Genomic DNA, 166,459 nt, shown 5'->3' on the forward strand with positions numbered 1-166,459 from the left:
CTAGGATTCGTTCAAATGCCAAGGTGGCGGAGCGGCTACGCAATCGCCTGCAGAGCGATTCCATTCCGGTTCGAATCCGGACCTTGGCTTTCATCCGTTAACAAAAGTAATATCTGATTCATTAATATGAGTTAGAGTACGGCGGCCATAGCGGCAGGGCAACTCCTGTTCCCATTCCGAACACAGAAGATAAGCCTGCCCACGTTGCTTACTGTACTGAGGTACGAGAGTCCTCGAGAAATCTGCGTCGCTGCTGTGCTTACTCTATTTCCCTTCTTCTTTAACTGATCTTAACTCACTAGCTTTGGGTTTGCTGTTCTGATATCTTTTTATTCATGATCACAATTTTGAAAATTCGAATTGCTATGAGCTATCGTTTCTCGTTTATTTCTTTGATTTCCAACATAGTTACTCTGATCATATCATGAGTTTGCTAGGATCTAGATCTTCTTAATTATTCTTTACTCCAATGCTTAACTGCATCAAAATCTCCTGTAAAATCGAAGATTCTACGTGATAGTGAAAGGGACGCGCGCTGCAGAAGCGCTTATCTGGGTGCATGATCTGGCTCTACTTCCGCAGAATATATCTACTTTATTGGATATATTAACTAGTTGTAATGTCATGTGAACAGATTATTTCTGGTACGATCATTCTTGGGGATGAACTGGAATCGATTGAAGGTTATATCTGCGTGGAGAATGGACTCATAACTGAAATTGGTGAAGAGTCCACAAAAAGCAAGAATATCATTGCTCCATGCTTTGTTAATTCACACACTCATATCGGAGATTCCATTTGTAAGGACCCAGTACTTGGTTCATGTGAGAACTTCAGGGTGAAAAAAGACCTTGATTCATTGGTACGTCCTCCTGATGGGTTAAAGCACAGGATACTCGGAAAAACGTCCTATTCTGATTTGGTTAATTCCATGAGGTCAACTATAGAAGATATGTTGGGAACCGGAACCTGTGCTTTTGCTGATTTTAGAGAGGGCGGGGTTCTCGGTATCCTTGCATTAGAAGAGGCTATTGATAATCTCATCATTGACAGCATAATTCTTGGAAGGCCGAATGATTCCGATTCATCGATTGATTCTGTATTAGCAGATGTTAATAGAGTCCTTCGGCATGCAGATGGGCTTGGGATGAGTGGAACAAATGATGTTGATATGGAACTTCTGCGTAGATCCAGAAAGTCATCAACAAATAAGAACAAGATGTTTGCTATCCATACGGGTGAAAAATCTGATAATGATATCGACAAAGCCCTCTCTCTTGATCCTGATCTTTTGATCCACATGACACAAGCAAAAAAATCAGATATAATGGCAGTTGCAGATGCTAATATCCCTGTTATTGTATGTCCCCGTTCTAACTTCATAACCGATGTGGGTATGGCTCCTATATCTGAAATGTTGGAATCTGGGGTTACTGTAGCAGTTGGTACTGACAATGTTATGCTGAATTCAGTTAATATGTTTTCTGAAATGGAGGTACTATCCAAGGTTTTTGGTCTTGAGGATAGACAAGTATTTAAGATGTGCACGCTAAATGGGGCATCTATTCTGGGATTTAATAATATGGGTTCCATTAAGAAAGGTAACAAAGCCAATCTTATGATTCTGAATGGTACTTCCAATAACCTGATAGGTGTGAATGATCCGGTAAGCGGAATGGTCAGAAGAGGCAGGCCAGATGATATTTTATCCATAATCCATGCAAACGAATGATGGCGAGGGGTAATATGACAAGCGAATTGTACAAGAAAATATTGATAGCAACCGATGGTTCTGAAAAGAACAAAAAGGCAATATCTTATGGTATTGAATTTGCAAAGTTGAGTGGGGCAAAATTGTATGTTGTTTACGTGGTGGATACCGCTGCGTTTGCTTCAATTCCAATGGATGCAGGATGGGAAATGATGTATGAACTTCTGGAGACTGAAGGTAAAGATGCAGCAAAGGGAGTTGAAGAGCTTGCAGCAAATGCAGGTCTGGAATCCGAATCTGCTGTCCTCGAAGGTCACCCCAGCCATGAGATAATTGAATTTGCAAAGAACAATGGCATTGATTTGATAGTAATGGGTACACTTGGAAAGACCGGAATTGACAGGTTCCTCCTTGGAAGTGTGGCCGAAAAGATCACTCGCAACTCAGAAGTTCCCGTACTTATTGTACGTGGTGACAAAAACGAATAAAATCAATATTGAGGTTTAAAAAACATGCCTAAGGACACACTCGTTAGAGACGTAATGGTAAAGGATGTTGCATTTGTATCTCTTCCCGGCTCAAGGGATGAGGTCCTTTCCATTCTGAAAGACAAGCGGGTTTCAGGACTGCCTGTTATTAAAGACAATAAAGTGGTCGGTATTGTAAGTCGATCCAACTTACTGAAGAATCCCACTGAAGAGCAGTTGGCACTATTGATGGCACGTGACCCTGTTACAATAACTTCTGATGAGGATATCACAATTGCAGCCCGTCTTCTTCTTAAACACGGCATAAGGAGAATTCCTGTAGTTGATGATGATAAACTTGTGGGTCTCATCTCAGTTGCCGATGTCGTAGGCGGCATGGTGGATCTGGATATTACTGATCCGATCAGTGAATATCTTAACCATGGGGTTGGCCCTGTTTGGTCTCAAACTCCTCTCCCTGTAGTTGCCCGACATATGGAACTTGCTCACGTTAAGGCAGTTCCTGTTATCGACTCATCTCTTGATCTCGTAGGTATCATCTCAGACAGGGATATAATAAGCTCAAGTGTTATCGAGGATTCTGTTGAAATGTCTGACATGTCTGCAGGTTCTGATGACGATGAGTGGACCTGGGAAAGTATGAGGGACACAATGAGCATCTATTATAGTGTCTCAAGGATCAAAGTCCCGGAAGTTCCTGTGGAAGATGTCATGGTGAAAGACCCTATCACAGCATCAATCAACATGGGTGTTAGTGAATGTGCACTTAAAATGAAAAGGCATAGAATAGATCAGATGCCTGTTGTAGATGCAAATCAGAAATTTATCGGACTTTTGAGGGATCGCTACCTGTTAAAAGCACTTCTTAAGTACTGATTCTGAAGTTGCCAGGGACATTTGGTCTCTGGTATTTTGTTTTATTTATTTTCATAGGTTGTTTTGTTATGGATAGGCCATTTACTTTCATTAATTCAGCAATGTCTGCTGATGGTAAGATCTCCACAAAGGAACGAAAGCAGGTTCGTATCTCTGGTGATGTGGATTTTGATCGGATGGATGAGCTTCGTGCAACTTCTGATGCCATCATGGTTGGAATAGGCACTGTTCTTGCAGATGATCCAAGCCTTACTGTCAAGTCTGAGGCACGACGTGCTGCTCGCAAGAACAAAGGTGCTGATGAAAATCCAGTTCGTATTGTAATTGATAGTAAAGGAAGAACTCCTCTGGATGCTGATATCTTCATAAAAGGTGAGGGTAAACGTGTAGTTGCAGTTTCAGGTTCAGCACCTGCTGATAAGGTTGAGGAGCTTCAGCAGAAAGCATTGGTCATAAGAACAGGGGATGATCAGGTTGATTTGTGTGCATTAATGAAAGAACTGAATTCCATGGGTATAAAGCGCCTTATGGTGGAGGGCGGAGCAACTCTTAACTGGGCTATGCTTTCAAACGGTCTTGTGGATGAAGTATATTCATTCGTAGGCAATCTGTTGATAGGTGGTGCCAGTGCTCCAACTCTTGTCGATGGGTCGGGCTTTGCAGAATCTGATATATTGTCACTGGAACTTATGAGTATGGAAAAGATGGATGAAGGCGTTCTCCTGAAGTGGGCCGTTATTAACACTGGCTAATGGTTAATTTTGTTATATCATCTCAAGTTTTATTTTTTTCAACATCGGTTTTGTCACATTGTGTCAATATCATGCAAAACCTTTAAATTGGAACAAATCTATTTTTATTTCTCTGCTGATATAATGGTTGCTTAAATAGGATTATATCATACTTTTAATTGGTGATGGTATGAGGTCAAAAATATATCTTTTTGGATTGATCCTGGGTTTCGTCCTTATTGCAGGATGTGTTACAGATGTAACTCCTGTGAATGATGCCGGATTATTAGAATCGGGTGAAAGGGTAGCTATCCTTGTTACAGAACAACAGCAAATAGATGATGCACTTGTAAATGGTCCTGTTCTTATCAAAGCAGGTGCTGACTGGTGCCCTCCATGCAGGCAATTGGATCCTGTAATCGATGAGCTTGCAAGAGACTATGAAGGGCGTGCAACAGTTATGTATATTGACACTGAGCTTACTCCTGGTCTTGGCGCCAGGTTTAATGTATACTCCATACCTGACACAACTGTGATAGTTGACATTGAGGATGGGGACTATTTGTTCATGAGGTATGATGGTGCTACAGAATTGGATCGCAACAAAGCCAGAGTGATCGGGTATATGGAAAAAGGAACTTTTGAGACGATTCTTGATCATGCGATCGAATACCGGGAGGAAGTTTCCGGGGACTAACACTCCTTTGAATACATTTTATATCGAGATACTGGGTGATCAAAAGTGGTATTTGGAGGCGTGACTCCGTTAGCGGCATTTATAGCAGGTTTGATTAGTATATTCTCTCCATGTGTCCTTCCGCTTTTACCTGCAATATTTGCTTATTCGACCTCTAAAGGACCATTAAGGCCGCTTGCAATAGTATTCGGCCTTACAATATCCTTTACTATTATGGGAGTTGTAACATCTGCATTTGGTTCGATGTTCCAGCAATATCTTCCATATCTTAGCTTATTTGCAGGTCTTATTATCATACTTTTTGGAGTCACACTACTCTTCGATCTTGGTACTTTCAACATATTTGGTAATCTTTCCGGAATTGGTGTGCAAGAAAAAGGTTTCCTCGGGGGATTACTTTTTGGAATGTCGCTTGGCATCATATGGATACCTTGTGTAGGTCCGATATTAGCATCCATTCTTACATTGGTGGCTATTGAAGGCGACATTGCCTATGGTGCTTTCCTGCTTTTCATTTACTCAATGGGGCTAGGTATCCCAATGCTTGTGATGGCATATTCTGCGAATATCTCTTCATCAGCTCTTAGCAGCATCGCGAAGTATGACTCGTATCTCAAAAAAGGTGCAGGTGTAGTATTGATATTTGTTGGGCTGTGGATGCTTTATACCAATGTCCTGTTAAGACTGTAATCTCTCTATATGGTGGATTATTGCTACGATCGCAATAAATGAAGTTCTGCTTTAGTAATAGAGATAAAATAAAAGATTGAAGAAAAGGTCGGTGTATGGTATTAACACTCGTCCTTTTCTTTTGCAATGGCAACAAGCTCGTTGACACAGGCAACTGCCATTGGTGTTCCGCCACGTGTTCCGATGCAGGTGATGGATGGAACGTCCATCTTCCTTACTTCTTCCTTGGATTCTGCGGCGTTAACGAACCCAACAGGGGTTCCGACTATAAGTGCCGGTTTGATGCCGTGTTCGATCATCCTGCACACTGCAAGTGCTGCAGATGGTGCATTTCCGATGGCCACAATAGAACCTTCAAGCCTGTCCCTTGCTAATAGGAACCCTGCAGCAGTTCTTGTTATGCCATATTTCTTGGCAACTTCTGCATTCTGGTCTTCATCAAGGACACAGATTACTTCACAGTCATGTCCTTTCTTTGTAATTCCAGCTTTGACCATGTTGATATCTACGAAAATTGGAGCGCCATTTTTGATAGCTTCCACTCCTGCATCTACAGGATTGTTGGTGTAGGACATGATATCTGCAACTGATGGATCTCCTGTGGAGATCACACAACGTTGAGTTACACGTTCTTCAGGGGTTTCCTTTTCTCCCTTAACTATAAGATCATGAGCAATGCGACGACTTGTCATGTAGATGGTCTTAGCTTCATCTGTGCGAGCACCGGAGTCAGAACAATCTTTAATGAGCTCCTGATCGATGTTCACTGTCATCTCTACCAGATCTTCAAGTTCCGGGATGTCCTTATTGTTGTTTTCAGTAGTCATATTTCCTCTGATACCCCCTGGGTGTGATTATCTTCTCGCCTTTCTCATTCTTCCAGATGCGAGAATCAGCATTACAGACAATGATCATTGTGCTCATATCTACCCAGTCATTATAGTCAAGCACATCTTCAAGGGTTGTGACAATGTAGTCCTGGCTCTCACCACGAAGTGCGTTCTTGACAAGTCCTACTGGTACTGATCCGTCCTTGTGCTTCTTTATGATCTCAATAGCCCTTGAGAAATTGGAATGGCGCTGCCTGCTCTTTGGGTTGTATAGTGATATCACAAAATCAGCAGATGCTGCTGCATCCAGGCGCTTCTCAATTACTTCCCATGGTGTAAGGAGGTCACTAAGACTGATAACTGAAAAATCATTTACAATAGGTGCACCGAGTACACTTGCACCGGCAGTGATGGCAGTAACTCCGGGAAGCACTTCTACATCGACATCAAGATCTTCGTGCTCTGCAACTTCAAGAACAAGACCTGCCATGCCATAGACATTTGCATCTCCGCCACTTATCATGGAAACGACCTTGTTCTCTTTAGCAAGGTTTACTGCCTTTTTAGCACGGTCTACTTCTTTACCCATTGCACTGCGGATGATCTCCTGTTCTCCCAGGAGACTTTCCATCTGATCAAGATATGTGCCGTTGCCGACAATATAATCTGAATTCAGTATAACGTCTCTGGCACGTACAGTAAGCTGTTCAACAGAGCCAGGTCCAATGCCGATAATAAATAATTTACCATTTTCATTTTCATTCTGCGATTGCAATTGTGATCCTTCCATATACTTTTTTTTCCAGTATCAATTTCTTATTATCAGATAACGCTAATGCTGCCGGCTCAGCAACACCTTTGAGGCCAAATCGGCTTGCTTGTGAGTCGGATGGCACTTCAAAAGCGTTCAGGACGTCATTAGGCAGGAACTTTATCTCAAATCCCATTTTATCTATCGCTTCTATTAGGCCGGTCTCGTTCTCCTTTAGGGTGGATGATGCGAACATCTTTATTTCACTTTCATCCCTTCCGACCTCATTCAAAGCATGCTTTACAGCATCGATGACCTCTTCGGATGATACGCCTCTGCGAGCGCCTATTCCAAAGTACATTACTGGTCCGCCTTCTCTTTTTTCAACACCGAAACATCATTTTCCACGATAACGATCTTTGGGCCCTTTATCTCCAGGACTTCCACGTCCTGATCAAGTAGGGCACAGTTAACATCCCTCGTGGATTCCTTGTTAACAATGTCGTATCCCAGCTTTGCTGCAATACCTTCTACAGAGTTGCGATTGTGTACTTCAGTAGCTGTGGTTATAACGGGAACTACGCCCATCTCGGATATTTTGCGTACAAGCTCATTTGCACCATGATGTCCTCCGAGCAGTGATATGGCGAAGTTCAGATTGGAATCGACCACCACTACGGCGGGGTCTTCCCATTTATCGACTACCAGTGGTGCGATTTCACGCACGACTATGCCTGTTGCAAAGACTGCAACCAATGCCTGGTAGTCTTTGAAGATCTCCTCAAAGATCCCCTTTTTGTAAATAATAACATCTGCATCGATGTGGTCTGCGAGCTTGTTGGCCACATCGAGATTACGTTCAAATGTTATCACAGCGGTTCTTGTGCTACTCCGTATAAGTGTGACCTCCTGTAATCGACAGGGTCTACTACACCGCCGATAAGGATCATTGCGCTGCGTATGATGCCTTCATCCTTTACCTTCTGTGCAATGTCCGCTACTGTGCCATAAATGATCTTCTGGTCAGGCCAGGATGCGTGGAATACAACAGCCACTGGGGTATCGTCTGAATACTCAACCTTTTCCATGATCTCTTCGATCTTTTGGGTGCCAAGGAAGACTGCCATTGTGGTATTGTGCTTTGACAGACCTTTCAGATCATCTTCTTCCAGTGTTTTTCCTGCAGGACGTGTGATAATGAGGGTGTCGGAAACACCATTGAGTGTAAGCTGGGTGCCAAGTGCTGCAGCAGTTGCGAAAACAGAAGAGACTCCTGGTACACGCTCTACTGTAATATCGTACTTCTTTAGCTCTTCCATCTGCTCAACGACGTTACCGTAGAGGGATGGATCTCCGCTGTGCAGGCGTACGACCTTCTTTCCTTCCTTAATGGCATCTGCCATTTTCTTTGTGATCTCGTCAAGGGTCAGACCATAACTGTCTACCTTCTCCCCCTTGCAGTAGTTGACGACTTCAGGATTCACAAGTGAACCTGCGTAGACAACAAGATCTGCTTCTTCCAGTTTCTCGCGTCCAAGAAGTGTGATAAGTTTTGGGTTTCCCGGTCCGGCACCCACAAAAGTAATTACATTGTCTGTCATTTCAGATGACCTCTTTAGTCCTTTTTAGCATACACGATGCTGAAGTAGTTTCCTTTCTCAGGGATCTCTTCTGACTTCTTGATAATAACTTCCCTGTCCGAGAAGAGTCTCTCTGCAAAGACAAATTCGTTATATCCTTCCTTCCTGTATTCATCCATGATCTCTTTTGGATGGACTGCCTTGAGCCTGATCTTGTGCTTCTTTTCAGATCCGTCACTGACTTCAAAGGAGCTGTCAACTTCTGCATCAGCTCTTGCAGCAAAGGACGTTATTGAACTTATCCCCGGTACTGTTGAAGTTTCAACGTCTGGGTAATGCTTGTTCATGACACGCTTCAGGTGTGTGAATGTGGAAAAGAAATTTGGATCGCCGATAAGGCCGAAAGCAACATTTCCGTTCCTTGATTCATCTGCAATAAGGTCAGCATTCTTCTTCCATACTTCGTTGAGAACATCGTAATCCCTCAACATGGGGAAATCCAGAATCTCTGGTGTCGCATATGGTTCTACAAGTTTTGCTGCCATATCTCCAGGTACATACACCTTATCACTGTTCTTGAGAATTTCCACAGCTTTAAGTGTAAGAAGTTCCGGGTCGCCTGGGCCAAGTCCTACTCCTATCAACATTTTTCTATCTCCACTGTATTATAAATATTATACATTATGTATTTATTAAAGGCGTCAGTTCCTTTTTCATTCACTCTGCAGTTTACCTACTACAATATAGACTGGGTTCTCGGGTTTGAACATGGTTTCGCCTGTAAGTTCATAACCCCTGGTAATGGTGACGTGGATAACTTCTGAGAATATTCCCAGTTCTTTCATCTTATTCATCACAATGACCACGGTTTCGATCCTTACCGCGTTAACAACAATATTTCTTGCCTTTTTCTTATAGAGCACATCCAGTACCTTGGATATGTTCTTTGTCCCGCCTACAAATGCACAGTCAATGGATCCTATCTCAGCGTTCTCATCAATAGATTCGGAAGATTCCCCACTAATTAGTGTAACATCCTCAACGCCGAAGTTCCTGAAGTTCTGTCTTGCAACATCGATGGCTTTTTCTCTCGCATCGATGGCAACGACCTTAAGGCCACGTGCTATTTTCGATGCTTCAATAGAAACAGCACCTGTTCCACATCCTACATCATAGAATGTGATCCCGTCTTTCAGGTCCATTTTTGATAGTGATATCGCAATGACCTCTGGCTTTGTTGGCCCTCCGCTTATGTGCAATAGATCTGACATTTTTCACCTAACTAAAGTAAATTGGAGTTAATTAGATATAGCATAATAAACGTTGTCACATAAAAGGTTGTTGTGAATGAATACTAAAAAACATCTGTTAATATTGGGAACAGCATCTCATGTTGGCAAGAGTGCAATTGTGACTGGTCTTTGTCGCATACTTTCAGCTAACCATAAGGTTGCTCCTTTCAAAGCACAGAACATGAGTCTTAACTCATGGATTACACAGGACGGGAAAGAGATCGGCATCGCTCAGGCAATACAGGCGATGGCAGCAGGCATTGAGCCGACTGCAGACATGAATCCTGTACTGCTTAAGCCCAAAGGGGATCGTGTTTCACAGGTAATACTTCTGGGGGAGCCCTATGCTGACAAAAGTGCAGGCTCATACTATGACTCCATAGAGGAAACTCATGATGTTCTCAGAGGTTCACTTCAAAGGCTCGCAGATGGGTACGATATCATTGTTATGGAAGGCGCCGGCGGCGCTGCTGAGATCAATCTCTATGAGCGCGATATTGTCAATATCGGTACTGCAAGACTGACCGATGCGCCTATCATTCTGGTAGGGGATATCGAAAGAGGTGGTGTTTTTGCAAGCCTTTATGGTACAATTGAGCTCCTGCCTGAGGATGTACGTAAGAATGTCTGCGGTTTTATCATAAACAAGTTCAGGGGCGATCCTACAATACTGGAGTCCGGTCTTACTGAGCTTGAAGAGCGCACAGGTATTCCTGTTCTTGGAGTTCTTCCACACTTCAAGCTGCGCATTCCTTCGGAGGATTCCGTATCCATTGGTGACAAGTCCTCTGAAGATGCCGGAGTTCATGATGTTGATATTGCGGTCATACGCCTTCCCAGGATCTCCAATTTCACGGATTTCGAGCCTCTGGAACGTATGGCAAAGGTAAGATATGTGGATCTTGACGATGACCTTGGTACTCCTGATGCTATCATAATCCCTGGGACTAAGAACACTACCAGTGACTTGCACGATCTAATGGAAAGTGGCATGGCTGGAAAAATAAGGTCTTTTAATGGTAATGTCCCGATACTTGGTATCTGTGGCGGTTACCAGATGCTTGGAAATTCAATTGTTGATTCCGGCATTGAAGGCGGCGAATCTGATCGCTTTGAGGGTCTTGGCCTGCTCGATATTGATACTGTGTTCGATGCATATGAGAAACGAACGGTTCAGGTAACGAAGACCATTAACGAATGTGGTCCTATTCTAGGGTGCATAAATGGTGAGGTTGTAAAGGGATATGAGATCCATATGGGTATGTCAACATCAAATAGACCGGTTTTCGGAGATGATGGTTGCGCTGATGAAAGTGGTCTTGTGATCGGCACATATCTTCATGGATTATTTGAGAACCAGAATGTCAGGCATGCTCTTGTAAGATATCTGGCTGAAAAGAAAGGTCTGGTCTTTGAAGATGAGGATATTCCTGACATTGATCCTTATGACGAACTTGCTGATGTTATGCGAGAACGTTTGGATATGCCTCGTATCTATGAAATGCTTGGATTGGGTCCTGAAGGGCTCTGATCCGCATTTTACTTTTCCTTTTCTTTCTTTTTCTTTTTCCTTTTTTCTCTTCAGATTACATCTATCCTCTTTTTGCATTGATTTCTTCTTTTGTTTCCTGCTGATGTATTTACATTCTCAGTTTCATCAGCATTTGTGCTATGTGGATGTGTCTTGATGTGCCATTGTATTCTCTATCTCTTTTTTCCTTTATGCGAACTGAATAAAGTTTATATACAAAGACATTTGTTATACATTATTGTACACAATTATACATTAATGCAAGAAGGTATCATAATGAAACGTTGTCTCCAAAAATTAATTGATGGTTATGATCTGACAATGGCCGAGGCAGAAGCAGCCATGGGGCAGATACTCGAAAATGCTACAGATGCGCAGATCGGTGCATTTGTAATGGGTATGAAGATGAAAGGTGAGACTCCGGAAGAGGTCGCAGGATTTGTAAAGGCCATGCTGAAAGAGGCCAATCTGATATCTCCTGAAGTATCAGGTACTCTTGTGGATATAGTTGGTACAGGTGGTGACCGCCACAACACTATCAATATTTCAACAACAGCTGCTATTGTTGCAGCAGCTGCAGGGGTCACTGTGGCAAAACACGGTAACTTTTCCTTCACATCCCTCTCGGGAAGTGCGGATGTCCTTAGAGAGCTTGGCATAAAGATCGACCTTGATCACGATCAGGTCAAAAAATCGATTGAGGACATTGGAATTGGTTTTATGCTCGCCCCAAAGTTCCATCCTGCAATGAAGAGAGTAGTAGGACCACGGAAAGAGCTTGGGGTAAGGACTATGTTCAATATTCTCGGCCCTCTGACAAATCCTGCGGGTGCAAAGTCACAGGTAATAGGTGTCTTCGACAAGAGCCTGTGCAGGCTTATGGCAGAAGTTCTCTGCAGGCTTGGGAAGGAGCATATACTAGTACTTCATGGTGATGGAATGGATGAGATCAGCACCATTTCCGAAACATACGTTGTTGAGCTCAAAAACGGTGTAATCTCAACATATACAATAAATCCTGAGGACCTGGGGGTCCCGAGGGCTAAAGCTACTGATATTGTGGGTGGTACTCCGGAAGAGAATGCCCGGGATATTCTTTACATCTTCAATGGTGAAAAAGGTCCGAAACGTGATATTGTCGTCGTCAATGCTGCAGCTGCGATCTATGTTGCAGGTATGGCTGATTCCATAAAGGAAGCCATCCCGATTGCAGAAGAAGCAATTGATAGTGGCAAGGCATTAGATAAATTGAAGCAGTTCATCGAATTCACATCCGGCGAAAAGGTGGAAAATGAATCACTCAACACGTGTCAAAGTATGCGGCATGAAGTCTGTTGAAGACGTCGATCTCGCAGTAAGTTCAGGTGCAGATGCTGTTGGTTTCATAACCGATGTTCCTGTTGAAACGCCAAGGAAGATCGATCTCAAAAAGGCAGAAGAACTTGTTTCTCATGTGCCTTTTTTTGTGGATTCAGTATTGGTTATCATGCCAAAGTCTGCCACAGAGGCTATTGATATGATTAATTCCATAGGACCTGATGTGGTTCAGATACACAATGCTCTTGGTATTGATGATATGGGATATGTTCGTGATAATACAGATGTTAATATAATTCGCACCTTCCATGTTCCTTCGGAAAGTAATGTGCTGATGAATGAACTTGTAAGTGAGATCAATTTGCTTTCATCTGAGGATCTTATTGATGGCATCCTGCTGGATTCTTATGTTTCCGGTAAGGTCGGTGGTACAGGTCAGGTCCATGATCTTTCTATAAGCAGGCAGGTCGTGGAACTTGTGGATCTCCCTGTGGTACTGGCAGGTGGCCTGAATGCTGAGAATGTTGCAGAGTGTTTAAAGCAGGTCTCTCCCTTTGCTGTGGATACAGCTTCAGGTGTTGAAACCGATGGGATAAAGGATGCTGAAAAGATAAGGCGTTTTGTAAAAGAGGTTAGGTGTGCAAGATGATATCGTTCGATCTTACAAAAGATGAGTTCACAAACCTTGTGAATATTTCAGAGAAACCTGCACTTGTACAGCTGATGGCTAAAGTAAGGTCGGATTGTACTCCTTTGCAGTTATATACAACTTTCCAGGCTGAAAATTATTCTTACATGCTTGAATCGGTGGAAAAAGAAAAAAGGCATGCACGTTTTTCCTTTGTTGGTGCTTATCCTGATGTTGTTGTTAAGATAAGTGGACGCAAGCTTACTCTTGAATACGGGTTAGATTCTGTACTTATCGATGCTATTCGTTCAAAGCTGGATCTTGAATTTAAGAACATTGTAGACGACGGTTCCGTTCTGATGGCCGATATAATGGATGGCTCCGATGTGGTGGATGCACTACGTACAGTATTCCCTACAGCCGATGGAACTGATCTTCTAAATGAGAATAGGTTTGACAGACAGACATTCCTTGGAGGTGCCATCGGTTACAATGGTTATGACATGATCTACGACTGCTGGTTGGATATTGAAAGGAGCCACCAGTCAGATGTACCGGACATGCAGTTCATTCTTACTACCCGGACATTTGTCTTTGATCACCTGACCGATGAGACTTACATGGTGGTGACGCCATTTGCAGGATTGGATTGCGATCCCGGTAAATTGTATGATGATGCGCTGAATGAAGCTGAACATATGTGCCAGTGTCTTCGCGATGCAGCCGCTGTCCGGCTTGGCGAAGTGCCGGCGGTGTCTGGCTCATCAGAAGCTGTCTGCAATATGGATCAGGATGCATTTGAAAATGCAGTACGTGCAGCAAAGCAGCATATTCTGGATGGGGATATCTTCCAGGTGGTACTTTCCAGACGATATTCGATGGAAATAGAACAAACTCCTCTGGAATTATATCGTACCCTCAGGGATATCAATCCCAGTCCGTATATGTACCTGTTCAGTTTCCGCGACCTGGACATTGTGGGTGCTAGTCCAGAGACCCTTATGACAGTTCATGAGCGCAAGGTAATAACAAATCCTATCGCAGGAACATGCCTTCGGGGTAAAGATGAAGCTGAGGATGATGAATTTGCTGCTGCGATGATGTCCGATAAAAAAGAGCGTGCTGAGCACGTTATGCTTGTGGACCTTGGTAGGAATGATGTACGTATGGTCTCAAAGTCCGGTTCGGTAAAGGTCAGTGATTTCATGAGCGTTGTGAAATATTCTCATGTGCAGCACATAGAAAGTACTGTTTGCGGGGAACTTCGACCCGAATGTGATCAGTTCGATGCCACACGAGCTATTTTCCCTGCAGGAACTCTTTCAGGTGCTCCTAAAATAAGGGCAATGGAGATAATTGATGAATTTGAGCCATCAGCACGTGGTATCTATGGCGGAGGGGTTGGATATTACTCGTGGAACGGTGATGTGGATACGGCCATTGTAATAAGGACCGTAATTATCAAGGATGGTGTTGCCAATGTACAGGCAGGGGCCGGTATCGTTGCAGATTCCGATCCGACTTATGAATATGAGGAAACAGAACGCAAGATGGCTGCCATGATCGCTGCCATAGGGGGTAAACGATGAAAATACTGTTTGTTAACAACCGGGATTCGTTTGTGTGGAATCTTGTGGACTATGTATCCATGTTCGAATCTGATACACTGGTCGTTCCAAACACTATCTCTGTAGATGAGGTTCGGGAAATATCTCCTGATGCAATAGTCATATCCCCAGGTCCTGGAAACCCTGGAAACAGTCGTGATGTCGGGAGTTGCATTGAGATCATCCATGAATTTGGTGATAGGGTCCCTATACTTGGAGTTTGTTTTGGCCATCAGTCTATAAACACTGCTTTTGGTGGGTCGGTAGGTCATTCAAAGGGTGGTCCGGTGCATGGCAAGGCTTCAATAGTAATACATGACACTTCATCTCTGTTCGATGGGGTGCCAACTTCATTCTATGCAGGTAGGTATCACTCTCTTTCAGTTGAAAGGCTGGCAGAAGATCTGGAAATAACTGCACAGGATGAGAATGGTCTGATCATGGGGATCAAGCATAAAGAACATCCGATCTATGGCGTCCAGTTTCATCCGGAGTCAGTCCTGACACCTGAAGGTTTGAAGCTCATTGAAAATTTCCTGAAAATTGCAGGTATGGGGACGAAGGATTAATGTCCATTGGCAGCATGTGAATATGCATGATCATCGGACTTACCGGAACTCCTGGTACAGGTAAAACCTCTGTTTGCAGGATACTTGAGGGTCGTGGATATCGTGTTATACACATGAACGACCTTATCAAGAATGAACATCTTTACAGTGAGGTCGACGAGGCACGGGATACTGTTGTAGCTGATATGGATAGGGTGCTCTCTCGTGTGTGTGAACTTGTGGGTGATGATGAAGTTGTGACTATACTTGACAGCCACATGTCACACTACATTGCTGACATTGTGATAGTGTTGCGAACTGCTCCTTCTGAACTTAAGAAACGTCTGGAAGCTCGTAATTATTCTGATGCCAAAGTGCAGGAGAATGTTGAGGCTGAAGGTCTTGATGTGATCCTTGTGGAATCTGTGGAATGGTGTCAGCTGGTCTATGAGGTAGATACCACTGGCAGAAATGCTGGTGATGTTGTCGAGGATGTTGAAACGATAATCTCCGGTATCCTTTCAGGCGATGATACTCTTGTTTACTCTCAATACAAGCCAGGTTCGTTCGACTGGAGTGAAGATATCTTTTAAAATTGTAATGCTTTATTTTGGGATTGGTTTGTCGGGTGTAACGCCATAATATTCCGTTCTAGCTTTCCCCCATATGCAGCCGTTTTTTCCAACGATCTTCAATTCAATTTTTTGAAGTGCTTTGCCTATGCTACTTCCCGCTCTTGCAGATCTGCAAACAGGGCAGTATTTTTCACAGAATACCGGAGCTTTTCCTTTTGTTGCTGTCATTTTGTGATCTCTTTTAGCTTGTCTGATGAAAAATGTGATTCTCCTATCATCATAAATTATATGTTAGTGTCCGCTGATATATTTGACTGTCATAAATGTGTACAAAACAACACTTAGTGTAGTAAAATAACTCTCTTCTTAAGACAAAAATTGATATACTTTTCAATCATTTCAGTTATATATATCAAAAGGAGGATTTTTATGAAATTCGCAAAGATAGGAATTATTTTACTTTTAATGGCTATACTGGTGGTATCGGGTTGTTCCGATTCGAAAGAAAATCCTGAGGAAGTTTCAGAAATAGCTGTAGATCTCGGTGTAGATGTTATCAGTACATCGTTTGATGACCTTGGTGTTGTCTATTGTGATCCTGATATCTCTGATGATGAAATTGCAGCTCTTGTAAATGAAGAATACAAAGGCAACTTTGTTCAGTGGACCGGCACTATATATGCAGTTACCAATAATGGGAAGTCATATACTGCACAGGTGCGTCATTGTCCTGATTCTCTTTCAGATGCAGCTGTTACTTTCAAGGCTGATCAGAATGATGCTGCATCCAATCTCATAAAAGGTCAGGAGATCACCTATGTTGGAAGGATCACTCGCTACCGGGATGGCGGCGGTGGCTTCTGGGTGGAAGAAGCTTCGATTGTATCTGAATAATTTAAAAAGTATTAAATATCATGATGGTGACATTGTTCACCACATGTCTTTTTTGATAAAAGAAATCTCTTTTAATCAGTAATCAAAACCATCAGTTCCGGATACGCGTTTTAGGCGCCTTACTCCGTCGATCTCATCGATAACGTCGGCAACAGCATCGGGGACAAGATGTTTCCATTCTTCATCTGCAAGCATGCGCCTGCGAATCTCTGTACCGGAATGTTGTTCCCTGTGGTACATTGGTGGTTGCTTTACACTTATTCCTGCTTCTTCAAAAAGTTCGATGACAAGAGGATTGTTGGTGTAAGCTGTGTCAAAAGGAGGGGTTCTTGATGTTACGTATGAAACCCATATTGGATTCTGCTGTATGTCATCAATAGGTAAAGCATAAAAATGAACATCGATATCTTCCAGGGCATGTCGTATCATCATAACTCGCTCACCTGCTGTGAACGGGTTATTTGATTCGTGGGTTCTTTGGGCACTTCCTATTCCTATTATCAGCTCATCGACCTCTTTTGCAATGCTTGTTATCACAGAGTAGTGGCCAAGATGAAATGGCTGGAAGCGCCCAATGTAAAATGCCCTTTTCATATCCATGTTACAGTAACTTCAACGGAATGGAGCACCTTCGCATTCGAATGTGAACTTTTCGTACACTTCTTTGTAGTGTTCAGAGTTGTTGTTGTGCTTCATTGTTGCCAGTTTTTCAATGAGGCTGATTCCCGGCTTTGGATCTTCCATGAACTCGAGTTCACTTTCGACCATCTTGAAATACTTCTCACCTGCATCGGTGCGGAGAAGCACACAGTTCCAGCCATCTGGGGTACCTACTGAACCGACGGCGATGTCAGCAAAGACTGATGTGTAGTCATTGCAGTGGTGGCATGGGTTTCTTGCATGTGGGGCAACCTCTGCGATTTTTACGCTGTGCTCTTCACCATCTTTGGTGTATGCCCAGAATTTACCTTTACCGAAATCCATCTTGACAACATCTTCAGCTTTTACGCCCATGATCTCTGGTATGATCTTATCTGTCATTACATCGCCATAGAAACTTTCCATGCAAAGTAAACCTACGATAAGAACAATCTTGTCATTGACATTTTCTGAAATAAGTCTAGCACCGTGTGCCTGGCATGGTACACCGATCACAGCGATCTTTTCATACTCACTGAATGGATCTCTGAGCATAGAAAGAACTGAATCATAGGTATACTTGGTACCTTTTGCCTTTTCAACATCATCTGGACTAGTGAAAAGTTCAAGTTCGGTTTCCCATTTTTCGTTTCTAGTGATTCCGACAACACAGTCGATTTCACCCTGTCTTAGGAGTGACCGAGCAATAGCGGAAGTAACACCACCGTCCTGACCGGCAATGTTGCTCTTTGCAGCGAGGAAGCTTCGAACGTTTGCAAATTCATCTTCGAAGTAACCGTCTACAACCGGGCAGATCCTGCTGCATGTAAGGCAACCCTCACATACATTTGGTGCAGCACCATGTGAGTAAAGCGAAAGATTGTCCGGATCCCGGATCTCTGCAGCTTTCTCTCCCATTACTATTGCACCGGCAGGACATGCTGATACGCATGCCCCACAAGCGGTACAGACGTCATGCTCGATGACGTCCATTATTTTCGGATGGACCATCAGTTTCCTCCGATGATCTCCTTTCCGATGAGTTTGATTGCTTTTTCTTTGTTTGGTCCGATTGGTGAACCTGCTACAATCTGAGTTACACCGATGTCAAGCAATTCATTGATCCTTGCTTTACAGTCATCTGGTGTGCCGGAGATAGAGAATGCATCCATCATGTCATTTGTGACCATGTCACCCATGAGTGCTCCGAAGTCGCCCTTTGCGATTGCTCCGCCGATGTCTGCTTTTGAAGCGACATCAATGCCGTGGCGCTCGAGGACCATGTCAGGTGAACCTGCAACGATGAAAGCTACAACGATCTTTGCTGCGCTCTTTGCCTTTGCAGCATCCTTGTCGATAGAGAAGCATGCATATGCTGCAACATCTACTTCCTTTGGATCTCTGCCTGCTTTCTGTGCACCAGATGCGATCTGCTTGACTGCTACTTCAAAGTCCTTTGGGTGTGATGCGTTGATCAATACACCGTCTGCGACCTCTCCTGCGAGCTCGAGCATCTTTGGACCCTGTGCACCCATGTATATAGGTACGTCTCCGGTCTTGAATGCCAGCTTTGCGCCACCGAACTGGACCATGTCGCCGTCCATTGTGACCTTTTCGCCTGCGAAGAAGGAACGAAGTGCGGAAATGTTCTCCTTTGTGGTTGTTAATGGCTTGTCCCAGGAGATTCCCATTGCGTCGAAGGTTGCCTTGTCACCAGGGCCGAGACCTAAGATTGCACGTCCGCCGGATATCTCGTTAATAGCACCGATACTGGAAGCTGTGATTGCTGCATTCCTTGTGTAGGGGTTTGTAACGCCGGTACCGAGCTTAATGCTGTTTGTGTTCATGGCAAGAACTGCCAGTGTTGAGTAAACATCACGGTTGTTGTAGTGGTCTGTGATCCACACATTGTCAAATCCCTGCTGTTCTGCGAGCTTTGCGTAGTGTGCGATCTTAAGCACTGGATCATTTGGCACGAATTCTATTCCGAATGTCATTTAAATCCTCCAATTTAATAATGCTATTCAGGATTACATGCATATATTAAAACCTTATTGGTTTATCCCGAACGTCTGGTTATTATTTATGCTAAGCTTAATATCTGTTTGTACGACGTTTTTCCAAAATCAGATATAATTTATAGTAATTTGTTTATATTTTAGGAATAAGACCGTTTTCAAGTGTGTCCTTTCTTTTGCCTGTAGCTTTCTGGCAGTCCTTTGTGAAAATACCGATATGCATAAATATTCATCTAACGTATTTTTAAGAGTAAGAACGAATCCATTTAATGTGATTCCAGGGACTTTCCGGGGTTATCTTTCAATACATTTGGAAATTGTATTGACGAAGTATATTTTCAGGTAGCTGTAAAACTGTTTCCTCTTAATATACTCTGAGATCATTGTTCCTTTCTGTATTTTTGTTGCCTTTCGGAAAAATATCCTGTGCAGTATAGCCGTTGGAACAATATTAAAAAGCACCTTTTCGAAAAAGAATCCGGTGATCGAATGAAATGCTATGAATGTGCAAAGAACGGAAAAGACACAGATGCCGTAGGTATCTGTATCGTATGTGGTGAAGGGGTTTGTAAGGACCATCTTAAGCGTGAGAAAATACCAGACTGGGATGGTGAATTTGACATCAAGCTCAAATGCATTGGTGAGTCCTGTAAACTAAAGGATATGCAACCATTGCTCAAGATCTTGTGCATGTCATGCCATGGAGCTTTGGTGGAGAATAAGTGAGGTGATTACATGATGAAATGTTATGACTGTATGGAAGAAGGCAAGGACACGGAAGCTGTGGCCGTTTGTATCGTATGTGGAAAAGGCCTTTGTATGGACCATTCAAAAGAACTTCCTCTTCCAGTCTCTGTTGGGAATCCACCTAATGTCAAACACCTGCACAATTCTCTTCCAAGGATCATGTGCAACTATTGCTTGAGCAATACGATAGAGGATGGATTCGACTGAGATCATTATTATATTTCTATAATCATAAAGGGAGTGAACGAAAATGAGTGAAAGTAGGGAAGTAATTGAAAGTATCGGGGAAAAGATGGGCTTTACGCCTCAGATACTTGAAACATTGGATGCCATAGATCCTCACTTTGTCAGGAAATACACCAGATGTGATCACAAGATCCTGTCCGATGGTGCCCTTCCGGCAAAGGTGAAGATATTAATGGCTCTTGCGGTAGTAGCATCCAAGCAATGTGAGTCATGTACTGTGGCACAGATGAAAAGTGCATTAAAGCACGGGGCAACAAAAGAAGAGATCATGGAAGTAATGGAAGTGATTTCCATCACATCAGGTGCACCTGCTATTGCAGCATGCCGTGATGCACTGAAGTTACTAAAGTAAGACAATCTTCCAGTTATTTGGGATGCTGAAGGGTACAATCCAACAAAGGATCGCATACTTTCCCTGCGTTCCTCTTTTCTTAAGGATTGTCCCTCTTTCAATCATTTCTTTCAATTGTATGTTAATATAATGTGTCGAGGAGGATTTCGTATAAGGTCTATTCACTATTGTTCGATCCTGTTACTTTTTGCATCTTTCGTGTTGCTGGCTACGGGTACTGCTGTTGCAGCAGAACCCACCGGTTTTGGTGAACTTGATTCGGACGACTTCGACAGTCATTCCAAATGTGCCAACTGTCATGCTATAATACGAAGTCAGTGGCAGGGGAGCATGCATGCCTATGCCTATACCGATCCTCTTTATCAGGCAGAGCTGCAGATGGCAGGCGAAGGGACCGGCGGGCAGACCGATGAGTTCTGTTCACGCTGCCATACACCGATCGGTGTGATGAGTGGTGAGGTGCCTCCGATCGATGGTTCCATGGCAAGTGATGTAGCGTTAGAAGGTGTCCAGTGTGATTTCTGTCATACTGTTCCCGAAGGGGCTGTCGGTGATGGTGCATTTGTTTCAACTCCCGGGGAAATAAAGTGGGGTCCGCATGACGATGCGCCTTCTGCTGCCCATGAGTCCGAGTTCAATGAGTTCTACACAGATGCTGAATATTGTGGAATGTGTCACAATGTGAACAGTCCTTTCAATGGGCTTCCTCTTGATGATACGTATACTTCCTGGGCAGACAGTCAGTATGCTGAGGATGAGGTCGCATGCCAGGACTGTCACATGAGTCCCGGAATAACACAATTTGAGGCAAATCCCGGAAGATCCGCATCCAGTGCTCCAAAGAGGGATCACATTTCTCTGCATGATATCGTCGGAGCAAATTCCTTCATGCTGGGTGAACTTAGCGATGGACAATATGGTGAAAAGGCTGTGGAAAGACTCCAGCAGGCTGCAAAACTTGAAGTTTCAGCTCCTGAAGAGGCAATTTCGGGAGAAACGGTCATGTTCGATGTCTCGATCACCAATTCCGGAGCAGGGCATAAGCTTCCAACAGGGATAACCGAGGTTCGGCAGATGTGGCTGGCAGTTTCCGTTACCGATGCTGAAGGCAAGGAATTGTACCGTTCAGGTCAGCTCAACTCAGAAGGATCGATCGAAGATGCGGTGATATATCATACCGTTCTTGCTGATGCCGATGGACAAATAACTGATAAATTGTGGGAAGCCGAATCCATTGTTTCTGATAACAGGATCCTTCCAAAAGAAACTGCAGTTGAATCTCATTCTTTCGTAATGCCCGAAGATGCTGTGGATCCTATACTTGTTGAAGCAAAGTTATTATATCGTTCTGCATCGCAGGATATGGTAGATGAACTATTTGGTGAAGGTACTTACGATGTACCTGTGATCGATATGAGCGAAGCTTATGGTTCCATCAATGGTGAGGCTGATGTTCCCTCTAATGGAACGCCGGGTTTCACTGGTCTCTTGCTCGTAATATCTTTGATCGCAGCGGTCGGTATCTACAGGACCAAAAAATAACGTTGGAGGAATTAACATACCTGGTAATGTAATAAAACTGCTTGGAATATCCGGAAGTCCTCGAAAGAAGGCAACAGATCGCATGGTCAGGGCGGCTTTGGAATTTGCTGAGGAGAAATATGATGTGGAAACTGAATATTTCTCTGCAAAAGGAAAGGACCTGAAGTTCTGTATCCATTGTGACCATTGCGTTCGAACCAAACAGGGTTGCATCCATAAGGACGACATGCTTGAACTCTATGATAAGATGGAGTGGGCGGATGCCTGGATAATAGGCACTCCTGTTTACCAGGGAACTCTTAGCGGGCAGACGAAAGTTATGATGGACAGATGCCGTGCGGTGGTTGCCCGTGATCCTAAGGTTTTCATGAATAAGGTTGGAGCAGGCATGGCTGATGGTGGCGATCGCGTAGGTGGACAGGAGCCGGCTTTGCAGGCCATCCACAATTTCTATATTATCAGTGAGATGCTTCCTGTATCTGGTGGTTCCTTTGGTTCTAATCTTGGAGGTACTTTCTGGTCACAGGACAAAGGTGCTGAGGGCGTGGAATCAGACGATGAAGGCTTAAGAAGTATGCGAAAGACCGTTCGCAAACTGATCCAGACCGCTCAGATGGTAAAGAATGCATCTGTGGAGGACAAATAAATGGAATTTGAAGCACCTATTACTGAAATTATAAAGCAGACGCATGATGTCAAAAGCTTCAGGCTCGAAAGACCTGAAGGTTTCGATTATAAAGCAGGGCAGTATTTTTTTGTAAGCATCCCTGTAAATGGACAGATCCAGCGCAAGCCTTTCACAATATCAAGCAGTCCGACAGAAAAGGGTTTCCTGGAATTCACAAAGAAGCTAACAGGGCATGAGTTCTCTAATGAGCTTGATGCTATGGATGTTGGTGATGTTGTATCTATTAATGGTCCATATGGCAGGTTCACATTCGAAGGTGAGTTCGAAAAGATCGCCCTTATCAGTGGTGGCATTGGTATTACTCCGATGATCAGTATCTGCAGGTATTGCAGTGATACAAGATCGGATACAGATATTATTATTCTGAGTAGCAATAAAAAAGCTGAAGATATTGCATTCAGGGACGAACTGGAGGAAATGGACAATAAAAATGCCAACCTAAAAGTCGTGCATACTCTGACACGTGCAGAAGACGACTGGCCCGGGTGTAGGGGGCGAATCTGTGATACTATTATCATGGATTATATTCCTGATTTCATGGAACGCGTTCTCTATGTTTGTGGTCCTCCGGCGATGATGAAAGCAACGGAAGAATTGCTACTTAATATGAATGTGCCTAAAGAACAGATCAAGAAGGAAGCACTTGTGGGACTCTGAGGCATATTTATAAATTATTTGTTCGAATTATGATGAAATGAGGTATGCAATATGGAATTAAAAGGTAGTAAAACCGAAAAGAACCTGTTGAAGGCCTTTGCAGGTGAATCACAGGCAAGGAATCGATATACTTACTTTGCATCAGTTGCGAGAAAGGCAGGATATCAGCAGATCTCTGCTATCTTTTCTGAAACTGCTGATAATGAGAAAGAGCATGCAAAAAGACTCTTCAAGTTCCTTGAAGGGGGCGAGGTAGAAATCACTGCTTCCTATCCTGCAGGTATGATCTCTGACACAAGAGCAAATCTTGAATCTGCTGCACAAGGTGAGAACTACGAACACACAACAATGTATCCGGAGTTCGCGGAAGTGGCTGAAAAGGAAGGCTTCCTCGAGATCGCAGATGTGTTCAGGCACATAGCTATTGCAGAGAAAGGTCATGAAGATCGCTACCGGAAACTTGCTGCCAATATTGATCACGAAATGGTCTTCAGGAAAGATGGCACTGTTGCATGGAGGTGTCGAAATTGCGGATATATTCATGAAGGTCCCGAACCTCCTGAGGAATGTCCTGCATGTGCACATCCACAGGACTATTTCGAGATAAAGGCTGAGAACTATTGATCATGAGGTTATAATATGAAACGTATAGCATGGGGGATTACAGGTTCAGGTGACCAGATCGTTGAGACATATCAGGTAATGCGTGATATTAAAGAACGTACTGATATCGATTTTATGGTATTCCTTTCAAAGGAAGGGGAGACTGTAATGAAATGGTATCGCATGTGGGACGATATTCAGAGGGATTTCCCGAACTTTAAGACCGATGCGGGTCCTAACTCACCATTTATTGCCGGTCCTCTTCAGGTAGGTCATTATGATGCTCTTATCATCGCACCGACTACGGCGAATAGTGTTGCCAAGATCGTCTATGGTATTGCTGACACTCTGGTAACCAATGTAGTTGCTCAAACTGCCAAGGGTGATACTCCGATCTATATTCTGGCAGTTGATCAGAAAAGAGGATCTGTGGAAACTTATGCGCCGAATGGGCGGAAAATGACGCTTAAGATGCGCGAGGTTGATGTGTCCAATTCGGAAAAGCTCTCACAGATGGAGAATATCACACTGCTTGAGAAACCCGAAGACCTCTATGCTCTTGTGGGTCTGGATAAAGAGTAAGTTCTTAGTTTGGTTCATTCTGGAGGAATATTCCTCCTCTTTTTTATTGATCTAATTTATCTGATCTAAGCAAAGCTATTTTCATTGGTATCTTTTCAAAAGTCTGTTAGTCGTAGATCATCCCTTCTGAAATGTATTCTTCTTCTAAGGGTGTGCTACTTTCCATCTTCTGCAGTGCACGATAAGCTGCATATGCTGCAAGTATACTGTCCAGGGCATCACCTTCCGTGTCCTCAAGGGTCGCTTTTGTGACTTCCTCTTCAAGTTCTATTTTCCATGTCTTTATGGTGGATAGTATGATTCGGCGGTTTTCGAGTTCCCTGTTGTCCTTTCCTTTGTAAGGTATGTAAATGCCATTTCTCTTGAGTGTACATGCCGGGCATATCTCTATCACTGAAGCCTTGCCAGCAACTTGTTCTTGCATTGGTATTATACGGGCAGCCTTTTTCTTTAGCAATGGTTCCAGTATGTATCTGATGCCGTAGTATGTCTGCCTGTAAAGCCTGAGGTTGTAAACACAAAATGGAGCTTTTTTCTGAATTTCAGTTTTACGCTTGACTTCTTTATTTCCCATGGTATTACGACATTTATTACGAAAGTCTTCAGGGGAGTTGTAACTTTTTGAAAAGTTCAGTATCGAGCTTTCCCAACTTTGGTAATTGATCATTGCTTGGGGGAGGCCCAGTGAAAGATCAAGGCCGAAGATGGCCTCTGTTTCGATTGAAATGAGGTCTCGGAGAAAAGAAAGGCAGTTGTCCCTTTCCTTCCTGATATCATTGGTCATCAGGTTGGAGATCGGGCAACAACTGTTGATGTGAAGTGTTTTGTTATGTATTGTTCCTCTGCTGACCCATATCTTCTTACATGCGGTCTTTGATCCGCTGAAGTCTACCCCATAAACAAGGGTTTTCGGGTTGGCAGGGGATGAGGGCATTGGGAGTTTTAATTTTCCCTTGTGCCTTCGATAAATTCGTTTGTCATGCGATATGCATCATCATCAGTGAACTGCTTTGGTGGGTGCTTCATGAAATATGAAGCTGGGGAGTAAAGGATTCCTCCTGTTCCTCTGTCCAATGCTATCTTGCAGCAGCGGATCGCATCAATGACAACTCCTGCAGAATTGGGTGAATCTTCCACTGAAAGGCGGAGTTCGAGGTTCATTGGCACATCGCCGAAAAGCTTGCCTTCCATTCTGAGGAAGCATAGTTTGTTGTCCTGCTGCCATGGAACATAGTCACTTGGTCCGACGTGGATATTGTGATCTTCCAGTCTCTCGGCAAGTACTGACTGCACAGCTTCTGTCTTTGATGTCTTCTTGGAAGAAAGCCTGTCCCTGTTGAGCATGTTGAGGAAGTCTGTGTTGCCGCCTGTGTTAAGTTGGTATGTTCTCTCAACCTTAACTCCTCTCTTCCTGAAAAGATCTGCAAGGGTTCGGTGTGTAATGGTGGCTCCAAGTTGTGCTTTAATGTCGTCCCCTATGATCGGGATTCCTTTTTCTTCGAACTTTTGTGCCCATTCAGGATTACTTGCGATGAATATTGGCATGTTGTTGATAAAAGCAACACCAGCATCCAGTGCACATTGTGCATAGAAACGAGTTGCAATTTCAGAACCAACTGGGAGGAAATTCAAAAGGATCTCTGCGCCGGATTCCTTTAATACGGAGACTATCTCCTCGTCTGTAGATTCTTTTTTGGAGGATGGGATGAATCTGTAGTCATCTTCATAGTTCACCATGTGTTCGGAGACGCCATCCTTGATGTTTCCCATTGTGACCTTTACGCCGGTCTTGGGCACATCGGGACAAAAGACCGTTGTGCAGTTAGGGGCTGCAAAAATAGCATCTGCAACATCTTCTCCAACCTTTCTCTCATCAATGTCGAATGCTGCTACTACTTCAATATCAAAAGGTCTGTACCCGCCAACATCCCAATGCATTAGTCCTATCGCATCTTTTTCCGCTTTTTCTTTGTAGTACTCAAGACCCTGGATCAGTGAACTTGCGCAGTTACCGATTCCTGCGATTGCGATTTTTATTTTGTCCATAACACTTCCTCTTAGCTAAAGTGAACGATATTGATGCTATAAAATATATTAATCGTTATGCAATGTCCTAATGTTTACAGTCAAATAAAAAGGTTTCTAACAAAGACGACTTCTTGGGGGTAAATGTAGCTTTATTTATCTTCCTGCCTTTATCTTTATGCTGCTTTCCGCTTTCAGAAAAGTTTTTAAGTCGTGAAAGCCGTTTATTTTTTGGGAAACTTTATTTCTGTACTGATGGGGAAACAAACGCAGGTGTCAAAATATGCCTGTTATTTCTTTGGTAATATAAAACAAAAGGAGATGGTATTATTCAGGACGTAGCAAACGAATTCCCGAATGTGGGTAATATAGGTTCCGTTGAAGATGCAGTGAAGCTGGGAATATCTTTTGAGGATCAGGGCAGAGATTTTTATCTGGAGTTTGCAGAAGCTACTACGGATCCTGCTGCCAAAGATATGTTCATCTACCTTGCAGAAGAAGAGAAGAAGCATGCTAAATATCTGCAAAGCTATCTGAAAGGTGAAGACCTTTCAATTGATGAAGAGTCTGATATGCCTGATTTCAAGGAAGCATTTGCTTCAGAGTTCACTGGTGAGAAGCTTGGTGAGGTTGGTGTAATGCTGGCTGCCATGAGACTTGAGCGAAAGACCGAAGACCTTTACCTGATGCTTTCAAGTGTATCTTCGGATGCTGTTCAACGTGATTTCTTTGAAAAGCTTGCGGCAGTTGAAAGGGGCCATTACGACCTGATCGACGGTTTGCTTGGTGCGATTACCGGTTTCAGGATGCAGACATAATCTTTGAAGTATTATAGAGGTTATTTCATGGATCCGAAAGATGAAAATCTTGAGATCGCAAAAGGCATCTACTGGGTAGGGGTCGTTGACTGGAACCTGCGTGACTTCCATGGGTATGCAACTCCTAAAGGTGGTACCTATAATGCTTATCTTGTCGTCGATGAAAAGATAACACTTATAGATACTGTGAAGGCAGAATTTGCTCCTGAAATGATCGAAAGGATACGCAGGATCGTTAATCCTTCTAAGATCGATTATGTGATCTCTAATCACGTGGAGATGGACCATTCAAGTGGTCTGCCTGCGATCATGGAGCTTGCAAAGGATGCTAAGCTTTTCTGCACAAAGCATGGCAAGGTCGGTTTGAACGAATATTATGAGGCAGGTGGATGCAGGAACTGGGACTTTGAAGTTGTAGATACTGGCTATGAGCTTAATATTGGCTCTCGTACCCTGATGTTCATTGAAACTCCGATGTTGCATTGGCCGGATAGTATGCAGACCTACCTGAAGGAAGATAAGATATTGTTCTCTAACGATGCTTTCGGACAGCATCTTGCTACATCTGTAAGATTCGAGGATGAAGTTGAGGGCGGTGCTATTGAGGATGCTGCTATTTACTATGCTAATATCCTGATGCCATTTGGATCAAAGGTCATAAAGTATGCTGAGAAGGTCGCGGATCTTGGTCTTGAATTTGATATGATCGCACCATCGCACGGTGTGATCTGGAGGGAGGATCCTTCGTGCATTGTTGATGCTTATCTGAGCTGGGCAAAAAGGGAAGTAGTTCCAAAAGTACTGGTCATTTATGATACTATGTGGAATAGTACTGAGATAATGGCAAAGGAAATTGTCGAGGGCGTTCGGGAAGGCGGCGTCGAAGCCAAGCTTTTCCATTTGCGCAAGAATGACTGGAGCATGATGTTAAAGGATCTTATGTTCTCTCCTGTAATTGCTCTTGGATCTCCTACTATGCATAGTACTATGTTCTTTACGGTATCAGGTTTCCTGACGTATATGAAGGGCCTTCGTCCTAAAGATAAAAGTGCTGTTGCATTTGGTTCATATGGCTGGGGTGGCGGTGCGGTAAAAGGTGTGGAGGAAACGTTAAAGGCATCTGGTTTTGATATAATAGAACCCGGCCTGCAGGTCAAATACAGGCCTTATGAAGATGATATTAAAGCTTGCAGGGAACTTGGTATCCGACTTGCAGAACTTGCATTGAAAAAATCTAGCTGACTATTTATCAAATGAAGCTCTACTTGAATATATTAAAACTGAATTAATAAAAGGAAGTGATTAAATATGAAATTTGAAGGTGAACTTGAAGAAGAATTCTACCAGAAGTCAAAGAGGAATGCAGAAGCAACCGGATATCATTTGAATACTGATTATGATGTCATTACAACTGCTGTAAAAGGCATCTGCAACAACAAGCGCCAATTCGGTGAATATTACTGTTTCTGCCAGAAGAGGTCCGGGGATGTTGAAAAGGACAAGAAGATCATCTGTCCATGTGCTGCCAGAAGTCGTGATGTAGAGACACGCGGTGCATGTCGCTGTGGTCTGTATATCAAATAAAGGACCTTCTGGTCCTTTTAAACCTTATTTATTCTTATTTTTTTATGGTCATTTTTGAATAGGGGAATGTTCTTACAATGATCTCATTTTAATTGTTCTATAGGATAGTTAGCTATATTTAGAAGGATGTGTTTTATGATAGATGTAGGACACAGTTCACCATTATTGGACAGACATAAACAGTCATTAGTGTCCATATTAATATCATAGATCATTGATCATATCCGGAGATACAAAAAATGAAAGTATTGGTAAGTGATTCATTATCAGAGGAAGGAGTTTCAAAACTTCAGGAACATTTTGACGTCGATGTTTCAACAGGTCTTTCAGAAGATGAACTTGTAGAGAAGATCGTTGATTTTGACGCTCTTGTGATCCGCAGCGGTACCCAGGTAACAAGAAGGGTGATCGAAGCTGCAGACAACCTTAAGATCGTCGGAAGAGCCGGCGTTGGTGTAGATAATATTGACATTGATGCTGCAACTGAAAAAGGGATCATTGTTGTAAATGCACCTGAAGGTAACATGCTTTCAGCAGCAGAACACACCATTGCTATGATGATGTCCATGGCCAGGAACATCCCTCAGGCAAATGCTTCCCTTAAAGCAAAGAAATGGGAGCGCAAGAACTTCATGGGTGTCGAGGTCAATGGCAAGACACTTGGAGTTATAGGTCTTGGCCGCATTGGTGCTGAAGTTGCAAAACGTGCACAGGGCATGGAGATGGATATTCTTGCATATGATCCTTTCATTACAGAGGATCGTGCAAAGGCTATGGGAGTTGAGCTTACCACTGTTGATGATATTGCAAAGAGGGCGGACTTCATCACTGTTCACACACCACTTACAAAAGAGACACGTAATATCCTTGATACTGCTCAGTTCGATATGATGAAGAGCTCCTCAAGGGTGATAAATTGTGCTCGTGGTGGTATAATTAACGAAGAAGCTCTTGCTGATGCACTTAAAGCAGGCAAGATCACAGGTGCTGCGATCGATGTGTTTACCAGTGAACCGCCATTTGACTGTCCTTTCATTGGTCTTGATAATGTGATCGTGACGCCTCACCTGGGTGCTTCCACTGAAGAGGCTCAGGTCAATGTTGCGGTTTCTGTTGCTGAGGAGATAATATCTGTCCTAAACGGCGGATCTGCCCGAAATACTATTAATATTCCTGCTGTCAAACCGGAAGTAATGGCTGTACTAGCTCCATATATCGGTCTTGCTGAAACTCTGGGAAGTGCAGTGGCACAGCTTCTGGATACTAATTATGACAAGATTGAGATATCCTATAAAGGCGAGATCTCTGAAAAGGATACAAGGGCTGTGACCGTTGCAGCTGTAAAAGGTGTTCTTGAGGTAGCATTAGGCTCTACTGTGAACTATGTCAATGCACCGGCTCTTGCAAAGGGCAGGGACATTGAGGTCATGGAAAGCAAGTCTGAGACATCTGATGAATATGCTTCTACTATTAGTATCAAGCTTTTCCAGGATTCCAATTCCAGGTCTGTTACCGGTGCTGTAGTGGGTGGCGAACCGAAGATCATAACGATCAATGGTCAGCATGTAGATCTGGTTCCAAAAGGTTTCATGATCGTTTCAAATCACATCAACCGTCCGAATGTTATTGGTCCATGCTGTATGGTCCTTGGCGATAATGGCATCAATATTTCCGGCATGCAGGTCGGACGCGTAGAGGTTGGCGGACAGACTATCATGGCACTTAATGTGGACACTGAGGTTTCAGAGAATGTCCTTGATGAGATTCGTGGAATTGACGGCATACTTGATGCAACACTTGTGACACTTTAATTTATATGTCACCAATGCATGGGTTAATATGCCCATGTATTATTTTCGGATCAAATGGGAGTATTGATCACATATGATGAGAAAGCGCGTATACCACCGATTCCCTCACAGGGAGGTCCAGTTCGAGCAGAAGCACCGTTACTATTCAGACCTGCCTTTTTTTGTGAAGGTCATGGCAGGCATGGATGGTAAATTTGGAATGTTCGTGACAGAATCCGCCACCAAGAAAGGCCATCGTATTCAGGCAAAAAGAGAGATCGGTGTTGAGGTCGCGATGAACAGTATGGATTTTGCTCCTCTTAACTATGAGAACGTAGATTCTGTTGTCGATACCATCGAACCTGAAGGTATCATTGATTTCAGGATGACACTCTCCTATAGTTATCTTGATGGAAAATATAATCGTGTGCCTCTAAGGAGCGATGTGTATCTTGTGCGTGCTATTCTTGAGTCTGAGGTACTTACCTTGAGGGTCAACCACATAGATGGTCAGGAGCGCACGGAATGTGGTCGGGTGGCAGATACGATCATAGATGAACTTCGACGTGGTGCATGATGGATGAATTTGGCTTCGTAGTGGCTTCACCTTTCAAGAAGAATGCTGCATCTTCTCTTTCTATAAAGGATTTTGAATTTGCATTGTCCTTTGACCTTAAATGGATGTCTCCTGCACAGGCATCAAAGGTGAGGGATCAGGCTATCATGTCTTCGATCCTGAAATTTGAAAATGGCGAACTTGTGCTGAACATGGATGCTGATGCAGTGTATATTCCTGCAGGGTTCAAACCATCTGAAGATCTCTTTCGGGAAAAAGGCAATATTGAGAGGATAATGGATCTTCTCATTACAAATAGCGATATGGATAAAAGGGATGTTGCTTCACGCATAAATATCAAACAGGATTCTCTGGCAGGGCTTATTGATGCGGAAGTAGCAGCTTTGCTGGTGGCTCATGAAATGGGATGTGATGTCGGAGACCTTTTTGATGTAGTCTATCAAAGAGTATCAGGTATTTCCGATCAACAATGATATTCATGTTTTCGCATAATCTTTATGTACTATTAATATAATTATGTGCAACTCCAGTTAATTATTAACTAATACATCTTCAAAGATGTTCGAACGCAGAAATGCGTGAGTAAGAAAATCTTGCGGAGGGACATTATGGGAAAAAAAACACAAGCTAAAATCTCAAGGAAAACCAATCCAAGGATTCCATCGTTAATCGCAGTGCTAAAAGACTCAGCACGTGACAACGACGCACCTATCTGGAAAGATATGGCAAAGAGGCTCGAGAAACCTAACAGGAACTATGCTGAGGTAAATCTGAGCAAGATCAACAGGTGTGCAGCAGAGAACGAACTGGTAATGATTCCTGGTAAAGTACTGGGTGCCGGTGTACTGGGACACGCTGTAACTGTTGCAGCATTGAGTTTCAGCACAACTGCTGTTGATAAGATCACAAGTGCAGGCGGAAAATGCATTACCATTGAACAGGTTCTGGAAGAAAATCCAGCAGGTTCTGGTATCAGGATCTTGAAGTGAGGTGTTTCAAATGACGGTAATCGATGCAAATGGTTTAATTATGGGCAGACTTGCAAGTAACGTTGCAAAGAGACTGCTTGCAGGTGAGAAGATCGCAATTGTAAATGCTGAGAATGCTGTGATCTCTGGTTCAAAGATAACAACCTTTGAAGAGTATGATGAGATCAGGAACATGGGCACACGTGAATTCGGTCCTTACTTCCCAAAGAGACCAGACAGGATCCTCAAGAGGACTGTCAGGGGAATGCTTCCATACAAGCGTACAAGGGGCAAGGAGGCAATGGCTAACCTTAAGATCTATGTAGGGATCCCTACTGAGTTCGAGGAAGCAGAACTTACAACTGTCGATGGAGCAAACATGACACGTTTGAGTTCTAACAAGTATGTGACCATTGGTGATCTTAGCCGCAAATTAGGATCAAAATTCTAAGGGAGATTTATTCATGTCTACTAAAGTTGTCAATTCATCAGGTAAGAACAAGACTGCAATTGCACGTGCAACAGTTTCTGCAGGTACAGGTAAGGCAAGGGTCAACAAGAAACCTGTTGAGATCTATGAACCTGAATTTGCAAAACTTAAGATCATCGAACCTCTTATGCTGGCAGGAGATGCAGTTTCCAGCCTTGACATTGATGTTAAGGTAAGTGGAGGCGGAATCATTGGTCAGGCAAATGCGATCAGGACTGCTATCGCAAGAGGTATTGTTGAGTGGACCAACGACACCGACCTAAGGGATGCTTTTATGGCATACGACAGGAACCTTCTGGTCAACGATTCCAGACAGAAAGAGACCAAGAAGTTCGGTGGACCTGGCGCTCGTGCTAAATATCAGAAATCTTACAGGTAAGGTAGGTAGTTACAATGATTCCAGTTCGCTGTTTCACATGTGGAAAAGTAATTGCAGGAAGCTGGGAAGAGTATACCAGGCGGGTGAAGGATGGAGAAGATCCTGCAGTTGTACTTGATGATCTTAATTTCACAAGATACTGTTGCAGGCGTATGTTCCTCGCACACGTCAACCTTGTGGATATAATGGCTCCGTATCAGTGAAAGGGACCGTAGGGTAGCCTGGACCATCCTTCGGCGTTCGGGACACGGTTCTTCTTTCAAGTCTGTGCGAACCACGCCGGTACCTGAGTTCAAATCTCAGCGGTCCCATGATTCCTTTTACAGGGATTACCGATAGGCAGCTGAGATTGTATATGACCATATTCGGAGGGATTCCGAATACCATTTCATATTTAACAGACCAAACTAACAAATGAATAAAACTACTTTTGGTTCATGGTTATTTGTTAATATATAATATCACTTATCGATATATCCAAATTGTTCTTTCTAATGACGGACTTTTTATAAGGTGATCATTTGAGCAAAGAGAAGTTTACTAGATATGAGCGTGCAAGGATCATCGGTGCGAGATCACTTCAGATAGCAATGGAAGCTCCAATACTGATCGAAGATGATAGCACTGATTCGCTGCACATAGCCACATTGGAATTTGAGAAAGGTGTTATACCAGTTACAGTGAAGAGAATTAAGAATAATTGAGGTGAATTTTATGGAATCTACAGAAAACATTGAAGTCAATGCTGAAGAAAGCGCAGCAGCACAGGAAGCAACCGAATCAACATCATTAGTGCCTATAGATGAATATCTGGCAGCAGGCGTACACATTGGTACACAGCAGAAGACCCAGAATATGATGAAGTTCGTCTACCGTGTAAGGACAGATGGTCTTTACGTGCTTGACATCCAGTCAACAGATGAGAGGATCAGGTCAATTGCACATTTCCTTTCAAAATATGATCCTTCCAGAATACTTGTTGTATCCGCACGTCAGTACGGTCAGTATCCTGCAACAATGTTCTCCAAGGCAGTAGGCGCAGTTTCAAGAGTTGGAAGGTTCATTCCAGGTACTCTTACAAACCCTGTACAGGAAGGTTTCTATGAGCCAGATGCAATTATTGTGACAGATCCTGCAGGAGATGCACAGGTAATCAAGGAAGCTGTCAGCGTGGGTATTCCTGTAGTTGCATTTTGTGATACCAACAACATGACATCCAATGTCGATCTTGTTATCCCAACCAACAACAAGGGTAGGAAAGCACTTTCACTTGTTTACTGGCTTCTTGCAAGGGAAGTTGCAAACGAAAGGGGCATTCCTTTCAATTACGAGTTAACCGATTTTGAAACAGGTCTTTAAACGACCTGTTCTCATTTTTTTCGTTGCATCACTGCTCATACAGCAGATGTTCTATTTTTGGGCGCAAGAGGTGACAATAGTATGAGACAACCAACTGTTGCAGGCCAGTTCTATCCGTTAAGTCCGAAGACCCTCAAAAAAGAGGTTTCCAGATGTTTTAGTGGCATTGAGGTAACTCCTCGCGATGTTATCGGGGCAGTAGTTCCCCATGCAGGATATGTTTATTCGGGGTCAGTTGCAGCAAATGTTTATGCGACCTTACCTAAAGCTGATACGTACATCTTTTTTGGACCGAATCATACGGGTTATGGCTCTCCTGTGGCGATGTCACAGGATACGTGGAAGACTCCACTTGGGGAGGTCGAAACCGATAAGGATATTGGCAAGCTTCTTGCAGGTACCATTATCGATATGGATGAGATCGCCCACAGGTATGAGCATTCCATAGAAGTGCAGATACCTTTCCTTCAGCACAGGTTCGGGAATGATTTCAAGATCCTTCCTATATGTATGGGTTTACAGGATGAGGAAACTGCTGTGGAAGTCGGTCAGGAAGTTGCACGTGCAGCCAAAGAGTCTGGGAAGAAAGTAGTTTTCATCGCATCAAGTGATATGTCGCATTATGTCCCTGTAGAGCATGCTGAACGTGTAGACCATTACCTGATAGAAGCCATTCTGGATATGGATGTACCTGAACTCTATCGCAGAAGATCTGAGGAGAACATCTCGGCCTGTGGATATGGTCCGATCTCAGCGATGTTGAGCGCTGCAAAGGAATACGGTGCAAAGAGCGTCAAATTAATCAAATACGCCACAAGCGGAGAGGTTTCAGGCGATCCTAATGTTGTAGGATATGCTGGCATAATTGTGGAATGAAATTCTGTACAAAGGGGCTTTTAAGATGATCACATGTTCCGCACCGGGGAAAGTCTATCTTTTCGGTGAACATGCCGTAGTTTACGGTGAACCCGCTATTTGCTGTGCAGTGGATATACGCACACGTGTAAGTGTTGCCCCTGCAGATTCCATTACTATTAGTTCCAGCCTCGGTACTACAGATATTGACTTTAAAACCCATCCTTATGTTTCAGCGGTTGTAGAGCGTTTCCAGGATATATCATCTCTTGAAGGTGTAAGCATCAGCATCGAGTCCGAGATACCCGTTGGTTCCGGACTTGGATCGTCTGCTGCTGTTACTATAGCAACAATAAAAGCATTGGATGCTTTGCTTGGCACTGGTCTTGAGCTTGATGATATTGCACGGATGGGGCATGAGGTCGAGCAGAGGATACAGGGTGCTGCAAGTCAGACGGATACATATGTATGTACCATGGGTGGAGTTGTCATGATCCCCCAACGCAAAGGGCTTGATCTTCTTGATTGTGCTATTGTTATTGGTAACACCAATATCTTCTCTTCGACAAAGGAGCTTGTAGCAAACGTTGCAGAGCTTAATGATAAATTCCCTGATGTTATAGGCCCCGTTCTGTCATCCATTGGAATGATGTCAGCTACAGGTGAGGTGCTTGTGAATGCAAAGGATTATGTTTCCGTCGGCAAGCTTATGAATATTAATCAAGGGCTTCTGGATGCAATTGGCGTAGGCTGTTCTGAATTAAGTTCATTTACATATGCTGCCCGTAACAGTGGTGCATATGGTGCAAAGATTACCGGTGCAGGAGGCGGTGGTTGTATGGTGGCGATCGCTCCACATGAATGTGTGAGTGAGGTAGCTGCTGCCATTGCTTCTGCAGGCGGGGAAGTGGTTGTGACAAAAGCAACAGATATTGGTGTAAGGGTGGAATCCCAGTGAGTTCAACAAACGATATCACAATATTGAAAATTGGCGGGAGCGTCATCACCGACAAGAATTCGGAGGATGGTCTTGCCTGGGAAGAGGAGATAGTCCGCATTGCGCGTGAGATCTCAGGATTTGAAGGGAAACTTATCATTGTTCATGGTGCCGGTTCATTTGGTCATCCTCAGGCGAAGAGGTATGCTCTTACCGAAAGGTTCCATGCAGAAGGTGCGGTTGTCACCCACAAGGCTGTGAAATCTTTGAACAGGATCGTCGTGGACATTCTGGATGAAGAAGGTGTCAATGCGATCGCAGTGCATCCAATGGGTTGTACTGTTGCAAAGGATGGCAGGATCTCAGAGATGTATCTGGGCAGCATCCTTTTGATGCTTGAAAAGGGTCTTGTACCTGTATTGCATGGTGATGTTGTAATGGATACTGAAAAAGGCGTATCTATCGTATCAGGTGATCAGGTAATACCTTATCTTGCAACGACACTTGGTGCTTCCCGCATTGGTGTTGGAAGTGCTGCAAATGGTGTCCTTGACGATAAAGGCAACACTATTCCTGTGATCACTTCTGATAATTTTGAAGATATGAGGAGATATATCGGTGGTTCGGCAGGTACGGATGTGACCGGTGGCATGCTTGGGAAAGTGCTTGAGATGCTGGAGCTTGGAAAAACATCAAGTATAACTTCATATATATTCAATGCAACAGTTGCAGGTAATGTTTCGAGTTTTCTTAATGGCGAGAATATCGGAACTGCAATTAAAGATTCATAATATACGTTTACAGGTTTGATAAATTTGAGTACATCCAGGAGAAAGATAGAACATCTTGAGCATTGTGCGCAGCGTCCGGTAGAGTCAAAGGATGTCACATCAGGATTCGATGATGTGATGCTTGTACACAGAGCACTGCCTCAGATCAATATGGATGAGATCGATCTTTCCACTGAATTTCTTGGAAGGGAGCTTAAGGCACCCTTTTTGATAGCATCCATTACCGGAGGTCACCCGGATACCAAGCCGGTAAATGCAGCACTTGCAGAAGCTGCTGAAGAAATGGGCGTTGGTATTGGTGTAGGCAGTCAGAGGGCTGCCATAGAGGATTCTGAACAGGAAGATTCGTTCAGTATTGTGCGTGATGTGGCTCCGAATGCATTTGTCTATGGGAATATCGGGGCAGCCCAGCTAAGGGAATACGATATAGAATCCATTGAAAGGCTTGTGGAAATGCTGGATGCAGATGCAATGGCAGTTCATCTTAACTTCCTTCAGGAGGCTATACAGCCTGAAGGCGACAGGGATGCTACCGGGGTACTTGAAGCTATAGAAGAAGTATGCTCATTGAAGGTCCCGATCGTTGCAAAGGAAACAGGCGCTGGGATCTCAAAAGAAGATGCGCAAATGCTTAAAAATGCAGGGGTCAGTGCAATAGATGTCGGCGGAGTTGGCGGGACGAGTTGGTCCGGTGTGGAAGTCTATCGGGCAAGGGAAAGCGGTGATAAGATTTTCGAGGATCTGGGCAATCTGTACTGGGATTTTGGTATCCCGACGGTTTCCAGTGTTGTTGAATGCAGAAGTTCCCTTCCTGTGATAGCCACAGGTGGTGTCCGAACAGGCCTTGATATTGCAAAATCTCTCTCTCTTGGTGCATATGCTGCCAGTGCAGCACTTCCTTTTGTAGCACCTGCACTGATCGGAAAGGATGCAGTGGTGGAAAGTTTGTCAGCCATGCTTAATGAACTGAGGGTTGCAATGTTCCTTTGCGGATGCGGAACTGTCAGTGAGCTTCGTACTGAGTCTAAGGCAGTAGTCACAGGCTGGACAAAGGAATACATTACGCAGCGTGGTTTTGACATAAACAAGCTCTAAATGAGATCGTATCTGGAAAAGATCGATCAATATTAAAAAATTCACATTCATTTTTTGGTCAAGGGACCAAAGGAATAATTTGTATTGAAAGTAACCGAAATTTATTGGAGGAAAATATGACAGATATTGGAATAATAGCAGTTGGCGGATATAATGAAATGGGCCGCAACATGACTGCTATAAGGGTTGACGAAGACATCATTATCGTAGATATGGGTCTTAGATTAGATAGGGTCCAGATCCATGAGGATGTGGAAATTGATAAGATGCATTCTCTTGAACTGATAGAGATGGGTGCTATACCTGATGATACTATTATGAAGCAGGTTAATGGCAACGTCGCTGCTATCGTTTGTACACACGGGCACCTTGATCACATTGGTGCGATCTCAAAGCTTGCACACAGGTACACTGCACCGATCATCGGTACTCCGTACACCGTAGCTCTTGTTAAGCAGCAGATCGAATCAGAACGCAAGTTCGGTGTAAAGAACCGGATCATCCCTGTTGAAGCAGGTGGTATCTACCAGGTCAATGATGAGGTATCTATTGAGCTGATACGTGTCCAGCACAGTATAATTGATGCTGTGTTCGTAGCAGTCCACACACCAGCAGGTGCTGTACTTTATGCCTGTGATTTCAAGCTTGACCGTACACCTACATTGGGCGAACAGCCGGACTTTGACAGGCTCAGGGAACTCGGGCAGGAAGGCGTTATCTGCATGATGGTAGAGAGTACCAATGCAAAACGTGCAGGAAAAACACCTTCTGAGAGGATCGCTCATGACATGGTCCGTGATGTACTTCTTGGTACAGAGGAATCTGATGTTGGAATGATTGTAACGACATTTGCTTCCCACATATCCCGTATTAACTCGATCATTCAGTTCGCTGAAGAGATGGGTCGTATTCCTGTATTAATGGGTCGTTCCATGGACAAGTATGTAGTAACTGCAAAGAATATGGGATACATTGATTTCCCTGATAATGTAGAGATCTACGGTAAGAGGAAGGATATCGATAAGGCGTTCAAGAAGATCATGAAAGAAGGGAAGGAAAAATACCTGCCTATTGTAACTGGTCATCAGGGTGAACCTGGTGCTATTCTTTCACGAGTTGCAAAAGGTGATACTCCTTATGAAATTGAGTCCGGTGACCGTATAATCTTCTCTGCAAACGTGATCCCAAGTCCAATGACGCAGGCAAACCGCTATGCACTGGAAACCAAGATCCGAATGAGGGGTGGACGTATCTATGATAACGTGCACGTTTCAGGCCACGCTTATCGTGAGGACCACTGGGAACTTCTGAGGTTGATCAATCCGGAACACGTTATCCCTGCTCACGGTACTATCGAGATGCACAGTGCTTATATTGAGATGGCAGAAGATGCCGGATACGTTCTGGGCGATACTGTACACCTGTTGAGAAATGGTGAAGAATTATATATTGAAGAATGATCATTTGAATTATAACATGGTCGTGGTTAGTATGGATCTTATGGATGAAATAAAAAAACGAAGTGTGCATGTTGATAAAGGGATCGAGGAGCTTCTTCCGATCGCACATCCTGAAGAGCTTTACAAAGCATCAAGATACTTGCCGGATGCAGGCGGTAAACGCCTCCGTCCTACAGTCCTTATGCTTGCAACTGAAGCTGTGGGTGGAGATCCCATGTCAGTTATTCCGGCAGCAGTAGCTGTGGAACTGGTTCACAATTTCACCCTTGTTCATGACGATATAATGGACAATGATGATGTCAGGCGTGGAATGCCTTCTGTTCATGTAAAGTGGAGCAGTGAGGGTGCTATCCTTGCAGGAGATACTCTCTATTCCAAAGCTTTTGAGATCATCTCATCTATGGAGAAGGATCCTGCACGCATACTGAAGTGCGTTGCTCTTCTTTCAAAGACCTGTACTGAAATATGTGAAGGTCAGTGGATGGACATTGATTTCGAGACTCGTGATTCTGTTTCAGAAGAAGAGTATCTTGAGATGGTGGAGAAGAAGACTTCTGTGCTCTATGGTGCAGTGGCAAAGGTCGGTGCTCTGCTTGGCGGAGCTTCCGATGAGGTTGCGGATGCACTTTATGAGTTTGGTCGTCTTGTGGGTATCAGTTTCCAGATACAGGATGATGTCATTGACATGGTGACTCCGGAGGAGATCCTCGGTAAGGTCCGTGGAAGTGACCTGATAGAAGGCAAGAGGACACTTATCGCGATTCACGCTCTAAATAATGGCGTTGAACTTGACATATTCGGAAAAGGCGGAACTGCTACTTCAGAACAGATTGATGAGGCAGTTGCCATACTTGAAAAATCCGGTTCAATTGGACATGCACAGGAACTTTCTGCATCTTACCTTGAAAATGGTAAAAAGATGCTCGATATTCTTGAAGACTCCGAAGCAAAGGATCTTCTGCTTGCTATCGCAGACTACATGGTAACCAGGAACTATTGATCCTTTCGTTTCGGTCATTCGTTGTTTCGTTTCCCTTTCCATGGTGAAGGGGAATATTTCTTCTTTTTCTATATTTTTATTTTCGATCATTATTACGGTTTTCTTAATTCAATTCTTATTAATTCAATTCTTGTTAATTCCACTTAGTTTATCTTATCTGGTTCCATCTATCTAAGAAGGTTTTTAAGTATCTGTGATAATGTTGTCTTGGGGAATCTAATGCTCAAAGAAGCAATGTTCTATGAAAAGTTGGATGAGGGGAAAGTGAGATGCAATCTTTGCAATCACAGATGCAGGATATCTTCTGGTAAAAGAGGTATCTGCGGTGTAAGGGAGAACCGAGATGGTACTCTTTATTCTTTGATATACAACACAGTTTCCAGTGAGGCAGTTGATCCGATAGAGAAGAAACCACTGTTCCACTTTAAACCGGGTTCAAAATCTTATTCCCTGGGTACCATTGGATGTAATTTCAGATGCAAGCACTGCCAGAACTGGACCATTTCCCAGGTCAGGCTGGATGAGGCCGTATCCGTGGAGATTACTCCTGAGGAAGCAGTAAACAGGGCAATTGCTACAGGGTCCGCTTCCATTGCCTGGACCTACAACGAGCCGACCATCTGGTATGAGTACACTTATGATTCTGCAAAGCTGGCAAAGGAGGCCGGACTTGGGACAGTATATGTGACCAACGGTTACATCACTCCGGAAGCACTGCGACATATCTCTCCTTATCTTGATGCTTTCAGGGTGGATATCAAAGCTTTTACGGAAGAGTTCTACAAGGAAACTGTGGGTGCAAAGCTTGCACCTGTGCTGGAGTCTGCAAAGCTGGCAAGAGAACTTGGAATGCATGTGGAGGTCGTAAATCTTGTTATTCCGACACTGAACGATTCAGAGGATGAGCTGCGGCAACTCTCTGCCTGGGTATGTGAAAATCTGGGTGCCGACACTCCTATACACTTTACACGCTTCCAGCCGCATTATAAGATGAAGCATCTGCCGCCTACACCGGTGAAAACTCTTGAAATGGCCCATGGCATTGCGTTGGATGAAGGTCTGAAGTATGTTTACATTGGAAACGTGTTCGGTCACCAGTATGAAAGCACATACTGTCCTTCCTGTGGTGAATTGCTGATAGGGCGTGGACTCTTCGATGTAAGCGAGTATAATATTACTCCGGAGCACAAGTGCCGCAATTGTGGAGAACCTATTGACATTTATGGTGAGTACGGCGGGCTTTGAAAGCCACTTTGAGGCGGGAATATGGCTGAAAATTGCTGATTTTCCTGCTTGTTGCCAGCCTTTTTGCCGCTTCGAACAAAAGGTTTAAATTCCAGAACTGCATTAGGAGGAATCGTGCGTTGAAGCGCGATCAAGTGCCGCTATAACTCAGTTGGTAGAGTGTCTGACTGTTAATCAGAATGTCACAGGTTCGAGCCCTGTTGGCGGCGTATTTTACTTGCTTTTTCTGAGGGCCTATAGCTTAGTCAGGTTAGAGCGCCCGGCTCATAACCGGGCGATCACCGGTTCAAATCCGGTTAGGCCCATCTCAAATTCTTTTTAATAAAGTTTTATTTATTTTCAATTAAGTTAAACTATCTCTTTTAGATCTTAAAAATAAGAAATAGCAAGAAACAAGATAAAAAAGAGGCTTTTTTGTTTTAAGGTTCCACCTTATATTTCCTGCCTTCTTCTGTTGGGTGATAGATTATCCAGTTACCACTTTTCTCACGGCGGATAAGTCCATTGTCCACAAGAATTGAAAGATGGTAGGAGAGTTTTGAATCGGGCATATTTGTGATATCCTTGATCAGGCAGACGCACAAGGGCTGCACCAGCACAAGGTTGAGTATCTTCAGGCGGATGGAGGATGATAGTGCATGATGGATGCCGCTTTGCCTGGCAATTTTGTCATCATCTGCGATCCTCAATGCAATACCTTCAGTTCCTCCAAGTAGCTTCACTTCATTTTCGATCGGTTCAGGAATTATCATTTAATGCACCCATTGAAATAGTATTGAGTAAACGCTGTTATCATTCTGATATCCATTAATGGTATCGGAATTGAAATATCTTTTGTAGTGTGCTTTCATTTCATGTACTTTGATTCCAACATCCTTGTAATGGCAGAAGGTCCATCGAGTTCTCTGGAGAGGTCATGTAACTCTCTGCTTTTTTCAAGTAACTTTCCTTGATCTGTGGTCTCATGTATGTATTCAAGGAGCTGTTTTTGGGATATGGAATAGTCCAGCTTTCTTCCACAGCCATCCTCTTCCAGTGCAGTGGCGTTATTTTCCTGCTCGTTGTGTTCGATGTCCGGGAAAGATAACATGGGGATGCCAAATGAAAGAGCTTCCATCATCGTACTGTGGCCCCCGGGTGCAATTACAAGGTCGGAACTTTTTATGTATGGGAACTGGTCCTCAATGAACCTGAGTATGGTCACGTTCTCTGGCAGGTCATTGAAGTCATCGGGATTAACACTTGGGCCGGACAGGAGGGTATAATTGATCGCAGTATCCAGTCTTGCTGTTTCGATAACCTTTCGAAATATAGGTTCACGGTATCCGAAACCACCAACTGTGGAAAGTACATGCGGCCTGGCAAGGTCTGCTTCGGTCACCTCTTCATACTTTTTCCCGACGAGGGGTCCACTGTAGAACACAGCGTCTTCAATTTCATTTTCAAGATCAAGGTTCAGGCGACAGATGGTATGCGGCATGGGATAATCCGGTACGATGATACCGTCAACCTTCCTGAATATCGCATTATAGAATCTCTTTATGATCCTGCCAATGACTTTCATGCACATCCCCTTATTGTAGAAGAATTCCTCCATGTTGGACTGGTTTATTATGAGGTGTACGGGGATCCTTTTGAACATGGCAGCAAGGGTTGCAGTGTAATAACTGTCTGATACAACTACCTGTGGTTTGAATTCTTTCAGTTGCCTGCTGACCTTTCTGATCCCGAGCAATTGACCACTTTTGATGGTGGCAATGATCGATCTCTTAAGATCAAGGCTCCCGGCATTGCCCACAAGCTGAATTTCCGGGGGAATCTCTATTGTTTTCAGTCCTTTTTTTTCAATAAGCTCCCTGGAATATCCGTAGGCACCGATCCTCACATCATGACCGGCTGATTGCATTTGTTGTGCAAGTGGAATGCAGCGGCTTGTATGTCCAAGTCCTTCTCCGCAAACAAAGAGCATTATTCTCATAGTGATATCCTGTCCCTGAAATTTCTTTTATTAATAAAGTCGATCTGATTCAGATCTGTCCTTTCATTCTTTTTATTTTATATTTTTCATTTTAGGATAATTGATCTTATTATAGTGATAAATAAACTATTAAAACAATTTGTCCAACAATACCTGAAAATAATGGAATTAATAGATTATCGTCTAATTTGTATGTCAGGGTCTCAACGATCGTGGCTGCTGAAGCCATTATTATGGCTACTATCCAATTTGAAAGGAACAAGTATCCAATAGCAAGGTTTACGAGGTATTCAGAAATAACCCCCTCCCATGCCCTGTCTGGAAGAGATTTAATCCACCTTTTACCGTAACTTATTCCTATCAGGGCTGCTGCACTATCACCAAAAGTTGTCATTAATATTGCTGCAGATGCAACTTCTTTTGAGAAAATGCTTATGGCGATTATACTTCCGATCAAAAAATATATATTTCCACTTAGTTTGTCTTTTTCCTTTGATCGATAAAGTTTCCAGACAATTGGGATCTTTAATTCTTTTTCTACTCGGAAATATTCTATTACCAGGAAACAGCAAAGGACCAGTGTCAAAAAATTAAGTGTAAAACTTTTTCCAAAATAATAGTATAAAATAACAATAAACAAAGATACAAAGTGTATGCTTTTTCTGAAAAATTCTTTGAAAAAAACAGAGTTTTGGATATGTGATAACATTTTTACTTCCTCTAGGCCCAGTCTCATTGTGATTTAATTAGTTTTCATTCTGCAGGGACTCTTCATTCTTCGATCTTTTTCAGGACACCATGTTTTAAATATTTTTCATGTGCTATATATTTCTTTATGAGATTGGATTAAAATGTATTTAAAATCGATTGAATCTTCTTTTTTATCCTGGATGAATTAGGTGGCATCATATTCCCTGTTTATATGTCTGATCAATGCATTCGATATAAAAACAAATCAATTATATGGGACTAGAGATATATTCAATAACAATATTTTAACTGAAATGCCCGTTAGTTACAGGAATGATTTATGTGAACAATCTAAGGAAATGGCTGTCAGTTTCGCTTCTCATAAGTGCTATTTCCATTTTTTTTGTTATGTTCTACACAGTAGATCCACAAACACTGGAACTTATCCATGATATCAGGCCGGAGTTCCTTCTGACTGCTGCATTTCTTCACTTGAGTTCCTTCATGTTCTGGGGGTTGCGGACAAAGACAATGTGCAACTCACTAGGTTTCAGGGTGGGACTGTCGAGGTCTGTTGAGATCGTTACTTCAAGCACTTTTCTTGCATCCGTCACTCCATCATCAATTGGCGGAGAACCTTTGAGAATTCATCTGCTCAACCAGGATAGTGTGCCTGTTGGGAATGCCACTGCAGTTGTACTTGGTGAGAGGCTACTTGACGGTATACTGATCATGATGGCAGCTCCAGTTGCTTTGCACCTGTTCCGCAGGGTAATATCAACTTCCGGTCTGGACATAGTAATAATGGCTGGAGAAATAGCTCTGATACTTGTGTTCATAATGGTCATATATGCGGTCTGGCACCCTCATCACACAAGGAAAGCCCTTAACTTTATGCTTCATCGGATCGCAGGATTCCTGGGTAAAGGAAACGACCCCCGTCTAGAAAGGATCATGAGTAAAATGGATATGGTCATCGAGGATTTCCATTACAGCATGGCCTTCTTTGTGACAAAAGGTCGTAGGGGACTGTTATTTGGTAGTATCTATACCATCCTCTTCTGGCTGGTTGAATTTGCCATGGTCCCGGTGATCCTCATGGGATTGAACCAGCCACCTTCTATCATTATCTCATTTGCTGCACAGGTCCTGTTGATGATCCTTTTGGTCATCCCGGTTACTCCGGGTTCAAGTGGTGTTGCCGAGCTTGGTGCAACTTCCCTGTTCTCGGTGTTCGTTCCCGCCTACATGGTTGGTATAGTCGTCATTGCATGGCGTGTTTTCACACTTTATATGAATCTCATTGTAGGTGGCTTTGTAAGTTTCAAAATACTCAAGGATGCAGATTATATTCGCAACCTCATGAAATGATGTCCTCGAATATTTCGAATTCTTTAATTAGTGTTTAAATAAATATTTAAACAAATAGATGAACTGGAATACCTGAATTACCAATAACCGGAACCGATACTTGAATTAATGAACAATGCCTATGCGAGTAATATAATGTTTCCAATAATAGCCGTTGACATATCAGGCCGTCACAGGATAAATCAAGGGTACTACATGGTCTGTGCTGCTGTTGCAGTTAATGTCTCTGCAAGTCATATAGAATCAGTTTCCCAGATCGCCGTAAAACCGTTTCTGGTATCTTCAGCACCAGATATTGCAGATGTTGTCAATATTATCGAAACAACTGTTGCGGAGATGAATTACCCTGGTACCATTATATTGGAGCATGGGGACCTGTACAATCAGCCGGAATGGCTTTCGCAGAGAATGTTCTCGCGGGAGTTCAAATATCAAGAATCTCTAAGCGAAAGGCTGTCAATAGAATTTGCACACCATGTGTCCCTTAGTTCCAGAAATCTTCTTATGAAGGAATTGGGTATTGATTGATTGATTGATTGATTGATTGATTAATTTATCAATTAGTCTAGCTGCTCATTCATTCATTCAATCACTAATCACTAAATCCTATATTCATCTATCAATTTGTTTATTACTTATCGATAAATATCATATCATGTATCCGCATGATCCAATCCATGGGTGTACTATGAAAAGAACTATTGTTGTCCAACGAAATGATCCGAATGCTGATACTGCTGCAAATGAGCGGAAGCTGGCAGAGCTCAAAGAGTTAGCACATGCTGCTGATTATGTGGTTGTTGGCACATTGGTGCAATCAAGATATCCTGACCGGAAGTACCAGATAGGTCGTGGCAAGGTAGATGAACTCGCAGAGCTTGTAGAGGCTCTTGAAGCTGAGAAAGTAATTTTTAACAACCAGCTATCAACTACACAGATCTATAATATTTCCGAGACCTGCAAATGTGAAGTAATGGACAGGTTCCAGCTTATCCTTGAGATATTTGCTGCAAGGGCTACCACAAGACGTGCAAAACTGCAGGTAGAGCTTGCGAAGTTGCAATATGAGCTTCCCAAGGCGAAGGCCATTGTTTCGTTGCTGAAGAAAGAGGAACGTCCGGGTTTTATGGGTCTTGGTGGTTATGAGGATTCTTATGAGCAGGATATTAAGAAAAGGATCGTGAGGATCAGGACCGAACTTCTGCATTCATCCAAAGGGAGCGAGTCACTTCGCACTTTCAGGCATGAAAGGGGATTTTCCCTTGTAGCTCTGGCAGGTTATACGAATGCGGGCAAAAGCACCCTTTTCCAGTCACTTGTGGAGGAAGGGACAATAGTTGAGGACATGCTCTTTACGACATTATCTCCTACAACACGTTCTCTCACTATTAATTATAGAAAAATGCTTCTGACAGATACTGTTGGTTTTATCGAAGACCTCCCGCACTGGATGGTGGATGCTTTCAGGTCAACTCTTGATGAGATCTTCCTGGCTGATATCATTCTTCTTGTGGTGGATATGAGTGATCCTGTGGATGTCATAAGGCAAAAACTGGTAGTCAGCCATGATATCTTCTGGAAAAGGACAGAGGGTGCTGTGATAGTTACTGCCCTCAACAAGACTGATCTTATTCCTTATGAAGATCTGCAGGAAAAAATGGAAGTGATCAGTTACCTTGCTCCTGCTCCGGTCATGATATCTGCAAAATCGGGGGAAGGGCTTGGCGAACTTCAACAGCTTCTATATGAGAACCTGCCTAAATGGGAACATTGCAGAATATCTGTCCCGATGTCCGAAGAGGGGATGTCCATGGTATCATGGCTTTATGATGAAGGCATTGTGCACACTATCGAGTACGGGGATTCCATTCTCATGGAAATAGAAGCAAGGGATGAGATAATTCAAAAAGTAAAGCCATTCACAATTTCTTATTAATAATATTAACATTTAGTTAATATTTGTTCGTATATGTGCGAAAAGTTTATATGCAAAAAAGTCGTTTGTATAATTGCGAACGGGATTCTCCATACATCCCCTAAGTACTACACCACAAATCCCCTATGTAATCGACTTGATTCAACCCGTTCGCTTTTTAGTCCTCCTATTTTTCTTTTTTTGACCAATTATGCAGGGCATTCTTCAAAAACTTTATAACCGGAGAGAACAGCATTCTCTATATGCGTATTGATCTTCATGTTCACTCCTGTTTTTCAAAGGATAGCAATGCTGAAATAGACTCTATTCTTGAATTTGCAAAAAAAAATGGTCTTGACGGTGTTGCAATATGTGATCATGATACTCGGGAGGGAGGTCTTGCCTGTGCCAGAAGGGCAAGAGAGTTAGGTTCTGATATCATCGTTATCCCTGGCATTGAGGTCACCTCTTCTAAAGGACACATTCTCGTGCTTGATCCTGATGGGGACATCGAATCAGGTATGACTCCTGAGAAGACCATAGAACGTGCAAGGGAGCTTGGAGGAGTTGTGATAATACCTCATCCTTTTAAGATAACATCTCATGGTATCGGGTATGTTGAAGGTCTTGATGCTGATGCTGTGGAGGTCCTTAATTCCAGGTGTGTGACCGGTGGAGCCAATAACAAGGCAAAAAGGGTTGCAAAAGAGCTTGGTTTCCCGCAGGTGGGGGGAAGTGATTCACACGAAGCGAAGATGGTTGGTTGTTCCTATACTGAGGTAGATGCTTTGGACAGGACTGCAGAATCCGTACTCCGTGCCATACGTGAAGGCAATGTCACTTTCGGAGGTCGCAGAACTCCTGCTTCCTATGTTATCAAACAAATGATAGTTGGTAAAATAAAAAAAGCGAAGCTTGCCTTAGGAATTCGAACCGGATAATTTGAGATACAATTGCGATCATTATCAGAGCTCTTACTATTCTTTATCCCAACATAAAATTATATGCCAGCCAATTATTCCTGAATATATTCTTCATTGAACATCTTTAATACCAAAAGGAATGTTGATATCAAAAGTGGTCCTACTACGATACCTATGATCCCGAAGAGATAGATGCCCACAAATATTCCCAACAGGGATACAAAGGGGTGCATTGCTCCTACTTTTTTCTGAATTAAAGGCCTGAGGACATTATCGATATTGCTGATAATAATGCCTACTACAAGTATTGCAATACCTGCAACATAGTTCTTTAATGCAAGTTGTATGATGGCTGCAGGGATCCAAACAAGGGGGGCACCGACCACTGGCAAAAATGACAGTATCGCAGTGACAGCTCCCCAGAGTGTTGCTCCTTGTATTCCCATTGCATAGAAGGTCAGGCCAATGAGAGTTCCCTGAAGGAGTGCTATTAGAAGTGTGGCAATGAGGGTGGACTGTATGACGTTCTTGAGCTCTCTTAGAATTATCTCCGTGTTCCTATTATTGAATGGGACAAATTCCTTGAGCTTATCATCAAAACCTGTGTTAGTGGACGTGAACAGGTAGTATAGTAAGAAGAACATGATGGTGAGGGAGATTATCTGACCGCTGATATTCTGCAGTGCTGATAAGATATACTTGCTAGTGTATGTACCTACAGTGGATGCGATGTTGACCACCTTTTCCTGGATGTCCAGGTCAGGTGCTATCTCATTCAGGTAGTTTATGTTCTCTGTGATGTCAACATAGCTAATGTTGGTGGCAATGCTGCTGATGACAATTTCGAGCTCTCCTACGATAGAAACGAACAGGAAATAAAGTGGTATGAGTACCAGTATTATTGACATCATCATCACGGAAAGCGCAGATGCATCCTTGCGTAGTTTGAATCGCTCTGTAAGCAGGCAATATACCGGTTTGAATATTACATAAAGGATAAAAGCTCCCAGAAAAGCATTGATGTAGGGTAGCAGTGCATAGCTTAGCACGATCGCAAGTATGATTATACATAGGAGTGCTAAAACCATCTTTACAGATCGTTCTTTTCTCATCATAATTAATCCAGTCTGATTATATTTATAGTGTTCGAACAGAAAAAAAGGAAGTAAGCGATGAAATGACCCCGTGTCAAACTGGAAGTATGATTATGAATGTTGTGCCAACTCCTTCCTCACTTTCCACAAAGATCTCTCCCATATGTGCTTCAACGATCTTCTTACAAATGTGCAATCCTACGCCAGTACCGCCATATTTTCTTCGGGTCGATCCGTCTACCTGATAGAAACTGCTGAATATATTCGGTAAAAGTTCCTTTGGAATACCGATACCTGTGTCTTTTATCTTGATCTCTAAAGTATCATCGTAGGTTGAGGCAGAAAATATGATCTTTCCTTTAGAAGGTGTAAATTTTATTGCATTATCCAGAAGGTGAGTAAACATCCGTTCCAGATGTTCGATGTCTCCCAGGATTGCAGGAAGGGTTTTTGGAACATGATTTTCAATTGTCAGTTCCTTCTTTTCTACATATAAGGCCCGATCTTCAATGATGTCCTCAATAAGTCTTGCAGGATAAAGTGGTATTATATTATACTTTATGTTCTGATTGCGTTCTCCACTTACGTATAGGAGAGAGTCAATCAGATGTCGAAGCCTCTCTGAATTCCTGAGAACCGCATCCAGTGCATTTTTTTGGGAATCATTTATTGTCCCCAGCTTCTCTTCCATTAATAGTTCGCAGAAACCTTTTATGGATATAAGTGGCGTCCTGAGCTCATAATTAAGATTTGTCAGGAACTGGTCCTTTATATTATCGAGTAGCTTAAGTTCCGTGTTCGCCTCTTCCATTGCTTTTTCTGCAAGCTTTCTCTCTGTGATGTCATCGCCAGAACTGATGGTTCCCACGATGTTCATTTCGTCGTCCCGAAGTACTACGTCGTGCCAGAGTACCCATTTTTCATCTTTATTTTTGGTAATGATAGGCTTTTCCGAGAACTCCGGAGGTTCAATGGTACCATTAATAACTCCTAGATACCCTTTCTTTATGTCATCTCTGATGTATTCCGGTACGAAAACATCGAACCAGTTCTTTCCCATTACCTCATCTTTTGAGTAACCAAGAATATCACAGGCTTTCTGGTTCACAAGAGTAACTCTGAAGTTCCTGTCAACAACTCCGATGATCGAACCTGCGACATCAATATATCTTTGTACCTGGTCCCTTTCTTTGACAAGCTCTTCATGAAGATGGCGCATTCGAAGAAGTGAACGTACTCTCGTGGTAAGTTCCAGTTCGTCAACAGGTTCTATAAGGATCTCATCAGCATTTTCCTTGATAGCAGCTTTCCTCTCTTCATTTTCGAGAAGGGAAGTAACCATAATTACAGGCAATAGCTTGTTTTGGAGCTTTCTCTTTATTTCCTTGCATATATCTTGCCCTTCTATATCGGGTAGGTTGTTGCCAAGAAGAATAAGTTCGGGATTTTCTTTTTCTACTAGGTCAAGAGCTTCATTGCCTTTTGCAGCTCTTATTATGTCGTAGTCGGCTGAAAGAACAAGGCCCAAGCTTTCAACATCAGGATCATTTGCTTCTACAACAAGGATCTTTGATTTCTTGTTTTCGCTATGTTCCCTGGTATTTGTCTTCATTAATGCTCCTGTGGGGTTCCATCAATTGGATTGTATTACCGTAAATAAAAATGTATAATAAGGTTATGGTCGTTCTTTTGGTTTGAACGAACTATTATCTCAAAATTTTGATAAATACAACACATATTACTTGAGAATTCCTATGTTCTCTTTCTTGATCACGTGATCGTAGTTCTTGTATCCAAGGATGTCTGCTATTACATTCGTTTGTTTACCCTTGATGGCTTCAAGCTCTTCGGAGGTGTAGTCTGTGATACCTTTTCCAAATACTTCTCCATCACATTCCAGTTTTACTATGTCGCCTCTGTCAAAGCTGCCGATGATCTCGACAACGCCGGATGGGAGCAGACTCATACTGTTAGTGAGGGCATCTTTTGCTCCATGATCGACTATGATGGTTCCGGATGCTTTTCCAAGTATTATCCATCGTATCCTGTTCTTGTGAACGTACTGGTTTGCAAGGAAGAGTGTTCCGATAGTTTCTCCGGCAAGTATTCTGCTAATGCCATTATCCACATTGCTATTGGCAATTACCATGTAGCAGCCGGCCATATTGCAGATCTTTGCAGCTGCTATTTTAGTGCGCATGCCTCCAACACCTTTCATGCTGGTAGGGCTTCCGCCATAGCTTTCGATGGTAGGTGTGATCTCTTCCACGGTATTCAATAGTACTGCATCATCATGTCTTTTTGGGTTCTTATTGAACAGTCCGTCGATATCGGTCAGCAGTATCAACAGGTCAGCTTCGGTCTTACTTGCAACCATTGCTGAAAGTTTGTCGTTATCGCCAAGTGTTGCTTCGATCTCATGAACGCAGATCGGATCATTCTCATTGATGATCGGGATAACGCCGTAGCTTAAAAGTGTGGAGATACTGTTCCTCAGGTTCAGGTACGTTAATCTGTTAGTGAAAGAATCGTATGTCAGGAGTATCTGCGCTACGTTAAGGTCATGCTTGTGGAAAGCTTCCGTCCAGTGTTGCATCAATACTCCTTGTCCGACAGCGGCAGCTGCCTGGCGCACGGGTATCTCCTTTGGGCGACAGTTCAGGTTCAGGATCTCTATGCCAATTCCAATTGAACCGGAACTGACCAGTATTACCTGCTTCCCTGCATTATGCAGCTCAGAGACCTGTTCTGCAACCTTTTCCATAAATTCAGTATTAAGGCTTCCATCTTCCTTGCTGATCGAAGTTGTACCTAACTTGATGACTATTTTCTTAGCATCACCTAGTATCTGTTGCCTGTTGATCAAAGCGGACACCTTTTTGTTATTATCAGTTGTTCAAAGCATCAGATAGTTTTTTATCGATCACTCTGTGGGTAAATGGCTTTGGCTCATCTCCTGCATAATCGGAAACCTTGTCCCCATTACCCAACAATACATATTTGTAAATGACAAGTCCTTCCATTCCTACCGGACCACGTGAATGTATCTTGTTAGTGCTAATACCGACCTCTGCACCTTTGCCATAGCGGAACCCATCTGCAAACCTGGTGGATGCATTCACCATAACACTTGATGAGTCCACAAGATCGATGAACTGCTTTCGTTTTGCTGCATCTTCTGTGATGATCGCATCTGTGTGGTGTGATCCATAGCGGTTGATATGGTTTATCGCCTGTTCAATGGTGTCAACGAGTTTTACTGAAAGGATCAGTTCATTGTATTCTGTTTTCCAGTCTTCATCGGTTGCCCTTTTGATGTTCTTCAGGCCAAGGTTTTCTGCAATGGCGTATGACTCCTCATCAAAACGAAGCTCAACGTCTGCTTCATCATACCTTTTCATCATTTCTGGCATGAAGTCCTCGGCGATCTCTTTGTTTATGAGCAGTGTTTCCATGGCGTTGCATACTGCAGGGTACTGTACTTTTGAGTCAAAGCATACATCATACGCTTTGTCCATATCAGCACTTGTGTCCACATAGACGTGACATATCCCATCTGCATGACCGAGTACCGATATCTTTGTATTGTCCTGTATATATTTCACGAATTCGTTAGAACCGCGTGGGATGAGGAGGTCAATATAATCATCAAGTGCGAGGAGGTTCATGACCTCTTCTCTTGTTTCCATGAGCTGGAATGCACCTTTTGGTATTCCTTCGATGTTCTCCATTGCCTTGACGAGTATGTCGAATATTGTACGGTTAGAGTTCAATGCTTCACTACCACCTTTGAATATGGTGGCGTTTCCACTCTTGAGGCAAAGTGACATGATCTGCGGAACAACATCCGGGCGTGACTCGAAAATAACTCCTATAAGTCCGATAGGGCAACTCACCTGATAAAGGTCCAGGCCAGTATCAAGCTCAAGTGTTTTCATTGTTTTACCGGAAGGGTCCTCAAGTTTGATAACATCGCGAATACCGCTGATCATTCCGTCGATCTTCGAATTGCTGACCTTAAGGCGATCTACAAGTGCCTGTGAGAGTTTACCTTCAGCCTTCATTCTCCCGGCTTCTTCGAGGTCAGCGCCGTTTGTTTCTATTATTCTATCGCGGTTTTCGTCAAGTGCATTGGCCATGGCTTCAAGAGCTCTGTCCTTTGTCTGAGTGTCTACACTTGCAAGTGTAATGGATGCCATTTTTGCTTCCATTACTTTCTTTTCTATCTCTGTAACCATGAAGTGATCCCCTTGTAAAAAGATAATATTGTAATTTGTTCGAAGTTTTGTTTCTCCGCTCCGGTTTGAATGCTTTTGATGATGATTACTTTACTGATATAATTATCGATTTACCTGCTTTATTTTCATATTTGTGTTATTCTTAATATGTTGGTGCTAAAACGATTTCCATCAAACAAAGCTTTCGCTCATGGAAAAATATTATGTCATAATTAGAAAAGCGGACTATACGTCCAAGTCAAAAAAGATAGAAAAAAGCAGGCAAAGCCTGCCTTTTCAAATTTATGTTTATTTTGCTGGGATGATGAGTGATCTCTCACCAGCTGGCTCGAACTCTCTGATTGCGCCTCTTCCAAACTCTTTCCTTGGTGCGGTAAAGTCGAATGGGAGAAGGTCATCTGCGAAGCAGACCTTGATCAGTGGGTTGACTGCCCATGCATCTCCACGTCCAGCGTGTGCTGCTGAAGCGATTGCGGTGTAACCACCCTGGTGACCTACGTTCATTGCGTAGTTAGGGTAGTTTGGACCACGGAGCTCAACAGGCAGACCTTCGTCGGACTGGAAGGAGAATACGTTTGTAGCTCCACACTGGTCCTGCAGGTCGAATCCGAAGAAACCAAGACGTCCGTGTGCTTCCTTGTGCAGGTACATTGAAAGGTACCATGCGGAAAGACCAGCGTTTCCGTTTCCGGTTGCGAGTGCTGTTGCACTACCTGCTGCTGCGGAGAGTACTGTTGCTCTCTGGGAACCACCAAAGTGGTCTTCGAGTGCTGTTGGGTACTTCTCGTAGTTCTCGAGACCATAGATTGTGGACTCTGTTGCGATGTCCTTGACAACATCCATTGTTGCCTTGACCTTGTTGTCGGTACCCTTGTTTGCTGCACCATCGTACTTGTCGTTGATGTAGTCAACGTTGTAGTACAGGTTGTCGTCAAGGATGTTGTTGGTGTATGCAGCGGTTGCATACTGTGTGAATCCGACACCACCAGACATGTAGGAACCGAGCCAGATCTGATCGTAGAGCATACATCCTCCACCGACTACCTCGAGAGCTACGTGTGCTGGGTCTTCTGCGTCAACACGGCTTGTCTGAATGATATCAGCCATGTGACCGAAGGAAATTCCACCAGGCTCGTTTGGACCACGTGCACGTCTTGCTGGAAGCATATCTCCCATTGAGATTACACCAGCGTGCTTTGCTGCGTATGAAAGGTCAGCTACTGCTGCTTCACCAGCACACATGTTGTATGCTGCGATGAAGGACATACCGACCTGCATTGCCATCCACCTTGAGGTCTGTGCACCATCTGTTGTTCTGCTAACAACGGTTGGGATGTGTGCTGCCTGCCAGGTTGTCTTTCCGATAGCTGCTTTGAGTGCTTCTGCCTGATCTTCTGGGAACTGCTTGTTGATGTCGATGAGGAACTGGCTGTCGATCTCATCTGCAAGTTCGTCGTCACCGGTGAAGATCTTCACGTAACAGTCATCTACAAGAGCTGGGTGTGTTTCGACCATGTGCTCCTGAACAACTGCTCCGCCAGGGAGTGCGTGGTTGAGCACTTCAAGGTAGTGGTTGATTGTTTCTGGTGTGACTTCGATACCGAGACGCTTCTCGAGTGTCTCGTGAGCCATGTCCATACCGACGATTGTGGTTCTTCTGATGTCATCCCACATCTGCTGCATTGCAGCGTTGTTGACGTAGTGAAGATCATCGGTTTCTACCATGATGTCAGTACCGGAAATGAAGGATGGTGTGATTGCTCTCTGACCGAGTGGGATACCACCACAGTGCATCATTGGGTTGTAACCAACGAGTCCTCTAGCTGCAGCCATTTCCTGGCCAGCTTTCTTCATCTCGACTTTTCTTGGGTTCTGGTCAACACCAAGACGGTAGTATGTCACTTTCTTGTCAGTGATCTCTCCGCCTTCCATCTTGTTGTCGCCGTGTTCTTTTGTGAATTTGATTTCCAAATCTTTCTGGAACAGTCTCTTTCTATCATCTGCCATTTTTCTCACCTCGCTTACTCTGGCTTGAATCCATATGCGGTTCTCTTCTCAAACACTGTGTGGACCCACTCGATGACCTCTGCGTCATCTCTGAATGCAACATTGTCTACACGGTAGAATGTGGTTCTCTTGGCAGCCTCTTCCTCGGACATTGGTTTTCCGAAGTCGACCTTCTTGTCGATTGCCCTTCCTACCTGGTCCTTGTGCATGATTACTACGCCATTCTCAAGGCGGCATCTGTCAAGCATGTCGAACATGATTCCATCTTCTGGAAGACGGAGTGAGTGACCGTGAACAGTTGCGCCACGAAGGCTAGCAAGTGCTGGGCATGTCATTTCTGTCTCGAGCTGGAACTTTGCGATCTCTTCCATGTCTCTTTCACGAGCTTCAACGACCTGACGACCGGAAAGTGTACCTGGGTCGACACCTCTGTAGTTGATTGCTGCTGCGTATGACCTGAAGTATGGTGTTGATGGTGCGTTGTACATTGAGTCAACGAACTGAACGTACCTTACCCTGTCACCAGCTTTTGCGCCTGGTGTTGGTTCGACCATTTCTCTGACTGAGCATTCTGGTTCACCCATCTCAGCGAGTGGTGGGTGTGTGCTTGGGTAGTCGCTACCTGGTGCACGGTGTCCGAGTACTAATGTAAGATCGTCGTCAGAGACTTCCCTGAGCTTTTCGACCTTTCCGGACATGTGCTTTCTTCTGTTTTCTGCAACGGATGTTGCACCTGGATAATATTGTGCTTCGTATGCCATATTATACACTCCTTAGTTATCAATAGATCTCATTGTGTTCTTTACGGATTTCACGAGTTCGTTCAACTTGTCTCTTGAACATGATTCTCCTCTTGTGACTCCTGACACAATATCCATAACTTTTCCTTTTGTTAGGGTCTCGTTATTTTTAGGTTTTACAAATTTGGTCTTAATTCCTCCCTTAGCAAAATCCTCAAAGTCGACATTTGTCTGACAGACGATTATTGCCGGGATCTCTGCATCCTTTAGAATTTCCCTTACTTTTTTTACCACATGGTCTCGTATGTTCCCTGTATGGATAACTGCCAGTTTATGCCTTGATATCTGCGCAACTTCTTCAGGTGTTATCCCGAATGCGCCTGATCTCATTGGTGTATCAGGTATGCCTGATCCTGAGTTCAATACCAGAACACTGACCTGTATATCTTCCCTGCGCATGCCGTATGTGAGTTCACATATCGGTTTTGTGATGTGGCGTCTGCCGGGACTCATTGCTACTGTGATGACATCAGGGCGTCCGGTCTCGGAAAGGGTGCCGCGTTGTGCGAGCCCTCCACCGCGTCCCAAGCCCATTCCATGCCTGCAGTCTACAACTTGTGTTTCCCGGTCAAACATTTAACATCATTCCGCTGGATTTAAGGAACAAATACGATTACCCACTTTGCCTTTCGGATCTGCCAGTCCGAGGACTGTTGGATCTGCTCCAGGACCACGTTTTGCATAGTCGGAAACGGTCTGCTTGTTTGGTAAGAAAAGTCCTTCTCTGAACTCGAGTCCCATCGGAAGTATTCGCTCACAAACTTCCCCGATGTTGTCTCTTATCTCTGAGTTGAGGACTTCCAGCCTTATGCGGCCAACAATCACAGCCAAGCTAATGTCCGTTTCACCGATACTGATCGTGTCACTGAACTTATGGTTGACATCCTGTCCTGTCGCAGGACCATATGGTACGGTCACTGGAAGTCTTGGGCCCTGTACGAATGCCCTTGTGATGCCTTCTATTTTGCTCAGTTCGACGAGTAGTTCCTGTGCGGTTTCCGGGCTGAGTAACCTTCGTGGAAATATCTCGATCTGTATGAGGTTCTCTGTGTTTGATGCAGAATCGACCATTATTGATTACCTTCAAGATCTGTTAGAGCTCTTTATTTAGAGTGCCCCTGCAACTGCTTTGATTGGCTCTCTGAATTCTTCGATTGAACCGAACACATTTCCAACAAGTCCTGATGTCTTCTCGATGGTAATCATCTGAGTACCTGCATCAATTGAACATGCAGCGGATACACAAGGAATTGCGAATCCTCTGGAGTGTCTTGTTACAACGTGGTTACCATTGAAGATACCTGGTCCACCGCCACCATAGATTGAGTGACTGAAGAAGGAGAATCCGACTCCAGTACCCTGTGCTCTACCCATGTCACAGCCTGGAAGACCTGTTTCCTTCTCGAGTATATCGTTGAAGTACAGGATGGTTGATGATACGTTCTGAGCTGCTCTGCCTGCTGCACAGTTTACGAGTGTAGCTGCGAGCTGACCTGCTGCTGCACATGCGTTCCACATGGAAACGTCATTTGCCTTGTAGAAGTTGTATCCGGATGGTGCCTTGTGGTCGACCTCGATGATACCTGCTTCGAGTGCTTTCTCGACAACGGTCTCGACGACTGTACCGACTGTACCGGTCTTGCCGTTCTCTTTGACCATTTCGTAAACGATGTTGTTAGCGTTAAGGCCCTGGTATGCGAATCCAAGTAACTGGTGTCTCGCGAATGAACCTACTGCGTTACCCATCTCGAACATACCTGCCTGCTCGTATATTGAGGAGAGTGCAGCAGCGTTCATTGCCTTTCTGCCTGTGATAGCAGCGACGTGGTTGGTCATGATGTTCCTAAGGGAGAAACCGAGACCTTCATTCTGCTGTGGTATGCTGAGAATTGATGCAACGTTACCGCCGCTCATGTCCATGGTCTGTGGATAGCTACCCCAGACAGCACCCTTTACGAGTGGTGCATCGAACATGTCGGTGTTGTATGTGTCAATGATGGTCTGTACAACAGCTGCTGCACTTACTGTACTTCCTGAAACGAAGTCAGCACCAGCGTCTGTCCTTGCGCTTGGAACCTGCACAAGAAGCTGTTTTCCGCCACCGATCACTTTTACGTTTGTGTCGTCGTCGTCGCTTACCTTTACAAGGTTTGCAACAGACTCTGCGATTGCATCTGCGTTCCCTACGATATCATATTCGAGACCACGTCCGAGAATCTGGCGTCCTTTTCCACCATACTTGCCGGTTGCGAGACCTTTCTCGATACCTGCAAGGTTGACAGCGACAGTCCTCTTTGTGTCTTTGATGATCTTTCCGATTGCTGCATTTGTTGTTGGTGCGAGTGCCATTATGTCGACGCCGCTTTCCAACAGTGTACCTCTGTCGTCATATATGTCTATTTTGTCAGACACGATATTTCCTCCTAATTTTATTCCAGAAATCCCGATGGAAACCACAAGATTTGAGCGATGGCCCAAAAGTTCCCTAATGGTGCCGTTTTTGTGTTAAATGATGTTTCCAATTGGTCATTCTTCTAATTGATTCAAAATTGGAACGTTGTTTTCAGGTTTAAAGCTTTTGGATTTGGGGTAAGGGTACGAGGGTTTTTCATCATTAATAATTAAGTTAAGTGCATTTAATGCGGTTTAGTTTGAATTATTCTGAAACTTTGGCATACGAAATGCATACGTATGTATATTTTTGTGTGAAAAAGAAGATCATCCTCATCTTCCTAAATTAATTCTGTGTGGGATAATAATCAATGTCTGTCCTCTCCCATTCTTTGCACCACAAAGATTTAGTACTACATACATTAAGGTACCCACGATCGATATGGAAATAGTTGCAGATGTCGGTGGAAATCCCGGCGTAGATTGTCGTGGGTTTTGCAAGTACTGCTACTTCAAGAAAGTAAAAGACGTACCTGCTTTTGGTTGTAAACATTGTTTCCCTTTTTCAAAAGGGTGCGACTATTGCACACGCGGTGTCAAAGAGCTCTACTCAGGCTTCAAACCTGTTCAATATGTTATGGGTGAAGTTTCACAAGCCATGCATTTTGGTTCAGGGGAAGCTGATAAGTTTACCATAAGTGGTGGCGGTGACATCAGCTGTTATCCTGAACTTAAAGAACTGGTCTCTTTCTTATCACAATTTAAAAAACCAATACATCTGGGATATACCAGTGGGAAAGGATTTACTTCGGAAGATGATGCTGCCTTTTTTATTGAGAACGGTGTCACTGAGGTATCATTCACTGTATTTGCGACCGATCCGGAAATTCGTGGGGCATATATGAACGACCCTGAGCCGGAAGCTTCCCTTGCTGTACTTCGTGACTTCTGTGCACATTGTGAGGTATATGGTGCAATTGTTGTAATTCCGGGTGTCAATGATGGTGAAGTTCTTGAGAAGACACTTTCTGATCTGGAAACCATGGGTGCCTCAGGAGCGATACTCATGCGCTTTGCTAACTCAAGGGAAGAAGGACTGATACTTGAGAATGCACCTATAATGGAAGGTATCGAGTCTCATAGTGTTGAGGAGTTCACTCAGATAGTCCGTAATGCTGCTAAAAACCACAGTTTCAGAATTACCGGCACACCTCTGGAAGATCCTCTCTTTGGGTCTCCATTCGCGATAAGGGTGCATGATGATCTGCTCACAAAGTTGCCTGAGGTTACAAAAGAAGCTACAATAATCACAAGCAAGGTTGCAGAAGAAAGGCTTTCCGGGATATTCGACAAGCTGGGGGGCACTGTGAATGTAATTGGGTTGAACAAGGACATCGGGTGCCTGATCACCATCGATGATTTCCGTGATCTTGATCTTTCCAATGTCAAGGAGACCGTTATTATTCCTGGCCGTGCTTTTGTCCATGACCCCGAAGTTAAGGGATTGCTTTGCAGCGATGGTGTGGACCGGCTCGTAAGGCGTGGTCCTGATACATTGACAGTTGACGGCGAGATGTCAATAGGTATGAGCGAAGAAGATGTTCTCGAGCTCGAAATGAATATGTTCACAGAGCTCATTCAGCAGATCAATGCCATAGGCATGCCTGTACAGTGATGCTTGTTGGTAATAGACTTGTTCGATCAGTTGGTTAATATGCCGATCTGCTAACGGATATGTTATACACTGATCGGTTATATTTGCACACTAATATGTTGCAGCGCTTGCTGCAATCTTTTTTTACATAAAGTCTGAAAGTCCCATCTGTTTGGATCTGTCATTTTCAAAAAGTGACTTCATGTCGTAGCCTATCAGTTCAATGCGCTGTTTTGTGTAACTTGAAACATTGTACTCTTCTGCCACTTTCATTGAGACCTCAAGGTACTTTTTGACAGCACCCTCGTGAACCGTAAGGATAACTCTGCCACCACATTTTTGACAACTGCCTGTAAGTGGTGGTCTGCGGTACTTAGCACCACATTTTACGCATCTTGTCCCCTGTCTTGAGAAAGCTCTCAGGTTTCCGAACATATCTGGCAGGAAGTGGGATATAAGCACCCTCTCTGCGACATCTGAAGCATCAACAGCGCGTATCTTCTTTCCAAGTTCAAGTTGTGCATCCATCTTCTCGACCATACTTCCAAGTGTCTTGTATGCACTTTTGAGCGGACCTGCCGCAATGTTGGATGTATCATGGGTGAACATGAACTTTTCATACTGTAATGGGGTACCAAGTCTGCTGCTGACCAGGTCAAAAGTATCTTCGAACTCCTTGGGGTTTGCAATTCTCAGTGTAGCTTCGTAGAATTCCAGCGGGTATGATTCACAGACATCTATATTATGTGCTTCCTTGTCAACCTCACTGGGGTCGAGGCGTGTGGTCAGAACAAGGGGTGCATCCATCTTTCCTCCTCTTTTGTCCGGCAGGTACTCGCGGGAGAAGTTGAGCAGACCATCCATAAGCAGCATGACGCAATCTTCATCCCCGTCACAATTACGCCTTTTTGCAGCATGGAAGAACGGATGTGCATATCCGACTGCAGCTGTGGTAAATCCTACAAGCCTTCCAAGCACACCTGCTGATGTATGTGGTGCAAGTCCCATAAGGAGGGTGCCAACCGTGTCATCCCTTGTCTTTGCATTATAATATGGATCTTCTTTATAATATTTGACAAGAAGATCGTCAATGTATTGCATGGTCCTTAGAATATAATCGGCGCAATCGTATGATATTACAAGGTCCTGAACCTTGAGGCAGAGCACCTGCTCAGGGTCTGTAAGTGGTTTTCCATAGATGTCTTCCTTATAGCCAAGTTCCTTAAGCTTCTCGCATGTGACTCCTATCTCGGAAGGTCTGATGTGTGTAAGTGGTATGTCCGACATGTCATAACGCACTGTCCCATCCTTGAAGGTGAACAGGTCATGTTTTGCCCGTAGGATCCCTTTTTCGAGAGGTTCGGGTGTCATGTCCTTTGACATCATTTTCTTAACACCTTTGAAGGAATCGAGTTTGTCTCTTTCACCGACCTTCTCGAATGCTTTCTGGTAAATGCTTTTGAAATCGATCTTTCTCATACTTGTGCAGGTTGTCTTTGTGCCACATTTTGGACATTCCGCTTTGTTCACAGAAATGCCGCATCTGGGGCAGAAAAGTTTTGGCATGGTATATTCGCCGCAGTCACACCTGTATTCGAAGGTCTCCACTCCACATGCCGGGCAGATCCTGTTCCCAATCTCTACAGCTATCTCTCCGACCTTTGCATTCGTTGATGCCTTGAAGCTGGCGGCATTTTCAAGTTTTCGTGTATTTCCTCCGGATTCTGCAATGGGGAATAACACATGGGGTGCTGGTGACATCTTCCTTTTATCAGATTTCTCCGGTCTTCCCATCCTTGCACCGATGCGTGTGGGAGCTCTTGGGCGTACTTCAAATTCCGTTATTTGATTGATATTGTCAAGTACCTCTTCATGTTCAAGAGACTCCCACTTCTTTCTGAGCCCGTCATCCAGTCCAAGGGTATAGATGAATGGCAGTGGTTCCTTGATCAGTATCATCCCATCGCTTATCCTGTGAAGTACAAGTAGTAGCTCAAGTGTTCTCTTCACTCCGCTTGAAAGTGCGGCATCGTGTGGTAATTTTAGTACTGTTCTCTCGCTTTCAAGGATCCCATTCTCAGAGATGAAGTCCGCAAGCTGTTCGAACTTATCATTTTCAATATCATGCCACAGGTATGTGAACTTGGGGTGCAGGGCTACCCCATACTTTTTACTGGAATCCAATGCAACATCCTGGGATGGGTCCTTAAGAACTTCTTCACCATCTGTCTGCTCTCCTCCAGCTTTCCTGTATTCCTGTATCCACCACTCGAAACAGTACGGTGATGGTGCAAGTGGGTGGTTGTTCTCAAGGAAATCTCCATAATTTATCAGTATCTCACCAATGTCAATGATCTCCTCGACCTCTGAGCGTAATTCATATGCTTCATCTATGCGATCGATCCTGACAACATCTCCTGACCTGAGTTTTACTGTGGGACCTTCGATGGAATCTACCGGAGCCATACCTGCTGCTTTTCCAGGTCTTTCAACTTTAAGCTGCGTTCCCGGTGCGATGAAGTCGTCCATCACAAGCATTCCGGAAGGATTTATTCCTGCGGCTGCAAAGGATGTATTGCGCGACCTTCCATAGCGCAACCGGAATCCTCCTGGTCGGGATGGGTGGGAAAATACAGGTCTTCCGGCGATCAGGTCTCGCATATACTTATCCTTCGGCTTGATCTTCGGTTTCTCATCTTTCTTCTCTTCGCCACTGTCGTCAGATGCGCTCTTTGTACCGGAGATCAGTTGTTCGAGCCATTCCCAGCCGTCGATCTTAAGTTTTTTTACATGCTTCTGTATCTTTGGAGCTTTTAGTGCCAGGCCTTCAGCAAGTACCAGGGCCATTCCGCCACGTACTCTGTTAGTATCTATCCTTTCGAGATTGCGGTGTCCTTCAACCTCTTCTGCTTCAGTTGGTTCTCCATCGATGCATATTGGGCAGTTCTCCACGATCAGCCTGATCTCTTCTTCGGATGGGGTGTACTGGAGACTTGCAACCCTCTTGTAGAGCATGATCTCCTCAATGTAGCGTTCAACCTCTTCTTTTCGGGGTTTGTATCTGTCAATGCCAACGCCTCTGCGTACATAATCGCCAACAAGTACGGATAGTGCCTGTGCAGTACCTCCTGCACTGCGTATCGGGCCGGCATAGAAAATGCTGACGTATTCAGACCCGTCATCGTTCTTTCCGATCCCTGCACGGTCAATTCCTTCAATTGGGGCAGCAACAACTCCTTCTGTCAGCATGGCAACGGACACACGGATCGCAGCTTCGATAGCTTCGGATTTAGAATCAAATGTGCCAACTTTTCCCTGAGCTACTTCTCTTCCAAGGGCCAGTGCAGCTTCTTCTCTTGACCTGGTTTCTTCCAGTTTCCGGATAAGCTCTGCTACACCTTTAACTCCGATAAGGTTCTCCACTCTGTCGGCAAGGTCCTTTGCAAGTGGTATTTCAACATGGGGTTTTGGGTCTTTTCCCTTCGAGCGAGCATTGTTGACTATCTCTATCTCCTTTTTCAACGTGCCCTCAAGTGTATTAAAATACTCATGCATTTCTTTGCTTGCTACAATTTCTGCCATGTTGGGTTGTTCTCCCTGATTTCATTGACTATGGCTTTTGAAATTAAAAAGATGTTGATGTTCTTTTAGATTGATCCATCTGATTTTTATATTCATTCAATGTATACTAAGTTTGACGTATTTGGTTTAATGAGGTGTATTATATGAAATTGGGCATACTAACAATTCTGTTGATAATTTCAATGTTTTCAATTCCTGCATCTGCAGATCTTTTTGATGAACTGGACCTTGCTGTTAATGAATATAATCTGAACGTTGATGGCGTTCCTACAAGTGTCAGATATGTTATAGGGGATGAGGAACTGCTTTTGCTCATCGATATGAATGACTCAAGCAAACTTGGCATAAAAGCAGTTACGAATGTGGACCTGGAGGTTAATACATTTGAAAAAGTGGATGCTGTTGATCCTGGGTTTGAACCTGCTCTTACTATAACTTCCAATGAAGCTGTGGTCAGGCAACTCCTGGACTCCGATGATGTTGTCACAGATTTCAATGATGCATATAACAATGGGGATATCAAGATCGTTGCAGCAAGCACTATGGACAAGGTCATTATCTCTGTAGGTGGAGCTTTCTTGAAACTTTTGAGTTCAGTTGGACTTGTATAAATATCAAATTCACATGCAGATCTTAAATTTTCTTTTTTTTATTTTGTTTGGGCTTGTGGGGTATTGATAATTCTAATTTAATGTCTCATTATATTATAATCATTCATATTATATTATTTGCAACATACTTCTGATTTACGTTTTACTTATATATGCATACCAGAAAGTACATAAAAGGAGATGTTTAATTATGTCCAATTTAAGCTTATCATGAATACAACCCCTGGATCGGGTCTAAATAGATCTTATTATGAGGTAAAATTATGTCAGTAAAAATCACGGAAACAATCCTTCGAGACGCACACCAGTCTCTTCTTGCGACACGTATGCGAACCCGTAACATGTTACCGATCGTTGAAAAGTTGGATGAGGTCGGATATTACTCACTTGAGATGTGGGGAGGTGCTACATTTGATACATGTATCAGATACTTGAATGAGGATCCGTGGGAGCGCCTGAGGGAACTTAAAAAGCAAATGGTGAACACTCCGGCACAGATGTTACTTCGTGGTCAGAATCTTGTGGGGTACCGTCACTATTCAGATGATGTTGTGGAGAAGTTCGTAACAAAGGCTCATGAGAATGGTATCGACATATTCAGGATATTTGATGCGGTCAATGACATACGCAACATGGAAAAGTCAATAAGCGTTGCAAAGAACGTTGGTGCGCATGTTCAGGGTACCATTAGCTACACCATCAGTCCGGTACACACCGTAGAAAAGTATGTTGAATTTGCAAAAGAGCTTGCGGATCTGGATTGTGACTCTATCTGCATCAAGGATATGGCAGGGCTGCTTGCACCTCACGAGGCGTACGAACTTATAACCTCTCTCAAGAAAGAGGTCGGTCTTCCTGTTGCACTTCACTGCCACTGTACATCTGGCATGGCTTCAATGAGCTATATGGCTGCATGTGATGCTGGTGTCGATGTTCTTGATACGGCATTATCTCCTCTTGCAGGCGGGACTTCCCAGCCTCCTACAGAGTCAGTTGTTGCAGCACTTGCAAGGACAAAATATGATACTGGCCTGGATCTGGGACTTCTGACCGAGTCTTCAAGATACTTCAAGGATCTCAAAGAAGAATACCGGGGTATACTTGATCCTATATCAGAACAGATCGATACTAACGTCCTGCTTTACCAGATTCCCGGTGGTATGCTTTCCAATCTTGTTTCACAGCTCAAGGAGCAGAATGCTCTTGACAAATATGATGCTGTTCTGGAAGAGATGCCAAAGGTCCGTGAGGAACTTGGATATCCTCCACTTGTCACTCCAACCAGCCAGATCGTTGGAACTCAGGCTGTATTGAATGTTCTTATGGGTGAGCGCTACAAGGTCATACCTAAAGAAGTGAAGGATTATGTTCGTGGTCTGTATGGAAGGTCACCTGCACCTATCAGTTCAGAAATGATCGCAAAGATAATTGGCGACGAAGAGCCTATTACCTGTCGCCCGGCAGACCTTCTGGAACCTGAATATGAGTCTCTTAAGAAAGAGGCAGAAGAACAGGGTCTTGTGAAGAAGGAAGAGGATGTTCTGACCTACATATTGTATCCTGCTATCGCACCAAAGTTCCTGCTTGGTGAGGCAGAAGAAGAGGAGCTCCTCCCTGTAACTGTTGCGCAGGCTGCTCTACAGGCCCATGTGGAAATACCAACCGATTACCGTGTTGAGATCGATGGCGAGGTATTTGATGTCAAGGTAGAGCCTACTGGAGGTTCTGTCCAGGTCGTGGAGAGCTCAAAAACGACAGTTGAATGTGAAGGCGCTGTTACAAGCCACATGCAGGGCATGATCCTTTCGATCAATGTCAATGTTGGCGACACCGTTGAAGAAGGGGATAAGATCTGTGTTATCGAAGCCATGAAGATGGAGAATGCGATCCATGCTCCAGCTAGTGGTGTGGTAAAAGAGATATTTGTCTCTGAAGGCGATCCCGTTGGTACGGGAGAAGTATTGATGGCAATCAACTGATCCGAGGTATACATCATGTTCAAAAAAGTACTTGTAGCCAACAGGGGTGAGATCGCTATACGCATCATGCGTGCTTGCAGGGAACTTGATATCCCCACTGTGGCTGTATATTCAAAAGCTGATGAGAATGCTCTTTTCGCAAAATATGCGGATGAGTCATATCTGATCGGTCCTGCTCCTTCAAGCCAGAGCTATCTTAAAATGGATAAGATCCTGGAAGTTGCGAAGGAGTCTGGCGCAGAAGCTATTCATCCGGGATATGGTTTCCTTTCCGAGAATGCTGTGTTCGCAAAGAAATGTGAGGATGCAGGCATTACTTTCATAGGTCCTTCAAGTGATGCTATCGAGAAGATGGGTAGCAAGATAGCTGCCAGGTCACTCATGATAGAAGCCGGTGTTCCTGTGGTTCCCGGATATGATAAGGCAATAGAGAATGTTGATGAGGCTATTGAGATCGCAGACTCCATTGGATACCCTGTAATGATCAAGGCATCTGCAGGTGGTGGCGGTATCGGCATGAAGATCGTCCACTCAAAGAATGAGTTTGCTTCATCATTGGAATCCATCCAGTCGGTTGCTCAATCTGCTTTTGGTGATTCCACCGTATTTGTTGAGAAATACGTTGAAGAACCACGTCATATCGAGTTCCAGATACTTGCTGATAATTACGGCAATACTGTCTATGTATCGGACAGGGAATGTTCAATACAGCGGAGGCACCAGAAGCTCATGGAGGAAGCACCTTCTCCTATTATGACACCTGAGCTTCGCAAAGAAATGGGCGATGCTGCAGTAAAAGCAGCAAAATCAATAGGCTATAAGAATGCAGGTACGGTGGAGTTCCTGTATTCAAAAGGTGATTTCTATTTCCTTGAAGTTAATACTCGTCTTCAGGTGGAGCATGGTATCACTGAGCTCGTCACTGGAATCGATCTTGCGAAACAGCAGATCCTCATTGCAGATGGTGAAAAGCTTCCTTTTAAGCAGGAAGACATAAAGATCCAGGGTCATGCGATCGAATGCCGTATCAATGCAGAGGATCCTCTGAACGACTTTGCACCATCTCCCGGTAAGATCAGGGGTTATCGTTCCCCTGGTGGTCCGGGTGTACGTATGGACAGTGGTGTCTATATGGGTTACACGATTCCGCCTTACTATGACTCCATGGTTGCAAAATTAAGCACCTGGGGCAGTGATCGTGAAGAGGCTATTAACAGGATGAAAAGAGCACTTTATGAGTTTGTGATATAGGGAATTACTACCAATATACCATTCCATAAGGCTGTTCTGGACAATGAAGCATTCGTGCGTGGTGATCTGACCACCCATTTCATTGATGATCACAATATCATTGATGAGGTCGTAAAGGTTGTCGAACATGATCTTGAAAAGGGTGTTACTCTGGGATCAGTACTTTGTTCCAACTCTTCGAAGAAAGTTGCAGCTGCTAGTGTGGCTGTTGGTGCCTACGTGAATGCTGCAAAACAGCAGAGCAATCAACAGACTAAATAAGGTCTGTTGATATATTCTTTTATAATAATGATCTGATCATATTGGGGGTTGCTATCTTGGTCGACAGGAAAATGGATATTCTTATAGCTTTGAAAGAAGCTGGCAAAGAACCCATCTCTGGGGAAGAAATTGGTGAAAAGCTGGGTATTTCCCGAACAATGGTGTGGAAATATATTAAGATCCTTGAAGAGGATGGTTATGTTATTGGATCATCTCCGGGTTCGGGCTATGTTCTTATTTCTGCTCCTGACAAACTCTATCCTTCTGAGATCAGCATTGGTCTTGATACCGATATCATAGGGAAAGATATTCATTATTTCGAATCAGTGGATTCTACCAATGATATGGCAAAGAAAATGGGTTTTAAGGCCGAAGAAGGTACGGTTGTAATCGCTGAGATGCAGGAAAGTGGACGTGGCCGCAAAGGTGACCGTTGGGTATCACCTAAAGGTGGTATCTGGCTTTCGGTCATCCTCAAACCAGGCATCTTACCTGTTCATGCACCAAGGCTGACACTTATGGCAGGAGTTGCTGTTGCCAGGGTCATAAGGCAGTTTGGCGTCGATGCATCTATCAAATGGCCAAATGATGTCGTCATTGATGGCAAAAAGGTTTGTGGCATTCTGACCGAAATGGATGCAGAAGTTGATCATATCGGATTTGTTGTTATTGGCATTGGTATAAATGCTAATGTATCTGTTGATGAGCTTCCGGAAGAATTACGGGGTGGTTGCACTAGCCTTAGTTCTATTAATGGTGAAAATATAAACAGGGCAGCATTCGTGCAGGATTTGCTTAGATCCCTTGAGGCGGAATATCTGCGTTTCAAACTGGAGGGTTTCTCGACGATCCTGAAGGATTGGATATCTTTATCTGACACAATTGGAAGGCAGGTTGAAGTTATAACTCCCCAGAAGATCATTGCAGGGAAAGCAACTGGAGTTACTGCTGAAGGTGCTCTAATTGTTGAGACTTCTGAAGGTATGCAAGAGGTCATGGCAGGTCGATGCATCTATAAATGAATGGTGTGGGACGTGAGTTACAGTAGAAATAACTGGATACGCTTCTTTGTATCCTTCCTTATTATTTTGTTACTTCTTATACTGCCAGTGCTCGGAGCTCAGGTAAAGGCTGAAGTGCTAATGGATGGTGACAGTATTTTCGTTGAGACCGGAAGTTTCTGGGAGTTCAACCAGGGTTATGTCTTTGTTATCAAAGATGTGAATGCAGATGGGGGTGTATGGGTAGAACTTTCGCTTGATGGTGTTAGTCTGAAGGACGAAGTTCTTTATGAAGGAGACATTTTTGTTTATTCTCGTGATTCAACAGAACTATTCAATATGACCGTTGATACTATCTATTATGGTTCTGGTGGTGATCTGGTGACCTTTAAACCCGTTTTCCAATATCGTGATCGCTCACTTCCAGCTCCCATCCCGGAAGATTCTGAAGTATCTGTAAATGATTCCAACACATCTTCAGAACCGGATGTAACGTCTGATAATGACATTCCGGGTTTCGGTCTTATAACCACGATGTGCTGTATGGTCCTTGTTTTTATTTGCCGTAGCTTTTTTGAAGTGAAGTGATCGTTTATCACAACCGAAGCTTTACTAAGTTAGTTCGATCCGGCATTAAAAGCAGTCAGAGTTATAGGGTAACAATAAAAATAACGCTAAACCTATCATAAAATGATACTAAGCAAACCATAAACATAATGGAAAAGGTATCAATAAACATAACAATAAATGTAGTATAGACGGAATGTAAAAATAATCTTTAATGTACTAATAAAAAGTAAAAGAAAAAAGAAAGGTAGGGATTAAGTTCAGAACTTAATATCTCCCTTCTCCATTAACAATTTGAGATCCTGCAGGCTCATCTTTCCTGTCTTTTCGAACTTCTCTTTTGCTACGTTATGTTTTTCATCGATCTTCTTCTCATCTTTTTCAAGCTGAATGTCGTTGAGCTTGTCAAGATATACGCTGAGTTCATCCCTGAGCTGTGATATCTTAGCTTTAAGCGGGTCGATCTTTTCCCTTATTGGGGATACTACAGCATATGTTTCCTTGATCTGTGAGTGGTACATATCCGCTTCTTTGCGAAGCTCATCGACCTTCCTGTAGCTATCAAGCATTGCAAGATGGTGTTTCTGTGACTCTTCTGCGAGCTCCTTAACGCTACCGCCAACGGTTCCATCGGATTTGTAGACTGATTCGGATTTCTTGTATGTTTCTACTATCTTCTTGTGGATATCGTCTGCATTGCTTGCAGAGTCGATCCTCTGTTGAAGTTCTGTCAGTCTTCCAAATATATCGATCTCATGCTTTAGTGGAATGTCAGCATTCAGGAACTTGTCAAGCTCTGCAGCATATGCTTTTGTGAGGGAGTCCACACTTCCGCGGGAAAGCTTATTGTACTCATCACGTTTTGCTTTAAGCTCCGATATGCTACCTGTGATCTTGTCCTTTTCACCACGTATCTTCTCATTTGAAGCTTTGATCTCAGCTATCTTCTCGTTCACTGCATCACGTAGTGTTTTTTCTTCCCGTGCTTTTGTTGCCAGCTCTTTTACCTGTGCATTGAGCTTGTCCCTTTTTTCTTTAAGCTCATCGATGTTCGTTCTGTGTAGCTTCAGGTCTCTGAATACAGCTTTCAGGGTACGCTCGTTCTGTGAGATCTTTGTTCTGTAGTCGTTGACTACATTTTTAAGGTCCCTTTCGTTCATGGTTGCTGCATCTGGTAAGTCGCTCATGCGTTTGCCTCCTGGGTATTTTCTTCACTGGCTGGAAGCGTTTCCCAGTATTCAAGAGCTTCATTGTGACTCTTTATTCTGTTGTCAAGCCAGCCGTGGCGAGGTGAGACTTCTTTGAGCTCATCTCTTGCTTTTTGGAAGGCATTTTCAAAGTTCTTCTCAGTACCGAATATACTTGCAAGCTCGGTACTGGAAACGATGGCTTCATTTACTCTTGTCCTTATCTGTTGAACGGCTTTCTGAACGTCTTCATGGGTTCCCATGCCATCCAATTTTTGGAGAAGTTCATCCACGATCTTCTTCTCTTCATCGATTTTAATAGCACGTTTTACCTTTGTGATGTCATCGTGGATGCCATGCATAAGCTTGTTATCCAGCAGTTTTTCATCGATAACGTCGAACATTTCCTCGAGTATGTTCTCTGCCTGGTGGTATAGCTGTTGACGCTTTTCTTTTAGCAGTTCAGTTCGGCTCAATACATCTTCCTTGTCTTTCTTGGAAGATTCTATCTTTTCGTTCAATGCCTTTACTTTTTCTTCGAGTCCACTGAACTCTTTATTGTATTCTTCTAAAAGGCGTTTGTGCTTTGTGATCACATTCTTGATCAATTCATTTTTGTCAAGAATGGAAACTTCATTATTTTGTGTACTCTCACTCATAGTTCCACCAAATTTATGTCATAATTGTAATATTTTATAATTTATATAATTGTGCATGTGGTATTCCTTCAATATATATAACGCATCCGGATTCGATCACGCCGGCATCGATGGCGCATTGGACTGCGCGACTGCCAAATATATTTGCGGTTGTTGCATTTGATATGGCTTCGATGATCTTCTCTTCAGATGCTATCTCGCCTTTGTAGAATCCTTCACTGATCTCTATGACCAGTTCGCCTTTTTTAAGCTTTTTACCTATCAGTTCTTTATCGCAAACTGCAACGATCATCTGATTTCCGGACTTGTGTATTTTCAGGTACATGTGTTCACTTTATCATACTAATTTTATATGTTTATTATCGGGTGCAAGGAGATCTCCCTGCCTTTTCATTTTTGTGACAAGCTCTTCTGCTCTTTCCCTGTCTATATTTTCAGTCTCAGCCTCTGCAAAGACCTCTTCAAGGGGTGCCTTTGAACCTGCATGTCTTTCACTGACGCGTGTAATGATCTCTTTTATAAGGTGTATCTTATCTCTCTGGCTCTTGCTTGTTCCGGATGCGACGACGTCTACATCGAATGCGCCTGTATCTGGATCTACTCCTACCTGTCGCATACATGCCATGGATATTCTGGTAGTTCTTTTCGCATCATCCATTGTAACTACATTACTTAAACGTATGCGAGCACTTGCTTCAGCAAGTCTGACAAGGGCCTCGAGCTGTCTTGCGGTGACAGGCACTGGTGAATCTTTGCCTTCTCCCTGCCTCCTAAGGTCGAGATAGAAATTAATTATGTGTTCACGGGCATCGTCTTCCATTATTGGGAAAACTTTCCTTCGTGCATAAGCTACATATTTTCTCAACAGGTCATTTTCGATAGTAGGAAGTATGACATCTATATGTGCTTCTACATCCTCATTCGTCACCTTGGACGATGGAAGTCTACTCTTCTGTTCTAAAAGTTCTCCGGCATACTGGGATTTCAATATGTGGTTTGCGATGTTGCTATCCTTTGTGCGGTCTGGAACATCGAGAAGTATGAAAATAAGGTCGAACCTGGATATCAATGCAGGTGGCATGTTGATCTGTTCGGCAAGTCCTTCATATTTGTCGAATCTTCCATATTTAGGATTTGCAGCACCAAGGAGCGCACACCTTGATTTAAGCGTTGCTAGGATTCCTGCTTTTGCAACACTTATTGTTTGTTGTTCCATTGCTTCGTGCAATGCACTCTTATCTTCCCTGCTCATTTTATCCATTTCGTCCACTGCTGCAAGACCCATATCTGCCATTACCAGTGCACCGGCTTCCAGCGTCCAGCGTCCGTCTCCAAGGTCGTCTTTGACTGCTGCAGCTGTCAGACCACTGGATGATGCGCTTTTACCTGATGCGAACACACCACGGGGTGATATTTTCACCATGTAGCGAAGTAACTGACTTTTAGCGATACCCGGATCTCCTACCAGCAGTATGTGTATGTCTCCCCTGACACGTGAACCATCGGGTAGCATTTTAGGGACTGCCGAGAATAGCTGGAGGCTGAGTGCTTCTTTTATGTCCTCATAACCGTAGATGGACGGTGCGATCGATCCAGTTATATTTTTATAAATGTTTGGATCATTGCCCATATCGATGATCATTTCTTCATCTTCGGGAGTTATGTCGAGTTCATCGAATTCCTGATCTACATATTCGATGGAATTCGCGTGAAGGACGAGATCGTAAAACGTGGATTTTCCCTCTCTCAGGGTTCGCTGGTGTGAGCGTAGTATTCCGTTTATTACAAGACGGTCGCCAGGTTTGACAAGTCCTGCAAGATCATCCTCTGCATCAACATCAAGGCTTTGTGGTTGTGTGCCGCCCTTAAGATTTTCTGGTGCTTCCTGTACCTGAAGTTTTTGTGCATCTACAAAGCTGGACTGGTCGATAAGCAATTTGAAAGGTCCCTTTTTGCCGCATGATTCATTCTCACACTCGTTCGGTTCTACGAACTTCGGTCCATCCTGTGGCTCATAGCTTGTGTTCTCACACCGCATACACATGAATGCTGCATTTGTGATCTTTGGCCTGACTTCCGTGGCTTTGCGTATCATTCCTTCAATGGATATGAACTTCAGCAAGTGCTTACTACGCAGATCTCTTATTGCGACACGGTTTGGGATGTTAATGAACTGTACGTGAGCATCATCGAGGTCTTTCTCGATAGGTATGTCAATTTCACGAAGCGCTTGCTCAGCATATGGTATCACATCATCGGGATGCTCGAGTAGCTCATATGCAAGATCTGCATCGAATTGCTCAAGGTCCGGAAAATCGACTGTAATGCTACGTAGCTCAGGGTATTCATTAGCAAGCAGGAGTATATCGTCCCAGCAGTATCTTTTTAGAAAATCCCTGAATTTTTCATCCCATTTAACTTCACTCATTTGATTCACATTTTTCCTGTTTTGGAATGATACTTCATTTATCGAAGATTACAACACATCATAATACATATCAATATTTCGAGTCGGTATCATATTAAATAATAATTTGAGAAGATCGTGTACTGGTCAAAATCTGTTTGATTTTCATTTCAGCAGTTGCTGTATCTTTCCAAAAAAGCCTCTCAATGTCTGGACTTCTCTTGGCATGAGCTCTGCTCTTCCGAATATCCTTTTGAACATCAGGTGTGTTTTTTCCTTTTTGTGTTCCGGGTATTGGATATCGTCAAGAAGTTCTCCGATATGCTCATTTAGGAGCTTAAGATCAAAACCATCAGCAAGCTGCTGTTCACCTGCTTCTATCTGGCTCATTTCATATAGCATGATAGTTGTGGCATGTGACAGGTTCATTATTGGATATATCTCTGAAGTTGGGATACTTACTATCATATCGCTTAATTTGAGCTCATCATTGGTGAATCCATTATCTTCCCTGCCAAAGAGAATAGCAATAGTTCCATTCGTGCCATTGAACTTTTCTTTAAGTTCATGTGGTGTATATGGGGGCATACGTATATGTTCATCTGTTTTAAGCCCGGTGATGCCTGTTGTTGCAACCACGACATCAGCTCCTTCAATGGCTTGTTCGATGTTGGTGACTAACCTTGCGCTGCTAAGCACATCCCATGCATGCGATGCCAGGGCTCGCGCTTCATTTTCCAGTTTGCATGGATTTACCAGCACAAGGTCACTGAATCCAAAATTTTTCATAGCTCTTGCTACTGATCCGACATTACCCTGGTATAAAGGTTCCACCAGAACTATCCTCAAATTAAAAGTCATCTCATCCTTCAATATCATCAATACATGTATATTTTGCGCAATCTGGAATATCATTCATTACTGGATATATATGCGGAACTGCTATTAAACAACAGTATTTGTCAGTATTCCATAAACGTTATGAAGAATCCTGCTAATCTATACTATGCAATTTGTATCAAGGAGGTAAACAAATGAGTTTAGACAAGATTCTGAAAGCTACTTTTAAAGGTGAGACTACTGAAGTTGGATGGTACCTTGCAATGTCAAAACTGGCAGAGCGTGAAGGTCATTTTGATGCTGCTCTCTATTTCCGCCAGATCGCTATGGATGAGGCATGGCATGCTACAGAGGTTGCTGAGATCCTTGGTGCTATAAAAGGCACTACTGTCGAGAACATCGAGATGATGCTCGAGGGTGAAGCCATGGCTGAGCAGGAGAAAGCTGATGCTGCACGTATCGCTCGCGAGGAGGGTAACGAAGCTGCTGCATTGTTCTTTGCAAGAGCATCACTTGATGAGGCAAGGCATCATGCAGGTCTTGCAGGTCTCCTCAAGAAACTGAAACAGATTGAGTAAGTAAAATATTAAAATCTTAAGTCGGATGTGGAACTATTGGTAAAGGATCTGTTAAATAAGGGTGCTATACTTCAGCGTGACAAGTGTTCTTATGCTATAGTTCCACAAACTCCGGCAGGCATCATAAGTCCTGGTGAATTGCAAAGGATAGTGGATGTTGCAAGGAAATATGGTGTTGAAGTTCTTAAATTTACATCGGCACAGCGTATTGCTATTGTCGGCTTAAAAGAAGAGGATCTTGATAATGCATGGTTGGAACTTGAAATGGAGCCTGCATCTGCGATCGGTAAATGCGTTCGTAGCATAAAGGTCTGTCCTGGTACTACTTTTTGTAAAAGAGCACAGCAGGATGCTGTTTCTCTTGGTTCTATTATTGATGATAAATATCATGGTGTGCAGCTTCCCTCAAAGTTCAAAATGGCTGTAAGTGGGTGTATGAATTCCTGCTCCGAACCGGCTGTAAAGGATATTGGCATAATGGGAACTCCCCGGGGCTATACTGTGATGGTCGGGGGGAATGCTGGTATTAGGCCAAGACTTGGTGATGTTATCAGTGAAGGTCTCAACGAGACTGAGGTTCTTGAACTTATAGAAAAAATCATTGGTATTTACAAAGGCTATGCTAAAAGATATCGTATTGGCAGACTTATCGATGATATGGGTCTGGATAATTTCAAGAAGGAACTTGGCTTAATATAATTTCTATTTTCCTTAATCATCTGATAGCTTTATAATCTGTAATGAGTTTTTTTCTCTATCTTTTCAAGTTTCTTATCTGTCTTTAAACATTCAGTTATTATAAAAATCATTTCTGATCTTGAAATGGGGCTCTATCTTGCCGATTTTAGACTATTTTTAACTCTTCTGATAAGCACTCTGCTAATGAAAATATTTAAATACAATAGGTTCCACCAATACACAAACCGTATTCGGTATCATTATAATTTTTAGAACTATGTAGTAATAATGTTTCGTAGCAATATCAGGAGAATAATTTATGAGTATGGAATATTTCAGTGGACTTACTGAGTCTACGGAGATCGTAAACAGTTTCGGGATGCTTACTGAATCTATGAGGATCACATTTGCAGCGGTCATGATCATGGCCACAATCTCAATCGCGATCTTCATGGTCGGTATGTATATCAATCTTAAAAAATGGGGCGAAGGTTCCGAAGGATACAGTCTTAAGCCTTCAGGAAGCATACTTGCATTCCCTAAAGCGTTAGCCTATCAGATGAGTGCAAAAGGGCATGGCCATGGCCAGAACATATTTGTTACACTTATTCTTGATGCTCTCCTTCAGAGACGTGCTTTACAGCGCAGTCCTGCAAGATGGGCCATGCATCTAGCCATCTTTGGTGGATGGATCGCTCTTTGTATCATGTCAATAGCTATGTTCGTTGTGGAGATCATCCACATGGTAGGTATTCACATAATATCGCCTGAAGTTTTCAGAGAGATGCTCAGTTTCCCTAATGATGTATTCAGCTATATCCTGTTGTTCGGTATCATCATTGCAATTTTCAGGAGACTTTTCGTAACAAAAGCCCGTGAGAGCACTATTGCTTTTGATTCTGTCCTTCTTATCGGACTTACTATCATTGTCATCACAGGTTTCATTGCTGACGGTGTAAGGAATGGTACTTTCTGGGGTATGGGAATGCAATCCGATCTCGCACCACCTGCATCACTGTTCCACGTTGTGATCTCATTGTTCTTCTGTATCGCATATATCCCATTCAGTAAGTATATGCATATGATCGCAGGACCACTGACCCTTATGGCTAACAAGGGAGGCGAATGATCATGAAAGGTGAACCTTCAATTAATACAAATAATTTTACTGCTGTCCAGCTCATGGAGCTTGATGCTTGTGTACGCTGTGGTGAATGTGTCAACTGGTGTCCAACCTATGATGCTGCCAACAAAGATCCAGGACTCGCACCAAGGGATAAGATCCTCAGGTGGAGACAGTTCATGAACAAGTCCTATGGTCTTCGTGCCAGACTGTTCGGTCCAAAGGCAATCCCTGAGGAAGAGATCGAGCAGTTCAAGGATGATGTCTATGGCTGCACAACTTGTGCAATGTGTGCAACTGTTTGTGAAGTCGGTATCAACACTGTTGAACTCTGGGAATCCATGCGTGCAAATCTTGTCAAACGTGGAAATGGTCCATTCGGTAAGCAGAGCATGTTTGTCAAGCTCATCGGTGAGTATCTGAATCCATATATGGCTGACAACAAGGACAGGCTTAACTGGATACCTGAAGATGTCAAGATCGCTGACAAAGCAGAACTTCTTTACTTCGGAGGATGTACTGCAGAACTGAGGCAGACAAAGCTTGCATTTGCTACAGCACGTGTCCTTAACTACCTTGGAATCGAGTTCACAATGCTTGGTGAGGATGAGGCTTGCTGCTGTTCCGCACTTGTCAGGACAGGTCAGTATGAAATCGAGGATATTGCACGTAAAGCTGCAAGGAAGAATGTTGACGGTATCGTTGCAAAGGGCGCAAAGACCGTTGTCTATGCATGTGCAGGATGTTTCAGAGCTTCCCTTGTTGACTGGCCAAGGTTACTTGGTGAAGAACTTCCATTCAAGGTCGTTCATATCACAGAGTTCCTCGAAGGTCTTATCAAGGAAGGAAAGATCGAATGGGTCAAGCCATTTGACAACATTACAGTAACATACCACGATCCATGCCACCTTGGTCGTCACGTAGGTGTCTTCCAGCCTCCAAGGAGTGTTCTTAATGCTATACCTGGTATAAACCTGAAAGAGATGGACCGTATCAAGGAAAACCAGCGCTGCTGTGGAGCTGGCGGTGGTGTAAAGGCAGGTATTCCTGATCTTGCTCTCAAGGTTGCTGAGACTCGTGTTCAGGATGCTCTTGCAAAGAACCCTGATATCCTTTCAAGCGCATGTCCGTTCTGTAAGAGGAACCTTTCTGATGGAAGGGACTCCCTTGGTGCAGATGAGCTTGTTGTTGAGGATGTTATTGTCCTTACAGCCGAAGCACTTGGAATCAGACTTGATGATTGTGTAGAGAGCTGAGCTCTCTACTTTTAATCTCATTTTTTCTTATTTTTATTTTTAAGGTAGTTCCCTTTCACAGTTACTTTTAAATATTGCTACTTCCTCTCTGATTCATGGAAATTCCCTATGAACTTCTGGGTAAGCTATTCGTATATATGCTTCTCTTTGCTCTATTGGGAATTGTTGTGGCATTACTTGTCGGATTTTACAGTTTTAAGAAGAAAAAGGTCGTCTTCCCGAATTTTGTTCTATTCATGCTTTATCTGTTCTACTCGCCTGCCAAATGGATGTGTGGTGTCTTCTCGATAAGGGCTACTCTTGTGGATGAGATCCTGATTGAGGTAAGGAATGCGGTAATGCGTGATGATTTTATCAATGCAAAAGGTCCCAGGGCTGTATTTTTGCCTCAGTGTATGCGTCATGCCAATTGCAGGGCCCGATGTGATCCTATAATTGGATATGAATGCAAAAAGTGTGGTCTATGCGATATTGGAAGCATCTGTGAAGCTGCTGATGAACATGGTTTCAGGGTTTATGTGATCCCCGGTGGTAGCTTTGTAAAGAAGATAATGAAAGCACACAGGCCCAATTCATGTATTGGTGTGGCATGCTATACTGACCTTTCGGAGTCTATGGGGGAAATGTCATTTATGCCGGTTCAGGGTGTTTGCCTCTTGAAGGATGGTTGCTTCAACACAAAAGTAGATGTTGCTGAAGTGATCGAGAAAATGGAGCTCTGCAATGTATAACTTGATCGGCAAATTACTATTGGTCTTTTTAGGGCTATCTATTTTTATTTCAGCTCTATCGCTTTATGTTAGCCGTGTAAGTCTTACTCGAAGCGTCTGGCTTTCTGGTTTTTTTGCGAATGTACTGGATTTCTTTTTCCTGCCACTTAAATATTTCTTTTGTAAGTTCTCAGATCCAAGAAAACTTGATCGGTGGATGGTTTCTCTAAAGAATTCTGCACACAAATCTGATTTTGCAAAGACAAGGAAACGACTTATGTTCGTTCCACATTGCATGCGTTCACTTGATTGTCCTGCATATGCAACGAAATATGGTATACAGTGCAAGTCCTGTGGTAAATGCGTTATGGGCGAGTTGAAAGAAGATGCAAAAGAATATGGGTATGATCTCTACATTGTAACTGGTTCTTCTTTTGTCAAGAACATCCTGAAGGACCACTATGCAGATGGTGTACTGGTCATTGCATGTGACTATGAGATAAATAAGGGAATGAGGTCACTTGCAGGAACAAGTGTTGTGACCTATGGTATTCCTATGCTTAACGATGGTTGTTATAACACAAAAGTAGATTACGATCTGGTCACTGACACTATGAAGATGTTTGACTGATCGTTCCTGTAACTTTATTCCTGAAACAAAAAGTGTGGTTTGTGAGTGAGGAGAGTAAGCTCCCTTCTGTTGGTGCAAAATTCCTTATCCGCAGGGCGGGCAGGGAAGGTCCTTATGGACTCTTGCACTGACGACATTCGGCTAAGCGTTAATAACTTCGGGACGGTCCAGAATCCCGTTTAATCCCTACTTCCAACTTGCACCCACGAGGTTTCGCCGTTCCATCCACTTTCCATGCGACCTCAACCTTTCAGTATCATTGCATTATCATGGGGTGGTATCGTTTCTGTGCCAGCGCCCTGGCTCTCGCCAGACACCCTTCACAGGTGTTCGTGTATCTGGATGATGGGGAGACTTTCCTCAGGCCAAAGGCCCGGTAGTCGTCCTTCCTCTCTCGGGTGTAATGCTGTGTATGTTAGATATATATCTGACGATAAAATCGACCTTCTCTTTTGATTGTTTTTTTTTTTCTTACTTTAGATTTTGCTTAATTTTATTTATTTTTGTCCTGCCGGTTGAGTTTATTTCTGCATTTGATTTTACAAAGATTATAAATGGTATTATTTATATACATTATATTGTTATTAGTTAATCTGAAATGACTTTTCCGGTGGTGGAAATATGTCTGAAAAAACAGTGTTTGATCAATATAAGGAAATGGTCGAGAAGACCAAACAACTTCATTCGGAACTAGTGGTGTTGTCTTCAAAAGTAGGTGGTATGGTGGACACTATGGATTCAGGTCTACCTGGTTCAGTTTCACCTGCACAAGGGGTTACTTTGCGTGGTTCTGATATTAATGCTGTCAATGGTTTTGGGAACCACTCCTCGAAGTCTGCTTCTTTGAAGGGACGTGAATCGGACATCAATGACTGAATTTATATTATCCTTTGATTGATTATCCTCTCATTATATTTTTAATAATTTTTTTATTGTCCCTTCTGGTCAAGTTCTTTATTTTTCGAAGGAATAATTAAAAAAGACATAATATTTATGTACTGTTTAACATTAATGCTTTATTGTAATGTCTATGTCATGTGAATTCATTGTTTATGAGGTTGATTATGGTTTCTGTTGCATTGAACAAGAAAATAATGGTAGTTGATGATGATGCTGACACCATTTATCTTGTCAGTTCTCTTCTTGAAACAGAAGGTTTCGAGGTGGTGGGAGCTGGCAGTGGTGCTAAATGTCTGGAAATGCTTGATATTGAAAAACCAGATGTTATATTGCTGGATCTTATGATGCCTGATATGGATGGATGGGAAACTTTTCATAAGATCAAAAAAGAACTGCCTGATGTTCCGGTCTCGATCCTCTCTGCAAAAGGGCAGAAGTTCGACCAGATGCTTGGACTTAATGTCTTGAATGCAAATGATTACATTACAAAGCCATTTAATAATACTGAATTTGTAGGACGTATCAAGTCCCTTGTTGGGGATGCTTGATACGAAACTAATTCTTATATGTCTATTTTATGAAATCTAACTTTTGAACTTGCAAGTTCAATGCATTATCTTGCATATGATGGCTTTCCCATCCTTTGCAAAAAGATGTACTGTGCCTGAATCCATTAGACCTTCCTCTATCTCATTTCGCATTTTCCAGTATTTTGCAGGATCAATTCCTGCTCTTAATATTACTGTACCAACATCTTCTTTCCGGAGTTCCTTATTAATTAGTGCAGTGTCCAGCTCCATCACCTTAAGTACTTCATAATTGTTTTTTGCAATGGTGTTGTTTATTGGAGATTCGGAAGTAAGCAGAATCCTCTTTTGGTCAATGTTAAAAAGGCTTACTTGCGAACTTGAATCTGTCATGATCGCAGCTGCAAACTCTGGGAGCAATTCGGCTTTGACGACCGAAGGTTCCGGTTCACAAGCAAATGGTCCAATCTCTTCTGTTTTTACTACTTCTGCCTTTGGGTAATTCGAATCGATCCTTTTTTCGGAGGGTAGTGAAACTGCTGAACGGTCGCATGATTTTATATCTCCAAAGTAAAGGTTCAATCGATTTAACTGTCCGTTAAGTGACAGGTACTCTTTCTCACAATCGAAAGGGATCCTGTCAGGACTCATTTGTGGTGGTGCTTCGAATGCAAAATTATTCGTTTTTTCTGCATAGGCAGAAAGTACATTTGGAATTCCTGGTTCAAGGCTTGAAACGTGACGCTTATCTTCTGATGGTGGTCTTGCAGGATCTGAGAACAGGATATCTATCTTTGGGACTTGTTCGATCACTTCCTCTGAGAGTGCATCTCCGCAGATGAATTCTACGTTGTCCAATCCATAACGTTTGCAGTTCTTTTCTGCATATTCTATCTTTTGAGGATCTATCTCTATAGCGTAGACCTTTTCACATTCTTTTGCAAAGAATATGGTCTGCCCGCCAATCCCGCAACTTATATCTGCGATAGTTCGGCATTTGAGGCGTTTGGCACGGTAACTTGCAACTACTTCCGGTGTTGCAAAACGCAGGCCATCATTATCGGCTTTAATTCTGTTATCAAATTTTTTTTTTCGTGACACTTATGATCAGTATGAAAGAAAGGTTCAATCGATTTAAATCCATCCAATGATTTGAGCTATATTCTCCGGTACATTTAATTATGTCCGGGTATGTTCAGGTAATATCCATTTAAATCTCTGGATATGTTTAATGATTATCTCTATTTTTCATCGGTTGTGTGAAAACCCTTGGTCGTATGCATTTTCGTCGGACCATTTAATGGGGGATTTGTGCAAAACCTTTATATATAGAATCTGACATTTAGGAACCCTAAGTTAGGATTAAGTATGTAATTTGGCCTCGCCACTTTACAAGACTAAAGATCATAACGTAGGAATAAGCAAGTGTGAAAAGTCGGATTTAACAGGAAGTGTTCATGGGCCTCTTCACGGAATGCCCGCTCTTGTGTGCAAATGTGTGCAAGGGAGCACCGAATGGCTAGATCTTTTAGAGATGATTGAGTACGAACGTACGGAAGGGTTCATCCTATCCGTTATGACCAGTATGTTAGTTATCTTGCTTTCCGCGTAATGTGGGCAGTTGGTCTGCATAGCTCTGTTTCGGGCTATGGGGGGCATTGCATACATTCTGGAAATTACTCTTTTTTCACTGTCTTGGCCTACATCATGAAAAAACGAAACGTTGTTTCAAAAAGAATCGTAAAAGAAGGAGAATACAAATGGCAAAAGGACACAGACCAAGACGGGGTTCCCTTGCATTCAGTCCACGCAAGCGAGCACAAAGTCACATTCCAAGGTTTAGATCATGGCCAGAGTCAAGCGCCGAACCTAAACTGCAGGGTTTTGCAGGTTACAAGGTTGGTATGACTCATGTTATCATGATCGATGACACAAAGAACAGTCTTACAGAAGGTACCGAAATATCCGTTCCTGTAACTGTCATTGAGACCCCAGCAATACGGGTTGCAGCAATTCGTGCATACGGCGAGAACACTCATGGTGAGAAAGCTCTTGCAGAAGCATGGACAAATGTTCTGGACAGCGATCTTGACCGCAGGATCAAAGCTCCAAAGAACCATGACGTTAATGCAGCACTCGAAAAGATCGGGTCACTTGTCGAAAACGGCAAGGCAACAGATATCAGGGTCATTACATACACATTACCTTCAACACTTACTGGTGTTCCAAAGAAGGTACCTGATGTAATGGAAACTGGTGTAAGTGGATCTGATGTGGGTGCAAAGTTCGAGTTCGCAAAAACCATTCTGGGAACCATGGTGGATGTTTCAGATGTGTTTGACAATGGCGGAATCATCGATGTTGCAGCTATCACAACCGGTCACGGTACACAGGGTCCTGTAAAGAGATGGGGAATCAACCTCATGAAGAACAAACACTCCCGTCAGGGAAGTTTGAGACAGGTCGGTACCCTCGGTCCATGGACTCCTGCACACGTTAGCTGGAGAGTTCCGGCAATGGGTCAGATGGGTTACCATCAGAGAACTGAGTACAACAAGAGGATCTTAAAGATGTCTTCAGACGCTGAAGAGATCAATCCTGCAGGCGGATTTACCAACTATGGTGTTGTTCGTGGCAACTATATCTTGATCAAAGGCAGTGTTCCAGGTCCATCAAAGAGACTGATAAGACTCAGGGAACCAACCAGATCAAAGGTATCCAGCATGGGAGAACCTCAGATCGTTCACATTAGTACACAGTCCATGCAGGGGTGAAGTGAATGACCACAGTAAATATTATTGATTTATCAGGAAATGCTAAAGGCGAGATCGCATTGCCAGAAGTCTTTAATGAGATTTTCAGGCCGGATCTTATCAAGAAAGCAGTTCTTTCTGCACAGGCTAACAGGCTCCAGCCATATGGTCCTAAGAAGTATTCAGGTATGGAAACATCAGCACACTCCTGGGGATCAGGCAGAGGTGTTGCACAGGTTCCAAGGATATCCAATGGAAGCCGTGTCGCAAGAATCCCACAGGCAGTGGGTGGAAGGCGTGCACATCCTCCAAAGCCGGAGACTGACCGTACAGAAAAGATCAACAAGAAAGAGAAGCGTCTGGCTATCAGATCCGCAATTGCAGCAACTATCGATGCTGACCTTGTAAAGGCACGCGGACACAGATTCGACGCAGAAGTTCCTCTTGTTGCAGAGAACGCCATTGAAGGTCTTTTAAAGACAAAGGACGTAATCAGCTTCCTTCAGGCAGCTGGTGTCTATGATGATGTTATCCGCGCAAAGGAAGGTAAACACATAAGGGCCGGTAAAGGTAAGCGCAGGGGCCGTAAGTACAAGACAAGGAAGAGCGTTTTGATTGTGACTGGAGAGGAAAGTCCTATCCTTAAAGCAGCTAACAATCTTTCAGGTGTCGATGTTGCTACAGTAGATTCCCTGAATGCAGAAATTCTGGCACCAGGTACCCATGCAGGCAGACTTACTATATGGACTGAATCTGCAATAACCAACATGGAGGGTATGTTCATATGAGTGCTATTAGGTATCCATTCATTACTGAGAAAGCAATGACGCTTATGGATGATAATAAGCTTCAGTTTGTTGTCGACACTCGCTCTAACAAGAAGCAAGTGGCAGCTGACGTGGTCAAGATGTATGGCTTTTCTGTAAAGTCAGTACGTACTATGACCACCATGAAAGGCTTAAAGAAAGCATTGGTCACATTCGAGGAACCGGATGCTGCACATGAGATCGCAACAAGGATCGGTTTGGTGTGAGGTGAAGGTACATGGCTAAAAGACTTATATCACAAAACAGAGGTCGAGGAAGTCCAACATACAGGGCTCCATCACACAAGTACAAAGCCGCACTCAAACACCCACGTGTGGATGAAGAGAGCGTTCTCAATGGTACAGTTATTGATATTACACATGATCCTGCAAGGTCAGCTCCTATTGTCAAAGTAGCCTTTGAGAATGGTGAGGAACAGTTGATCCTTGCTCCAGAAGGAATTGCTGTTGGTGAGAAGATCTCCTGTGGTGTTTCCGCAGAGGTCAAACCAGGTAACATCCTTCCTCTTGCAGAGATCCCCGAGGGTATTCCTGTATGCAACATTGAGTCAAAACCAAATGACGGTGGTCAGTTTGCACGATCTTCAGGTGTTTATGCAACACTTGTTTCCCGTGAAGCTACCAAGGTCGTTATCAGGATGCCATCCGGTGTTTTGAAATGGTTCAATCCAAAATGCAGGGCAACAGTCGGTATCGTTGCTGGTGGCGGAAGGGTTGACCGGCCATTCCTTAAGGCAGGTAAGAAATACCACAAGATGAAAGCAAGGGCTGCAAAGTACCCACGCGTATCAGGAGTTGCCATGAACGTTATTGATCACCCGTTCGGTGGAGGTAACAGAAAGCACCCAGGAAGGCCAACTACTGTGAGCAGGAATGCACCACCTGGACGTAAGGTTGGTCAGATCGCAGCACGTAGGACCGGAAAACGTTAAACAAAGAGGTAATATACATGGCAAAGAAATCAACATCAAGATTACCAAAACGAAAGGGAGAGTTCACATTCCGTGGTCTTACGGTTGAGCAGCTCCAGCAATTGAGTTTTGATGAATTTGCAGAACTCCTGCCTGCTAAGGAACGCAGGTCTATACGCCGGGGTCTTTCTGATAATCAGAAGGATATTCTGCAACAGTTCAAGGACGGTAAAGAAAGCGTACGAACTCACTACAGGAACATGATCATTTATCCAGAAATGATCGGTAAGACCATCGAGGTCTACAATGGTAAGACGTTCGTAGCAACAGAGATAATGCCTGAAATGATCGGGCATAGATTCGGCGAGTTCGCTCCAACACGTAACAGGGTTTCACACGGAAGCGCTGGTGTCGGTGCAACACGTTCGAGTAAATTTGTACCATTGAAATAAGGTGATGTGAATGGCAAGAATCAACTATACAACAGATCTCGATCCAGAGACCAGTTCAAAGGCAATGGGTTCAGAGCTTCATATCTCACCTAAGAAATCACGTGAACTCTGCAAAGCAGTTAAAGGTATGAAAACAAAGGCAGCAAAACGCTATCTCGAAGATGTGGTCGTTTTAAAGCAGGCAGTTCCTTTCAGAAAACACAATGACAGCCTTGGTCACAGAAAGGGTCCAATGGCAGCAGGTCGTTATCCTGTAAAGGTTGCATCTGAAATGCTTAAGTTGCTCAAGAACGCAGAGAGCAATGCAGAATACAAGGGTCTGAATGCAGATCACATGTACATTGCACATGCAGCAGCAAAGCGTGGACGTGTGATTCATGGTATGAGACCAAGGGCTCGCGGAAGAGCAAGTCCGAAAAACACGGAAACTGTCAATATTGAGATGATCATAAGCGAGGTGCGCTAATGGCTGTAGAGAAAAAGTTCGTCCAGGATGGGTACATAAAGGCATCCATGGATGAATATTTTGCAAAACAATTAAGCAGGGCTGGTTATGGCGGTATGGAACTCAACCGTACTCCAATGGGTACCCAGATAACAGTCTATGCTGAGAAACCAGGTATGGTTATCGGAAAGGCTGGTAAGGTTATCCGTAAACTGACCCGTGATGTAGACAGGTTATATGACCTGGACAACCCTCAGATAGATGCACAGGAAGTCAAGAAGCCTGAACTGAATGCACAGATGATGGCATCAAGACTTGCTTCATCCATCGAAAGAGGATGGTATTTCAGGAAAGCCGGTCACAACACTATGCGTGCTATCATGAACGCTGGTGCGCTTGGCTGTGAGATCGTCATCTCCGGAAAACTGACCGGTGCAAGGTCAAGGGTGGAGAAGATAGTCAACGGTTATATCAAGCACGCAGGAAAACCTGCTGAAGATATTGTTGACGACGGTTTCGCTGTTGCTGTTAAGAAACTTGGTACCCTCGGATGCAGGGTACGTATAATTCATCCTAATGCAGTCCTTCCTGACGCATACAGAATGAAGACCGCCGAGGAACTTGCAGCATCAGGTGTCGTTGCTCCTGCTGAAGAAGCAAAGAGTGCAGGCATTGAGGAGCTTGTAGAAACTGAAGGTGCAGTTGCAGAGGCTGAAGAAACCGTTGTTGAAGCAGCAACAGAAGTAGAAGCTGAATCTGTAGAAGCAGCAGTAGAAGAAACATCCGATGCAGAAGTTGTAGCAGAAGAAACGATGGCTGAATCAGCAGACGATGAATCCGAAGCTACAATTGAGATCGTTGATGGGGAAGAGCGCCGTGAGGTCAACAATGTATGGCAGCACAAACATGAAGGTCACGACTATTGGCACCCAATGGCCCGTGTCCACAGGGAGGGCTAATCATGGCAATTCTTCGTACAAAAGAAATAAGGGATATGACTCCACACGAACGTGTGGACGAACTTGAGAAGATCCGAAGTGAGCTTATCCGTGAGCGCGCACTTGCATCAGCAGGTGGAGCTCCTGATAATCCAGGTAGGATTGGTGAGCTTAGAAGGACAGTTGCAAGGATCAAAACGATCCAGAACGAACTGAAGGAGATCTGATTTGGGAGCATCGGCTTCTAATCTGATTTTCCACGAGCTTATCGGGCTTGTTACGGAAATAATCGAGTCAACAAATCCCACACTAAATAACATAAAAGGCAGAGTGGTTAACGAGACACGCAATATGCTTGTGATCGAGACGGAAGGCATGGAAGAGAAAATGGTTCCTAAAGAGGGAACTGTTTTTATATTTCATATACCATCCCACTCTGCTAATCAAAATCAACGTGTTATGATAAACGGGAAATTATTGCTCTCACAACCCGAGAATAGAGTCAAGAATCTTAAGAAAATACGCATGAGGTAATAATCATGGCAAAAGATATTGGATTGGATGTACCTGAGCCGTCCAAGGAATGTGATGACGTTAATTGTCCATTCCACGGCAATCTCTCCGTAAGGGGACAGATCCTCGTCGGTACTGTTGTAAGCGACAAGATGGACAGGACAGTGGTCATTCAACAAAGGCGTGAAAAGCTGATAAACAAATACCAGAGATATGAGAAGAGGCAATCAAAGATCCACGCTCACAATCCACCATGCATCGATGCAAAGGTCGGAGATGTTGTGACAATTGTGGAATGTCGCCCTCTCAGCAAAACCAAATCATATGTAGTCGTTAAGTCGGAGGTGCAGGCGTGAGGGGAATTCGTTCAACGATCCCACGTGCACTGAATGCCGGCGCCAAGATCGAATGTGTTGATAACACTGGTGCACGTACTGTAGAGATCATTTCAGTCAAGAAGTACCGAGGTGTAAAGAACAGGATGCCAAAGGCAGGTATTGGTGACATGTGCGTCGTATCTGTAAAGAAGGGTACTCCTGAGATGCGCAAGCAGATCCTTTATGCAGTCGTTGTACGCCAGAAAAAGGAATTCCGCCGTCCAGATGGCCTTAGAGTAGGCTTTGAGGACAATGCGGTAGTGATCACAGATGACAAGGGTATCCCAAAGGGAACCGACATCAAAGGTCCTGTTGCAAGAGAAGCAGCAGAAAGATTCCCAAAGATCGGCACAACAGCATCCATGATCGTATGAGGTGTTAAATTATGGTATCAAATCAGCCAAGAAAACAGAGGAAAGCACGTTACAATGCACCCCTCCACATCAGGCAGAAATATATGGCTGCACCTCTTTCAAAGGAGCTTCGCGGCAAGTATGGTCGCAGTGCAAGCGTTATTATCGGTGACACTGTTGTGGTAATGCGTGGTGACCATGCAGGAACTAAAGGAAAGGTCGAAGCATTATCCTTGAAGAGCGGAACCATCGTAGTCGAAGGTGTTTCTGTTAGCAAGGTAGATGGAACTGAGGTTCCAAGACCGATCTATCCTTCAAATGTGATGATAACATCACTGGAATTGAACGATAAACGCAGAGAATCAATATTATCTAGAGGTAGGTGATTCTAGTGGGCAATCATCAAAAGAGATTATCTGTCCCAAATAGCTGGCAGATCTCAAAGAAATCCAACAAATGGATAACATCCACAAGACCAGGTCCTCATAACAGATTACAGAGTATTCCTCTTGCTGTTGTGCTTAGGGACATGCTTGGTGTCGTTGACAACCGGGCAGAAGCAAAAAGAGTACTTTCAGAAGGCAAGATCCTTGTTGACGGAGTCGCAAGAAAAGATCTGAGGTTCCCTGTAGGGTTGATGGATGTAATTAGCATCCCATTGAACAATACAGAATACCGCATATTGCTTGATGGCAAGGGAAGGCTTGTTCTGAACAAGCTCGAGAATATGGGCGCAAACAAATTGTGCCGCATTGAAAACAAGACAGTAATCAAGGGTGGAATCGTGCAGATGAACCTGAACGATGGTACAAACCTTAATGGTTCCAATGATTACAATACAAAGGATTCAATCATACTTTCCCTTCCTGGCAAGGAGATCGTAAAACACATCAAGTACGAAGTGGGTAATCTTGCAATGATCGTTGGTGGAAGTCACTCTGGTGAGATCGGCACCATCAAAGAGATCAACAAGGTAAAGAGTTCTAAGTACAACACAGTGACCATCTCCGGTGAATCCGAGTTCGAGACTATCGAGAACTATGTTTTCGTAGTAGGTGAGAAGGAGTCAGAGATCAGCTTAGGTGGTGAGTCAATTGAGTAACTCAATGAGAGATCCTAAGGTCGATAAAGTGGTCGTTCACATGGGTGTTGGAGAAAGTGGCCAGCACCTTGTCGATGCAGAAGGTATCCTTGAAGCTGTTACCGGTCAGACCGTTATAAGAAGCTATGCAAAGAGAACTTTGCCTGCTTTCAGTATCAAAAAGAACGAGCCTATCGGATGCAAGGTAACTCTCCGTGGAGATGCTGCAGAAGATTTCCTTACAACATCTCTGGAAATTGTCGAGAAAACGCTCCGTGCATCACAGTTCGATGACTATGGTAATGTTTCCTTTGGTGTTGAAGAACACACCGATTATCCTGGCATGAAGTACGATCCTAATATAGGTATCTTTGGAATGGATATCAATGTGGTCGTAAACCGTCCTGGTTACAGGGTAAACAAAAGAAGGGTCATGAAGCGAAAGATACCAACTTCCCACAAAATCTCAAAAGAGGATACGATATCTTTCTTTAAAGAAACTTATGGTGTGGAGGTAGAATAATGACTCAGACAGAGAAGAACTTTGGAAGAGGCGCAAACGAGTGTAAAAGATGCGGCAGAAAGCAGGGTCTCGTACGCAAGTATGGTATCTACCTTTGCAGGCATTGTTTCAGGGAAATTGCCCATGATATGGGATTTGAAAAATATACATGAGGTGAACAGGTATGGTATTATTAGATCCTCTTGCTGACGCGTTATCTACTATCAAGAACGCTGAAGCTGTTGGTAAAGATTCCTGCACTATCAAGCCCGCATCAAAGCTCATAGGAAATGTCCTTAAGGTCATGAAGGATCGTGGATATATCGGTGAGTTCGAGTTTGTGGAAGATGGTAAGGCTGGAATATATACAGTAGAACTTATTGGACGTATTAACAAGTGTGGAGCTATCAAGCCACGTTATTCAGTTGGAGCAACCGAGTTTGAGAAATGGGAGAAACAGTTCCTTCCAGCAAAGAACTTTGGTGTTCTGATCCTTACGACCCCTCAGGGAGTAATCTCCCAGTATGAGGCTCGTGAGAATAACGTTGGTGGCCAGTTATTATCATTTGTGTACTAATTTAAGGGTGAGATGATATGGCAAAAGAAATCAAAAAAATAATCTCGATTCCTGAAGGTGTGACAGTAACGTTAGAAAATAACGTTCTGTCCGCTTCAGGGCCCAAAGGTACCAACACAAGATTCGTGTGGTATCCAGGTGTAAACATTGAAGTGAACGGTTCAGAAGTGGTCGTTGACTCTCCATCATCGAGGAAAAAACAGAAAGCAATGGTCGGAACGCTTTCTTCCCACATCAATAATATGATGAAGGGAGCTGTGGATGGATTTGAGTATCACATGAAAGTGGTCTACTCTCACTTTCCAATGCAGCTTAAGGTCGAAGGAAAGCAGTTTGTCATCAGTAACTTCCTTGGTGAGAAGAAGCCAAGGGTTTCCAAGATCCTTGGTGAGACAACTGTAAAAACAAGTGGTGATGAAGTCATTGTCTCCGGTATCAACAAGGAAGATGTCGGTCAGACCGCTGCTAATATCGAGCAGAAGACAAAGATCAAGCGCTTTGATCCACGTGTGTTCCAGGATGGTATATACATCGTTGAGAAGAGGGTATGAGAGAGAAGTGTAGGTGATCTGAATGGAAGATACAGTTAATGAAACTAACATGAAAGAAGCAGTGACCACCAAACTTGCACTTGATGATGAGTCCAAGAGACTTTTTAAAGTCAGGAAAGTCCAGAAGGCTAAGAAACCTGCATTCAAGAGGACTGATTCACACAAGTACAAGCGTCTGGATTCCAACTGGAGAAGACCAAGAGGTCTTCAGGGCAAGCAGCGCAGGCATATCGCCGCAAAAGGTGCTCTTGCACAGGCAGGATATGGTAGTCCTGTAGCAGTAAAAGGTCTTCACCCATCTGGGTATGCAGAAGTCCTTGTGAACACCATTAAAGATGTTGATGACGTTGATGCTTCCTTTGAGGCTATAAGGGTCGGAAGGACCGTTGGTGCAAGGAAGAAAGCAATCATCGAAGCAAAAGCAACTGAAATGGGTATTAAGATATTGAACCCTACCAGGAGTGAGTAAGATGACCGATCTTACAAACCAGAAAAAACTTGCAGCAAAGGTCCTGGGTTGCGGAGTCCACAAGGTCTGGTTAGATCCTGAAGCTTCTGCTGAAATAGCAGTTGCTATTACAAGGGAAGATATCCGTGGTCTTATTGCAGGCGGAAGCATAAAAGCAGAGCTTGTAAAGGGAGTTAGCCGCGGACGCGCAAGAGAAAGGGATGCAAAACGTAAATACGGCCACCGCAAGGGTCATGGTTCCCGTAAAGGTAGAAAGGGTGCACGTAACCCGAGGAAAGAGCAGTGGATGAAAAAGATCCGTGCTATCAGGAGGAGGCTTAAAGAGCTTCGTGCAGATGGTACACTCGATAAGTCCACATACTGCAAGGTCTACCGTAAAGCAAAGGGTGGCGAGTATAGGAACTTAGCTCATATGGAAGCGCATCTTAATATTAAGAAGACAGAATGAGCCTGAGGAATAAACAATGAAGACAAATTTATATGTTAAGTTGATGTGGAGGATCTAATATGGCTACAGGAGCCCGTTATAAAGTCCCATTCAGGCGACGAAGGGAAGGGCGTACAGATTATCACCAGAGACTCAGGTTACTTCTCTCAAAAGAGGATCGTGTGGTTGTGCGTAAGAGTGCAAGACACATGCAGTTGCAACTTGTGGCACCAGATGCAAAGGGAGATATGACATTAACGTCAGCTATCTCTACTGAGCTTGAGAAATATGGATACGAGGGATCAACCGGTAACACAACCGCAGCATACCTTACAGGTCTCTTGTTCGGATACAGGGCACTTAAGGAAGGCTATGAGAGCGGTGTACTGGATATCGGAATTCAGGCATCATCACCAGGATGTCGCGTGTATGCAGCACTCAAAGGTGTTGTTGACGCAGGACTGGATGTGCCTCACAATTCTTCAGTATTCCCATCTGATGAGCGTATAAGAGGAGAACACGTTGCAGAATATATGGAAGGATCCAATCTGCCGGAAGTGTTCGAAGCAGTTAAGGAAAAGATCCTTGCAGAGTTCAGTTAAGGTGTGGTTATATGGCATATGAATATAATGAGGAATGGGTACCCAAGACAAGGCTTGGTACGCTTGTTTCAGAAGGACAGGTTACTTCCATGGATGAAGCCATGGATTCCGGTCTCCCTATAAGGGAATCAAAAATCGTTGATATATTATTACCTGATCTGGAGGACGAAGTTCTCGATATCAACATGGTTCAGAGGATGACCGACTCCGGAAGACGTGTCAAGTTCAGGGCAACCGTTATTGTTGGAAACGGCGATGGTTTTGTTGGACTTGGTCAGGCAAAGGATGTACAGGTAGGACCTGCTATCAGAAAGGCTATTGACAATGCAAAGATCAACATCACACGTATCAAACGTGGATGCGGTTCATGGGAATGCGGTTGTGGACTTCCACATACCGTTCCTTCCGAGGTCAATGGAAAGGCAGGTAGTGTCACTGTAGTATTGAAGCCTGCACCACGTGGACTTGGACTTGCTGCTGGAGGCACTGCAAAGAAAGTGCTTGAAAAAGCAGGTGTCAAGGACGTATGGACCCGTACAGAAGGTCAGACAAGGACCACTCTCAACTTCGCAAAGGCAACATACAATGCTCTGATGAACACAGGCACTGTAAGAAGACCAATTGTATTTGATGAGACGGAGGACTGAATATGTTCGCAGTAGTCAGAATGAGGGGCCAGGTAAATGTTCGCGGTGAGATCGAGGATACTCTCGGTATGCTTCGCCTTCACAAGGTCAACCATTGTGTATTCCTTGCTGACAACCCTAACAACAGGGGTATGATCCAGAAAGCAAAGGATTACATTGCATACGGTACTATTGATGCTGATACTCTGGCAGATGTAATTGCCAAGCGCGGCAGGCTCGAGGGCGATGAACGTGTGACAGATGCTTATGTGAAGGAGAATACTGATTTCGACTCCATTAAAGCATTCGCAGAAGCTCTTGTCAGCGGTAATGCAAAGATCAATGACGTTCCTGGTCTGAAGCCGGTTTTCAGGCTTCACCCACCAAGGAAAGGTCACGCTGGTATTAAGAGGACCGCTCAGCAGGGCGGTGTCCTTGGAAACCATGGCGAAGACATAAAGACACTTTTGAACAAGATGAGGTGATGTTACTATGAGCAACAAAACCAATACAAAGAAGTTCAGGGGTTCACGCACCTGCGGTGGCGGTACTACCAAGAATCGCCGTGGTGCAGGTAACCGTGGTGGACGTGGTAGGTCCGGTGAGAACAAACATCATTTCACAAGGGCTTTACAACTCGGATACATACGTGGAAGCAACCGTGGATTCTCTCGTCCATTAAAGATGATTCGTGATGTTTCAGTGGTTAACGTCGGCGAACTTGACGAACTTGCAGATCAGCTTGTAGAAGATGGCTTTGCACAACTCGAAGAAGGTGCATATGCTATCAATCTTGCAGATCTTGAGATTGAAAAGGTTCTTGGTACCGGAAAAGTAACAAAGAATATGGTTGTTACAGCAAGCAGCTTCTCAGGAGTTGCTCGGAACAAGATCGAGAATGCAGGTGGATCCTGCGTAGAAATTGAAGAGTAATGTCTTTACAGACATTACTTTTATATTTGTTGCGTTTTTATTTAGTGCAGATTAATTTATATTATAGCAAAGTCCAATGGACTTTCAATCCCGTATAAAGGTGTAGTTAATGAGTCTCAGGGAGAGTTTGGAACCGTTTTTTAACAGATTGCCCGCCGTTGCAAGTCCGGAGGGGCATGTGCATTTTAAGAACAAGCTAATGTGGACTCTTGGAATATTGGTACTTTACTTTGCACTCGCAAATGTACCCCTTTTTGGTCTTTCCAAGGATTCTATTGACCTGTTCGAACAATATAGAGCGTTCTTTGCTGGAGCATCAGGATCACTAATGCTTCTTGGTATAGGTCCTATTGTTACCGCATCGATTGTCCTTCAGCTTCTTGTGGGAGCTGACGTTATCAAGCTCAATATGTCCGATCCTGCAGACCAGGCGTTCTTCCAGGGTGCTCAGAAATTTATGGTCTTTGTAATGATCGTTCTTGAAGCTCTTCCACAGATCGTAGGAGGCTATATACAGCCGGATGCCGGAGTAGCATCTGCTCTTGGAGTTGGTCTTGGAGTTGTTACCTCCATTATATTCATCCAGATCTGTATAGGTGGGATGCTTATCCTTTTCATGGATGAGATCGTGTCAAAATGGGGAATTGGTTCCGGTGTGGGACTGTTCATCGTTGCTGGTGTTTCACAGCAGATCGTAACTGGATTATTCAACTGGGGACTCGACACCGGAGGTCTTCCTATCGGAATTCTTCCAAAGTGGATATATATCGCTCAGAATGTAGGGCTAGATTACATTTTCACAGGCGATGGGGCTATGTTCCTGCTTATCAGAGGTGGAATCCTGGCACTTGTGAGTACTGTTGCGATCTTCCTGCTGGTAGTATATGTAGAAAGTACCCGCATTGAGATTCCATTAGCACACAGCGCTGTAAGAGGTGCAAGGGGTAGGTTCCCTGTAAAGCTTATCTATGCATCCGTTCTTCCAATGATCCTTGTAAGGGCTCTTCAGGCGAACATACAGATGATAGGTCTGCTACTTTCAGGACGTGGTATTACTCTGTTTGGTGAATACTATGGTTCCACTCCTATCAATGGGGTGATGTACTATCTGGCACCTATAAACAGTCCTTATGACTGGATACCTTCACTTGTAAGGGAAACATTTACGGGATATGGTGTTCCGGTGCCTTCAATGTGGCAGGTAGGATTACATGTTCTCGTTGATGCAACATTCCTTATCGTTGGTGGTATTATATTCGCTCTGTTCTGGATCGAAACTACTGGCATGGGTGCCAAACCTACTGCACAGAAAGTGTTCAATTCAGGAATGCAGATCCCTGGTTTCAGGCGTAATGTTGGAAGTATCGAGAAGGTCATGGTTAGGTACATCCCGAAGGTAACCGTTATTGGTGGTGCCTTCATTGGCGTACTCACACTTGTGGCAAGTTTGCTGGGTACTATTGGTGGTGCCGGAGGTACAGGGTTACTGCTTACAGTAAGTATTGTATATCGTTTGTATGAGGATATTGCATCTGAACAGATGATGGAAATGCATCCAATGGTCAGATCTTTCTTCGGACAAGAGTAAACGAAAAAAATGGAGATATTTAAATGAACGTTGTGTTATTTGGTCCACCGGGTGCAGGAAAAGGCACCCAGGCCAAGGAACTGGCTAAGCATTATCAGATCCCTCACATATCTACCGGTGATATCTTGAGGGCTAACGTGCGTGATGGTACCGAACTTGGGCGTGAAGCCAAGGGATACATGGATAAAGGTGAACTTGTGCCTGATGAAGTATTGATTGGTATTATCAAGAACCGCCTCACAGAGTCTGACTGCAAGACCGGATATCTTCTTGATGGGTATCCAAGGACAACTCCTCAGGCAGACGCTCTGTCAGGTATCCTTGATGATATTGGGATGCCTCTTGAAGTCGTCCTCAATATTGATGTTGCCGATGAGGAACTTGTAACCCGTCTTTGTGGAAGGTACATGTGTAATTGTGGTGAGAGCTATCACATCAAGTTCAATCCTCCAAAAGAAGAGGGTGTCTGTAATGCATGTGGTGCACAGCTCTACCAGCGCGATGATGATAAAGAGGATGTCATCAGGCAAAGACTCGATTCCTATAAAGAGAAGACTCAGCCTCTTATCGATTATTACAAGGGTAAAGGTATCCTTGTTAATATTGATGGGGCTGGTGAGATCGGCAGGGTATTTTCAGATATCTGCGAAGTACTTGACCAGTACAAGTAAACTAATAGAAGGTGATGATGCATGGCAGATTCAAATTTCAAGAAAACAGCAGAAAGGTTTGTACTGGCGGTCGGTATCTCTTTAATGATAGGGATTCTTGTTCTCGGTGAGGAGGGCAGGGAGGGTATCGGAGCTATCGTTGGCATCCTGATGGACCCTATAAGTGCTATGGTCGGTGATGGCAACTTCCATATAATGTTGTTCATCATGGCAGCAATCACTGCTTTGTATGCATCACTTATTCAGAAATATACCATTAACTGGCAACTTATGCGCAACACACAGGAGCGCATGAAGTCCTTCCAGAAGGAATTCCGTGAGGCACAGCTCTCACAGAATACCTATATGGTCAAGAAATTAGAAGAACAGCGTGCTGATATGATGTCTGACCAGATGGAAATGTCAAAGCAGCAGTTCAAACCGATGGCATATATCAGTATTATATCTTTGCCTCTTTTCATGTGGGCATACCATTACATTAGCCTGCATCCGGGTGCTTCACTCGTATTCCCATTTTGGGGAGAGCAGGAGCTTGTGACCACTGTTCTGGGTCCGATCCAGTACTGGATATTCTGGTATTTCATCACATCACTGGCTATCAGTCAGGTAGTGCGTAAAGCACTGGATATTGGTGGCGTCTAAGTATGCTTTTAACTATTAGTGGACTGCCGGGCAGTGGGACCACAACCGTGGGTAAGCTACTGGCAGAACATTATGGCGTGGAGATGATCTCCGCAGGTGATGTTTTCAGAGGTCTTGCAAAAGAACGCGGAATGACACTTGCAGAGTTTGGCAGTCTTGCAGAGTCTGATCCTTCAATAGACATTGAGATCGACAAAAGACAGCGCGAGATCGCCAATCGTTCCGATGATCTTATTCTTGAAGGGCGGCTTGCAGGACATATGGCTGCAAATGCTCTGAAGTTGTGGATCAAAGCTCCCATGGAAGTGCGTGTCAGGAGAATAGTCGAAAGAGAAGGCTCATCCTTTGATGTACGTCTGAAGGAGACTATGGGGCGTGAAGCTTCAGAAGCATTACGTTACAAAGAGATCCATTCAATTGATATCAACGATCTTTCTATCTATGATGTAGTTATTGATTCCAGTCGCTGGGACCAATTTGCGATCACAGACATTCTTATCCGGGCCATCGATGGCTATGGCGGATTTAAATAAATAATTTACAGGTACTGCTATGGTTTCATCAAGAATTTCTAAAGACGTGGATATGATGGTCGTAAAGGCACATGCCACCACGAATGCCGCATATGGTTGCAAGCCGGAAGATCGTCCTATTCTTGATTACATTAATCTGGGTGTTGTGAACATCGACAAACCTGTAGGTCCTACCAGTCATGAGGTGACGGCATGGATCAGGGATATGGTGGGTGTAAGCAAGGCCGGTCATTCCGGTTCACTTGATCCCGGTGTTACAGGTGTACTTCCAGTGATGCTTGGGAAAGCTACTAAAGCAGTCTCAGCACTGCGCCTTTCGGGCAAGGAATACATTTGCCTCATGCACCTTCACAATGACGTTCCTGAAGTTAAGATCAGGCGTGTCTGTAAGGACTTCAACGGTCCCATTTACCAGACCCCTCCTATTATCTCTGCTGTCAAGAGGCAGTTGCGAATCAGGAATATCTATTATCTTGATGTTCTAGAGATCGACGGCAGGGAAGTGCTCATGAGGGTAGGCTGTGAGGCGGGGACATATCTGCGCAAGCTTTGCCATGACATTGGTCTCATACTGGGCTGTGGTGCTCACATGAAGCAACTACGCAGGACAGGCACAGGTCCATTCAGGGAGGACACTCTGGTGACCCTCTATGATCTCAAGGATGCCTGTGTTTTCTGGCAGGAGGACAACGACGAGACTGAGCTTCGAAAGCTTATACTCCCAATGGAGGCTGGTTTGTCTCATCTGCCCCGCATTGTTATACGCGATACTGCCGTAGATGCGATATGCAGGGGTGCATACCTTGCAGTTTCAGGTATCGTTTCTTTTAGCAAGAGCATAAAAAAGGACGACAAGATCGCGTTATTCACCTTAAAAGGAGAAGCTGTAGCACTATGCAAGGCATCTATGGATTCCGACGAACTACTGAACAATGATCACGGAATAGCCTGTATCACCGAAAGAGTAATAATGGATGCCGCTATTTATCCAAGTTGCTGGACGACAAAATAAATGCCAGTCAGCACGAATATGGCTTTTTTGCCGAGGTAGTCTAGTGGTAGGGCGCAAGCCTGGAAAGCTTGTGGGGCCTGTCCCCTCGGGAGTTCGAATCTCCCCCTCGGCGCTTTAATATTTTTCTGAAATTAATATTAAGCTTTTGATTCCTATTTTTCTTCAATTATCTAAATCTTCTTTGGAAATATATATATCTCGAAAACTCACATTATTCTATGTGATAGGTATGTTGGGGGAAATAACAAAAACTATAGTAATAGTTTCAACAGTTTTAATTTTATTTACAACTGTGTGTATAGCGGTAGGCTTTGATGACTGTGCGGACTGTCATCAGGATTCTTATAATCTGTGGAGCTCTTCTGCCCACAATATTGCAGATTGTGGAATCTGCCATTCTCCTGCTGAAAGTGGTTTTGAAGGTCACATTTCGAACCCTTCTGATTCAGTTCCAACTGCAGATCTGTCTTCAGAGGTTTGTGGGGATTGCCATGCTGCCATCTTTGATGAGTGGAATGAGTTTGGCGAGGTGGGATTCGATATGGAGGCAATGGCAAGCCATTCCGAGCCGACGGAGATCGCAGAACCTTACGTACTGCACTCGGATGTCTCCTGTGTAGTGTGCAAGAGCACTGATGGTGCAATATTGAACCTTGAAGAGGCAGAGGTATATATGCTGAACGAGGAAGCTGCTCATGACCTGAATGTAACGGAATGGACAATATCATGTGTTGCCTGTCATGATCCTCATGAAGGTGGCCTCTGGTTGGAAAATAGCACACTTCTCTGTGGCAACTGCCATAATACAGAGGGCTTGGTTGCAGATGGTAACACACCGGTCGTCAGGCATGCGCAGTGGGAAATGGTCAGTACGTCGGGATATGTTGATGGAACTCACCCCACAGCAATAGGTTGTGTTGATTGCCATATGTCAATGATACCTTTGGACGGTGAAGTTACTACAGGTCATGACTTTGATTTCGATGCAGTGGCGCTTTCAGACCCAGATGCATCCAATGGCTGTTATATGTGCCATCAGGACTCGTTGACATCACTGATTGAGGAAAAGCAAGCTCCAATTTCACAGAAACTCTCTGATCTCAATTCATTAAAAGAAGAAGCAAACATTGCTCTTGAAAGTGTCAATGGAACGGATTCCTATGAAATCCAGCTTGCCAACTATAATGACGGGCTTTTCTATCTTACAGAAGTTGAAAACGACGGCAGCGTTGGTATCCATAACCTAGTTCGTGCCCATTCCGATCTTGATATGTCCGAAAATTTCTTCAACTCGGTCATTGAGGGAAGTTCGGGAGTTGATGAACCTGCAGACCAGGTGCCCGCACCAGGTGGAATAGTTGTATTAATGGTATTTGCTACAGTTGCCTTCTTACTGAAGAGGGACTGATTTGTGTCCCTCTTATCTATCTTTTTTAATTGATGGCTTTAAGGACTGCTTTTCCGTATTCCTTAGCACTTTTAGGATCTCTTCCTGTGACAATCTTTCCATCTGAGATCACTCCTTTATCCTTGTGCTTAGCTCCCCTTTCCTTAAGTATCCTAACTGTCTCATCGTTCTTGAAAACCGTACTTTTCTTTCCTTCAAGAACACCGGCATTTGCGAGTACGACAGGGGATATGCATATTGCAGCAACGACCTTGCCCTGATCCTTTGCTTTTCTTACAATATCCTGCAGTTCCTTGTTGTCCCACAGGTATTGTCTGGAACCTCCGCCACCTGTGATGGATATGGCATCATATTCGTCTATGTTCACATCAGAGATGCTGAGGTCAGGTTTCACCTCTCCTCCGAGAATTCCTTTTGCTTTTTTCGTTGTGTTGCTGGCAACGGTGACCTTAGCACCATTTTTCTCAAACACTTCCTTTGGTTCAAAGAATTCCTCGTCCCTGAAGTTTTCCTGTGCAACTATCATGAGTATTTTCTTCTGGTCTGTCATTTGATCACCTTCTGGATATTTCTGATATTATCATTTTAAGAACTGTAGCTGTTGACATAATGTTCCTTCACTATCTTATAAATCAATGGCGAATTTCCTTCGGCTTTTCTTCTTTCTATCATCCATCTCCACCTTACCTTCCTCTCCATTTTCATACTCTCTTTCTCTTTCTCCTTTTTTTCTTCTTTAGAAAAGTGTATAAGCTAACAGTACTTTAGAAAACTAGGTGTGAAAGAATGGAGCGTATCTACAAATATTATCCAGAGGATTTTGGAGAACTGACAGTAAAGGTCATTCATATGGACCTTTTGTTCGATGTTTATGATGATCACACTTATGTGAGTTCGGATCTCAAGGTCAGAACCCTTGGAAAGCCGATAACATCACTTGATCTTAACTGCCGTGATCTCGATATCAAAAAAATTAGCTGCAAAGAATATGATGTTTCTTACGATTACAAGGCAGATGAATACATTCTCTCAATTGAATTCGGCTGCCAGGTTCCGGCAGACACAGAAATTGTGATCCATACGGAAACAATATGCAAACCGACCTGGAACATCCTTGAAGGTCTTTATTATGACGAGACTCCTGCAGGGGCACCGCCACAACAGATAACACAATGCCAGCAGTGGGGATTCCAGCGTATCGTTCCATGCATCGATGACATGACCGCTAAATGTACTTATACTACTACCATCATCGCAGACGAGCGTTATACCAATCTCATAACCAACGGTGATGTTGTGGAGGAAAAAAATTCCGTTGGTAATGGCAGGGCCAGGATCGTCTATGACAATTCCGTTACACCAATGGCAACTTACCTTTTCTTCCTCGGGGTTGGAACTTACCGGACATTTACAAGGGAGTTCGAGTATCCTGATGGGCATACTTTCGATCTTGAGTTGCTGGTGCCGCCGGAATCTGATGTTTATCCAGCAGAAAAGGCACTGGATGTACTCTATGATTCAGTGATGTGGACTTACCTTTTCACAGGTCCTGAGCAGTACACTGACATTGATAAAAGGAAGGAGATATATGATCTGATCCGGGTCCGCGATGCTCTCAAGGCTGAAGGGAAGTCCGATGATCTGGTATTCTTACGGGATGAGCTCAAAAAGCTCGACAGCTCTCTTACGATGGGGTACAAATATACAGGTACTGTCTATCGTGAGATCGGTATGCAAAACTCTGATTTTGGCGGTATGGAGAATGTTGGCAACACCACGATCACGACCAACCGTATCATGCCATATCCGGAAACCACTGATCCCTCATTTGAGTATATGGTGCGTGTCAAGGTCCATGAATATTATCATAATATAAATGGTTCGGAGGTCACAGGCTGGAGTCCGTTCGAGATATGGCTCAACGAAGCAGTGACCGTTCACATCGAGCATCAGTTCCATGCATTTGTCTTCGGAGAGAACTACAGTCGTTTGTCCAACGTTCTTGATCTTCTGGCGCCCGGGGTAGGTACCTTTGCGCTTGACAGTGGTGCTGCTTCCATGTCCATTGTTCCTGAAGGCTTCAATGATCCCAATGACCTGATCACAGCGGTAACGTATGTAAAAGCTCCTGAATTCGTGAGAATGCTTGAAACCCTTATGGGCAAGGAAAATTTTGCCCGTGCTCTTGATATCTATCATACCAAGTTCAGCCATTCTAATGCAAAAGGTTCTGATTGGTTAAAGACCATGGAAGAAGTTTCCGGAATGGATTTTTCCGAAATGTCGGAAACATGGCTAGCACAGACAAAATTCCCAATGGTTCAAATTGATACTTCTTATGATGCGGAAAGCATGTTCTTTACACTGGATATCCATCAGGAAATTCCGGAGGGTGGAAAGCATTGGGAGTTCCCCTTTGTCGCAGCTTTGGTGGATGGAGATGGAAATGATATTGTGGAAATTAATGAATGGATCTCTTCCGAGGATGCTAATATTGCCATAGAGAACGTTGAAGCGCCTGCATTTGTATCTGTAAATCGTGGCTATTCCTTCTATGGGAAGGTCATTCGTGAGGTTTCTGATGAAGAACTTCTTCTGCAGGTAAGGAAGGACAGCGATATGATCAACCGTTTCATTGCCTACTATACACTTGTGGACAGGGAGAAAATGAGATTGCTTGCTGATCCTCAGGCAAAAGTATCTGAAATGTTCATCGAACTGTTCAATGACCTCATTGGTGATGATGTCTTGATGGAAGAGGTGGGTGGTCAGTTCCTTGCCATCTTTGAATCAGTTGAAGATGAAAGATTAGCACATCGTTATCAGATGCTCTATGATGTGAAAAAACGTATCCTTGAAGGCATTGCAAGAAATAACACAGTATCCCTCCTGAATCTTTACCACAAGTACCTGAAGGTGTCGATACCGCAGGATGATACGCTTGAAGAGTATGCTCGTGTTATTAAAGCACGTCAGGTGAAGAACACTGTGTTGCGAATCCTTGCTACCCTTGACACTCCATTTGTGCATCAGTTATGCAATAAGCAGTTTGTTGAAGCATCATGTGCAAGTGACCGGCTTGTAGCATTTGACTGCTACATTAACAGCTCTGCTGAGGACAAGATGGTATTTTTGGAGAATTTCATGGAAGAATCCAGGAAGAACCTTGTTGCATGGGAAGCTTTCCTTTCAATAGTTGCAGGAAATAGTAGTTCCGATGCTGTTTCTCTTGTGAAGAACATTGAGGCTTCAGAGTCCTTCCGCATTGAGCAGGCCAATGATCAGCGCGCTCTATATGGTGGTTTTGGAAGGAACCGGAAGATATCCCTGCAGACGGAAGGTGGGCGTGAACTTCTTCGATCCATTCTGCTTAAACTTGCAGCAGTTAATGAGTATAGCACTACAAATCTTCTCAATGTATTTGCTAACATCGACCTGATGGAAGATGAATATCATGTGCCTTTGGTCTCAATACTTGCAGAGATGCTTGACAGCCTTGATGCAGAGAAAGTTCCAAGTGTCTACAACAGGATCAGAAAGCTGTTACAAGGTGCACCCAATGCAGTGGAAGTTTATGAGGCACAGTTTGGTAAGATCAAAGCAATTTGATGGCTAATTAAAAGGAGAATTCGGGAATATTCTCCTTGCTCTTTTAATTTATGTGGACAAAGTCCAGAACATCCGTAATTCCTGACAATATTATGTCTGCTTGAACTTCATTTGAATGGTGCAGACGATCGCCATAAGCAGCGTAAGCAGTTATCATTCCTAGTTGTCTTGCAGGTTCTATATCACGATGAGGGCTATCTCCTACAAAGATTGCCTGTGATGGTTTGACTTCCAGAAGGTCAAGTGCAAAATGGAAGACTTTATGGTCGGGTTTTTTAGCGCCTGTCATATCGTTGGTCACAATGAAATCAAAATATTCTATTATTTGCATTCTTTCCAGTCTTTTAGTGGCATTGTGGGAGTGGGCATCAGTGACAAGTGCCAGAGAAATTCGTTCTTCTTTCAGGACTTTAAGTGTATGCTTCACTCCGGGATAGAGCACAATAGCTTCCAGCTTTATGGTTTCGTAGATCCTGCAACAGGTCACATAATTATCTTCGGAGTAAAGCCCATTGTCCTGAAGGTAGTCCTTAATGTTCTCAAGATCTTCAAAACCGGGAGTGCCTCGCAGGAAATATCTGAGCATGGCTTCCGGATCTCCTGCACCGAGGTGCTTTACCATTTTTTTGCATGCAGTAAGTTTAGCTTCAAGAAAATCAAATAGGGTGTTGTCCATATCAAAAAGGACAGCCTTTATGTTCCTTTTCATGGGGCAGGATTTCCTCCACTTCAATACTCGAAAAAGGCAAGATATCCGGGTAACCCCAAGTTAAGAATTGGTACTAATATGACAAGTCCCAACCATCGTGACTTGTTGACTGCATATGCTATTTCTCCCCAGATGTAGGCAGCATAAATGATGTTTATAAAAGGTATGAAAAATGGTATCAATGCTATACCTGATAGTCTGCATATTCGTACCATCAGTAGAAGGTTCAGTATCGGTATCCATGCCATCCATACATTTGCTGTCTGTGTCTTTGTAGCAATAACCTGTAATGAATAGGCGAAGTATATGTAGAAAAATAAAGCTGCAAACAAATGTGAGATACCAAATCCCGGGAATAGTAATCCTATATCCATATCATTCACCTATATTCAATAAATTGTCAGATGTTGTATTTATCCATACTGGTGATAATAGCGATACTGGAGATGTTCTATATAGTGTGTATTCTATATGAACGATTATGGGTTCAGCACCGATAAGGGGCTATCTGGAGATCACTTCCGGGTGTATAATATATGGGATGGTGGGCGTATTTCTTGCTTTCATACATGATATGGGTACTCTGCCGATCATATTTTACAAACTTTTGATAGGTATAGTATTCATGCTGTGCTATCTCTACTTTACCGGAAAGACAGGGATCCTGAGGTTGGGTGGGAAAAGGCGTCATCTTATGCTTCTTGGCGTTTTCAAGCTTATGACCATATCTTTCTATTTTACGTGTATCATTTATTCAGGGCTTTCAATAGCAATACTCTTACTATATACTGCACCTATGTATGTGACCTTATTGTCTCCAATCGTACTCAAGGAGAAGCTGACACGGTCTGGTCTTGTCGGACTGGTCCTGTCCATGATCGGGATATTCCTTATTGTGGATCCTGCAACGTTTATTCGCTCTGGTATCGGGGATATTCATTTTATCGGGATTTTGGCTGGTATTCTGTCGGGAATCTCTTTTAGTTGCATTATCATGACCGCCCGTTATGTCAGGGATGAGTATTCCGGCTTTTCACAGTTTTTCTGGGCAACTGCCTTCTGTGTCGTTGTGCTTATTCCATTTGCCCCCACGGTGTCTATTCCGATACTTAGGGAGAACTTCCTGATGCTCCTGCTTTTCGGGTTGGTGAATACAAGTATCAGTGGTGTTCTGTATTTCAATGGCCTTTCAAGGGTTCGGACCCAGGCTGCCAGCATACTTGCAATGTTGGAACCGGTTAGTGGTATCTTTTTTGATTATACTATTCTTCATAATGCGATCTTTGCCGAAACGGTAGTTGGGTGTATGTTCATTATTGCAGGTGCTCTCCTTGCCGTTACTGAACATATTTCATTTGGAAAATATCTTGAATTTGGGACTTGAAATTCTGGTTATATGGGTTTCGATATTGGAATTTTAATTGGATTTTATGCTGGGATTCGACATGGCTATATATGATATTGTTATTTGTTAGTCATATTCTGGTATTATTTGGTATGGAATGCACTTATTGAACATGCCAAAGAATTGCAATAAATAATGTTATATACCAGAAATTGTATATTCAGCGGAGTCGCTTTTGAATTAATAAAAATTTAAAAAGCCACATGGCTGTGTCGGAACGAATGTGTTCCGAGGCTACGGGGTGTTATTTACACCCTTAAGGAGGATATTATATGGCAGACGAAGAAATTAGACATCTGGTTCGTATAATGAATACTGACCTGCAGGGAAGCCAGCGGGTTAAGTACGCATTGACCGGTATCCGTGGTATCGGGTTAAGAGCCTCTCGTGTTATTGTAGATAGTACTGGTGTCGATCCAAATGCAGTGATCGGTTACCTTCCTGATGAGGACGTTGAAAAACTTGATACTGCAATTGCGCAGTTCGAGCAGCACCTTCCTGTATGGATGCTCAACAGGCAGCGAGACCCAACAACCGGGGACAACAAGCATCTTCTTGGTCAGGATATCATTATGACCCTGAAGGAAGACCTTAACAACCTTAAGAAGGCACGCGCATACCGTGGTCTCAGACATGAGAGAGGTCTTAAGGTCAGAGGACAGAGAACCAAGTCCACTGGAAGACGTGGTAGCACCATTGGTGTAAGGAAGAAGAAATAAAGGTGATGCAATATGGTATATCCTGGTAAAAGCACAAAATCTTATGATACACCAAAGCACCCCTGGCAGGCTGCTAGGATGGCAAGCGAGGTTGAGCTCGTCAAAAAGTATGGTCTCCGTAACAAGAGGGAACTTTGGAAATCACACAGTGTACTGAGAAGGTTCAGGGCAGACGCAAGGCGTCTTCTTGCTGAATCTGCAGAAGCTGATCTTACCGGTCATGCAAAGACCGAAGCAGATCAGATCCTTGCAAAACTCATCAGATACTCAATTCTGAAATCTGATTCCAGCATTGATGATATTCTTGGTCTTCAGACCGAGGCTATTCTGGAGCGCAGACTTCAGACACAGGTCCACAGGCTTGGACTTGCCCGCACTGCACGTCAGGCAAGGCAGTTCATCACCCACGGTCACATCTCTATAGATGGGAAGAGGGTAACTGTGCCTGGTATGATGGTCACAAAGGAGCAGGAAATGACAATCGACTACTATGGTAAGTCACCTATTTCCAAGGAAGCTCACCCTGAAAGACCTGCACAGATCGCATCATCACTCGTTGAGGAATAAGGAGGAGTAAAATATGGCAAACGGAATCTGGGGTGTTGCAAACATCAAATGTTCATTTAACAACACGATCATCACCGTGACAGATCTCACCGGTGCAGAAACCATCGCAAAATCCTCTGGTGGAATGGTTGTAAAGGCAGCAAGGGATGAAAGCTCCCCATACACTGCTATGCAGATGGCAAGCCAGCTTGCAGATATTCTTAAAGACAAGGGTATCGAGGGTGTTCACATCAAAGTAAGGGCACCTGGAGGAAACAAGCAGAGAAGTCCGGGTCCGGGCGCACAGGCCGCGATCAGGGCATTTGCAAGAGCAGGCGTCAGGATCGGAAGGATCGAAGACGTTACACCAGTACCCCATGATGGAACTCGTCCAAAAGGCGGAAGGCGTGTATAATCACAAAGAACAGAGGTTTTCCAATGGAAATAGATATACTTGAGTTATCCGATAGGTCAGCAAAGTTCATTTTATCAGACACTACTGCAGCTTTTGCAAATGGTGTCCGTAGGGCAATGCTTGCCGATGTACCGACGCTAGCGATCGATGACGTGAATATCTATAATAATACTTCTGTTCTGTATGACGAGCAGCTGGCATTGAGGTTGGGTTTGATCCCCCTCACATCCAGTCTTGAGGACTTTGTGCCGCAGGATAAGTGTACCTGTGAAGGTAATGGCTGTCCTGCATGTACTGTCTCTCTGACTCTCAGCGCCGAAGCAGGTGAAGAGGGGCAGGTCATCGTTCATTCCGGTGACATTGTTTCATCTGACCCTAACGTACAACCAGCAGACAAGAATATCCCTATAATTGATCTCAGGACCGGCCAGAAGGTTGTGCTTGAGGCAATTGCTCACATGGGTTATGGAAACGAGCATGCAAAATGGCAGGCAGGCGTTGCTTGCGGCTATAAGAACATGCCAGTTATAACCTTTGAGGGATGTGACAGGTGCGGCATATGCGTCAACGCATGCCCAAGAAACATAATTCAGCTAGGTGAAGAGACTGCTGAGATCTCCAAAGATGATCTTCTCAAGTGCTCATTATGCAGATTATGTCAGGATTCATGTGATATAGATGCTATTACCGTTGGTGTGGATGAAAGATCTTTCATTTTCACGATGGAATCCGATGGTTCCTACACTGCTCAACAGTTAATCTTAAATGCAGTGAATACGATTAAGGGAAAAGCCTCTGAGATGCAGGGCATCTTAGATACACTGTAAATTGGAAATGCCAATTTCCTTTTTACTTTATTTAATTTCATAAGCATCCCGCGTGCGGGGGTTGCCCAGCCAGGCCAAAGGCGCTAGGTTGAGGGCCTAGTCTCGTAGGAGTTCGTGTGTTCGAATCACACCTCCCGCACCATACTACTTTCCGGTAAAGACCGGAACAATACGGTCCTGAGATCTTTCAGGATAGTAACTCGATAACTTAACAACAACCACTTTGCGGGGGTTGCCCAGCCAGGCCAAAGGCGCTAGGTTGAGGGCCTAGTCTCGTAGGAGTTCGTGTGTTCGAATCACACCTCCCGCACCATACTACTTTCCGGTAAAGACTGGAACAATACGGTCCTGAGATCTTTCAGTATGGTAACTCGATAACTTAACAACAACCACTTTGCGGGGGTTGCCCAGCCAGGCCAAAGGCGCTAGGTTGAGGGCCTAGTCTCGTAGGAGTTCGTGTGTTCGAATCACACCTCCCGCACCATTTTCATATTCTCTCGTTTACTACACATCTTTTTAATGGCTTGGAGTCTACTTTATCTATTATTAGTAATTTTGAATATTACTTTATTATCTATTTTTGGATGGATTTTTTGTTTCAATTTGACCTCCTCAACATTGGGTGGGTAATTAATATTTTTATTTTCCAATATTTGGACTTCAACATTTGTGGGAAATTAAAAATGTGGGTGTGGCAAGACAATCTCTTGAAAAATGGTATTATTGGGGGAACACACAGCAATATCAATGACGTTATCACGTTAACAAAGATAATAAAAAAGAATTCTCATGGAATTTTGGAATCAATTAAGCAAAGTATTCGTAATGGTGGTGTTGAAGGGTTAAAGAACAGATCTAACTTTCTTTTAAGGGGTCGTACGGGTGAAGACTGGGGTGTATGTGGATATGATGTTTTTCTTGATGGCTGGTAACTCAGTTTACTCGCACGATCTTAAAGGGGACAACAGTTTTAATATGTATATTTAAAAAGTAGACTGAATACTTTTATTTTTTTCATATTCTGGATACTGTAATACAAAATGGTACTTCTGTATATCATGTTCGATTTTTTTAATATTATTTTCATCTACTATAATTCTAATTATACTTGTTTATCTTAAAAGTATAGTATTTTAGTGGTTCAAGATCATCACTTTTGTGCGATGTGTGCTTTCACAATGCTTCTTGTGATATACTTGTTTTATATGTACTTCTAAATCATTTATATATGCATTAGTATATTTGTATATATTAGTATCATTAATTACTTTTCTTATTTATTCAGCTACTTATATCTATGTTATTTATATTAGTCGCTAATTTTTTAAATCTTGTATATACGTTTTTTATTTTTATATATAGGAACTTTTAAATGTAATTACTGCGATTTATGTCTGAATAGTACAGCTAATCTTTGTTAGAAGGATGTGTGAACTTAATGAATAATAAAAATATTTTAGCAATAATGAGCGGTTTGCTCGTGTGCCTGTTGCTTGCAGGCACAGCTGTTGCTGCTGATCCTGTGGTGCTTAGTGCTACCACTATGGATGCAGATGGCAATGGTCATATAGATGCATATGATATCACTTTTGATATTGGAATTACCGAATTCAACGACTCCAAATGTGTTGTTGAAGGATATACTGTTGAGGGCAATGTGACAGATGGATCTGTATCTGTAATCCTCAATTTAACAGAAATTGAAGACTATGACACCGGTGCTCTTCCTGCGTTAACAGTAGATGGCATTGATGTCGAGGAGTTCGATGGTGCTGCACCTGTCCTTTTATCCGCAACTACTGTGGATGGAGATGGTGACAACAAGGTCGATGGATATGACATGATCTTCACCGAGCCTCTTGATCTTACCTCTGTGACAACAGACAAATGGGATTTCAATTATGATGGTCGTACTTCTTATTCTCTTGACTATGCAGAGTTTGAAACTGTTGTTTATATGACTTTCACAGAAGATCCTGATGCATTCGATACCAGTTCAACCCCATACCTGGAAACAGTAGGTGAAGTTGATGACCTTCACGGCAACGACCTCGCTCTGGGAGAAATAATAGGAATTGATGGTGTATCTCCTGTTATCGCTGATGCTTACTCTGATGCTACCGAGGAAGGAGTTCTTAGAACTGGTGACTCAATCACTTTCACAATAGAGCTCGTAGATTCTATGGATGTTGAGCTTTTTGCTGAAGCTGAAGCAAATGCAAGTTCTTCTACTTACAACGGCGCTGAGCTTGTCTGGTACCAGGATGAACTTTCAGGTCTTATCACTGCAATATACACTGTAGGTGCTGACGATGCAGATCAGACAACTCCTCTCCAGCTCTTCAACATCAATGTAACTGATGCAGAAGGCAACACAGCTGCTAACGTAGATATCACAGATGTCCAGAAGATAATCGATGCTAACGCACCGGTAGTCCTCAACGCAACAACATGTGATCTTAACAACAATGGTAAGATCGATGCTTACAAGATCATTTTTAGTGAAGCCGTCAATGACTATAGCTATGTTGATTGTGCTGTTGCTGGTTACTCTGTACTTGGTGGAGATACTGGTGAAACAGCAAACGACAGCATACTTTATCTTATCTTTGAGGAGGGCGGTTCTTATGACACCAATGTTCTTCCAAACATAACAGCACTTGAGGGTGCAATCTCTGATCTTGCAGGCAACGGTATTGCTGCAGTAGGAAATGACAATATTACGGAAGAAGACGGTGCAGCTCCTGCAATTATCTCTGTTGGATCTATAGCATACAATGATGATGGTGGACCTGCAGAAGATGTCCTTGGTCTGAACGACTGGATCAACTTCACTGTAACACCTTCAACTAAAGATGATGTAGATTTCATCAACACTTCCACCTTCAATGGTGTGGAACTTGTCTGGACCGAAGAATTGGATGGAACCTGGACTGCAACATACACTGTACTTGAAGGTCACACAAGCAGCATGGATGCGCAGCTTACAGGCGTTTTCGCAACAGATGAATTCGGTAATGCTGGTCTTGAGAATGTAGATGAAGCTACTTACATCATCAACGCAGGCGGTCCAATGATTATGGAAGCATTCACTATGGATGCAAACTACAATGGCCTGATCGATGGTTACAACGTTACATTCATTGATGCTATCAATGACAGCACTCTCAACATCACCAACTGGAATGTTGAAGGTCACACAATCCTCAGCTGGGACACCGGCGAGGCAGCAGACGATTCAAACCTCTTCGTATACTTCGATGAGATCGCTGCAGACAACACAGCTGCACTTCCAAACCTTACAATCCCTAACCCAGAGGTTGCAGATCTGGATGGCGATGTGCTTAACGGAGCTTTCTGCGATGAGGAAGGTATTGTAGAGTCCGATGGTGCAGCACCAGTATTGATGTATGCTTATGTCGATTCAGATGACTCTTATGGATGCGAGGGATACGAAATCGATGTTAACTTCAGTGAAGATGTAACTGGAATTGAAGGAAACGTCTCCTTTAAAGAAGGATACGAATCTCTGTATTATGATGGGTATATTATCCATATGTCGTCATATGAAGGAACCTTATGGGCATTCGATTACGATGGACAGCTCCAGACTGGTGACTCTCCTGAGATTACCGCTATCAATAACATGATGGATGCTGAAGGAAATGCTGCAGTGCTCTATGGTGACTCCGGTGTAGTAGTCAACACTTTCAGGAAAGAGATTGTAGCAGGTTACAACTTTATCTCCTTCCCAATAGCTGATGAGGGTACTGTAACCCTTGCAGATGTTGGTCTGGATATCGATGCAGTAGAGTCTGTATGGACATACAACCCACAGGATGGCTGGGTTTTCTCAATTGATGGTAGCTTTGAGGTCGAAGGTGGAGTTGGATACATCGTTGTTGCAACTGATGATTTCATCCTTGCTCCGAATGTAAACAACTATCCTGCTGAGTTCGAAAGTCCTGCATTGACCACTGTCTATGAAGGCTGGAACCTTGTGGGTCATTACAAGGCACATGACCAGTGCACCTATGGTGCTTTTGAAACTCTTATGCCAATGAATCCAATTGATACTGCTAGCCTTAATTCAGTAATGTATGAACAGAGGACTGCTGGAGAGCTTGGTCTTAGGGAGCTTAATGCATTTTCTGATGATGACCGCGATGTTGTCACCGGTAATGCTTACTGGATCAATGTGGACTGTGAAGATGGATACTCTGTAGGATCATCTTACGGATACTGGTTCGGGCTCTAAGGTGAAAAAATGAGAACGACAAACGTTGTTCTCATTGCCATTTTTCTTTTTTTGGCCAGTGTAACCATGGCGGCTGGAGCCGGTGAATTTCCGGGGTCTCCTCATGGTGTCTATGGGCAAATAATTGATACAGATGGCAATGGGATCCAGGGTGTAAATGTTCAATTCGTGTATGGTGGCGACACGGTGGCATCTAAAATTACTGATGCAGACGGTCACTATAAAGTAGACATAGCAGGAATTGATGAAGGTGAACTCGTTTCCATGTATGTGGAAGGTGGGGACACTGGTGAATCATTTACCTTTGAAGCATTTACAACAACTGAGATCAATTATGTATTGGATGGTGTCTGGGGAGACGACCCTCATGAAGTATCCGGTTACATAACTGATGCAGATGGCAACGGAGTAGATGGTGCTGAAGTTCAGTTCAAGGACGGCGGTACTACTATTATCGCTTCTGAGTTCACTAACTCCACAGGGTATTACGAAGTATCTATATCCGGAGTTGTTGAAGGTTCCACACTCTACATGTACGTTGATGATGGCGATGGGGCTACATATACTCGAAAAACGATCATATTCACACCTGGTCATGTTGACCAACTCAATTATCAGATTGAGGCAGATGGGGATAATGGCGGTTCTTCCGGTAGCAGTAGTGGTTCCTCCGGTGGCGGAGGCGGTGGTGCTACAGGTGAAGCCTTTGAGAACATCGCTTCAAAGGAAGCTCAGCTTCAGACAGTAACATCAGGTTCAAATGTCAGATACGAGTTTAGTAATGGTGACAACCCTATAACCTTTATCCAGTTTAAGGCAACAACCAATTCCGGACAGATCAAGGCGCTTATTGAGATCCTGAAGGGCACTTCTGCACTTGTGGATGAAGATGCACCGGGTAAGGTCTACAAATACCTCAACATCTGGATGGGCAATGCTGCCTTTAATAGTGACAACATGGAAAACCCTGTTGTCGGTTTCAAAGTAAGCAAAAAATGGATGAATGACAATGGTATAACTCCTGCAGCAATAGCTATGTTCCACCATGATGGCGGATGGAAACAACTGGAAACCACTTTGACTGATGAAGATGATGAATTCTTCTACTTCGAGGCAGAGACAACCGGTTTCTCACCATTTGCGATATCTGCTGTGGAAATGGAAACTACTCAGGACACAAAACCAGTTCCATCAGGTGATGATACTCCTGCTGATGATCCATCATATGGGGAAGAAGAGCCAGAAACCACTAACGGTTTACCTGGGTTCAGCTCACTTCTTATGATCGGTGTTCTTGGTATGGTTTATGCCATATTTGGAAGAAAGGACTAAGTGCGGTAATTATTACTGCACTTCTTTTTTTATTTTTGTGGGTACTTTTATAAAATCTATCATTTTCTTTAAATTTGCCGTCAATTCTCTCGGTCCGATACTTCATATCAGGTCTTAGGTGCCAACGACCAAATAAATTAATATTTTCGGGCAATGAAAATTTCAAATAAAAATAAATGGTGATGCAAAAGCATCTCTCTGGTTGTTTAATTACTGATCTTCTTCTCATTCGTCTTCTTCAATGTGCTCAGCAACACCCATTACAACAATCTTTGTTTCTATCAGTGTATCCGAACCTTCAAGGATCACTTCATCCTTCTTGATGTCGATCTTCACTGAATCCGGGTCAAGGCCTGCTTCTTTCATGTATTCATAGATAGTATCTTTTCCAAGCTTGAGTGCGTGTTCCAGTGCTTCTTCATACTCATAGAAGTTCTCTCTTCCTTTTTCGGAATAAACATAGAACTCCCAGTCTGGTGCTGCCATGGACACCGGGCGTATCAGTATCTCAAACCTTCTGATTCCCTTTGCAGCCAATGCGCCTGCAGCATTGCCCACATTTGCGAAATCCGGTAAGATGATCTCTGCATCGATAAGATTCTTCATCTCTTCAAGATATGCTATCACAGGCCCACCTATCAGCACCACCGGTACATGTACCTTGAACTGGATCGGTGATTCTGCATCGAATATATTGCGTATCTCTTCTCTTGATATCTTTTCGAGGAAGAATGAAACAAGGTCTGCTGCCATGTTCTTGGCAAATTCTCTCTTTACATAGGCGGCGAACTCATCTCCTTCCATCTTATAAAGGGGGGCCAGGTGCTCTGCACCGATGCGTGAAGCCTCAGCATTATATTCCGTATACTCTCCAAGCACATGCAGGGCGTCCGTGGGTGTGAAGCTAATGGGTTGTATCAGCCTTTTCTGCATGAGGGTATCCAGATGTTTTGATGCCGGGTATTTGTTAATACGGGAACGTATCTCCTTGAGGGATGTTGGTTCGGCAGGAATGGCATTGAGGATTTCTGTTTCCAGTTCGGTCAGCTCGAGTGGTTCATAGTCTGTCCTTATGTAGAACTTGGTGGGCTGGAAGTTTCTTCCCAGTAAAGCTTTGGAAGGCATTGGGTTGGTCGCGATCTGCTCGAGGAATTTTGGGAACTGTGCTGCTGCCCTACATAGTGGTATGACCCTTCGCGGTCCGAAGTTTACCTTTCCTGAACCGATCCAGATATCACTGTCACCTCCGAGCGCAGAGGTTTCCATCCTTATGGCCTTGACCCTTGTCTTCCATCCACCTACAACAGCACCGGATTCACTCATTTCCGGTACGCCTTCTCTTATAACTGACACGTCAGTACTTGTTCCGCCGACATCAATAACTGCACAGGTATCCCTCTTTGAAAGGAAGGATGCGCCTACCAGACTTCCTGCAGGACCTGAGAAGATGGACTCTATCGGCTTTTCCACTGCACTCTTTATTCCGGTTACTGACCCGTCACATTTGAGCATGAATATCTTGGCTTTCATACCTCTGTTCCTTATCTCAGTTTCCACACTGGACATGAACTTCTCTGTTATGGGCAACAACTGGGCGTTAAAGAACGCCGTCACCGCTCTCTCAAATGCGCCCAGGTCCTGCGATAATTCATGTGCACATACTACTGGCATTCCGGTGGTCTTCTTGATTATCTCTTTGACCCTTAGCTCATGCTGGTGGTTTCGAATACTGAAATACGAGGAAACAGCAAAAGCTGAAACATTTTCTTTTGCCTTTTGGGCAAATTCCCTTACTGCATTTTCATCAAGTGGCTCTGCTTCACCGCCCTTGTGGTTGTGTCCACCTTTGACTTGTACAAAATATTCTGTGGGCAGGTCAGTGCTGATAAAATAGTCTCCTACAAGGATGAGTCCCACAGGGAATCCTGTACCTTCCAGGATCGTGTTGGTGGAAAGTGTGGTGGATACTGATACAACATCCACTTCTGAAAGTATGTCCTGATCAACTCCGTCGAGAGCTTCCCTTATGCCATCAAGTGGGTCCGGGTATGTCGTCAAAGCTTTGTAGGAAGCAATTATGGCATCATCTGAGCTTCTTACAACAACAGCATCTGTATAAGTGCCTCCGGCATCAATTCCAAGATTTAGTTTCATGCTGATCTCCATTCCTATGAATCGTATCCATATCAAAGTTCCTTAAGCCTGTAATCTGAATAAAGCATATTTTCGATCTTATGCGGGTTCTTTCTCATTGATATAAGTCGTGTCTTGCCATATCTCCCCATGCTTCGGACAGGTGCGGAAATAATTCCTTTCATATCAAATTCTGAGACTATTCCTGAAACGCTGGTGCGCCCCAGGGGGTTAGTGCCTATCTGATCACAAAAGTTCCTGTAGAGCATTTCAATCTGGCCGGTTGTGATCTTATCGTTCAGTTCTCTGGTCAATTTGATGATGCTAAGCAGTACAAGTTTGGAATGTATTGGAAGATTTTCCAGTGAACTTACAAGATAGTTTTCTCCCATCTCTTCATTTGCGAGTATCACATGGTTCTCAGTAACTTTTTCTGCATTCGACGTATCTGCGATGTCCCCTGCCCTTTCTAAGAATCTCAGGGCTTTTCCTGGGTCATGTTCTTCTCCGGATAGCTCTGCACACAACGGGACCACTTCTTTGTCAAGAATATCTTCCTCAAACGCAATGGAAGAGCGGCTATTCAGTATCTGCTCGATCTGAACCCTGCTATATGGGGGATATACAATGTTCCTGTGTTGAAGTGATGAAACGATATTCTGATCAATTCTCCCCGAAAAGAACATGTCATCAGTAATTCCAATGATGCCTACGAATATATCATCTTCGATGCTCATATTCTCGCCGGCGTGGCTGAGGTCGTAGAGTATGCTGTGGTTCTTCAGCGCTTCGATCTCATCAAAGACCACAATTATTGTAGTTCTCTTTTCATTCAGTGCTTTCCATAGCGCTCTATAATATTTCCCCATGGAAAGCCCCGTCTTTGGGATTTCTGTTTCAGGGGATACTCGGTTCAGTATTTCAAGTATGATCTTGCTGGTAGTGCTGATCTTCCGGCAGTTAATAAAGACGGGAACAACATTGATCCCTTCTTTCTCAATGGTCCCGGTAAGCTGCTTTAGAACAAATCTCACAACAGTTGTCTTACCGGTTCCTTTATTTCCAGATATCAGGGCATTTATAGGTTCCCCATGGTGGAGTACTGGTCTGATCAGGGAAACTACGTCCTTTACCTGCTCTTCTCTTCCGACAAGCTGTTCCGGAAGATACTGTGGGGATAGCACAGACCTGTTCCTGAATATCCGTATTCCGTTTATTCCGAAAATATCATTCATGATGATTCCACTGATCTTATTCGATGCCACAGTATTCACTAACCTCTGCAAAAATGCCTTTGTAGAGGGTCATATATTCGTCTGTGGGTCTCATCTCATATTCCGACTTTACATTGTAACATTCTCTGAAAGGCTTACCTTCCGGAGCATGTGCCAGCAAGTTCTCATATTTTTTGTATATTTTTCGGACAGCTTCATCTGCTTCTGCAAGTGACAGGTTTGTGGCCATGTGTGCAACTTCTCCCATGAATCGGGATTCAAGTCCTGTGGAGTGGTCTGCACCTGCTCCGCGAGCCCCTACCGGTCCTATTAGCATGTCCCTTCCGGAAACAGTATCTCCAATGGCCTGTGCAGCGGTCTCATAGAACATCATGTCAGTGCAGCATCCTGCAAGGTTCCAGTAATATCGTGCTGTGTAGTGGTGCATGTTGCGTGAGACTGCAATAGAAGATATGTTAGATCCCCACATGATTTCCTTTGTTGAGGATGAATTTGTATTCACATGCACGGCACCTGACACGTGCACACTTGCACCGGTGAGTATCTTCGACTGGATGGTCTCTGCTACATCAACGATAGCAAGTCCTTCAGGTGTGCCTATACCTGTTCCTCCAAAGACTGGACATTGTCCGCTCAGGAAATGATTGCCATGTTCAAGGTGGAATATGGACTTGTAGAATGTCTCATAGTCAGTTTTAAGCTCATCCAGCTGATATACTTCCTGAACATCTGCACTGGAATAAAGTTCATCAGAAGATACCAGCATATATGCTGGCGAGATTGTTGGTGTTCCCGGCCCCATCAATGCAAGGCCTTCACGTCCTGCAAGTTTTGTTGCAAGCCTCTCCTCTCTCGCTTCTTTTAGGGCGGCAAGCATCTCGAAAGGTGTTTTACCGCGTATTCCTTTTCCCCCCATCTTTTCCAGGGCGCCTGCATAGAGACCCTGCACTATGGGCTCCATGGCTGAGCTTAAGTGAACTTCAAGGAAGTTCTCCTCGGAAACCGTACCTCCCATGGGACCCCCGATTATGACTGGTGGTTCAGAGTCCATTGTGTATCTGAATGGAACTATGACCTTTTCCTTCAGCCTTCCGATCTCAAGCATCTCGGAGGTGTTCAGGGCTTTGATGATATCCTCTTCGTCTATCTTTATTGTTTTCTTGGTGTCGATACAATAGATTCCCTGGGATGTCAAAAGCTGGACCGCAGCTTCAAATACCGAGTCTGCAAGGCTCGTATCAGTTGGTACGATACTCTCGCCATCATATTTGATATCATATTCCTCTGCCAGTTCCTGTGATCTCATAAACACTTCCATGTCATGTTTTTCTTCGGCCTTTTCTTCCCCTGTGGTGGCATATTTGAGGTATTTGTAGATATTGTTCATAATATTGACTCCTTTGTTTTTCATTCGTGGTTTTATTTTTGTTTTATGACAATTCCATGCAAATGCAGTATATACCTTAATTGACATGGAACTTCTTATATAGTTTTCCATTTTTTCCGCTTTGTCCGAAAAATCGATTTGTCCGAATATTCAAACTTTTGTCCGAATATTCATGTTTTTGTCCGATAATTCACATTTTTGACCGAAAAATGATTCAAATAGATGCAAAGTTGTTGATGTTTTCCCATGGAGATTACCAAAACCAGGATCACATCCAGTTGACAAAAGTCCGTTAGCTCCTACTCTTATATTCTACATTTTTTAAGCAAATGCGCTATTGGTTCAACATCTATATTCACACAGTTAACATATTTATCCGATGTATTCATATACACCCAATTAAAATATATTGTCAATGTTGGGGAGTTGTAATAGATGCAAATAAAATCATACCGTATATTTTGCATTGCAATGGTAATTGGTTTTTTGACTATGGTCACAGGTAGTGCGGTGGCAGATACGATTATTGTCGGCGATAGTGGGATTGCAGATTATACTACCATACAAGCAGCCATCGACGCTGCAAACAATGGTGATACTATCCTTGTTAATCCTGGGAAGTATTCAGAAAACGTTGATGTAGATAAGGAGTTAACAATAATAGCAGAATCTGGAAATCCAGATGATACGACTGTTCAAGCCGTAAACCCAGATGATCCTGTATTTCATGTAACTGTAAATAACGTGACAATCAGCGGATTTAATGTGACAGGTGCTAATGGCACTGAAAAAAACAGTCCTGCCTATGGAATATATCTTGAGGGTGCTCCTCAATTTGTTATCGCTAATGATGGCGAAGTCCAGAGTTGTATCATTACTAACAATAGATTGTTCAACAATAGCATAGGTGTCTGTTTGGAGGACTCCAGCAACAATATACTGAGTAATAATACTGCATCAGGCAACGATTTTGCCATTTTTTTGTCGAGTTCCAACAACAGTGAACTGAGCAATAATGATGTGGTGAACAACTATGGTGGCATTGCTATGCTTGGAGGCTCTAATAACACATTTAACAATAACAACATTTCGAACAACAGTTATGGTATTGTTTTGGTCATTTATAGCAACAACAATACGTTTATCAATAACAGAGCTTCGGACAACGAATATGGTATCTACATTAGAGAAGCCTCAAATCTCACGCTTATAAATAACACTGCAAGCTTCAACAAACGTGACGGTATCTACCTTGATCGTTCCTATTACAATGTGCTGGAAGGCAACACAGCAAATTCAAACGGAGAACATGGAATCTATCTTAATGATTTTTCCTGGGGCAATTATCTGGGAAACAACACTGCTTCGAATAATGAGCATGGCATCCTGTTGTATTATTACAGCGACCATAACTCATTGATCAATAATACTGTAAATTCGAACGAACAATATGGTATCTATCTGAATGAAACCAGTAACAACAGTATCGAGGGAAACACTGCAAACTCGAACAAAGTGCATGGGATATACCTGAAGTCTTCCACATTTAACATCATCATTAATAATACTGCAAACTTGAATGGCTATCACGGCATCAATCTCAATCAATCCAATAATAAAAGAGTGAATACCAATGTCGTAACACACGATTTCAAATATTGCAAGTTCCTTGAAGATTCCAGTAACAATAACACTGTGAGTGGAAATTATTTGATTGACAATGGCAAAGGTCTCGTTGCAAATGTTTCTGAAAATAACATTGGTATCAACTATATCAACGATAGGGGAATTGCTGAAATGCCTTTCATCAGTTCCGTGTTGACCTTGATCATGTTGGGAATTGCATTTATGATTATGAGAAGAGAATGAGATGTGTCGGGCTTAATTAAAAAACTGTTGAGAGGGTGACAGTTAAAACAAGGGAGATTGGCGTTTTTACTTTTTGACCGAAAATTTATGTTGTTGTCCGATAAATACCCTATTTTTCGGACAAAGCAGATTTGACGTTGAGTTATGTGCTTTAGTAGTGGTTGTTGAACATAAATATTATTGGTGACCGAGAGCCTGTAAGAGTCTATCTATTACATCAGGATCCATTTGCTTCAGAGATTCACCGTCATTGACAACCTTGTGAGTGAACTCTTCAATGTCTGATTCAGAGAGTATATCAGGTTCTTTTTCCTTCTGTTTATCGACTAACTGCTGGGCTTTTGTTTCATGATATTCCTGGACTGCGTCATACAGTTCATCATCAATTTTACCGATCAATGAAATAACCGCATCATACCGTGTTTCTATCGATTGGTCAAACAATTTATGCATCATTACGGCTTTGGCTTCCAGTTCAATTTTGTTTTGCACATTTTCTTTTTCATCGTTTCGTGGCCTGTTCCAGTAGGACGATTTACATTTGGGACATACACGCGGTTCTTTGGGAGATGAGGATTTCCACTCATAGTTACATCGATAACAGTGATTGCCCTTTATCCAGACATTATATCCTTCTTCACTTAATTTTATGAAGTCAATGTTGCTCATACTACTATGTTCATTTTAAGGATATATACCATTTACGGATATATTATTTTTCAAATCCGTGTTTAGATTGCGATTTTACCCAATTACATGTCAGAATGTTTTGAAAAGTAAACCTTATATTTGAGTACGTACTACCAATAACTATGCCTGATAGTAATATATTATTAGGTATAGTCGATTTATCGATGATTATTTAGGAGATAAATATGATGGATGAAAAACATTCAAAAAAGAATACAATTAAACATGAACAAGGTAAACTAAAACCAATCCCAAAGTAGAAAAGTTCGAGTGGAACTGAATGTGATAACGATATCGCAATTGATCCATTGGAATCTATAAAAAGCAATCTTGGGGAGATTGTGGAAGAGTGCATGGAACATTTCATGGAAATCGGTTCACAATACCCACAAGAACTCATTGAAAATAATGAAATGATTAACGGTCATCAAAATGCTGCCTCCAGAAAAAGATCTATTGACCAAAGAAGAAAAATGAAAGGATTGTTACTTGCAAAAAAGAAGAATGTAAGTGAAACAAAGTCTGGTTGGATAGTAAAAGGCAGCCATGGGTCCAAGCATTTAGTTACCATCAATTCTGAAGGGCACTATTCATGTAGCTGTGAAGATTTTCGAAATAGCAATTACGTATGTAAACACATACATGCAGTAAGAGCAGTAGAAAGTGGAATTATTCTCCCATCTATATCAACATTGGAAAAACAATTGAATAGCCTGCGTCCACACATAAAGGAGTGCACACAAAACTGGTCTGCGTACACCAATGCACAGAGTTCCGAAGAAAGACTGCTTTTTGAAATCTTGAAAAACATATGTTCAATGATCATAGAACCCACTGAGAAAAAACGTGGAAGACCAACCATCCCAATTCAGGATGCTATTATTGCAATGGTATGTAAGGTATATAGTATGAAATCGGGGAGACGTGCGGAACATGATATTGAAATTGCATATGAAAAAGGATACATAAGTCGGAAACTGCGTCATACTACAGTATCAGATTATATGATAAAGCCCGAGATGACATCAATATTAACAGCATTGATTGAACTCGTGAGTACACCATTTATCAACATTGAAACAACATTTGCAATGGATTCATCAGGATTTTCCACAAAAAAACACGAGCCTTGGAAACAATTTAAGTATGGAATAGAAACCAAGAAACGAAAATGGTTGAAAGCTCATATAAATGTCGGCGTTAAGACAAATATCATAGCAGCAGTAGCCATAACTGATAGTAATGAAACAGACCAGAATAAATTTGAACAACTATTCACTGCCACTTTAGAAAATTTCCATGTTGATGAACAAATGGCAGATGGTGCATACTGTACTCGAGACATCTTTGAAGCAATTGATGGAAGTGGAGCCAAACCTTTCATCCCGTTCTCAGATCATTCAACAGGTAACCCCAAGGGTGTCTGGGTATGGACAGAGATGTATGAGCTTTTCCAGCAAAACAAAATAGAGTTTCTCAAGCATTATCACAAAAGGAACAACGTAGAAACCACATTTCATATGCTAAAATCTAAATTTGGTGAAACACTAAAAAGCACATCTGAAAGTGGACAGGTCAACGAAATTCTCTGTAAGATCCTTTGTCACAATATCTGTGTGTTCATTCACGAACTCTATGAATTAAATGTGTCAATTGATGATCTGTTCGAAAAAAAGCAGAGTATGCCATTCATGCATGTTGTTAATAATAAGGGAATACATGTGAGCTATTCTCACTAACATTATTTCTTGAAATGAATCACGCTGAAGGTGATTCATTTAATTCGCTTTTTAATTTGAATTTGGATTAACAACAAGCATTACGTCATGCGAACCTACCATTTTTCCTAAGAGCTATAGCCAAAAACATAGGGCAAATATTGGTATTTCTTAGCTTGTCCGAAAATTCGGGTTGTTGTCCGAAAAATCGATTTGTCCGATAATTCACATTTTTGTCCGAAAAATCGTATTTTTGACCGATAAATACACGATTTTTGGTCAAAGCGAAAAGCATCATAAAAACTTTATACCCGTAACATTTACTAAATATTATGGGAACGCTAAAAATTACAATATTAGTTTCATTATGCATAATTTCATCGCTTTTTCTAGGTTGTGTTGAAGATTCAACTGTAAGTACAAATGCTACATTAAATACAGAATCAGTCGATGATTATGATATTGCAGCTGCAAACAATGCTTTTGCTTTTGATATGTATTCAATGATTAAGAATGAAGATGAAAATATCTTCTTTTCACCATACAGCATCTTCACCGCGATGGCTATTTGCTATGATGGTGCTGAAGGTTCCACAAAAGAGCAAATCTCAAATGTGTTTTACTATCCTCTCAGCAAACCTGTTCTCGAAATAAGTTCAAAAGAGATGATAGATACAATCAATTCTGACAATGATAACTATGATCTTAATACGGCAAATGCTCTCTGGATACGAAAGAATTATCCTTTAAATAAACAGTTTGAATATAACTTGAATGCCTATTATGATGGAAAAGTAACAAATGTAGATTTTAGCAATGAACCAGAAAAGTCTAAAGACACCATCAATGAATGGGTTTCAACAAACACCAATGGCAAGATCGAGGACATAATTTCGGATGAAATGATAGATCCCCACAACACAGCCATGATCATTACAAATGCAATTTACTTTAAAGGAAAATGGGTCAATGAGTTTGACGTAGGCGATACCCACAAGGAACTATTCTATAAGTCATCTTCAGACAAAGAAGGAACTCTCATAGATATGATGTATGCAAGGTAGTATTTTAATTACAGTGAAAACGACGATGCAAAAATAGTAGAACTGCCTTACAAGGGTAAAGATCTATGTATGTATATTGTTCTTCCTAAAGAGAATAATATTGGAGATTTTGAAAACAGATTTGTGCTTTCTGATTATAATAAACTCAAGTCAACTATAGATTTCGAAAAGGATGTAAGGATCTGGTTACCCAAATTCAAATTTGATACAAAAACTGAATTATCAAATACACTGAGAGATATGGGAATGGCAGAAGCTTTTACGGACAACGCAAATTTCTCAAGTATTTATGATAGCCAGAAGGTGTCAGATGATTACGGTTTGTCCATAGATGATGTGGTTCATCAGACATTTATCGAAGTGAATGAAAAGGGCACTGAGGCAGGAGCAGCGACTGCTATTGAAGCAGTTGACAGTGCACATATGCCAGGACAAATAATGGAATTCAAGGCCGATCATCCTTTCATGTTCTTTATTGAAGATAAGAGAACAGGATGTATCCTCTTCATGGGAAAAGTCGAGAATCCTGAATATGAGGAAATGTCATAATGACATTTTCTCAATATAATTTTCATCTTCAGTCTAAGATCATCATTCCTTCACTAATTGACCGAATAATACTGATTTTGTCCGAATATTCATGATTCTGTCCGATAAATACCCTCTTTTTCGGACAAAGCGCATTTTTTCAGCTTCTAACCATAATTGACATGGAAAACTCTTCTGTTATTATGCCTGGTTATTTGATATTTTTAACAGGTGGATGAAAAACGCAGAATACTTTCACCCCGCTTGGCAGTCCTTAATATATTCAGAAGTAATACTGGTAATTGAGGTGAAATATATGGATGATTTCTTTACAGAATTAGTAAACAGGGCAAGATACTATGAACAATTCGAAGAATTCGTAAGAGCACACAAATGAGCTCGTTTAAGTACTGGCCGTAGTTCCTCCATCCCGTCAGGATTGTTTACTTTCGCTGCGGCCCTCTTTTTTAAATTGTTTTTCTGTTGAATAATTCCTGTTTACTTCTGTTTTGATGTATCCGAATGTGTTCGGTGATCAATATTGACTTTTACTCGTTTTACGAACCTTATTAAGGAAACGTGTTGTACGATGTTTTTGCTTCATTTTTTGTTCAGCCAGACGTGACTGGTATGTGCGAATTGAACGTAAGAAGTCGATCTTGCGGAACTCCGGCCAGAATGGTGCACAGAAGTATGCGGCGCATTCGTTCCCGTTGGCCTGCCACGGAAGGAAATTTGAGATCCTTTCATTTCCTCCTGTGCGTATTATAAGGTCAACGTTAGATACAGCTGCTCCTTCTGCAGGATAGAAATGATCGCCAATTGTGTTCTCGTCAATATCTTCCAGTGATAACTGGTTCTTCAGTACCTTATCTGCCATTTTCCTGACAGCCTGTACGATATCCTGTCTTCCGCCATAAGCGAGTGCAACGTTCAGGTTGAATTTGTCATAATCCTTTGTCGCCTTTTCGATTCTTTCAGCTGATTCCTGAAGATCCTCCGGTAGGAGGGTGCGTTCTCCTATCACTCGCACTCTGATCTTTTTTTCATGTGTCCGTTCGCTCTCTCGCATATGGTCAAACTTCTTTCCTATAAGCTCAAAGAGTTGAACAGTTTCATCGGTGGAACGATTGAAGTTCTCCGTAGAAAATGCATAAATAGTAAGTTCCTTAACACCGATCTCGTATGACCATTCTATAACCTGCTCGGTTATATCGGCTCCTCTTGTGTGCCCGTAATTTGTCTTTTTCCCAAGTTTGTTAGCAAACCTGCGATTTCCGTCCATTATTATGGCTATATGTTCGGGAACATGTCCACTCTTAACGTCTTTTGAAAGGGACTTTTCATATGTGCTATAGAAAAGGTTCAGTATGGATCTCATCATGAAGATTCCACCCAATGAACTAGTAAAAAAGATTGGTTAACATCCTGTAGATGTTTAATAGTTGTCAAGAACCGCTTTAACTATAGGTTTATAGTCTTCTTTCAGCAGGTATATATTATGGTCACCGGTAACATCTATACTGAGTATGCCAAGTCGTGTGTTCATGAGACCAACCATTGCTGAAACGCCTCTGTAACTCACATCAAATTTTTTCTCATTAAGATGTTTGTAGACATCGCCTGTAGTGAAGGTTCCTCCTTCCAGGAAGAGTTTCAAAACATCTTCACGTATACCTGTATCGTCGCGGCCTAAATATTTAATAAGCCTTGCTTTAACCCGGTCTTCAATAGTCTCCAGCACAAACACCTCATTTACATCTATGTAATTTCTATTTATAAACTTATGCTAATTTATTTGTTTTATGATACAGAACGCGTTTCCACTACAACATTAATCCTTATAAATGTTGGTATCAGAGTGGGATCACCTCAACGACCAGTCCGTTCTCAAAAGGGTATCTCTCAATGATCGATGGGACAAATCCTTCATCTTTTAATTCTTCTGCCATATCCTCGATGAGCCACCAGGGCAACTCTATAGTTTTTTCCTTTATTTCGAACATGTCGTCAGATAGTTCGAACTGATGTAATACCTTGACCATCCTGTCCGTTTCGGCACCTTCAATGGATCCATATACAATGGTTCCTTCTTCCGTTATCTCATCGATCTGGCGTGCTGTCTTTCTGGCTATCCTGAGCAGACGCTCACGAAGCTGCCCTGCATCCTTGTATCTTGACGAACAAAAATGTATCTTTGGAACATTGTCTGCAAGTTCGATCGCATATGCTTCCGATCCTTCCACGGCGTTGCTCATGTCGTTCTTAAGCAGGAATTTCCTCTCTTTCATAGCAATTGCATTTGTATCTGCGAATTCGAGTTCATTGAGGTTCAGGAAACAACCTGTATCTATGACAACATCCCTTACATCGTTCACTCCTTCTATGGAGGGAATTTCCATGCCCGCTTCCATGCCAAGTTCAATGGAATTTTTTATTGCAAGTTCAAATTCAGACCCTTTGAGTTTCTTCCATGATTGTTGTGGGGGATGGAACCTGATCTCATCGAGTCCTGCTTCGGCGAGGGATTTCAGTAGATTTCTGTCAGGGGCGATTGAAGTGTACAGATGTATGTGATGGTCTTTACCAAACTGTTCTTTCAGAAGTTTGATGTAATGCAGGACAAGGTCCGATCTTATAAGTGGCTCTCCACCTGTAATGCCTGTTCCCAAAGCATCCATCTGGAGCACTTCCTTGATAACATCCTCGTCACTTTTCACCAGACGTTCATTGGCATATGTCACATCCTTCTTTCGTTCCTCTGAAAGTGGACAATAGAAACAGCCTCTGCCGCATATACCGGTGATGAAAAGCACCATCTTGGCACCTTGCTGGCATAGTTTACAGCCTTCTGTGAGATAATTGTAGAAAGACCCTTTATCCGTATGGATGATCTCTTTCATATTGTCGTTCATATTTCCTCTTTGTATAAGTCTGATTTAGATGCAAAAGTGTATCTATTTTGTGATATTATTGTTTGAAGATGAGTCAGACAGAAGGCTGTATAGCTGTCATCGGATGCAATAATTGTGGCAAATGTGATAACATTTGTCCCTACGGAGCTTTACAACGCAGGGACGGAAAGGTAAGCATCGATTATAGCAGATGCACGGTTTGCATGAAGTGCATCAAAGTCTGTCCTGTAAAAGCTCTTGTCTATGTGGATTGATCTCTCTTTGAATGTTGTTTTTGATAATTCAATTTTGAATATCAATCCCTTATGATTGCTTTTTGAATATCGGGTTTTGGAGATCGTTTTTTGAAATGGTCTTTTTGTTTGTCGTTTTTATCTTTAGCTTGAAAGACTGCTTTCCGGATATTTTCATATAAGTCCTCTGAAGAATATCCTTGAGACTATTGCAGTGACAGTAAAAACGATTATGGAGATCGGCAGTGATTGCCCGAGATCGTACATGAATTGTGTTCTTTCTCCTCCATTTTCGATCGTGCTTGAAAATCTCACAAGAATTGCTGTAATTAATATCAGGTATATTCCAATTGACAGCATGAACAGGTCCGGTGATATTGTCTGATCAAGATTTTCAGGAGATATCTGCGCAGGTCCGGGGACGATGTTCTGGGGAAGTTTTGAAATTCCTTCTGCAACGTTCTGGAGGATCCTGGAGATAACTTCCGAGAGCGCTATGGTCACACCTGCGATAAGTGGTGCAAATATACAAGCGGTCGTTCTCATTGTTGATGTCATATCATACAATGAGTGCTTGATGTTCTTCTCCACGGCCTGCAACTCTTTCAGGTGATCAGCAAGTTTGATGATCGCAATACCTGCCGATAGATGACTTTTGTGCACACTTTCCGTGAACATGATCATTGTAGTCTGGATCCTGTCCGAATATATATCCTTGAAAGCCCCGAACTCCTCATCGAATATTGCTGAACGTATGTTCGTTCGCATGGTTATCAGGTTGATGGAGATCCTTTCGAACACTTTTCCGATATGTGATCCTTTCATGGTTTTAGAGGTGTGTGCAAATGATTCTTCCGCAGAACGCCCCTCTGATATCCTTCTGCCGAGTATGAACAATGCATCTGCAAATTCACTTTCCATCTTGTGGATATCGTCGCGTATCTTCTTGTATGGTGAATATGCCGCATTCATGTAGATGGAAAAAGCAATTACTATTCCCCATATGATGAGCAATGTTGGGGGCATTATTCCTTCAAGGGTCGCTGTTGAAATTATGTTCAGGGGATTTCCAAGATATGTGTAAATGTAGCCTGAAAAACTGACGAATGCCCCGATCATAATTGCCATGGTAGTTGCAACTTTTCTCTTTTTCCTTATGTCCTTTAGTTGGGGGTGGCTTTCCGGAATGGCCTGGGGAAGAAATGTTGCCGGTCGCTGCATCAGGATATATTCAGCGTACACAAAAGTCGCAAGTGGCAGTATCACATTGTAGAGTACTACAAGGGTGAAAGCATCGAACCTTATTCCTACAACTGTAATTGCAGGAAGTAATGCCACAAGTGCCAGGGGAATAAGTATGAAGATCGAATACAGGACGTATGTTGGGGTCTTCAGGCGTGCTGCATACTGTTCCATCATTTCCTTTGTACCATCCAGTACGATGTCAAGGGCACGGTTTAGTGTAATAACTCTCTGGGCTTCATCAGGTTCGCTGGTTGAACTTTTGATCAGGTGAAGGGAACGTTTGAAATGTTCACTGTTCTTTCCCCACATCTCTGCAAAATCCAGCAATGCATCATCCATGCTTGAATACATGCGCACCTGAAGGTTCCAGAGCATCTTCCTGAGATCATTTGCAAGTGGCCTGTTTGAGTTCAGTGCAGCAAAATGGATTGCTTTTTCCATGTTAGAGACCAGCCTCATGGACATTACCACGTAGCTCAGGACCTCGGGTATGTCTCCTATGGATCGTATTTTCATGTACTTAGCATGTATCTTCACATATTCGCTCAGGTAGAGCAGTATTCCGAAGGGTACAAGCAATGTCATCAAAGCTACGAATGTCAGTACCGTTGGGTTGAATGTGGTGATCTGGAACAGTACTGCATCCATGATGAGGAATAAGATAAGGGCCATCAACGAACCTGCGTAAGAGAAAAGCACGGTTTCGAATGGTTCGATCACAAATCCTGTAAAGATTATCGCATCCCTGTATTCCTGACTGACCGATCCTTCTGCCTTTTTAGAAAAAGCATCAATGTCTTTTATGAATCTGGAAAAGTGAAGTGATGTGAACTTGCACCCACGCACATACCAGTTCTCTGACATTCCTGTTCCCATTTTATCACTCCTCTTGGATTCTGGTGGAGGTGAAATTATCAAACCAACTGTTCCATTTATCATAGACTCTTTCATAGTCCGGTCCATGGGGGCTGTTCTTTTCCATATCCATGTACAGCCAGAATATATTGTTTGCTTTGCTCACCATATCTGCTTCCACAAGTCTGGAATCCAGTGAACCCGCATGGGCAATTTTCTGTTTTATCCTTGCTCTTATGCGTATGTTGAGCGATGCCTCATCAATAGAGATTCCCCATTTGCGTGCGATCTTCTCAATAAGCTGGGATTGTCCCCTGTCCAGTATGTCTGTGGGGATCAATGAGTCATCAGCAGCACTGTATCGCATGATCTCTGTAAATATCTCCTCCGGGTCAGCATCCTCATCCCAGGCAGTGGTAACCTCTGAGATCTGTGTGAGCCTGCGTTTCTTGCTCATGCCTCCTCCGACCCGTGTGTTGGTACAGACCACCACTGCATCAGTTGACTTGAAAGATGCAGGTGGTACTCCAAGGGTGTGCACTATACGCTCATAAACCGCTCTTGTGGATGCTCCGTGTATGGTTCCCAGGACAGAATTGCCTGCTGTACCTACCTGCATTGCTTCATAAAGCACTTTGACCTCAGGTCCCCTGACCTCTCCAATAACAAGCGAGGAATTTCCAAGACGCAGGGCTGCTCGTAATGCAACATCAGGGCTTACTTCTATACTGGTGTTCAGTATCGATGAGCGTGAGTTCATACCCTGTATCTTCCATCCCAGCTGCTGCAGTTCCTCAATGGGGATCTCTCTTGTGTCCTCTATTGTCAGGATACGGTATTTCTGAGGGATCTCCATCATCATTGCAGATAGTAGTGAGGTCTTGCCTGCTCCTACATCTCCTGCTACAAGTATCGATGCTTCCCCATCCATGAGGAAGCTCAGGAGGCCGGCTGTAAGCGGTGAGATCGATCCGGTATTGATGAGCTTTGGCAATGTCCATGGCGTTCTTGCATGTTTCCTGAATGCATAAGCAAGTCCATTGGCACTTAGGGGATCACCGATAACGGATACACGCACTCCAAATTCCGGAAGTTCCATCTCCAGTATGGGTGTTGCTTCTCCGAAAGGTCTGCCGCTAATAGCCCGGAATCTTGAGACCATGGAGTCCAGGTCGTCCTGTGAAAGAAAAATGTTGGTGATACATTCATCTCCATCCACTACCACATGGACCGGGTTGATGTCTGCAGGTGCGTTCACATAGACATCAGTGATCTTCGGGTCTGAAAGCACATCTTCCAGTATTCCCAGTCCGGTGGTGTATTTTGCAAGAATGTCAGAATATGTCCTCATTTCAAGTGGGTTAAGCGTTATCCCATGAACATTTGAATCCTCTTCAAGCATCTGTTTCCCGATCCTGCGAATATATTCTCTTGAGTTCACAGGATCTGCGAAGTTCATGTTGTCAGGGCGGAACCTTATCAGCTTTTTCCTGACCCTTTCGATAAGGCCGAGGTCTTCATGCTTCAGGTTGTATTCAAGGGGAATTGCCATGTACAGCTTTTCAGGTCGGTCCGTCATCTCATATATGGAGATCTGAAGCATCCTTCCATCATTGTTCCTGACGTCATAGCATTCCATGAATTGGGTATTCTCGGGTGGTTCCGTATATATACGGGATGATGAAAAGGCGGGTCTTACGTGAGGCTTGATCTGTTTATCGTAATCATACTCAATTCGATCATTATCATTGCTACCAATGCTACCAATGCTATCATCTTTGTCAGGATCGATGTCATTGTCGCAGACACTTTCACAGGTAATGTCGATGTTAAGTTCAGAAGCTATGTCCTGCATTTCCCTGATAATTGAGTGGTAGTTTGCAATACATCCGGGGCATTCCTGGTGGTCAGGAATCTTCATCATTTCAATGTCGCTCTTTTTTAGGAGTTTGTATGATGCCGTAGGTTCACTCTTTGAGCAACTGATGATATTATTTACCAGTTCTTTTCTATGGTGCAGGCAGTCGGCATGTTCTCTGTGTGAACAATTGCATGTGACTCGAACATTATTATAATTTGCAAGAGTATCTCCCAGCTTTGCAAGTTCATAAAGGGTAGCAAGTTCCTTTCCTTCATAATCTCGCTCGTAAAGATGAGAAAGAATAAGCCTGTTGGATATGGGTTCTGTAAGTATGATGTTGAATATCATCTCAAGGCAGACTGGATCATTAAGGGTGGAATTGTGACTGCATTGAGAACAATTTATCTCTATGGTCCTCTGGTTCTTCGTCTGGCGGACCTTGTACTGACAGATATTTTCAGATTCGGGTTTCCTTTTTCGGATCGGATTGTGCAAATAACTTAGGAGTTTCACGTTTTTTATCCTTGGATGATTTGCACAAGCATATTGTCAGCAATTATTAAAATATTCCTAGATTCTTTAGTCTTCATATAAATTTAATACTGGTTCTATAATGTAAGGTAGATTCAGTTGCTAAAAATGGGTGAAGAAAGGCAGGAATTCTGATAATTCAGTTTATTTCCTTTCTTCTTTTTGTCGGCTCAGTTCAGACTACTGTTGATCAGGGCTGAAGTGCCCTTATGTTCAGATCGCTCAAACGATCGGATGGTCGTTCTTGTCTCCCCTTCCAATTCCCTTGTACACAAAACCATTATTGATGTACGTGTCCGGATCCACAACATTTCTTCCATCGACAATTACTGTATTTTCCTTTCCGGTCAACTGCTTTAGTTGTTCTGGTCCAAGTTCAAAGTAACCTGAATGCCCTGTCATTATTGCAATAACATCTGCATCTTTTACAACTTTATTAAGGTCCTTTATGATCTCAACGTTCGGGTAACTCAGAACATGCGGGTCGTGTACTAAAACCTCTGCTCCATCCTCTAACAGAAGGTCCCTGTAAGGCTCTGAAGGCGGGTTACGTGCATCGTCGGAATCATTGAGAAATGCCCATCCAAGAATAGCTACCTTTGAACCTTTCACTTTCTTATCGATTCGTTCTAAGGCTTCGCTAGTAAGGTGATGCATGTGTTTTGGCATGAAGTCATTTACCTTTCTTGCAAGTACAAAAATGGAATCCATATCCTCCGGGTAATCCAGTGTTCCTTCGCTGGTTGTAACTCCTCTTTCGAGGTGGTATGTATCCTTGGTCAGGCAATGCCCTCCCACTCCTGCGCCGGGGTAAAGTATTGCACGTGTGATCCCTTCACCTTTGAGGCTATCGATCCCTGCTCTCACATCGTAAACATTTATCCCCATGGCTTCACAGTACAATGCCAGTTGGTTAATGGCTGCTATCTGCAGGTCCCTGAATGTGTTTTCCGCGGTTTTGGTGACCTCTGCAGCTCTTGCTGTCATTGGTATGATCTTGCCTTTTGTGAGTACCGGGCTGTAAAGTTCCACGGCGCGCTTTGTACTGGCTTCATCGATGCCACCTACAATGCGGTCATGTTCCTGTATGTTCTTCAGCAGGCGGCCTACCATGACTCTTTCCGGTGCATGTGCAAGTGCAAAGTCCTCGCCGGCTGTAAGTCCGGATTCCTCTTCAAGGATCTGCCTGGCAAGTGTATCTGTAGTTCCGGGGGTGATGGTAGATTCCAGTACTACGAGCATACCTTCTTTCAGGTATTTTCCTACATTTCTTATGCCGTCAGTAAGTGCACTAAAATCTGGCTGGAGGCTTGCAGGGTCTGAGAAAGGTGTTTGTATTGCAAGTGTAACTGCATCGAGTTCGGATATTCTTGAAAAGTCCGGTGTGCATTCGAACTTGCCCTCGTCAACTACGTTCTTTAGCAGCTCTTCAAGGCCGGGTTCCTCTCCTTTTAAAGGACTCTCTCCATTGTTGAGCATCTCGATCTTGTAACCGGAACTTTTGGAGTCCCTCTGGAATCCCAGAATATGGTCAAATTTATCGGAGTTGGCAAAAAGAGCAGCTGCAGGAATTCCCACGTATCCCATTCCAAGCACTCCTATCTTTTTGATAGGACCTCTGTTTTCAAGGATTGAACCTAATTTATTTGTCATGGTTACCACTATCTCAATTTTATATTAATGTATATACAAGTACCATAATATATATTCATTAAATAGTATTTAGTCTTTTCAAGTAAACGATCTATCACTTGATGAGGCCTTTAGATGAAAGGACAGAATTAACAGCATCAACCAGCTTTGTTCTTTTCTCAAAGGTTGAACTGATCGTTTCTGTCACTCTAAGGATCGGTACTCTGTATCTTGTTGCGATAATGTAACTTATTAGGGCCAGGACAATGCCTCCGATCATATCAGTTATCCAGTGTATTCCGAGATAGAGTATCGTAAATTGAATAGCAACTGTGGTTGCCAGTGAAAATATCTTAAACCTCGTAAGATCGGTTCTGAATATCATCAACATGGCCATGACGGATAATGCTGCATGAAGGCTGGGGAAGCAATTGTCAAGGAATGGGTCTACAATTGTAACGCCTTGCAGGATTATGGGACTCAGGTCATACAGCAGGGGGGCAACGTTTGGCAATGTAAAACCTGTTACAGGCACAGGTACATAAATGTAAAATGGCAGAGCTACCAGATAGATCGTGACGAAAGCTATGGTATATTCCTGCAATACTTCAAGTTTCTGTGTGTGCATTAGCAACAGGAATGTGAAGATCAACAGGAAAGAAAATCCGATCAAATATATGGCTGCACTGGCATATGTCAGCATAGGACTTGCAAAAATCTGGAAATAAGCGACTGCATCACCTTCGATGAGTATCATATATTTCGCATAGTTGGTGTATGCTCCTTTATCCAGAAAATTTACAATTACAAGCTGTGATTTCACAAGAATATATACAAAACATGCTGATATTAAATATGGTAATTTATCTAGAGATAGCATCCATCTGTAGTTATTTTTACCATTATTTTTGAAATCTTCCGGCACAAAGATATAATACGCCACAGCTATCATACAGATCAGTATTGGCGTCATTATTAGAGACATTAGATATGAAGCTGTCATTTCCTATCCATCCGTGTCGTTCAATAAATCGATCCGACAGGCTCTAATTAAGCATATTCCGGGTATAAATGGTTTATGTACATCTAATCAAAATGATGCTCAATAATAAAATAATACTTTTAAAATAAATAATGTTAAAATAAGTTCTGATATGCAGGAAGCGATGTAAATATTTGATTTAAGGATTTGATGTAAGGGTATGTTACATGAGTTGCCAAAAAACATTCATGTAACAAGTATGTCTTATACAGCTTAGATCATTTCTTTTGTTCTTTTTTTTTCTGAACTATTTTTTCCATCTTTTTAGCCCACATATCTTCGTTCATATCAGTGTACTCGCATTCAAGATAGTGTTCAACAGCGATGGTTAGTGCTTCTTTTGTAGATGAGCTGTTGCATTTTTTCTTTAATTCCTGTAGTTGCTCTTCTGCAAGGACCGTTTGTGCGTGTACTATCTTCATATGGTTTTCTCCTGTTTTGAAGTGGTTAACTCTAATGCCCCCTCATAATTATAATTATATATAATCTTGTCGAATTCCACTTATGGGAAGTTTAGTTTTCAAATGATCAACGAGGTTCCTTTGTCTAGCATTTTAACCAATAAGTTTAAAAGAATGATCGACATTACAGGAGTATCGCGAGGGCGTGTGGCCTAGCCAGGATATGGCGGCAGCCTCCTAAGCTGTAAACCAGGGGTTCAAATCCCTTCACGCCCGCCATTATTCTATCATTTTTACAAATAAAGGAGCTTGCATCTTGATTAGGAAAGCTGAACTAAAAGACGTTGATGCTATCAAAAAGATCATCAATTATTATGCAAGTCAGGACCAGATGCTACCTCGATCGGTCAGTGAACTCTATGAGGCGATCCGCAATTTCTATGTTTATAAAGTAGAAGGGGAAGTCGTTGGTTGCTGTGGACTGCAGGTGCTATGGGTGGACCTTGCCGAGGTCCTGTCCTTTGCGATACTTCCGGAATATCGGGGAAAAAGGATCGGTACTCAACTTCTGGATGCATGTCTTAATGATGCCCGGGAACTTGGTGTTACAAAAGTATTCACATTGACCTATGCACCTGTTTTTTTTGAGAAGAACGGGTTCAGCCGTGTGGACAAATCTTCCCTTCCTCATAAGATCTGGAGCGGCTGCATCAAATGCCATAAGTTCCCGGATTGTGATGAGATAGCGCTTTCCATGGATATTTCCTGATCTGATAGGCGATGTGTGGTATTTATAAATCGTAAGATATATCTGTTGAGCTGGTTTCAGTAACCACGGGATGATCATAATGATAAAGACACGTATCAGAGATTTCATTATTACGAAAGATGACTGGATATTTGCAGTGGCTGACTACTTTCATCCTGATGGGGTGAGGTGTGTACTAAGGTACGTTCCGGATGAATCCGGTGACCGTCAGCTGAATGGAATGAAGTATCGTAAATATGATTTCGATGTTGCTTTTGACTTTATGCGTGAGAACAAACCTGAATGGGTTCAGGATGTGCATATAGTTCCCGAAGATCAGGTCAAAAAAGTTCTTTATCCTCCTGATCCTGTCCCTGAACTCATAAATCAGGATGAGAGGGTGAAGGCTGTTGCAGATGTGCTACTCAGTGCTGGTATTCCTCTTGAAAAAATGGGCGTTACCGGATCGTTCCTTCCTGGGTTGCAAAATAAACAGTCTGATGTTGATTTTGTTGTCTATGGCAATGATTGGTTTAGGGCAAGGGATGCAATTTCAGCTGCGAAGAAGCAGGGTGGCTTTATCGAGGACATCGATGAGGAAATGTGGCATCGAATATACAACAAGCGCATCCCTGAGATCTCTTATGAGGAATTCATTCTTCATGAAAAACGCAAGGGTAACAGGGGAATGGTCGGAGGTACCTATTTCGATCTGCTGTTCGTGCGCGACTGGGATCAGATCATTGAGCCACTTTCACGAGGTACAGACGTTGGTACTATGAGGATCGAAGCAACAGTTACTGACGATGAACTTGCTTTTGATAATCCTTCTGTTTACAAGGTTGACCATGATGAGATCGATCATGTGTTGTCATATACTCATACCTATGCAGGGCAGGCTCTGGAGGGAGAGGCTATTGATGCACAGGGTGTCGTCGAACAGGTTGGTGACATTAAGAGACTTGTAGTGGGCACTTCCAGAGAGCCAAAGGGTGAGTGGATAAGGTCCCTTACGTTACTTGAAAAGAACAGTTAAGAATGGGACGCCAGCGTTCCAAAATTCATATTTATGTTGTCTTTATCAGAAAGGGATTGTATTAGATAATAAACACTTGGAAAATAAACAATTACAAAAAAAGGTTAACAACGGAGGCAGGAAAATTAACCTCCTCCTGTTGCCTGGAATACTTCTTCCAATGTGGTTGATTGTGCATCTTCGGCTTGCCTTTTGATACGTTCTTTCATCTCTTCTTCTGAAATTGCGTATTCTTTGCCTGCACTTGCTTTTTTATCTGTGATCTGTAGAGTGTCCACCCTGTAATAAAGTTCGGTTGTATCGAGAAGTGCCCATGTGCCTTCATCATCTGTTTTGATTTCGGTAATTTCCCCAATGGTATCTGTATTGATATACCTGACATTGCTGCCAATAGTTATTGGGGCACCGTTTACGTCAACAACTACATCGGCAACTGAAGCCTCTTCATCCAAGATGTGATCTCTCCTTAATTGTTCTCTATCTCGTCTCTTAGTTTTCCGAGAAGTGCAACCCTTTCTGCAAATGCATTATGCCTGTGTATGCTCTCTTCGTTGATCTGTTTGATCGTAACAATAGCCTCGTCAGGGACATGTGTGAACTCGCTGACAATTTTCTTTGCCATTGTCCTGACACAATCTTCAACGAACTTAGGGTTCTTGTGAGCTCTTTCCACAACTAGTGCCTCGTCTGAACGTTTGAGAAGCTCGACAATACTGGAGCTCATTGAATTTTCAATGATCTCAATAATAGTATCCAGTGAGATCACTACGTCACCGCTGACCTCAAGTGAGATTATACCACGTCCTCTCTGGTTGTGAGTTGCCATTGGTACCTTGTTAAGGAAATTAATAACGGTCTCAAGGTCAACACCAAGTTCACGCAGTGCTGCCTTTGCATTGTCTCTCATTATTTCCTGAGCGCAAGGGCAGGCGGTCATGCCGACAACTTCTGCACCGATGAGCTTTTTGACATCAATGTCTTCTTCGTTTGGTCTTGTGGCAATAGCCTCTGCAAATATATCTACAACTTCCTGGCACTGCATTTTAGTGGATGGTGATTCTCTTTTGACCACGTATTCACTTTTCATGCGTACTTCGGAGCGGGTGGCATACTCATGCCTGCCCAGAAGGTTCCTTGCAACATCGCTGCAGAGTTCCTCTATCTCATAAACAGGCATATTGATGGCCTTTTCAAGAACCTCATCGATTGCCTCAAAATTACGAGAGAGATTTGCACCTTTACGATCTGAAGGTAGGTCCACGAAGATTTCAAAAGTTGAAATAAGTACGATCGGACGCTTGTCTTTTCGTTTGATCTCAACAAGTTTTTTTACTTCGGTCACACCTACGCGTGTAAGGTTTATAGGTATTTGTGGTTTATTTGCTTGTACGTCAGGGAATTGCGCAACTGGAAGCTCCATTTTTATGACCTCTAATAAGAAATTAAAATAAATTACGTTTAAGTTATGCTTTTGGATTAATAACAATCACAAACATAGTCATTACATGTAAATGTTTTGTTGTGATGCATCATTTTAACACCGGGTGGTGGGTGCCATACTTATATATTTTTTCATCTTGAGCAAATATGGAAGTCCATTTTCATTATTTTTCCGAATCAGTACGTATGACAAATTAACTTGATTTACAGAAACATGATCGAAAGGCAACATTAAAAGAAAACTATTTATACCTCGTAAGTACAAGTACATATAACCGATAACGGGTAAGTAAGGTGATAAAATGTCTGAAACAAGAAACTTTGTGTTACGAGACAGTAAAGGTAAAGAACATGGCGTATTCACCGGTAAACAGCCACGTCAGGCAGCTCTTAAAGTTGCTAACCGGGGCAAGGGTACCAAATCCAAGCCAGAAAAGATCATGCTTCGTGAGCGTGGCACTAAGAAAATACATGTGTTCCTTGGATGGAAGCAAATGGTCGCTGCACCAAAGAACAAACCTGACTGGATGCCTGACAAGATCAATAAGCCATTCGTCAAGAAACAGAAGCCAGGCATTATCAAACTGGACAAGATCTGATCTTCTTACATTAATTTGTGAGGGTCTGCTTAAGGGCCCTGCAAATTCTACTTTTTGAGATATTTGTTCTGTTTCTTTTTTGTTTTATTTTTCTTTTCGTTCTTTCGTTTATCCATAAACTGGTGCTATTCTGGGGGTCAAGGCTGTTCCTATATCAAAAAGCTTTATAATCTGGACTCCGCTATTGTATTCATATGACAGGAAAAAGAGAGAACGTTCTGATCGAAGCTCTTCCTTATATCCGGGATTTTCATGACTCTGTAATGGTGATCAAGGTCGGAGGGCATGCTATGGTCAATCCTTCTGTTATGAACGATATCATGCAGGATGTTGTCCTTTTACGTTTTGTAGGGATCCATCCGGTCATTGTTCATGGCGGTGGGCCTGAGATCACTGAAAAAATGGAGCGTATGGGGAAGAAACCTGAGTTCGTAGGTGGATTGAGGATAACCGATGATGAGACCATGGAGATCGCACGCATGGTCCTTGTGGGCAACATCAATACGAAGATCGTATCCCTGATAGGAAAACATGGTGGAAAGGGTGTAGGTCTTTCGGGAAAGGATGGGAAAATGATAATGGCCAGGAAAAAGCCCACTCAGCGAATTATGATAGAGGACGTCGAGCATGATGTGGATCTTGGCTGGGTCGGAGAGACCGAGATCATCAATCCGGAACTAATTAACATCGTCACAGCCAATGATTATATTCCTGTTATCTCGCCGATCGCAATGGATGCGGAAGGTAATGCATTGAACATAAATGCTGATACTGTCGCCGGTGATCTTGCAGATGCTTTGCACGCAAAGAAATTGATATTAATGACGGATGTTCCGGGAGTTCTCAGGGACCAGTCGGACAGGTCCAGCCGTATCTCCCGCATAAGGGTGGATGAAGTGGAGTCACTGATAGAAGAAGGCATTATAAGCGGTGGAATGATCCCTAAAATGAGAAGTGCCGGAGCAAGTGTTCTTGGTGGCGTGGAGCGCGTCCACATAATAGATGGTAGTGTATCCCATTCTGTCCTGCTCGAGCTTTTCACCGATCAGGGAATTGGTACGATGGTATATCAGGACACGGAATAAACGTGTCCTTATCCATTCTTTTCTTTTTTATTTTAAAGTGCTGATATCTTAGTCCAGTATGGGGCTTCCATAGGTAAGATCGTCCAGCTCAAGAACTTTCTTCCATAGATCCTTACATTCGCAGTTAAGCTCTTCAAGTACCCTCAGGTCCTGAGTTCTGGAATAAAGATGTACGGCATCCGATACATCCCTGCTACATTTCTTACAGTTATGAGGACCACGTTTTGAGCCTGCACCTACCGGGTCTGAAGTGATGACAAGTTCCGGATGCTTCTGCTTCGTTCGCTGAAGTATCTCAACAATGCTCCATAACCAAGGTGGCCTGTATTGACCTCTTTGCCACAGGTGTTCCACATAGGTACCGTTCTGCACATTGCACAGGTTGATGGAAATGGTCTGTGCATGTTCTGCGACATCATCGATGGTCTTGACAATGTCTTCCAATGCTTCCTTTTCCGAGAGGAAAAGTGGTTTTAACAACAGGTACGCTTTCATGGTTACCCCATTGTTCCTTGCCACTGTTGCCGCATTGGTATAATCAGTGAACTTGAATCCCTTGTTTATGGAATTCTTGCGAATATTATCTGAACTCGTTTCAAGGCCGATAGCTACTTCAAATGATGTATCTCCAAGGGCATCAATACAGGACTTCAGGATCTCGTCGGTGACGAATTCCGGTCTGCTTTCAACGATAACTTTGAACACACGTTCATCAGCTGCCAGTTTTCCCAGTATGTTCTTCCTTGTCTCAACAGGTATCTCTTTTTCATCGAGGAAGCTGCCGGATGTGAATATCTTGACCATGAATCGCTCAAGTCTTTCACCTTTATGCATGGCATTTTCAAGCTGCTTTTCAAGTTCTTCAGGTGTTGGGGGAATCTTTGCACTATCATAGACAAAGCCACACATAGTGCAGCCGCCCGCCTTTCCCCACCAGCACCCTGATGTCTTGAAAATGATCGTCAGCGTATCTGCTGTTTCTCCGTTAAAGTGGTCAGTACTCCTCCAGACGGCAGCAGGATAGTCATTAGATGATGGCTTTATACGCTGGCGGTTGCGTATGTCCAGTACGGCTTTGTTAAGTGACATTATTCGAACTCGATTGTTGCAGGTGGTTTTGGTGACAGGTCGTAGAGTACTCTGGCAACAGATGGTATCTCGCCGGAGATTCTTGTCTCGATCTTCTTCAGAGTTTCCCATGGAAGCTCAAGTGCTTCTGCGGTCATGCCATCTCTTGAGCCTACTGCACGGACTGCGACTATCCAGCCATGTACACGGACGTCACCTTTGACACCGGTTCCCTTGCCGATAACTGCGGCGAAGGTCTGCCATGGCTTGAACTGCTCAAGCAGCTCTTCCTCAACGATAGCATTTGCTTCACGAACCACATCCACTTTCTCCTCGGTAACCTCTCCGATTATCCTTACAGAAAGTCCCGGTCCGGGGAACGGCATCCTTTCACATATCTCATCGGGTAGTTCAAGTGCTTTTGCGACCTCGCGAACTTCATCCTTGTACAGGTCATCGATAGGTTCGATTATCTCCTTGAAATCGATACGCTCGGGCAGTCCTCCTACGTTGTGGTGGGATTTGATACCGCCTTCTGATTCGATCTTATCCGGATAGATGGTTCCCTGAATTAGATATTCTGCTTCTAGTTCACGTGCTTCTTCTTCAAAAATACGGATGAATGTCTCACCGACTATCTTCCTTTTTTCCTCAGGGTCTTTTACTCCAACCAGTGCTTCGAGGAAACGGTCCTTGGCATGTATCACCTGAAGGTTCATGTCTGAAAATATCTCTTCGATGACTTCGGTCTCACCTTTTCTCATAAGTCCTGTGTCAATGTAGATCGGGAAGAACATGTCCTCAAGGGCACGGTTTGCAAGGACCGCACAGACTGAGCTGTCGACTCCGCCGGAAAGCCCTACGATCGTCTTTCCTTTAGCTTTTTCTTTTATCCTGTCTATGGCTTTTGGTATGAATTTCTCGACTTTTACCATGAATATGAACTCCGGTTATGATATGATGATGATCAATATTAGTTATTAGTAGTGGATTTGTTAAATACTGCTGTGCTTAATATGTTTGTTGGTTTTAATAGTATCGATGTGGCATTAGAAATCTCTATCCATGAGTTTAATCTTATCTGTACTCAATAAATTTACACTTTAATTTTAGAGCGGTACAATATAGTGATCACTTTCACCCTGCATGGTCTGCTCTTAAATATCTGTAGCCTCTTTAGTAGAATAAACATTAGATGATCATCGGTATTCACATGCACAGGACACTCCAGAAATATTTCGGTTACAGCGAATTCCGCCCCCTTCAGGAGGATATCATCAATGATGTCCTTAACAAAAAGGATACATTCGTACTGATGCCTACGGGGGGCGGGAAGTCTATCTGTTATCAGATCCCGGCTCTGATGATGGATGGTATTGCGATCGTAGTTTCTCCTTTGATATCCCTTATGAAGGACCAGGTAGATGGTCTGGTTAGCAACGGGATATCTGCAGCCTATCTTAACAGCACATTGAGCCATCGCGAGGTTCAGGAGACTACACGTGCTATTCTGGATGGCAACCTGAAGATCCTTTATGTTGCACCTGAAAGGCTTTGCATGAAGAGTACACTGGACCTTCTCAGCTACGTCAATGTCAGCTTGTTCGCTATTGATGAGGCACATTGTATTTCTCAATGGGGTCACGACTTCAGACCCGAATACCACCGTCTGGGATTCCTGAAAGAGAAATTCCCTGATGTTCCTGTCATCGGGTTGACCGCTACTGCCACTCCAAAGGTCAAAGATGATACTATCAAGCTGCTGAAATTAAAGTCTCCTTCTGTTTATGTGGCGAGCTTCAACCGAAGCAATCTTACCTATGATATAAGACCGAAAAAGGATTCATACGGCGATCTGGTTAAATATATTCAGGGGCAGGCCGGTAATTCCGGTATCATATATTGCAACAGCCGAAAGAGTGTAGAATCTATATCTAAAAAGCTCAACAATAAAGGTTTTCACACATTGCCTTATCATGCAGGTCTGTCTGATTCAAAAAGACATGAACATCAGGAACGTTTCATAAGGGATGATGTTGACATCATTGTGGCAACAGTAGCATTTGGAATGGGTATTGACAAACCGAATGTAAGATTTGTCATTCATTATGATCTTCCCAAGAACATTGAAGGCTATTATCAGGAAACCGGCAGGGGAGGCCGGGATGGTCTTGAATGTGAGTGCATCCTGTATTTCAGTCGTGGGGACTGGTATAAGATCAAGTACTTCATCGATCAGATGTCAAAAAAGTCAGAACGTGATATTGCAACTGTAAAGCTTCGGGACATGATCGATTATTGTGAAAGTACGACATGCCGCAGGAAGGTGCTACTGAGCTATTTCGGGGAGGAGCTGGAGTCTGATTATTGTGGTGGATGCGATGTCTGCCTTAAGCCCCGTGATACTTTTGATGCTTCGGATGCTGCAAGAACACTGTTATCCTGTGTGGATGAGGTTAATGAACGTTTCGGGATGACTCACATAGTGGATATCATTTCAGGTTCTATGGCAAAGAAGATCAAAAGTTACAAGCATGACAGGCTTAAAAGTCATGGCACTGGTGACGGGTACAGCAAATCTGAGTGGCTTGATATGGCAAGAGAGATGGTCCGACTTGGTTATCTTGACGTGAAAGGTGCACGATACCCTCTCTTAAGCCTGAACAAAAAAAGCCGGGAAATACTTGCAGGTGGTGAGGTTTACCTGACGCGTTCCTCTGATGCGGTCAGTGTGAAGGCTAGCAGAGCTAAAAGAAATACCTCAAAGACCGCTGCTTCAAAGGTTCCTACCTCAAAGACCACTGCTTCAAAGAGTGCTACCTCAAAGACCACTACTTCAAAGGGTGCTACCTCAAAGACCACTACTTCAAAGACCACTACTTCAAAGAGTGCTACCTCAAAGAGATCTACTGCTCCTAAAAAGCCAAAGAGGGTTCCAACGCCGATATCCCGCCCTGACAAAAAACTATTTGATAGGCTTAAGATATTACGGAAAAAACTGGCAGTGGATGAAGATGTTCCGCCTTACATCATCTTTGCGGATACCAGCCTTCGGCAGATGGCGGTAAAATATCCTATAAGGAATGAGGAATTCCTGGACATTACTGGTGTGGGTGAGTTCAAATTGAAAAAGTACGGACCTATCTTCATGGAAGAGATTGCCCGATACTTAAAAGGGTCGAAGTGATCCTTTGTCAAAAAAAGAAACTTAACGTTAGCTGGAAGATAAGGTCTCCGTATATCACCGCCGCTATGAATCCTGCAGTTATAGGTATCATGAATGGTAGGCCGGGTGTGACCCATACTCTCTCATCAATAAGTCCTTTTTCTGCATACATTTCCATTTTTGATATCGTATTCTCATCAAGTTTTGTACCATATTTGGTAAATTTATTCCTGATCTCATCATTGCCTTCTTCAAAGGTTTCCATCAGTCTTATATGAGGTTTGTCAAGCTTTGATACCGGACATCTGTATCCGACGAACATGTAATGTGGTTTCTTCAGTGTCTCTTTCAATGAAGGCTGACTAAGATTGTAAAGGAACAATCCTATTGGTACTATTATTGTCAGTATGACTGAATTGCCAAAGACGCTAAATGTGAAAAGGTTAAGCGGCGGAATCCCGTAAATTGGCAATTGTCTGCCGAATAGTTCTATTGCGGGATATATTGGCAATATAAGGGAGATAACCATCAGGACCTTTGCATCTGCGCCTCCAAAGGCATTCATGTAGAATAATATATAGACGAATGTAAAGATCAGTATGAATGAAATGGCTGTCCATTTTATGTATGGTATGCCGTATCTGAAAGCATCATAAGCCATGAATATGGCGCCTGCTCCAAGCATCTTGGGCCAGAGGCTGTTTGTCACTCTTCGTGTCTTGATGTCGGAGTAGCAGGCATATATAAGAAAGGGGGCGCAGACAAGCACCTTAAGTAGTTCGATCATTCACATTTTCTCCCATTTCTTAAGTTTAAGGACCTCTGAAAGCGTGCTTCCACGTTTGATCTCCTCGTAGAGGCGTTTCTCGTTCTTCTCTACCTCTTTTGCACGCCTTGCTATTTCATAAGCGCGTTCCTTTTCGATCACAACAACTCCGTTGTCATCACCTACGATGTAATCTCCGGGGTTGACAACCTGTGATCCGCAATTGATAGTGGCATTTATCTCGCCGAAACCTTTTGGGTCGCCTGCATTAGGGACGTTGGCGGTTGCAAATACGGGCAGTCCTATCCTTCTTATCTCATCAATATCCCTTACAGCACCATCAATGACTATACCTGCAATTCCCTTGTTCAGGCAACTGAGTGTGGCAAGCCCGCCCCATGGTGCAATGTGTGGACTTCCGTTGTAGATCACAATGACATCTCCCTCTCCGGCGACCTCGATGGCCTCAACACTTTTTGCCCAGTCCCCTTCAAATGTCTGTACTGTGACAGCTGTGCCGACCATCTTTTTGTCGGCTACCATGGAATGAATGTTCTTCATCGCACCTTTTCGATGCATGGCATCTGAGATATTTGGTGTGGAAACCTCTGATAGTAAGTTTCTGGTCTCCTGTTCCAATGTCTGGCGTTCAAATTCAGGGATCTCAATGGCATCAACACTTTCACGTATCTTTTTTGCAGACGCTGTCACATCATCTGATTGTGTGATGTTCCCTCCGACAATGACAATGCTGGCACCTGCTTTGACTGCCTGTGCAGATGTGGTGGCATCAAGTCCGCCTGCAGCTGCGACCGGTATGTTCACTCCCTGTATGATTCTTTCGAGCAAGGGGGTAGGGTCCTTTCCGGTCATCTGCTGGTCTATCCCTGCATGCATGTTGATATAGTCAATTCCCATCTTTTCCAGCTCTTGCGCCCTGGTGACCGGGTCTTCTACGATGATCAGGTCAGCCATAAGCTTGACACCGTATTTTCGTGCAGACCTGACTGCATCCTTAACAGTGGAATCATCTGCATTGCCGAGCAACATTACAATATCGGCACCGGCTTTGGCAGCCATCTCCACTTCAAATGCGCCGGTATCTGCAATTTTCATATCTGCAAGGATGGCGTGATCAGGGAATTCCTTCTTGAGCTGCCGGACAGCATTCATCCCTTCGCTTTTGATAAGTGGAGTTCCTGCTTCGATCCAGTTCGCGCCTCCCTGGATCGCTTCTCTTGCGATCTGTATGGCCCGGTCGATCTCCAGCAGGTCAAGTGCTACCTGAATTATTGTATTAATATGATCACCCATTTGGAGTTTAATAACGTAGTATACCTGAATAAGTATAAATCTAACCGGGTATATGGTTATAATACTTAAAAATTGATGGTATTTTATCCTCAATTATGGATCTGTTGAGTATGGTGGAAGATCAGCTAATAACCAAAAATCAGCGTGCAAAGCTTTTAGCTCGACTTCACAGGCACTTGTTCTGGTGTGGTGAGAGAATACCTGATGAGGTTGAGATCGAAGGCAAAATGATACCACTTCATGAGATCACATGGAAGCTTATCAATAAACCGAAGCTGACCGAGGAAGATAGGGTTTATATTGATCATTTTATCGTTGCTCTCAGGAAAAAAGCAAGGTCTTGTGAAAATTATCTTGAGGAAACGGATCTCACCCTTGAACAGGCCAAAGATGTTTTTGACAAGACTGCCGGACTTTTGCGTGCCATAATGGACCTTAAGGATATTGAAGAGCTTTCCGGTCCTGAACGCATGAAAAAGTATCAGGAAGAAGCTGAAAAGTGTAAACTTAAGGATGCAAAGAGCTGGATGAACTTCATAGCTGAACTTGAAGAATGATCCTTCAGCGCTCTCTTGTATTTTTACCTTTCTTTTTATATTCTCTTTTTTCATAGGCAAATATTATATTTCATGCAATTCTTTCCTCTACGAATGACATTCAAAGACCTTCATATCATTTCGATGAAATCCTTTTCGCGGGATATGATCGATCATATACTTGATACTGCTGAAAAGCTTGAACCAATAGCAAGCAGCAAATCGAAGTCCGATCTGCTGAAAGGTAAAGTGTTGGCTGTCATGTTCTTTGAACCCAGTACCAGGACACGCATGTCCTTTGAGACAGCAATGATGCGTCTTGGAGGAGATGTTCTAAGTCTTGGTTCTGTTGATGCAAGTTCTATTGCAAAAGGGGAGACACTTGCTGATACCATTCGTGTTGTTGAAGGTTATTCCAATGCAATTGTCTTGCGTCATAACAAAGAGGGTGCTGCCCAGCTTGCTTCAGAGTTCTCTTCGGTTCCTATTATCAATGCAGGCGATGGGGCAGGTCATCATCCTACGCAGACATTCCTTGATCTTTACACCATAAGGCGGGAAAGTCATCTTGATGGGTTGAAGATAGCTCTTGCAGGTGATCTTAAATATGGCAGGACAGTGCATTCGTTATGTTATGCTCTTTCTCTTTATGGGGCAGAGATCACACTTGTATCTCCGAAAGAGTTGCGTATGCCTGCTGAGATAATAGATGACCTTAAAAGTCACAATATAAAGGTCAGGGAAACCGATTCGATCGAAGAGGCCATCAGTGATGTGGACGTGCTTTATGCTACAAGGATACAGAAGGAACGTTTCCCTGATCCTGCTGAGTATCGTAAAGTTGCTAATAGTCTTCAGATAACTCCTGAGCTTCTGGAAAAAGCAAAACCGGAGCTTAAGGTCATGCATCCTCTTCCAAGGACAAATGAGATCGATCCGAGGGTTGACGGTACGGGCCATGCCTGCTACTTCAGGCAGTCTTTCTACGGTGTCCCGGTAAGGATGGCATTACTTGCACTTGTCATGGGGGCATTGGAATGAGTATGGAAGAAACTCCTATCCCGGAGATCCGGGTACATCCGATAAGAAATGGAACTGTCATCGATCACATCACTGCAGGACAGGCACTGAATGTTTTGAACATCCTTAATATTCCCAACCCCTCTTCTGGTGTTGTAAGCATAATTATCAATGCTCCGAGTGTTCATGGGATCAAAGACGTTGTTAAGATCGAAGGCAGAGAGCTGAATGTAGAAGAGGTTGACAGGATATCCCTGATCGCACCGAAAGCTACGATCAATATTATCAGGAATTTTGAGGTATCGGGGAAAACGCATGTGCACATTCCGGAAAAGGTGAGTGGTGTGGTGAAATGCATAAATCCAAATTGTATTTCTAACAGTAACGAACCTGTAACATCTAGGTTTACTGTTAAACCGGATGGGAGAAAGATCACTCTCCGCTGTTCTTATTGTGAAAGGACAATTTCAGAAGATATCGGGAATCACCTTCTCTGATCCTTCTCGAATTCTTTTCATTCAAACCTTTGTATTATTTTTTTAAAATTAGAGCTCATATAGAATTCTCTATCAAATTGTCAATGATTTTGATATGAATAATTAATTAAACTTAAAAAAAGGGTTAGAAACCCAGGATATCATCCATTGTATAGATGCCTGGTTCTGCGTTTGCTATCCAGATAGCTGATTTCACAGCTCCTGATGCAAATGCATTTCTTGAATGGGCCTGGTGTTTGACCTCTATGCGCTCACTGCCTCCGGCGAAGAGGACTGTGTGATCGCCTACGATATCTCCACCGCGTACTGCATGAATGCCGATCTCTTTCTCCCTTGGGGCGAGACCTTCTCTTCCGTATACGAAGTCCTTCCCGCCCAGTGTTTCACTGATCACTTCAGCAGCTCTCATTGCGGTGCCGCTGGGTGCATCCTTTTTCTGGTTGTGGTGAGCTTCGATGACCTCGATATCATAATCGGAAAGGTATTTTGCAGTTTCCTGCAGTATCTTGAAGAAGACATTAACGCCCATGGAGTAATTTGGCGAAATTATGCCTGTAGTATTGTTCCTGTTAATTGCGTCCTCGATAATTGAACGCTGCTCCGGGCTGAAACCGGTAGTTCCAATTACAAGGTCAACGCCTGCATCTGCTACAATTGGTGCGTTCACAACTGTTGCAGCTGCAATTGTAAAGTCTATTACTACATCCGTTTTTGACTCTTTGAGAACTGTTGCCATATCAGCAACATCGGAGACCTCAACATCAAGCTTTCCTAACTGTGCAACCTCTCCTACATCCTTACCAATGTTCACAAGGTCGAAGGCAGCAGAAAGCTGGATCCCATCCATCTCGATTATGTTCTCGAGAAGGAGTTTCCCCATTCTTCCTGAAGCGCCGGTAACTGCTGCGTTGATCATCAGATACACCCAAGTCCTTTCAGGCAATTGATAAGGGTCTGTTCATTCTCACTGCTTATAGGTGCAAGAGGCAATCTCAGATGACCTGTATTAAGTCCTATGAGCTCTACTGCACGCTTGACAGGGACTGGATTTGTTTCCGTGAACAAGGCACGGATAAGTGGTGCTATTTCGTAGTGGATCTGTCTTGCTGTTCTCAAGTCACCTTCATTGGTGGCATTTACCAGCTTGACCATCTTTTCCGGTACAACGTTTGCGACCACGGAGATAACTCCGCTTCCGCCAAGGCACGTTATGGGCATGGTCAGTCCATCATCGCCGGATATGACATTAAAGTCCTCATCCATCGTATTCTCGATAATCTGTGAAACCTTGTCCAGATCACCACTTGCTTCTTTGATAGCAACGATGTTATCAACTTTTGCAAGTTCGATGATGGCATCAAGTGGCATGTCCTGGCTTGTACGTGATGGTACGTTGTAAAGGACGATGGGCATTTCCACAGCTTCTGCGATAGCCTTAAAATGAGCAATAAGTCCTGCTTTGTTCGGTTTATTATAGTAAGGAGATATTACAAGAGCGCCAGTTGCTCCCGCATCTTCGGCATGCTTTGTCAGCTCTATTGCCTCTGCCGTGTTGTTAGAACCGGTTCCGGCAAGAATAGGCACCTTTGCACAATCAACTGCGATATCAATAAGCTCCATGTGTTCCGCAGTGGACAATGTGGCTGATTCGCCAGTTGTCCCGCAGGCGGCAATTCCGGAAACTCCACCATTTTCGACAAATTCGATATTCTGTTGAAGACCTGTCTTGTCTATGGTGTCAGCTTTTGTGAAAGGAGTTATGATAGCAGGTAATACTCCTTCGAACATAAAGATCAACTTCCCGAAAATTAGATCTTCTTTGGGTGTGTGATCTTGCGTGTAACGTAGCCTGCGACACGGTTTCTGATGACCTTGCTCTCGATAGTTGTGTACTGTGAAACGAGAAGCTTGTTCTGGTCAAAGTCTGTTGTGAATACGTCTCCGTGGTTGTCGATCAGGCGAAATGCAATGTTCTTGATGTTTGTCTGTCTAATATTTCCCATTATATATCTCCAGTGTAATTTAGATAGATATGATTAAGATTATGGCCATAATAGAAAACCTTTACATTTATATCTTTTGGATTGAGGGTACATCTTCCAGCTCTTCATTTGCTTGCATGTAGCCTATAGTAGCCTTCATGTACTTACTCTATGTCTGTTTTTCCCAAAAGTCGCTCCTGTGTGGTTGCATCATTGAAAACATTCTCGCGCACACCTTTGCGATTTATATAAAGACCTATGAATACAATTACCAGTCCAAGTTCGGCATTCATGCCTACCAGAATGATGCCTGCAAGTATCACGGTAGATGCCACGAGTCCTTTGAGTGCGCCTTTCCTGTATGATGCCAGTCGTGTACGACGGAATATCCTGATATCTCGCAGGGTCAGGAAAAGGACTACGCAATATGCTGCAATGGCTATGTATTGGTACATTTTTACCTTCCGTGTATTTTTGATATTTATGTCGATATCTTACTCATCTTCATACATTCCATGCATAAAATCCTTTGCCAGGCTGCATGTTGTCTGATCAGCAATTGTATTTGGAAAGCTAATAAGTGTGTTCCCTATAATGTCCATAAACATTTTTAATAATGCCACTCATGAGCTTGACCGGTGAAAAACATTAAGATAATATTCCATGTGGATATGGACAGCTTCTATTCATCAGTAGAGACTGCAGTAGATACGAAGCTAAAGGGTCTGCCTGTAGTTGTGGGCTCTGATCCAATGAATGGTGAGGGTAGGGGTGTCGTTAGCACCTGTTCCTATGAGGCACGTGAATATGGCATACATTCGGCCATGCCTATCTCAAAGGCCTATCGTCTTTGTCCCAATGCTGTCTATCTCCGTGTAAATATGCCCCTTTACAAAAAGGTCTCCGCAAATATAATGGATATTCTAAGGAGTTACTCTTCTAAGTTCCAGCAGGTAAGTGTGGATGAAGCTTATCTTGATGTAACTGACCTTGTATCTGATTTTGATGCAGCGGCTGATCTGGCATTGAAGATAAAGGAAGAGGTCCATCTCAAAGAAGGGATCACCTGCTCTATAGGTTTAGCTCCTAACAAGTCCATTGCAAAGATAGCTTCTGATTACCAGAAACCCGATGGATTAACCGTGGTAAGGCCGGAAGATGTGAGAAGTTTCCTGTTTCCACTGGATGTTTCAAGGATATCCGGCGTAGGCAAAAAGACCTCTTCCTTGCTTAATGGTATCGGCATCCGGACCATTGGTGATCTGGCAGGATACGATGTGCAGGCTTTGCGTGAACGTTTCGGTAAGTTTGGTCTTGTGATGCACCAGCTTGCAAATGGGTTGGATGATAGAAGTGTTATGGAGAGGGGGGATGTAAAATCGATCAGCAAGGAAGATACGTTTGACCGGGATACTTCTGATATGGATCTTGTGGAAAATGTGATCGATACTCTTTCAGAGAATGTACATACTTCCCTTTTGAAAAAGAAATACCTGTTCAAGACAGTTACCATAAAAGTGAGACTTGAAGACTTTACAACATACACAAGAGCAAAGACACTGGGTGCTTATTCAAGTGATCTTTCTGCCATCAAAAGGACCTCAAAGATACTTCTTCAGGAATTCAGGGGCAGGGGCAAGCTCCGGCTGGTGGGTGTTGGGGTTACGAAGCTTGACAAAATGGATGAAAAACAAACACGACTTACTGATTTTTTTTAACTCATGGGTAAAGTTGGCTCAGATCTGCAATGCCTGTGGCATATAATAATATCACAAGTGCCGGTTGATGCAACAAATAGATCAGCAATGATCTCTCTCCCATGTAACAGAGAGTTTTTACAGTCAACAGGTCTGAAATATTCGGCATCCTGTATATCAGGGATATCCTGTTGTAGTCTGGATATAATGAATTTCCCAGAAAGATCCCCAGGAGCAAAATTCCGAACCACGGGAAAATGGGGAAGTAATCATATGAATGAAATCCGTCCGATCGAAGTCCAAGCCAGAAAAGCCATGTACTCCCTATGGCAAAGGTCTGCATCCACGATCCGATGACAATAACAGGTATGGCAAGCATGAGGTTTGCCACCTTATATCTTAGGAATGGGTATGCAAGGATGATGGCAACTCCGATGAAATGGAGTATGCCAAACACGATCACACCGTCTCTGAGAAAAATGTAGCTGCCAGCAGTTATGATCATTCCCCATAGGAAAATCTTAAGCCCCCTTTTTGTGTATTTCATGAGTCCGTTTTCTGGATCATGTATTCTCTTTTTTCTGGAATTACTAAGGGACAGTGAGATTCCGACGATTATTATGAACAGTATTGCACTGAGCCTTCCAAAAATGAATCCTGCTCCTGATGCGAGGTTGATGTCATAGGCACCCATGTGGTTGATATCGTATAGTAGATGAAATCCAACCATCATTATGATAGCTATGCCTCTTAGAAGGTCTATTTCCCAGAATCGTTCATGAAGTTCTGTCATCCGTTCCCCGGCTTATCAGAATTAAGTTGCAATATCTAAAAAATGTATGTCAGAATAAATGCTAAAGTAAAAAACTATGAGTGCAAATTATCACTCAGGTTTTTTTCTTTTCTTGCGGAATGCAGATGAGAGATCAACTGCGTATGTTCCATCCTGTTTTATCGCCATCACAATTTCGTCACGCTCAAGAAGTGAGTTAAGGTTCAGTTCATAGGATCCAGGTCCGAGTATCCTTACGGATTCAACTCTTTCTCCTTCTTCCTCAACAACTTCTCTTTCCTGGTGCTCAATGCCTATTATATCATCAATTTCCTTGATGAACTGGTCTGCGGGATCTTCTACTTCTGTCTCTTCTTTTTCAGGCAGCTCTTCAGCAGCAACATCTTCTATCTCTGTTTTTGGTTCCATGTCCTTGACGTAGAGGAACTTGTTCCATCCACAGTTCGGACAGCCGCTTAGAATTACCTCGGCCCCGTCTTCAAATATTTTTTCGCATCGGGTACATTTGTGTGGCATCTATTCACCGTTTCCCCTATTGGTTGTGATATATTTAAAGATTTATGGCACGAACTTTTTGAAAGGTGATCATATCTCTGGTGAATATGGTCAAAATCTAACTGCTGAAGCGTGATATGCGCAACCTTTATCTATCATCACTCCGTTAGAAGGGCTACAAGCGTGAATACTCACTCTGAAGCGGGGTGGGGTAGCCAGGAGATCCCGACGGGCTCATAACCCGTAGACCGATGGTTCGAATCCATCCCCCGCTATAAACTTTCTTTCTGAGATTGTTTTGCTAAGAGATAACTTATTTTCTCTTTGAGTTTTTTGTATTGTCGCTTTACTTCAATATCTTTGACATCCGGTCGTTCATCTTTGAACGGTTCGTTGTTATTGCGTTGGCAACCTTTATCTACCATCAAATCGTTAGAAGGGCTGCAAGCGTGAATACTCACTCTGAAGCGGGGTGGGGTAGCCAGGAGATCCCGACGGGCTCATAACCCGTAGACCGATGGTTCGAATCCATCCCCCGCTATATTCTTTCCTTTTGATATAAATCTGATAAGAGCTTTCTATGTGTTTTTCTTGTTCTTAGAGGCCTTTTTTCAAAAGGTTATTAAATAAAGATGGCATTTTTGTGTCAGGTCAATTTAATATTTGCTACTTTCATATGAAAATTATACAGGATGATTCTTAAATGGTAATGGACAAACTCGGCAGCTCCCTGCAGGATGCACTAAAAAAACTGGTTGGCGCCGGCCGTATAGATGAGAAAACGGTCAATGAGGTTGTAAAAGATATACAGAGGGCATTACTTCAGGCAGATGTCAATGTCAAGCTTGTTATGAAGATGTCCAGTCACATAAAGGAGCGTGCATTGAAGGAGGAAGTCCCTTCAGGCATGAATCCTCGTGAACATGTTATCAGGATCGTCTATCAGGAACTTATCAATATTGTGGGCAAGAGTGCTGACATTCCTCTAAAGCCGCAGAAGATCATGATGATCGGTCTGCAGGGTAGCGGTAAGACAACTACTACCTCAAAGCTTTCACGCTATTTCCAGAGGAAAGGTTTGAAACCAGCTGTCGTTTGTGCTGACACCTTCCGTCCGGGTGCATTCCAGCAGCTCAGTACTCTCTGTACTAAACTGAACGTGCCGTTCTACGGTGAAGAGGGCAATCCTGATGCAGTTGGCATTGTGGAAAGGGGTCTGAAAGAGCTCGAAAAGAACGATGTCCTTATTGTGGATACGGCTGGCAGACACTCGCTGGAAGCTGATCTTATCGATGAGATGGAGCAGATCCACAAGGTCGCACAACCTGATTACAAATTGCTTGTACTTGACGGTGCTATTGGCCAGCAGGCAAGTGAACAAGCAAAGGCATTCAATGATTCGGTTGGCATTTCCGGTGTTGTGATCTCCAAACTGGATGGTACTGCTAAGGGTGGTGGCGCACTATCTGCTGTTTCTGAAACGAATTCATCCATTGCATTTATTGGGGTGGGTGAGACTCCGGATGATCTTGAGAAATTTGAGCCGGACAGGTTCATCTCCAGACTTCTGGGAATGGGTGACATTAAATCACTTATTGAAAAGGCAGAGGAGACATTTTCTGAAGAAGACATTGACATGGAAGCCATGATGAAGGGTCGTTTCACTCTTAAGGATATGTACTCCCAGCTTGAGGCCATGAATAAGATGGGTCCAATGAAGCAGATCATGCAGATGCTGCCTATGGGTGGTATGGGTATGAAACTTTCAGACGATGCATACAAGGTCACCGAGGATAAAATGGGACGTTATCGTATCCTTATGGATTCTATGACTGAGGAAGAATTGCTTAACCCAAGGCTTATCGGCAGTTCCAGGATCAAAAGGATCTCAATGGGTTCAGGAAGCAATCCTGAGGATGTGCGTGAACTTTTGAAGTATCATAAGATGATGCAAAACGCAATGAAAGGACTTCGTGGTGGAAAGTTCAACATGCAGAAAATGATGAAAAAATTCGGTATGTGAACGGATATGGAGGTTTTTGCCTCCTGTCACATTACAAACAATGTCTCATTAAACAGAAGATTGCTAACAGCTGTGATCTGCTAGCATTCAATCATTTTTGCGGGTATGTATTTAAAAATTAATTATTTATGTGTCGATATGCCTTTCATATTCTCTTTTTATCAAGGCTGAGCCTTTCCCAGTTCTGATTTTGCCATCATGTTAGAACCGAATACGTATACAATAATGATGAATCCAAGCCACATGAAATGTTTTCCGATTTCAGCTCCTCCGGCATATATGCCAGCTTGGTCCGCATATTTGAGCAAAAGACCAGTACCAAGAATCAGCATGTCGATTTTAGCGATCTTCCTGTTTCGTCTTGTGATCTCCAGATATTCCTGCCTTGCGACATTATACTCTTTTTTCTCTGCTTTCAATTGATCCCTTCCGTTTATGCATTGATTATCCTGTCAGCTGCTTTCCTCAATCGATTAAAGACCGCTGCTCCAATACCTTCCTTATTCAGTGTCCCATCGACTATGATGAGATCAATATTTGTACTATCAAGATGTCGCAGACCCATAAATATACTACGGGCAGCTTGTGATGGCGTATTCCTTTTCCCGAGGGAGTATATTTCATCGGCATTAACGACTTTTGCAGTTTCCTCGGTAACAAAAAGACCTACTCTTTCTCCTTCCCGATGGCAGTCCAACACAATCTCGGTCATTGCTTTGTGGACATCTTTAATGTTGCCTTCGATAAGAATTACCTTCGTCTTTGGTGAGTAGTGAGTATATTTCATGCCTGGTGAGCGTGCGACCTCACTCTCTTCAAGTGTTCTGTCTGCATATCCGATCCGTACATCACCAACACATTTCCTGATGTCTTCTGCGGTGATATGTCCAGGGCGCAATATGGTAGGTATGTCGCCTGTCATATCAACAACAGTGGATTCAAGTCCTATGTCTGTAGGGCCACCATCCAGAATGGCATCGATCTTACCATCCAGGTCGTTAAAAACATGCTCAGCAGTTGTGGGGCTTGGACTTCCGGACGTATTGGCACTGGGCGCAGCTAATGTTTTATCTGATCTTTGGATAAGCTCAAGGGCTACGGGGTTGTCTGGCACCCTCAGGCCTACGGTGTTAAGCCCGCCGGTGGTTACATCGGGAACAACGTCCTTTGCCTTTAGAATGAGGGTAAGGGGCCCTGGCCAGAATTGTTCCATAAGTTTGAAAGCGTTTGCAGGTATCTCTTCTGCAAGTTCAGAACACTGGTCTATATTTGCTATATGAACTATGAGGGGATTGTCGGCAGGCCTGCCTTTTGCCTTGAATATCTTATGTACTGCATCGGCGTTCAGTGCATCGGCACCGAGGCCATACACAGTCTCGGTCGGAAAGGCAACTGTTCCTCCTTCCCTGATTATGCCGGCAGCTTGTTTAAGTCCTGCTTCAAAGTCCTTATCATCACTTTTAAAGACCAATGTCCTGCTTTTCATGTTCATCTTGCGGGATACTTTATTCAGACTTTGCTTTTAATTTGCCTATGGGGCAAGATTCTTTTTGGCAGTCTTTGCCATACTCGTCGATGACTGATCCCTTGCATAGGCCAACGCCATGCCTGTGAGCTGCTCTTCCGATCATGTGGGCTGCAATAGGTGCGGTCAGGAACAGGAACAGGCCAACTGTTATGGCCTTTACTCCTATGGGGCTGAAACCTACCTTCACAAGGATGCTCATCATCACTCCGAAGGTACCCAGGGTGCCGATCTTTGTGGTTGCATGGAGCCTGTTATAGACATCCGGCAGGCGCAGTAGTCCGACCATGCCCAGGAACACGAAGAATACTCCGATCAGGAGCAGTATGGTACTTGCTACATCCAGTGCAATATCCATTGTTGTCAGAATACCGCCCCCTCATCAAGGTATTTGGATATTGTAACGGTGCCGACAAATGATATGATTGCAAGTACAAGGGCAACATCCATGAAGAATACTGATCCCTGCACGTATGAGTAGATACCAAGTATTGCAACAATGACCGTTGTCATGGCATCCACGGCTATCACACGATCGGGTATTGTAGGTCCTTTAATGACTCTGTATATGCATGGTATGATGGCGATGACCATGAATGTCAGTGATATGTCAAGTAGTAATGAGTTCATTCGAATGCCTCCAGTACATATTTTTCAAGATCATCCCTGATGGACTCACGCAATCCTTCTGGATCGGATGCATCGATGGCATGCACATAAAGCACTTTCCTGTCATCTGACACATCGATTGTAAGTGTTCCAGGTGTCAAGGTGATCGTATTGGCAATAGCAGTTATGCCTATATCGGTTTCTGTGCGTATTGGAACTGCAACAATTCCCGGTTTTATGTCCAGCTTAGGACTGAGGACGATCTTTGCGACTATGATGTTCGCTTTTATGATCTCGATCAGAAGGACTGCCAGGAACTTCAGCTGTTTTGGTATCTTCATTATTGTATTGGCGTATGACTTTTTCCTTGTGAAATCGTACAGTTCCCGGAATGGGTATATCACTATAGGTCCGAGTATCAGTCCCACCAGGAAGTTTGTGGAACTTATTGTACCGTGTACAAAGCACCATATCAGTCCAAGAGCTACTGAGTATATGAAATATCGTTTCATCTTACCACCCTCGTCATCACTGCATCAATATAGGGTTGTGGATCGATCAGTTGTTCCGCTATTGCCTGTGACAGGGCTATCAGCGGTTCAGCATAGATTCCAAAGACGAATGCCAGTGCTGCAAGTGTTATTATGGGTAATACTATCATGTAGGAAGGTTTGTGTGAGGAGTATTCTCCATATTTTTCAACGTCCCTTATCTCTCCCCAGAACATCAGGAGCCAGGCCCTGAACATGTAGAACAGGGTGAAGACTGCAAAGAAAAGGGCTATAGCAATGGGTATATAATACTCTGCAAGAAGTCCTGCGTCAAAGAGTACGAACTTTGCAATGAAACCACCCATTGGGGGTAGTCCTGCAATGGACATGGCACCTATCAGGAAAGCAACGCTCATTACAGGGCTTGTTTTCATCATTCCTCCCATTTTGTTCATGTCCCTTGTTCCTGCATGGTGTATGATTCCTCCTGAGGTCAGGAACAACATGGACTTTGCAATTGCATGGTTCACCAGGAACACAAGAGCTGCTGCGAGTGCATAGACAGTTCCGAAACCAATTCCCAGGAATACATATCCTATCTGGCTGACACTGGAATATGCTAACAGTCTCTTAACATCCTTTTGTCCGACCGCGGATACTGCTCCGATAATGATCGTTGCAAGAGCCAGGAATATTATGATGGGTTGGAATAGGTACAGTGCATCCCTGAAGATCAGGAAGAATACCCTGAGCATGCCGTAAGCACCGACCTTTATCATCACTCCGCTAAGCATTGCGCTGATGGGTGATGGTGCAGTGGGGTGCACATCCGGAAGCCAGTAGTGCATGGGGAATATTGCTGCTTTGTTTCCGAATACAACGATGAAGAGCAATGCAATAGCAAATATGTGCCATGGAAGAGTTCCGGCAGCGCTCATTGAGCTGATCTTGACGGAGAGGTCTGCCATGTTGAGAGTTCCTACGGTGGCGTAAAGAGAAGCTACTGCTATAAGCATTACAATGGATCCTATCATGTTCAGTACAAGGTACTTGAATGTGGCTTCCATCTTGTCGGAACTTTTAGTGACTCCTCCTTTCTCGTTTGCGACTACGAGTGCGCAGGAGGACAGCAGGAGTATCTCAAAGAATACGAACATATTGAAGATGTCTCCTGTCAGGAAAGTTCCGTTAAGTCCTGCTACAAGCAGGTTGAAGAGTGAATGGTAACTGGAGTTTAATGACTTGCCTTCTATGTAGTCCAGTGAGTAGAGGAGTGCGAGGAAGGATACAAGTGAGCTTAGTACTACCATTCCTGAACTTAGCAGGTCGGCTACAAGTATGATGCCGTATTTGCCCCATTCTCCTACTTCATAGACCTGGATTCCCCCGTTCCAGACCTGCCAGAGGAGAACGAAGCTCAATGCCATCATAATGAATGATGCTGTAATGTTCACTCCTTTCTGCAACCCTGCGTTGGAGCGCAAAAAGAGCATGATGGCAGCCATGAGTATTGGCACGGCTATCAGTAGTATTGGTAGGTGTGACATTTCTGCGATCATCCCCACAGCCTCCTGAGCTCACGTATGTCAGTGGTCCCATATTCTTCATATATCCTGTAAGCAAGGATCAGTATGAATGCTGTTGTTGCGAGGCTGATCACAATTGCAGTTAGTACAAGTGCCTGAACAAGCGGGTCAACGAAGTCCACATGTGTTGAGGCAGAGACTACAGGTGCCAGAACTCCATCTGCAAGATTATCGTTGAATATTATGCCGGATGCTTCTCCTTCATGCCCGGAGCCTGTGATGATGGGTACTTTTGTGCCATCAAATATTCCGGTAGAGACGATAAGCAGGTTCACCGCATGGGATAAAACTGACAGTCCAATTATGACCTTTATGATGTCCCTTCTTAGCATAAGGAATGTGCCTATGCCGAAGAGTAGTGAGATCGTAATTGTAAGTAATGTATTATTCATTGTCATCACCTACGTTCTTGAAGATGAATAGTAGTGATCCTATCACTACGAAATAAACGCCGATATCAAAGAGTCCGGCAGATACGAGTTCAATTTCTCCGAACAACGGAAGGTGGACGAACTCCACAGCACTCCTGAAGAAGTTATGTCCGAAGAACATCGCTGCGAATGCGGTCAATGATGCCAGCATGAGCCCGAATCCGAACCACTTGGCCCAGTCGGGGTCAAAGAATGTTTTTACATATTTCAGTCCGAATACTACATACATCAGTGCAATGACCGATGCGAACATCACGCCTCCGATAAATCCTCCTCCGGGGTTATTATGACCTGCAAGTAGCAGGGATATGGAGAAGAGGATGACCAGGGGGATGCATACTTTCGTTATTGTTTTAGTTATTATTGTGGTCATTGTTCCTCACCTCGGCTGTGTATCAGGTTGTATACTCCGAGTGCTGCAAGACAGAGTACTGATATTTCTCCAAGGGTATCATAACCTCTGAAATCCACGATGATCACATTGACGATGTTGTGGCCTCCTGCAAGTGGGAGACTGTTCTCAATGAAGTAGTGGGACAGGGATTCAAATGGTGCCATTATTCCCTGTGTTGCATTGAGCAATACGACAAATACGCTTGCTGCAACTGCCAGGGAAATTGCAAGGTCCCTGAAAAGGACCGATTTTGGTATTATCTCCTTGTACTTCTGTGGTATCTTTGTGATCGCAAGCAGGAATATTATTGTAGAAAGGGTTTCCACCAATATCTGTGTCAGGGCAAGGTCGGGTGCTTTCAGGTAAATGAAAAGCAGGCTTACTCCATACCCAAGTGCAGATAATGCAATAATGGCTGGCAGGTATTTCGGGAGAACTGCTGCAGCCAGGGCTGCCACAATTAGCAATAGTAGTAGAATTGCTTCATATGGGGCGATGCTAAAGTTCAATGTGGATGGTACTATGTTCGTAGCCAGGATGATGACCGGGATAGCTACCAATGCTATCATGAGAAGCAGCATTGCGGTCATGTAGTACTTGATGTTTCCTGGCTGGGTGATGGTAGAGAATTTGAATGCTTTTTCTTTTGCAGAATCCACTGCATTGTCATAGTAGTAATTGACGCTGATCCATGGGAACCTTGCATTGAACTTATCCTGCCAGGCGGCGATCCTGTCGTATCTGGTGTATATGAGGATGCCCAGTATGAATGTGGCAATGGTCATCATCAGGGATGTTGTGAAACCATGCCATAGCTTTACGTGCAGATGTGCTGTTTCCAGCAAGATGCCTGATACGGTTGGTTCAATTATGGTGTGTATCGGCAGGGATGGGACAAGTCCGAAAAGTATCACAAGCAGTGCCAGGAATGCCGGTGGTATCAGCATTGTAAGTGGTGGCTCGTGGATATGTTCCGGAAGATGCTCCTTTGAGCGCTCTCCAAGGAATATTCCGTCGATGAGCTTTATGGAATATGCGAAAGTGAAAACGCCACCAAGGACTGCGCATGCAGGGATCAGGAATGTGAACCCTCCTCCAAGTAGTGCTCCCATCTCGAGGGATGATTCATAGAACATTTCCTTACTAAGAAAGCCGTTAAGTGGTGGTACACCTGCCATTGAAAGGGCGGCAATGCTCGCCACGATGAAAGTTATCGGCATCTCACGCCGCAACCCGCCAAGCTTTCTTATGTCACGCGTAGCGGCTTCATGTGCAACGATACCCGCTACAAGGAAAAGGCAGGCTTTGAATGTTGCGTGATTCAGGAGGTGGAATGTTGCTGCTGCCACACCTATGCCCGGTTCGTGATGGGTGGTGTAGCCATACATGGTCATGATGTATGCCAGCTGACTGATGGTGGAATATGCGAGGATACCTTTAATGTCGGTCTGCCTGAATGCAAGGAATCCGGCTACAAGCATTGTAATGATACCTATTCCGCTTACAAGGATGAACCATGCATCTGTTCCTGAGAATATCGGGTGTATCCTTGCAACGAGGTAGATACCTGCTTTGACCATTGTTGCTGAGTGCAGGAAAGCACTGACTGGGGTTGGAGCTTCCATTGCGTTTGGAAGCCATATGTAGAAAGGACCCTGTGCAGACTTTGCCGCTGCTCCGATCAATATGAGTATAAGTGTTATAAGGAAGAGCTCGTGTTCCTTGATTGCATTGATGACTTGTGGGTCACTCATTATGGTGGCAAGGTCGAAAGATCCTGTGATGGTGCGTAACAGAAGGAAACCTGCAAGCATTGCAAGCCCGCCGGCAGCGGTGATGAGGAGGGATTTGGTGGCACCATAGATGGATTCAGGCTTGTGCCTCCAATATCCGATAAGCATGAAAGATGTGATACTGGTAAGTTCCCAGAAGATGAACAATTGTATCGTATTTGCGGAAAAGACCATTCCGATCATGGATCCCATGAAGAGAAGCAGATACTGGTAATATCTTTTCAGGTCCTCTTTCTGGGACATGTATCCATTGGAGTAGGACATGATAAGGACTCCGATACCGGATGCGATAAATCCGATCATCATTGCTAGTCCGTCTGCGTAGATTGCAAAGTTAACTCCTGCAGAGGGTATCCATGATATTGAGCCCTGTACAATATGCCCGTCTCCAAGTACTTCCGGCGCTGCCAGGCCGATTAGTATAAAAGATGTAAGGGCTGTGGCTGCTGCAAACCAGCCCACGCGTTGCTTTAATATCTTTTCCATTACGGGGATGAGCCCGGCAAATATGAACGGCAGGAATATGGCTGCCGTTATTGCATTAAATGAATCCATGTCTTCTCCCTAAATATAGTCACTATATATAACTGTTTTTCATTACAATTATAAACCATGATAAATCACTTTTCTATCTCCGGTCTATTTATAAGATTTTATAGGTATATATTAGATTTATGAAATTAACTTCTGATCAAAAGGAGCGGTATGCAAAGCACATCATGATGAAATCTATGGGTGAGGATGGACAAAAGCTATTGCTGGAGTCCCGAGTTCTTTGCGTAGGTTCAGGTGGGCTTGGTTCTCCTGTGATACAGTATCTTGCTGCAGCAGGCATTGGAACTCTTGGTATTATCGATGATGATGTTGTGGAGATGAGCAACCTTCAACGTCAGGTGATCCATGCAGGCAACCTTGGCAGGTCTAAAGTAGAGTCTGCAAAGGAATATGTGGAAAGCCTGAATCCTGATGTTACAGTGCTGGCGTATGATCTGCGCCTGAGTCCTGATAATGTTGAGGAGCTTATTGTTGATTACGATGTTGTTGTGGATTGCTCTGATAATTTTGCTACTCGCTATCTCCTGAACGATGTATGTGTGTTGCAGAACAAACCTCTATTCCACGGCAGCATCTTTATGTTCGAAGGCCAGGTCATGACAATTCTTCCTCACGAGGGGCCATGTTATCGATGTATCTTTTCCAGCTCTCCTTCAACTGATGCTGCAAGGTCTGCTGGGGTTATGGGCATTCTTCCGGGGGTGATCGGGACTATGCAGGCAACAGAGGTGGTGAAGTACATTTCTCGTCTTGGAAAGTCGCTGGTAGGGCGCATGATCTACTATGATGCCCTCGGAATGAGGTTCGATGAGATAAAAGTTAACAAGAATCCGAAATGTCCAGTTTGTGGCGAAAACCCAAAAATAACGTCGATTGATGCTGAAAATTACTAAATTCATGTGTTTTTGCAAGTAGGCTGCAATAGCCTTCAATTGCATGATTAATAGAAATGTTTTTATACGATATGTCGGTTATAGGAGTTTGCTTCGGGCAGCATGGTTCGAAGCAAATACGAAACAGAAGCGTTGTTCAGGATTCAATTTTACTGGACAACAAACAAGCAGAATGGGCTCGTGGTCTAGATGGTTATGACGTCGCCTTGACATGGCGGAGGTCCGGAGTTCGACTCTCCGCGGGCCCACCACAAATCTTTCAATTATGTCGATTCGATAGGTTTATATCGAAAAACGATATGTATTGGTTGCTCTCAAAGCCCAGGTAGCTCAGTGGGAGAGCGCTGCCCTGAAGAGGCAGTTGTCCCCGGTTCGAATCCGGGTCTGGGCACCAAAAAATGCATATCACACCAGTAGTGTAGCGGTTATCACCGGGCGTTGCCAACGCTCGAACCCGGGTTCGATTCCCGGCTGGTGTATTCTCTTATTTTTTTTGTTTTATTTCTCTAATTAATTACATTTTTTGATTATGTTTCATGTGCCTTTGCTCATAGAGTTTTATCGAATCAACTTGGGTCTCAATTCAATTAATTTACCTCTCTTTTTACCCATCTTATATCGGGTAATTTTTCATTTATTTCTATTATTGCCAAAGGGGTCTGTTATATTCCGTTCAAAGAGGTCATGTCTATATTTTTGAACGTTATGCTTTGTTTGGCCATATCCTGGATCTGTCGTGATTTAATAAGGTTGTAGTAATCTTTAATTGTGATTTGGATGTTTTTTAGATATCCTGTATAATGTATATTTGGATGAATGTTTATTTTTGCTTGATTAATTAGTAAATTTGGCGTAAAAAAGTCATCAATTTATGTGGTGGGGTCGTGTTGCAAAATTCTCCGATCCTTAATATATTCTAATCCTTCTGTTTATTTTTCAAGATTGTTATTGGTGAGTAAATTTACATTGATTTCTGGTTCTGAAAAAGCAATGCTAGTGCAAATCTGCATTAACATTTGATCGTTTGAAGTATCAAATCACCCTTGGATATAAATCCGTGGCACACATTGACACACAACGTATAAATACGAGTGAGCTATTGTAGGGGTGCTCTCAGTGAGCTGGTCGCTGTCGATTCTGACACGATCTACTGAGAGTTCGAAAAACGTCATACATTTTGCGTATATCGACACATTCTCCAAAAATGTGTCACAATCTTCTGATCAGGAAGGTATATATGCGATGAGATGTATTATGAGAATCCCGCACAACGTGCGTGGAATTTCAATCACCTCCATTTCAAAATCATTAGTGGAGACCGGAGCTTTTCCGGTCTGACGTTGAAAGTGGCAGTTCGGTTAATTCTGACTGATAGTGACTTTATCTATCAAAAGAACTAACCAACTATTGTGCAAAGAAAACAACTCTCTAATTAAACAAAAGAGTTCTTTTCCGACAATTCTTAGTTAACTTCCAAATTTTGTGTGCTTTAACAAATAACTCTGGTTGATCCTGCCAGAGGTTACTGCTATCGGTATTCGACTAAGCCATGCGAGTTAAATGTTC

177 protein-coding genes, 14 tRNA genes, 1 rRNA gene, 1 other RNA gene and 3 pseudogenes are annotated in these 166,459 nt (G+C 43.3%); 127 read left to right on the top strand and 69 right to left on the bottom strand.

The genetic code is table 11. The features are described 5' to 3' along the window. The first annotated feature begins 17 nt into the window (after positions 1-17). The 8 genes from LI82_RS01280 (at position 18) to LI82_RS01315 (ending at position 5,193) form a co-directional block, all read left to right on the top strand. Positions 18-89 (top strand) — tRNA-Cys (locus LI82_RS01280). 48 nt (positions 90-137) lie between these two features. Further along, positions 138-259: ribosomal RNA gene (rrf, locus tag LI82_RS01285) — 5S ribosomal RNA — on the top strand. Between the two features lie 360 nt (positions 260-619). After that, entirely contained in the window at positions 620-1,732 is a 1,113-nt protein-coding gene (locus tag LI82_RS01290; protein ID WP_048193172.1) for an amidohydrolase family protein, read from the top strand. Between the two features lie 14 nt (positions 1,733-1,746). Then, on the top strand, positions 1,747-2,199 hold the full coding sequence (locus tag LI82_RS01295) for a universal stress protein (RefSeq protein ID WP_048193173.1): 453 nt from the start codon (positions 1,747-1,749) through the stop codon (positions 2,197-2,199). A 24-nt stretch (positions 2,200-2,223) separates the two neighbouring features. Then, positions 2,224-3,075: a CBS domain-containing protein gene (locus LI82_RS01300; RefSeq protein ID WP_048193174.1), complete on the top strand. Its 852-nt coding sequence runs from the start codon at positions 2,224-2,226 to the stop codon at positions 3,073-3,075. 68 nt (positions 3,076-3,143) lie between these two features. Beyond that, positions 3,144-3,827: a 2,5-diamino-6-(ribosylamino)-4(3H)-pyrimidinone 5'-phosphate reductase gene (locus LI82_RS01305; RefSeq protein ID WP_048193175.1), complete on the top strand. Its 684-nt coding sequence runs from the start codon at positions 3,144-3,146 to the stop codon at positions 3,825-3,827. A 169-nt stretch (positions 3,828-3,996) separates the two neighbouring features. Next, positions 3,997-4,503, top strand: a complete 507-nt coding sequence (locus LI82_RS01310; protein WP_052402652.1) for a thioredoxin family protein — start codon at positions 3,997-3,999, stop codon at positions 4,501-4,503. 45 nt (positions 4,504-4,548) lie between these two features. Next, the gene (locus LI82_RS01315) at positions 4,549-5,193 is read left to right on the top strand and encodes a cytochrome c biogenesis CcdA family protein (RefSeq protein WP_048193176.1); all 645 of its coding nucleotides are present in this window, start codon (positions 4,549-4,551) and stop codon (positions 5,191-5,193) included. A gap of 101 nt (positions 5,194-5,294) precedes the next feature. Here the strand turns inward: LI82_RS01315 and LI82_RS01320 are convergent, their stop codons facing one another. The 7 genes from LI82_RS01320 to cbiT form a co-directional block, all read right to left on the bottom strand. Next, the gene (locus LI82_RS01320; RefSeq protein WP_048193177.1) at positions 5,295-6,020 is read right to left on the bottom strand and encodes a precorrin-8X methylmutase; all 726 of its coding nucleotides are present in this window, start codon (positions 6,018-6,020) and stop codon (positions 5,295-5,297) included. Continuing rightward, the gene (gene cobJ / locus LI82_RS01325; protein ID WP_048193178.1) at positions 6,010-6,813 is read right to left on the bottom strand and encodes a precorrin-3B C(17)-methyltransferase; all 804 of its coding nucleotides are present in this window, start codon (positions 6,811-6,813) and stop codon (positions 6,010-6,012) included. The genes LI82_RS01320 and cobJ overlap by 11 nt, the downstream gene beginning before the upstream one ends. Continuing rightward, entirely contained in the window at positions 6,782-7,135 is a 354-nt protein-coding gene (locus tag LI82_RS01330) for a cobalamin biosynthesis protein (RefSeq protein ID WP_048193179.1), read from the bottom strand. The genes cobJ and LI82_RS01330 overlap by 32 nt, the downstream gene beginning before the upstream one ends. Further along, positions 7,135-7,647: a cobalamin biosynthesis protein CbiG gene (locus LI82_RS01335; protein ID WP_236622636.1), complete on the bottom strand. Its 513-nt coding sequence runs from the start codon at positions 7,645-7,647 to the stop codon at positions 7,135-7,137. Before LI82_RS01335 ends, LI82_RS01330 begins: the two co-directional genes overlap by 1 nt. Continuing rightward, positions 7,644-8,375: a precorrin-4 C(11)-methyltransferase gene (gene cobM, locus LI82_RS01340; RefSeq protein WP_048193180.1), complete on the bottom strand. Its 732-nt coding sequence runs from the start codon at positions 8,373-8,375 to the stop codon at positions 7,644-7,646. The genes LI82_RS01335 and cobM overlap by 4 nt, the downstream gene beginning before the upstream one ends. Before the next feature lie 14 nt (positions 8,376-8,389). Continuing rightward, entirely contained in the window at positions 8,390-9,001 is a 612-nt protein-coding gene (locus LI82_RS01345) for a cobalt-factor II C(20)-methyltransferase (RefSeq protein WP_048193181.1), read from the bottom strand. Positions 9,002-9,067: 66 nt separating this feature from the next. Further along, complete coding sequence (cbiT, locus tag LI82_RS01350) at positions 9,068-9,625, bottom strand: precorrin-6Y C5,15-methyltransferase (decarboxylating) subunit CbiT (RefSeq protein ID WP_048193182.1); 558 nt, start codon at positions 9,623-9,625, stop codon at positions 9,068-9,070. A gap of 76 nt (positions 9,626-9,701) precedes the next feature. Between cbiT and LI82_RS01355 the strand changes: the two genes are divergently transcribed. The 6 genes from LI82_RS01355 to LI82_RS01380 all read left to right on the top strand — a co-directional run bounded on the left by LI82_RS01355 (position 9,702) and on the right by LI82_RS01380 (position 15,870). Then, positions 9,702-11,177, top strand: coding sequence for a cobyric acid synthase (locus tag LI82_RS01355; RefSeq protein WP_048193183.1), 1,476 nt, complete (start codon positions 9,702-9,704; stop codon positions 11,175-11,177). A gap of 276 nt (positions 11,178-11,453) precedes the next feature. Continuing rightward, entirely contained in the window at positions 11,454-12,515 is a 1,062-nt protein-coding gene (trpD, locus tag LI82_RS01360) for an anthranilate phosphoribosyltransferase (protein ID WP_048193184.1), read from the top strand. Further along, positions 12,469-13,143 carry a phosphoribosylanthranilate isomerase gene (locus LI82_RS01365; protein ID WP_048193185.1) on the top strand — a complete coding sequence of 225 codons (675 nt, stop codon included), beginning with the start codon at positions 12,469-12,471 and terminating at the stop codon, positions 13,141-13,143. Before trpD ends, LI82_RS01365 begins: the two co-directional genes overlap by 47 nt. Beyond that, positions 13,140-14,711: an anthranilate synthase component I gene (gene trpE, locus LI82_RS01370; protein WP_048193186.1), complete on the top strand. Its 1,572-nt coding sequence runs from the start codon at positions 13,140-13,142 to the stop codon at positions 14,709-14,711. Before LI82_RS01365 ends, trpE begins: the two co-directional genes overlap by 4 nt. After that, positions 14,708-15,298 carry an anthranilate synthase component II gene (locus LI82_RS01375; RefSeq protein WP_048193187.1) on the top strand — a complete coding sequence of 197 codons (591 nt, stop codon included), beginning with the start codon at positions 14,708-14,710 and terminating at the stop codon, positions 15,296-15,298. The genes trpE and LI82_RS01375 overlap by 4 nt, the downstream gene beginning before the upstream one ends. Before the next feature lie 26 nt (positions 15,299-15,324). Further along, a complete protein-coding gene (locus LI82_RS01380) occupies positions 15,325-15,870 on the top strand; it encodes an adenylate kinase family protein (protein WP_048193188.1) in 546 nt (181 codons plus the stop codon). Between the two features lie 12 nt (positions 15,871-15,882). Here LI82_RS01380 and LI82_RS01385 read toward each other — a convergent pair whose 3' ends face one another. Further along, positions 15,883-16,080, bottom strand: coding sequence for a hypothetical protein (locus LI82_RS01385; RefSeq protein ID WP_048193189.1), 198 nt, complete (start codon positions 16,078-16,080; stop codon positions 15,883-15,885). Between the two features lie 201 nt (positions 16,081-16,281). Here LI82_RS01385 and LI82_RS01390 point away from each other — a divergent pair, with 201 nt between their 5' ends. Beyond that, complete coding sequence (locus tag LI82_RS01390; RefSeq protein ID WP_048193190.1) at positions 16,282-16,746, top strand: OB-fold protein; 465 nt, start codon at positions 16,282-16,284, stop codon at positions 16,744-16,746. Positions 16,747-16,821: 75 nt separating this feature from the next. Here the strand turns inward: LI82_RS01390 and LI82_RS01395 are convergent, their stop codons facing one another. From LI82_RS01395 to mer, 3 genes are read right to left on the bottom strand one after another with little or no spacing between them, the layout of a single operon-like run. Then, complete coding sequence (locus LI82_RS01395; RefSeq protein WP_048193191.1) at positions 16,822-17,346, bottom strand: nicotinamide-nucleotide adenylyltransferase; 525 nt, start codon at positions 17,344-17,346, stop codon at positions 16,822-16,824. Between the two features lie 12 nt (positions 17,347-17,358). Further along, a complete protein-coding gene (fpoF, locus tag LI82_RS01400) occupies positions 17,359-18,396 on the bottom strand; it encodes a F420H2 dehydrogenase subunit FpoF (protein WP_048193192.1) in 1,038 nt (345 codons plus the stop codon). Further along, positions 18,396-19,382 carry a 5,10-methylenetetrahydromethanopterin reductase gene (gene mer / locus LI82_RS01405; protein ID WP_048193193.1) on the bottom strand — a complete coding sequence of 329 codons (987 nt, stop codon included), beginning with the start codon at positions 19,380-19,382 and terminating at the stop codon, positions 18,396-18,398. Before mer ends, fpoF begins: the two co-directional genes overlap by 1 nt. 510 nt (positions 19,383-19,892) lie before the next feature. On the opposite strand from mer, the gene LI82_RS01410 reads away from it, so the two are divergent. From LI82_RS01410 to afpA, 8 genes are all read left to right on the top strand, one after another. Further along, the gene (locus tag LI82_RS01410; protein WP_048193194.1) at positions 19,893-20,129 is read left to right on the top strand and encodes a DUF2180 family protein; all 237 of its coding nucleotides are present in this window, start codon (positions 19,893-19,895) and stop codon (positions 20,127-20,129) included. A gap of 9 nt (positions 20,130-20,138) precedes the next feature. Continuing rightward, on the top strand, positions 20,139-20,357 hold the full coding sequence (locus LI82_RS01415) for a DUF2180 family protein (protein WP_048193195.1): 219 nt from the start codon (positions 20,139-20,141) through the stop codon (positions 20,355-20,357). Between the two features lie 43 nt (positions 20,358-20,400). Continuing rightward, a complete protein-coding gene (locus LI82_RS01420; protein WP_048193196.1) occupies positions 20,401-20,748 on the top strand; it encodes a carboxymuconolactone decarboxylase family protein in 348 nt (115 codons plus the stop codon). Positions 20,749-20,946: 198 nt separating this feature from the next. After that, positions 20,947-22,290, top strand: coding sequence for a cytochrome c family protein (locus tag LI82_RS01425; protein WP_236622637.1), 1,344 nt, complete (start codon positions 20,947-20,949; stop codon positions 22,288-22,290). Positions 22,291-22,321: 31 nt separating this feature from the next. Further along, positions 22,322-22,936, top strand: a complete 615-nt coding sequence (locus LI82_RS01430) for a flavodoxin family protein (protein WP_394297407.1) — start codon at positions 22,322-22,324, stop codon at positions 22,934-22,936. Then, on the top strand, positions 22,937-23,635 hold the full coding sequence (locus LI82_RS01435; RefSeq protein ID WP_048193199.1) for a ferredoxin--NADP reductase: 699 nt from the start codon (positions 22,937-22,939) through the stop codon (positions 23,633-23,635). It begins immediately after the preceding gene. Between the two features lie 51 nt (positions 23,636-23,686). Then, positions 23,687-24,259, top strand: coding sequence for a rubrerythrin (gene rbr, locus LI82_RS01440; RefSeq protein ID WP_048193200.1), 573 nt, complete (start codon positions 23,687-23,689; stop codon positions 24,257-24,259). Between the two features lie 15 nt (positions 24,260-24,274). Continuing rightward, positions 24,275-24,820 (top strand): archaeoflavoprotein AfpA, encoded by a 546-nt coding sequence (gene afpA, locus LI82_RS01445; RefSeq protein WP_048193201.1) that lies wholly within the window; start codon positions 24,275-24,277, stop codon positions 24,818-24,820. Positions 24,821-24,926: 106 nt separating this feature from the next. On the opposite strand, the gene LI82_RS01450 is transcribed toward afpA, so the two are convergent. Further along, positions 24,927-25,754: a DUF429 domain-containing protein gene (locus LI82_RS01450; RefSeq protein ID WP_048193202.1), complete on the bottom strand. Its 828-nt coding sequence runs from the start codon at positions 25,752-25,754 to the stop codon at positions 24,927-24,929. A gap of 8 nt (positions 25,755-25,762) precedes the next feature. After that, entirely contained in the window at positions 25,763-26,866 is a 1,104-nt protein-coding gene (locus tag LI82_RS01455; protein WP_048193203.1) for an inositol-3-phosphate synthase, read from the bottom strand. A gap of 338 nt (positions 26,867-27,204) precedes the next feature. Between LI82_RS01455 and LI82_RS01460 the strand changes: the two genes are divergently transcribed. The 22 genes from LI82_RS01460 to LI82_RS01565 all read left to right on the top strand — a co-directional run bounded on the left by LI82_RS01460 (position 27,205) and on the right by LI82_RS01565 (position 42,498). Next, positions 27,205-27,663 carry a ferritin family protein gene (locus LI82_RS01460; RefSeq protein WP_236622639.1) on the top strand — a complete coding sequence of 153 codons (459 nt, stop codon included), beginning with the start codon at positions 27,205-27,207 and terminating at the stop codon, positions 27,661-27,663. Between the two features lie 27 nt (positions 27,664-27,690). After that, positions 27,691-28,905: an FprA family A-type flavoprotein gene (locus LI82_RS01465; protein ID WP_048193205.1), complete on the top strand. Its 1,215-nt coding sequence runs from the start codon at positions 27,691-27,693 to the stop codon at positions 28,903-28,905. A gap of 66 nt (positions 28,906-28,971) precedes the next feature. Further along, positions 28,972-29,247 carry a ferredoxin-thioredoxin reductase catalytic domain-containing protein gene (locus LI82_RS01470; protein WP_048193206.1) on the top strand — a complete coding sequence of 92 codons (276 nt, stop codon included), beginning with the start codon at positions 28,972-28,974 and terminating at the stop codon, positions 29,245-29,247. A gap of 239 nt (positions 29,248-29,486) precedes the next feature. Next, complete coding sequence (gene serA / locus LI82_RS01475) at positions 29,487-31,058, top strand: phosphoglycerate dehydrogenase (protein WP_048193207.1); 1,572 nt, start codon at positions 29,487-29,489, stop codon at positions 31,056-31,058. 73 nt (positions 31,059-31,131) lie between these two features. Beyond that, positions 31,132-31,614, top strand: coding sequence for a hypothetical protein (locus tag LI82_RS01480; RefSeq protein WP_048193208.1), 483 nt, complete (start codon positions 31,132-31,134; stop codon positions 31,612-31,614). After that, complete coding sequence (locus LI82_RS01485) at positions 31,614-32,087, top strand: DUF2240 family protein (RefSeq protein ID WP_048193209.1); 474 nt, start codon at positions 31,614-31,616, stop codon at positions 32,085-32,087. The genes LI82_RS01480 and LI82_RS01485 overlap by 1 nt, the downstream gene beginning before the upstream one ends. A gap of 135 nt (positions 32,088-32,222) precedes the next feature. Then, positions 32,223-32,603: a 50S ribosomal protein L18e gene (locus LI82_RS01490; RefSeq protein ID WP_048193210.1), complete on the top strand. Its 381-nt coding sequence runs from the start codon at positions 32,223-32,225 to the stop codon at positions 32,601-32,603. A gap of 10 nt (positions 32,604-32,613) precedes the next feature. Then, positions 32,614-33,033, top strand: a complete 420-nt coding sequence (locus LI82_RS01495; RefSeq protein ID WP_048193211.1) for a 50S ribosomal protein L13 — start codon at positions 32,614-32,616, stop codon at positions 33,031-33,033. Between the two features lie 13 nt (positions 33,034-33,046). Further along, positions 33,047-33,451 carry a 30S ribosomal protein S9 gene (locus tag LI82_RS01500; protein ID WP_048193212.1) on the top strand — a complete coding sequence of 135 codons (405 nt, stop codon included), beginning with the start codon at positions 33,047-33,049 and terminating at the stop codon, positions 33,449-33,451. A gap of 14 nt (positions 33,452-33,465) precedes the next feature. Next, positions 33,466-33,654 carry a DNA-directed RNA polymerase subunit N gene (locus LI82_RS01505; RefSeq protein WP_048193213.1) on the top strand — a complete coding sequence of 63 codons (189 nt, stop codon included), beginning with the start codon at positions 33,466-33,468 and terminating at the stop codon, positions 33,652-33,654. 2 nt (positions 33,655-33,656) lie between these two features. Further along, positions 33,657-33,762 (top strand) — tRNA-Pro (locus tag LI82_RS01510). A 210-nt stretch (positions 33,763-33,972) separates the two neighbouring features. Further along, entirely contained in the window at positions 33,973-34,155 is a 183-nt protein-coding gene (locus LI82_RS01515) for a DNA-directed RNA polymerase subunit K (RefSeq protein WP_048193214.1), read from the top strand. Between the two features lie 10 nt (positions 34,156-34,165). Further along, complete coding sequence (gene rpsB / locus LI82_RS01520; RefSeq protein ID WP_081955700.1) at positions 34,166-34,810, top strand: 30S ribosomal protein S2; 645 nt, start codon at positions 34,166-34,168, stop codon at positions 34,808-34,810. An 81-nt stretch (positions 34,811-34,891) separates the two neighbouring features. After that, the gene (locus tag LI82_RS01525) at positions 34,892-35,686 is read left to right on the top strand and encodes an MEMO1 family protein (RefSeq protein ID WP_048193215.1); all 795 of its coding nucleotides are present in this window, start codon (positions 34,892-34,894) and stop codon (positions 35,684-35,686) included. A gap of 25 nt (positions 35,687-35,711) precedes the next feature. Next, positions 35,712-36,623 carry a mevalonate kinase gene (locus LI82_RS01530; protein WP_048193216.1) on the top strand — a complete coding sequence of 304 codons (912 nt, stop codon included), beginning with the start codon at positions 35,712-35,714 and terminating at the stop codon, positions 36,621-36,623. Next, complete coding sequence (locus LI82_RS01535) at positions 36,620-37,393, top strand: isopentenyl phosphate kinase (RefSeq protein WP_048193217.1); 774 nt, start codon at positions 36,620-36,622, stop codon at positions 37,391-37,393. Before LI82_RS01530 ends, LI82_RS01535 begins: the two co-directional genes overlap by 4 nt. A 15-nt stretch (positions 37,394-37,408) precedes the next feature. Next, positions 37,409-38,488: a type 2 isopentenyl-diphosphate Delta-isomerase gene (gene fni / locus LI82_RS01540; protein ID WP_048193218.1), complete on the top strand. Its 1,080-nt coding sequence runs from the start codon at positions 37,409-37,411 to the stop codon at positions 38,486-38,488. Positions 38,489-38,604: 116 nt separating this feature from the next. Further along, on the top strand, positions 38,605-39,948 hold the full coding sequence (locus LI82_RS01545) for an RNase J family beta-CASP ribonuclease (RefSeq protein ID WP_048193219.1): 1,344 nt from the start codon (positions 38,605-38,607) through the stop codon (positions 39,946-39,948). Positions 39,949-39,979: 31 nt separating this feature from the next. Beyond that, entirely contained in the window at positions 39,980-40,948 is a 969-nt protein-coding gene (locus LI82_RS01550) for a polyprenyl synthetase family protein (RefSeq protein ID WP_048193330.1), read from the top strand. A gap of 219 nt (positions 40,949-41,167) precedes the next feature. Continuing rightward, positions 41,168-42,193, top strand: a complete 1,026-nt coding sequence (amrS, locus tag LI82_RS01555; protein ID WP_048193220.1) for an AmmeMemoRadiSam system radical SAM enzyme — start codon at positions 41,168-41,170, stop codon at positions 42,191-42,193. A 136-nt stretch (positions 42,194-42,329) separates the two neighbouring features. Then, positions 42,330-42,402 (top strand) — tRNA-Asn (locus LI82_RS01560). 21 nt (positions 42,403-42,423) lie between these two features. Further along, a tRNA-Ile gene (locus tag LI82_RS01565) sits at positions 42,424-42,498 on the top strand. 114 nt (positions 42,499-42,612) lie between these two features. On the opposite strand, the gene LI82_RS01570 is transcribed toward LI82_RS01565, so the two are convergent. The 3 genes from LI82_RS01570 to LI82_RS01580 all read right to left on the bottom strand — a co-directional run bounded on the left by LI82_RS01570 (position 42,613) and on the right by LI82_RS01580 (position 44,880). Further along, positions 42,613-42,945, bottom strand: a complete 333-nt coding sequence (locus LI82_RS01570; RefSeq protein WP_048193221.1) for an ArsR/SmtB family transcription factor — start codon at positions 42,943-42,945, stop codon at positions 42,613-42,615. A 95-nt stretch (positions 42,946-43,040) separates the two neighbouring features. Further along, positions 43,041-44,171 carry a UDP-N-acetylglucosamine--N-acetylmuramyl-(pentapeptide) pyrophosphoryl-undecaprenol N-acetylglucosamine transferase gene (locus tag LI82_RS01575; protein ID WP_048193222.1) on the bottom strand — a complete coding sequence of 377 codons (1,131 nt, stop codon included), beginning with the start codon at positions 44,169-44,171 and terminating at the stop codon, positions 43,041-43,043. Between the two features lie 109 nt (positions 44,172-44,280). Beyond that, entirely contained in the window at positions 44,281-44,880 is a 600-nt protein-coding gene (locus LI82_RS01580) for a diacylglycerol/polyprenol kinase family protein (RefSeq protein ID WP_048193223.1), read from the bottom strand. 314 nt (positions 44,881-45,194) lie between these two features. Between LI82_RS01580 and LI82_RS01585 the strand changes: the two genes are divergently transcribed. From LI82_RS01585 to LI82_RS01600, 4 genes are all read left to right on the top strand, one after another. Further along, positions 45,195-46,232 (top strand): lysylphosphatidylglycerol synthase transmembrane domain-containing protein, encoded by a 1,038-nt coding sequence (locus tag LI82_RS01585; RefSeq protein WP_048193224.1) that lies wholly within the window; start codon positions 45,195-45,197, stop codon positions 46,230-46,232. Between the two features lie 135 nt (positions 46,233-46,367). Further along, on the top strand, positions 46,368-46,760 hold the full coding sequence (locus LI82_RS01590; protein ID WP_048193331.1) for a DUF2209 domain-containing protein: 393 nt from the start codon (positions 46,368-46,370) through the stop codon (positions 46,758-46,760). 160 nt (positions 46,761-46,920) lie between these two features. Beyond that, positions 46,921-48,168, top strand: a complete 1,248-nt coding sequence (gene hflX, locus LI82_RS01595; protein ID WP_048193225.1) for a GTPase HflX — start codon at positions 46,921-46,923, stop codon at positions 48,166-48,168. 242 nt (positions 48,169-48,410) lie between these two features. Continuing rightward, positions 48,411-49,088, top strand: a complete 678-nt coding sequence (locus LI82_RS01600) for a CehA/McbA family metallohydrolase (protein ID WP_048193226.1) — start codon at positions 48,411-48,413, stop codon at positions 49,086-49,088. Positions 49,089-49,162: 74 nt separating this feature from the next. Here the strand turns inward: LI82_RS01600 and LI82_RS01605 are convergent, their stop codons facing one another. The 9 genes from LI82_RS01605 to mcrB all read right to left on the bottom strand — a co-directional run bounded on the left by LI82_RS01605 (position 49,163) and on the right by mcrB (position 59,621). Continuing rightward, positions 49,163-50,182 (bottom strand): AI-2E family transporter, encoded by a 1,020-nt coding sequence (locus LI82_RS01605; RefSeq protein ID WP_048193227.1) that lies wholly within the window; start codon positions 50,180-50,182, stop codon positions 49,163-49,165. Between the two features lie 76 nt (positions 50,183-50,258). Then, positions 50,259-51,776, bottom strand: a complete 1,518-nt coding sequence (locus tag LI82_RS12330) for a sensor histidine kinase (RefSeq protein WP_052402654.1) — start codon at positions 51,774-51,776, stop codon at positions 50,259-50,261. A 126-nt stretch (positions 51,777-51,902) separates the two neighbouring features. Then, on the bottom strand, positions 51,903-53,030 hold the full coding sequence (gene proB / locus LI82_RS01615) for a glutamate 5-kinase (protein WP_048193228.1): 1,128 nt from the start codon (positions 53,028-53,030) through the stop codon (positions 51,903-51,905). 22 nt (positions 53,031-53,052) lie between these two features. Beyond that, positions 53,053-54,402 (bottom strand): glutamate-5-semialdehyde dehydrogenase, encoded by a 1,350-nt coding sequence (locus LI82_RS01620; protein WP_048193229.1) that lies wholly within the window; start codon positions 54,400-54,402, stop codon positions 53,053-53,055. A 288-nt stretch (positions 54,403-54,690) separates the two neighbouring features. Continuing rightward, positions 54,691-56,409 (bottom strand): coenzyme-B sulfoethylthiotransferase subunit alpha, encoded by a 1,719-nt coding sequence (gene mcrA, locus LI82_RS01625; RefSeq protein ID WP_048193230.1) that lies wholly within the window; start codon positions 56,407-56,409, stop codon positions 54,691-54,693. A gap of 14 nt (positions 56,410-56,423) precedes the next feature. Then, the gene (mcrG, locus tag LI82_RS01630; protein ID WP_048193231.1) at positions 56,424-57,170 is read right to left on the bottom strand and encodes a coenzyme-B sulfoethylthiotransferase subunit gamma; all 747 of its coding nucleotides are present in this window, start codon (positions 57,168-57,170) and stop codon (positions 56,424-56,426) included. Between the two features lie 12 nt (positions 57,171-57,182). Further along, the gene (mcrC, locus tag LI82_RS01635) at positions 57,183-57,785 is read right to left on the bottom strand and encodes a methyl-coenzyme M reductase I operon protein C (protein WP_048193232.1); all 603 of its coding nucleotides are present in this window, start codon (positions 57,783-57,785) and stop codon (positions 57,183-57,185) included. 6 nt (positions 57,786-57,791) lie between these two features. Beyond that, entirely contained in the window at positions 57,792-58,280 is a 489-nt protein-coding gene (mcrD, locus tag LI82_RS01640) for a methyl-coenzyme M reductase operon protein D (RefSeq protein WP_048193233.1), read from the bottom strand. 36 nt (positions 58,281-58,316) lie between these two features. Continuing rightward, complete coding sequence (gene mcrB, locus LI82_RS01645; protein WP_048193333.1) at positions 58,317-59,621, bottom strand: coenzyme-B sulfoethylthiotransferase subunit beta; 1,305 nt, start codon at positions 59,619-59,621, stop codon at positions 58,317-58,319. A gap of 421 nt (positions 59,622-60,042) precedes the next feature. Between mcrB and mmp10 the strand changes: the two genes are divergently transcribed. Next, positions 60,043-61,275, top strand: a complete 1,233-nt coding sequence (gene mmp10 / locus LI82_RS01650) for a methyl coenzyme M reductase-arginine methyltransferase Mmp10 (protein ID WP_048193234.1) — start codon at positions 60,043-60,045, stop codon at positions 61,273-61,275. Positions 61,276-61,398: 123 nt separating this feature from the next. Here the strand turns inward: mmp10 and LI82_RS01655 are convergent, their stop codons facing one another. Further along, the gene (locus tag LI82_RS01655; protein WP_048193235.1) at positions 61,399-64,836 is read right to left on the bottom strand and encodes a DNA polymerase II large subunit; all 3,438 of its coding nucleotides are present in this window, start codon (positions 64,834-64,836) and stop codon (positions 61,399-61,401) included. Between the two features lie 143 nt (positions 64,837-64,979). Here LI82_RS01655 and LI82_RS01660 point away from each other — a divergent pair, with 143 nt between their 5' ends. The 5 genes and pseudogenes from LI82_RS01660 to LI82_RS01680 all read left to right on the top strand — a co-directional run bounded on the left by LI82_RS01660 (position 64,980) and on the right by LI82_RS01680 (position 70,527). After that, the gene (locus LI82_RS01660) at positions 64,980-65,447 is read left to right on the top strand and encodes a hypothetical protein (RefSeq protein WP_048193236.1); all 468 of its coding nucleotides are present in this window, start codon (positions 64,980-64,982) and stop codon (positions 65,445-65,447) included. A gap of 263 nt (positions 65,448-65,710) precedes the next feature. Further along, positions 65,711-67,426 carry a sodium-extruding oxaloacetate decarboxylase subunit alpha gene (gene oadA, locus LI82_RS01665; protein ID WP_048193237.1) on the top strand — a complete coding sequence of 572 codons (1,716 nt, stop codon included), beginning with the start codon at positions 65,711-65,713 and terminating at the stop codon, positions 67,424-67,426. A 15-nt stretch (positions 67,427-67,441) separates the two neighbouring features. After that, positions 67,442-68,938: pseudogene (locus LI82_RS01670) on the top strand (acetyl-CoA carboxylase biotin carboxylase subunit). Between the two features lie 56 nt (positions 68,939-68,994). After that, positions 68,995-69,960, top strand: coding sequence for a biotin--[acetyl-CoA-carboxylase] ligase (locus tag LI82_RS01675; RefSeq protein ID WP_048193334.1), 966 nt, complete (start codon positions 68,995-68,997; stop codon positions 69,958-69,960). Between the two features lie 12 nt (positions 69,961-69,972). Continuing rightward, entirely contained in the window at positions 69,973-70,527 is a 555-nt protein-coding gene (locus LI82_RS01680; RefSeq protein WP_052402655.1) for an S-layer protein domain-containing protein, read from the top strand. Positions 70,528-70,766: 239 nt separating this feature from the next. Here LI82_RS01680 and LI82_RS01685 read toward each other — a convergent pair whose 3' ends face one another. The 5 genes from LI82_RS01685 to LI82_RS01705 all read right to left on the bottom strand — a co-directional run bounded on the left by LI82_RS01685 (position 70,767) and on the right by LI82_RS01705 (position 75,620). Then, a complete protein-coding gene (locus LI82_RS01685) occupies positions 70,767-71,693 on the bottom strand; it encodes a coiled-coil protein (RefSeq protein WP_048193239.1) in 927 nt (308 codons plus the stop codon). Continuing rightward, entirely contained in the window at positions 71,690-72,352 is a 663-nt protein-coding gene (locus LI82_RS01690; RefSeq protein WP_048193240.1) for a hypothetical protein, read from the bottom strand. The genes LI82_RS01685 and LI82_RS01690 overlap by 4 nt, the downstream gene beginning before the upstream one ends. Before the next feature lie 34 nt (positions 72,353-72,386). Next, positions 72,387-72,677: a DUF424 domain-containing protein gene (locus LI82_RS01695; RefSeq protein ID WP_048193241.1), complete on the bottom strand. Its 291-nt coding sequence runs from the start codon at positions 72,675-72,677 to the stop codon at positions 72,387-72,389. Between the two features lie 12 nt (positions 72,678-72,689). Next, entirely contained in the window at positions 72,690-74,780 is a 2,091-nt protein-coding gene (locus LI82_RS01700) for a minichromosome maintenance protein MCM (protein WP_048193242.1), read from the bottom strand. A gap of 144 nt (positions 74,781-74,924) precedes the next feature. Then, on the bottom strand, positions 74,925-75,620 hold the full coding sequence (locus LI82_RS01705) for an RNA methyltransferase (protein ID WP_048193335.1): 696 nt from the start codon (positions 75,618-75,620) through the stop codon (positions 74,925-74,927). 173 nt (positions 75,621-75,793) lie between these two features. On the opposite strand from LI82_RS01705, the gene LI82_RS01710 reads away from it, so the two are divergent. The 6 genes from LI82_RS01710 (at position 75,794) to LI82_RS01735 (ending at position 80,575) form a co-directional block, all read left to right on the top strand. Beyond that, on the top strand, positions 75,794-76,177 hold the full coding sequence (locus LI82_RS01710; RefSeq protein ID WP_048193243.1) for a ferritin-like domain-containing protein: 384 nt from the start codon (positions 75,794-75,796) through the stop codon (positions 76,175-76,177). Positions 76,178-76,213: 36 nt separating this feature from the next. Then, a complete protein-coding gene (locus LI82_RS01715) occupies positions 76,214-76,876 on the top strand; it encodes a nitrite/sulfite reductase domain-containing protein (protein ID WP_048193244.1) in 663 nt (220 codons plus the stop codon). Positions 76,877-77,174: 298 nt separating this feature from the next. Continuing rightward, on the top strand, positions 77,175-77,984 hold the full coding sequence (locus tag LI82_RS01720) for a disulfide reductase (RefSeq protein WP_081955701.1): 810 nt from the start codon (positions 77,175-77,177) through the stop codon (positions 77,982-77,984). After that, on the top strand, positions 77,984-79,234 hold the full coding sequence (locus tag LI82_RS01725; protein WP_048193337.1) for a (Fe-S)-binding protein: 1,251 nt from the start codon (positions 77,984-77,986) through the stop codon (positions 79,232-79,234). The genes LI82_RS01720 and LI82_RS01725 overlap by 1 nt, the downstream gene beginning before the upstream one ends. 95 nt (positions 79,235-79,329) lie before the next feature. Further along, positions 79,330-79,965 carry a DUF116 domain-containing protein gene (locus LI82_RS01730; RefSeq protein ID WP_048193245.1) on the top strand — a complete coding sequence of 212 codons (636 nt, stop codon included), beginning with the start codon at positions 79,330-79,332 and terminating at the stop codon, positions 79,963-79,965. Beyond that, positions 79,958-80,575, top strand: coding sequence for a DUF116 domain-containing protein (locus LI82_RS01735; RefSeq protein WP_048193246.1), 618 nt, complete (start codon positions 79,958-79,960; stop codon positions 80,573-80,575). Before LI82_RS01730 ends, LI82_RS01735 begins: the two co-directional genes overlap by 8 nt. A gap of 43 nt (positions 80,576-80,618) precedes the next feature. On the opposite strand, the gene rnpB is transcribed toward LI82_RS01735, so the two are convergent. Beyond that, positions 80,619-80,971: RNase P RNA component (gene rnpB, locus LI82_RS12340), an RNA gene on the bottom strand. Positions 80,972-81,196: 225 nt separating this feature from the next. On the opposite strand from rnpB, the gene LI82_RS01740 reads away from it, so the two are divergent. Continuing rightward, on the top strand, positions 81,197-81,451 hold the full coding sequence (locus LI82_RS01740) for a hypothetical protein (RefSeq protein ID WP_048193247.1): 255 nt from the start codon (positions 81,197-81,199) through the stop codon (positions 81,449-81,451). 188 nt (positions 81,452-81,639) lie between these two features. Then, on the top strand, positions 81,640-82,023 hold the full coding sequence (locus LI82_RS01745) for a response regulator transcription factor (protein WP_048193248.1): 384 nt from the start codon (positions 81,640-81,642) through the stop codon (positions 82,021-82,023). A 57-nt stretch (positions 82,024-82,080) separates the two neighbouring features. On the opposite strand, the gene LI82_RS01750 is transcribed toward LI82_RS01745, so the two are convergent. After that, on the bottom strand, positions 82,081-83,103 hold the full coding sequence (locus tag LI82_RS01750) for a methyltransferase domain-containing protein (protein ID WP_048193249.1): 1,023 nt from the start codon (positions 83,101-83,103) through the stop codon (positions 82,081-82,083). Positions 83,104-83,762: 659 nt separating this feature from the next. Here LI82_RS01750 and rpl3p point away from each other — a divergent pair. The 30 genes from rpl3p (at position 83,763) to LI82_RS01900 (ending at position 101,192) form a co-directional block, all read left to right on the top strand. Next, complete coding sequence (gene rpl3p, locus LI82_RS01755) at positions 83,763-84,776, top strand: 50S ribosomal protein L3 (protein ID WP_048193250.1); 1,014 nt, start codon at positions 83,763-83,765, stop codon at positions 84,774-84,776. A 5-nt stretch (positions 84,777-84,781) separates the two neighbouring features. After that, entirely contained in the window at positions 84,782-85,543 is a 762-nt protein-coding gene (rpl4p, locus tag LI82_RS01760; RefSeq protein WP_048193251.1) for a 50S ribosomal protein L4, read from the top strand. Then, positions 85,540-85,788 carry a 50S ribosomal protein L23 gene (locus LI82_RS01765; protein ID WP_048193252.1) on the top strand — a complete coding sequence of 83 codons (249 nt, stop codon included), beginning with the start codon at positions 85,540-85,542 and terminating at the stop codon, positions 85,786-85,788. Before rpl4p ends, LI82_RS01765 begins: the two co-directional genes overlap by 4 nt. An 11-nt stretch (positions 85,789-85,799) precedes the next feature. Then, the gene (locus tag LI82_RS01770) at positions 85,800-86,513 is read left to right on the top strand and encodes a 50S ribosomal protein L2 (RefSeq protein ID WP_048193253.1); all 714 of its coding nucleotides are present in this window, start codon (positions 85,800-85,802) and stop codon (positions 86,511-86,513) included. 17 nt (positions 86,514-86,530) lie between these two features. Further along, a complete protein-coding gene (locus LI82_RS01775; RefSeq protein WP_048193254.1) occupies positions 86,531-86,944 on the top strand; it encodes a 30S ribosomal protein S19 in 414 nt (137 codons plus the stop codon). 10 nt (positions 86,945-86,954) lie between these two features. After that, complete coding sequence (locus LI82_RS01780; protein WP_048193255.1) at positions 86,955-87,410, top strand: 50S ribosomal protein L22; 456 nt, start codon at positions 86,955-86,957, stop codon at positions 87,408-87,410. Beyond that, positions 87,410-88,348 (top strand): 30S ribosomal protein S3, encoded by a 939-nt coding sequence (locus LI82_RS01785; protein WP_048193256.1) that lies wholly within the window; start codon positions 87,410-87,412, stop codon positions 88,346-88,348. The genes LI82_RS01780 and LI82_RS01785 overlap by 1 nt, the downstream gene beginning before the upstream one ends. Before the next feature lie 2 nt (positions 88,349-88,350). Further along, positions 88,351-88,554 carry a 50S ribosomal protein L29 gene (gene rpmC / locus LI82_RS01790; RefSeq protein WP_048193257.1) on the top strand — a complete coding sequence of 68 codons (204 nt, stop codon included), beginning with the start codon at positions 88,351-88,353 and terminating at the stop codon, positions 88,552-88,554. A gap of 1 nt (position 88,555) precedes the next feature. Next, positions 88,556-88,861 carry a ribonuclease P protein component 1 gene (rnp1, locus tag LI82_RS01795; RefSeq protein WP_048193258.1) on the top strand — a complete coding sequence of 102 codons (306 nt, stop codon included), beginning with the start codon at positions 88,556-88,558 and terminating at the stop codon, positions 88,859-88,861. 5 nt (positions 88,862-88,866) lie between these two features. Continuing rightward, the gene (locus LI82_RS01800) at positions 88,867-89,196 is read left to right on the top strand and encodes a 30S ribosomal protein S17 (protein WP_048193259.1); all 330 of its coding nucleotides are present in this window, start codon (positions 88,867-88,869) and stop codon (positions 89,194-89,196) included. Then, positions 89,193-89,591 (top strand): 50S ribosomal protein L14, encoded by a 399-nt coding sequence (locus LI82_RS01805; RefSeq protein WP_048193260.1) that lies wholly within the window; start codon positions 89,193-89,195, stop codon positions 89,589-89,591. The genes LI82_RS01800 and LI82_RS01805 overlap by 4 nt, the downstream gene beginning before the upstream one ends. Positions 89,592-89,602: 11 nt before the next feature. Further along, complete coding sequence (rplX, locus tag LI82_RS01810) at positions 89,603-89,956, top strand: 50S ribosomal protein L24 (RefSeq protein WP_048193261.1); 354 nt, start codon at positions 89,603-89,605, stop codon at positions 89,954-89,956. A 5-nt stretch (positions 89,957-89,961) separates the two neighbouring features. Further along, complete coding sequence (locus LI82_RS01815) at positions 89,962-90,672, top strand: 30S ribosomal protein S4e (RefSeq protein WP_048193262.1); 711 nt, start codon at positions 89,962-89,964, stop codon at positions 90,670-90,672. A 4-nt stretch (positions 90,673-90,676) separates the two neighbouring features. After that, a complete protein-coding gene (locus tag LI82_RS01820; protein WP_048193263.1) occupies positions 90,677-91,174 on the top strand; it encodes a 50S ribosomal protein L5 in 498 nt (165 codons plus the stop codon). Continuing rightward, positions 91,174-91,326: a 30S ribosomal protein S14 gene (locus tag LI82_RS01825; protein ID WP_048193264.1), complete on the top strand. Its 153-nt coding sequence runs from the start codon at positions 91,174-91,176 to the stop codon at positions 91,324-91,326. The genes LI82_RS01820 and LI82_RS01825 overlap by 1 nt, the downstream gene beginning before the upstream one ends. Before the next feature lie 11 nt (positions 91,327-91,337). Beyond that, positions 91,338-91,730: a 30S ribosomal protein S8 gene (locus LI82_RS01830; protein ID WP_048193265.1), complete on the top strand. Its 393-nt coding sequence runs from the start codon at positions 91,338-91,340 to the stop codon at positions 91,728-91,730. 17 nt (positions 91,731-91,747) lie between these two features. After that, a complete protein-coding gene (locus tag LI82_RS01835) occupies positions 91,748-92,281 on the top strand; it encodes a 50S ribosomal protein L6 (protein ID WP_048193266.1) in 534 nt (177 codons plus the stop codon). Between the two features lie 22 nt (positions 92,282-92,303). Next, positions 92,304-92,750 (top strand): 50S ribosomal protein L32e, encoded by a 447-nt coding sequence (locus tag LI82_RS01840; protein WP_081955702.1) that lies wholly within the window; start codon positions 92,304-92,306, stop codon positions 92,748-92,750. A gap of 1 nt (position 92,751) precedes the next feature. Then, the gene (locus LI82_RS01845; RefSeq protein WP_048193267.1) at positions 92,752-93,198 is read left to right on the top strand and encodes a 50S ribosomal protein L19e; all 447 of its coding nucleotides are present in this window, start codon (positions 92,752-92,754) and stop codon (positions 93,196-93,198) included. A gap of 59 nt (positions 93,199-93,257) precedes the next feature. Continuing rightward, entirely contained in the window at positions 93,258-93,779 is a 522-nt protein-coding gene (locus tag LI82_RS01850; RefSeq protein WP_048193268.1) for a 50S ribosomal protein L18, read from the top strand. Positions 93,780-93,790: 11 nt separating this feature from the next. Continuing rightward, positions 93,791-94,426, top strand: coding sequence for a 30S ribosomal protein S5 (locus LI82_RS01855; protein WP_048193269.1), 636 nt, complete (start codon positions 93,791-93,793; stop codon positions 94,424-94,426). A gap of 2 nt (positions 94,427-94,428) precedes the next feature. After that, positions 94,429-94,890 carry a 50S ribosomal protein L30 gene (locus tag LI82_RS01860; protein WP_048193270.1) on the top strand — a complete coding sequence of 154 codons (462 nt, stop codon included), beginning with the start codon at positions 94,429-94,431 and terminating at the stop codon, positions 94,888-94,890. A gap of 7 nt (positions 94,891-94,897) precedes the next feature. Then, a complete protein-coding gene (locus LI82_RS01865) occupies positions 94,898-95,338 on the top strand; it encodes an uL15m family ribosomal protein (protein ID WP_048193271.1) in 441 nt (146 codons plus the stop codon). Between the two features lie 109 nt (positions 95,339-95,447). Continuing rightward, positions 95,448-96,926: a preprotein translocase subunit SecY gene (gene secY, locus LI82_RS01870; protein WP_048193272.1), complete on the top strand. Its 1,479-nt coding sequence runs from the start codon at positions 95,448-95,450 to the stop codon at positions 96,924-96,926. Positions 96,927-96,949: 23 nt separating this feature from the next. Further along, positions 96,950-97,597 (top strand): adenylate kinase, encoded by a 648-nt coding sequence (locus LI82_RS01875; protein ID WP_048193273.1) that lies wholly within the window; start codon positions 96,950-96,952, stop codon positions 97,595-97,597. A gap of 21 nt (positions 97,598-97,618) precedes the next feature. Next, entirely contained in the window at positions 97,619-98,239 is a 621-nt protein-coding gene (locus LI82_RS01880; RefSeq protein WP_048193274.1) for a DUF106 domain-containing protein, read from the top strand. 2 nt (positions 98,240-98,241) lie between these two features. Further along, positions 98,242-98,772 carry a (d)CMP kinase gene (cmk, locus tag LI82_RS01885; protein ID WP_048193275.1) on the top strand — a complete coding sequence of 177 codons (531 nt, stop codon included), beginning with the start codon at positions 98,242-98,244 and terminating at the stop codon, positions 98,770-98,772. A gap of 19 nt (positions 98,773-98,791) precedes the next feature. Beyond that, positions 98,792-99,784 carry an RNA-guided pseudouridylation complex pseudouridine synthase subunit Cbf5 gene (locus tag LI82_RS01890; protein WP_048193276.1) on the top strand — a complete coding sequence of 331 codons (993 nt, stop codon included), beginning with the start codon at positions 98,792-98,794 and terminating at the stop codon, positions 99,782-99,784. Positions 99,785-99,813: 29 nt separating this feature from the next. Further along, a tRNA-Ser gene (locus LI82_RS01895) sits at positions 99,814-99,896 on the top strand. A gap of 180 nt (positions 99,897-100,076) precedes the next feature. Further along, positions 100,077-101,192: a cytochrome c3 family protein gene (locus tag LI82_RS01900; RefSeq protein ID WP_160174925.1), complete on the top strand. Its 1,116-nt coding sequence runs from the start codon at positions 100,077-100,079 to the stop codon at positions 101,190-101,192. A 25-nt stretch (positions 101,193-101,217) separates the two neighbouring features. Here the strand turns inward: LI82_RS01900 and LI82_RS01905 are convergent, their stop codons facing one another. Next, positions 101,218-101,742, bottom strand: a complete 525-nt coding sequence (locus LI82_RS01905) for a DJ-1/PfpI family protein (RefSeq protein WP_048193278.1) — start codon at positions 101,740-101,742, stop codon at positions 101,218-101,220. Between the two features lie 236 nt (positions 101,743-101,978). Between LI82_RS01905 and LI82_RS01910 the strand changes: the two genes are divergently transcribed. Then, complete coding sequence (locus LI82_RS01910; protein ID WP_048193279.1) at positions 101,979-104,801, top strand: M1 family metallopeptidase; 2,823 nt, start codon at positions 101,979-101,981, stop codon at positions 104,799-104,801. A gap of 43 nt (positions 104,802-104,844) precedes the next feature. Here LI82_RS01910 and LI82_RS01915 read toward each other — a convergent pair whose 3' ends face one another. Next, complete coding sequence (locus tag LI82_RS01915; protein WP_048193280.1) at positions 104,845-105,510, bottom strand: HAD family hydrolase; 666 nt, start codon at positions 105,508-105,510, stop codon at positions 104,845-104,847. Between the two features lie 20 nt (positions 105,511-105,530). Then, positions 105,531-105,884, bottom strand: coding sequence for a DUF5684 domain-containing protein (locus LI82_RS01920; RefSeq protein ID WP_048193281.1), 354 nt, complete (start codon positions 105,882-105,884; stop codon positions 105,531-105,533). 107 nt (positions 105,885-105,991) lie between these two features. Between LI82_RS01920 and LI82_RS01925 the strand changes: the two genes are divergently transcribed. The 11 genes and pseudogenes from LI82_RS01925 to LI82_RS12335 all read left to right on the top strand — a co-directional run bounded on the left by LI82_RS01925 (position 105,992) and on the right by LI82_RS12335 (position 115,012). Continuing rightward, on the top strand, positions 105,992-106,894 hold the full coding sequence (locus LI82_RS01925) for a DMT family transporter (RefSeq protein WP_048193282.1): 903 nt from the start codon (positions 105,992-105,994) through the stop codon (positions 106,892-106,894). A 293-nt stretch (positions 106,895-107,187) separates the two neighbouring features. Beyond that, positions 107,188-107,634 (top strand): 30S ribosomal protein S13, encoded by a 447-nt coding sequence (locus LI82_RS01930; protein WP_048193283.1) that lies wholly within the window; start codon positions 107,188-107,190, stop codon positions 107,632-107,634. A gap of 12 nt (positions 107,635-107,646) precedes the next feature. Further along, on the top strand, positions 107,647-108,201 hold the full coding sequence (locus LI82_RS01935) for a 30S ribosomal protein S4 (protein ID WP_048193284.1): 555 nt from the start codon (positions 107,647-107,649) through the stop codon (positions 108,199-108,201). Between the two features lie 13 nt (positions 108,202-108,214). Further along, on the top strand, positions 108,215-108,595 hold the full coding sequence (locus LI82_RS01940; protein ID WP_048193285.1) for a 30S ribosomal protein S11: 381 nt from the start codon (positions 108,215-108,217) through the stop codon (positions 108,593-108,595). Positions 108,596-108,618: 23 nt separating this feature from the next. After that, complete coding sequence (locus LI82_RS01945; RefSeq protein ID WP_048193286.1) at positions 108,619-109,422, top strand: DNA-directed RNA polymerase subunit D; 804 nt, start codon at positions 108,619-108,621, stop codon at positions 109,420-109,422. A gap of 54 nt (positions 109,423-109,476) precedes the next feature. Next, positions 109,477-109,564: transfer RNA gene (locus tag LI82_RS01950), tRNA-Leu, on the top strand. A gap of 83 nt (positions 109,565-109,647) precedes the next feature. Continuing rightward, positions 109,648-109,735 (top strand) — tRNA-Leu (locus LI82_RS01955). A gap of 83 nt (positions 109,736-109,818) precedes the next feature. Next, a tRNA-Leu gene (locus LI82_RS01960) sits at positions 109,819-109,906 on the top strand. A gap of 174 nt (positions 109,907-110,080) precedes the next feature. Continuing rightward, positions 110,081-110,409, top strand: a pseudogene (locus LI82_RS13340) (transposase); the annotation flags it as partial. Positions 110,410-110,860: 451 nt separating this feature from the next. Beyond that, complete coding sequence (locus tag LI82_RS01970; RefSeq protein WP_048193288.1) at positions 110,861-113,680, top strand: hypothetical protein; 2,820 nt, start codon at positions 110,861-110,863, stop codon at positions 113,678-113,680. A gap of 9 nt (positions 113,681-113,689) precedes the next feature. After that, the gene (locus LI82_RS12335; protein ID WP_052402656.1) at positions 113,690-115,012 is read left to right on the top strand and encodes a PGF-pre-PGF domain-containing protein; all 1,323 of its coding nucleotides are present in this window, start codon (positions 113,690-113,692) and stop codon (positions 115,010-115,012) included. A gap of 225 nt (positions 115,013-115,237) precedes the next feature. On the opposite strand, the gene LI82_RS01980 is transcribed toward LI82_RS12335, so the two are convergent. From LI82_RS01980 to LI82_RS01990, 3 genes are read right to left on the bottom strand one after another with little or no spacing between them, the layout of a single operon-like run. Beyond that, a complete protein-coding gene (locus LI82_RS01980; RefSeq protein ID WP_048193340.1) occupies positions 115,238-117,166 on the bottom strand; it encodes a hydantoinase/oxoprolinase N-terminal domain-containing protein in 1,929 nt (642 codons plus the stop codon). A gap of 32 nt (positions 117,167-117,198) precedes the next feature. Continuing rightward, positions 117,199-118,380, bottom strand: a complete 1,182-nt coding sequence (locus LI82_RS01985) for a Cdc6/Cdc18 family protein (RefSeq protein WP_135607284.1) — start codon at positions 118,378-118,380, stop codon at positions 117,199-117,201. 16 nt (positions 118,381-118,396) lie between these two features. Beyond that, positions 118,397-119,767 (bottom strand): monomethylamine:corrinoid methyltransferase, encoded by a 1,371-nt coding sequence (locus LI82_RS01990; protein ID WP_048193290.1) that lies wholly within the window; start codon positions 119,765-119,767, stop codon positions 118,397-118,399. Between the two features lie 435 nt (positions 119,768-120,202). Here LI82_RS01990 and LI82_RS01995 point away from each other — a divergent pair, with 435 nt between their 5' ends. Next, entirely contained in the window at positions 120,203-121,636 is a 1,434-nt protein-coding gene (locus tag LI82_RS01995) for a NosD domain-containing protein (protein WP_048193291.1), read from the top strand. A gap of 177 nt (positions 121,637-121,813) precedes the next feature. Here LI82_RS01995 and LI82_RS02000 read toward each other — a convergent pair whose 3' ends face one another. Then, on the bottom strand, positions 121,814-122,305 hold the full coding sequence (locus tag LI82_RS02000) for a hypothetical protein (RefSeq protein ID WP_048193292.1): 492 nt from the start codon (positions 122,303-122,305) through the stop codon (positions 121,814-121,816). A gap of 329 nt (positions 122,306-122,634) precedes the next feature. Between LI82_RS02000 and LI82_RS02005 the strand changes: the two genes are divergently transcribed. The 3 genes and pseudogenes from LI82_RS02005 (at position 122,635) to LI82_RS12980 (ending at position 126,033) form a co-directional block, all read left to right on the top strand. Continuing rightward, positions 122,635-124,065, top strand: a complete 1,431-nt coding sequence (locus tag LI82_RS02005) for a transposase (RefSeq protein WP_135607283.1) — start codon at positions 122,635-122,637, stop codon at positions 124,063-124,065. A 311-nt stretch (positions 124,066-124,376) separates the two neighbouring features. Next, positions 124,377-125,657, top strand: a pseudogene (locus LI82_RS02015) (serpin family protein). A gap of 214 nt (positions 125,658-125,871) precedes the next feature. Beyond that, entirely contained in the window at positions 125,872-126,033 is a 162-nt protein-coding gene (locus LI82_RS12980; protein WP_160174926.1) for a hypothetical protein, read from the top strand. Between the two features lie 138 nt (positions 126,034-126,171). Here LI82_RS12980 and uppS read toward each other — a convergent pair whose 3' ends face one another. The 3 genes from uppS to LI82_RS02030 all read right to left on the bottom strand — a co-directional run bounded on the left by uppS (position 126,172) and on the right by LI82_RS02030 (position 128,551). After that, complete coding sequence (gene uppS / locus LI82_RS02020; RefSeq protein WP_052402657.1) at positions 126,172-127,020, bottom strand: polyprenyl diphosphate synthase; 849 nt, start codon at positions 127,018-127,020, stop codon at positions 126,172-126,174. A gap of 54 nt (positions 127,021-127,074) precedes the next feature. Beyond that, a complete protein-coding gene (locus tag LI82_RS02025; RefSeq protein ID WP_177165267.1) occupies positions 127,075-127,386 on the bottom strand; it encodes a DUF2551 domain-containing protein in 312 nt (103 codons plus the stop codon). Positions 127,387-127,492: 106 nt separating this feature from the next. Further along, positions 127,493-128,551, bottom strand: coding sequence for a radical SAM protein (locus LI82_RS02030; RefSeq protein WP_236622641.1), 1,059 nt, complete (start codon positions 128,549-128,551; stop codon positions 127,493-127,495). 68 nt (positions 128,552-128,619) lie between these two features. Here LI82_RS02030 and LI82_RS12665 point away from each other — a divergent pair, with 68 nt between their 5' ends. Next, positions 128,620-128,805, top strand: a complete 186-nt coding sequence (locus LI82_RS12665) for a 4Fe-4S dicluster domain-containing protein (RefSeq protein ID WP_081955704.1) — start codon at positions 128,620-128,622, stop codon at positions 128,803-128,805. A gap of 153 nt (positions 128,806-128,958) precedes the next feature. On the opposite strand, the gene LI82_RS02035 is transcribed toward LI82_RS12665, so the two are convergent. The 5 genes from LI82_RS02035 to LI82_RS02055 form a co-directional block, all read right to left on the bottom strand. Next, entirely contained in the window at positions 128,959-130,905 is a 1,947-nt protein-coding gene (locus tag LI82_RS02035) for a hypothetical protein (protein ID WP_236622642.1), read from the bottom strand. Positions 130,906-130,909: 4 nt separating this feature from the next. Then, positions 130,910-133,258: a type II/IV secretion system ATPase subunit gene (locus tag LI82_RS02040; RefSeq protein WP_236622643.1), complete on the bottom strand. Its 2,349-nt coding sequence runs from the start codon at positions 133,256-133,258 to the stop codon at positions 130,910-130,912. A 240-nt stretch (positions 133,259-133,498) separates the two neighbouring features. Further along, positions 133,499-134,929, bottom strand: a complete 1,431-nt coding sequence (locus LI82_RS02045; protein WP_048193296.1) for a nucleotide sugar dehydrogenase — start codon at positions 134,927-134,929, stop codon at positions 133,499-133,501. 94 nt (positions 134,930-135,023) lie between these two features. After that, a complete protein-coding gene (locus LI82_RS02050) occupies positions 135,024-135,731 on the bottom strand; it encodes a phosphatase PAP2 family protein (RefSeq protein ID WP_236622644.1) in 708 nt (235 codons plus the stop codon). Positions 135,732-136,168: 437 nt separating this feature from the next. Further along, on the bottom strand, positions 136,169-136,372 hold the full coding sequence (locus LI82_RS02055; protein ID WP_048193298.1) for a DUF5371 family protein: 204 nt from the start codon (positions 136,370-136,372) through the stop codon (positions 136,169-136,171). Between the two features lie 180 nt (positions 136,373-136,552). On the opposite strand from LI82_RS02055, the gene LI82_RS02060 reads away from it, so the two are divergent. From LI82_RS02060 to LI82_RS02070, 3 genes are all read left to right on the top strand, one after another. Continuing rightward, a tRNA-Arg gene (locus tag LI82_RS02060) sits at positions 136,553-136,630 on the top strand. 37 nt (positions 136,631-136,667) lie between these two features. After that, a complete protein-coding gene (locus tag LI82_RS02065; RefSeq protein WP_048193299.1) occupies positions 136,668-137,120 on the top strand; it encodes an N-acetyltransferase in 453 nt (150 codons plus the stop codon). Between the two features lie 79 nt (positions 137,121-137,199). Continuing rightward, positions 137,200-138,135: a nucleotidyltransferase domain-containing protein gene (locus LI82_RS02070; RefSeq protein ID WP_048193300.1), complete on the top strand. Its 936-nt coding sequence runs from the start codon at positions 137,200-137,202 to the stop codon at positions 138,133-138,135. 125 nt (positions 138,136-138,260) lie between these two features. Here LI82_RS02070 and LI82_RS02075 read toward each other — a convergent pair whose 3' ends face one another. Together LI82_RS02075 and mptA are read right to left on the bottom strand one after the other, a co-directional pair. Then, positions 138,261-138,587, bottom strand: a complete 327-nt coding sequence (locus LI82_RS02075) for a DUF2098 domain-containing protein (protein ID WP_052402662.1) — start codon at positions 138,585-138,587, stop codon at positions 138,261-138,263. Positions 138,588-138,601: 14 nt separating this feature from the next. Beyond that, positions 138,602-139,555 (bottom strand): GTP cyclohydrolase MptA, encoded by a 954-nt coding sequence (mptA, locus tag LI82_RS02080; protein WP_048193301.1) that lies wholly within the window; start codon positions 139,553-139,555, stop codon positions 138,602-138,604. Between the two features lie 322 nt (positions 139,556-139,877). Between mptA and LI82_RS02085 the strand changes: the two genes are divergently transcribed. Then, on the top strand, positions 139,878-140,174 hold the full coding sequence (locus LI82_RS02085; protein WP_048193302.1) for a non-histone chromosomal MC1 family protein: 297 nt from the start codon (positions 139,878-139,880) through the stop codon (positions 140,172-140,174). Between the two features lie 194 nt (positions 140,175-140,368). Beyond that, positions 140,369-141,259: an acetylglutamate kinase gene (gene argB / locus LI82_RS02090; RefSeq protein WP_048193303.1), complete on the top strand. Its 891-nt coding sequence runs from the start codon at positions 140,369-140,371 to the stop codon at positions 141,257-141,259. Between the two features lie 48 nt (positions 141,260-141,307). Here argB and LI82_RS02095 read toward each other — a convergent pair whose 3' ends face one another. Beyond that, entirely contained in the window at positions 141,308-142,348 is a 1,041-nt protein-coding gene (locus LI82_RS02095) for an archaeosine biosynthesis radical SAM protein RaSEA (RefSeq protein WP_048193304.1), read from the bottom strand. Further along, positions 142,348-143,262 carry a glutamine-hydrolyzing GMP synthase gene (gene guaA / locus LI82_RS02100; protein ID WP_048193305.1) on the bottom strand — a complete coding sequence of 305 codons (915 nt, stop codon included), beginning with the start codon at positions 143,260-143,262 and terminating at the stop codon, positions 142,348-142,350. Before guaA ends, LI82_RS02095 begins: the two co-directional genes overlap by 1 nt. Positions 143,263-143,522: 260 nt before the next feature. Here guaA and recQ point away from each other — a divergent pair, with 260 nt between their 5' ends. Further along, positions 143,523-145,514: a DNA helicase RecQ gene (gene recQ / locus LI82_RS02105; protein WP_236622645.1), complete on the top strand. Its 1,992-nt coding sequence runs from the start codon at positions 143,523-143,525 to the stop codon at positions 145,512-145,514. A gap of 7 nt (positions 145,515-145,521) precedes the next feature. Here the strand turns inward: recQ and LI82_RS02110 are convergent, their stop codons facing one another. Together LI82_RS02110 and hxlA are read right to left on the bottom strand one after the other, a co-directional pair. Further along, on the bottom strand, positions 145,522-146,280 hold the full coding sequence (locus tag LI82_RS02110; RefSeq protein WP_048193306.1) for an A24 family peptidase C-terminal domain-containing protein: 759 nt from the start codon (positions 146,278-146,280) through the stop codon (positions 145,522-145,524). Continuing rightward, positions 146,281-147,573: a 3-hexulose-6-phosphate synthase gene (gene hxlA / locus LI82_RS02115; protein WP_048193307.1), complete on the bottom strand. Its 1,293-nt coding sequence runs from the start codon at positions 147,571-147,573 to the stop codon at positions 146,281-146,283. A gap of 95 nt (positions 147,574-147,668) precedes the next feature. Here hxlA and LI82_RS02120 point away from each other — a divergent pair, with 95 nt between their 5' ends. The 3 genes from LI82_RS02120 (at position 147,669) to pyrI (ending at position 149,626) form a co-directional block, all read left to right on the top strand. Then, positions 147,669-148,130, top strand: coding sequence for a DUF5788 family protein (locus LI82_RS02120; RefSeq protein ID WP_048193308.1), 462 nt, complete (start codon positions 147,669-147,671; stop codon positions 148,128-148,130). Between the two features lie 93 nt (positions 148,131-148,223). Then, entirely contained in the window at positions 148,224-149,150 is a 927-nt protein-coding gene (pyrB, locus tag LI82_RS02125) for an aspartate carbamoyltransferase (RefSeq protein WP_048193309.1), read from the top strand. 2 nt (positions 149,151-149,152) lie between these two features. Beyond that, entirely contained in the window at positions 149,153-149,626 is a 474-nt protein-coding gene (gene pyrI, locus LI82_RS02130) for an aspartate carbamoyltransferase regulatory subunit (protein ID WP_048193347.1), read from the top strand. A gap of 124 nt (positions 149,627-149,750) precedes the next feature. On the opposite strand, the gene dapB is transcribed toward pyrI, so the two are convergent. From dapB to LI82_RS02150, 4 genes are all read right to left on the bottom strand, one after another. Further along, positions 149,751-150,542, bottom strand: a complete 792-nt coding sequence (gene dapB, locus LI82_RS02135) for a 4-hydroxy-tetrahydrodipicolinate reductase (protein ID WP_048193310.1) — start codon at positions 150,540-150,542, stop codon at positions 149,751-149,753. Next, on the bottom strand, positions 150,542-151,414 hold the full coding sequence (dapA, locus tag LI82_RS02140; RefSeq protein ID WP_048193311.1) for a 4-hydroxy-tetrahydrodipicolinate synthase: 873 nt from the start codon (positions 151,412-151,414) through the stop codon (positions 150,542-150,544). The genes dapB and dapA overlap by 1 nt, the downstream gene beginning before the upstream one ends. A gap of 20 nt (positions 151,415-151,434) precedes the next feature. Then, positions 151,435-151,629, bottom strand: coding sequence for a 30S ribosomal protein S17e (locus LI82_RS02145; protein WP_048193312.1), 195 nt, complete (start codon positions 151,627-151,629; stop codon positions 151,435-151,437). 143 nt (positions 151,630-151,772) lie between these two features. Further along, the gene (locus LI82_RS02150; protein ID WP_048193313.1) at positions 151,773-152,063 is read right to left on the bottom strand and encodes a hypothetical protein; all 291 of its coding nucleotides are present in this window, start codon (positions 152,061-152,063) and stop codon (positions 151,773-151,775) included. A 183-nt stretch (positions 152,064-152,246) separates the two neighbouring features. On the opposite strand from LI82_RS02150, the gene dinB reads away from it, so the two are divergent. Continuing rightward, positions 152,247-153,326, top strand: coding sequence for a DNA polymerase IV (dinB, locus tag LI82_RS02155; RefSeq protein WP_269078504.1), 1,080 nt, complete (start codon positions 152,247-152,249; stop codon positions 153,324-153,326). A gap of 1 nt (position 153,327) precedes the next feature. Here dinB and LI82_RS02160 read toward each other — a convergent pair whose 3' ends face one another. Next, the gene (locus LI82_RS02160; RefSeq protein WP_048193314.1) at positions 153,328-154,098 is read right to left on the bottom strand and encodes a heparan-alpha-glucosaminide N-acetyltransferase; all 771 of its coding nucleotides are present in this window, start codon (positions 154,096-154,098) and stop codon (positions 153,328-153,330) included. Positions 154,099-154,188: 90 nt separating this feature from the next. Further along, a complete protein-coding gene (locus LI82_RS02165; RefSeq protein ID WP_048193315.1) occupies positions 154,189-154,614 on the bottom strand; it encodes a Zn-ribbon domain-containing protein in 426 nt (141 codons plus the stop codon). Between the two features lie 179 nt (positions 154,615-154,793). Between LI82_RS02165 and LI82_RS02170 the strand changes: the two genes are divergently transcribed. The 3 genes from LI82_RS02170 to LI82_RS02185 all read left to right on the top strand — a co-directional run bounded on the left by LI82_RS02170 (position 154,794) and on the right by LI82_RS02185 (position 156,616). Then, positions 154,794-154,868: transfer RNA gene (locus tag LI82_RS02170), tRNA-Met, on the top strand. 191 nt (positions 154,869-155,059) lie between these two features. Continuing rightward, positions 155,060-155,134 (top strand) — tRNA-Met (locus tag LI82_RS02180). A 162-nt stretch (positions 155,135-155,296) separates the two neighbouring features. Further along, positions 155,297-156,616, top strand: a complete 1,320-nt coding sequence (locus tag LI82_RS02185) for a signal recognition particle protein Srp54 (RefSeq protein ID WP_048193317.1) — start codon at positions 155,297-155,299, stop codon at positions 156,614-156,616. A 161-nt stretch (positions 156,617-156,777) separates the two neighbouring features. Here the strand turns inward: LI82_RS02185 and LI82_RS02190 are convergent, their stop codons facing one another. From LI82_RS02190 to mbhE, 9 genes are read right to left on the bottom strand one after another with little or no spacing between them, the layout of a single operon-like run. Then, positions 156,778-157,035 (bottom strand): hypothetical protein, encoded by a 258-nt coding sequence (locus LI82_RS02190; RefSeq protein ID WP_048193318.1) that lies wholly within the window; start codon positions 157,033-157,035, stop codon positions 156,778-156,780. A 14-nt stretch (positions 157,036-157,049) separates the two neighbouring features. Further along, positions 157,050-158,108: an L-threonylcarbamoyladenylate synthase gene (locus LI82_RS02195; protein WP_330217362.1), complete on the bottom strand. Its 1,059-nt coding sequence runs from the start codon at positions 158,106-158,108 to the stop codon at positions 157,050-157,052. Positions 158,109-158,121: 13 nt separating this feature from the next. Continuing rightward, positions 158,122-158,499, bottom strand: a complete 378-nt coding sequence (gene mnhG / locus LI82_RS02200) for a monovalent cation/H(+) antiporter subunit G (protein ID WP_048193320.1) — start codon at positions 158,497-158,499, stop codon at positions 158,122-158,124. Between the two features lie 5 nt (positions 158,500-158,504). Then, positions 158,505-158,771, bottom strand: a complete 267-nt coding sequence (locus LI82_RS02205) for a cation:proton antiporter (RefSeq protein ID WP_048193321.1) — start codon at positions 158,769-158,771, stop codon at positions 158,505-158,507. Next, positions 158,768-159,262 carry a Na+/H+ antiporter subunit E gene (locus tag LI82_RS02210; protein WP_048193322.1) on the bottom strand — a complete coding sequence of 165 codons (495 nt, stop codon included), beginning with the start codon at positions 159,260-159,262 and terminating at the stop codon, positions 158,768-158,770. The genes LI82_RS02205 and LI82_RS02210 overlap by 4 nt, the downstream gene beginning before the upstream one ends. Further along, positions 159,259-160,800, bottom strand: coding sequence for an NADH-quinone oxidoreductase subunit M (locus LI82_RS02215; protein WP_052402664.1), 1,542 nt, complete (start codon positions 160,798-160,800; stop codon positions 159,259-159,261). Before LI82_RS02215 ends, LI82_RS02210 begins: the two co-directional genes overlap by 4 nt. After that, positions 160,797-161,219 carry an NADH-quinone oxidoreductase subunit K gene (locus LI82_RS02220; RefSeq protein ID WP_048193323.1) on the bottom strand — a complete coding sequence of 141 codons (423 nt, stop codon included), beginning with the start codon at positions 161,217-161,219 and terminating at the stop codon, positions 160,797-160,799. Before LI82_RS02220 ends, LI82_RS02215 begins: the two co-directional genes overlap by 4 nt. Next, complete coding sequence (locus LI82_RS02225; protein ID WP_048193324.1) at positions 161,212-161,631, bottom strand: monovalent cation/H+ antiporter subunit B; 420 nt, start codon at positions 161,629-161,631, stop codon at positions 161,212-161,214. Before LI82_RS02225 ends, LI82_RS02220 begins: the two co-directional genes overlap by 8 nt. Beyond that, complete coding sequence (gene mbhE, locus LI82_RS02230; protein ID WP_048193325.1) at positions 161,628-164,000, bottom strand: hydrogen gas-evolving membrane-bound hydrogenase subunit E; 2,373 nt, start codon at positions 163,998-164,000, stop codon at positions 161,628-161,630. The genes LI82_RS02225 and mbhE overlap by 4 nt, the downstream gene beginning before the upstream one ends. A 119-nt stretch (positions 164,001-164,119) precedes the next feature. Here mbhE and LI82_RS02235 point away from each other — a divergent pair, with 119 nt between their 5' ends. From LI82_RS02235 to LI82_RS02250, 4 genes are all read left to right on the top strand, one after another. After that, positions 164,120-164,893: a HesA/MoeB/ThiF family protein gene (locus tag LI82_RS02235; protein WP_048193326.1), complete on the top strand. Its 774-nt coding sequence runs from the start codon at positions 164,120-164,122 to the stop codon at positions 164,891-164,893. A 174-nt stretch (positions 164,894-165,067) separates the two neighbouring features. Beyond that, a tRNA-Val gene (locus LI82_RS02240) sits at positions 165,068-165,144 on the top strand. Positions 165,145-165,212: 68 nt separating this feature from the next. After that, a tRNA-Phe gene (locus LI82_RS02245) sits at positions 165,213-165,287 on the top strand. 13 nt (positions 165,288-165,300) lie between these two features. Then, positions 165,301-165,372, top strand: a tRNA-Gly gene (locus LI82_RS02250). The last annotated feature ends 1,087 nt before the right edge of the window (positions 165,373-166,459 follow it).

This window comes from Methanococcoides methylutens, assembly GCF_000765475.1.
Lineage (GTDB): Archaea > Halobacteriota > Methanosarcinia > Methanosarcinales > Methanosarcinaceae > Methanococcoides > Methanococcoides methylutens.

Bases quoted from the DNA above. Each gene is read 5' to 3' on its own strand.
- rpsB (WP_081955700.1), top strand. From the start codon at position 34,166: ATGGAATCTACAGAAAACATTGAAGTCAATGCTGAAGAAAGCGCAGCA.
- LI82_RS01800 (WP_048193259.1), top strand. From the start codon at position 88,867: ATGGCAAAAGATATTGGATTGGATGTACCTGAGCCGTCCAAGGAATGT.
- LI82_RS12335 (WP_052402656.1), top strand. From the start codon at position 113,690: ATGAGAACGACAAACGTTGTTCTCATTGCCATTTTTCTTTTTTTGGCC.
- cobJ (WP_048193178.1), bottom strand. From the start codon at position 6,813: ATGGAAGGATCACAATTGCAATCGCAGAATGAAAATGAAAATGGTAAA.
- LI82_RS02235 (WP_048193326.1), top strand. From the start codon at position 164,120: ATGAAATTAACTTCTGATCAAAAGGAGCGGTATGCAAAGCACATCATG.
- LI82_RS02150 (WP_048193313.1), bottom strand. From the start codon at position 152,063: ATGTACCAATACATAGCCATTGCAGCATATTGCGTAGTCCTTTTCCTG.
- LI82_RS01525 (WP_048193215.1), top strand. From the start codon at position 34,892: ATGAGACAACCAACTGTTGCAGGCCAGTTCTATCCGTTAAGTCCGAAG.
- mmp10 (WP_048193234.1), top strand. From the start codon at position 60,043: ATGGAAATAGTTGCAGATGTCGGTGGAAATCCCGGCGTAGATTGTCGT.
- cobM (WP_048193180.1), bottom strand. From the start codon at position 8,375: ATGACAGACAATGTAATTACTTTTGTGGGTGCCGGACCGGGAAACCCA.
- LI82_RS01390 (WP_048193190.1), top strand. From the start codon at position 16,282: ATGAAATTCGCAAAGATAGGAATTATTTTACTTTTAATGGCTATACTG.
- LI82_RS01450 (WP_048193202.1), bottom strand. From the start codon at position 25,754: ATGCCCTCATCCCCTGCCAACCCGAAAACCCTTGTTTATGGGGTAGAC.
- LI82_RS01485 (WP_048193209.1), top strand. From the start codon at position 31,614: ATGGATGAATTTGGCTTCGTAGTGGCTTCACCTTTCAAGAAGAATGCT.
- LI82_RS01410 (WP_048193194.1), top strand. From the start codon at position 19,893: ATGAAATGCTATGAATGTGCAAAGAACGGAAAAGACACAGATGCCGTA.
- LI82_RS02045 (WP_048193296.1), bottom strand. From the start codon at position 134,929: ATGACAAATAAATTAGGTTCAATCCTTGAAAACAGAGGTCCTATCAAA.
- uppS (WP_052402657.1), bottom strand. From the start codon at position 127,020: ATGATGAGATCCATACTGAACCTTTTCTATAGCACATATGAAAAGTCC.
- LI82_RS01345 (WP_048193181.1), bottom strand. From the start codon at position 9,001: ATGTTGATAGGAGTAGGACTTGGCCCAGGCGACCCGGAACTTCTTACA.
- LI82_RS01495 (WP_048193211.1), top strand. From the start codon at position 32,614: ATGACGGTAATCGATGCAAATGGTTTAATTATGGGCAGACTTGCAAGT.
- LI82_RS01685 (WP_048193239.1), bottom strand. From the start codon at position 71,693: ATGAGCGACTTACCAGATGCAGCAACCATGAACGAAAGGGACCTTAAA.
- LI82_RS12330 (WP_052402654.1), bottom strand. From the start codon at position 51,776: ATGAAGACAAATACCAGGGAACATAGCGAAAACAAGAAATCAAAGATC.
- LI82_RS02120 (WP_048193308.1), top strand. From the start codon at position 147,669: ATGGATCTGTTGAGTATGGTGGAAGATCAGCTAATAACCAAAAATCAG.
- LI82_RS01550 (WP_048193330.1), top strand. From the start codon at position 39,980: ATGGATCTTATGGATGAAATAAAAAAACGAAGTGTGCATGTTGATAAA.
- LI82_RS01545 (WP_048193219.1), top strand. From the start codon at position 38,605: ATGACAGATATTGGAATAATAGCAGTTGGCGGATATAATGAAATGGGC.
- LI82_RS01655 (WP_048193235.1), bottom strand. From the start codon at position 64,836: ATGGCAGAAATTGTAGCAAGCAAAGAAATGCATGAGTATTTTAATACA.
- LI82_RS01770 (WP_048193253.1), top strand. From the start codon at position 85,800: ATGGCTAAAAGACTTATATCACAAAACAGAGGTCGAGGAAGTCCAACA.
- LI82_RS01735 (WP_048193246.1), top strand. From the start codon at position 79,958: ATGTATAACTTGATCGGCAAATTACTATTGGTCTTTTTAGGGCTATCT.
- LI82_RS02160 (WP_048193314.1), bottom strand. From the start codon at position 154,098: ATGACAGAACTTCATGAACGATTCTGGGAAATAGACCTTCTAAGAGGC.
- mcrA (WP_048193230.1), bottom strand. From the start codon at position 56,409: ATGGCAGATGATAGAAAGAGACTGTTCCAGAAAGATTTGGAAATCAAA.
- LI82_RS01980 (WP_048193340.1), bottom strand. From the start codon at position 117,166: ATGAAACTAAATCTTGGAATTGATGCCGGAGGCACTTATACAGATGCT.
- LI82_RS01920 (WP_048193281.1), bottom strand. From the start codon at position 105,884: ATGGATATAGGATTACTATTCCCGGGATTTGGTATCTCACATTTGTTT.
- LI82_RS01765 (WP_048193252.1), top strand. From the start codon at position 85,540: ATGAGTGCTATTAGGTATCCATTCATTACTGAGAAAGCAATGACGCTT.
- LI82_RS01855 (WP_048193269.1), top strand. From the start codon at position 93,791: ATGGCATATGAATATAATGAGGAATGGGTACCCAAGACAAGGCTTGGT.
- LI82_RS01730 (WP_048193245.1), top strand. From the start codon at position 79,330: ATGGAAATTCCCTATGAACTTCTGGGTAAGCTATTCGTATATATGCTT.
- hxlA (WP_048193307.1), bottom strand. From the start codon at position 147,573: ATGGGTGATCATATTAATACAATAATTCAGGTAGCACTTGACCTGCTG.
- LI82_RS01620 (WP_048193229.1), bottom strand. From the start codon at position 54,402: ATGGTTACAGAGATAGAAAAGAAAGTAATGGAAGCAAAAATGGCATCC.
- LI82_RS02070 (WP_048193300.1), top strand. From the start codon at position 137,200: ATGATAAAGACACGTATCAGAGATTTCATTATTACGAAAGATGACTGG.
- LI82_RS01985 (WP_135607284.1), bottom strand. From the start codon at position 118,380: ATGAATGATATTTTCGGAATAAACGGAATACGGATATTCAGGAACAGG.
- LI82_RS01865 (WP_048193271.1), top strand. From the start codon at position 94,898: ATGAGCAACAAAACCAATACAAAGAAGTTCAGGGGTTCACGCACCTGC.
- LI82_RS02000 (WP_048193292.1), bottom strand. From the start codon at position 122,305: ATGAGCAACATTGACTTCATAAAATTAAGTGAAGAAGGATATAATGTC.
- LI82_RS02220 (WP_048193323.1), bottom strand. From the start codon at position 161,219: ATGAATAATACATTACTTACAATTACGATCTCACTACTCTTCGGCATA.
- LI82_RS02055 (WP_048193298.1), bottom strand. From the start codon at position 136,372: ATGAAGATAGTACACGCACAAACGGTCCTTGCAGAAGAGCAACTACAG.
- LI82_RS01690 (WP_048193240.1), bottom strand. From the start codon at position 72,352: ATGAGTGAGAGTACACAAAATAATGAAGTTTCCATTCTTGACAAAAAT.
- mcrG (WP_048193231.1), bottom strand. From the start codon at position 57,170: ATGGCATACGAAGCACAATATTATCCAGGTGCAACATCCGTTGCAGAA.
- trpD (WP_048193184.1), top strand. From the start codon at position 11,454: ATGAAACGTTGTCTCCAAAAATTAATTGATGGTTATGATCTGACAATG.
- pyrB (WP_048193309.1), top strand. From the start codon at position 148,224: ATGACATTCAAAGACCTTCATATCATTTCGATGAAATCCTTTTCGCGG.
- LI82_RS01940 (WP_048193285.1), top strand. From the start codon at position 108,215: ATGGCAAACGGAATCTGGGGTGTTGCAAACATCAAATGTTCATTTAAC.
- rplX (WP_048193261.1), top strand. From the start codon at position 89,603: ATGGTATCAAATCAGCCAAGAAAACAGAGGAAAGCACGTTACAATGCA.
- LI82_RS12980 (WP_160174926.1), top strand. From the start codon at position 125,872: ATGAAAAACGCAGAATACTTTCACCCCGCTTGGCAGTCCTTAATATAT.
- LI82_RS01970 (WP_048193288.1), top strand. From the start codon at position 110,861: ATGAATAATAAAAATATTTTAGCAATAATGAGCGGTTTGCTCGTGTGC.
- LI82_RS01395 (WP_048193191.1), bottom strand. From the start codon at position 17,346: ATGGATATGAAAAGGGCATTTTACATTGGGCGCTTCCAGCCATTTCAT.
- LI82_RS01570 (WP_048193221.1), bottom strand. From the start codon at position 42,945: ATGATAATTCCTGAACCGATCGAAAATGAAGTGAAGCTACTTGGAGGA.
- LI82_RS01320 (WP_048193177.1), bottom strand. From the start codon at position 6,020: ATGACTACTGAAAACAACAATAAGGACATCCCGGAACTTGAAGATCTG.
- pyrI (WP_048193347.1), top strand. From the start codon at position 149,153: ATGGAAGAAACTCCTATCCCGGAGATCCGGGTACATCCGATAAGAAAT.
- LI82_RS01530 (WP_048193216.1), top strand. From the start codon at position 35,712: ATGATCACATGTTCCGCACCGGGGAAAGTCTATCTTTTCGGTGAACAT.
- LI82_RS02095 (WP_048193304.1), bottom strand. From the start codon at position 142,348: ATGTCACTTAACAAAGCCGTACTGGACATACGCAACCGCCAGCGTATA.
- LI82_RS01845 (WP_048193267.1), top strand. From the start codon at position 92,752: ATGACCGATCTTACAAACCAGAAAAAACTTGCAGCAAAGGTCCTGGGT.
- cbiT (WP_048193182.1), bottom strand. From the start codon at position 9,625: ATGTCAGATCTATTGCACATAAGCGGAGGGCCAACAAAGCCAGAGGTC.
- LI82_RS01875 (WP_048193273.1), top strand. From the start codon at position 96,950: ATGAACGTTGTGTTATTTGGTCCACCGGGTGCAGGAAAAGGCACCCAG.
- LI82_RS01830 (WP_048193265.1), top strand. From the start codon at position 91,338: ATGGTATTATTAGATCCTCTTGCTGACGCGTTATCTACTATCAAGAAC.
- LI82_RS01365 (WP_048193185.1), top strand. From the start codon at position 12,469: ATGAATCACTCAACACGTGTCAAAGTATGCGGCATGAAGTCTGTTGAA.
- amrS (WP_048193220.1), top strand. From the start codon at position 41,168: ATGCTCAAAGAAGCAATGTTCTATGAAAAGTTGGATGAGGGGAAAGTG.
- guaA (WP_048193305.1), bottom strand. From the start codon at position 143,262: ATGGTAAAAGTCGAGAAATTCATACCAAAAGCCATAGACAGGATAAAA.
- LI82_RS01300 (WP_048193174.1), top strand. From the start codon at position 2,224: ATGCCTAAGGACACACTCGTTAGAGACGTAATGGTAAAGGATGTTGCA.
- hflX (WP_048193225.1), top strand. From the start codon at position 46,921: ATGAAAAGAACTATTGTTGTCCAACGAAATGATCCGAATGCTGATACT.
- LI82_RS01480 (WP_048193208.1), top strand. From the start codon at position 31,132: ATGATGAGAAAGCGCGTATACCACCGATTCCCTCACAGGGAGGTCCAG.
- LI82_RS02145 (WP_048193312.1), bottom strand. From the start codon at position 151,629: ATGGGAAATATTAGACAGACAAACATCAAGAACATTGCATTTCGCCTG.
- LI82_RS01775 (WP_048193254.1), top strand. From the start codon at position 86,531: ATGGCAAAGAAATCAACATCAAGATTACCAAAACGAAAGGGAGAGTTC.
- dapA (WP_048193311.1), bottom strand. From the start codon at position 151,414: ATGTTCGAAGGAGTATTACCTGCTATCATAACTCCTTTCACAAAAGCT.
- LI82_RS02035 (WP_236622642.1), bottom strand. From the start codon at position 130,905: ATGGGAACAGGAATGTCAGAGAACTGGTATGTGCGTGGGTGCAAGTTC.
- dapB (WP_048193310.1), bottom strand. From the start codon at position 150,542: ATGATCAACGCAGCAGTTACCGGCGCTTCAGGAAGAATGGGGAAACTC.
- mcrD (WP_048193233.1), bottom strand. From the start codon at position 58,280: ATGGTCGATTCTGCATCAAACACAGAGAACCTCATACAGATCGAGATA.
- LI82_RS01470 (WP_048193206.1), top strand. From the start codon at position 28,972: ATGAAATTTGAAGGTGAACTTGAAGAAGAATTCTACCAGAAGTCAAAG.
- trpE (WP_048193186.1), top strand. From the start codon at position 13,140: ATGATATCGTTCGATCTTACAAAAGATGAGTTCACAAACCTTGTGAAT.
- LI82_RS02030 (WP_236622641.1), bottom strand. From the start codon at position 128,551: ATGAACGACAATATGAAAGAGATCATCCATACGGATAAAGGGTCTTTC.
- LI82_RS12665 (WP_081955704.1), top strand. From the start codon at position 128,620: ATGAGTCAGACAGAAGGCTGTATAGCTGTCATCGGATGCAATAATTGT.
- serA (WP_048193207.1), top strand. From the start codon at position 29,487: ATGAAAGTATTGGTAAGTGATTCATTATCAGAGGAAGGAGTTTCAAAA.
- LI82_RS01695 (WP_048193241.1), bottom strand. From the start codon at position 72,677: ATGTACCTGAAAATACACAAGTCCGGAAATCAGATGATCGTTGCAGTT.
- recQ (WP_236622645.1), top strand. From the start codon at position 143,523: ATGATCATCGGTATTCACATGCACAGGACACTCCAGAAATATTTCGGT.
- LI82_RS01310 (WP_052402652.1), top strand. From the start codon at position 3,997: ATGAGGTCAAAAATATATCTTTTTGGATTGATCCTGGGTTTCGTCCTT.
- LI82_RS01840 (WP_081955702.1), top strand. From the start codon at position 92,304: ATGGAAGATACAGTTAATGAAACTAACATGAAAGAAGCAGTGACCACC.
- fpoF (WP_048193192.1), bottom strand. From the start codon at position 18,396: ATGGTCCATCCGAAAATAATGGACGTCATCGAGCATGACGTCTGTACC.
- LI82_RS01575 (WP_048193222.1), bottom strand. From the start codon at position 44,171: ATGAGAATAATGCTCTTTGTTTGCGGAGAAGGACTTGGACATACAAGC.
- LI82_RS02210 (WP_048193322.1), bottom strand. From the start codon at position 159,262: ATGAAACGATATTTCATATACTCAGTAGCTCTTGGACTGATATGGTGC.
- LI82_RS01995 (WP_048193291.1), top strand. From the start codon at position 120,203: ATGCAAATAAAATCATACCGTATATTTTGCATTGCAATGGTAATTGGT.
- LI82_RS01295 (WP_048193173.1), top strand. From the start codon at position 1,747: ATGACAAGCGAATTGTACAAGAAAATATTGATAGCAACCGATGGTTCT.
- LI82_RS02110 (WP_048193306.1), bottom strand. From the start codon at position 146,280: ATGATCGAACTACTTAAGGTGCTTGTCTGCGCCCCCTTTCTTATATAT.
- rpl3p (WP_048193250.1), top strand. From the start codon at position 83,763: ATGGCAAAAGGACACAGACCAAGACGGGGTTCCCTTGCATTCAGTCCA.
- LI82_RS01785 (WP_048193256.1), top strand. From the start codon at position 87,410: ATGGCTGTAGAGAAAAAGTTCGTCCAGGATGGGTACATAAAGGCATCC.
- LI82_RS02215 (WP_052402664.1), bottom strand. From the start codon at position 160,800: ATGATCGCAGAAATGTCACACCTACCAATACTACTGATAGCCGTGCCA.
- argB (WP_048193303.1), top strand. From the start codon at position 140,369: ATGACAGGAAAAAGAGAGAACGTTCTGATCGAAGCTCTTCCTTATATC.
- cmk (WP_048193275.1), top strand. From the start codon at position 98,242: ATGCTTTTAACTATTAGTGGACTGCCGGGCAGTGGGACCACAACCGTG.
- LI82_RS02085 (WP_048193302.1), top strand. From the start codon at position 139,878: ATGTCTGAAACAAGAAACTTTGTGTTACGAGACAGTAAAGGTAAAGAA.
- LI82_RS01890 (WP_048193276.1), top strand. From the start codon at position 98,792: ATGGTTTCATCAAGAATTTCTAAAGACGTGGATATGATGGTCGTAAAG.
- LI82_RS01860 (WP_048193270.1), top strand. From the start codon at position 94,429: ATGTTCGCAGTAGTCAGAATGAGGGGCCAGGTAAATGTTCGCGGTGAG.
- LI82_RS01305 (WP_048193175.1), top strand. From the start codon at position 3,144: ATGGATAGGCCATTTACTTTCATTAATTCAGCAATGTCTGCTGATGGT.
- LI82_RS01720 (WP_081955701.1), top strand. From the start codon at position 77,175: ATGAGTATGGAATATTTCAGTGGACTTACTGAGTCTACGGAGATCGTA.
- LI82_RS01780 (WP_048193255.1), top strand. From the start codon at position 86,955: ATGGCAAGAATCAACTATACAACAGATCTCGATCCAGAGACCAGTTCA.
- mptA (WP_048193301.1), bottom strand. From the start codon at position 139,555: ATGGAGCTTCCAGTTGCGCAATTCCCTGACGTACAAGCAAATAAACCA.
- LI82_RS01835 (WP_048193266.1), top strand. From the start codon at position 91,748: ATGGCAAAAGAAATCAAAAAAATAATCTCGATTCCTGAAGGTGTGACA.
- LI82_RS01740 (WP_048193247.1), top strand. From the start codon at position 81,197: ATGTCTGAAAAAACAGTGTTTGATCAATATAAGGAAATGGTCGAGAAG.
- LI82_RS01385 (WP_048193189.1), bottom strand. From the start codon at position 16,080: ATGACAGCAACAAAAGGAAAAGCTCCGGTATTCTGTGAAAAATACTGC.
- LI82_RS01915 (WP_048193280.1), bottom strand. From the start codon at position 105,510: ATGAAAAGGAACATAAAGGCTGTCCTTTTTGATATGGACAACACCCTA.
- rpl4p (WP_048193251.1), top strand. From the start codon at position 84,782: ATGACCACAGTAAATATTATTGATTTATCAGGAAATGCTAAAGGCGAG.
- mer (WP_048193193.1), bottom strand. From the start codon at position 19,382: ATGACATTCGGAATAGAATTCGTGCCAAATGATCCAGTGCTTAAGATC.
- LI82_RS01420 (WP_048193196.1), top strand. From the start codon at position 20,401: ATGAGTGAAAGTAGGGAAGTAATTGAAAGTATCGGGGAAAAGATGGGC.
- LI82_RS01910 (WP_048193279.1), top strand. From the start codon at position 101,979: ATGGAGCGTATCTACAAATATTATCCAGAGGATTTTGGAGAACTGACA.
- LI82_RS01600 (WP_048193226.1), top strand. From the start codon at position 48,411: ATGCGTATTGATCTTCATGTTCACTCCTGTTTTTCAAAGGATAGCAAT.
- LI82_RS01585 (WP_048193224.1), top strand. From the start codon at position 45,195: ATGATTTATGTGAACAATCTAAGGAAATGGCTGTCAGTTTCGCTTCTC.
- LI82_RS01505 (WP_048193213.1), top strand. From the start codon at position 33,466: ATGATTCCAGTTCGCTGTTTCACATGTGGAAAAGTAATTGCAGGAAGC.
- LI82_RS01825 (WP_048193264.1), top strand. From the start codon at position 91,174: ATGACTCAGACAGAGAAGAACTTTGGAAGAGGCGCAAACGAGTGTAAA.
- LI82_RS01330 (WP_048193179.1), bottom strand. From the start codon at position 7,135: ATGTACTTTGGAATAGGCGCTCGCAGAGGCGTATCATCCGAAGAGGTC.
- oadA (WP_048193237.1), top strand. From the start codon at position 65,711: ATGTCAGTAAAAATCACGGAAACAATCCTTCGAGACGCACACCAGTCT.
- LI82_RS01355 (WP_048193183.1), top strand. From the start codon at position 9,702: ATGAATACTAAAAAACATCTGTTAATATTGGGAACAGCATCTCATGTT.
- LI82_RS01380 (WP_048193188.1), top strand. From the start codon at position 15,325: ATGATCATCGGACTTACCGGAACTCCTGGTACAGGTAAAACCTCTGTT.
- LI82_RS01465 (WP_048193205.1), top strand. From the start codon at position 27,691: ATGGATCCGAAAGATGAAAATCTTGAGATCGCAAAAGGCATCTACTGG.
- LI82_RS01905 (WP_048193278.1), bottom strand. From the start codon at position 101,742: ATGACAGACCAGAAGAAAATACTCATGATAGTTGCACAGGAAAACTTC.
- LI82_RS02195 (WP_330217362.1), bottom strand. From the start codon at position 158,108: ATGAACATGAAAAGCAGGACATTGGTCTTTAAAAGTGATGATAAGGAC.
- mnhG (WP_048193320.1), bottom strand. From the start codon at position 158,499: ATGGATATTGCACTGGATGTAGCAAGTACCATACTGCTCCTGATCGGA.
- afpA (WP_048193201.1), top strand. From the start codon at position 24,275: ATGAAACGTATAGCATGGGGGATTACAGGTTCAGGTGACCAGATCGTT.
- LI82_RS01500 (WP_048193212.1), top strand. From the start codon at position 33,047: ATGTCTACTAAAGTTGTCAATTCATCAGGTAAGAACAAGACTGCAATT.
- LI82_RS01935 (WP_048193284.1), top strand. From the start codon at position 107,647: ATGGTATATCCTGGTAAAAGCACAAAATCTTATGATACACCAAAGCAC.
- LI82_RS01605 (WP_048193227.1), bottom strand. From the start codon at position 50,182: ATGAGAAAAGAACGATCTGTAAAGATGGTTTTAGCACTCCTATGTATA.
- rpmC (WP_048193257.1), top strand. From the start codon at position 88,351: ATGGCAATTCTTCGTACAAAAGAAATAAGGGATATGACTCCACACGAA.
- LI82_RS02225 (WP_048193324.1), bottom strand. From the start codon at position 161,631: ATGACCACAATAATAACTAAAACAATAACGAAAGTATGCATCCCCCTG.
- LI82_RS01490 (WP_048193210.1), top strand. From the start codon at position 32,223: ATGGGAAAAAAAACACAAGCTAAAATCTCAAGGAAAACCAATCCAAGG.
- LI82_RS01850 (WP_048193268.1), top strand. From the start codon at position 93,258: ATGGCTACAGGAGCCCGTTATAAAGTCCCATTCAGGCGACGAAGGGAA.
- LI82_RS01590 (WP_048193331.1), top strand. From the start codon at position 46,368: ATGTTTCCAATAATAGCCGTTGACATATCAGGCCGTCACAGGATAAAT.
- LI82_RS01415 (WP_048193195.1), top strand. From the start codon at position 20,139: ATGATGAAATGTTATGACTGTATGGAAGAAGGCAAGGACACGGAAGCT.
- LI82_RS01925 (WP_048193282.1), top strand. From the start codon at position 105,992: ATGGGTTCAGCACCGATAAGGGGCTATCTGGAGATCACTTCCGGGTGT.
- LI82_RS01435 (WP_048193199.1), top strand. From the start codon at position 22,937: ATGGAATTTGAAGCACCTATTACTGAAATTATAAAGCAGACGCATGAT.
- LI82_RS01660 (WP_048193236.1), top strand. From the start codon at position 64,980: ATGAAATTGGGCATACTAACAATTCTGTTGATAATTTCAATGTTTTCA.
- LI82_RS01700 (WP_048193242.1), bottom strand. From the start codon at position 74,780: ATGAGTGAAGTTAAATGGGATGAAAAATTCAGGGATTTTCTAAAAAGA.
- LI82_RS01745 (WP_048193248.1), top strand. From the start codon at position 81,640: ATGGTTTCTGTTGCATTGAACAAGAAAATAATGGTAGTTGATGATGAT.
- rbr (WP_048193200.1), top strand. From the start codon at position 23,687: ATGGAATTAAAAGGTAGTAAAACCGAAAAGAACCTGTTGAAGGCCTTT.
- LI82_RS01375 (WP_048193187.1), top strand. From the start codon at position 14,708: ATGAAAATACTGTTTGTTAACAACCGGGATTCGTTTGTGTGGAATCTT.
- LI82_RS01455 (WP_048193203.1), bottom strand. From the start codon at position 26,866: ATGGACAAAATAAAAATCGCAATCGCAGGAATCGGTAACTGCGCAAGT.
- LI82_RS01945 (WP_048193286.1), top strand. From the start codon at position 108,619: ATGGAAATAGATATACTTGAGTTATCCGATAGGTCAGCAAAGTTCATT.
- LI82_RS01880 (WP_048193274.1), top strand. From the start codon at position 97,619: ATGGCAGATTCAAATTTCAAGAAAACAGCAGAAAGGTTTGTACTGGCG.
- mbhE (WP_048193325.1), bottom strand. From the start codon at position 164,000: ATGGATTCATTTAATGCAATAACGGCAGCCATATTCCTGCCGTTCATA.
- LI82_RS02165 (WP_048193315.1), bottom strand. From the start codon at position 154,614: ATGCCACACAAATGTACCCGATGCGAAAAAATATTTGAAGACGGGGCC.
- LI82_RS01705 (WP_048193335.1), bottom strand. From the start codon at position 75,620: ATGACTTTTAATTTGAGGATAGTTCTGGTGGAACCTTTATACCAGGGT.
- mcrC (WP_048193232.1), bottom strand. From the start codon at position 57,785: ATGTTTGACCGGGAAACACAAGTTGTAGACTGCAGGCATGGAATGGGC.
- LI82_RS01990 (WP_048193290.1), bottom strand. From the start codon at position 119,767: ATGAACAATATCTACAAATACCTCAAATATGCCACCACAGGGGAAGAA.
- LI82_RS01580 (WP_048193223.1), bottom strand. From the start codon at position 44,880: ATGTTATCACATATCCAAAACTCTGTTTTTTTCAAAGAATTTTTCAGA.
- LI82_RS01710 (WP_048193243.1), top strand. From the start codon at position 75,794: ATGAGTTTAGACAAGATTCTGAAAGCTACTTTTAAAGGTGAGACTACT.
- secY (WP_048193272.1), top strand. From the start codon at position 95,448: ATGAGTCTCAGGGAGAGTTTGGAACCGTTTTTTAACAGATTGCCCGCC.
- LI82_RS02185 (WP_048193317.1), top strand. From the start codon at position 155,297: ATGGTAATGGACAAACTCGGCAGCTCCCTGCAGGATGCACTAAAAAAA.
- LI82_RS01290 (WP_048193172.1), top strand. From the start codon at position 620: ATGTCATGTGAACAGATTATTTCTGGTACGATCATTCTTGGGGATGAA.
- LI82_RS02205 (WP_048193321.1), bottom strand. From the start codon at position 158,771: ATGAACTCATTACTACTTGACATATCACTGACATTCATGGTCATCGCC.
- LI82_RS01930 (WP_048193283.1), top strand. From the start codon at position 107,188: ATGGCAGACGAAGAAATTAGACATCTGGTTCGTATAATGAATACTGAC.
- LI82_RS01820 (WP_048193263.1), top strand. From the start codon at position 90,677: ATGAGAGATCCTAAGGTCGATAAAGTGGTCGTTCACATGGGTGTTGGA.